The sequence below is a fragment of the Clostridium moutaii genome (assembly GCF_041205085.1).
Taxonomy (GTDB): domain Bacteria; phylum Bacillota; class Clostridia; order Clostridiales; family Clostridiaceae; genus Clostridium_B; species Clostridium_B moutaii.
The window spans coordinates 1-217,618 of sequence record NZ_JBGEWD010000005.1 but is presented as its reverse complement, the minus strand read 5'-3'; the positions used below and the strand labels follow the sequence as shown (position 1 = coordinate 217,618).

The window sequence follows — 217,618 nt, the reverse complement described above, 5'->3', positions numbered from 1 at the left end:
TTTAAAAGTTCAAAAAATGTGTCTACTTTATTGACATAGATCCAAACAGTGTATTTTAAAATAGAAGTTGAATATAAAAAGGCACCAAATTAATTTTGGCTCCTTTTTATAATGAATTGAATTTAAGATGTTTTTGGGATTCTAAATACAATACTTTTATAAATTTCTTAACATTTATGTGAATAGTAGTATTTGAAGGAATGTTATTTTGAAGCTCGAGCATTCTTTTTCTAACTTCAGTAAAATCAAAAAATTCTGCGGCATATTTTTCAAATTTAGGGTTGGAATAATCAGTGAGACCAAGAGAAGCTATGTAATTTAACGACTGCATAACGGTTCTTCTGATTCTTTGTTCAGAAGCTTTAACTTCTTTCCTTATATTCATCAAATCAGTCTTTTTACCCAGCTTTTCCTCTGCAATACGAGTAAATAATTCTTTAAGTGGAGGAAAATTTTTTTCTGTCTGGGCGTCACCTTCATGGGTATGTATATATTTTACAATGGAAAGTAAATCCTTACTGCCGCTTTCACCAATTATACCCAGATCACTTAAGATAAATTCGCTGTATTCTAAAATGTTTCTATTTATTATAGTTTCATTTTTTGAATTATCTACTTTTAAAAAATTTATAGTATCTTGAATATAATTTATGGATTTTTCAAGTTTTATGTGAGAAATAACCCTTTTTATAACCTCAATAACCTCGAGTTTATTTAAGGGTTTGGTAATATAATATTGAACTCCTAGTGAATAGGCCTTAACTATCATTTCTTTATTTTCTACTTGAGAAATCATTATTGATTTACCTTTAAAGGATGAATCCAGTTCACTTATAGTTTGAAGACCGTCTTTAATGGGCATTAAAAGATCAATTACAAGTATATCTACATTTTTAGTGCGTAAAAAATCACTACATATCAAAGAGCCATTTACTGCTTCACCTACTACGTCTCCCAAATTGTTATCTTCAATAATTTCCCACAGCATTGAACGAATAGCTTCATCATCGTCTACAATAAAAAAATTCATATGATCACCCCTTTTTTATTAAGCTTTCAACGGGAATTTCAATAGTGAAAATAGTTCCACTGCAATTAGGTGTATTGCTAAAAAAAATTTTGCCCCTTAAATTTGTGGCTACTTCTTTTACATAAGAAAGTCCTATACCTGTGGAAGGTTCTCCAAATTCATTGTATTTTGTCGTATAGCCTGGTTTGAAAATAAGTTCCCTCTTTTTTTGTGGTATTCCAGTGCCAGTATCCTCTATTTGAAATACAATTAAATTACATTTTTTATTTATGTAAATTTTTATAATACCGATTTTCTCTATGGATTCTACAGAATTTGATACTAAGTTGTTTATAAGTGACATTACAGTATAGCTGTGAAGTTCAGGTATACCTGGGGATATATCTATAAAAAATTTAATTTCTTTTCCAAGGGATATAGAATATTTTCTATTTGTTTCAACTAGTATATTGATAATTTCATTTACATTCATATAGTCTTTAGAGTTCTCAGATAAAATCATTTTAGAGAGACCTGCATATATCCTTTGGTTATCCTTTTTTATTTCATGTACCTGCCCTGCAATATCCAATAATTCTTGTGCTAGTTTTTTAGAGTCAAATTTAGAATAATCATAGTGATTATTTTGAAGTTCTTCATATAAATTATAACAATTTCTTGTGATATTTTCAGCATAGGTCAGTGATTTTTTTAATTGAACAGATTCAGCATATAAGTTTGAAATAAGTAAAAACATATACCTGTTTTTTTCCTCTTTTTGTTTGGCGAAAGTTCTAATCTCGTTTAATTTTATTATATTAAAAAATCCAAGTACAAAAAAGCTTCGTGTAATAGCAATAATGCAAATTAATCCTAGAGTATAAATTGAAATTGAATTTCCAAGTAATAAAAATCTTATTATCAGCTCCGTGGTGGAGGAAATTATATCTATAATAGTAGCTATTATGCCTATTAAAAGGGGTCTGTTATGAAAACTGTTTACTTTTGTAATGTATAATAAGAATGAAAATACTAGATAGTAGAAAAAAGCTGGGAAATTCAATAAAAATTCATTGGAAAACTTAAATCCACTTTGCAATATATAATCAAGTGCAATTCTAAAAGCAACAGTAGAAGTGCCAACAACAATTCCATATAAGATCAGAGGTATTTTTTTTACCCACAGCAGAAAAAATAAAAACATGGCAGAGCTGAAACTGACACGAAAAGTATTGTGAAATGGATAAAATTTTAACTCACTTATTATTGGTATTGAAATTACCATTAGTACTAAAATAAATAGATCATCTTTTAAATTTGAAGTATTTTTCAAGTAAATATTCACCTCTTTAATGCACTTCTTAAAACATAAAATATTATACCATAAAAGCATAATTATGTTTTTGAAAAACATGAAGTATAAAGAAACCATATATTCATTAATTATAAAATTAAAAAAATTTTTGTATATTGAGATATAATAATGTAGTTTTTTATATATCAGCATATAAGATATATTTGAAATGGGAAAATGTTTTCAAAGCTTTTATACATTTTTTATGTACATTGATTTTATTATAATAATCTGGGAGGGAATAAAATGAAAAAAAAGCTTAAAGGTGGACTGGCTACTCAAATTCTCATAGGGCTTGTACTTGGAGTTGTAGTAGGTGCTGTGTTTTACGGTAATCCAACTGTAAGTAAGATTTTGCAGCCCTTTGGAACTATTTTTATACGATTGATCAAGATGATAGTTATACCAATTGTAGTGTCCTGCCTTATAATAGGTGTTGCCGGAGTTGGAGATATGAAGAAAATAGGTATTCTGGCACTGAAGACAATAGTATATTTCGAAATAATGACTACTATTGCCCTTATTGTAGGAGTTATATTTGCAAATGTATTTCATCCAGGTACAGGTGTTGACATGAGTACACTTTCCAAGACTAGTATCAGCAGTTATGTAAACACTGCAAAGGAAGCCAGCAATAAAGGATTTATAGATACTGTAATCAATATAGTTCCAAGCAATATTGCAGAATCCTTAAGTAAGGGAGACATGCTTCCTATTATATTCTTTTCCGTTATGTTTGGACTTGGAATTGCAGCTGTTGGAGAGAAGGGGAAACCTTTATTGAAGTTATTTCAGGGTACAGCAGAAACAATGTTTTGGGTAACAAATACAATTATGAAAACTGCACCTATTGGAGTATTTGCACTTATTGGAGTAACTGTATGCAATTTTGGACTTAAATCTCTTGTTCCCCTGGGGAAATTAATGGTATTGGTTTATGCGGCTATGATTTTATTTATACTGGTATTTATGGGAATAGCAGCAAAGATTGTAGGTAATAGTGTATTTAAAATAATAAGAATATTAAAGGATGAGATTTTACTTGCCTTTAGTACAGCCAGTTCGGAAACAGTACTTCCAAGAATAATGGAAAAGATGGAAAAATACGGATGCCCGAACTCGATTGTATCTTTTGTAGTTCCTACAGGATATACTTTTAATCTGGATGGTTCAACTCTTTATGAATCCATTGCAGCCATATTTATTGCTCAATTATATGGAATACATCTTTCTATTGGAGCTCAAATAAGTTTAATAATAGTGCTTATGATAACTTCCAAAGGCATAGCAGGTGTTCCAGGAGCTTCTTTTGTAGTATTGCTTGCTACATTAGGTGCCGTAGGTCTTCCAATAGAAGGACTTGCTTTCATAGCTGGAATTGATCGTCTTTTAGATATGGCAAGGACGGTAGTAAATGTGGTGGGAAATTCTCTTGCCAGCATATTTGTTTCCAACTGGGAGCATAAATATGATAGAGAAAAAGGTGAAAAGTATTATGAGTACATTAAGAAAAACGGTGACACTATGAATATCAGTAGTAATATAACAGCTTAACAAATATAAAGATGAGAATTTAAGGTTATTAATTCTCATCTTTATATTTTTTTGTTATAAGTAAATATTAAAGTATAAGGAATATAAATCAGGTAAAGAATCATGCTGTGATACAATAGATACTGTAAGTTAAAAAATTAAAGAAAAACAATAAGCTTTTACTATTTGTTCATATAGCTTAAAGGGGAAGATAAAATGTGCTGTATTACTTTTTTAGATAGGAATATAAAAATTCATGTAAAAAAAGGTACAAAACTTGTAGATTGTATAAGAAAAGCGGGTTTTAATATAGAAACTCCTTGTGGTGGTTCGGGGAAATGTGGAAAGTGCAAAGTCAGGGTCTTTGGAGAACTAAGTCCTAAAACTACAGAAGAATGTAATCTGACAGAAGAAGAAAATATCAGGTTGTCCTGTATAGCCAAAGTACAGGGTGATGTAAGCATAGAGATTACTCAAAAAGAAAATGATTTAAAAACTATAAATAGGGGATATTGCAAAAACGTAGAAGTTAAAAGTGGTTTTGAAAAATTAGAATTATTTAAGGATAATTCTACAGGTTCTAATATAAATTACAAGGTGGGAAACTTAAATGTATTAAAAAAAATAGGGTTATTGGAAAAAGACAAATTAAAAAAAGTTCAGGGAGTTCTATTTGAAAAAACTCTCATAGATGTAGATGGGTATATAGAAAATATATTAGGAGTTGCAGTGGATATAGGAACAACTGGAATATCTTCCTATCTTGTAGACTTAAAAAATGGACAAGTGTTAAAAAGGGTTTCAGGTTTAAATCCTCAGACAAAATATGGTGGAGATGTAATTTCAAGGATAACTTATTCTATGGAAAATGAAGATGGAAGTGAAATTTTAAGTAGATGTATAAGAAAAAAAATAGATTGTATGATTGAAGAGCTAATACGGGAAAATTATCAAAGACAGGACATTTACAGAATTTCCATAGCAGCTAATACTACTATGCTTCATTTATTTCTGGGGGTAAAGGCAGACTCTATAGCTGTATTTCCCTATAGATCCATATTTTTAAATGAATTGAATTTAAGAGCAGAAGAACTTGGAATACATATAAATGGACAGGGTATAGTTACAATTCTACCCTCGGCTTCATCTTATATAGGAGCTGATATAATCTCGGGAATTGTAGCTGTAGATTTCCACAAAAGATCCCACCCTTCTTTATTTATAGACATAGGCACTAATGGAGAAATAGTTGCCATATGCAGTGGAAAAATGGTGGCTTGTTCTACTGCAGCGGGCCCAGCGCTTGAAGGAATGAATATTGACTGTGGAATGAGGGCGGAAGAAGGAGCAATAGATAGTTTTAAAATAGATGAAAATTATGAATTAAATTATACTACTATAGGAAGTAAAGGGACAGTTGGAATCTGTGGCAGTGCCTTATTGGACATTGGGGCAGCTTTCCTGGAAAGCAGTATAATAACTAAAACCGGTGGATTCAGTAAAGAGCTTCCAGATAAAATTAGCAATAGATTGGTGGGAAAAAATTTTTATATAACAGATAAGGTATTTATATCACAGAGGGATATAAGACAGATTCAATTAGCTAAGGGAGCTATATGTTCGGGTATGGAAATGCTTTTGAAAGAAATAGATATAGATATCAAAGATATAGAGGAAATAGTTATAGCAGGTGCTTTTGGATATCATATTAATGAAGAAAGTATAAAAAAAATAGGCCTTATTCCAAGAGGGTTTAATGGAAAAATAAATTTTGTGGGAAATTCTTCTGTAGAAGGGGCAAGAATGGCTATTGTAAATAAGGATAAACTCCAGGAAATGAGCAAAATAAGAAAAAGTATAAAGGTGATAGAGCTTTCTGCAAGAGATGATTTTCAAGAGTATTTTATAAAAGCACTGAATTTTTAAAAGAGGTGATTAAATGGAAAACACTCCTGATTTTAAATGCGTAATTGACAATGAGGATGAAATACCTGAGGAAGCGGTAAAAAATACAGGTATTAGCTTTCCGGAAGTACATTACAATGGAGAAGATATGTCCAGACTTGCAAGGGCCATAAGAATATATAACAAGGATACTATATCCATGGTACCATTTTGCATGACTGTAGAAGCAGAAGCTCTTGGAGCAGATATAAATATGGGGGATATGAAAAGAGGCCCAAGAGTTTCAAATTATATATTTAAAAATATAGAAGATTTTAAGAAAATAGAACATATAGACTTAAGTAAAAAGAGAATTAGTCAGGTATTAAAAGCTGTGAATATTTTGAGCAGCAGTGGAGAGCAAACTGCGCTGGCTGTCCAGGGCCCATTCACTATAATGAGTTCATTGATGGATCCAAGAACATTTTATAAAGCAGTTAGAAAAGATACAACTGTGGTAGATGATTTTATGGAAGTGATTATAGATAGTATAGTGACTTTTGTAGAAGCAGGAGTTAAAAATGGAGCAAGAATAATTTCTTTTGGAGATTCGGCAGGAACCTTGGATATATTAGGGCCTAGAATATATAAAAATTACAGCGGAAGATATAGTTATGAAGTTTTGAAAAAAATATATCCGAAATTACAAGATGCCATTGTACATTTTTGTGGAATAACTTCAAATTCTATGGACAGGGGAGGTTTCTTAACTTCTGAACCCATTGAAGTTAAGAGTGGAATTACCTATGGAGAAGCATTAAATGACATAATGAAAAATAGAAAAGATATTAAGATAGTAGGACATAATTGTTTGAGAAAAACTCCAACTAAGATGAAAACACCTATAGTTTGGAAAATAAATTTGTAATAAATTTTAAGGAGAGGATATAAATGGACATTAAAAAAGATTTAATCAAGAAACTGTCGGATTCCATAGTGGATATGGAAGAAGATAAAACAGTAGAGGCAGCTAACAAATGGGTGGAACAGGGATTAAAAGCCTACGATGCAATAGACAGGGGATTATCTGATGGAATGAATAGAGCAGGAGCTTTATACGAACAGGAGGAATATTATATACCTGAACTTTTAATGTGCTCAGATGCCATGTATGCAGGCCTTAATGTATTAAAACCACATCTTGATAAAATTGAATCAGATAATAAGCATAAAGTTATAATAGGCGTTGTAGAGGGAGATACACATGACATAGGAAAGAATTTGGTAAAGATAATGATGGAAACTGAAGGGTTTGAAGTTGTAGATTTGGGCAGAGACGTGCCCCCTAGGGATTTTGTAAATAAAGCAAAAGAAGTTGGAGCAGATATAATAGCATTATCTACTCTTATGACCACTACTATGGATGGTATGGCAGAAGTTGTAAAATTATTAAAAGAAGAGGGAATAAAAGATAAAGTGAAGGTAATGGTAGGCGGTGGACCTATTTCACAAAGTTTTGCAGATAAAATAGGAGCAGATATATATACTACAGATGCATCTAAAGCTGCTAAAACAGCAAAGAAACTAGTTGTGTCAAAATCTTCTGTGTTAGAAAGTGGTGTTACGAATGAAAGATAAAATGAATCCTATGGAAAGAGCAGTAGCTTTGGCAAAGGGAGAAGATGTGGACAGATTGCCCTGCAATCCAAATATAGCAAATGGAGTTGCACGTATATATGGCTGTAAAATATCTGATTTTAATAGAAGCGGAAAAGCCATAGCCGAAGCTCAGATAACTGCCTATAGAAGATTTGGCATGGATGGTGTCAGAGTATTTACTGATTTGTATGTTTGGGCTGAAGCTATGGGAGCAAAATTAGTGCTTCCTGAAGATAATACAGCAGACTTATTAAAACCCGCTTTAGAGGATATTAGGGATGTAGATAAGCTTAAAGTGGCAAATCCATACAAAGATGGCAGGCTGCCTGTTTTTATAGAAGCTATGAAATATTTAGTGGATGCAATTGGAAAAGAAGTGCCTTGTTCTGGAGGAATAGTAGGACCCTTTTCAAATGCTTTCTTTTTAATAGGAGTGGATAAGATGACAAGGCTTTTATTAAAAAACCCTGAAGCAGTTCACAAATTATGTAAAATATCTCTTGAAAATTGTATAGAATATACAAAAGTTATTATAGAAAATGGTCTTACACCAACTATATCGGAACCATTGGCTTCTTGTACTGTAATAAACCCCAAACATTTCAGAGAGTTTTGTGTTCCATACTTAAGGGAACTTGTTAGGTTTATAAAATCTAAAGGATCGGGATGTGTACTTCATATATGCGGAAACACAAAAAATATATGGAATGATGTTGGAGATATGGCAAGTGACGGAGTTACAGGTTTTAGCATGGATAATGTAGTAAGTCTTGCAGAATGCAGCAAGACTATTGGGGACAAGGTAAAAATACTTGGAAATGTAGATCCTTCCGGTATAATGTATGCAGGTACTAAAAATGATATAAGAAATGCAGTCATAAAAGCTGTGGAGGAGGGCTATAATACCCCTAAAGGTTATGTTGTCATGTCTGGATGCAGTCTTCCGGTAGAAACACCATTTGAAAATATACAGACTATGATGGATACTGTCAGGGAAATAGGTTATCCGGCAGATATGGATAGATTGGAAAAAATGAAGATAAAGTAGGTGGTTTACGTGCTGACTCCAAAAGAGAGGCTGAAATTGACTCTAAAAAAGTCTAAAGTTGACAGACCACCTTGTATATGTCCTGGTGGAATGATGAATATGGTAATAAGTGAAATTATGGATTTAACAGGATATAGTTGGCCGAAGGCACATATAAATGAAAAATTTATGGCAGGGCTTGCAGAGGGAATTTATAAATACGGGGGCTTTGAAAATGTTGGAGTGCCATTTTGTATGACTGTAGAGGCAGAAGCTATGGGATCAGAGATTTCTCTTGGCAGCAGGATAAATGAACCCAGGGTTACTAAATATCCAATAGATTCTGTTAACAACTGGATAAAGTTAAAAAATATTAATATTAATAGTGGGAGAGCTAAAGTGGTGTTGGAAGCCATAAAGATTTTAAAAGAAAAAAAATTACCTATACCTATTATGGCCAATTTAACAGGACCAATAAGTACTGCTTCATCTCTAATGGAACCAGAAATATTTTATAAGGATCTTATAAAGAAAAAAGATGAGGCGCATAAATTCATGGAATTTGTTACAGATAATCTTATAGAATTTGGAAAGGCTCAACTCATGGCGGGAGCTGATGTCCTCACTATATCAGATCCCAGTGGCACAGGAGAAATAATGGGGCCTAAAAATTTTAAAGCTTTTGCACTGCCCTATTTAAATAAAATTGTAGACTCCTTAAATAAATATACCGACTATGGTATTATAGTGCATATATGTGGAAGATTAAAGAGTATATATTCCGAATTAAATGAACTTCACAGCAATGCTATAAGTTTTGATTCTATTACCAGTGTAAAGCAAGTATGCAAAAATGTTAAAAATAAAGTCATAATGGGAAATGTAAGTACATTTTCCCTGGAAAGTGCCAAACCAGAAGATATTAGAAAGATGTGTTTTAACTGTATTCAATCAGGAGTGGATATACTATCACCTGCTTGTGGAATAGGTCCTAGAACTCCACTTATAAATATAAAGACTATGGTTAAGGCTGCAAGAGATTTTAAATGAGCTCTAGAGGTATTTTATAGTTCATTTAGGGGGAATTGATTTGAAAGATGAGTTTGTAGTTGGAGTTGACTTGGGTGGTACAAAAATTTGTGCTGCGGTGATAAATTCAAGGGGAAAAATAATATATGATCAAACTCTGCCCACTAAGGTGTGGATGGGAAAAACATTTATATTAAATACTATGATAACACTTATAGAAGAATTAATTCAAAAATGTAGATTGAATAATAAAAAAATAAAAGGAATTGGAGTTGGTTCTCCAGGACCTCTTGATATATCTAAAGGTGAGATAATCTGTGCTCCGAATCTGCCTTTTAAAAATTTCGATATTATAACTCCACTGAAAGATAAATTCAATATTCCTGTTTATCTGGATAATGATGCAAATGCTGCTGCATTGGGAGAGTATATGTTTGGAGCAGGTAGAGGTAGCAGGAACATGATATTTATAACGGTTTCCACAGGAATAGGAGGAGGGGCTGTCTTAAATGGAAACATATACAGGGGAAATACCCAAAATGCACTGGAGGTAGGACACATGACTTTGGAAAAAGATGGTCCACTATGCAATTGCGGCAATAGGGGTTGTGCAGAAGTTTTGGCATCAGGCACTGCTATTGCGAGAGAAGCAAAAAGGGCTGTAAATAGAGGAGAAGTTACATCTCTTTCCCAATATGAAAATGTAACTTCAAGAGAAGTTTTTAAAGAAGCAGAGCTAGGGGACGATACGGCTAAAAGAATATTGGATACAGCCTTAAATTATTTGGGTATATGTGTGGCCAATGTAATGAATTGTTTTGACCCAGACGTGGTAGTAATAGGTGGTGGTGTTTCGAAAGGAGGCAGCATAGTTATTGACAGGATAAGCGGTGTGGTAAAAAAAAGGTGTTTTAAAACAATAAGTGAAAATACTAAAATACTTCAGGCAGAATTAGGCACATATGCAGGGGTTATAGGAGCTGCTGCACTTGTAATTATGGGATTTAAGAAGAACTCCTAAAATTTATATGAATTTTGTTGTATTAAAAGGCATGTTTACAGGTGCAGAATCGCTTAGCATGCCCTTTAACAATTTCAAAAATAGTTGAAATAAATTTTCACTCAGGTGTTTTATTGCAGGTTTGAATTAGTTATTGTATTTGGAATGGAATTTTTAATTTGACCACCAGTTTCCCTTATAATTTCTTTTAGCTTCTGAGAATCAAATGAGTCAGAATTTATTATTACTTTGTAATTTGTATCCTCAATTTCTCTTAAATTTCCAAAACCACCTAGCATGGGGCTGCCTGAATCAAGCACCTTTTGAGATGAATTGCGTATGGATCCTTCGGAGTTTATAATGTTTGAAAAATTTATACCAGATCCTAAACCAGAATTTGAATTATATAAATCTATATAATTGTCATTTAAATCTACAGCCGTATTGTTAAAACCTGCATTTTTAAGTTTTTCCATTGCATTATTTGCATTTTTTATACCGTTGTAATAAATTTCAATTCGCATTTTAAAATCACTCCTCTTAAAAGTAGTATTTTAAGTTTAAATTTATTTTTTCCACTTATATGAAAATTATTCAATATTTTTATTTCGAGTATCCTATTTTTATGTGTTTACATATTTATATATTGAGGTGATTTTATTGAGGGCAGATGCTGTATTTGAAGGTGGAGGAATAAAAGGTATAGGCCTTATAGGAGCGGTATGTTATTTTGAAAAAATGGGATATAAATGGAATAGATTTGCAGGAACTTCTGCAGGAGCAATTATAGCTGCACTTCTAGCCGTGGGGTATAGAGGCGAAGAATTAAAAAACATAATGATGAATTTGGATGAAAAGACATTCTTTAAAAAAAATAATTTTTGGAAAATTTCTATGATTAAAAAAACAATTTCACTTTTCAAAGACAAGGGTATATATTCTTCTCAGGCCATAGAAAAATATGTGGAGGAACTTTTGCTAAAAAAGGGCAAGATAACTTTTGGAGACATAAGTATAGGTAATGAGTCACCCCTTAAAATAATAGCTTCGGATATAACAAAAAAATCCATGATTATACTGCCAGATGATTTAGCTAATTATGGAATAAATCCTATGAAATTCAAGATAGCTGAAGCAGTGAGAATGAGCATCAGTATTCCACTATATTTTAAACCAGTAGAGCTTTATTACGAAAACAAATGCAGCTATATAGTTGATGGAGGATTACTAAGTAATTTTCCAATATGGATATTTGACACAAAGGATATTCCGAACTGGCCTACTATAGGTTTTAAATTGACGGAAAAAGATATAAATCATAATGAATCTAAAAGAAGGGATTTCATTTCATATTTGTTTGATATAATGGGGACTATGCTTGATAAAAATGAAGAAGTTTATGTAAAAGACAAATATGCAGTGAGAACAGTATTTATACCTACCCTGGGTGTTAAGACTACAGAATTTAATATATCTAAAGATATGAGGGCAAAATTATTTGAATCAGGTTATAAAAGCGCCCAGCGATTTTTACATCTTTGGGATTTTAATAATTATATAAGAGAATATATGGTCAAAAAATAAATTGTTGAATTATATTATAATTGTGGTAATATTTATATGTAATGTGGTAATATTTATATGTATATAATACTAAAAGGTTACAGTAATAAGGGGAGATAAGTATGAATTTTTATATTTATAATACTATGAGTAGAAAAAAAGAAAAATTTATTCCTGTGCATAAAGGAAAAGTTGGAATTTATACTTGTGGTCCTACAGTTTATAATTATGCGCATATAGGAAATTTGAGAACTTATATATTTGAAGATTTGTTAAAAAAATCTCTTGAATATGATTCTTATAAAGTAAAGCATGTTATGAATGTAACAGATGTAGGTCATTTACAGTCAGATTCAGATACAGGAGAAGATAAAATGCAAATAGGAGCGGAACGTGAAAATAAAACTGTATGGCAGATTGCCAAATTTTACGAGGATGCTTTTTTTGAAGATTGTAATAAACTTAATATAAAAAGACCTAATGTGATTTGTAAAGCAACTGATCATATTCAAGACATGATAAATTTAATTAAGACATTAGAAGAAAAAGGATATACTTATATAGCTAATGGCAATGTTTACTATTCCATTGATAAGTTTAAAAATTATAATAAGCTTGCACATTTGAGCATGGAAGAGTTGGAAGCAGGAAGCAGAGTGGAAGTAGATGAGAATAAAAAAAATCCACTGGATTTTGTATTGTGGTTTACCAATTCAAAATTTAAAAATCAGATAATGCAGTGGGATTCACCCTGGGGAAGGGGATTTCCAGGATGGCACATAGAGTGCTCTGCTATGTCATTAAAATATTTAGGAGATACAATAGATATACATTGTGGTGGAGTGGATCATATTCCAGTACATCATACCAACGAAATAGCTCAATCAGAGGCAGCTGTGGGTCATACATGTGTAAATTACTGGATGCATGGAGAATTTTTGGTTATAAATGGAGGCAAAATGTCTAAATCAAGTGGAGGCTTCTTGACACTGTCAAAAATTCAAGAGCAGGGATTTTCTCCATTGGACTACAGGTATTTTTGTCTTCAATCAAGGTATAGAAAACAATTGATATTTAGCTACAGCGCCCTTAAACAGGCACAGTCTTCTTATAATAAATTAAAAGATAAAATAGCTTCTATAGTTTCAAGTGTAAAAGAAAATGAAAGGAAAGATGAAGAGTTAATAAATAAATATAAATCAAAGTTTAAAGAACAAATAGGTGATGACTTAAACATACCAAATGCATTTACGGTATTGTTTCAAGTTATAAAAAGTGATGAACTTACAAATAGGGAGAAAGAAATATTAATAGAGAGTTTTGACACTGTTTTTTCATTGGATTTATTAAAAGCTGATAATAATAAATTGGATAATATAGACGAAAATTTAGTAGATAAATTAATAGCTGAGAGAGAAGAAGCAAGAAATAACAAAGATTGGGTTAAAGCTGATGAAATTAGAGATAAGCTTAAAGACATGGGTATAGATATATTGGATTCAAAAAATGGGACTACATGGAAAACAAGAAAATAAATAATCATTTTATATAAGGTTACATTATTTTACTTTTTATTGAGCACAATATATGAGATTAGATTATTTGTAATTTTGCAAAAGGAGATGTTTTCATGGAAAACCCAAGAGAAATTTTAAAAGATTCCAGTGAGGGATTTGTTGAATTCAATAAAAGCAACGGAGAGCAAATGAAGGTCTTTTCTGATTTAATGGGAACTTTATTTAAGGACGGGACTTTAGATGTAAAGACAAAGGAACTTATAAGTGTAGCTATAGGAATATACAATAGATGCAAATATTGTATTGTAGGTCACTCATATAAAGCACTACGGTCAGGAGCTTCCCCTGAGGAAATAATGGAAGCTGCCATGGTGGCTGTAGCCTTTGGCGGAGGGCCTTCTATGGCTTATTCTGTTACACTTCTTAGAAAGTCCCTGGAGGAGTTTAAATCGGATTTTAATAAATAATCTCAAGACATATTAAAAACACTGTTCATGTAATTTATGTTACACTGCTGCAGTGTTTTTAAGGTACCAACTTTTATTCCAAAAATATTTAGAAAAATTAATGGTAAAATGTGATAATAAACTTTTCATATAAGTATAAATAGATATACTAATATAGAGGTCATGATATGAGATGGTTTATTAACATATATAAAGTCAGAAAAAGAACTATTTTACTTTTTCTTGCATCATTTTATATAATCATATTATTCTGTTTTGGAATTATTTATTGGGATGTTGCAAATGATTCCAATGGAGAGTTTTTTATATTTCAAAATGATATAAATATGAACACAAAAATAGAGATATTTAAAAAAAATTTAGATATTAAAGTATACAGTAATGAACTTAAAAATAGTATAAAAAGCTTGATATCTTCTGATGAATATAAAAGACCTGTTGCAAAATTAGAAGCCATAAATGACTCATTTACATCTATAAATGTATTTTCTTTTGAGAAAATTTTAGGAGAAGATTGGGCTAATTATTATTATCTATTGCTTAAAGATAATGGCATTACTCATATTAGCCTGGAAAATTTAGGACAAGATAAAATAAGTGGAAGATTTGACACTTATAAAATAAAAGTGTGCTTTTATAAAATGAATGAAGATGAAAAATTTAAAGATTTTAAAGGTTACACAAAAAATCAGCAGAATAACTTTAAAAAAATATACACCAAATATATATGGGTGGATCAGTATCCCGTATTGCATCGTGAGTTTTTTAAAAAACGGTATTTTTATTATCCCTTGAATTTTTATTTTTCAGAGCTTATGAAAAATTCCATATCTTTTTTAGATGACAGCCCTTTGGTGCTTAAGTCAATAGCAAGTGGGAATTTTAAATATCCCTTATGGAATTTTATGTATTTTAGTGCAGTAACTATGACTACTTTGGGATATGGAGATATTGTACCTAATTCCACCATAGTGCGTGTTTTAGTCATGATAGAAACAATATCTGGTGTAATGATTATAGGCGTTTTTGCTTCATGTTTATTCTGGAACAAGGGGTAGGATAAATTTGATTGTGCTTATACAGGGGGGGATGGTATGGAAAATAAAATTAATATTATAAGAAAAAGTGAATATAAGATGAGTGAATGGTCAGGGGGAACGACTACTGAACTCTTAATATATCCATATGAAACTAAATATATTGATAGAAATTTTAAATGGAGATTGAGTTCGGCAAAAGTGGAAGTTGAAGAATCTGAATTTACTTATTTATCTGGATTTTCAAGAATTATAATGATTTTAGAAGGAAATTTGACACTTAAACACCAGGATCATTATGAAAAAATCTTAACACCTTTTCAGCAAGATAGTTTTATGGGACATTGGCATACTAAAAGTTATGGAAAAGCAACAGATTTTAATTTAATGTTGTCTAAAGACTGTGAGGGTAAACTGGAACCATTGTCTTTAAAAAGGCAGGAGACATATAATATGGTGTTTGATGAATATGAAAGTTTTAAAAACAGTGATAAATTCAAAAAACTCACATATATATTTTATAATTTATCTGGAGATTTAAATATAAAAATAGGTGGCAAGAGTTTTGCACTTAGATCAAAGGAATTAATGGATGTAACTATGGTGACGAATGCAGGTAAACCCAATATTGAGTTTTATAATGGTTCAGAGAAAGAGACAAGGATCATAAAAGCAGTGATACTCTACTAATTTTAAATTCTAAAAGTAAAGAAGGCCTTTCTAGAATTGAGGAAAGACCTTTTCATATGTCTTTTAACTTGGTTTTAGCGTCTAAAAATTTTATATGTTAATATATCGATTTTAAAAATTTTAGACGTTTTAAAGATGTAACTAATTTATAATCGTATTAGCTTGATGAATTGATTTAGATTAGAATTTGAGGAGGAAAATAGAATGTCAAAATTGGTGGAGTGTGTTCCAAATTTTAGTGAAGGCAGAAATGTGAAAATAATTGAAAGTATTGTAGATGAGGTTAGAAAAGTGGAAGGAGTAAAGCTTTTGGATTATTCTTCCGATAAAGATCATAATAGATCCGTAGTAACTTTTATAGGATCTCCAGATAAAGTGGAAGAAGCTGCTTTTAAGCTTATAAAAAAGGCATCTCAACTTATAGATATGAGAAATCATAAAGGAGCACACCCAAGAATGGGCGCTACAGATGTAGTTCCATTTATACCTATTAAAGATGTTACAACTGAAGAATGTGTGGAGATTTCCAAAAAACTAGGTAAAAAAGTGGGAGAAGAATTGGAAATACCTGTTTATTTATATGAGGATGCAGCCAGCTGCGAGGAGAGAAAAAATTTGGCCCATATAAGAAAGGGCCAGTATGAGGGATTTTTTGAAAAAATAAAGCAACCTGAATGGAAGCCGGATTTTGGACCAGGCAATATGAATGTAAAAAGCGGAGCAACGGTTATAGGTGCCAGATTCCCGCTCATAGCATATAATGTAAACTTAGGTACTGATAATGTGGAAATTGCCAATGCCATAGCTCGAAAAATAAGATATATAGGTGGAGGATTGAGATATGTTAAGGCTGTAGGGGTAAAAGTAACCGAAAGAAATATAGTACAAGTATCTATGAATCTGGTAAATTATGAAAAAACCCCTATTTATACCGCTCAGGAAATGGTCAGAATAGAAGCTAAGAGATATGGTGTACCTGTAATAGGCAGTGAAGTTATAGGTTTGGTTCCGATGAAAGTCCTAATAGATTGCGCAGAGTACTATCTTCAAATAGAAAATTTTGATATGGGTCAGGTATTGGAATCCAGGTTAAGTGAATAAATTTTAAACTGTTAACTATGCTCAGGTGGTTCTTAGTTTCAAATGAGTTTTCTTATAAGAAAACTCATTTGAAACTTGGAAGAACGTATATTCAATGCTGAATTTTTTGATTTAATTTTACAAGTATATCAATCTCATAAGTATCCAGTGACTTTTTTAAATATTTAATGCCGCTGTTGCAATAGTGATTTACACTTTCGTGAAGATATTTTTTAAAAACATGATTTAATTTTTCATTTTCTTTCATCTTAGTGCTAATTGCAGCTTTAATGCTGTACACAAGACCTATTTCATGGGGACTTTTTAGCATTTCCGAATGTATATGGGCAGCTTTTAAATAGCTTAAAGCTGCGTTAAATTCCCCTTCATTAATTTTTAGTAAAGACATAAAGGCTTCTGCCACGGAACGTCCCCAGACTAAATCAAAATGGTTGTATATTTTAAGGGAGCTGCTAAAATATTCCTTTGCAAGAGTGTAATTTCCCATATCAAAAGCTGCTTCACCTGCATTTATACTAAATATTGCAATGGTTGAAACAATCTTTTTTTCTTGGCATATTTTAATTGCCTTATCATAATATTCAATGGCTTGGGAAAATTTCATGGAGTATCGTCTTATTTCACCTATATAATTATAAGCAGCTGCTATGTTCAAGGCATACTTATCTGATATTATGTCGTTTCTTTCAAGTATATTTATAGATTTGTTTAAAAGTCCTTCTGCCTCTCTATAATTTCCGCACATGTTGTTATAAAGAGCCTTCAGTCTAAATAATATGGCTTTTTCATCTTCATAGTCTTCAGATATTGCAATAGAAAGTCCAAGGTTTACATATGCAATCATATCTCCTACATTATAGGTCTGAATACAATAATAAATCATCTGTTTATAACCTTCAAGGGCATAATTTATGTTATTTATATCAATTGCCTTATCTATCATATATTTTATTATGGAAGTGCCTTCTTCATATTTTCCTATCCTTATTAAGTACCTTCCTTTCATATGAAGAAATATAATTTCTAAGGTTGTAATTTTCTTGAATTTACCCTGATCTTTAATTTTATTTAAAAGTTTTTCTATTTTACCTAAGCTATTTAAAGCCTTTTCGTCACTAAAATATAAATTGCTGTATTGAGTATTATCATAATAGAGCACGGGAAAAAGTTCATGGTTGAAACTAAGATATACATTTAAGCTTTTCATACTGTATTTAAGTTCTTTCACATAATTGCTGGCATTTGAAAAATGGTATATCAATTTATAATATGTATTTAAATCATCCTTATTTTTGTTAAGGTTTTCTTCAAAAAGATCACCTATTTTATTGTGTAATATTTTCTTCCTGGCCAGAGATTGATTCGAATATATAAACTCCCTTAATTTCTGATGAGTAAATTTTAAATTTATAGTGCCTTCATTTAAAGCTTCTGTAAGTATAAACTTATTCTCCAATTCCTCTAGCATGTCCATTATTTCTAATTCATCTTTATGCATAATTTTCACCAGTATATAAAGAGGTGCTTCATCAAAGAACATAGAACATATATTTAAAATTTTTCTTCCCTCTTCAGAGATATCCAGGTATCTGCTTTTTAATATATCCTGCATTTTAGAGGACATTAGGTTTATATTTCCATTGGACTTTATTATATTCATATATTCAGTTAGGAAAAATAGATTTCCCTCAGTTTCACTGTAGATTTTATTTATCATCTTTTTACCCAAATTGTAATTTGGAAGTGATTCTTTTATGAAACTTTCCGTTTCCTTATAATCAAATCTGTATAGCTCAATTATGTTGAGTTTATTATACATTTTCATGGATGTTATAAATTTATCCAGCTCCTCATTGTGTTCTTTTCTGCAGGTAGCAATTAGAATTATATTTTTGTTTTCACCTAAAAGTATACTGCTTAAAAGGGATAAACTCATGGAATCAATCCATTGAATATCTTCAAATATCAATAAAATTTTTTGATTAAATCCTACCTTTTTAAAAACATCTCCTATGGCATTTATAATCACTTCATATTTTAAATTATTATTATTTTCTATAAGTTTTAAATTGGCGGAATAAGTTTTATCAAATTGAGGAAAAAAACTGCCTATTATACTTTCACAAGCTTGAGGAAGAGGTATTTTTTCTGCTTCAATTATTTCGGATAATTTTGATATTATGTTGTTCCAAGGCTTTAATATATATTCTTTTTCAAATTGATAGCAACAAGTTTCAAAAATGTATACATTGCTCTCAGATATATTTTCCAGAAATTTTTCTTTTAGCTTTGTCTTTCCAATGCCGGCTTCACCTAATATAAGGATGGAATTTGTATATACATTGTTCATGAATTTTAAATAACTGTCCTTTAAAGATTTTAATTCTTTGTATCTTCCAAAGAAAAACTTTTGTGGTTTTAAATTGCTATTTATATGGCTCATCTTATTTAGTATTTCATTGAACAATTCTTTTGTTTCCTTTGAAGGTTCTACATTCAGCTCCTTGTTTAAAATTTCTGAAAGCTTGTGATATACTTCAATGGCCTTATTTAATTTGTTATTATTTATTAAACTGTGCATTAGTTCCCTGTGAGCTCCCTCATCAAATTCATCAATCTTTATTAACATCCGGGAGTAAGTTTCTATTTTAGCATAGTTTTTATTTTTGTTCTCAATAGAGATTTTTTCTTTTAATCTATTTATATATATTTGCTGAAGGTGATCTCTAAATTGTATTAACCAATCTTGAAAATTTTCTGCATTTTTTACATAGAATCCAGTTAAAAAGGCACCCTTATACAAGTCAATCTCATTTTCCGTTTTCAAGAAAGTAATTACATCAGACTGTATATTTATATCCGGATTTATCATAACAGTTGATTTTCTCGGTGATATCAACACTTCCAGATTAAATGTCTTTTTTATTTTATATATGGCGTTTCTCAAATTTTTTTTTGCCGTACTTTCTTCTTCCTCAGGCCACAATAATCCAGCTAATTTTTCTCTTGTACATTCTTTATTTATAAGTAAATAACAAAAAAGGGCCTGTGCTTTATTGTAGGGGAATAAAACCTTTTTGTCATCCATAGCTGCTTCAAAATTCCCAAACATTTTTACATCTATAAAGTTCACCATATCCCTTCTTTCAGATAATATTTTAATTATATTATAACATAGTATCTGAGTGAATTTAAAATAAAAAGGCTTAATATTTTGTCATGATGATATTCTAATATTAAGCGTCTGCAATATAGAAAAGATACGAAATCTTTAAAATTATTTTTCAGCTTGATTTGACATTTTAAAGACGCATAATTAGTAAAATGTATGTAAATGAAATTATTTTTTACTACTATTCAATTAATACAATGTTTAAATAATTGAATAGTAATTGGATATATACAATTTAATTTTACAGGGAGGAAATATTATGATTGATAACATGGATATTAACAAAGCTATGACTGTAAAGCTGGATGAGGAATTTCCTGAAATGCCTGAATTTGTAGAGGGTATAAGAAGGGCACCCGATAGGGGATTTAATTTGACAAAACCCCAGACGGAAATTGCTTTGAAAAATGCTTTAAGGTACATTCCACCTAAATATCATGAAAAGCTAATACCAGAATTTTTAGAAGAACTCACCACCAGGGGAAGAATTTATGGCTATAGATTTCGTCCTGAAGGAAGAATTTATGGAAAACCTATTGAAGAGTACAAGGGCAATTGTATAGAAGGTAAAGCTTTTCAGGTTATGATAGATAATAATCTGGATTTTGAAGTTGGGTTATATCCTTACGAGCTTGTTACCTACGGCGAAACAGGAAGTGTATGTCAAAACTGGATGCAGTACAGACTTATTAAGAAATATTTAGAGGTTATGACCCAGGATCAAACTTTGGTGGTGGAATCCGGGCACCCTCTTGGCCTGTTTAAATCAAAACCTGAGGCACCAAGAGTTATAATAACAAATGCTCTTATGGTAGGCATGTTCGATAATGAAAAGGATTGGGAAGTTGCGGAGGAAATGGGAGTTGCAAACTATGGACAGATGACTGCTGGAGGCTGGATGTATATAGGACCTCAGGGTATAGTACATGGCACTTTTAATACTCTGCTAAATGCAGGAAGACTAAAGCTTGGAATTCCCAATGATGGTGATTTAAGAGGTCATCTGTTTGTGACTTCAGGTCTTGGAGGAATGAGTGGTGCCCAGCCAAAAGCTATAGAAATAGCAAAGGGAGTTGGAATAATAGCGGAAGTGGATAAATCAAGAATAGACACAAGGCTTAAACAGGGGTGGGTTAAGAAATGCTCTTCTGATTTAGATGACATATTTAAGATAGCTCATGAATATTTAAGTAAAAAAGAAACCATATCCATCGCTTATCATGGAAATATAGTTGATTTATTAGAATATATAGTTAAAAATAATATAAAAATTGACTTACTTTCAGATCAAACCTCATGTCATGCAGTATATGAAGGTGGATATTGTCCTCAGGGAATTGATTTTGCAGAAAGGACAAGACTTCTTGCAGAGGATAGAGAAAAATTTAATAGATTAGTGAATAAGAGCTTAAGACGTCATTTTGGATTAATAAAATCTTTAGTGGATAATGGAACCTATTTTTTTGATTACGGCAATTCTTTTATGAAAGCAGTGTATGATGCAGGAGTTAAAGAAATATCTAAAAATGGAATAGATGAAAAGGATGGATTTATATTTCCATCTTATGTTGAGGATATAATGGGCCCTCAGCTGTTTGATTATGGTTATGGACCTTTTAGATGGGTTTGTTTAAGTGGAAAGAGAGAGGATTTAGTTAAAACAGACAGGGCCGCTATGGAGTGCATAAATCCAGATAGAAGATATCAGGACAGGGATAATTATAACTGGATAAAAGATGCGGAAAAAAATGAGATGGTAGTTGGTACTGAGGCCAGAATATTATATCAGGATGCCAAAGGGAGAATAGATATAGCACTTAAATTTAATGAAATGGTTAGAAAAGGTGAAATAGGACCTGTAATGATGGGAAGGGATCATCATGATGTAAGCGGTACGGATTCTCCTTTCAGAGAAACTTCAAATATTAAAGATGGAAGTAACGTAATGGCAGATATGGCCGTTCAATGTTATGCGGGAAATGCAGCAAGGGGAATGAGTCTTATAGCCCTTCACAATGGAGGCGGAGTTGGTGTAGGAAAAGCCATAAATGGAGGGTTCGGTCTTGTACTGGATGGAAGCTTCAGAGTAGATGAAACCATTAAATCAGCACTGAACTGGGATGTTATGAGCGGTGTTTCCAGACGTTCCTGGGCAAGAAACGAGCATGCTATTGAAACTGTAATAGAGTTTAACAAAAATAATGTGGGAACAGACCATGTAACTCTTCCATATTTGGTTGAAGAAGATTTAATTGAAAATTCAGTAGATAAGTATTTCGCTAAAAGCAAATAAATTATTATCACATATCAAATTAATTACTGAAAATTGTAGGAATACTGTTATGATAAAAGGCTGATATAAATTGTGTTGTCTTGTTGTAAAAAGACAATGACAATTTATATCATAAAAAACAATAATTTGAATAAAAGGGTGATTGTATTGAAAATTGAAACGCGAAGTATAGAGTGGGTACCTAAAGAAGAAAGACATGGTAAACCTAGTGATTTATTTTCTATTTGGTTTGGTGGAAACATGCATATTACTACACTTGTTACTGGTGGATTATGCGTAATTGTTGGTTTAAATCTATTTTGGAGCGTTGTTGCTATTTTACTTGGTAATTTAATTGGAGCCATTTTTATGGCACTGCACTCAGCTCAAGGCCCAATACTTGGAATACCTCAGATGATTCAAAGTCGTGCACAATTTGGTGTTATTGGTGCTATTGTTCCATTAATCATAGTAATTTTTATGTACTTGGGATTTTTTTCTACAACTAGTTTACTTGCTGCACAGACAATAAATGGTGCATTTTCAATTCATATAACTGCTGCTATATTAATAATGAATGCTATGGTGTTTATTATCACATTATATGGACATGATTTAATACAAAAAATGCAGAAAATTTTATCATGGATATTTCTAGCAGTATACATATTTGCTACATTTGTAGTATTTAATAGACCAGTACCAGCAGGATCATGGAGTGCAAGTAGTTTTAGTTTACCTATATTTTTACTTGCAGTATCAATTGTTGCTACCTGGCAAATAGCCTATGCACCTTATGTAGCCGATTATTCAAGGTATCTTCCAGAAGATACATCTGAAAAAGCAACTTTTTGGTATACTTATGCCGGATCAGTATTTGCCTCTGTATGGATGATGGTTTTGGGAGTATTGCTAGTAGCTGCAGTACCAAAATTTCTTGATGCGTCAGGGCCAAATTTGGCTAATTTATTTGGCGGATTTGCAATGATTATATACATTATAATTATTTTAGGTCAGATTTCAATAAATTGTTTTAATTTATATGGTGCATTTATGTCAACTACAACTACAGTTGAGCCATTTTTAAAAATGAGAGTTACGCCTAAAGTCCGTGCTATATTTATTGCTTCCATAGTCTGTGTTGCCTCAATAATAGAAATATTAGGGCAGGGAAGTTTTATCTCGTTATTTAAGAGTTTCATTCTATTTATTTGTTACTTCTTAATTCCTTGGACTGCAATTAATCTTATTGATTTTTATCTATTGCGATATGGTAAATACAGCGTAAAAGATATGTTTGATGTAAATGGTAAATATGGTAAGGTAAATTGGATAACTATGGTATCTTATGTAATTGCAGTTTTGGTTGAAATACCATTTGTTAATACAACATTTTACGTTGGACCAATTTGTAAAGCATTAGGTGGTGCTGACATTTCTTGGGTCTTGGGGCTTTTAATTCCGTGTGTACTTTATTATTTCCCAATGAAAAAGAAATTGCAGGAAACTGGTATTTATAAAGACAAAAGTATTAATTCATAAGTTCTTATTAGCATAATTTCAAGATAACATACAATAGTTTTTTATAGGCAGGTTTTTTTGTAGTATATGTACGGAAACCTAATATTTTGCTCAGAGGAGGAGATTGTCTGCCATGTTTTACTTTCCATTAAATCTTTGGAAGATTTAATGGAAAGCAAAATTTAAATTATTAACAAGAAATTTTATTTTGGGAGGTAATTATTATGATAATTAAAAATATAAGCTGCCTTGCCACTTGTGCAGGAAGCTGTCCAAAGATAAAAAACAACTTAAAAGATGCAGGTATAATTAATAATGCTTATATAATTATAAAAAATGATAAAATAGCAGAAGTCGGCAGTGGAGATGAATATAAAAAATATTTAGATAGTAATAGTAATATAGTTGTAATAGATGCTGAAGATAAAACAGTAACTCCTGGACTTGTAGACAGTCATACTCATGTAGTTTATGCAGGTTCAAGGGAAATGGAGTTACCTTTGAAGCTTAAAAACGTAAAATATATTGACATACTTAAAGCGGGGGGAGGGATATTGAGTACTGTAAATAGTGTTAGAAAAACCTCCTTGGGAAAAATTGAAGGTGAAACAAAAAAGAGACTGGATACAATGCTTTTACATGGAACCACTACTGTAGAGAGCAAATCAGGATATGGGTTGGATTTTGACAATGAGATAAAAATGCTTCAGATAAATAAAAATTTAGACAGAAAACATCCAATTAGTATAATTTCTACTTACTTAGGTGCTCATGCAATTCCAGAAGAATTTAAAAATAATAGGAATGGTTATATAGATTTTATGATAAATTCTGTGATTCCCTATGTAAAAGAACATAATTTAGCAGAATTTATCGACTGTTTTTGTGAAAAAGGTGTATACACGGCAGAAGAAGCAAGAAAAATTTTGGAAGCAGGGAAAAAGGTTGGACTTAAAGCTAAAATTCATGCAGATGAAGTTGAATCTGCATCAGCAGCAGAATTAGCTGGTGAAATAAAGGCAGTATCCGCAGAGCATTTGGTATCTGCTTCAGATGAAGGCATAAAATCGCTGGCTCAAAACAAAGTGGCTGCAGTACTTTTACCTACTACTTCCTTTTACTTGATGCTGAATAAGTTTGCAAGTGCAAGAAAAATGATAGAAGAAGGAGTTATAGTTGCACTGGCTACAGATTGTAATCCTGGAACTTCACCTACGGAGTCTCTTCAGACTGCTATGACTTTTGCCTGCTTTGGACTTAAAATGCTGCCTGAAGAAATAATAAATGCTATGACTATAAATGCAGCAGCTGCAATTTCCAGAGAAAAGGAGATAGGTAGTATTGAGGTAGGTAAAAAGGCCGACATAACCATATTTGATGCTAAAAATTTAAATTATCTGATTTATCATTTCGGTGTAAATGAAGTAGATATGGTGATTAAAAATGGAACAATTGTAGTAAAAGATGGAGAATTAATAAATACTGCTATAAAATAATATAGTTGAATTCAGGAGGGAAATATGTTACAAGATTTTAAATTAAAAGATTTTATAGATGAGCTAGGTTCAAAATCGCCGGCACCTGGAGGGGGAAGTATTGCAGCTCTTTCAGCATGTCTGGCCAGCGCATTGGTCAGTATGGTATTTAACTTGACCATAGGAAAGAAAGAGTATCTGGAATATGAAAAGCCGTTGAGGGAAACTATTGATATATCATTACAGGAAGCAGGTTTGTGGGGGAAAAAATTTTTGAGCCTCATGGAAAAAGATACTGAAGCTTTTTTATCATTGATGCAGGCCTATAAGATGCCTAAAAATACAGAGGAAGAGATAAAACTAAGAAAAGAAGCTATAAAGAGAGGCAATAATGAATCACTGGAAATTCCTTTTAAAGTAGCTGAAAGTGCATATAAATTGTATCCTTATATGGTTACAGCCGTAAAATATGGGAATAAAAATGCAATTTCAGATGCTGGAGTTGCAGTTTCTCTGGTGGAGGCTGCAATAGAAGGGGCTTTGCTTAACGTAAAAATAAATATTCAAGGTATTAAGGACAAAGTGTATAAGAAGAAGTTAAAAGATAAGTGTAATCATCTGCTAGAAAAAAGCAGGAATGAAAAACAGAAGATTATGGAAGATATAGAAGGTAAATTAGAATAATAATGAGTTTATAAATAATAAATAGAGCAAAGGGGAAATGGAGAATATGAAAATTATTAATTTAAATGGAAGAGATTTGACTTTAGAGGATATTTGCAATGTGGCATTTAATAATTATGAGGTATGTCTTACAGATGAGGCAAAAGAAAACGTAAATAAATCAAGAATAATAGTAGATGATATAGTTGATAAGGATAAAATAGTATATGGAATTACTACTGGGTTTGGAAAGTTTTCAAATGTGAATATAACAGGTGAGCAATGTAAAACACTTCAAAAAAATTTAATATTATCACATTCTTGTGGCACAGGTGAAAAATTCCCCAAAGAAATAGTACGAGTTATAATGCTGCTCAGAGCCAATGCGCTGTCAAAGGGTTATTCTGGTATAAGATTAAATACTTTGCAAACTCTTATAGATATGCTGAATAAGAAAGTACACCCTTTAATACCTGAAAAGGGATCTTTAGGAGCATCAGGAGATTTAGCACCATTATCCCATATGGTATTGCCTATGCTTGGGGAAGGAGAGGCTGAATTTAATGGTATAATTATGACTGGAAAGGAAGCCATGGAAAAAGCTGGTATACCTATAGTTGAACTTGTAGCAAAAGAAGGGTTGGCACTTATAAATGGAACTCAGGTAATGACTGCAGTAGGATCAATAGCACTATGTGAAGCCATAAAGCTTTTAAAGATCAGCGATATTGCAGCATCATTGACTATGGAAGCTTTAAGAGGTATAAAAGATGCCTTTGATCCAAGAGTTCAAGCTGTGAGACCTCATAGAGGACAGATTAATACAGCTAAAAACATACGTGATTTAACGGAAAATAGCACTTTTGTAACTAGACAGGGTGAATTGAGAACACAGGATGCCTATACATTAAGATGTGTACCGCAAGTTCATGGAGCCAGCAAGGATGCTATAAATTATATTAGGGAAAGGGTAGAAACTGAAATAAATTCTGTTACAGATAATCCTATAGTGTTTGAAAACGGAGATGTTATATCCGGTGGTAATTTTCATGGGCAGCCAATGGCTTTAAGTTTTGATTTTCTAGGAATTGCAGTGGCGGAACTTGCCAATATATCAGAGAGAAGACTTGAAAGACTTATAAATTATCAACTCAATGATTTACCACCTTTCCTGGTTAAAAAGGGTGGACTCAATTCAGGATTTATGATCACTCAATATGCTGCAGCTTCTTTAGTATCGGAAAACAAGATACTTGCCCATCCAGCTTCAGTAGATTCTATACCTTCTTCGGCAAATCAGGAAGATCATGTAAGTATGGGAACTATTGCGGCCAGAAAGAGTTTAAGTATTGTAAAAAACACCAGAAGAGTATTGGCAACAGAACTGATGGCCGCATGTCAAGCTATTGATTTTAGAGAAGGGCTTAAATTAGGTAAAGGCACTCATGAAGCATATAAAACTATAAGGGATAAGATAAGCTTTATTGAAGAAGATAAAATCATGTATAGAGAATTAGATAAATGTGAGGAGCTATTAAAAAGTGGTAAGATATTAATAGATGTGGAGAAAAAATCAAAATTAGAAATATAAAAAATGAGGGGGATTGTATGTGAATTTATTAAGGAAAAAAACTGTGGAGGATTTTAAAGCTTCTGTTAAAAAAAGCGGACTTAAAAAGAAGCTGAATTACTTTGATCTGGCAGCTTTAGGAATTGGATCCGTAGTGGGAACGGGTATTTTTGTATCTACAGGACAGGGAGCACAATTAGCAGGACCTGCTATTACCATTTCATTTGCTATAGCAGCTATTACAAGTGCACTTTGTGCACTTACCTATTCAGAACTTGCCACAATGTTTCCAGTTGCAGGGAGTACTTATTCATATTGCTACGTAGCTTTTGGTGAAATTATTGCATGGATTATCGGTTGGAATTTAATGCTTGAATATCTTGTTTCCGGAGCAGCAGTTGCTTCAGGATGGTCAGGAACTTTTGTTGGAGTTCTAAAAGCATATGGCATTAGTTTACCCTATCAACTTACCAATTCTCCTCTTGCAGGTGGTATAGTGGATTTGCCTTCCGTGTTGATTGTTGCTATTATAACCTGGGTGTTATATATGGGGGTTACTCAAAGCACTAAAGTAAATAATATTATAGTTGCTGTAAAGGTACTGGTAATATTTATATTCATATTTATTGGTGTAACTCATATAAACCCTGTAAATTATCATCCTTTTGCACCTTATGGATTTAAAGGTATAATGTCCGGAGCCGCAATTATATTTTTTGCCTTTATAGGTTTTGATTCAGTGTCTACTGCAGCAGAAGAAACAGCCAATCCTAAAAGGGATGTACCTATTGGTCTGGCGATTTGCCTTGGACTGGTTATAGTCTTATATATAGCTGTTTCAGCTATACTTACAGGAATGGTGCCATTTAAGTCCATTGATATAAATAATGCTTTACCTGGTGCATTGGCTAGAGTAGGTATTAATTGGGGTTCCGCATTAGTTGGAGTTGGAGCCGTTGTGGGTATGATTTCTACTATTCTTGTAATATTATATGGACAAATTAGAATATTTATGGTTATGGCAAGAGATGGATTGCTCCCGGAAGTATTTTCTAAGGTAAATGACAAACATAGAACTCCAGGTAGGTGTACCATAATAACTGGAATTATAACATGTATCATATGCGGATTTTTACCTTTAAATGTAATTATAGATTTATGTAATATCGGTACATTGTCGGCTTTCCTATTTGTATCTGTGGGAGTTATTGTACTTAGAAAAACCATGCCGGATATTGAGAGAAAGTTTAGATGTCCAGGAGTTCCGTTTACACCAATTTTGACAGTAATATTTTGCTTGTATCTTATGATAAGTCTTCCAGGTGTAACTTGGATCAGATTTGCCATATGGACTGGAGCAGGATTATTAGTATACTTTATGTATGGAATGAGGCACAGCATATTAAATGATGAAAAACATAATAGTGTTAAAAATAAAAGTTAGAAAGCAAATTATATTGAATCTCACTTTTTAGTATATGGAAATACAGGCTTTGCTTTAAAATAAAAGCCTGTATTTTTATTATATAAGTCTCTTTTATTTAGTTGATGGACCTGATTTTTTCTGATATAATAACCTGAAATTTGGAATTGGCATGTCTTTATTTCATTACATATACAGGCAAAATCAATATTGTCATAAAAATAGCCCAGGTATTATTCAAAAATCAGCATTTAGAAAGGAGGTTTGGGTATGACTATAGTTAATGCTAAGTTATTTGGAATACAAGAAATTTTAAAAGATCAGGATAAAATATATTTTCCTTATAAAAAGGCAGAAGCTTTGTTTTATTATATGTTGGTAAGAAAACAAGCTTTAAGAGAAATCGTTATAAATCTTTTATGGGGAGATATGGGCGAAGATATAGCAAAAAAAAATTTGAGAAATGCTGTTTATTCAATAAAAAAAATATTTAATGAAAATATCATCATATCTCCCAAACGATCCTTGCTTATGTTAAATCCTGATATTCAGTTTCAATGCGACATTTATAAATTTCTAAGTAAGGAGGATGCGTGTGGTTTAAAAGATGGATTCAGAAACAATATTAATGAACTGGAAATTTTTAAAATATATAGAGGAGATTTTTTAGAGGGATTTTATGTCAAAGATGCAGAGACTTTTGAAAAATGGATGATGCAGGTAAGACAGCAGTTTAGAGATAAATATATTAATAACCTTACTAAATGTGTTGAAAGATTTATGAAAGAAAAACGTATAAATAGTGCTAAAAGTTGCTGCAAAAAGCTGTTTTATGTTGATGATTTTAATGAACAGGCATACAGATTGCTTATGAGCATATATATAAAAGAAGGTGAATATGGAAAAGCTGTATACACATATAATATTTTAAGGCAAAAGTTAAAAGACGAGTTAGGGGTATCTCCTGATGAAGAAACAAAGTTATTATATGAAGAAATTATAGAGAAAAAAATCTATAATGAGGATAACAGTAATTGTGGAAATTTAGAATTTTTTTATGGTAGAGCAGAGGAAATAAATATCTTAATGAATAACTATAAAAATTTTATAGAAAAAAATGCAGCTGAATCCATACTAATAAAAGGAGAAGCGGGAATAGGAAAAACTAAGTTGGTTTGTGAATTCCTAAATAGAATACAATGCAAGGATTTATATTTAATTAGTACTAATTGTTATCAGGCGGAAGAGAATTACATTTTAAAGCCTTGGAATAGTATATTCCAGAGAATATTCAAAATTTTAACAATGGAAAATATAAAATTACCACAATATACATATAAAGTTATTGAAAGCATTTTTCCTGCGATTGATACAGAGAATACTCATCAACATATAGAATCACTGGAGAGGTGGGACATGATAAAATATCAGGCCATAGAGTCTGCAGCTATTGACATTATAAAATATGTATGTGGGAAAAAAAGAATGATATTGTTTATGGATGACATACAATGGATAGATGAGGTGAGTTTATCTCTTATAAAGAATATAATATTAAATTTAAAAAATAATAGATTCATGGTTATTTTTACTTGTAGAAGAGGTTATGATAAAAAAGTTGATAACTTTATTACATTTATGAGATTTAGGAATCTTATAAGGGAAATTGTAGTTAATCCTTTAAATGTTGAAGAAACTATGGATTTTATAAAAAGGTTATTACCTCAGTATAACTTTTCCAAAGAAGAGCTAGGTAATATTTATTTAAATACGGAGGGAAACATGTTTTTCCTGGTTGAATATTTAAATAATTTTAAAGATAAAAAACAACCATTTATAATTTCACCTAAAATGCAGGACATATTAAAAACTAGATTATATAATATTTCATATAATGCTAGAAGATTACTATCTATTATATCTATATTTTTTGATATGGCTAAAATTAAAGATATTCAAGAACTAGTACAAGGTAATCCGTTGGAATTAATGAGCAGCATTGATGAACTCCAAAAGAAAGCATTGATAAAGGAAATTTATTTAGATGACGAAATTGGCATTGCATTTAACCATATCAAAATGAGAGAATATGTTTATTCTCAACTTTCAAATTCTGAAAAATTTTTTTTGCATAAAAAAGTTGCAAATATTATTGAAAACAAACTGAGCAATGATGCTTATGATTTTTCACTATATTCTAAGTTGATCTATCATTATATGGGTTGCGGCAATAAATTAAAGGAGCTAGAATATAGAATTAAAAATTTAAATAGTTATCTAAGCAATAAGCATGAAATTTTTCCTATTTTATATAATAATTATAGTCAAGAGTATCTACTCACTGATAATCAGGTTAAGGATAAATTTAAGGATATATACTTAATTATTAAAGATTTGAGAAATATGAATGTAGACAAAGAAAAATTAAAAGATATTGAAATGGAATTTTTTTATATAGTGGGGCGTGATTATATCAGGAAAGGAGAATATCAGAAAGGATATAGTATTATTTATGAGCTTATAAGTTATGCCATAAATGGTGATAATTATAAATTGACTTTACAATGTTATAAACAATTAATTTATTATTCCATGAATATTTCTAATTTTTCACTTATGAAAAATTACATTGATAAAGCTATTGAAATTTCAATAAAGTATAATTATGAAGATGAAATTCCAGTAATATTGAGGTTAAAAGGTTATGAAAAGATAATGAACGGAAAACTTCATGAAGGTGAAAAGCTTTTAAAAGAAGCTATAGAATTATTTAATAATCTGAAAAACAGTGAAAAATATGTATTGAATATTGCAGCAGCATATGATTTTATAGGTGAAAGCAAGATGATTAAAGAACAATATGATGAAGCTCTCAAATGCTATGAATTGGCTATAAATATGTGTACAGAAAGAGATGTGAATTTAGGTATGCCGATATTCTACACTAATGCAGGTGAAGCTTTATATGAAATGGGAATGTATGAGAAAGCATATAACTATATTAAAAAGGCTTTGAGATTGTATGATGAATTAAATTTTGTATGGGGAAGAGCTAAAGCTAATAATTTGAATGATATGCTTTCTTGTAGAAATAATAATAGATAATGTTTAAAAATAGTTAAGATTATTTTTATTGTAAAGATAATCTTAACTATTTTTAGTTGTAAATCAAAAAAATAAGCTCTATTGACTTTTTTCAGACTATAAATTGGTAATATATAAACATATATTACTTTTCAGGAGTCGAGGTGAAAAAATGAAGGACGAAACAATTATATTAACTGGAAATAATTTAACTATTGAGCATATTGCTAAAATTGCTTGTGAAGGAACAAAAATTAAAATTTCAGAAGAAGCTTGGAAAAGAGTTGAGGACTCAAGAAAATTGGTTTTTGATCTGGCAGATAGTGATATACCTATTTATGGTTTTACTACAGGTGTAGGTTGGAATAAGGACAAAAGAGTTTTTAAAGAGTTTTTTAAGCAATACAATGAAAATTTAATTCACTGCCATACTCTTGGAGTTTTACCGGAGGCAAGTCAAAAGGAAGTCAGAGCAGTAATGCTGGCAAGATTAAATCCATTACTATTGGGAGCGACAGGTATTCAACCTGCAATAGTGAATATGTATCAGAATATGCTTAATTTTGGAGTACACCCGGTACTTCCAGAAAGAGGATCCGTCGGAGAAGGAGATATTACTTGTCTGTCTCATATTGGACTTGCAATGATTGGAGAGGGAGAGGTATATTACAATGGCAATAAAATGCCTGCATCAGAAGCTCTTAAAAAGGTCGGATTAAAGCCTGTAATTCTAGGGCCTAAAGATGGGCTTGCAATTGTCAGCTCAAATGCACTTTCAGCAGGACAAGGAGCACTTGTAGTAAAGGAAGTTAAGGATTTAATAAAAATTGCAGATGCAATTTATGCATTATCGCTAGAAGGACTTAATGGAAATACCTCACCCCTTGATGCTAAAGTTCATGAAATGAGAAGATTTCCGGGACAAATAATAAGTGCAAGAAATATGCGGGCATATCTGGAAGGAAGCTATTTATGGGACAAGGATAGGAAACCGAAGGCATTACAGGATCCATTAAGCTATAGGGGAGCAGCAAATATTCATGGTTCTTTAAGAGATGCATTGGAATATGTTGAAAAATATTTATTGTTACATATAAATACATCTGATGATAATCCATGTGTGATGGTAAAGGAAAGAAGAATTGAGTCATGTTCTAATTTTGAGGTTGCAACCTGGGTTACAGGCTTTGAAATGCTTGGTATCATGTTAAGTCACGTATCCAAGGTATCTTGTTACAGGACCATAAAACTTTCCACACCATATTTCACGAACCTTCCAAGATTTTTATCACCAGCTGATGATGTCATATGTTACGGAACTATACAGAAAGTATTTGTTTCTTTGGATTCGGAAATCAGACATCTTTCAAACAATGCTTCTTCTGATTATTTTTCTATGGCAGGAGATATAGAAGATCATGCATGTAACTCTGTTTACGTGGTACAAAAGACACGAAAGATTGTAGATGATTTAGTATATATTTTAGCCATAGAAGCGATGCATTCCTCCCAAGCAGTAGATCTTAGGAAAAATCCCAATTTAGGGAAGGGAAGCAAGGCAGTATATAAGGCAATTCGTTCTGAAATACCGTTTTATGATAGAGATAGAAATATTTCTGAGGATATACGTAAGGCATACAATATAATTAAATCAGGAAAAATGCTTAAAATGTTAATGGCTTCTATGATGGAGTAAGATTGATGAAGAGCTTTTATCTGCAATTTAATTGAAAATAAGGGGGTTTAATAAATGAATATAACTTTAACTGCTCTGGATAATGTTGTTATTGTAGCATTTATGATATTAGCCGTTTGGATTGGATATCATTTTTCAAAAGCTGCAAAAGATATGGAAACATTTTATCTTGGCAATCACTCACTACCATGGTCTCTTACAGTTGGGACATTGTTTTCCACTTGGTACGGTGGAGTTGGTACGGTAGGAACTATAGAATATGCTTCAGTGTATGGATTATCCTGCTGGCTCATATGGTCAGTAACCAGTCATATGGGAAGAATTCCATTGGCTGTATGGGTGGGACCTAAAATACATGTTAGAACTGCAATTACAGTTCCGGATTTGCTGCACAGCGTTTATGGCAAAGGTGTTGCCCTTTTAGGTGCATTTTTCATGTTTCTCTATTGCATTAGATTAGGTGAAGTAACAGCAGCAGGTTTTATAGGACAATCAGCTTGGGGAATAAAACCTGAATTGGCAGGTTTTTTAGCTGTTATGTTTGTTGTTCTTATTACAGTTTTAGGTGGACTTATGGGTGTTGCAGTCATGGATATGATTCATTTCTGGATTATGCTGGTGGTTATTTGCATGATAATGCCTATAAATTGGCATTCAATTGGTGGGTGGGCAGGCATTACTCATGGTCTTTCAAGTACTCCTAAGCTTATGGATCCATATGGCGGATTTACATTTATGAAAGGATTAATGTTGGTTTTATTGGCATTTGGTGTTTATGCGGATCCTGCATTTTATCAAAGATTTTCGGCTGCAAATTCTCCTAAGGCAGGTAGAAGAGCATTGCTTACCTGCTTAATAATATGGGTCGCATTTGATGTGGTATTAGTTATGACAGGACTTATTGTAAAAATTCTATATCCCAATATTCCACCGGCAGAGGGATATATTCAGCTTGTATTCCACACACTTCCTGTAGGACTTAGAGGACTCTTTATAGTAGCAATATTTGGTGCCATTATTTCGGCCCTTTGTGGATATTACCTTACAGGAGGAGCTACACTTGCCAACGACTTTTATGCAAGAATAAAAGGAAATGTTTCGCAGAAAAAAATCGTATTCTTAACAAGATGTGGTGTTATTGTTGTTGCTGGGTTGGGTTTATTAATAGCATTTAAATTTACAACAGCTCAGGATGCCATGATTTTTACAAGCTCAATTTGGATGTCTGCTGGATTTGTGCCTATAGTAGGAGCATTGTTATACAAGGGCAAAATAACAACATTAGGTGGATATATGGGCATGATTACTGGAATTATTGTTTTTATATTGGTAAAATTATTCCCTCCTGCAGGTATTTCAATGGAACCACTTGTTGCTGCATTACCTTTATCTGCTATTGCATGGTTTATTGGAAATAAGATAGGAAAAGAAAGAATTAGCGGTAAACTTACTGAAAATAATATGGTAGGGAGAGATTGAATAATGGGAGATAAGGATAAATTTATAAAAAAAATCAAAGCTGACAAAATAGAATGGAAAGGAATAGATGGTTTCCTTGTTTCATTATTTTTTATAATATCTATCATTGTTTGGATAGCAATTATAAAAAAAATAGATATTATAATTGGTTATATTATACCAATTTCACTGGCAGTAGTTGTTACTGCAATTTTTATAGCATATTTAAAGGAGATATATAAGTTTTCTAAAAATAATATAAAATAAGATTTTCATGGAGGAAACTGTATGGATATCAATGTGTTTAAAATTAAAGTAAAAAGAGAAGAAGCCATAAAAATAGCAAGAGGCTTGAGAAGCACTTTCATGGGATTATCAAATAGAAAAGTATCTAATGTTAGAATTCATTATGTTGAAGTTAAATTTATTACATGCAATCTAACTTATAAACCTAATTTTATAGAAAAGTATTTATTTAAAGATAATGAAACAAAGAAACAGAAAATTTTAATGATAGCAGATGGAACTACCTGTGAATCGGCAATTGTCAGCGGTAAACCTGATATAGTTCCTATTAAAAATGTTGAAGAGAATTATGTACAATTTTCTTCTTATTCTGATGAACTCATGATAAGTAATTGTAAAAAGGTTGCATCAAGGGTTGCTTTTAGAAATCTTGGTAATTTTGCAAAAGTGGACTTTGAAAAAATTGAAAGTTGCTATCGTCCCTATTGGTTAATATTATATGGTGAAGAGAAAAAAGTTAAAAAAGTTAAATGTATTCCTGTATGTGCTGATGGCTGTGGATCTTATAGAAGTTTTTAATACTGAAATAATTGTATATGGGATGATAGGAGTTGATATAAAATGCTTATGAAATTTACCGTAAATGAAAACAAGTATGGATTAGATGTAGATCCAAGAAAAAGATTAATTGATGTTATAAGAGATGATATCGGGCTTACAGGAACTAAAGAAGGATGTTCTGAAGGGGAGTGTGGAGCTTGTACAGTTATTATGGATAAAAGAGCTGTGAATTCTTGTATGGTTATGGCGGTTCAAGCAAGAAACAAAGAAATTATTACTGTTGAAGGACTGGAAAAGAATGGTGAATTAGGCCAATTGCAAAAATCTTTTATAAATAAAGGGGCAGTTCAGTGTGGGTTTTGTACTTCGGGGATGCTTATGTCCTGTAAAGCTTTATTGATGAAAAATTCCAATCCTACAGAGGAAGAAATCAAAAGAGCCATAGAGGGAAATTTATGTAGATGTACAGGTTATAACAAAATAGTAGAGGCTGTTGTGGAAGCTAGTGTAATGTTAAACGGGGGGGTATAAATATGAGTGACATAATTATGAGAACTCCTCAAAGCATACAGGAATTGAAAAATTATTTAAGTATTGCTGATGAAAGAACTTATATTTTGGCCGGGGGAACTGACTTCATTATAAAAATGAATAAAAATAATATATATGAAGGAACTATTATTGATTTAACAGGAATTAATGAATTAAATTACATAAAAAAAGAGGACAAATTCATAAAAATAGGCTCAAATACTACTTTTACAGATATTTCTGGAAGTAGAATAATAAATGAATATGCTTCCTGCGTAGCGCAAGCTGCTTCTTTGGTTGGATCAGTACAAATAAGAAATTGTGCTACTATAGCTGGAAATGTGGCCAATGCTTCTCAGGCAGCAGATTGTATCCCTGCATTGATGTGCCTTGATGCTAAAGTAAAAATTATGAATGGAAAAGGGGAATTCAGCGAAAAAAATATAGAAAAAGTAGTACTGGGCATAAACAAAAACTGCTTAAAAAATGATGAAGTTATAGTGGAAATATTGATTCCACTTAGAGACCATATGTACAAGTCCGCATTTTATAAGATTGGCAGCAGAAGTTCAGTTACTATATCTAAATTAAATATAGCTGTAAGTGTAAAACTTGAGGAATTCATTGAAAAGGCATCTGTAGTAATAGGTTCTCTTGGGGAAAGGGCTTTTCATTCCACTATATGCGAAGAAATGCTTGTTAATAAAAAAATAAATCAGAAACTTTTTATAGATTTCAAGAAAAAACTTAAGGAACAGGTAGATTTGGCTATACCAAATAGAAGTTCTAAAGCATACAAAAGAGAAGCTATTGTAGGGGTTGCTGATGAAGTTATTAAAAAATTATTTTAAATGAATTTAGGAGGTTATAAATATTGGTGGATAATTACAAATACATCGGTAAGTATATACCAATGCAGGATATAAAGGAAAAAGTTACAGGAAAGCTTAAATACGTAGGAGATATGAAATTACAGGGTATGCTTTATGGGAAGCTGCTTTTAAGCAGTATAGCTCATGGAATTATTAAAGATATAGATATATCACAGGCAGAACTGCTACCAGGTGTTGAAGGTATATTTACTTATAAAAATACACCTAATAATAAATATAATTCTCACAAATGGTATGAGGCTCACCAGGTACCGGAAGATGAAACCATGTTTACAGATAAGGTCAGATTTGTAGGAGATAAAATTGCAGCAGTTGTAGCCAAAGATCTAGAAACAGCCGAAAGAGCTGTAAGCTTAATAAAAGTCAAATATAAGGAGTTAACTCCTGTAATTGATCCTAAAGAAGCTCTAAAAGAAAACTCACCTAAAGTACATGAAGATACTAATTTGATTTTTTCAAAAGAGTTGAAATATGGAGATTGTGATGCTGAGTTCAGAAAAGCAGAATTTATAGCAGAAGATGAAATTATTACTCAAAAAGTTCATCATGCTGCTATCGAACCTCATAGCTGTTTGTCTAATATAGATGAGTTCAATAATATTGTAATATGGTCTCCCTGTCAGGAAGTTTTCCAAGTACAGCTTATTGTCTCAAAGGCTCTTGGCGTACCTAAAAGCAAAATAAGAGTTATAAAGGCACCTATGGGAGGATCATTTGGAGGTAAAACTCATCCTATTTTGGAACCTATAAGTGCATATGCCTCTTTAGTTTTAAGAAGACCAGTTCGATTTTCCATGGATAGAAGTCAAGTTATAGTAGGTACAAGGACAAGACATAATATGATTGGTAATGTTAAAATTTCCTTTAATAAGGAAGGAATTATTTTAGCAAGAGATATTGATTTGTTAGTAGATACTGGAGCTTATTTTACTAATGCTGCAGCTATAGCAATGGCCATGGGTAAAAAAATAAGCAGATTATATAAAATAAGAAATCAGAGATATAATGTAAAAGTAGTGTATACAAACACACCTATAGGAGGACCGTGTAGAGGTTATGGCTCTCCTCAGCTTCATGCAATAACTGAAATTAATGTTGATAATGCTGCGAGAATGTTAAGTATGGATCCAGTGGAATTCAGGCTTAAAAATTTGTTAAAACCCTATGATATGGATTTAGGAGGGGGTACTGACATTGGAAATGGAAGAGTAATTGACTGTGTCAAATATGGCTCAGATGCATTTAACTGGATTAAAAGATGGCCTGAAATAATAAGTGATGGCAGACATATGATGGGAGTTGGAATGGCATGTGTAACTCATGGGAACGGGTATTTTGGAGCTTATCCTGACTTTTCAACTGTTTATGTTAGAATGGATACAGATGGTTATATTCTTTTAAATGAAACTATACATGATTTAGGTTGTGGCACTGTTGTAACTATGAAACAGATTGCAGCAGAAATACTGAGTATTGATATAAATAAAATATATGCCACAGAAGGGGATACTGCAGTTACTCCTTATGATTCTGCCGGGACGCAAGCAAGCAGGGTGACTTATGTGTGTGGCGGTGCGGTTAAAAAAGCTTGTGAGCTGCTGGTAGAAAAAATTATAGCTTACTGTGCTCTAATATTTAAGTGCAATAAAGATAGAATTATAATGAAAAATGAAACTATCTGGTGTAAGAATAATCCTAGGTATAAACTCAGTTATAAAGAGGCAGCAATTATGATTGAAAATAAATATAACAGCGCCTTGGAAGTTACGAATACCTACACTTCACAGGCTAATCCTGGTGTGTATGCAGCAGATTTTGCAGAGGTTGATATTGATATTTTTACTGGAGTAGTAAGAGTTACTGATTTACTTGCAGTGCATGATATTGGAAAAGCTATAAACAGAACTTTAGTAGAAGGACAAATACAAGGTGGTGCACAGATGGGTATAGGATATGCACTTACAGAAGAAATAAAAATTAATACTGAGGGAAATATAAATTCCAATTCTCTTAGTAAATATCATTTAATAAACGCTCCTGATATGCCAAATGTTAAAACCATTCTTATAGAAGAAGGAGATGAATATGGGCCATATGGAGCAAAAAGTGTAGGAGAAATAGCAATTAATGGTATAGCTCCTGCTGTTATAAATGCAATAAATCATACCTTAGGTATCAACATAACTACATTGCCAGCGACTCCAGAACGAATAGTAAAGACTTTAAAAGAAAAAAGCCTCAATTTGGGGTAATAAGAAGCATCTGTGTCACCAGAGGTAAAGTAGAACTAAAAAAGGCGGTACTTCCTTTTTTAGTTCATGAACAATATTAGAATAATATGTCTTAACTGTAAATACTACTTTGATCAGTTTGCATGTTTATTTTTTAACAGCAAAGCAATAATTCACATTATCAAAAGCTGTAATTTGATGGCTTGGATTTGCCTTATTATATTTTTTGAAGTACTGCTCTGTTATTTCATTTGGTGTTAAATTTTCATAAATCGTGAAATTACTTTCAGCCAACAGTTTCTCTAATTCCATAAAAGAATAGCTCGCAAGCATTTTTTCACTTACAGCAGCAGCCATTGCTGCTTGTTTTTTAGCACGTTCTCCTGCTCTATCTGTATAGGTGTTCTCATCATTATAATCAAACACAATACTACTGCCTTTTGGTATAAAACTGGAAATTGTATTGACTGTTTCTGCAAATACCTGTTTAGACAAATAGTAACTTATTCCAAGCAAGCTACAAAAGCTAATCGTACTTTTGTCAAATTCTACACAGGAAAGCAAATTGCTTCGCCAGTTATTTCTTATGAAATCTGCAGATACATAATAGAGATTTGCTGGCTTTTCTACTGCTAATAATTTAATACGTTTTTGCTTGTCTCCACCAGTAGCAGGGTGGTCAATTTCAAAAATTTTAATCTTCGATGCCCAGTCAGGCTGACGATATGCAAATGTGTCATATCCTGCAGCAAAAATCAAATACTGTCTTGTACCATTTTGTACAGCATTTTTGAGTAAACCTTCCGCAAATGCTCCTCTACCCAGTGGAGTTGGAGATAACTGATTATCAACAATCCAACGTAAAGCTTCATCCTGTGTACCCTCAAATGATGGATTAAAAAATTTGATTCCTTTTGACATATTACTTGCAATTTGTTCGTATTCATCTTGAGTTAAAATGTCCTTTGCTAAGTAATCATCAAATACTTTTTCTTCGTTCTGCACTGAATGATATGCTCTTGAAAATGCACTTACGAGTGCTGTCATGCTTTTTTGATTCATAGAATTATCACCTCATAATAATATATACAACACATATAGCAACACTACAATACTTGACTTTTTTGCTATTTTATGTTATTATATCTATATAAATGATGAAAAGTTTACAAAGTCGTTACATTTATTATGACGGCTTTTTTAATAGAATAAGATAATAAAGTATATTCAAAATAAAAAAGATTACCAATAATCCGTGCAATATAATATTTTACTTGCTACGAAGCTCATAGTATTATTTATATAAAAAGATGCCACTCAGAATAAAATCCATTCTTATTAAATTTATACCAAGTCTATTTCTTCTTCAGTTTTTAATTTTAAACTTTTCATAATCTCACGACTAAATTCTAATGTTGCTGTTCCGTTTGCAGTTATGAAAGAATTTGTCCTCTGCGATTTAATTATATGGATAATAATACCATTCTTTACTGTGATTTAAAATAAATTCTTACATATTAACACGTTATATAAACTATCCTAAATTAGATTGTAAATAAACTTCTTTTTTCTGATTTTCTGTAATTCCTATATATCTTAAAGTTTGAGATTTTGAAAAATGATTGAATATATCCATAAGCAAATCCAAACATGGATTTGTCTAAATATTATATTTGAGTTTTTAATTTACATCATAAATATTATGTAAATTAAAAACAATGTAAACCAAAAAAAGTATATAATAATACTAAGGAGTTGATAAATTTGACTGAAAAATTATTCTACAAAAATACTTACCTTAAAGAATGTAAAGCAAGGGTAATAAATATATTAGAAGAGGATGATAAAATAAAAGTTGTCTTAGACAAAACTATATTCTATCCTGAAGGTGGTGGTCAGCCTTCAGATACGGGAACTATTGACGACTTGGAAGTGAACTATGTATATGAAGATAATGGAGTCATATATCACTGTATGAAAGATAAGCCTAAAAATAAATATGTGACATGTAAGATTAATTTTAAAAAAAGATTTGATTATATGCAGCAGCATTCTGGAGAGCATTTATTATCTGGAGCAATATTTACTTTATTTAATGGCAATAATAAGGGATTTCATTTAGGGAAAAATTATGTAACTATAGACATTGATATTGAACATATGGATGAAAACATGATAAAAAGAATAGAAAATGTAGTAAATAAATATATTTATAGAGATCAACCTATAAGAACTTATATGGTTTCAAAAGAACAAAGCAAAAAATTTCCTTTAAGGAAACAAATAGATGTAAATAATATAAGAATAGTTCAGGCGCTTAATATGGATTGCTGTGCTTGTTGTGGAACTCATGTATCTAGAACTGGCGAAATAGGCATATTGAAAATACTAAAGGTAGAAAAATACAAGAAAATGACAAGAATATATTTTAAATGTGGTAATAGAGCATTAATGGATTTTCAACAAAAGCACCAAATAATTACGAATTTAAGTAAGAATTTTTCAGTAGAAATATGTGATATAGAAGAAAGGATAAACTTTGAAAAGGATCAAATTCAAAAACTTTTAACAGAAAATAAAAATATGAAAAAAATTCTGGCTAAAAATGAAGTGAAAAATATTTTAGAAAATAATACTTCAAATATAATTTTAAAAGGATATGATAATAAAAAATTTGAGGAAATCAAACTTATAGCCTCCATTCTTTCAGAAGACAAGTTGAAAAAAAATATATTGATTTTCTATTCAACTTTAGACAAGAGAATATTGTTTATAAATAATTCAAATCAGGAAATTAATTGTGGAAAACTGTTTAAAGACAATATAAAAGATTTTAACGGGAAGGGCGGTGGAAATGCTCAACAGGCTCAGGGAATCTTCCCAAATAATAATGATATTGAAAAATTTTCAAATTTTTTGTATTCCAGTGTAATACAAAAATGATTTGAGCAGAAAATAAATTTTTTATAGAACTTATGGCAAAAAAAGCTGAAGACAAGTATAAATTTACAAATACGGATTATCCTAATAATTGAATATTTAAACAAGGAACGTGGACCTGCAGGAGGATACTTACAGGCCTTAAGTTTTCATCCTCTAAATATACCTTCTTTATAACTTGTGACATGCCTTTTATAAATTTAGATTACATAGAATATATATTGAAGTTGGTAAATAAAGATAATTTTTTGAGAAATTAGGTGAAATATTTGGACTTTGATAATGTACTAAAAATAATGTTATCCATAGCCTTTACAGTACAATTTTTTCTATCATTTATAAAAAGAAGATCCTTTAAAAAAGATTATGGAAAAAATATTTTAAAGCTGGAATGGAGCGGAGAAAAGAGAAAAGCTTTATCTTTGATTTTCATAGGACTTGTAACATATATAATTTACATATTGGTAACAGGTTACTTTTCAACCCTTTCAGTATTGATTGTTGCGTATATACTAATCAGTATCTATGATTTTAGCAAGATAAAAATAATTACTTCAGAGGGAATAGGCGAAAAAAGTTTTTACAGTAATGTATACTACAACTTTATTTACTGGGAAAATATTCTTCAGTGGAAATGGTTAGAGGATAAAAAAAATATATTAATATTTAAATCAAAGGTAAAAAATAAAGTGGAAACAAATGACTGGAAGGTGCTTCCTTCTGAAATAAAGGAAATAGAAAAGTGCTTTTCTAAAAATGCCTTTACTTCAGAGAACCAAGATCCTATTTGATAAATAGTCTTACTTTTGATAACAGCCAGTAAATCCGTATATTATATCTTTAATAACTTCTCCGCCTATTATCATTCCTGCTACCGGAGGTACAAAGGAATTGCTTGCAGGTATCTGGCGTTTGGCAAGGCATTTTCTTGAGCCTCCCACACAAACACATCCTTCCTTACAGGTTACCACTTCTTCAATCTTAGGCTTTTGAGGAACTTCTTCCGAATATAAAACTTTTAATTCTTTTATACCTCTTTTTTTCAATTCATGACGCATTACTTTGGCCAAGGGACATATTTTTGTATCATATATATCGGATATTTTAAATTGAGTTGGATCTAATTTATTTCCAGCACCCATACAACTTATTATATTTACATTATGAGCTTTACACCAAAGCACCAAAGCTATTTTAGAAGATACTGTATCAACCGTATCTACCACATAGTCCGTATTATCCGGTATAATTTCATCTATATTATTTTCTTTCACAAATGTGTGATAAACGTCTACCCTGCAAGTTGGATTTATATCTAAAATCCTGTCTTTTAAAACATCTACCTTATATTTACCTATTGTGCTAAAAGTAGCTTGTATTTGCCTATTTATATTGGTCAAACAAATAGTATCATCGTCCACAAGTATTAAATGTCCTATACCGCTTCTAACCAGTGATTCAAGAGTAAATCCCCCTACACCACCCAATCCGAATATTACTACAGTGCTTTTCCTTAATTTCTGTAGAGCTTCTGTACCAATTAACAGCTCTGTTCTTGAAAACGCATGTTGTTTCATTAAATAATCTCCTCTTAACTATAAAATATTTACCATAACTAATATCATATAAGATTATATAATTTTAAATCTTTTTAAGCAATAAGATTTTATAATACATCAATTAAACATTGTTTAAAAATTGTGTATTAAATATTAATTTTTTACCAATCATTGAATAGTTTAAATCAATAAATTATAATTAGTAGTATATAAGAACATGCATACATAAGAGAGGTTTTTTTATGATAAAAATAGGCTTATGCCAGATGATGGTTTCAAAATCCAGTAAAAAAGATAATTTAAAAAAAGCTCAAGATATGATTTATGAAGCTGCACACAGAGGAGCTGAAATAATAGCTTTACCTGAAATGTTTAATTGCTACTACAATCTCAAATATTTTAGAGAGTATGCAGAGAGTTCATATGATTATGGTGAAACTTTAGATATGTTATCTTCTACAGCAAAAGAACTTGGAATATATTTAATAGGAGGATCTATACCGGAAGTCGATAAAGAGGGCAATTTATATAATACTTCTTTTATTTTCGACGAAGACGGAAAACTAATTGAGAAATATAGAAAAATACATTTATTTGATGTAAACATAAAGGATAAAATAGCTTTTAAGGAATCAGATATTTTAACTCCAGGTAATAAAGTTATGGTAATAGATACAAAATGGGGTAAAATAGGAGTGGCCATTTGTTATGATATAAGATTTCCTGAACTCATGAGAATTATGGCACTCAAAGGTGCAAAGATAATATTTGTTCCTGCAGTTTTTAATATAACAACAGGATCTGATCACTGGGAAACATTATTTAGAAGTAGAGCAATGGATAATCAACTTTATATGGTGGGAATAGCACCAGCAAGAGATACTAATTGTTCCTATGTTGCTTATGGAAACTCTCTGGTAGTAGATCCTTGGGGCAAAATAATAAATATATTAGACGAAAAAGAGGGAATACTAATATCAGAATTAAATTTAGATTATATAGAGAAGATTAGGAATTCTTTGCCTATTTTAAAGAATATAAGAAAAGATGTGTATAAAATTACATTATTGTAGGCCTTATGAAAATAATTTGTCCCATGTACATCATTATACTCCCAGAATAAGCAATACTGCGATCCTGGATAAGTTCTTCTAAGGTTCATATGGAAAAAAGCATCCCTTATTAGCAGATTCCGCCTGAACCTAAGAATCACTTTGTAACAAATATATATTATTTATAGTTTTATGGTATTGTCTGATGAATTCATTTTTTCAACTATGCTGTACATGTTGGTTATTTCTCCTACAATAAGTTTTTCCTTTAGGCCGTAGAAATCCAGGCAAGTTCCACAGCTATAAATATTTACTCCTTTTTCTTCTAATAATTTTAAATTGTCTATGGAGTCTGAACCTTCTACCGTCAATTTAACTCCTCCATTTAAGAATATTAGATTAGTGGGTAGATTGCTGCTTTCAGTTAATGCGTATAAATAGCTTTTGATTAAAACAGCTCCAAGTTCATCGTTTCCAAGTCCAAGTTTGTTATTGGATATGACTATAGTTAGCTCTTTATCATCAGCCGTAATCGTTTTACAGTCATTTACATTTTTTACAATAGTTATATAATAAAGATTATTTTTTTGTTTTGCTTCACTGGCAAATCCATTACTTTTAGCAAACTTTAATAAATTACTTTTAGAAACATCATTGTCTACAATAACAGTAGCAGTTCCCTCTTTTATTGAATCAAAATATTTTTTTGTGTTTATTACTGGTTGCGGACATTTTAAGCCTTTGCAATCTATTATATGTTCCATTGATGTACCACCTTTCAAAATGAATATCGTTATTTTAAAATTAGAATTTACTCAAATAAATTATATCATAGGGTAAATACATAAATTATATTTTTTACAAATAGAAAATCCTTTAACTATAAAAAAAGGTGATAATGTACAGTTTTGTATTAGTCAGAATATTTCAACTTATGCGGTATAATTTAAAATTTGTGGTATTATGATATACGATATTTATATATATTTGTTAGGGGACAATAGAATAAATATATTAAGGAAGGATTTTTGTGATGAAAGAGTTTATTTTTAATTTTACATTTATTTTTCAAATGTCAGTTTTTACAATCACAATATATTATTTAATACTTTCTTTATTTGGACTCTATAAAAGAAGAGATAACGGCGCCCAGAATTGTGCTCCTAAAAACACTTTTGCACTGTTAGTGGCAGCTCATAATGAAGAAATGGTTATTGCACAAATAATAGAGAGTTTAAAGGATATGGATTATCCTAAAAATATGTATGATATTTTTGTAATTGCAGATAACTGTAATGATGGTACTGCAGATATAGCAAAAAAATATAATGTAAATGTATATGAAAGAAAAGTTCCCGATAAAAGAGGGAAAGGATATGCCCTTGAATGGATGTTTAATAAGATATTTAAAATGGATAAAAAATATGATGCCATAGCTATCTTCGATGCTGATAATTTAGTTTCAAAAAACTTTTTAATTGAGATGAACTATAAATTGAGTAAAGGATATAAGGTTGTTCAAGGTTACGTTGATAGTAAAAATCCCAACGATTCATGGATAACTGGTTCTTATTCAATTTCATTTTGGACCACAAACAGGCTCTTCCAATTATCTAGATCAAATCTTGGATTGTCAACACAAATCTGTGGTACCGGCTTCTGTATGAATACAGATATACTTAGAGAATTGGGTTGGGGTGCAACTTGTCTCACAGAAGATTTGGAGTTCACCTGTAAATTAGTGTTAAATGGTCACAAGGTAGGATGGGCTCATAATGCAGTGGTATATGATGAAAAACCTTTAACATTAAAACAATCTTGGAATCAGAGAAAAAGATGGATGAAAGGTTTTACTGACGTTTCCTCCAGATTTTTCTTTAAGCTTATAAAAAAAGCAATAAGAGATAAAAGTCTTACAGCATTTGACTGTGCAGTATACACTATACAGCCTTTTATAACACTGTTGATTGGACTTTCGGCTTTAATAACTATTTTACAAAATAACAATGAACATGGCTTAAATATATTTGTTATAAATTCATTGTTTATGCCGGCTTTATGGAAAATCTTTAGTATATTTCAGTTCTTGATTACACCCTTTATAATGACATTGGAGTGTAAACTTTCTAAAAAGATGTTTTCTATATTTGCACTGTATTCTCTTAATATAATAGTACTTTCATACATTTTTACTTCCCCTACTTTTATGGAAATGTTGATTGGAAATATAGTATACCTGCTTATATTTGTATCGTTTATCTCTTTAAATGGTGGTAAACATTCTCTTAAAATATTTATATGGTATTTACTTTACGGAATATATACTTTGACTTGGATACCAATAACAATACAAGGAATATTGGACAAGAATAACAAAGAATGGGATCACACTAAACATATTAGACAGATAAGCATACAGGAAATGGAATAGGAAACAATCCTCAGTGATATATGATATATCGTTGAGGGTTATTTTTTAGCCTTTTATCCCATAACTGCTGTTGGCTACTTTGGAAATTACTATTTAGATATCTTTAACTGACAAGGATTTGATTTTGATTGCTTCATAATGTAGTATATAGTCAATATTATTATTAGGAAAATCATAAATAATGGTAAATAATCAATTGCAATACAATGTATAAATAATAGGTAAGGTGATAACATGATAGAAAGGTTGCAAAAGTATATGGCTTATTGTGGCATAGCTTCAAGAAGAAAATGTGAGAATATAATATTACAGGGAAGAGTAAAAGTAAATGATGTTACCATAAATAAATTAGGTTCAAAAATCGATGATGAAAAAGATAAAATTACTGTAGATAATGTGATAGTAAAAAAGAAAAGTGAAAAGATATATATATTGTTGAATAAACCTATAGGATATGTTTCCACAGTTAAAGATGATAGGGGAAGAAATACACTACTTGATATTGTAAAAGTAGAGGAAAGAATTTATCCAATAGGTAGACTGGATTATAATACCTCAGGATTGATTATATTGACAAATGACGGAAAGGTATATAATAACATAGCCCACCCTAAAAGAGAGCGAAATAAGATATATATAGCCTCATTAAAAGGCATACCTTCTAATGAGGCCATAGAAAAATTCAAAAATGGATTAAATATAGACGGATATAGAACTGCCGCTGCAAATTTTGAAATACTCAGTATAGACAAAAGTGGAAATAATTCAAAAGTTAAAATAGGAATACATGAAGGTAAAAACAGGCAGATAAGAAAAATGTGTGCTGCAATAGGCTGCCCCGTAATAAATTTAACCAGAATAGCCATAGGAGATATAAAATTGGGTAATTTAAAGGAAGGAAGCTGGAGATATCTGACTGAAAAAGAAATAGATTATATAAGGAGCTGACTCATATAATCTATTGAAATTATTATTAAATAAAAATGAAGGTGAAACTGTATTATGAAAAATAATGAATTAGAATTAATTTCATCAAAAGGATTCAAACGCTATGATGATATGTATAAAATTATAGATTTCTTGAATAAAAATTTAAGTAACTATGGTATAGTTTTGGGAGTATCCGAAAAATCCAATAAAAGTGTAATAAATATTTATAAAGAAAATAGATAAACAATTGAAAGATACCTTGATAATTTAATCAATAGATGATAAAATGAAACAAATATTGCAAGACGAATTCAAGATAGATAGAAAGGAATGAATGAAAATGGAAGATGCCAATAATCTAGATTTGATAAAAACAATTCAAATTAAATTTCCCAGGCTAAGTAAAGGTCAAAAATTAATAGCCGAATATATTTTAAAGCATTACGACAAAGCAGCATTTATGACAGCTGCAAAATTAGGTTTGAATGTAGGTGTAAGCGAATCTACAGTAGTTAGGTTTGCAAATGAACTTGGATTTTCAGGATATCCAAAATTGCAAAAATCCCTCCAGGAACTTATAAAAAATAAGCTCACTACTGTACAGAGAATAGAATTATCAAATGACTTTGTAAGTCAAGAAAGTCCTTTAAAGAGTGTTTTAAAATCCGATATGGAAAATATAAGAGCTACCCTTGAAAAGATAAATCATAAAACTTTTGACGATGTAGTAAATAGTATATTTGAAGCTAAAAAAATATACATATTGGGTCTTAGAAGTTCTACTGCAATTGCAGATTTTCTTGGCTTTTATTTAAATCTAATATTAGATAACGTAAAAGTAGTTGGATATGGAATAAGCGATATTTTTGAGCAGATGATAAATTTAAAAGAAGAGGATCTAGTAATAGGTATAGGATTCCCGAGATATGCAATGAGAACTATTGAGGCATTAGCTTTTGCCAAAAGCAGAAATGCTAAAGTAGTGTCAATTACTGACAGTCTTTTGTCACCTCTTGCAGCTAGATCGGATTATACTTTAATTGCCCAAAGCAACATGGCTTCATTTGTAGATTCATTAGTAGCACCTTTAAGCGTAATTAACGCCTTGATTATTGCGGTGGGATTACAAGAAAAAGAGAAGATATCTTCTACTTTTTCAGATTTAGAGGATATTTGGAAAGAATATCAAGTATATTCTTTTAAAGACCAAAATTAGTTAAAATTTGAAAAATTGAATGATATACAACAATTTTTAAAATTTTTAAAAGAATTTATGTGAATTAAGAAGGAAATTTCAACTTTATATAGAATACCTTTACTATAAGATAAATTATAAATGTCTTAATTCTATAATTTATAAATAAGTGATTAATAATCACATAGGGAGGGTGTTATTACTTATGACTGAAGAAAAAGTGCAAAATTATGTCAATGGAGTAATTGAAAAAGTAAAAGCAAGAAATTCAAATGAGCCTGAATTCCTACAAACGGTGGAAGAAGTTTTGGGAACCATCGGACCAGTATTTGAAAAGCATCCTGAATACATGGAAGAAAATCTTTTGGAAAGATTTTGTGAGCCGGAAAGACAAATAGTTTTTAGAGTTCCTTGGGTAGATGACAATGGTAAAGTGCAGGTCAACAGAGGATTCAGAGTTCAGTTTAATGGATGCATAGGGCCTTATAAAGGAGGACTTAGATTTCATTCATCCGTTTATATAGGAATTATTAAATTCTTAGGATTTGAACAAATACTTAAAAATTCACTAACAGGACTTCCAATAGGAGGAGCTAAAGGTGGTTCGGATTTCGATCCAAGGGGAAAATCCAATGGTGAAGTAAGAAGATTTTGTGAAAGCTTTATGACTGAATTATACAGACATATAGGTCCTGATATAGATGTTCCTGCTGGTGATATAGGTGTAGGAGCAAGAGAAGTAGGATATTTATATGGACAGTACAGAAGATTAAAAGGTGTCTTTGAAAATGGCGTTATTACAGGAAAAGGATTATCTTACGGTGGAAGCTTAATAAGACCAGAAGCAACTGGTTTTGGTGCAACTTATTTCTGTCAAGAACTTCTTAAACATGAAGGAACTGATTTAAAAGGTAAAACTATCGCTATATCAGGATTTGGAAATGTTGCATGGGGAGTATGTAAAAAAGTTGCTCAATTGGGTGGAAAAGTTGTTACTATTTCTGGACCAGATGGATATGTATATGATCCTGATGGAGTAGTTACTGATGAAAAAATAAACTACTTATTGGAAATGCGTGCTTCTGGAAGAGACAAGGTAAAAGATTATGCAGACAAATTTGGCGCTAAATTCTTTGCAAATGAAAAGCCATGGGGAGTTAAAGTTGATATAATAATGCCATGTGCTACTCAAAATGATATACAACTAGAACATGCTAAACAAATAGTTGACAACGGAATTAAATTTGTATGTGAAGTTGCCAACATGCCTTGCACTAATGAAGCCGTACAATATTTCTTAAAAAACAACGTAATAGTTGGACCTTCAAAAGCAGCTAATGCCGGTGGAGTTGCTACTTCTGCACTTGAAATGTCACAAAATAGTGAAAGATTATCATGGTCAGCAGAAGAGGTTGATGAAAAACTTCATGGCATAATGGTTAATATATATAATAATTGTAAAAATGCATCCCAGACTTATGGATTTGGGTACAATTTAGTAGCAGGAGCTAACATTGCTGGATTTGTAAAAGTGGCAGATGCAATGTATGCACAGGGAATTTACTAATATTAATATGAGATTTTAAATGGGCGAATTTAAAATAGATTCGCCTGTTTTTTATATTGGATTAAAATATATTATATAAAACCTTCATTACAATACGATTATGTCGGCCGCTATAGACATTTAAATTTAAAGATTGCAAATTTATATAATATTTATATTGAATAAATTCGTACAGTATATTACTATAATAAGAGTAATATACGTATTCTTATACAAAATAGGGTGTGTGAACTAATGGCAAAAGTAATAATAATTGGTGGTGGCCCATCTGGAATGATGGCAGCAATAGCTGCTGCAAAAAATAATAATGAAATTATTATAATTGAAAGAAATGAAAAATTAGGTAAAAAGATGTTTATATCAGGGAAGGGAAGATGCAATATAACCAGCTGGAAGGGCATAGATGAGTTTTTTGATTATATTCCTGGAAATCCTCATTTTCTATACAGTTCCCTCTATTCATTTACAAATGAAGACACTATGAATTTTTTCCGTGATCTGGGAGTCAAACTAAAAGTTGAAAGAGGAGATAGAGTTTTTCCTGAATCAGATAAATCCTCTGATTTAATTGAAGCTATGAAAAAACAGCTTATTAAAGAAAAGGTGTTAATAAAATTAAACTCTAGGGTAAAAGGATTTATTCTCAATGATAAACTTATAAAATCGGTTCAACTTGAGGATAATTCTATAATAGGAGGAGATTATTTTATACTCTGTACAGGAGGATTGTCTTATCCTCAAACTGGTTCCACAGGAGATGGTTACAAGATGGCCAAAGATTTAGGCCATACTATAACAAATTTAAACCCGGCTCTGGTGCCCATAGGAATAAATGAAAATTGGATAAAAAAGCTTCAGGGACTTTCATTAAAAAATGTAACCTTAAGCATAGTAGATCCTGAAAATAATATTTTATATAAGGAATTCGGCGAAATGTTATTTACTCATTTTGGCATATCCGGCCCTATTGTATTAAGTGCAAGTAGGGTAGTAAAAAACAATACCAATTTAAAAGCAGTTATAAATTTAAAACCTGCCCTGCAATTTGAACAACTGAATAAAAGAGTTCAAAAAGACTTTTTGAAGTATTCAAATAAAGACTTTAAAAATTCTCTGGATGATTTACTTCCTAAAAAATTAACAGATGTAATTGTAGATTTATCTAATATAGCGCCGGATAAAAAATGTAATTCTATAACTAAAGAAGAAAGATTGAATTTAGTAAATTTACTTCAAAATCTTTCAATGAACATAAAGGGACTTCGTCCTATATCAGAGGCCATAATTACTTCTGGCGGAGTCAGCGTAAAAGAAATAGATCCATCTACAATGAAATCCAAAATAATATCTAATTTATATTTTGCAGGAGAGTTAATAGATGTTGATGGCTATACCGGAGGTTTTAATATGCAAATTGCTTTATCTACTGGATTTCTGGCTGGAACTCAAATCAAGTGATTTTGTATTTGAAATGCACTTGGGTGTATTAAATTAATCCTATAAAATAAAGGATTTTATACTTTTTTATAGAATATATAATAAAATATAGTATGTATAAAATTTTACTTATAATTATATGGCTTCAATTAGAAAGGCGGAATACTATTTTGAACATATCTGTAGCAATTGATGGTCCTGCAGCCGCAGGTAAAAGTACCATAGCAAATATTATAGCCCATAGATTTAACCTTGTTTACATAAATACGGGATTGATGTACAGAGCCGTTACCCTTATGTGTATGAGGGAAAATATAAACTATACAGATGTAAAAGGCGTTTGTAAAATTGCAAAATCACTTAACATACATTTTGGAGGAGATAAAATCATAGTAAATGGTGAGAATTTTACAGAACTTATAAAATACCCTAAGGTAAGCAGCAATGTATCTAATTATGCTGCCATTTCTGAGCTGCGAAAATTACTGGTAGATCTACAGCAGAAAATGGCATCAAAATGCAATGTAATCATGGATGGACGTGATATAGGTACTGTGGTTTTAAAAAACGCTCCACTAAAATTTTTTCTTACAGCTAGTGCCAGTGAAAGGGCCAAGAGAAGATGTATGGAGCTTAATGGAAAAAACATATCTGCAGAGTATGATAAGATATTAGATGAGATAATTAAAAGAGATTATATAGATTCACATAGAACAACTTCGCCTTTTATAAAATCAGAAGATGCCATAGAAATAGATTCTTCTAATCTTTCCATTTTAGATGTAGTAGAAGTTATTTCAGGGTACATAAGAAAATACATTAAAGAACACAATTTAGAAAATTCAAGGTGAAATTATGGAAATTATATTAGCAGATAAATCTGGATTTTGTTTTGGAGTAAAAAGGGCTGTTGAAGAAGCTGTAAGTACTCAGAAAAAGTTCAAAAAAAGCATATACACTTTAGGACCCTTAATTCATAATAACAATGTAGTGAAAAAGTTAGAGGGAAAAGGGATATTTTCTATAGAAATGGATGACATAAACAATCTTAAAGAAGGAGATGTGATCATAATACGCTCCCATGGAGTACCTGAATATATATTTACTCTTTTGGGAAGTAAAAAAATAAATATAGTGGATGCTACCTGTCCATATGTTTCAAATATACAAAGAAAAGTACAAAAATATTATAAATTAGGGTATTCTATATTAATAGTAGGTGATAAAGATCATCCTGAAGTACTGGGGATAAATGGTTGGTGTAAAAACACTGCAATTATATCTAAGGATGGACTAAACCTAAAAAAACTTCCATCAAAGCTTTGTATAGTATCACAGACTACGGAAAGACAATCCAACTGGCAAAAGGTACTAAATGTAGTAATTAAACAATGCAAAGAGTTTATTGCTTTTAACACAATATGTAGTGCCACAGAATTTCGTCAAAAGTCCGCAGATAATATTTCAAAAAAAGTTGATATGATGATAGTATTGGGGGGCAAAAACAGCTCTAATACCACTAAATTATATGAAATATGTAAAAATAATTGTAAAAACACTATTCATGTTGAAAATTCAGGAGAAATACCTGATAATATAATTAACTCTAATAAAATAAAAACTATAGGTGTTACAGCAGGAGCTTCAACACCAGATTGGATAATAAAGGAGGCAATTTTAAAAATGAGTGATGACAAAAATTTAGCATTAAATGAACAACTATCTTACATGGATAAAAATGATACTCAAATAATACTAGGAGAAAAAATCAAGGGTACTGTAATATCTGTAAATCCAAATGAGGTCTTTTTAAATATAGGATATAAATCGGATGGTATACTTCCTAAATCTGAAATAACTAAAAATGAAGAGGATGATTTAGAACAACTAATACATTTAGGTGATGAATTAGAAGTCAAGGTACTGCGAAGGCAAAATGAAGATGGATATGTAGTATTATCTAAAATAGAATTGGATAGAGAAAATGCTTATAGAGAATTAAAAGAAAATAATGGGAAGGATACCGTTCTACAAGTCACAGTAAAAGAAGCCGTAAATGGTGGACTTGTGGCAAACTATAAAGGTGCCAGAGTTTTCATACCGGCTTCTCATGTAGAATTATATCACGTAAATGATCTTTCCCAATATGTAGATAAAGAATTAAACGTAAATATAATTGAATTTAAAGAGGAAAAAAGAGGGACCAGAATAGTAGCTTCAAGAAGAGAAATCTTAAGAGCAGAAAGAGAAAAAATGGAGGAAAAAACCTGGAATATACTTCAAAAGGATACTGTAGTAGAAGGAGAAGTTAGAAGATTAACCAACTTTGGTGCCTTTGTTGATGTACAGGGAGTTGATGGGTTGCTTCACGTATCTGAACTGTCTTGGGGAAGAATAGGTAAGCCAAGTGATGTTTTAAAAATAGGAGATAAAATTAAAGTTTATATATTGGACGTAGATAAAGATAAGAGGAAATTATCATTATCTTTAAAAAAGCTTATGGAGGATCCTTGGAATAACGTTGAAATAAAATATCCGGTAGGTAGTGTTGTTCTTGGAAAGGTAGTTAGATTTGCAAGTTTTGGTGCTTTTGTAGAATTGGAACCTGGAGTGGATGCACTCGTTCATATATCTCAAATAAGCCATAAGAGAATAGATAAGCCTGAGGATGTACTAAAAATAGGTGAAGAGGTAAAAGCAAAGATTTTAGAAGTGAATAAGGATAATGAAAAAATAGCTTTAAGTATAAAAGAAGTGGATGAGATCTGATTTTATAAATTTTTACAATATAATTCTGTCTAGTATTTCAAATTTGATCTTGCCATTAACTTACTACCTTAGAAATTGAAATATAACCTTTTATAGAATATTCTTTTTCATTCAATATATGTAGGAAATGAAAGAAATATTTAAAGATTAAAAGATTTCAAAAGTAATTTTTTAATATCACCATATATATTGACTTTTTTGTTATTTTTGATAAAATTTAATTGTTATATTTTATCTAAGGGGGTAAATATGAAAAATGAATGAATTAGGGCGACACATTTTAGCAGAAATCTATGGATGTGATGCTGGAATACTGGACAATAAAGAATTTATAGAAAGAATAATGGTGGATTCTGCATTAAAAGCAGGTGCCGAAGTGAGAGAAGTTGCTTTTCACAAATTCAGCCCACAAGGGGTGAGTGGTGTAGTTATAATATCAGAATCCCATTTAACCATTCATACATGGCCAGAACTTGGTTATGCTGCTGTGGACATATTTACTTGCGGAGATAGAATAAATCCCTGGGATGCTTGTAATTATATGACTGAGAAGTTTGATGCAAAAAATATGACAGCAACAGAAATAAAAAGAGGCATCTTCGAACATGTAGTAGAAGTAAAAGCTTCAAATATATAAGAGATCATCGTCTAAGGTGATCTTTTATTTTATAAGGTGAAAATTAAATGTATAAATGCATAAAGTTAATAAAAAAAAATTTAAAATATTTTAGAGAGCTAAATGGGAAAAGATCTTTATTTAATTCTTTAAATAAAGATTTTTTTCAAACTTATGATGATTGTAACTTTGCTCAGCAAATGATTTTAAGAAGGAAAGTAAAGCTTATTAAAAACAATGTTAAATATATAGGCTACATTTGGACAGATATCTATCATAAAAATATTTGTAATATAAATGCCCTCAATGTAGTATATGGATATAACAATATGGATAATTTACCTTATAAATATTTGATAAATACTATTAAAGAACATTATACTGTAAAATATTTATGTGAAAACAATAATTATAATTTCAATTTATTAAAAAGTATGGGATTTGAAAAAAAAGAGGGTACATTAATTTTGTATAAAGAGTTATCTGAAAGTATACATCTCATCTTAAATAAAGAGCTTGAATTTGAAATACTACGAAAGGGCAAAGATGAAGAAAAAAGATGCGAAATACAGAATAAAATATTTGAAGAAGATGACAGAGTTCCTCTTACCTTAGAAGATATTTTTTTTGATGAGATTCAAGATTATTACTTTGAAAGAGGAGCAGTTTTCTTAAAAAAAAGCAATAAACATATAGGCTATGGCCAATTTATAATAGAAAAGGGGATTCCTGTTATAGTAAATTTCGGAATAATCAAAGAATATAGGGGCAAAGGATATAGTAAATGTCTTTTAACATATCTTCTAAAACTAATATATTCCAACGGATTTAATAAGATAATAATAAAAGTAAAGGATTCCAATTATATAGCTTTAAACTTGTATAAAAGCATTGGATTTGAAGTGGAAAAAGAACAATATCATTTAGAATTAAAACGTTAAAACAATATATAGAAAAAAGTTCCCAATCAGTATGGGAACTTTTTTATGTTAAATTACTCTCTGGTTTTTTTATATTCATCTATTGCTATTTTCAATAGATTTACAGCATTCTTTAAGTCATCACAATTTAAACAATAAGATATTCTTATTTCATCTTGTCCTAATCCAGGGGTGGCATAAAAACCATTGGCAGGAGCAACCATTACTGTTTTGCCATCCTTGCTGAAATCAGTTAATAAGAACTTTGCAAAATTCTCTGCATTCTTAACAGGCAATTTAGCAACTACATAAAAGGCACCCGTAGGTTTCTTGCATACTACGCCAGAAATTTTACCTAGGCCTTCCATCAATATATCTCTTCTCTTTTGATATTCTTTTCTTGTTTCAACAAAGTAACTTTCTGGGGTATCCTTTAATGCAATAGCTCCAACTTGTTCAACAGTAGGTACACAAAGTCTTGATTGACATAATTTCATTACATTATGCATAAACTCTTGATTTTTTGAAGCAACTAATCCAATTCTTGCACCACAGGCACTATAACGTTTTGATATACTATCTACGATTATTACTCTATCTTCAATGTCTTTTAAGCTGAGAGTAGATGTATATTGCAGTCCATCATATACAAATTCTCTATAAACTTCATCAGCTATTAAATATAAGTCATGTTCTTTAGCTATATCTCCAAGCATTCTAAGTTCTTCAGGTGTATACACTGTTCCTGTTGGATTCCCAGGATTTGAAATCATAAGTGCCCTTGTTTTGTCAGTTATTTTACTTTCTATTACTTCCCTGTTTGGTAGATGAAATCCATCTTCCGCTTTCGTCAGATAAGGAACCATTTTAGCTGAAGCTGTTTCCGCAAAGCCATTGTAGTTTGTATAAAATGGTTCAGGCGAAACTATTTCATCCCCAGGATCACATATTGTCATAAAAGTTAACATTATAGCTTCACTGCCGCCGTTGGTTACTACTAATTCCTTTTTAGTGAATTCAGTACCCCATTTTTTATAATACTCTATGAAGCTTTCCTGAAGTTCATCCATTCCCTGTGATTCCGTATATGCCAGAACACTTGTTTTGAAATTTTCAATTGCTTTAAAAAATAAATCCGGAGTTTTCACATCAGGTTGTCCAATATTTAAGTGATACACCTTTATGCCTCTCTTTTTGGCTTCAGCAGCATAAGGTGCCAATTTACGTATAGGTGAAAATTGCATATTTAAAATTCTATTTGATAATTTCATAAGAATTACCCCTCCACTTTTGATTTAAATTATGAAAATGTAAGAATAAAATCTTCTCATTTAATCACATTTTTCATAGGAACATGAATTGACTTTAATTCAAACATACTTTGATATTGAAAGCTATTAAAATATCCTCTGTCTCCAATGCAATTAGCTCTTATTTTACATTTGTTTTCTTCTATCTCTTTAAAATCTTTTATATCATACATACTATCCACTCCTTTTAGAGAAAGTTTAACCTAAAAGGAGAGATTTTATTCTAAAAATCAATAATATTTATACAGAACCTTTCCAAGTCTCTTAATTCCCTCTACAATTTTTTCTTCCGACATACATGAATAATTTAATCTAAAATAATTATCCCGTACACCATTTGGAAAAAAAGAACCTCCTGGAACATATGCTACTTTTTCTTTTAGCGCTTCTTCCAATATTTCTTTAGAACTTAATCCTTCTTTCAATTGAACCCAAGTAAACAGTCCTCCATAAGGATTAGTATGCTTAACTTCTCTTGGAAAATACTCATCCATACCTTCAAGCATAAGAGTTCGACGTTTACCATAAACTTTTTTTATTTCCCTTATATGCTCATTTAAATCGTAAGTTTCCATAAATAAGGCAGCGGCCCTTTGATCCAAACTGCTAGTCTGAAGATCTGCCCCCTGTTTTATTATGACATATTTTTGAAGTATGTCAGGGGCAGCACATATCCATCCAATTCTAAAACCAGGACAAAATGTCTTTGAATATGTGCCAAGATATATTACCCATCCATCTTTATCAAAACTCTTTATAGAAGGATGAGTTGTGCCCTCAAAAATAAGTTCCCCATAGGGATTGTCCTCAATCACAGGAACTCTATATTCTTTAGCCAGCTCAGCCAGTTTTTTTCTCCTGTCATCAGACATAGTTATTCCTGTAGGGTTTTGAAAATCTGGAATGGTATAAATCATCTTGACTCTTTTATCCCTTTTAAGCTCTTCCTCCAGCTTCTCCATTATCATACCATTTTCATCCATTTCTATTTCAGTAAATTTAGGTCTGTAGGCTTTAAATGCATTAATTGCTCCCATATAACTTGGACTTTCACATATTATAGTATCTCCTTCATTTACCAACATTTTTGCAGAAAATTCAATCCCCTGTTGAGAGCCGCTAGTTATAATTATGTCTTCACCAGTTACATGTACTCCTGAAGTAACCATTCTCTGTTTCGCTATTATTTCCCTTAATGGTTTAAATCCTTCTGTAGTACTATATTGCATAGCACAGGTTCCGTCTTTTTCTAAAACATTTTGCATTATTTTTTTCATTTCTTCTACAGGAAACAATTCTGGTGCAGGTAATCCTCCGGCAAAAGATATTATTTCCGGCATTTCAGTTAATTTTAAAAGCTCCCTTATCTCTGAAGCTTTTAGTCCATCTGCTCGTTGTGAAAAATTTATTTTCATGAAAAAAATCCACCCCCCAATAAATACTAAAATACTTTAATCTTTTTATCGCCTCCTTGTAAATAAACTCTCTAGGTATTGTCACTTTATTAATAAACTAATAGTACATATTTAAAAGTCGAAAAAATCAGAAAAATTTTATTGCTGACTTCTTCCTTTATAAATGTATCATCCTATATTATAATAATATAATTTTTAAAGGATCTTTTCAATAAGAATTTTAATATAGCATCGTTTTTATGAATTTTATATAGCACATATGAATATTTAGAGTATAATCTTAATAAGCAAATATATTATATCATTAATAAAATGAAAGGAATTGATGCTTTTTAAATCTAAAGATATATTATAATAGCAGCAGTAATTGCGGCGTGTTTACACAATTAGATATTAACGATATAATTATATAGTAAAATCAATATGAATTGGAGAACGGAAAATGATAACACAGAAATATACTACAGATATGCAAAATTGCAGTAAAAATCAGGAATATAAAACCTTTTTTATTGAAACATGGGGCTGCCAGATGAATGAAGAGGACTCAGAAAAGTTGTCTGGAATGTTAAAAAAAATGGGATATAAAAAAGCAGCAAATAAAATTCATGCAGATTTGATTATATTCAACACCTGTTGTGTAAGAGAAAATGCAGAACTTAAAGTATATGGACATTTAGGTACTTTAAAAGAATTAAAGGCACAAAACCCCCAACTTATAATAGCTGTATGCGGATGCATGATGCAGCAAAAACACATGGCAGAAAATATAATTAAAAAATATCCCTTTGTAGATATAATTTTTGGAACACATAATGCCTATAAATTTCCTGAATATTTAAATACAGTACATCAGAAAAACAGTTCGGTGGTGGAAATTCAAGACAGGGAGACAGGGATTATAGAAGGGGTTCCAATAGATAGGGAGAGCACTATAAAGGCTTTCGTAACCATAATGTATGGCTGCAATAACTTCTGCACCTATTGTATAGTTCCTTATGTAAGGGGAAGAGAGAGAAGTAGAAAACCTAAAGATATTGAAAATGAAATAAAGAATTTGGTTTCAAAAGGGTATAGGGAAATCACACTTTTAGGCCAGAATGTAAACTCATATGGTAAAAACCTGATTCCAAAAATAAGTTTCAGTGAACTTTTAAGGAAAATAAATACGATAAATGGACTTGAAAGAATCAGATTCATGACATCACACCCTAAGGATTTAACTGAAGATGTTATAGATACAATTTCAGAATGTGATAAAGTATGCGAACAGGTACATCTTCCTGTACAATCTGGTTCTACTGACATATTAAAAAAAATGAATAGAAATTATTCCAAAGAACAGTACTTAAATCTTATATATAAGATAAGGGAAAAAATTCCCGAGGCATCTATTACTACAGATATAATGGTTGGATTTCCAGGTGAAACGGAAAAGGACTTTGAAGAAACCTTAGACCTGGCAAAAAAAGTAGAATATGATTCCGCTTTTACTTTCATATATTCTAGAAGAAAAGATACCCCTGCCGATAAGTCCAAAGATCAAATTCCTGAAGGTGTAAAACATGAAAGATTCAACAGACTTGTAGAAGTTATAAATAAATCCTCTGCCAAGAGAAATAAAGCCTACATGGGAAAGATAGAAGAAATATTAGTGGAAGGTATCAGTAAAAATGACAGCACAAAACTTATGGGAAGAACAAGAACGGGCAAACTGGTTAATTTTGAAGGTGATAAAGACTTCATAGGTAAATTGGTTAAAGTTGAAATAACTAAATCAAATTCCTTTTCACTTTCAGGTAAACAGATACAATAAAAGGAGGAACTAAAGTGACATTAACTCCAATGATGAAACAGTATATGGAAGTAAAAGAAAAATATAAAGATTATATACTGTTTTTTAGATTAGGTGATTTTTATGAAATGTTTTTTGATGATGCAAAAACAGCAGCTAGAGAACTTGAATTGGTTCTTACTGGAAGAGATTGCGGGATGGAAGAAAGAGCCCCTATGTGTGGAATCCCATATCATGCTGCCAATTCATACGTGGGCCGGCTAATAAACAAAGGTTATAAAATAGCTATATGTGAACAATTAGAGGATCCTGCTCTTGCAAAAGGTATAGTAAAGAGGGGAATCATTAAACTTGTAACTCCTGGTACTTATACTGATTCCACCTTTTTAGAAGAAAATAAAAACAACTATATAATGTGTTTGTACATAGATAAAAATAATAATTCCGCACTATGCTTTGCAGATGTATCCACAGGGGAATTTAATTGTACAGACACTCCTTTTAATTTACCTATAATTTTAGACGAAATATCTAAGTATAATCCAAAGGAAATTCTCATTCAAAAAAATATTGATCACTCTGCATTAAATGAAATAAAAGAATTTTTCAATGGATCTTTTACCAAGTTGGATGAAGACTATTTTTCGGGGGATACAGAAAAAATATTAAGAGAACAATTTACAGATTTTAATCCAAAAAAATATAAGTTTGAGACCATAAAATGCTGTGGTTCCCTTTTAAAATATATACATGAAACACAAAAAGCCAATTTTTCTCACATAAATAAATTTCAATATTATAATGTAGTTGATTATTTGACCATAGATGGCAATTCCAGAAGAAATCTGGAAATAACGGAAGGCTTGAGAGAAAATAAGAAAAGGGGATCTCTTCTCTGGGTCATAGATAAAACCAATACTGCCATGGGAGGAAGACAACTTAGAAGATGGTTGGAACAACCACTTATGGATAGGAATAAAATAATCGAGAGATTGGATTCCGTAGAAGAACTCTCCAGTAACATATCCTATCATGAAGATCTAAAGGAAGCACTAAAAAACATATACGACATTGAGAGACTTGTGGGAAAAATATCTTCTAAAAGTGTAAATGCCAAGGATTTAAATTTTCTGAAAAATTCAATAGAAAAAATACCTGATGTAAAATCCATATTGTCACATTTTAAAACCAATTTATTAAAAAACATGTATGAAAATTTAGATGAACTAAAAGATATATACTCACTGATAGATGGTTCTATATTAGAAAATCCTTCTATTTCACTAAAAGAGGGCAATTTGATAAAAGAAGGATACAATAAAAAGATAGATGAATTAAAGGGAATAAAGATCCATGGGAAGGATTGGATAGCCGCTCTTGAACATAGGGAAAGAGACATTACCAAAATAAAATCACTAAAAATAGGTTATAACAAAGTATTTGGATATTATATTGAAATAACTAAAAGCAATCTGAATTTGGTCCCGGAAGGCAGATATATAAGAAAGCAAACTCTTTCCAATGCAGAGAGATACATAACTCCAGAGTTAAAGGAAATGGAAGATAAGATTTTAGGAGCAGAAGATAAATTGATATCCTTAGAATATAATACTTTTATAGAAATAAGGGATACCATAGAAAAAGAAGTTCATAGAATGCAATCTTCCGCTGAAATAATTTCCCAAGTTGATTGCTTGAGCTCTCTGGCAAAAGTAGCTGTAGAAAATAATTATTGTAAACCTGAAATGACTCTTTCAAATAAAATATCCATAAAAGAGGGACGGCATCCTGTAGTTGAAAAAATGATTCCGTCAGGAGATTTTATATCCAATAATGCAAATATGGATACCTCTGAAAATCAGCTTCTTTTAATAACAGGACCCAATATGGCAGGTAAATCCACTTATATGCGGCAGGTGGCTTTAATTGTAATTATGGCTCAAATTGGAAGCTTCGTACCAGCTAAAAGCGCTTCTATATCTATTTGTGACAAGATATTTACCAGAATAGGGGCATCAGATGATCTAGCTTCAGGTAAAAGTACCTTTATGGTAGAAATGTGGGAGGTTTCAAATATATTAAAAAATGCCACCAACAAAAGCTTGATTTTATTGGATGAAGTTGGAAGAGGAACCAGTACTTACGATGGACTCAGTATAGCCTGGGCTGTAATAGAATATATATGTAAAAATAATAAATTAAAAAGCAAAACATTATTTGCGACCCATTACCATGAACTGACCAAGTTAGAAGGCAGGATACAAGGGGTGAAAAACTACTCTGTATCCGTTAAAGAATCGGAAAACAATATAGTTTTTTTGAGAAAAATCATAAGAGGGGGAGCTGATCAATCCTACGGCATTGAAGTTGCAAAACTTGCCGGACTTCCTGAAGAAGTTTTGAAAAGAGCCAGAGAAATATTGTGCAGCCTGGAAAATGAAAAATCCAATAATTCTCTACATAATAAAAAGACATCCTTTAAAAATTCTAATGATGAGGAAGATAATAAAACCTTGAAAAAAGAAGAAAATATTAAATTAGATAGGCAATTGGGATTTTCGGACATAAAAAAAGAAACCCTGGTTAAGGAAATTAAAAATATAGACATATTAAATATGACGCCTATGGATGGTTTTAACAAACTTTATGATATAATAAAAAGAGCAAAGTCTATATAAAAACAAAAGGATTGATATATAATGAAAAGAATAAATCTACTGGATATAAATACTTCAAACAAAATTGCTGCTGGTGAAGTAATAGAAGGTCCTTCATCTGTAGTGAAAGAATTACTTGAAAACAGTATAGACTCAGGAGCTAAAAATATAACTATAGAAATTGAAGAGGGTGGAGAAAAATCTATAAAAGTAATAGATGATGGCTCTGGAATACATCCTATGGATATGGAAAAAGCTTTTATGCCCCATGCTACAAGCAAAATAAACAATGTAGAAGATCTTGGAAAAATAAACACCATGGGGTTTAGGGGTGAAGCTCTGGCAAGCATAGCTGCCGTATCCAATATAACCCTTAAAAGCAGGACTGATCAGTTTGATTCCGGTATGGAGATAATAATAAATGGAGGAATTTTAAAAAGTGTTCAACATAGTGGATGCAATCTTGGAACTACAGTTTTAGTAGAGAACTTATTTTTCAACGTACCTGCAAGACAAAAATTTTTAAAATCTTCCAGTAGTGAGTCTGCAGGAATCTCAGATATAGTAAGCAGACTCTCTCTGGCTAATGCCCATATTTCTTTTAAATTTTTTAAAAACGGCAAGAAATCTATCACTACTTATGGTACTGGTAATGTAATGGATGTTATACGATGTATATACGGTAAAAACATCTATGAAAATATAACACCCATAGAAAAACACAGTGATATAATTTCAATTTATGGATATATAGGCAATTCTGAAATAAGCCGGGGCAGCAGGAATCATCAAAGCTTATTTGTAAATAAGAGATATATTAAAAATAAACCTATAACCACAGCTGTGGAAAAAGCTTTTAAGTCCTTCCTGACCATAAATAAATTTCCTTTTTTTATATTGTTCCTTGATATATTTCCTGAATTTATAGATGTAAATGTTCATCCTGCCAAATGGGAGATAAAATTCAGTGACCCGAGGATGATATTTAAATTTGTATTTGATACTGTTCATGAAGCTCTTAGAAATAATTTAAAGGATTCCTTTACCATTGATACAAAAGAGGATGATTTAAATTCTAATGCCACTGAAGTAAAACAAATTCAAATTCCAGTTGATTTAAAATCCTTAAACAGTGAAAATTATTTAAATCAAAATGATAAAAATGAAAGTCAATATAATTCTCTCCATGAAAATATCAATGACTTTCAGCAATATAAACCAAATTTATATAAAAATGATGATCATTATATACAAAAAAATTCACCGGATAAAATAAATAGAGAAATTCAAAATGAGGAACATACAGCTGCTAAATTTCCACCTCTCAAAATAATTGGCCAATTTTACAATACTTATATAATAGCAGAGGATGGAAATAATCTATATATGGTAGATCAACATGCAGCTCATGAAAAAATTCTCTTTGAAAAATATAAAAAAAGCATTCAAAACGGAAAAATATTGTCTCAAGTATTAGTGACTCCAGTAGTTATAGAACTTACACCTATTGATTATAATTATTATATGGAAAATGACGATATATTTAAAAGAACCGGATTCAATATAGAATTATTTGGAGATACGGCTGTAAGTATAAGGGAAGTACCTATGATACTTGGAAAACCAGATATTAAAAACTTATTTATGGATATACTTGATAATTTGAAAAATATGGGTTCTGGAGATACTTGTGAAGTAAAATATCTTTCCATAGCAACTCTCGCTTGTAAAGCCGCCATTAAAGCAAGGGATCATTTATCACAAATGGAGATGGATCATTTACTTGAGGAATTAAGGTTTATAGAAGATCCTTTTACCTGCCCTCATGGAAGACCTGTTATAATAAAATTCACTTTAAATGATCTGGAGAAGAAATTCAAGCGAATACAGTGAGGAGAAAAATATGCAAAACTTATTTATACTGGCAGGACCTACTGCAGTGGGAAAAACTGATATATCCATTGAAATTGCTAAGAAATTAGACGGCGAGATAATATCTGCAGACTCTATGCAAATATACAAATATATGAATATAGGTTCTGCGAAAATTACAAAAGAGGAAATGCAGGGGGTACCACATCATTTAATAGATATTATCGAACCCAATAGAAGTTTTAACGCATCAAAATACAAAAAACTGGCTGTGAAATCCATAGATGAAATATATAAAAGAAATAGGTTTCCAATGGTAGTGGGTGGCACAGGGCTTTATATTAATTCACTTATTTTCAACTATAATTTTACAGATGCACAGGTAGATAAGGGCTATAGGGAGTATCTTCAAAAACTGGCCAGGGAACAGGGGAAAGAATATGTACATTCTCTTTTAAAGGAAGTGGATATGTCATCTTATGAGAAACTTTATCCCAATGATTTAAAGAGAGTTATCAGAGCTTTAGAAGTTTATAAACTTACGGGGAAAACCATAAGTGAGTTTAATCACCAAAATCACTTATATCAAATACCTTATAGAATATATTATTTTGTATTAACTATGGATCGTGCTAAATTATACCAGAGAATAAACAATAGAGTGGATATAATGCTGGAAAAGGGGCTTATAGATGAAGTTGACAAATTGAAATCAATGGGTTATACCAGTGATATGCAATCCATGAAGGGTATAGGGTACAAGGAAATACTGAGTTATTTAGAAAATAAGATATCCCTGGACGAAGCCATATATTTAGTGAAAAAAGGAAGTAGAAATTATGCTAAAAGGCAATTGACCTGGTTTAGAAAAGATAAAAGGGTCATATGGGTAAATGAGGACAATTTCAATTGTTATGGGGAAATAGCTCATCATATAATAAATGTACTTAAAACCATACAATAGTTTTAAATTTAATATATTAATATGTTTTTATTAAAGCCAGATTTAATATCATTGAATTCTTTTTTTCTGCTATATACTGAAGGATTTTTGTGATATTTATAGAATTATATAATAAAATTACGGAGGGTGAGAACTATGAGTAAACCAGCTAATAATTTACAGGATATTTTTTTAAACGGTGCAAGAAAAAACAAAATTTCAGTTACCATATATCTGACCAATGGATTTCAAATTAGAGGAACAGTAAAGGGATTTGATAATTTTACAGTTATATTAGATTGTGCTGGCAAGCAGATGATGGTATATAAACATGCAATTTCCACTATTACACCCATAAAATCAATCTTATTTAATACACCAATTGAAACAGATGATAAAGAATAACTAAAAAACATCAAGTCATATGGTTATTATAAACTATAGATGAGGAATAGGTAATGCCTATTCCCTTTCTATGCGTTATTTTAACATCTTTAAGGAGGTAAAAATATTGCTGGAAATAACTAAAGAAAAACTTAAAAACAGATATAAAATAGGTAAAGAAATAATAAACTTATACGAAAAGGCCCTGGATGATGTGAAAGATCAATTTGAATATTACGATGAGATAAGAGAATATAACCAGATAAAAGTTTTAGATGCCCTTCAGCAGGAAAAAATAAGCGAATCTCATTTTACCAATTCTTCCGGCTATGGATATGGTGATATAGGAAGAGATTCTCTGGATAGGGTATATGCCAGAATATTCAATTCAGAAAGTGCACTTGTAAGGCCTCATTTTGTAAATGGTACCCATGCCCTTTGTTGTGCAATTTTTGGCAACTTACGTCCTGGAGATACAATGCTTTCTGTATGTGGTACTCCTTATGATACCCTACATAGTTTAATAGGAATAGATACGGATAAAAAACTAGGTTCTCTCAAAGAATATGGTATAAATTATGAGCAGGTAAATTTAACTGAAGATAATAAAATAGACTTTAAGAGCATAGGGGAGCACCTGAAAAAAAACAATAAGATAAAGTTGGTTCATATACAGAGATCCACTGGTTACGGCTGGAGAAAATCTCTTCTCATATCTGAAATCAAAAGTATAATTGATTTTATAAAACAGATAAACCCAAATGTAATATGTTTTGTAGACAATTGCTACGGGGAATTTATAGATACATTGGAGCCCACAGATGTAGGTGCCGATTTAGCAGCAGGTTCTCTTATAAAGAATATAGGCGGCGGCATAGCGCCTACCGGAGGGTATATAGTAGGTAAAAAAGATTACGTCACCCAAGCTTCCTATAGACTTACTGTTCCTGGAATAGGAGGGGAATGTGGCTCCACTTTCGGAGTCATGAGGCTTTTATATGAAGGACTATTTTTAGCCCCGCATATTTCTGTAGAGGCAGTAAAAGGTGCTATTTTTTGTGCGAGAATTATGGAACTGGCAGGATTTGAAGTTCTTCCTAAATACAATGATAAAAGAAGTGATATAATACAGGCAATTAAATTCAATGATAAATCAAAATTAATAAATTTCTGCAGTTCCATCCAAAAGGGATCACCAATAGATTCATTTGCTCAGTGTGAACCCTGGGATATGCCTGGATATTCAGATCAAGTTATAATGGCTGCGGGGGCTTTTGTACAGGGATCTTCCATAGAGTTATCCGCAGATGCCCCTATAAGAGAACCTTATATCGGATATCTTCAAGGCGGGCTCACTTTTGATCATGCCAAAGTGGGCATACTCATAGCTTTATCCAGTATACTGTAGAAAATACAAGTTCAAAAACAGAGATTTACTTTAAAATAAAGCAGATCTCTGTTTTTAACTATTATATACTAAACTTAATATCTTCTATATACGCCCACTAACTTGCCTATAATCTTACAGTCATCCACTATAATAGGCGGCATATTCTTGTTTTCCGGCTGTAACCTTATATTGCTTTCTTGTTTGAAAAATCTTTTTAAAGTAGCCTCGTTTCCAATTAAAGCTGCAACTATATCTCCATTTTCAGCAAAATTAGTCTGCTCCAGTATAGAAAAGTCTCCATTCAATATACCTGCATCTATCATGCTTTCTCCCTTTACTCTCAATATAAATAGTTTTTTATCATTTTTAATAAAATCCACGGGAATAGGGAAAAAGTCTTCCACATTTTCCGTTGCTAAAATAGGCATGCCTGCGGCTATATCACCTATGATGGGGATATCAATCATCTCTTTTTGTGGAATTGATTTTTCTATAATTTCTATAGTTCTGGATTTAATGCCATCTCTTTTTATAAGCCCACGTTTTTCCAATCTCTCCAGATGATTGTGAACAGTAGAAGTAGACCTTAACCCCACAGCCGCACATATTTCTCTAACAGATGGCGGGTAACCCTTTTCTTTAATTTGAGACTTTATAAATTCATATATCTGAAGTTGTCTATTATTACTGTAATCTCTCATAAAAAAACACTCCTATAACTTATTTATGTGAATTATATCACAAAAGTTGACAAATATCAAACTTATGTTCTATACTATTTATTATATAATTAAGAAGGAGAATATTATGTATGAAAGATAATTATTGTATATTTGATAAAAACAAAGTGTGTGATGACTGTGGTGAGTGTAAATTATGTGACTTGAATTCAAGTAAAAAATGCAACAATTGTGGTAAATGCCTTGAGATGGAAGGTTATGACATGAGAGCTATAAAAATTGATGATATCATAGATGATGAAAATGAATCCAGAAGATATGAAAAGGAAGAAAGCAACTATGATTCATTTGATTCTCATTATCAACTTAATGAAGAAGATTTAAATGAAAACAGTGAAAAAGAAGAAGATAACCTTGTTGGATTTATAAATGATATAGATGGGTTGAAGGAAGTTTTAGAGAATGAAGATACTTTTAAAGAAGTTGCATATGAAGAATATCCAGGTCTTATAAGGATTCAGAAAAAAACTAAAAATAAATAACATATGAAATCAAAGGCTGGAAAAAAAATCTCAGCCTTTGATTTTTTGGTTGAAATGCTATTATTCCTCTTCTTCACTTAAAGGATTTGATTTTACTGCTTCTCTAAGTTTTTCATCATCCACATGGGTATAGATTTGAGTAGTGGATACATTTTCATGGCCCAGTATTTTTTGAAGACTTCTAATGTCTACATTTCCATATTTATACATAAGAGTAGCTGCAGTATGCCTGAGCTTATGAGGTGTATATTTTTCACTGTCCAGGCCAGCATTTTTCAAATATTTTTTCAGCATCAATTCCACAGTTCTTTTATTTATTCTGATGTAATTTCTGCTTATGAAAAGGGCATCCTTATCCTTTATCTTATTATAATGGCTGTTCCTTTCAGTCAGGTAATTGCTCAGAGCCTTCATGCAGGCTCTGTTTAAATAGATGGTTCGCTCTTTATTGCCTTTTCCAACTACAGTTAAAGTATCATCTTTAATATTTGATATATTTATACTACACAATTCAGAAAGTCTCATACCACAGTTTAAAAAAAAAGTTATAATGCAGTAATCTCTTTCCTTGAATTTTCCATCCACAGCTTTTAACAAAGCCTTGCTTTCCACCAGGCTCAAATAAATAGGATTTCTTTTGCTTATTTTAGGCGATTCCAATTCCATGGCCGGATTTTCATTTATTACTTTAGCTTTATTATTAAGGTATTTAAAAAAGGACTTTAACGAAGCTACTTTTCTGGCTCTGGTATAACTTCCGTTGTTTCTATAATTTTCAGCAAAGGATATAAAAGCAAATAGATCGCTTAAATTTATTTGCTTTATAAAATCTTCATCTATATCACTTATGTTTATTTTTTTGAATTCATAGTTTTCTTTAATTATTCCTTTATAAAGTTTTAAAAATCTAAAAAACATAGTCAAATCCACCTTGTAACCACTTAAAGTATTTTTTGATTTTCCTCTAATGGTTCCAAGATAATTTAAAAAATCATTCAGACACTTGGGCAGTGCCGGGTTATAGATATGTTTCAAATTATACTGCATAGAATGCTCCCCTTTCTAAAAATAGGTCCAACTTCGCTAAATGATTATTTAGCGAAGTTAAGTATTCTATATAAATACCACAAAATCCTTCTTTTATTATAAAAATTAATAAATTTTTATAATAAATTCTATAGTAAGCTTCTTAACCAAACAATTTTTTATCATTTTATGTTATGAAAATTTATTTTTCATACATTTTGTATTAATTTGTAAAATAATATATTGCAAATTTTTCTTTTCTTTCAGTTGATACTATTATCAACTGCAATATACTAATTTTCAAATTGAAAAATGAATTTTTGATTTTCCTTTAATTCATTTTCTCTTTAAATGAAGTTATACCCATATTGTGGAAATAAAGTGGATATTTATAAAATCAAAATATTTCCACAATGTGGTGATAACTTTGTGAGTTCATTTTTCTCCTCTCCTCCCCTTTTTTCTTCTAAAAAAAGTATAAGCTTATATTATGTAAAATCAAGTCTTATTTATGGATATCAGGCATGAATTTATTTGTAGAATATGAAAATAAAAAATCGTTTAAGGTATAAAAAGTAGGTTTCGATTTTTTTAAAATTATTTTTTTTAACAGAATCGAAATATAAGATGATGTTTACATTTCAATTTTTAATTTACATAATATATATTACATAAATTAAAAAAATAAATTATAAAACTGTATAAATTTTTGAAATTGAGATAAAATATACAAGTGTACGTAGTTTACATTTTCTACTAATTTAAAAAGACTGGAGGTATTGCTGCCTTATAACATTTTTACTATGTATAAGCAGCTATTTATATATGAAAATAGGTATTCCTAAAGGATTGTTGTATTGTAAATACCATCCCTTTGTAGAAACTTTCTTTGAAGAATTAGGTGCAGAGATAATAACCTCACCTGATACCAATAAATACATACTGGATATGGGTGTAAAACATTGTGTAGACGAAGCCTGCCTTCCTATAAAAGTATTTCACGGACATATAACTGCCATAAAAGATAAATGTGACGTAATACTTATTCCTAGGGTAATGCAGCTTGAAAAAAGAGAGTTCATTTGTCCTAAATTTTGTGGCCTTCCTGAAATGGTATTGAATGATATTCCAAACATGCCTCCCGCATTGACTTATCCCATATATGCCTTTTCTAAAAAGAAATTCAGAAGCTGGGTATTAAATGCAGGTTTAATATGTACTAAGAACATTTTTAAAATCAGGAGAGCTTATAAAAAAGCTTTAGGAGCACAATATAATTACAAAGCACCTTCGAATAATTCAAATTTTCCACTAAAGGTAGCTTTAGCGGGTCACCCGTACAACTTAAACGATAGTTTTACCAATATGAATATAGTAAAAAAACTAAATAGCCTTGGAATTGGCATACTCACTGAAGAAAACATAGATGAAAATATAATAGATGCGGAAGCTGCAGAACTGTTTAAAAAACCATTTTGGACTTTTGCTAAAAATTCTTACGGTTTTTCAACTTACCTATCCGAAAATAAGAAGGTAGATGGAATAATTTATATATCCTCCTTTGCCTGTGGTATAGACTCTGTAGTAATAGAACTTATAAAAAATAAATTAAACAATTTTCCCCTTCTAATATTAAAAATAGATGAACAAACCGGGGAAGCAGGTTTCAATACTAGAATTGAAGCTTTTCACGATATGTTGGAAAGGAAGTGTCTCAACTCATGAAAATAACTTTTCCACATCTTGGAAATACTTTTCTTGCTGCAAAAGCCATATTTGATGGGCTTGGAATTGACTATGTAATTCCACCTTTAAGCAATAAAGATGCATTGGAAATAGGCTCTCAATACTCTCCTGAAGAAATGTGTCTCCCATTTAAAATAATGATAGGCAATTATATTCAAAGCATAAAAAATGGTGCAGATACAATATTAATAGTTGGAAGCTGCGGTCCCTGCAGGTTTGGTGAATATTGTGAACTTCAAATGAATCTACTAAAAAAATTGGGGTATGACTTAAATTTTATAGTACTGGATTATCCAAAAGATATAGGTTTAAAAGAGCTTGTTAGAAGAATAAACATCATTGCTTCAGAGAGTAAAAAAAGCACTGTGGGAAAATTAAAAATGGCCAGCTTTGGCCTTAAAATAATAAACCTAATGGATGATATTGAAAAAAAGGCAAAAATTCTCTCTGGTTATGAATTGCAAAAAGGTCAATGTAAAGGTATCTTAAATGAATGCAGGAAAAGAGCTTTTGAGACCACTTCACCGGAAGAAATGATATGTGCATTAAAAAATTATATGAAAAAATTAGATAAGGTTCCTATTTTCAAAAACAAAAAACCTCTAAAGATTGCCATAATAGGTGAAATATATACTATAATAGAGCCCTTTTCAAATCTATTTATAGAAGAAAAGCTTATGAATTACGGCGTATCTACAGTTAGGTATATTACTCCTAGCTGGTGGGTTAAAGATATGGCTCTGTCACCACTTAAATTAAATTCTATCAATATAAGGAGAGCTTCCAAAAAATATCTGCCTTTTTATGTAGGAGGTCATGCCAGAGAATGTATAGGAGAAGCTGTTCTGGCAAGTGAAAAGGGATTTGATGGTGCAATTCAGATTTTTCCCGTAGGATGCATGCCGGAAATCGTATCAAAATCCATACTTCCCACTATAGCAAAAGACAAAAATTTTCCTATACTTACCCTGATAGTAGATGAAATGACCGGTGAAGCAGGATATGTAACCAGAATAGAAGCTTTCTTAGATTTACTTGAAAGGAGAAAAAACAATGTATTATATGGGAGTTGATGTAGGCTCTGTTAGTACGGATATTGTAATAGTAGATGAAAAAATAAATGTCCTTGAATCCTTATATTTAAGGACAAAAGGAAGACCTATAAATGCAATTCAAGAGGGATTTAAATTTTTAAAAAACAAATATGAGGATAAACACATATCAGCAGTGGGAACTACAGGAAGTGGTAGACAAATTGCGGCCTCAATTATAGGTGCCGATGTAGTTAAAAATGAAATAACTTCCCATGCCGTTGCTGCTTTACATTTGGATCCAGATGTAAGAACCATACTAGAAATAGGTGGTCAGGATTCTAAAATAATACTGTTGCAAAACGGTATTGTATTAGATTTTGCAATGAATACAGTATGTGCAGCAGGCACTGGTTCTTTTCTTGATAGGCAGGCATCAAGGCTTGATATTCCCATAAACGAATTTGGAAATTACGCCTTAAAATCCACCTGCCCTGCCAGAATAGCTGGGAGATGTGCTGTATTTGCTGAATCGGATATGATACACAAGCAGCAGTTGGGCTGCAGCAATCCAGATATAATAAAAGGATTGTGCAATGCTCTAGTTAGAAATTATTTAAACAATGTGGCTAAAGGAAAAGATATACAATCAGAGATATTTTTTCAAGGTGGAGTTGCTGCCAATATAGGAATAAAAAATGCTTTTGAGGAAGCATTGGGCAAAGAAATAGTAGTACCTAAAAATTTTAAAGTAATGGGAGCTATTGGTGCAGCTATTCTGGCAAAAGAAAGTCTGGAAAAAAGCAATACTTTTACCAGGTTCAAGGGATTTGATCTGATAAATACAAATTTTATATCCAAGAGTTTTGAATGTACAGGATGCCCTAATAGATGTGAAGTTATAAAAATACTTGGCAGTAAAAAAATTATAGGTTTTTTTGGTGGAAGATGTGAAAAGTGGAATAAAACTATTTCTGCATAGGAAATAGTTTTATTTAATTACACGCATATGGATCTAACTGGCAATTTGACAGAAAGTAAAATTTTAATATATAATATATATAAGTGTTACATATAGTTCTTACATTATTAATAAAATTCATTTAATCTTATATTATGGTATTAATACCATAATATCCATAAATCTCATGTTCTTATTATTTATTTTCAGATATCTTTGCTGTATAACTTCCCTTTTATATAGCATATAATTATGAATGTTATTTCATTTCTTGTAATATTTATAAATAACTATGGATATTAAACGATATAAAGTAATTCTTAGGTTCAGGTAGAGTTGCTTATAAGAAATGCTTTTCGTATCTGAATGTTAGAAGAACTTATCCATGGGCGTATCATTGCTCATCATTCTCCACTTTGAAAAAATTGTGGTATTAGCAGTGGTTAGCCATCGGATAAAATTCACATAAAGGATGTGGTTCAATGTCAAAAAAACGCCATAAAATATTTAAAACAGCCAGTAAGATAGCATTTATGTTCATAGGAGCTACCCTGGCATCCATAGCTTTGGAATTATTTCTAATCCCCAACAATGTAATAGATGGAGGTATTACCGGTATATCAATTATATCCAGTTATCTTACAAAATTACCTCTTGGTCTATTTATCTTTGTATTAAATATACCCTTTCTATTAGTGGGATATAAACACATTGGAAAAACTTTCACACTTTCCACTTTATTTTCTGTAACTTCTCTGTCAATCATGGTATCTCTTCTTAAACCAATTAATGGTGTCACAAATGACACTCTCTTAGCTTCAGTTTTTGGTGGAATAATACTCGGAATCGGAGTTGGATTAATGATAAGAAGTGGAGGATCATCAGACGGTACTGAAATCATAGCTATAATTTTGGACAAGAGAACCGGGTTTTCTATAGGTGAAATAGTAATGTTTTTTAATATATTTATATTAAGCAGTGCCGGCCTTGTATTTAGCTGGGACAGGGCCATGTATTCACTTATAACTTATTTTATAGCTTTTAAAGTAATTGACATAACTGTAGAAGGACTGGATGAATCAAAATCCGTATTGATAATTTCAGATCAATACACTGATATAACCGACGCAATTTTAGCAAGATTGGGAAGAGGAGTTACACTTTTGGATGGTAAAGGAGGTTATACCAATACCCCAACTAATGTAATATATGTAATAGTATCACGTCTAGAAATAGCCAAATTGAAATCTATAGTTTATGATTTCGATAGTACCGCACTTATAACCATTGGGAATGTTGAAGTTTCGGGAAAGAGTTATAAGAAAAAATCAATACATTAACAATTGCAATTATCAGCAGATATGGAAAGCATATGTTTTTCGTATCTGCTGATTGCATATTAAAAAGCTTTAGTTCCATATATCTTCAGTCAAAGAATCAATTTTTCCTTTCCTTTTTTCAGTCTCCTCTATATTTATAGATATTTTATCCTTGCATATATCAAGTACACATCCCTGTTTTGCATCCTTAGGTAAATTTATTCTCTTTATATCCATCATGGTCTTATCCTCTTTTTCGCAAACAGCATACGGTCCTTCAAATCTGTCTATTATAACCCTCATTTAAATCCCCACCTCATAAAATTTAGCTGTATTTTTTATTATACTATAGATTACTAAAATATATTTCTTTTATCAATTAATATATAAATTTTATTTTTACCTTTTATTAGTGGATTCAAAAAACCTATGGCTTTTATATTAATTAAAAATTCTAATATGAACCCAATTGATATCCAAAATATACAATTTACGATTATATAGGCAGTAAAATAAACTATATAATTCAAAGTAAAACTGAGATTTTTTACTATATAGGAATTAGGCGCTATTGCAAATATAGAATAAAAAATTCCAAGAGGAATCCACAGACTTAAAATTCCCAGAATAATTTCACTTAATTTTATAATAAATGATTTTTTCGAAAAATTCCCATTAAAAAACTTCTCATATAAATTCCATTTTATACTTTGCGATATTATTAGAAGAATTGAAAAAGCTACAGCCATATATACAATATAAAATATGAATTCCTTTAACAGATAAAACTGCTTAAGTGTAAAAATTTTTACCACTAAAAATATAAATATAAATATAAATGCAAGCATGAGATTTTTAATATCCAATATAAATTTTATTTTTCCCTTAATTTTCATTCTATTCCACTCTTCGCAATAATAATTCATAACTTCTCCTTTCTAAAAAAATTTATATATTATACCATTATTATAATTATCCCCCTTTATTACATTATGGCCAAACTCCATCCAAATCCAAGAATGACTTGATATTAATATTATATTTATCAGTAGGCTTTTTTGATAATTTATTTTTACTATTATATGTAAAAAGCAGATTCTATCCATCTTTTGTAAATATACTCTATTTTTATTATACAATATTTTTATTGATTTTGATTAAATAAAGTAAATAAAAAATCACTATTAAAAATTTATCTTAAATAGTGATTTTTTATTTGCCTATTATATATTCATTCCAACTTCTATGGCCTTTATATTTAAATCGACAAACCGTTCCTTTACATTTTCCCTTACGGCCTTCGCCCAATTCACTTCTGGAAGTTGTAGATTCTTTAATAACCCCCCCAACATGATCATATTTTGTGATTTTATATTTCCAAGTCTTTTAGCTTCTTCTGCTGCATTAATCACCGTAACATTTTTTATATGAGATTTTATATTTTCAATAACATTTTTAGGATATTTTTCCTTTTCTGAAAGCACAGTAGCTGAAGGTATCTTATAATCATTTACGATTAATTTTCCATCCGATTTTAAATAATCAATCCACCTTAGTGATTCTATTTTTTCAAAGGCAACAATTGCATCTGCACTACTTTTCCCAATAATAGGTGAATATACCTTATCCCCATATCTAACCTGTGTAGTAACGCTTCCACCTCTTTGAGCCATACCATGCACTTCTGACATTTTTACATCATAACCTGCTGATATAAGACCTGAAATCAGTATTTTAGATGCCAGTATAATTCCCTGGCCGCCAACTCCTACAAATAAAATATTTTTTACTCTATTCATTTATCTGTCACCTGCCCTTTCTATTGCGTGAAAAGGACATATTTGGGCGCATAGGGAACACCCAACGCAAATATCCTCATCTATGTGTGAAAAATTTGAAACGGATATAGCCGGACATCCTGATTTTATACACATCTTGCACTTTTTACACTTTTCCTCATTTACCTTATACACAGTTTTGTTAAAATTAAATTGCTTCTTATCTTCTTTGCTCAATTTTTTGAGTACACAAGGCCATTTGGTTATAATTACTGAAGGTTCGTCAATTTCCAATGCCTTATTTAAAGCAGATTCTGTTTCACTTAAATCAAGGGGATTAACCGTCCACATGTTTTTTATTCCCAGAGCACTGCATAGGCAGGCTATATCTATGGCATTAGTTTTTTCCCCAGTTAAAGTATATCCTGTACCTGGATTTTGCTGGTGACCCGTCATTGCAGTTATCCTGTTGTCTAGTATTATAGTAACTGAATTTCCCTTATTATAAACTATATCAATTAAACCTGTAATGCCTGAATGGAAGAAGGTGGAATCACCCATTACCCCCACCACCTTTTTATCTACTCCGTTGATTTTAAAAGCTTTTTCAGCTCCATGAGAAGTACTTATGGATGAGCCCATGCAAATACATGTATCCATTGCATTTAAAGGTTCGGCACAACCTAAAGTATAACAGCCTATATCCCCTGTGATCATTATATCTTTTTTCCTGGATAAAGTATAAAATAATCCTCTATGAGGACATCCTGCACATAAAGTAGGAGGTCTTGATATAACTTCCCTTTTTAAACTTTCCATAGAACTAGCTGCTTCCCCTTCACTTTTATTGTTTATCCCCAAAATCGAGGAGGCAATAATATCCGGATTTAATTCACCTACATTCGGTATCCTTTCTTTTCCTATACACTTAATTCCTTTTGCTTTAATCTGATCTTCCATATAAGGTTCTAATTCCTCAATTACATAAAGGGTTTTCACCTCTTGTGCAAATTTCTTTATTTTTTCAAAAGGAAGTGGATTGGTAAAACCAAGCTTTAAATAAGATGCATTACTGCCAAATACCTCTTTTGAATATTCATAACTTATCCCTGAAGTTATAATTCCTATATCTCTATTTCCCCATTCAATTTTATTTAGAGCAGTGGTATTACTAAATTCCTCTAGTTTTTTCAATCTATTTTCCACTATTACATGAAGCTTTTTTGCATTTGCAGGTATGGTTATAAATTTAGATATATTTTTTAAATACGGTTTTATCTCCACATCTTTTCTCAAGCCCATCTCCACTAAAGACTTCGAATGGCATATTCTAGTGGAAACTCTAAATACCACCCCCGTATCAAATTTTTCAGATATTTTAAAGGCTTCTTTTATAAAGTCTTTGCATTCCTGACTGTCACTTGGTTCTATCATAGCCATTTTAGAAAACTTACCATAATATCTATTATCCTGCTCATTTTGTGAAGAATGCATACCTGGATCATCTGCCGACACTAAAACAAACCCTCCACTAACTCCAGTATATCCAAATGTCATAAGAGGATCCGCCGCCACATTTAATCCAACATGTTTCATTGCTGTAAGGGATCTTGCTCCTGCAATTGATGCCCCTATGGCCACTTCCGTTGCCACTTTTTCATTTGGTGCCCATTCCGAATATATATTTTTGTAATTTGAAATATTTTCAAGTATTTCTGTAGAAGGTGTTCCCGGATAAGCTGATGCTACAGTTCCACCTGCTTCATAAAACCCCCTTGCAATAGCTTCATTGCCTGTCATAAGTCTCTTCATCTATATACTCCTTCCAAAATAATACTTCAATATATACAAATTTAAAATCATAATTTCATTTCATACTATAATTTTAAGAGCATATATTGTGCCAAGTATTTTACATAGAAGGAAGCCTTATTTTCTAGAGATCTGCATATATAAAAGGGTTAAATGGTATACTTTATTTACCCATTTAACCCTTTTATATATGTAATTTACTATCCAGTGATTCTTAGCTGTGGATGTTAGCAATGGTAGCCTTCGGATAAAACATTGTCTTTCAAATAGTTTAATACCTTCTCACCAAATTTCGTAATTACGCTTCCCCCTCTTCCCCTATTCATTTTTATCATTAAATTTTTTTCCAGCTCTATGAGCATAACTCTTATTTCCTGTTCACTTAAAAAAATATTTTTCTGCCTGGCTATTTTGTACAAACTCCGCCTTCCCATTCTCTCTTCATTTTTAAAGCCTTTATTTAACTCTTCCAATAAAAATATATATTTTTCCATATCCTTATGGGCTTCACTTAAAAACTTTTTAAAAATGATTTTTTCACTGTTATCCAGTGTATTTTTATGAGACTTTTCACTATAAAAAGGTAAGTCTTTTAAATCTATTTTTCTAATGCCTAAACTTGCAAAATACTCTATATAGTTTTTAAGTTCTCTTATATTTCCCTTCCAATTATAATCAGTTAAAGCATCTTCAGCTGATTTTGTCAGTATAAAATCAACATTTAACTGATCTTTTATGTCATTGAGTAAAGGTATTATATCTTCCCTTCTGTACCTTAATGGTGGTAAATTCAATGGGAGCACACTTAATCTATAATATAGATCTTCCCTGAACTTTCCTTCATCTATCATATCTTTCAAATTCCTGTTAGTTACAGATATGATCCTAATATCTACTTTGATTAAGCCACTTCCTCCTATTCGCATAACCTCTCTTTCCTGAAGCACTCTTAAAAGCTTTGTCTGAAGATTTAAGGGCATTTCACCTATTTCATCTAAAAATAAAGTACCCTTATGTGCAAGTTCAAATAATCCCGGTTTTCCTCCTTTCCTAGCTCCTGTAAAAGCACCCTCTTCATATCCAAACAATTCACTTTCCAACAAACTTTCAGTAATAGCAGCACAATTTACAGCTACAAAAGGGTACTCCCTTCTTTTTGAACTGTTGTGTATTGCCTGCGCAAATAATTCCTTACCAGTACCGCTTTCTCCAGTTATCAATATTGAAGAATCTGAGTTTGCCATTCTCCTTGCAATTTCCTTATACTTTTTTATAATTTCACTTTCTCCAAATATATCTTCAAACTTATATTTTGCCCTGTATCCTTGTCCAATTATTTGAGCTCTAAATCTATACTGCTTTTTTTCTATATCATTAAATTTTTTAATGATAATAACCACACCATAAAGTATGCCTGAATTAACTAATGGATGCGCAGACAATACAACATCATATCCTTTTATTTTTATAAGTCTTTCCTTAATTGGTCTTATATTTTTCAAAACCATTTCAAACGAAATATCTGGCATTAAATCAATTATATTTTTTCCCATTGCATTGTCCTTATTTACACCAATTATTTCTTCTGCCCCCTCGTTATAAGTGTAGATCCTACCTTTGGGGTCAATTCCTATTATGCCATCATTGAGAACTTGCAGCAGTATTTTAAGTTCGCTTTCAAAACGATTTGTCTGTCCTATTATATGAGAAAGTCCAAAATTCTTACTGACAATTTCCTTATATCCCATTCTAATATTTTGATTTTGTAAAATATAAAGTAAATTTAACTTTTCTCCTATATCAATTATAGTACTTATATCCAGAAGGCTATGTCCTATGTTTATAATTTTTTCAGCTCCTTCAGTATTGCAGGTAGATTTCCCCAATAAAATAAGAGTTTTTCCCCGTATATTCTTATCAATACCAGGATATATAGGAGCGATTTCTATATGCTTTATTCCAAGTTCATATAATAAACATACCATTTCTATAGCCATTTCCATACTTTCATCTAAAAGCCCTAAGTGCGTTCCCTTGGGAATATTCATTATTTTGCAAAATCCAGCTTTTGAAATAGTTCTGTTTGCAAATACTATTTTACTTTCCAGATTCAAATATGGTTTCACTTTTTTTAAAGTATGATAGGACTGTACCAGTATAAGATCTGCATTTATTCTCTTTCTTATTTCTGATTCATCTATGTAAAATTTTTCTATTGATAAATTATTTGAAAACAAGGCAGTGATTTGTTTTCCATAGGTATCCACTGCATCTTTTCCATAACCTATTATTGCAATTTTTTTATTCATATTTTTCATCCTTTAAATTAATTGTTTTTTACAGTATATCATATTTATTTTAGTTCATTTCAGATTTAAAGACTATAATTATCCATACTCACATATTGACAATTATAGTCTTCGTATTAAACTAGATATAAATATTAATTTGTTCGCAATAACTATTACAATTTAGTATATTGAGGTTCTTGTTGCTGAATATATTTTTGTCTTCCATTAAGTACTTGTAAAGCTTCATCCAGATTTTTTGCTATATTCTGAAAATCATTTTTTGCATTTTGATCCTGAGTTTCCAGGGCAAATGTTTTCATAGTTGCAGCTGCACTTTGGATCCCAGCTATTGCCTGCTGCATTTGAGTTCCAACTGTCATATTTTATCACCTCCTTTAAGTGGTTATCCTTTAGGTTTAAATAATAAAGCCCCAATAAATCCAAAAATTATAGCAGCGGATATACCTGCGCTAGTAACTTCAAAAATTCCAGTTAGAACTCCTATTACTCCGAACTCCTTGGCTTCCATAATAGCGCCTTTTACAAGTGAATTCCCAAAGCTGCTTATAGGCACAGAAGCACCTGCTCCAGCAAACTTTATAAGTGGTTCATATAGTCCAAATCCACCTAGTATGGCTCCAACTACTACAAGGGTAGTTGTAGTATGAGCTGGAGTAAGTTTAAAGACGTCCATCATAATTTGCCCTATTACACATATTATTCCTCCTACTACAAATGCCCAAAAAAACTTTTCCATATAAATAAATGCACCTCTTTTCTATGCTTCTATAGACACTGCATGAGCAACACAAGGTATGCTTTCCTTTTGCTGATAAGACATAGGTGACATAAGTGCTCCTGTGGCTACTATCAATATTTTATTTATTTTTTTTCGGCTCATCTCTTTTAAAAAGTGTCCATAAGTTACTGTAGCAGAACAAGCACATCCACTGGCACCTGAAAATACAGGCTGATCCTTTTTATATATTAAAATACCACAATCCGTAAATACTCCCTGCGGAAATTCAAATCCATCCTTTTTTAACATTTCTTTAGCTATTTCGTGCCCTATTTTTCCTAAATCACCAGTAGCTATAATATCATAATAGGAAGGATCTCTATTTAAGTCCCTAAAATGTGCCTCTATTGTATCAACTGCGGCAGGTGCCATGGCCGCTCCCATATTAAAAGGATCAGAAATTCCCATATCTATTACTCTACCCATAGTAGCTGAAGTAACTTTAGGTTTATCATACCCTTTTCCAACTACTGCAGCTCCAGCTCCTGTTACTGTCCATTGTGCCGTAGGAGGTTTTTGCCCTCCATACTCCGTAGGATACCTGAATTGTTTTTCTGCAGCCGCATTATGGCTTGAAGTTCCGCAGAGAACATATTCAGCTCCATTGCTATCTACAATAAAGGACGATATTGCCAATCCCTCCATAGAACTTGAACAGGCTCCGAATATGCCTAAATAAGGTATTTTAAGAGTTCTGGCAGAAAAACTGCTGCTGGTTATCTGATTCATAAGATCTCCACTGACAAAAAAATTTATATCTTCTTTTTTAACCTTTGAATTTTTTATAGCCAGATTGCAAGCTTCTTCCAGTAATTTTTTTTCAGCCTTTTCAAAGCTATCCTGACCAAGCCATATATCTTCATGAAGTAAATCAAATTCTCTGGCCAGAGCACCCTTTGCTTCAAAAGGCCCTCCTACAGCGGAACAACCAAGTATAATAGGCTTGGATTCAAATATCCACGATTGATGTCCTTGAATCATTTAAATCCCACCTAACCATTGAATAATTATTTTTATAATAGCCACTACAAATGCAGAAAAAACTCCAAAAGTTATTACGGATCCTGCCAACTTAAACATATTTCCTCCTACTCCTAAAACAAATCCTTCACTTTTATGCTCTATGGCACAAGATGCAATGGAATTTGCAAAACCAGTAACAGGTATGGCAGTACCTGCCCCTGCCCACTGGGCAATGTGATCAAATACACCAAACCCTGTAAGAAGTACGGATACTATTATCAAAATGGCAGAAGTAGGATTTCCAGCAGTTGCTTCTGTAAAGTTAAAATACTTTATAAACATAACTTGCAAACCTTGACCTATTGTACATATAATTCCGCCTACTAAAAATGCCTTTAAACAATTTGTAAAAACCTTTCTTTTGGTTTCATTTTCTTTTGCAAGGCTTTGATACTGCTGTTGTGCAGGCGTTAGCTTTTTTTTCTTTTTATCAGACATTTTATCACCTTCTATCCCAACAAATAGGGTTTTAATTTTTCCAGTATGTTTTTTAATATAAGAGAATCTTTTTTATAGATATCCTGTGCATTTTTATCCTGTGTATCCAAAGTAAATGACATTAAATCTGCTTCTGCCTTTTCCAGGTTGGCATATAGCATCTCTCTTACATTTGATTGTGGGACTTCAATCATATCATCAAACAAATCTACATAGAGTTCGCCCTTTGAATTCACCTGACCTATAAATACATTATCCAAAGATACTCCCTGTAATTCCAACTGCTCATTTAACCATCCTTGATTTAATCCCAAATTGCTCAAGGATTCATTTATTACATTTCCATCTAGTATTACAGTCTGAGGCGCTCCATCTGGTGAAGTCTGTATTCCTAAATCTTTTGGAGTAACTGGTTTTTTATCGGATTTTAATATTACATTTATATCTCCTGTAGATTCCATTATTGCAAATTCTACATCTCCCAGATTAAACACATTTTTGGAACGAAGCTCTCTCAGCAGATCTTCACCGCTATACCTTATTTTACTTAAATTTTCCTCCATGACTTTTCCCTTTTTTACAACTACTATTTCTTTTCCATTTATTAAGTCATACATAAATTTGCTCCTCATGCATATATAATCCAAAGCTATCGGGAATAGTACCCATACAGCTAAAGCAAGTATGCCAAATACCCAGTTAGGTATAATATTTACGGAAATCAATGCAATCAAAACAGCTATTACAATGTAATTTATAAAATTAAAAGGAGTTATTTTAGCCCATCGTTTTTTACCCAGTATTTTTATGCAAATCAGGGACAAAAAAAACAATGCTGTGGATTTTAATAAAACTGCAATCCAGATCTTCATATATTATTCCTCCAAATCAATTACCTTTATACTGTGGTTCTTCATATTCTAAAAATTTCATTCTCTTATTTAAATCCCGAGTTATACCTCCTACAGCTTCAAAAGCCTCTCTATACACAGCTCTGGCCTTTTTATCTTGTTCCTGCAGAGAATATAATCTCAAGGTGCTTTCTGCGCCTTTAAGAGTAATCAATGTTTGTTTTACTTTGGATCCGACAGTCAATTTCTAAAACCTCCTCCTCATACTCTGTATTTTTATTTACAAAGTTAACTAACTATTTTAATCTAGTTTTACCTTGTTTGTATAAATTATTACATGTAATTTTATGAATTTTTAACCACAAAAATAGCCCCAGCTTACTTTTAATAAGCTGGAGCCTTTTAACTATCTACATACTTTCTATAACTTCATATATTATATTTAATCCTTTTTCCAATTCCTCTTTGGAAACTACAAGAGGTGGAAGAAGCCTTACTACATTGTTTTTACCGGCAGTTAATACAAGGAGACCTTTTTCAAAAATCTTTTTTTGCACCTCAGAAGCTTCTCCTTTAATTTCTATGCCTACCATCAATCCTATTCCACGAACCTCTTTTATATTTTTAAAAGATTTATTTTTAAAAAACTCCTTAATAAATTTTCCCTTATCAGCTACTCCTTTTAAAAAACTTTCATCAGCAATTTCATTTAACACTTCAATAGCTCCCGCTGCACAAACTGGATTTCCACCAAAAGTGGAACCATGATCCCCATATTTAAAAGTATTTTTAAGCTTCTCATTACAAAGTACAGCACCCATGGGCAGGCCTCCACCAAGAGCTTTGGCTACAGATATAATATCAGGATGTACATTGTAATTATTAAATCCATATAATTTTCCTGTTCTTCCTAGACCACATTGAATCTCATCACATATAACTAAGATATCTTTTTTTTCACTTATTTCAAATACCTTATGAACAAATTCACTACTTAAAGGATTTACTCCCCCTTCTCCTTGAACTGCTTCTATCATAATAGCACAAACACTTGGATCCACAGCTTCTTCCAGAGCTTCTACAGTAATATCAGTATGTTTAAATCCTTCCGGGAAAGGATAAAAATATTTATGAAGTTCCTCTTCTCCGGTAGCTTCCAATGCAGCCATTGTTCTTCCATGAAAACTTCTGTTTAAAGTAATTATAGTATTTCTTCCCTTGCCATATTTTTCAAAACTATACTTCCTAGCAAGTTTTATAGCCCCCTCATTGGCCTCTGTCCCCGAATTACAAAAGAATACTTTACTCATATTTGAAATTTCTGTAAGCTTTTTAGCTAATTCTAATATAGGAACATTTAAAACTATATTTGATGTATGGGCTAATTTTTCCAGTTGATCTTCAACAGCTTTAATCCATTTCTCATTTCCACGGCCTAATGCCATAACTCCAATACCTGAAGTGAAGTCCAGATATTCTTTATTTGAAACATCATATAACTTACATCCTTTTCCATGCGTAAACACTACGGGAAGATGATTATAAGTGTTCATTAAATATTCCTTTGCATAATATAAATAATCCATATAAATTTCCATTGTACAAAACTTATACAGCCTTGTAAATGGTCTTGCCCCCTTTTTATTATAAATTTTTAATACAATAAATTATTTTAACTTCCATTTTAAGAGATCATGGTTCCTATGCCGCTTTTTGAAAACAATTCTACAAGAAGACAATGAGGAACTCTTCCATCAATAATATGAGCACTTTTAACCCCACATTTGATAGCTTCAACACAACAGTTTACTTTAGGTATCATTCCTCCTTTTATAATATTGCTTTCGTATACCTTGGGAATATCCTTCAATTTTAATTCTGAAATCAATGTGGAGGGATCTTCTGAATCTTTCATAACCCCAGGTACATCTGTAAGAAGTATTAAATTCTGCGCTTTTAAAGCTGCTGCAATTCTAAAAGTACAAGTGTCTGCATTTATATTATATAATTCACCGCTATCTCCTCTAGCTACGCTGCTTATTACTGGAATATAGCCATTATCTATAGAATTATTAATAATCTCGGTATTTACATTTACTATTTCCCCAACCCTTCCTAAATCCATTTTAGAAGAAACTTTTTTGGCTTCAATCATAGCTCCATCTATTCCACATAATCCTATGGATTTTCCACCGTAACTTTCAATTAAATTGACCAAATCCTTATTGACCTTTCCGCAAAGCACCATTTGAACTATATCCATGGTTTCGTCGTCTGTATATCTCAATCCATCTATAAAAATACTTTTTTTATTTAGCTTTTTTAAATGGGAGGAAATAAAAGGCCCTCCTCCATGAACAACTACTATATTTATTCCAACGCATTTCATAAGTACCAGATCATTTATAACGCACCTTTTGAGTTCTTCATCTTTCATTACGCTGCCGCCATACTTGACAACTATAGTTTTACCTCTGTATTTCTGAATATAGGGCAGTGATTCTGCTAAAACTTTTGCCACCTCATTATAATCCATTATGTGCCCCCTTTTTTAATATAATCACTACAATTTAATTTCTTACGACATATAACTTCCATTGATTTTTATATAATCATAAGTTAAATCACATCCCCAGCAGCAAACACTACAACTGCCTGAATTGAAATTTAAAATTATACTCACTTCATCTTCCGATAATATATCCGTCGCTTTATCATTTGAAAAACTCACAGGCTCTCCATCTTTAAATACCAGTACATTCCCTTTCGAACTTTCCATGGATACCTGCAGCTTATTTATATCAAAATCCACTCCGGAGTATCCAACTGCATCCAGTATTCTTCCCCAATTTGCATTGCACCCAAAGAAGGCAGTTTTAACCAAACTGGAACATATTACTGACTTCCCAAGTATTTCAGCTTCCTTTTCATCAGGTACATTTAAAACTCTACACTCTATAAGCTTTGTAGCACCTTCTCCATCTTTTGCAATCATTTTGGCAATCTTTATATTTAATTTTTTAAGTGCCTCTAAAAATACCTTGTAATCATCATTTTCTTCTTCTATTACAGGATTTCCAGCTAATCCATTTGCAAGTATGAGCACCATATCGTTAGTTGAAGTATCCCCATCTACTGAAACTCTGTTATAACTTATCCTTACACTTTCTTTCAAAGCTTTTTCTAAAAGCTCAGAACTTATATTTATATCCGTTGTTATAAAGGAAAGCATAGTTCCCATATTAGGGTGTATCATTCCAGAGCCCTTAGCCATAATGCCAATAGTTGCTGTTTTACCGCTAATCTCTAATTTTAAAGCCATTGTTTTTTGGACAGTATCTGTAGTCATTATAGCTTTTGAAGCATCGTTATATCCCTGTTTATCCAATCTTTTAACAAGTTCAGGTACTGCATTTTTTATAGCTCCAATGTTTAATTTAAACCCTATAATTCCTGTAGATGCAACAAGTACATTGTCACTTTCAATCCCAAGTTCTTTTGCTGCATATTCACACATCTGCTCTGCATTTTTTATTCCTTCCTCACCTGTACAGGTATTTGCATTGCCACTATTTGCTATAATTGCCTGAGCACTTTTATTTTTCAAATGCTTCTTAGTAACTAAAAGTGGTGCTCCTTTAACTTTGTTTTTCGTATAAACTCCTGCTGAATTGCAAAGCTTAGTAGATTTTATAAGTGCTAAATCTTTTAAATTTTCACCTTTAAGGCCACAGCTAATTCCTGAGGATACAAATCCCTCTGGAGAAGTAACTCCACCATCAATAATTTGAAATTTCATTTTAACAGCCTCCTTGAAATTTAATTAAAAAATTGCAGGAACATCGGTAAGACCTTCTGTCTCATCAAATCCTAAAAGGATATTCATATTTTGAATCCCCTGTCCTGCCGAACCTTTCATCATATTATCCAAACAAGATATAACTATCAATTTATTATTTTCTTCATCAAAGTGTAGAGATATATGACAGTAATTTGAAAGCCTAACATTATTTATTTTTGATATTTCTCCAAGAGGAAGTACTTTCACAAAATTCTCTTTTTTATAGAATTCACAATATTTTTCATGCACTTTTTCTATATCCATTGGTTTCTTTGGAGTTGTATAAATTGTAGATAAAATTCCCCTGTTTATTGGAATCAAATGGGGGACAAATGTCAGTTTCACATTTTCTTTAGATATATTACTTAAATTTTCTTCTATCTCCGGTGTATGCCTGTGATTTGCCACTTTATAAGGAGCAAAGCTTTCATTGCAATTTACGAAATGGCTGCTTTCAGTAAGATTTTTTCCCGATCCAGTCACCCCTGATTTGCAATCTGCAATTATTCCATTCTCTTCTATTAATCCTCCAGAAATAAGCGGTAAAAGAGCAAGTTCAACAGAAGTAGCATAACATCCCGGGTTACCTATAATCTGCGATTTTCTTATATACTCTCTATTTAATTCCGGAAGCCCATATACAGCTTGTTCATGTAAACTATGTGCAAGAAAACTTTTACCATACCATTTTTTATATAAAGCTTCATTTTTAAATCTAAAATCTGCCCCCATATCTATACATACCTTGTCTTTATGGATCGCCTTTTCAACAATAGATTCACTTAATCCACTGGGCAATGCCAAAAACATTAAATCACTTTTTTCCATAACCTCCTGTTGACTTTCACATACAAGTTCATTGAGTCCATAAAACCCTGGATATATACTGGAAATAGATTTTCCTTTATATTGAGCAGAAGATATTCCGGATATTTTTACTTTATTATGATTTGACAAAAGCCTTACAAGTTCTGCCCCAACATAACCTGTTCCTCCGATAATTCCTACTTGTATCAAATTCATTCTCCCCTTCTTTTTAATTAAATTTATTTATGGGATTTATAAGCTATCAGTTTTTTATATATTATTTTAAATATGTAGTTATTATATGACTTTATGAATAAATATGCAATATTTTTTATAAAAATTAATTTATTTTTTTTAATTTTTCTATGATACATAAGATTTTATATTATATTAAGTTATTATTGCAGTATTTCTTTTATTATAAATATACAATAACTTAAATAAAACATTTTATTAAAATTTGAATGTTTTCTGTAAAAAATAAAAGCCTTCGTAAAATATTACGAAAGCTTTTATTTTTCAATTATTCACAAACCTTACCTGGATTTAATATATTTTTAGGATCAAAGGCAAGTTTTATATTTCTCATGAGCTGAATATAATCCTCTCCATACTGACGAGATATATACTTTTTCTTGGCATACCCAATTCCATGTTCACCTGAAACAGCTCCTTTTAAATCTTCGGATTTCTTATACATGCAATCAAATACATCACTTAACTTTTTATTCCATTCCCCATTTGAAAGATCATCTTTTAAAATATATACATGTATATTTCCATCCCCTGCATGCCCAAAACTTCTTATTCTTATATTAAATTGTTTCTGAAGCTCATCTGTATATTTTACAAATTCAGCTACCTTGTTTCTTGGGACAACCACATCACATTCATCCATATCGGTAGTTGTGGCTTTAACTGCTTCCAAAAATGCCCCTCTCGCAGACCAGACTGATTCCTTTCTCTCATCTGTATCTGAAATATATACATCAATAGCTCCCTCTTTTAAACATATATTTGCCACTTTTTCATAATCAGCCTCTATTTGCTCCCTACTGTTTCCATCAAAAGTAAGCAGTAAATATGCATCTGATGATTTATCCGGGAATTTCTTACCTAAAAACTCTTCTGCTGCAAGTATAACTTCTCTCTGCATAAATTCTATAGCAGTTGGTATAGCTTTGGACTTTATTATTTTTGGAACCGTGGTTATGGCCCTATTCAAATTAGGAAAAGGTACAAGTAAACTTATTGATTTTTTAGGAAGCGGGAGGAGCTTTAGTATTACTTTTGTAATTATTCCAAGAGTTCCTTCAGATCCGCATATTAAATCCTTTATACTGTAACCAGAACTGTTTTTAACTACTTTACCTCCTACTTGTATAATATTCCCATTTGGAAGTACTACTTCAAGTCCTCTTACATAATCCCTTGTAACACCATATTTAACGGCCCTCATTCCACCTGCATTGGTATTTATGTTTCCTCCAATAGTAGCTGACTTTTCCCCCGGATCTGGTGGATAAAACAAATCATGACTTTCTACAAACTTGGCTATCTCCATAAGAAGAACTCCTGGTTCTAGTGTTAAGGTAAGATTCTCCTCATCTAATTCAAGTATATTGTTCATCTTAGTTAAGTTTATCATTATTCCACCTTCTATTGGAACTGATGAACCAACCAATCCTGTTCCTGAACCCCTTGCCACCACTGGGATGTTGTTTTTGTAGGCATAAACCATTATTTTTGAAACTTCTTCTGCACTTAAAACTTCTACCATAACATCAGGATATCTGCTTACTCCACCTAATTCATCATGACTGTAATCCTCATTTATATTTTCACCAGTAAAAACTCTATCTTGCCCAAGTAAATCTACAAAAAACTTTATATCATTGTTATCTAATTTTTTATATCTTTCAATACACATTTCCATATTTTTTCCTCCAAACTAAACTTAAAGATTTGAAATACACTGGATAATTTTTAAACCAATTCATATAATCCCTTTAATCCCTTTTCTGATTTAATATTCTCTATAAGTTTCGGTATAATTTCATATATGTCTCCTACAATACCGTAGTGAGCTACATCAAATATAGTTGCCTTTGGATCCTTATTTATTGCAATAATCAGATCAGAATTATTCATACCAGCTACAAATTGAACTGAACCGGATATGCCGCAAGTTATTATAAGTTTTGGTTTAACTGTTCTTCCGCTTAATCCAATTTGCCTCTTTGCATCTATCCATCCTGCTTCTATAAGTGGCCTGGTAGTAGCTACCTGACCTCCAAGTAAGTCGGCAAGTTCTTTTATCATTGCTAAATCCTTTTCAGATTTAACACCTCTGCCCGCTGCAACTATAACATCTGCCTCTGATATTTCTTCTTCAATTTCTTTTTTAGTTACCCTCAGCACTTTTATCCCAGATTTAAACTTTGTTTTGTCCAAATGTTGTATATTTATTTTTCCTGAAGTATTTTCCGATCTTTCAGGAGCATCCATGACTTTATATCTTACTGTAGCAAGCTGTGGTCTATGGTTTGGATTTAGTATCTGAGCCATTATATTACCACCAAATGCAGGCCTTATTTGTACAAGATCCGTATTTTCTTTCATATCAAGAACCGTGCAATCAGCAGTAAGGCCAGTCCTAAATCTAGCTGCAACTCTAGGAGCAAGGGATCTACCCACTGTAGTTGCACCTACAAGAAGAGTTGATGGCTTGACTTTATTTATGAAATCTTCCAACGCTGCTGTATAAGGTTCTATTCTAAAATCTTTAAGATCCTCATAATCATATACAAAAACCTCATCTACACCATAATGCAATAATTCTTCTGCCTTGTCCTTTATATTATATCCTACAAATACCGCATATACTGGATGATTTATTTTTGCTGCCAATTCCCTGGCTTTACCTATAAGTTCATAAGTCACAGGATGTATATTTCCTCCTACATGATCTACATATACGGATATTCCTCTCCAAAGACTTTTATCTATTTCTTCGACCTTATCCTCTATAAATTGCACTACTCCCTCAGGGCCTTTTTTTACACACAATTTACACATTTTGCAGGCAGCATTTATTTCTAAACCTCCATTTTTGTTTTCCATAGCACCAAAAGGACATATACCAACCAATTCCTCTATAACGGAAGGCGTAAGCTTATCTTTATTTATTACCAATTTACCCATTTTTCAATTCCTCCTAATAATTTATATAAACTTACATTCTCTAAGTTTTTTAGTTAATTTATTTGTCAATTCTTCTGCAGTTCCATTCCACATTTCTTTATCAGTATTTACCTCCGGTGGGAATATTCTCTCTACTTGTGTAGGCGAACCATTAAGCCCATACATGTTTTCATTTTTATCCTCAAAATCCTTATAACCCAACACCTTAACTTCCCTGTCTTTTGTCTCGATCTTTTTCTTAAAAGATGGAAGTCTGGGTTGAAATATGTCTTTTTCCACTGTTAAAAGGCATGGAAATTTTACCTCTGATATTTCCACAGTATTAGGCATATCCATTTTAACAATCAAGGAATCACTTTTTATTTCTTCAATACTTAAAACATTAGCTATATGTGGTATTCCTAAATTCTCTGCCATCTCAGGTCCTACCTGCGCTGTATCGCCGTCTGTAGTCTGTTTTCCACAAAGTATTAAATCTATATGTCCCATCCTTTTTATTCCCTGGGATATAGTATAAGAAGTTGCCAATACATCTGCTCCTGCAAATTTTCTGTCGGATAGCAGCACACCTTCATCTGCCCCCATCATATAAGCTTCTTTTATTACATCAGAGGCCTGAGGCGGTCCCATACTTATTACTTTTACTATTCCACCATGCTTTTCTTTAATTCTAAGTGCAGTTTCCAATGCATATAAATCATAAGGATTCATTTTGGAATCTATACCTTCTCTTTTTAATACTCCCGTTACAGGATCGACTTCAACTTTTGATGTCCCTGGAACTTGTTTTATACATACTAATATATCCATTTAAACTACCTCCAAAATTTATATAAACTTAAAAATAATTTTATTGTCTAATTTACAATTACAGCAACTCCATCCGGTATAACAGTAACTTTTGCATTTCTCCCCACAATGTCATATGCTTTATTCAGAGCTTCTTTAATAGTATAGGCATGTTGCATGTGGATACTTTTTATAATCTCAGGTTGACACATATCAGTAACCATAATTACAGTACATTTATGAAGTATTCTGGCAAGTATCTGAGATTCCCATTGATCAGGTACAGTTTTTCCTCTTGGAACCTTAGAAACTTTTTCCAAAAATTCTTCTGGGGATTTCACATGAGCTAAATTATTGTAAAATCCTTCACCGCCGTGACCATCATTACAGGCAGACACCATTATTATTACTCCACCTTCTCTGCAGGTTGCTTCTGCTGCGGTCATTCCCTTAACTGCTTGATATATATTTTGATCCAATGGATAACCGCCATTGGTGGAAATGGCAATATCTGCTTCTACCTTATTCACTTTAGATAACTTCATGACAAATCTACAGCCCTCTTCATGAGCCAATTTACTATTACCCGCAAAAGCATTTATTATTTTTTTATTTCCATCTATAACTACATTTACTATAAAAGCTAACTTTGCCTTTTCTGCGGCATAGAGCATATCCTTATGAATTGGATTATCTTTTAATTTACCTGTTCTAGCATATGGGCTTGATATAAATTCCGAACAATGATTGGCCATAATGGTTTTCCTTGAAGCTATTCCAGGAAGTATACTTTTTCTTCCACCTGAAAATCCCGCAAAAAAATGAGATTCTATAAAACCCTCTGCAATTAAAAGTTCTGTTTCTACTGCTATCTTATTAATTATAAGTTCCCCTCCTGATGGAAGTGTACCTACCTTGATCAAACTGGCATCATTCCCCGAGTCATGAACTATTATATTTTCATTTTTGACTATTTCTTCACCAAATTTATCTATGAGTTCTTCCCTAGTAGTAGCCCTATGAAATCCTGTTGCAATTAAAATCTTTATATCAATATTGGGATTTATCTTCCTTATTCTTTTTAAAAGTATGGGCATTATAATTTTACTTGGAACTGGTCTTGTATGATCGCTGCTTATTATAACCATATTGTTCTTATTTTTAACCAGCTCCTCCAGCTTCGGAGATCCTATGGGATTGTCAAGTGCACTTTCAACTATTTCAGATTCCGTAAGTTCTGTTTTATAACTTTCTGCTTTTGACTCAAGTACTGCCGCAAGGTTTTTATCATCTATTTCAACTTCAACAGTTCTTTTATTATAAGGTAATTTTATTACTGGCATAGGCAAACCTTCCCTTCTTCAATTTAATTAAACCCAAATATAGGTCCTGCAAAATAAGCAATTAGCCCTAATATAATTACATATACTACACAAAATTTCAAAGTGGCATTTAATATTTTCCCCTCTTGTCCCACAAGCCCTGTAGCTGCTGTAGCAACTGCTATACTTTGAGGTGATATCATCTTTCCTGCCGTAGCTCCTCCTGTATTTGCAGCCGCAAGCCAGAACTCATTTAAATGAAGTGATCTTGCAACTTCCACCTGAAGACCTCCAAACAATACATTAGCTGATGTGTCACTTCCAGTTACAAATGTACCCAGAGCACCTATTATGGGAGCAATAAGAGGATAAAATCTTCCTGTAGCACTTACTAAGACTACTGATATTGATTTTATCATCCCGCTGTAACCCATTACTTTTGCAAGTGCCACTATGGCAATTATGGTGATAGCTGATTTATACATTTGTTTAAAGGTATTGCCTAGAACTTTTAATATCTCCATAAATTTGGCACCCTGAATAAGTCCTCCTATAAAAGTTGCTATTATAATCAGTGTTCCTGGAGTTGACACCCAATTAAATACATAAGGTGATGCTCCTTTTCCAGAATAAATAAGTATTGATGTTTTTATTGAAGAAAGTGCCTTATTTATTGGCGGGAACAACGCACTGCTCAATATTACAAATATAAAAACCAATATGAATGGCAGCCATGCTAATACCCCCTGTTTAAGGGAAACCTTTTCAGCATCTTTTGCGGCAGTATCTTTATAGAATATTTTAGCTACAGCTATTGTAACCACCATACATACTACGGAACCAAGTATTGCAGGAAGCTCTGCCCCTAAATATTTTGCTGCTAACAATTGAGGAACTGCAAAAGAAATACCAGATGCAAGAGATATTCCCCAAAAACCTTTTATGGCCTTTACACTCTTACCTGTAAGCATTACAAGTATAATAGGTACAATAATAATTAAAATAGTCAGTTGAAGACCTACTGCATAGCTAAGTTGTGTTACATCAATATTGGAAACCTTTGCAAGGGTTGTCACGGGAATCCCTATGGCTCCAAAAGCAGTAGGAGTGGTATTGGCAATTAAACATATGATAGCTGCAAAAACAGGGTTAAATCCAAGCCCTGCAAGTATGCTGGCCGGTATTGCAACTGCAGTTCCAAACCCCGCTATGGCTTCCATAAATCCTCCAAAAGCCCAAGCTAAAATGAGCACCAGTATCCTGTTGTCTGTTGTTATACCCGTCATCATTTTTTTAATTGCATCCATACTTTTAGTGTAAACGGTAAGATTGTAAGTAAATACAGCTGCTATTATTACAATCATAATAGGCCATACGGCAAGGGCAAATCCCTCCAGTGTTGCAGTTGCAGCATTTAAAATTGGCATTTTCCATACCAACATTCCTAATAATATAGTAATAATCAGTGTAAAAGGACAAGTTTTATGACCTGGTATTTTCAAAACACCTAATGAAACCATCAGCCATACTATTGGTATTAGCGCAATGAAAAAAAGTAAATAAACATTCATTCTAATCCTCCCCCCAAGTTCTATCTATACGTTATGGTACTATGTGTTATGGTACTATGGTACTACCAGTTGTGAGATAATCATATCACAACTGTTTCAATATTTCCATAATTGTTATTTTCTTAACATCAATTTATTTTATAGAATTAATTAATTTATATTACGGCTATAACGTTTACAGCATAATCATATAAATAAAAAAATTTATTTATATGAAAATTAAATATAAATATCCTATATTAGTTAATAAATTAACCAATATAAAAAATCTATTTACTTTAACCGCAGACAGCATAAAATTTTATTTAATATGCAGAATTTATTAATACAGCATATTAAATGAAATTTTAGCATCTATTAAAATAATTGTAGCTCTTTAAAAATTTTTTTATATATGACTTTTTATATATGCATTGGTAAAATCAAGGTGTTTTTTCATTTCATCTGAAGCTCTTTTCACATCATGATTTCTGAGTGCCTCGTATATTCCCATATGCTGCTTCGCAAGCACTTCTACATTTTCCTTGTTTACCAATATTTTGCTTCTAGCATCTTTTAAAAAGGCATCCATTAAGGAAGACATGGCATTTAAAATATTTATTATTAAAAAATTTCCCGCAGCCTGTGCAATTTCATAATGAAATTGTTTATCAAATTTTACATTATCCTGCTCATTTCTAGAAGTCTTGAAGGCGTCTGATAATTTTTTTAAACTCTTTAACTGATCTTCATTTATTTTTCCTGCAGCCATAGAAGCAGTTTCTATTTCTATAAGTCTTCTAACGTCCATTATTTCTTCAGGATTCCCTCCTTGAAGCATAAACATTACAGAAAGAGGTTCAAACAAACTTTCTTCAAAACTCTGCCTTATAAAATTGCCCTCACCTTGTCTACTTTCTATTAAACCCATAACTTGCAGTGCCCTTAATGCTTCCCTTATAGAAGTTCTGCTTACCTGCAGATGTTCTACCAATTCCCTTTCCGAGGGAAGCTTATCCCCTTTTTTCAGGGTGCCGTCTACAATCATATTCTCAATTTGTTCTATTACCTGCTCATATACCTTTGTACTCTTTATAGGAGTAAAAATCAAGTTATTCACCTCCTCATAAACATAGCTAATATATATATTACAATATTCGATATCTTTTTTAAAGTATTTTATATAGAATTTACAAAAACATCGTTCCATTTTGTATATATATCAAAAAGACTAACTACATCCTGCTCATTATATAACAATATTTTTTCTTTTTTCATGTTTGGCATTCTATTTATATATTCACTATCCTTCACTATCTTACAAAAGGTTTTAGCCAGATTTGAACCACTTATAACACCATTTTCACGGGTGATCCCAAATTCCTTTTCCAGTGCCTTCAATCCTATGGATTTATGGATTTCATTCTCATATTGTTTCTGTAAATCTATACTTATAAAATAATCCTGTATATTAAATTCCATATTATATTTTTTAAAAAGATAATTTATCACTGTAAAATCATTATTTCCTGAAAAAGTAACTATATATTTTTTACCCTTTTCAATCATGGTCTTAAAATACCTTTTTGATAATTTAAGTATGGATTTTACATCTTTTTTATTTTCTATCATATATTGAGTTACTTTCAAGCTCTCATTTTTATAATCATAAAAACAGCATCCAAATACACCTATACATATGGGTTTTTTATATATATAATGTTCCAGATCAAAAAATACAGCATCTTTAAAAATACATTTATTATCACCCACCTTTAATGAATTCTCTATCACTGGTTTTTTTACGTCAATATCATTAATTCTTTCTATCACTTTACCACTCTTTTCTAACTATTCTAAATTACACAATTTAAACTTTATACAGTTGTATATATTTTGTATATTAATCCTCCAATTTATCCGCTGGATGGCATTGCTAACGCTCACAGCTTCGTAAAACAGCGAGATAAGCAATGCTACATCCCTGGATAAGGAAAGGCATTTCTTATTGACAAATTCCACAGCACCTAAAGACACTTGATATTTTCTGCTTTTAATTTATATATCATATCTTTTCTTTCAACTACTATATTTATTTTCTTACTCAATACTGCATCATCTAATATTTCTTTTAAAAGCTCCCTGGTAGGGTTTACACATACAGGATTCTTAACCATCTTCATCATTGAAAAATCACCTGAAGTATCTCCATAAGCATAACTTTTATCCAAATCTATATCATACTTTTTAACAAGCATATCTATGGAATTTTTTTTGCTTTCACTATCCCACATTGGAACAACTTCTCCTGTATACACATCGTCGCTGTTTCTAATATATACAGCACCAACGTAATCATCAAATTCATGTTTAATTGCCATTTCCTTCACCAATTCTACAGGGCTTCCTGATACAGTCAATATCTTGTCTCCCCTTTCTTTATGCCATTTTATCCTGTCTCTAGTATAAGAATATACTCTATCTCCTTTTTGTGCCACTACATTTTTAGCTATAAATTCAACCTGAGACTTATGAAGACCTTTTATGGCTTCAATATATATATCTGCCATTTTTAAAAGATAGTTGTCATAATTTCCTTTTCTCTTATCCCACCTATCATATTCTGGTTTAACTTCTTTATACCACCTTTCAGCGGGTATTATCTCATATTTAACCAATTTTTTAAAAACTTCTGTTATAAGACCTTCTCTATATAAAGTACCGTCAATATCAAAAAAAGCTACAGTATTCATATCTGTTATTTCTCCTTTATATTTATATAAAAATTCTATTTTACAATATTATTTTAGCACATATCTATATTTTAGTTTTACAAGTCCCTAGAGAAATTTTAAAAAACCCTCTTAATATTATAGTAAAAATACAAAATATATGATAATTTATTTTTATATACCAGTTCATTGACAGTACATATTAAATATGATATTATGAATTCAGGAAATGATAATGATTTTCATTACTTATAAATTAATTGTTGAGGTGATTTATTATGAGCATTTGTGATTTAAGACCTGGCGAAAAGGGATTTATAAAAAGTTTAAGTGGAGATAAGAAATTAGTTAAAAGACTTCTAGCTCTTGGCTGCATAGAAGGTACTGAAATACTTGTAAAGACTTCTGCCCCCTTAGGAGATCCAATCGTTATAAATTTAAGAGGTTTTAATCTGGCTATACGTAAAAGAGATGCAAAAAATATATCAATAGCTGATTTAATTTAAGTGTTTATTGATTATAATGTAAGTATTGATAGTATACTATGGATGACAGGAGGATTATTATGATTGTAGCAGCTTTACTGGGAAATCCAAATGTAGGTAAAACTTCTTTATTCAATCACTTAACTGGTTCAAATCAATATGTAGGCAATTGGCCTGGAGTAACTGTAGAAAAAAAAGAGGGTTATATAGACAATTCTATAAAAATAGTAGATTTGCCAGGTATATACGCTATGGATACTTATTCCAATGAGGAAAAGGTATCAAAGGAATTTTTATTAAATGGTGACCCAGATGTTATAATAAATATTGTAGATTCTTCCAATTTAAATAGGAATCTATATTTGACTACTCAATTAAAACAATTTAATAAGCCTATTGTATTAGTGTTAAATATGCTGGATGTAGCTGAATCAAAAGGCTTTAAAGTAGACTTTTCGATATTATCTAAAGAACTTGGAGTACTTGTAGTCCCAATTATAGCAACTAAGGGAGCGGGAATAGACAAACTTCTTGAAATTTTAAAGAATGGTGATTTTAAGCAATCTGCTGATGACAGTGAAAAATTTAAATTTGAGAATGAAAAAGAAGCTTATTCTTATATAACCGATGTTCTGAAAAAATGTTTGACAAGGACAAAAAAAGATATCACCTCTATTACTGAAAAAATAGACAAGATAGTTTTAAATAGGTTTTGGGCTTACCCAATATTTTTATTAGCACTTATATTAATTTTTAAATTTACCTTCAGTTGGGTAGGCCAACCTATAGCAGATACTCTTAGTGATTTTGTAGATGGTTCTTTAACCCCTTATTTAAAAGGACTACTTTCATCAACCAGTCCTTGGTTTAGTTCCTTTTTAGTTGATGGTATCCTTGCTGGAGTAGGATCTGTAATTGTATTTTTCCCAGTTATATTTTGTCTGTTTCTCGGTGTATCATTTTTAGAAGATAGTGGATACATGGCAAGAGGAGCTTTTATAATGGATAAGCTTATGAGGAAAATGGGTCTGTCTGGAAAAGCATTTATTCCCCTTATAGTAGGTTTTGGATGTTCAGTTCCGGCAATTATGTCTTCCAAAACTTTAGAAAGTGAAAAGGACAGAAAATTAACAGCTTTATTGGTACCTTTAATGTCATGTAATGCCAGACTCCCAATATATGCCCTGTTTGCATCTGCTTTTTTCGTGAATCATAAAACCACTGTGGTTTTTTCCCTATATATTCTCGGAATTGCAACAGCCTTTTTAATTGGAATTCTTTTTAAAAACACTATATTTAAGAAAGATGAAGAACCTTTCATAATAGAACTTCCAGAATATAATATTCCCCAAGCACGAAGTTTGCTTTTCCATACCTGGGAAAAAGCTAAGGGGTTTTTAAGAAAAGCTGGTACAATAATATTTTCCATGTCCGTTCTAATTTGGTTTTTATCTAATTTCAATTTATCCGGCATGGTGGATATGGATAAAAGTATTTTATCTTCCATTGGAAACTTTATAAGTCCTATATTTGCACCTATGGGATTTGGCAACTGGCAGAGTTCAGTATCACTTATAACCGGCATTATGGCTAAGGAAATCGTGTTAAGTACTATGGGAATTGTATATGGCGGAAACTTATCTACCATATTGCCTACTCGTTTTACACCTATTTCTGCTTATGCTTTTTTAGTTTTTGTACTTCTTTATACTCCATGTATATCATCAATAGCGACTATGAAAAAAGAATACGGAAATAAAATGGCTGCTTTTTCTGTAACATATCAAATTCTACTTGCATGGATAGGTTCTTTCCTGGTATTCAGAATAGCTACTTTGATATTTGGCTGATGGAGGTGCTTTTATAATGTTTTTGGAAATTGTAATAACAGCTGTAGTAGTGCTAGCTGCAGGTTATATATTATATAGAAATCTTAAAGATAAATCTAAGGGTAAATGTGATTGCTGTTCCACTACCAACTGCCCTTATCATGATACTAAGAAAAAAAAGTCCTAATTACATATTAGGACTTTTTTATTAGGTAATCCATTATATCTTCAATGGATACAATTCCTTCTACTATATTTTTATCATCAATTATGGGAATAGCTATTATATTTTTTTCTCTCAATCTCTTTGCTACAGTAAAAATATTCTCATCACTATAGGCAGTAACTACGTCCTTTGACATAACCCAATCTACTGGACAAGTGTCATAATGCCCCTCTTCCATCAAAAATCTATATATATCCGCCTTCACTATCATTCCAACTAATTTTCCATCTTCATCCACTACCGGTGCACCATTTATATTATGATTGTCCATAACATTTAAAGCTTTACACAGGCTATCCTCTTTCTTTAATTTTATAATATGAGAACGCATTATTTCTTTTACTGCCATATACCCACCTCCCCTTCTATTATACAACATCTTCATGGATTTCAAAAGTTTTAGATTAAATTAAAATACTATTAATAACTGCTGTTTATTATATTTACTAATTCATCTGAATTATTCTCACCTTTCAATAGGTATTCTATAGTATGAGAGGCCGCCTTTTTAGATATTCTATTCAGCTGTATATCTAAATTTATCTTATTTTTTCTCAAAAGAACCCTTAAATATTTTAGCTGTTTCTCAGTAATACAATCTTTTCTTACAAGAATATTGCTGTCCTTTATTTTAATAGCAAGTTCATGAATTTTAGGCAAATTTAACACATCTTCATAATTATGAAGCATTATGGTGTCTTTTATATGTTTATCTTTAGATAATAAAAATTCCTCATAAAGATCAACACTGATACCCCCATCTATTTTATCTCTCCTGTTTATGCCTATATATTTCTCTACGGTCTTCAAATTACACCTTTCCATACCAAGCTGTTTGTAATATGGCCTTATAATCCTGTATAAATCCACATGATACCTGGGGGAAGTAAAACATATATTGTTTTGAACCATTCTTTCCTTTATAAATGGCTCATCAAAAGCCATGCCGTTATAAGAACACCATATATTATCCTTTTGAATATCTACGGAAAATTTATATAATATCTCCTTTTCATCCTTTAAATCATCTGCAAAATACTGTTTTACTTTAAATTTGTTTTTTCCTAAAAACTTCCCCAAGGATATGAGTATTATACTATGACTCTCTCTGTCAAACCCTGTAGTCTCTATATCAAAATATGATATATTCTCCATATTACATTTTAAAAATTCACTCTCTCCTATGGTTGTAACCTGTTCATATTCTTTAATTTCCATAATATCCGTTACCTAATGTAACTTCTCCTCTCTTAATTCTATAATACACCTTGAAACATCAATCAATACTACATTTTTTCAACTACATCAATTCCCAGCAGATTTAATCCATTTTTCAATACCTGACAGGTTGCCTTTACAAGCTGAAGTCTGGCAATTTTTATAGTTTCGTCTCCTGCATTTATAATACTGTGGGCATTATAGAATTTATTAAAAGCTTTTGCTACGTCTATTACATATCTGGTTACCATAAATGGTTCTAATTTATCTATGGCATTTAATATAGAACTTTTAAAATTATTGAGGACTTTTGCAAGTTCAAATTCTTCTTTGCTATTTAATTTACTGTAATCCACATCACCATTTATATTTTCTGACTTCCTCAATATGCTCTTTCCCCTAGCATAGCTATATTGAACATAGGGACCAGTTTCTCCTTCAAAACTCAACATTTCATTCCAGTCAAATACTATGTCCCTCTCCCTGTTGTTTTTTAAGTAAGTAAATATTACAGCTCCTATTCCAACCTTTCGAGCAACTTGAAGCTTATTTTCCAACTTAGGGTTTTTTTCATCTATTATTTCAAGAGTTCTTTGTACCGACTTATTTAAAAGATCCTCTAAAAATATTACATCGCCTTTTCTTGTAGAAAGCTTTTTATCCGCAAATCTGACTAATCCAAAGCCCACATGTACACATGAATCCGCCCAGTCCTCTCCCATTAATTTAAGGGTAGTAAACACCTGTTTAAAATGAAGTGATTGATCCATTCCCACCACATATATGCACTTGGAAAAATCATAAGTTTTTTTTCTGTATATAGCTGCCGTTAAATCTCTAGTGGCATATATAGTTGCACCATCTGATTTTTTTACAATGCAAGGGGGTATATTATATTTATCAAGCATAACAACTTTTGCTCCATTGCTCTCTACAAGAAGTCCTTTTTTATCTATTTCTTCAATAACCGCATCCATTTTATCCGTATAAAAACTTTCTCCTGCATAGGAATCAAAATCCACTCCCAATAACGCATATATCTTTTTAAATTCTCTAAGGCTCAACTCCTTAAATTTCTTCCAAAGTTCAACTTCCTCTTTGCACCCATCTTCTAACCTCTTAAAGTGCATTCTGCCCTCCTCATTAAGAGCAGGATCTTTTTCCGCTTCTTCATGAAATTTTACATATATTCTCAAGAGCTCTTTTATAGGATCTTTATGGAGTTTTTCTTCATCGCACCATCTTTTATATGCAGCTATAAGCTTTCCAAATTGAGTTCCCCAATCTCCCAGGTGGTTTATTCTAGTACAATTATAGCCCTCAAAACTCATCATTTTATAGAGGGAATTTCCGATGGCAGTACTAAACAGATGACCTACATGAAATGGTTTTGCAATATTAGGAGAAGAATATTCCACAACTATATTTTTTCCTTTTCCTATAGATGAACTTCCATATTTGTCTCCCTGCTCCAGCACCTTCGTCAATACATCTCTTGTAAATGTATTTTTATCCACAAAAAAATTTAAGTAAGCTCCCTGATTTTCAATTTTTTCAAAATAATTTTTTTCTATTTTATCCTTTAATTCCTGTGCAATTATATTAGGTGATTTTTTTAGATTTTTTGCCAATTGAAAACATGGAAATGCATAGTCCCCCATTTCAGGCTTTGGAGGTATCTCTATTAAACCTTCTATAAAATCCAGTTGTAAATTTACATTTATATTTTCTTGAATTTTTTCTGCTACTAGTTTCTTATAATCCATATGATTGTTAAATAAACACGGGTCTACTTAACACTTTTCAGCTCCTCTCCTATTTATCATTATTTTTCATTTCCCATTCATATTCACTATGTATTGTACTTACCTCTCATATCCATCGGGGTGATTCTTATGCCAATTCCATGCAGTTTCAATAATCATCTCAAGAGAATTATATTTTGGATTCCAACCAAGTTCTTCCCCTGCTTTTTTAGAAGAAGCCACCAGTACAGCAGGATCCCCTGCTCTTCTTGGAGCAATCTCAGCATCTATTTTTTCACCAGTTACTTGCCTCGAAACTTCAATCACTTTCTTTACAGAAAAGCCTCTGCCATTTCCCAAATTGTAAGTTTTACTTTTTCTGTCACTCATAATTTTATTTAATGCCAAAAGATGAGCATCAGCTAAATCCGTAACGTGTACATAATCTCTTACACAGGTTCCGTCTTCAGTATTATAGTCGTCCCCAAATATAAATATTCTATCTCTTTTTTTCAAAGCTACTTCAAGTATTATTGGAATCAGATGAGATTCTGGTCTGTGATCTTCTCCAATAACTCCGCTTACATGTGCTCCTGCAGCATTAAAATATCTAAGTGCTGCATATTTTATTCCATAAGCCCTATCGCTCCACTTTAATATCTTCTCCACTGTAAGTTTTGATTCACCATAAGGATTGGTAGGGCAGGTCTGTGCATTTTCTAAAATAGGTACACTTTTGGGTTCCCCATAGGTAGCTGCTGTTGATGAAAAAACTATATTTTTTACACCATACTTTTTCATGGCTTTTATCAGATTTAAAGTGCCTCCTACGTTGTTTTCAAAATATTTAATGGGTTCATTTACACTTTCTCCCACCAGAGAATAAGCTGCAAAATCTATTACTGCTTCAATTTCATTTTCTGAAAAAACTTTATTTAGTGCACCTTCCTCTCTTAAATCTCCTTCATATACCTTACCGCCTAAAATAGCATTTTTATGTCCTTTTTCAAAATTATCCAATATTATAACTTTTTTTCCTTCCTCCAGCAACCTTGCAACCATATGACTGCCTATATATCCAGCTCCACCGCAAACCAAAATCGACATTATAAAAATCCTCCTAAAATGTATAATAATATATATTTTATATCTAAAATCATTTCATTTCAATTGCCCTTCCAGGCAAGACTCCCCTTTTGATCTTACCATTTTCAAATACTATCTGTCCATTTACAATTACATAATAAACTCCTTCAGGATATGCATCTGGTCTACCTCTTCCTAAAAACTCCGATTTATCACAAATAGTATTCAGGTCAAATATAACTAAGTCTCCATCACATCCTACAGCCATTCTGCCTTTATTTCTAAGTCCAAGTATATGAGCTGGTGTCAAAGTGCACTTTTCAATAGCCTTGATAGGTGAAATATACTTTTTCTCTCTTACCATCTTTCTGAAAAGCCGTGGAAAAGTACCTGTATTTTGTGGATGTCCTTCTCCCATATTGCCTGTAGGACTAGATCCTGAATCCGAGGACAATACTATATAATCTTTTAAAAGGGCTTCGTAAATTTCTTCCTCCACTCCAGTATTACAAATTATTATTGTATTTTCCTTTTTTCTTCTCATACTTTCATATAATTTTTTTGTAAGGCACCTTCCTCTAAGCTTTCCAGAAGCAATATATAAATCACTGAACTTCCACCCAAATTCTCTAATATGCTCTTTGTCAAAAACACTAGTGCTCATACCTGTGGCAAAAGAAGTATACATACCGCTGTCTGCCCATATATTAACTCCCCTTTTTCTTGCCTCATCGAGAATGTCAAGTGCTTCAGTCATAACCCCTGTTCCATACTGATATACCAGATGGGACACCTGTACTAACGCTCCAGTGAGTTCAGAAATTCTAACAGCTTCCCTAAGTGACTCTAGATCATTAGGGGCCTTAAGTCTAGTGTGAATAGAAATTAATTTTTTATACTTCGAAGCTATTTTACTTAAAGCTATAACTTCTTCAAAAGAAGATCCTGGAGCATATTCAAGTCCAAAGGATAATCCTACTGCACCATTATAAAATTCTTTTTCCAAAATGGCCTTCATCTTTTCTATCTCATTTTCTGTTGCTCCAATATAAGAGTTAGTAATTCCCACTCTGTGCCTCAAACTAAATGAATGTCCTATAAATTGAAGCTGATTTATCAAAAATCCATTTCCATTTTGTACTCTGAAAAATTCATCTAAGTTCAATGGCCCACCACCGCAATTGCCTCCTACTGTGGTAGTGACCCCTTGAACCAAGGATAATTCTCCACAACTCATATTCCCATCAATATGGGCATGAATATCTATAAACCCAGGACTTACTATATAACCTTTAGCATCTATTTCTCTTTTTCCCTTTATATTCTCGCTGGTAATTGCAGCTATCTTGCCATTTAGCAGTGCTATATTGCCTCTCAATATAACCTCCTGCTCCGGATCCGCAATTTGAGCATTTTTTATAACTACATCATAGATATTCATAAAATTAACCCCCCTTCAAAATACTTTTTTCTGTGAATACATTTGATTTCTAAAAGTATTTCCTAAGTATTACTTCTGTTTAAATTCAGACCATATTAAGTCATAAGTTTTTGTAGCACTTCCTACATCTTTAAACCTTTCAGCTCTCTTTAACTCTGCATCCGGTATAAATACCGCCTTATTATTCAAGTATTCTTTAGACATGTATTTTTTAGCAGCCTTATTTGTATTTACATACTCATTAGCTGTAGTAGCCTCATTACTTATCTTACCGTCCAACATAAAATTTATAAACTTTTCTGCATTTTCTTTATGAGGTGCCTTTACTGGTATAATAAAATTATCTTCCTCGGCATTCATTCCTTCTTCAGGATATACTATTTTGAATTTTGGATTTGACTTAACTGCTGCGGATGCCTGCGAACCATACATGAATCCAACCGTAGCATCACCGTTTATAAGACTGTTATGTGGTGTATCTGCATCAAACACTTTTACATTCGGCTTTAGTTTATCTAGTTCCTGTTTAGCCTGATCCAATTTTTTAGGATCTGTTTCATTCATGGAATAGCCTAATTTCTTAAGTGTCATACCTATTACTATTCTAGGATCATCTACAAGCACTATTGAATTTTTAAGTGCAGGATTCCAAAGATCCTTATACCCTTTTATAGGGAAATTCACCTTTTCAGAATTATATACAATCATCTGGCTGCCCAGGGTATATGGTATAGAATATTTGTTGTCTTTATCATAGGGCTGAGCTAAAAATTGAGGATCCACATTCTTATAATTAGGTATTTTTGATTTATCTATAGGCTGCATTAAAATATCTTTTTGTTTCCCCATAACTTCAATAATATAATCACTGCATATTACTACGTCATACTGAGATCCCTTGGAAGCCTGAAGTTTTGCAAGCATCTCCTCATTGGTAGAAAAGTTACTGTAATTTACTTTTATTCCAGTTTGTTTTTGAAACTCATTTACTACAGAATCAGGTACATAATTGGCCCAGGTAAATAAATTTACCACCTTTTCACTGCTATCAGATGTTTGCTTTTGATTTCCACAGGCAGATAAGGTAAACATCAAACATGTAGTCATCACTCCCAGACTTAATAACTTCAATAATTTCTTTTTCATTATATATTCCTCCCTAATTTTATACTATATAAATATATGAACCACCTATACTTTTTTAGCCCCTATTATTTTAATGGATTGTGCAAAAATTAAGATGCCAAAAGTAATCAAGAGCATTAAAGTACAAAGTGCGTTGATTTCCGGAGATAAGCCAAATTTAAGCATGGAAAATATTTTTATAGGTAAAGTTGTACTTTCCGGTCCTGATACAAAAAAGTTTATAATTACATCATCAAAAGACAGGACAAAAGCAATCATTGCTCCCGAAAGTATACCAGGCAATATCAGTGGAAATATAATGCTCGTGAATACTTTAAACCTATTGGCTCCCAGATCCATAGCCGCATCTTCAATATTGGAATCAAATCCTGCAAGTCTTGACTTTACTACAATAAATACAAAAGGTATGCTAAAAGTAGCATGGGATAAAACCAATGTACCTATACCAAGTGAAAACCCCATCTGTGAAAAATACATAAGTAGGGCAATACCCATAATTATTTCAGGAATAACAATAGTTATATTTAAAAGTCCTTCTACCACACTCTTGCCTTTAAAATTGTACTTGTATAACCCAACAGCTCCTATTGTTCCTATTATGGAAGAAACCACAGTACTTGCAACCGCTATAACTAAGCTGTTTTTAAATGCTACAATAACATTTAAATCCTCAAATAATTTTTTATACCAGTCTATGGTAAATCCTGTCCACCCAGTTCCCGTTACTGCCTGATTGAAAGAATAGGCTACAACTACAAATATAGGTAAGTATAAGAATATAAATATTATTCCAATATATATGTTGGAAATTCCTTTAAAAAATTTAGTTTTCATCAGAAAACCTCCAAATCAATTTTCTTGCCCACTAATTTCACGCTGATACCCACAATAATCAAAACGGCAATTATCATAATTATAGATACAGCTGCTCCAAAAGGCCAATCCCTTGATACTAGAAATTGATTTCTAATGAGGTTTCCCATAAGCATTACTTTGCTTCCACCCATGAGATCACATATATAAAATAATCCAAGAGAAGGTATAAAAACCAGAATACATCCCGCAATCACCCCTGGCATGGTTAGAGGCAAGGTCACAGTTAAAAAAGCTCTAAACGGATTTGCCCCCAAATCCTCAGCCGCATCAATATAAATTTTTTGTATCTTTTCTATAGAAGTGTAAAGTGGAAGTACCATAAATGGGAAAAGAGTATATATCATTCCTACAAGTACTGCTCCATAAGTGTAAAGCATCTCCAGCGGTTCACTTATAAGTCCTATTTTAATAAGTACATTATTTATAAGTCCTCCTGTACTCATAAGTATCATCCATGCATAGGTTCTTATAAGAGAATTTGTCCAAAAAGGAATAATTATTAACATTATCGCCAGTATACGAAATCTCTTTGGTATTTTCACCACCAGATACGCAAAAGGATATCCTAGAACCAATGTGCACAGTGTAGTTATAAACGCAATGGATATAGAATCAAAAAATACTTTAAAATAAAGAGGAGATATAATTCTTTTATAATTTTCCACAGAAAATGTAAAATCTATACCCCCATTTACTCCCCTTTGAAGAAAACTTATGAATACAATATACAAAATGGGAACTGCCATAAAAAATATCATCCAGATAGAAATGGGAAGTATAAAAAAATTCTTTTCAAAATTTGGAATCCATCTTTTAATTATATTTCTTCCATGCGTGGATTTACTTTCAGTTCTCAACTCACCATCACCTTTTCCCCTGCCTCCAATTTATTGTCTTCTCTTTTTGGGTTTATTATTACGGCATCCTGCGGATCCCAGTATATCCAAACAGGTTCATCTATCTTTGGCACCTCCAAATTTTTATTATAATTAATTGAAGTTACCTTTCTTCCATCCTCCAAAACAAAAGTGGTTCTTATATTAGATCCTAAATACATATTTTCTTTAACTACTGCTTTAAGACTAAAATGCTCAACACTTCTTAGAGAATACTTGATATTTTCCGGTCTAACCAGTATACAGACTTCATCCTCCACTTCCAATGATTTATTGTTTGCAACTATTTTTGAATTTTTTGTTTTCAATAAAGCCTTATCTCCAAAAATATTTTCTACTGTTGAATCAAACAAATTGGATTCACCTATGAAGCTTGCCACAAACTTGGTTTTGGGCCTTTCATATATATCTCTAGCATCACCTAACTGTTCTATAACTCCAGCATTCATTATAACTATTCGATCAGATATATTAAGAGCCTCTTCTTGATCATGGGTTACATATATAAAAGTTATACCTAATTTTTGCTGAAGAAATTTTAATTCCATTTGCATTTTTTTTCTGAGTTTAAAATCCAATGCCCCTAAAGGTTCATCCAGAAGCAATATTTTAGGGTTATTTATAAGTGCTCTTGCAATTGCCACCCTTTGTTTTTGACCACCACTTAACTGGCTTGGCATTCTCTTTTCATAATTATTAAGTTGTACAAGCTCTAGCATTTTAGTTACACGTTTTTTTATTTCTGTCCTCTTAAATTTCTTGATCTTAAGTCCATAGGCTATATTGTTATACACATTCATATGGGGAAAAAGGGCGTAATTCTGGAAAACAGTATTGATGTTTAATTCATAGGGTTCTTTATTTTCTATGTGTTGTCCATCTAATAGGATGTTTCCACTAGTAGGTTTTTCAAATCCTGCAATCATTCTAAGTGTAGTAGTCTTCCCACAACCGCTAGGCCCTAGAATAGTTAAAAATTCACCTCTTTTAATATCTATGGAAATATTTTTTATTACCTTTTGATTATTAAATATTTTTATCAGATTAACAAGTTTAAGTATAGTATCCAATGTTTTTCACCTCCAGATTATAACAATTGCTAAAATTTTTTTCATTATTATAATTATAGTTAATGAATATATAATTTGTGTAAAATATATATTTTACTATTTGTTTAAACCAAAAAGCCCCCACCTCTATTACAGAGGCAGAAGCTCACTTCTGCAGTCCCTACTCACCCTGTTATTATATAAAAATTTTCTTTATATTATATTAAACAATATAAAATTCCAAAACTTTCTTTAAAATATGATATTTTCAATATTAATTCCTAGTGCTTTGCTCAAATTTAAATTACAGGGTTATAATATCACATTAATACATTTAAGTCAATTATTTTGTGTAAGGTCCAATTTTAATACTTACATAAAATTTGCTATCACCATTATTTTTACCTTTCATACATTAATATTGAACCCAATTTTAATCTAAACTAATATTTTTAGTCTGGGGAAATAATTTCATATTTTTATAATCCCTTTTAAGGAGGAATCAAAATGGAAAAGCTTTGTCATGTAAACGTGGGTAAAACAGTAGTGGTGAAACAGCTTTTTTCCAAAAATCTGCTTAGAGAAAGAATGATGGCACTTGGTATTACAAAAGGAACTTTAATTGAAGTGATATTAAAAGGACCTAGTGATAATCTAACTGTATATAAAATTAGAGATACCTTAATTGCCCTTAGAAAGGAAGAAGCTTCCCTAATAGCTATACAGCAAATAAAATTTAATCAATATTATAAAGGAGAATAGTATGGGCCTAACTTTTGAATCCACGAGAAACAAATCCCTTAAAGATACATTTAATATAGAAACTAAAGAAAAAACTTTTGTAATAGCACTGGCAGGAAACCCCAACACTGGTAAAAGCACTATTTTTAATTCTCTTACAGGTCTTCATCAACATACAGGCAATTGGCCCGGTAAAACTGTAGTAAATGCCCGTGGAAATTATAAATATAAAGATAGAGATTTTTTAATTGTTGATTTACCCGGCACCTATTCTATATTTGCATCCTCTACCGAGGAAACAGTAGCAAGGGATTTTATATGTTTTGGGAATCCTGATGCCATAGCCGTAATTACAGATGCCACCTGTTTAGAGAGGAACTTAAATTTGGTATTCCAGGTAATGGAGATCACCACCAATATAATACTATGCATAAACCTGGTAGATGAAGCAAAGAAAAAAAATATAATCATAGATGGTAAATCCATAGAAAAAAGGCTTGGGATTCCAGTAATCATGTCTGCTGCCAGAAACAACATAGGTATAGAAGAATTAAAAGAAGCTATATATAACACCGCGTCAAATAAAATCAAATTAAATTACAATCCTATAATATATAATGAAAACATAGAAAATACCATAAATAAAATAGAACACGTGGTAAAAGAAACCTTTCCAGATATAAACTCCAGGTGGCTTTCCATAAGACTTATGGATGGAAACGAAAGTATGATTAATTCCATGAGCAAGTATCTTGACAAAAGTGCTCTGTATTCTTTAAAAAAATTTGCAGATGAATTGTGCAAAGATATGGATAAAGAAAATATGCGGGATTATATAACAGAACAAAATTATAAATTAGCAGAATCCATAAAATCAAATTATATTAAAATAAGCGGTAAAAGCATCCATAAGAGCATTAACCCTGATGCTATAATAACTTCAAAAAAATATGGAATACCTCTTATGCTCCTGATGCTATGTGCTATTCTATGGATAACAATAAAAGGGGCAAATCTACCTTCTGATATTCTATCTAAACTATTATTTGGATTTGAAGATATATTGACTAAATGGTTTACTCAGATTAATGCCCCAAATTGGCTGTATGGCATATTGGTTTTAGGAATTTACAGAACTTCAGCCTGGGTTATATCCGTAATGCTTCCTCCTATGGCTATTTTCTTTCCACTGTTTACCTTACTTGAAGATGTTGGATATCTGCCTAGAGTTGCATTTAACCTGGATCATCTTTTTAAAAAAGCCTGCGCTCACGGCAAACAATGTCTCACCATGTGTATGGGACTTGGATGTAATGCTGCTGGAGTAATAGGCTGCAGGATAATAGACTCTCCAAGGGAAAAACTCATAGCCACTATTACAAACAACTTTGTTCCATGTAATGGAAGGTTTCCTACACTGATAGTAATATCCTCCTTATTTTTCGTTTCAACCTTCGGATTTTCCAAAATAATTCCTGCTGTAGTCATTACACTGCTTATACTGTTTGGTATAGCTGTAACCTTAGCCATATCCTATCTGCTTTCAAAAACCATATTAAAAGGTGTTTCATCTACGTTCACTTTAGAACTTCCCCCTTACAGAAAGCCTCAAATAGGAAGGGTAATTTATACTTCTATAATAGACAGAACTATATTTGTACTATGGAGAGCAGTAATTGTGGCAGCACCAGCGGGAGCAGTAATATGGATACTTTCAAATATATATGTTGGAAATACCAGTATAATAAATCATGTTGTTATGTTTCTAAATCCCTTAGGCAAGTTTATAGGTCTGGACGGGTGTATATTAATGGCCTTTATACTTGGTCTTCCTGCAAATGAAATAGTACTCCCAATCTTACTTATGTTATATTTATCTACAAATACAATGGTGAACGTTGACAGCATCCTATCTTTAAAGCAAATTTTTTTAAGTCATGGTTGGACATATCTTACAGCTTTAAACACCATGTTGTTTAGTTTGCTCCATTGGCCTTGTGCCACTACTCTCCTTACCATAAAAAAAGAAACGGGAAGTGTAAAATGGATGATGTTCTCGGCACTAATTCCATTGTTAACTGCTTTTATAATATGCTTGTGCACTACCTTAATTTACAATGGTCTCCATATGCTGATACGATGAAATACTTGATTTAAAATAAAAACTGCCAGAGAGCACCAAGTTTTCTCTCTGGCAATTCAATTTTCACCATATTATTTTAAGGATTTCATATCATTTTCAATGCTGTCAAAATCCACCTTTTCCAATTTTACCACAGCGGTGTGATATTTCTTCTTATACCATAACCACAATCCTCCAAATAATGGAAGACCTATATAAGATGAAATTACTCCGCTCCAATCTATTTTACTGGATTCAAAATAAGTAATACCCTGTCCTAAAATAACTATAATACAAAGTGCCAATGCTATTATAGGTCCCAATGGAAATAGTTTAGCCTTATATTTCAACTTGCTAAAATCACGTTTTTGAGCAGTATAAGCCTTTCTAAAACGGTAGTGACAAAGTGCTATTCCGAGCCAAGCTACGAATCCTGCCAGTCCTGAAGCTGCTACCAGCCACACATAAACTGTAGTTTCTGCATAAAGCCCTGTAAGAAAACAAGCAGATGCCACTATCGTAGTAAGTATCAGTGAATTTATAGGAACTCCCCTTGAATTAACCTTGCCCAGCCAGGCAGGAGCCTTTTTATCCTTAGCCATAGAATATAACATCCTACTGGAAGCATACATTCCAGAATTTCCTGCAGACAATACTGAAGTCAATATAATGGCATTCATAAGAGAAGCCGCTCCTGCAACACCAGCTCTTTCAAATACCAGGGTAAAGGGACTTGTATTAACACCTGCATTCATATATGGAATTAAAGCTCCTACTACAAATATTGTACCTATATAAAACAATAATATTCTCCAAAATATAGTGTTAATTGCCTTTGGTATAGTTTTCTCCGGATTTTCACTTTCCCCTGCTGCTATACCTACAAGTTCCGTACCTTGAAAGGAAAAGCCTGCAATTAAAAATACCAGAAATATAGATTTAAATCCACCTACAAAGGGGGCTTCTCCAACTGTAAAATTTCTCAATCCAACTGGTTTTCCATTAAATATACCCAAAATAGTTGCTATACCAACTATTAAAAACACAATAACTGTTAAAACCTTAATACCTGCAAACCAAAATTCCGATTCTCCATAAGCTTTTGCAGATAATAAATTAAGCCCAACTATTAAAGCCAAAAAACATATGCTCCATATAATAGCAGGTACACCTGGAAACCAGTATTTCATTATAAGAGCTCCTGCCACCATCTCAGCTGCCACAGTTATGGCCCAATTGTACCAATAGTTCCATCCCAATGCGAAACCTAAAGCCGGATCCACGAATTTAGTGGCATAGGTACCGAAAGAACCTGAATCCGGCATATACGTAGCCATTTCTCCTAAGCTGGTCATTAAAAAATATACCATAACTCCTATGCAGCCATAAGCTACCAATGCACCTCCTGGTCCTGCCTGTTTGATAGTGGCTCCCAATGCCAAAAATATACCTGTTCCAATAGCTCCTCCCATGGCAATCATATTTAAATGCCTTGCTTTAAGCCCTCTTTTAAGCTTATACGTGTTTTCATTACTTTGCTTTGCTACATTTTGCATTTTTCTTCCTCCTTATGGGTTTTTAAGTTCCCATAAGTGAACTAACTAAGATGAGCATAAAAATTACCTTGAGAGTACACTCAAGGTAATAAATATAAAAAAATATTAATCCTACAATGAATGATAGCTCTCCACAAACTAAAATATTGTGACAGCTTTGTACATATTCTGTACAAATCCAGTTATTCAGCATTAAAACATTAGCTGAATACTTCGGCAAAATTTCCTTTCAAGTTGCTTCAACGTGCTTAACTCCACAACTTTACTCTTAAATTTCGCACCTCTACCTCAGTTATTCACTTATGATAAATATTATGAACTAAAATTTAAAATTAGTCAATATATTTTTATTTTTTTAACTTTACAATAAGCTATATCTTCATGTTCCTCAATCATTTTGTTAAAATTACATTGAATATATACTGGAATTAATATATTATATTATATAGAACAAAGTATTAAATTATATTATTTATCAGGAGGTAATTTTTATGGCATCTTTAAAAGGTACAAAAACCGCTGAAAACTTAATGAAAGCTTTTGCAGGAGAATCTCAGGCAAGAAATAGATACACTTATTATTCATCTACTGCAAAAAAAGAAGGTTATGTTCAAATTTCAAACATATTTTTAGAAACTGCTGAAAATGAAAGAGAACATGCCAAGAGATTTTTTAAATTTTTAAATGAAGATTTACAGGGCCAAGCTGTAGAGATAAACGCTTCTTATCCAGTTGCTTTAGGAGACACTAAAACTATTCTCAAGGCAGCAGCAAATGGAGAAAATGAAGAATGGTCTCAGCTCTATCCTTCGTTTGCCGGCACAGCAGATAAAGAGGGATTCCATGCTATAGCAACTGTTTTTAGAAAAATAGCTGAAGTTGAAAAACATCATGAAGAAAGATATCTAGCTTTACTCAAAAATGTAGAAGATGGTACTGTATTTAAAAAGGACAAGGTATATAAATGGAAATGCAATAATTGCGGATATATCTATGAAGGAACATCTGCACCTACAACTTGTCCTGCTTGCGCACATCCTCAATCATATTTTGAGTTATTCGTAGAACAATTTTAATATTTCAGAATGCAATGGAAGGGGTATCACTACTGCAGTGATACCCCTACATCTATGCCTGCCATTTTCATTAAATAAAGTGCATTTCTAGTACTTGAAACTCCAGATCTCAGTTTATAATCAAATCTAATTTTCCCATCTTCATAAAATTCTTTAAAATGATAATTTTTTATTCTGCCGCCGCTTTCATTTTCCATTTCAGCTAATTCTAAATCATGGGTGGATACCATTCCACAGGTTTTTGCAGCTTCTAAATTTTTTATTAAAATTTTAGCCCCCAAGTGTCTGTCAATGGAATTAGTACCTTTAAATATCTCGTCCAAAAGAAAAAATACCTGTTCTCCTCTGTTGCAAGCTTCTACAATCTGCTTTATTCTAAGTATTTCACCATAAAAAGAAGAAACATTTTCTTCCATATTATCACTTATCCTCATACAGGTATAAATACTCATTATGGAACAGCTGAATTTTTTTGCACAAACCGGGGCACCTGCATATGCCAGCACTAAATTTATACCTGCAGTCCTCAAAAGGGTGCTCTTTCCCGACATATTTGATCCTGTAATGAGCACTATACTGGAAGGTTTTTTTAAAGTCAAATCATTGCATACCGCTCTTTCCCCAAGAAGAGGATGTGCCATGGAATTTGCCTTAAACACAAGAGGAATATCTAAGATTTCAGGAATAACCCAATTGGGATGATCAAAAGCTATAATGGCAAGACTATTTAACATTTCAAATTTTCCCACCACTTCAATCCAGTCATAAATCAATTTCCCATTTTTTCCCTTCCACTTTTCAAAAGCAAACATACATTGATAATCCCACAATAAAAATATATTCAATACAATATATAGCATATTTTGACGTTGAGATATGTTATCTGCAATTTTATTCAGATCATATATATTTTTCTCAGCATTAACGGAAGTTTTTTCTCCTTTAAAAAGTATTTCTTTTAAAGAATTTAAATAAGTACATTTAAATTTTTCTCTGCATATCATATGTATAATCTTCTCATATGCTGTTATACTATGTTTAATTCCTGACACTTTGCTCAAAGTGCTAAACCTATCTTTGGCTCCTGGTATCAGTAAACTCATCTGTATTATAATTGCCATATAACCTATATAACCTTCAAATAAGTGAAATACAAAACTCATAATTAAGAGGAATATAGTTACAATAGGTAATATTTTAAATAAAACTATTATATATTTATTTTTATAAAAGGAATTTTTTGATTTCAGTATATCTTTTAATTCTAAAATACTTTTTCCCTCATTTTTTATGAAAGAAGCTTCTGCTTGAAAGTGCTGTCTCCATTTCAGCTTATGTTGTAATTCCAAAATTGCATTCTGACGATTTCTTATATCTTTTTCACTTCCTATATCACCTAAAAGCACATTTTTTAAATTTTTCTTTCCAACATATGTACTGCAGCAATTTATCCACTGAAATAAAGAACCCTTTCCAAACAGATCCAGATCTAAAGAATAATTGTGATTTTTATCTTTAAACTCCTCTCCATCTTTACTGAATTTTTTCCAGTTTCCTTCAGCTCTGCTTAGGGAATCACTATTTATCTCCCTCAGTTTTTCTGTAAAATTCATACTTTTTTTAAACTTTTCATGAGCTCTTACAACAAATAGAAACAGTATAGATGAAGCTAAAAAGATACTAAAGCTCATATAATAATATTTTTTCATATAAAAAAATATTGCAAGACCCATGCCCAATAAAAATATTATAAATCTCAACCTGCTTATAATCAAAACATTATTTTTTTGATTTTCTATAAGTTTATGATAATGATCTCTTCTCCTAGAATAAATTTTTTGTATATAATTCAAACTTTTACCTCTCTTCTTTTTTCATAAATTGGCTTAGCTTTAAACTTTCAAAATAATCTTTTATTTTTAAATCCATACCTATTATATGCCCTGTTATCCAGTTATATACAAAATCCAAAAGCTTTAATACCGCCTCCTGTTTATTTTCATCAATTTCTTCTAAATCCAGATTCTGAATTTTTTCTACAAATTTATCATGTACCTTTTTTTGTTCCCTATATCCTGGATAATCATACATCTCCATTATTTTCTCTTCATCCTCAAAATGATAAACTGTATATTCTTTTAAATCATCAACTAAATTTAATATTTCTCCAAAATAATCTGCACGATTTTCGTTTATAGCTAAATCATATATGGATCTTCCTATTTCAAACAACCTTTTATGTTCATCATCTATTCTCTTAATTCCACAACTGTACTCATCTTTCCAATCAAACATCTTATAAAATTGCCTCCTAAAAATCACTATTACAATAGTTTGTCCAAAAACAAACTGCAAAAATTTTTAAAAATAGTATATATTACATATTAATTATAACAAACTTTAAAACGGATTATCAATGAAAATTTAATAGCTGCTGGTGAATTCCCAGCAGCCTTCATAAACTATTTACTCACTACGATTAATTTATTCTTCAAAATTGAGATCCCTTTACATAACTCTTCCTGGAATTACAGCATCTAATATTCCAATAACTACTGCTGCTAAAATAGCTCCTATTAAAGATACCCTCATATTGGGAACCAAGAATTGAGTTATATAAAGTATTATAGCTGCGATTATAAATCCCTTTATTCCCTTTCCAAAGGGAGATGCATCCACACCCATAAATTTTTCTACCAAATAATCTATTAGGCTTATTACAACTGCTGCTGCTAAATAAGACCACAATCCCATTATTCTGAAACCAGGTGTCAAAAAAGATGTTATTGCAAGCACAATTAATGTTAAAATAAATCTCAGTATATAACTACCTATATTAGATCTTTCTGGTTCTCTCTTTGTATCGTCACCCATAGAAGTCACTCCTTTTCAATAAAATATTATTTATGCAAATATAGTTTTACCTAATCTCTAAAAAATATTTAAAAATAATAAAACTTTTAATTGAATAGTTATAAAATAAAAAACAAAGATACCTAATGCATCAAGGATTTTTATTTTTTTACAGTTAGAATTCTTTAAAGGATTGTTTTTCAGCTCCACATATTGGACATTTCTCTGGAACTTCCCCTTTTACAGTATAACCACAGACAGGACATACATATATTTTTTCCTCTCCCATATCCTTATTTTGTTTTGCCAGTGCCTGAGCTTCTCTGAAAAGCTGGGCATGTTGTTTTTCTGCATTTAGTGCAAAATTGAAAGATCTTTCTGCATCCTTTTCCTGCTGAAATTTTGCATTTTCAAGATAAACGGGATACATCTGTTTAATTTCGTGATCCTCCCCATTTATAGCTCCTTGTAAATTTTCAACTATATCAGTTAAGCCAAACACTCCACCTGCTGTAACTGAACTATCGCCCATCTGCTGTTTGAGTACTTCAAAATGATTTTTTGCATGAACCCACTCTGCATTGGAAACAGCTTTAAATAATCTGCCTATATTGGGGAATCCATTTTTTTCCGCCGTCTGTCCCCATATGAGATATCTCATATGAGCCATGCTCTCGCCGCCATAAGCTGAACGGAGAAAATCAGCAGTCATAGCATTTTTTACGGACATATTTATCACCTCATAAATATATTATTGATATTTGTTCATTCATTAAATAATTCTGCACTAAAAGCCAGATGATATTCATCTGGCTTTAATTTATTTTCATTTTATATATTCTATTTTAAACCCTGTTCATAGGACTCAATCATTTTTTTAACCATGTTTCCACCTACTGAGCCTGCTTCTCTTGATGTAAGATCTCCATTGTATCCTTCTTTTAGATTCACTCCTACTTCTCTGGCTGACTCCATTTTAAACCTATTTAAAGCTTCCTTAGCTTGGGGAACTAGAACTTTATTTCCTCTGTTACTTGCCATGATTAATTTCCTCCTCGTTTTATATATTATTGTTTTTGTATTACATTTATAAGTTTGCTCCATATAAAAATTATTACTCTATAAAATTACATGAAAATAAGATAGCTATTGACATAACTAGAAACTTTTATATAAAATTTTATTTTTAATATTGTATCAGTATATTAAAAATATTTATCTCCTATACATGTATGTTTTCAATTTTTCATTGTAAATTACAAATTGCTTGGGGTATAATAGGATATAATTAGAATAAGTATAAGCAGGTGATGTTATTGTATAAAAAAGGAGATTTCCATTTGCACACTACTGCATCCGATGGGAGATTATCCCCTGGTGAAGTAGTTGAAATGGCCGGCAGAAAGGGCATGGACATAATAGCCATAACAGATCATGATACCGTATCAGGCATGGATGAAGCTTTAGATATGGGTAAAAAAATAAAACTTAAAATTATCCCCGGAATAGAACTATCCACTTTATATGAGGGAAAAAACATTCATGTATTAGGTTATTTTAAAGAATCCTCTAATATATCCCCCAAATTTAAAAATTTTTTAACTGAAATGAGTGTATACAGAAAAGAAAGGGCAAAAAAAATAGTGGATAATCTATATAAATTTTTTAATATAAAATTAGATTATGAAAAGATACTTGAAAATGCTCAAAATGTTATTACACGACCTCATATAGCTCAAGCTATAATAGATTCAGGATATAATTACAGCTTTAAATATATATTTACAAATTTTATAGGTGACTCCTGTGCTGCTTTTGTTCCCACTAAAAAGCTAACTACCCAGGAAGGTATAAAACTCCTTAAATCTTTAGATTCCATGGTGGTTTTAGCACATCCTGTTCTCATAAAAGGTGTAAATGTAGAAACTTTACTCCGGCTTCCTTTTGACGGCATAGAAGCAATTTACTCTATGAATGGGGCCCATGATACAGACAGATTTATAAAATACGCCAGAAAGTATAATAAAATAATAACTGCAGGTTCTGATTTCCATGGTTTGCCCAGGAAAGGCAGAGATGATTCATCTCATTCTCACAGCATAGGTGAGGTTTATTTAGATGAAGATGGGATAAAAATATTTTTAAATAAACTTCAAAATTTATAAATAACAGTATAAGAACTCATACAATTCATGAAATGCATAGTTAGCACAAATTTATTTATGGTGGCAATATTGTATAATATCATTATTATACTTTTGTGCTATTTTATTTACTGCAGCAAATTCATCAAATTTTTTATCACAGATACTTGAGACCTTCATTATTCCCATAACACTGTTAGTTAAGAAGATTTCCTGTGAATTTTTAATAAAATCCTTAGTAAACTTTCCTTCTATAACTTTATAATTGCTAATTATATATTTTCTAATTGTTCCATTTAAAATACCGCAATTTAAAGAAGGTGTATATATTTTATTATCTTTTACAAAAAACACATTAGACATACTTCCCTCTGCTATAAAATCTTCTGTATTTAAAAATAATGCTTCGTCATAGCCCTCACTTACACACTGATCATGTTCCAGTATATTTTCGACATAATTTAAAGATTTTAAATATGTGATTTTAGAATAAGGATTTCTTTTAATTGAAGCTATTTTTAATTTAAAACCTCTCTTATACTGCTCCGGACTATATTTATTGACTCTACAGGTAAAAATAGTATTTTGTTCAGTAACCACTAATTTTAAAATTTTATCATTACAGTTTAATTTTTTCACTGCATCTAAAATTTCTTTTTCTGTTATAGATTTACCTATATTTAAAACTTTCAACCCTTCATTTATCCTATCTAAATGCTCTTTTAAAAACAATGGATTTTTCTTTACCAGCATAGTTTCAAAAAGTCCCCTGCCAAAGTAAAAACCACTGTCAGCAAATATTCTCCCATCTTCTGTTAAATTACCATTTAAAATTATCATAAACCTCATCACTCCATTTTAAATCAAAATGCTATAGCTAAAATTTATAACACATTCATTAAAGCCAATGCTTTGTCTAAAGTCTCATCATACTCCGATGCCTTATCTGATTCCCAGGTTATCCCACCACCTACACCAAAGTAAGCCATACCATTTTTTATCAATATAGTCCTTATTACTATATTTAAATCTATATTGCCATCAAAACCCAAGTATCCTATAGAACCAGTATATAGTCCTCTTCTAGTAGGTTCTAATTCTTCAATTATTTCCATAGATCTAACTTTAGGAGCACCTGTTATAGAGCCTCCTGGGAAACATGCTTTTAGACAATCTATTGAAGTGCTCTCCTGTTTTAGTTTTCCTATTACTGTTGAAACTAAATGAAATACTGTACTGTATTCCTCTATTGCAAATAGCTCTGTAACTTTTACCGAATTAGGTCTGCACACTTTACTCAAGTCATTCCTCTCCAAATCTACAATCATAAGGAGTTCTGAATGATCCTTCCCGCTGTCAATGAGTTCTTGTCTATTTTTTAGATCTTCTTTTTCACTTTTACCTCTAGGTCTTGTCCCTTTTATAGGTCGTGTTTGTACTATGCTATTTTCTATCTTTAAAAATCTTTCCGGAGATGATGATACTATGCTAAAGTCCTCTATGTTCATAAATGCAGCAAATGGTGCAGGATTTATATGTCTCAAATCTCTATAGATTTCATAAGGTGTTTTCGTAACTTTACAGTTAAATCTCTGAGTTAGGTTTGTTATGTATATATCCCCCTCCCGTATATAATTTCTTACTTTTTCTACGGTTTTCTTGTATTCGTTTTTCTCAAAATTGGAGATAAATTTTGTGCAATTGCCTTTGATTCTTTTATATTTTACTTGAGTTCCCATTAGTATCTTTTCTTTTAACTCTTTTATGCTATTTTCTGGTTTTTCTAGTATACCAAGGGCTGTAATAAAAGTATTCCTTTTTAAATTATCAAAAATTATGGCATTATCATAAAAATAAAAATAGCAACCAGGTATTTTTACATCTTCTAAAGCCAGTACTGGTAATTTTTCTATCATTCTCGCAAGATCATAAGAAAAATACCCCATAGCTCCGGCTATGTATGGAAATTCCGTATTATTTTCTATCTTATACATATTCATGAGCTTTTTAAGTTCTTCAAATGGATCTTTTTCTTCTATTTTTTTATCATTTACAAAGCAAATGCCATTTTCATATTTAAATGTGGTAAAAGGGTTAATTCCTATAAAAGAATATCTTCCCAAATTTTCAGCATTCATACCACTGTCGAGAAGAGATATAGTTTTATCCTGTTTAAATAGAGAATATATATCAAAAGCATCCAAATTTGTATTCACTTCTTCTATGAAAGTTCGCATCAATAATGCACCTCTTTAAACTAAAGAAGAGAATTTCTTCTTTAGCTGTATTTTTGCCTCTTCTAAGAAATTTTTCAACATCTCATGTCCACATTCTGTAAGCTCTGCTTCCGGATGAAATTGGACTCCTTCTACCAAAAACTTTTTATGTCTTATTCCCATTATGACACCATCACTGGTTTCACAGGATATTTTTAAGCATTCAGGCAAGGTATCCTTATCTACAATTAGGGAATGATACCTTGTTACCTTTACAGGATTTTTTATGTCCTTAAATATTCCCATACCATTGTGATAGACTTGAGAAACTTTTCCATGAACAGGTTCTCTACCCTTTATTATCTTTCCTCCAAAAGCATAAGCTATGCTTTGATGTCCAAGACATATTCCTAAAATGGGAATGTGTCCACTAAATTTTTTTATTACATCAATACATATCCCTGCGTCTTTTGGAGATTTAGGACCAGGAGATATTATAATTCCATCTGGATTCATATTTTCTATATCATCTAAAGTCAGTTTATTATTTCTACAGGTTTTTACATCTTCATTTAATTCTTCTAAATATCGAACTAAATTATAAACAAAAGAATCATAATTGTCGATCATCAAAAACATAATTTCACCTCAACAAATATAAATATCATGTAGATTTATATTACATCATCATTATATAATACAAATCTATTATCAATCATATGGCATAAAAAGAACATACATAGATTTTGATTTACATAATCTCTATGTAGGTTCTCGAAAAAGCTAAAGTTCAATATAGATTTTTATCTATATTTCCTTCAAAAATGCCCTGTACCCCTTTATGGCTTCATATATGTCTGCCTTGCTTGCTACCTCCCAAGGGGCATGCATATTGTGAAGTGCTACTCCGCAATCTATAACCTGCATATTGTATTCTGCCAATATATATGCTATTGTTCCCCCACCTCCTTGATCTACTTTCCCAAGCTCTGCAGTTTGCCAGCACACATCATTTTTTTCCATTATACTTCTTATCTCGGCTATATATTCAGGATTTGCATCATTACAGCCTGATTTTCCCCTAGCTCCAGTATATTTATTAAATACTATTCCTTTTCCCAGATAGGCTGAATTGCTTTTTTCCATAACAGAAGGATAATTCGGATCGAAAGCAGCACTTACATCTGAGGACAGCATTTTTGAATTGGTTAAAGCCCTTCTCACCTTTAAATCATTGTACTTCCCACATAGAGCTACAACTTCTGCCACTGTATTTTCAAAAAACCTTGACTGCATTCCTGTAGCTCCTACACTGCCTATTTCCTCTTTATCCACCAAAAGAGTTACACAGGTTTTCTCAGGTTTTTCTATTTTCATCATTGCCTCAAAGGAAGTGTATGCACATATCCTGTCATCATGTCCGTAAGCCATAACCATACTTCTGTCCAGTCCGAAATCCCTAGCAGCCCCTGCAGGAACTACCTCCAGTTCTGCAGATACAAAATCCTCTTCTTCCATATTATATTTTTCATTCAATAATTTCAATATATTTTGTTTAACTCTATTTTTAGCATCCTTATCTTTGATTGGAATACTTCCAACTAGTAGATTTAAATCCTCGCCTTCTACTACCTTGCTTCCTTTTTTATCCATCTGTTCTGAAGCAAGATGTATCAATAAGTCAGATACTCCAAATACAGGATCATCAGCCTTTTCCCCCACTACTATGTTCACCTTGGTACCATCTTTCTTTACTACTACTCCGTGAATGGCAAGAGGAAGAGTAACCCATTGGTATTTTTTTATTCCACCATAATAATGAGTGTCAAATAAGGCCAAATCAGTATCTTCATAAAGTGGGTTCTGCTTTAAATCAAGTCTTGGAGAATCTACATGGGCTCCAAGTATTCTCATGCCATCTTCCATGTTTTCATTTCCAATTACAAAAAGTGCTAAAGTTTTTCCTTTGTTATTGGCATAAACTTTATCCCCTGGATTTAATGAAGCCTTTTTATCTATTACACTCTGTATATTTTTATATCCATTTTTTTCAGCTCGGGATATAAATTCTGCTATACATTCTCTTTCAGTTTTACATTTGGACATGAAATCTTTATATTCATCTGACAATTTAAAAAGCAGTTCAAAATCTTTTTTTGAATATTTATCCCAGGCATATTTATATTTTTTGATTAAATCCTTTGACATCTTCATCTCTCCTGTCTATATTTTGTTTATGAAAAATAACTTTTAGTATTCATTTATTACCAATTATATTTTATCATAAAATTTAAAAATGTACTCACCATTTATATTTTTTATTAGAATATTTTTAGAATGACTTATACAGTCCTTTTTAAAGCCACTTCTTTCTCTTAAATATACATATAAGAATTATAGCTATGAAAGTCATTATTATAACTACATAATGGCACCCATTTTCTACTTCCATAAATGGCATTCCCTTTAAGTTAGTGCCATAAATACTGCTTATGAGATTCAAAGGTAAAAATATAGTAGCTATTACTGTAAAAATCTTCATGAGCTCATTGGTTTTATTTGCTATTTCTGATTCAAAAGCTTCTCTCACCAAAGCCAAGTCCTGAACTAAGCTTTCAAGGGAAATCATAAGTTTTTCTATTTTTCTGTCTAAACCTATAAAATATTTTATACTTTCCTTTTCAATAACAAGATTATCATTTATAGTAAGGCTGTCTCCTATATAAATTAAAGGGCTTAAATACTTTCTTATCTTATAGACCTGTCTTCTTAAAGTTATTAAGTTATCTATTTGATCCTGTCTTGGGCTTTTTAAAATATTTATTTCAATTTTATCAGCTTCTACTTCCAATTCGGATATTATATCGTAATTTTTTATAACTATTCTATCCAAAATGCAGTAGAGGAGTATGCATACTCTTGGATTATCCTTTAGTACAAAACAATTTTTCCATCCATTTATATCTTTTATAAGATTTTCCAATATATCAATTTTGTCTTTGTATACGGTTATTATGTAATTTCTGCTTAAAAAAACATTTAATTCTCTGGATACTACTATTTTCTCCATATAATTCAGTACATTAAATATTATAAAAATATATCCATTAAAAAAATTTATTTTTGATGTCTGTGAAAAGCTTTTACATTCATCTATAGTTTCCCTATCTACAGATATAAAATCATTTAACTTTTCAACTTCATCTATATACAGAAGTATCCAATAATGACCGTTTACAAAATCAATTGTTCCATTAATCTCTTGAAAATTATTATCTATATCCAATACTTTCATAAAAACACCACCAATAAAAACCAACTTTAATTCACTTATAAATGATCTCAATTTATATTAGTGTGTTAATTTAATCAAAAATAATTCATTACCTTTTATAAGGCAGCTTTATGTGGAGTGGAAGTGATTTAAAATTCACCTTAAATAAAAAAAGAGCAAAAGCCCTTAAAAATATTTTATTAAAATTCAGTCGAAAATAATGCCATCCATGAGTATGTCATGCTTTTCTCTTGGAACCATGTCTAGAATCTGAAAGCTATAGGCAAGAGCAATTTTTTTTGAATCTTTTCTTACTTTTTTTAAAAATCTATCATAATATCCTCCTCCATACCCAACTCTTCCTCCATTTTTGTCAAAGGCAATACCGGGAATATAGCACAAATCTATTGAGGACTCCTCCACTTTTAAATCTATATTTTCAGGCTCCAGTATCCCATAAGCTCCACTTTTCAATTCACTAAAGTTAGATATCCTCACTGCTGCCATTCCCTGCTCCCTGGATATTGTCTTTGGAACAGAAACATCTTTACCATCCTCTAAAGCCCTCCTTATAATTTTATGAGTATCCACTTCAGTTTCAAAACTTACAAATATAAACAAGCTTTTAGCACTGTTGTATTCTTTACTGTACAAAACTTTTTCAAATATTATATTGTCCAATTCTTCTCTTTTACTTTTAGTCAGGTTATTTCTTTCTTCCCTAATCACTTTTCTAATATAGGACTTATCTATTTGCATGATCTTTTATTTTCCACCTCCTGTATTCTCTTGCTGATTACATCTACCGGGGTTATATCTGACATAAGGCTATATCTATAATTTGCCGCCGCAGCCTCCACTATAACAGCTAAATTTCTTCCAGGTCTTATAGGAACTTTTAGCTTTCTCACTGGAACATTTAAAATATGCATATATTCTTTATCTATCCCAAGTCTATCATAATTTTCATCTTTTTTCCACTGCTCCAGATATATTACAAGATTAATATTTTTAGTTCTAAGTACAGAGCTCAATCCATAGAGCGCAGGAATATCAATTATACCCATTCCCCTAACTTCTATCATTCCCGATGTAATATAAGGTGAAGTACCATGAAGCACTCCATCTATCTGCTTTATATCCACTGCATCATCAGCTACTAACCTGTGCCCTCTTTTTATAAGTTCCAGTGCAGTTTCACTTTTACCTATACCACTTTCCCCCGTTATAAGTATACCAATACCGTATACATCCACCAAAACCCCATGGAGCCTGGTTTCAGGTGCTAATTTATCATCCAGGTAATTCATGAGCTTATTTATAAATCTTGTTGATATACTATCAGTTCTCAGTATCCACCTCTTGTTTGAAAGAGCACTTTCCAAAAATTCCTTATGTGGTACCAAATTTCTAGTAACTATAGTGCAGGGATTATAAAATTCAAAATACTTTTCCAGTCTTTTTTTTCTAAGTTCCGGCTGCATTGCATCTAGAAAACTCCATTCAGCCTTACCTACTATTTGGACTCTTTTATTAGCATAATAATTATAAAATCCGCTAAATTGAAGTCCTGGTCTATTTATATCACTTTCAGTTATTTCAGTTATTTTATTTCCTCTATTTATAACTTCTAAATTTAAATCCTTTATAATATTTTCTACCGTAACTGACATTTTCTCACCCCTCAGTTGAATTTATCCTATCTTTATTTTCCATAAATTATTTTGTGTTGTCAACCTCTTCATCAGATAAATTGTCTTGAAGCTTGTCAAAGGATATCTTATTTTTTATAAAATAAGATGCTAAAACAAGAGCTCCCAGAAGAACCAAGGCAAAAATAAAATCTAAAGAACCTGCATTTTGTGACTTATCCCCTAAATTTATGAATATAAATACCCCTGGTATTATTCCTATTGTAGTAGCCAACAAAAAATCCTTGAATTTTATTTTAGAAAGACCTGCCCCATAACTTATTATATCGAAAGGTACTAAGGGTATCAATCTCAATGTAAACACTATTAAAAAACCTTTTTTTTCCACTCCATCTTCAAACCACTTTCCCCTACCTCTAACTAGTTTGTCCACTATATCCTTTCCCAAGAACCTGGCTATATAAAAAGATAAAGCAGCTCCTAAAACAGCCCCTATAATAGTATATATCATACCATAAAGCACACCAAAAGCCATCCCACTAGCCAGTGCAAGTATAGCATTGGGAAAAAGTGTAAGAGGTACAAGAGCAAACATTATTATATAAATTATAGGCCCAAGCATTCCAAAAGAACCAATATAGTTTTTTATACCAACTGCATTATATTTCTGACATAAACCACATTTAAAACATATCCATACAACAGATACAATTAAAACAACAACTAATGTTTTTAATAGAATAGTTTTTTTTTATTCAAATTTATGCCCTCCTCTTATAACTTTATATCTATTCACCCAATTCCTACAAAGGCTAATATTATCAGGTATCTTACAGCTAGAATCCCACCTTCCCCCAAATATCAAATCCAAAAGGTGCAGGGATTTTTTACCCCCTATTGACATAGACTCCCTGCAGCTAGCACAATACGTGAGTATATAATCAGTACTGCTGCAACCTGCAGTAGCTCTCATAATCTGCCTGGATATATCCGGGTTTGTGGTGGAAATCATTCCTCCAGTACCACAGCAGTGTGTATGCTTTCCATAGTACTGCCCTTCTCTCACTCTATATCCAAGTTCCTCCATTATATGCCTTACATTATTTTGGATATCATCTCTATATCTAGTAGCGCAGGAATCCTGGATTGAAAAAACTATATCACTGTCTTTTCCTATACCCTTCATGCCCCGTGGCAGACCAATGTTTGCCAGTACATTCCAAAGTGAAATTACATTTTGAGCTAATCCACTTTCCCTGAGAAGTAAAAAGCAGGATTGGCATGCTGTTATTATCTCTATGGCACCTGAAGAATCTACTATTTCCTTAAACTTCTTAATTTTTTTTTGAAAAATTTCCTCTTCTCCAATGCTTTTAGAAGGGCTTCCACAACATTCTACAAGCAGCGCTGTTTCAGGAAAATCTTTTTTCAAATACTCAAAGGTTTTAAATACAAGAGCTGGGTTATAGGCACAAAGACTACATCCCGGCATGAAAAGCCTTTTAGTCTTTTTTCTCCCCGTCTTATTTCCTAAAATGCCACTAAATAACCTTGAAAAACTTAATTTTTGGTGCATATGCACAGATCTATGTCCTTTCATGGGAGATATTTTCTTATTGTTTTTCACCACATATTTTCTAATATTCATAAATGCATTACTTAAATCCAAATTTTTTGGACAAACTGATTTGCAGGTTTTACACATACTGCAGGAATAAGGTATACTCACATCTATATTCCTTTTTCGTACTGCATCCTTAAATAAAGATTTAGGGCTTACACAAAAGTGTTGAAGCATCTCACATTCTTTTACACACAGGCCACATTCTATACAACTGCCGCTTATATCCTTTAATTCATTTAAAACCTCTTCATCTAACTCAATAAATTTATCTACCATAGATTCACCTTTAAACTTTCTAGGAAATCCAAATTTAAGTATTCCTCTATTTTTTTTAGGGTATCTTCATTTTTTATATCTTTCTTTGGATTTCTATATTGAAGCCATGCATATGCACACCAGGAAAGAGCCCTCAAGTACAAATAAGGTGCATACATATGTACTCTTTCCCTTATATCCTTTTTACCCTTTTTCAACGTATTTTCATATATAGTAAAAAATCTATTTATCTCTTCTTCATGAAACACATAAGAGGACTTCCATAGTGTGGTAGTTCTTGCTAAAAATTGTGTCAGATCCTGGCAGGGATCACTTATCACCGGTTTTTCCCAATCTATAAGATAATAATTTTTTTCTCCTATAATAAAATTATTTGAATTCACTTCTGTATTATTAATTACATGCCATTTATCCTCTATAAAATATTTTTCCCCGTAAATATTACTTTCTGCCTGTTGTAAGAATTTATAGAAAAAATGTTTTTGTTCTTTTTTAACTAGGGGAGATACCATAAAATCCTTAAGCCATTTTTTAGATTCCAATACTCTGCTGGAAAAGATTTTATTCTCCACTATAAAATTTTTCTCGTCTTTTTCATTTAAATCTAGAGAATGAATTTTACAGAAAATATCTGCAGCCTTTTCCAGATCTGTTTTATAGTTTAAAGGTTTTCCCTTCAAAAATTCCATAATTAAAATTCCATAATTCAAAAACTTCCTTCTATCATCTACATAATATACTTTAGGTGTTACCTGGCTTATATGAAGTCTTCTGAGTACATTGAATTCGTATAAAATCTGATGTTCAAGTTCTAACTGACTTCCCGTGTTTACTCTAAATACATATTTTTTATCATCATATTCCAATACATAGTTTATATTATATTCACCCTGGGCAAGAAACCTAATGGAATAATTCTCATCTATACCTAGAGCTCTTAATTCTTTGTTTTCACTTATATAATCTTTTATTTTATATATCAATTCATCTTTTAACATATGAACTCCCTTAAAATATAAAATTATCTATTTGTATTAGTTTTTGTTTCATTGAACTTGTAAAATAAGATTTCGTTTACAAATTTATAGGTGTTTTTAGGAAATATATCCCAGCGTATATTTTTATCCTTTATTTTAAACATAAACTTTGTTAGATCCTTTTTAGTATCTATATCACAACATTTATAAGTAAATCCTACAGTTTTGTTATTTCTATTTGCTATATCTATGGTGCCTTCAATTACCGATTTTTTACCCCATCTTATGTTATTTGAGAATATCTCCGGATGTTTTTCTTTCATGCCTATTAAATAATATCCTCCATCTTCTGTTGGTCCCAAACACACATCTTTATCTTCCAATACACAAAAGGCCTTTTCTATATTGGATGGCTGTATTTCTGGTATGTCAGTTCCTATTAAAATTACTTTTTCATATCCCTTGCACAAAATTTTATTTATGGCATTGTCCATTTTATTACCTAAGTCATTTCCGCTTTGAGGAAATATATTCATATATCTAGGAATTATATCCTTCATATAAGACAAATTTTCTTTTGGAGTATATGTAAGGTATATATCTATTCCAGGACTCAGCATACTGCATACCCTGAAAAGATCCAGTAAAAATTGAGTATGAAGTTTGGCACATTCCTCTCCTGTTAAAATTTCCATTAATCTGGTTTTAGTTTTACCTGGAATAGGTACCCTTGTCATCAGTATAAGTGCATTCATCAACGGGCCTCCCTGTACATTTTATTTAATTTTTCTGGCGAAACACCTAAAAAATACAGTATTCTAAGTTTATGCATTAATATATGAGTTCTAATTGGGCCACTGTTTTTAAATCTTCTTGCAGAAGTTCCTATACCATATCTGAGCAATTTCATTTTTCCCATTTTCCTCAATCTCAATGACAGCTCTAAATCCTCCATAATATCTATGTCTGCATATCCTCCCAATTTTTCAAATATGTCTTTTCTAATAAACAGTCCTTGATCTCCAAAATATATTCCAAATTTTTCTGCTCTGATATTTGAAGTTTTGGATATGTATCTCATAAATAATGTATTGAAATCATAAAAATAAAGAGAAAATCCTCCTCCTATATTTTTATCTTCAATAGCCTTTTCTATATAATTAATTGAATTAGGATCCACTATGGAATCTGCATGTAAAAACCACAGTACGTTACCCTCAGCATATTTTGCACCCTTGTTCATCTGTTTTGACCTTCCTCTTTCACTAAACAGCACTTTTGTATATTTACTACCTGCTATGGAGGCAGTATTGTCCGTACTCTTCCCATCTACCAGAATTATTTCCTTTTCCCCTTTTATGCTTTCCAAAATTGTCAAGAAATTTTTTAATTTTTTCTCTTCATTTAATACTGGAATTATTATTGAAACCATTTAAATCACCAATCAAATTTTATATTTTAATTATAACTTTTTTGCATGTAAAACTTTAATGAATATAGTTATTTAAAATACTTATATTGTTCTATATTATTATTTCTTATTAATACATTTTATTTATACGTTTTATTTATAACTGAAACATATAAAAAACTTTTAGACATTATTTTGTTTTAACAATTTTTACCATGATACTTTATATCAATATATACAGACACATTTTTCTTTTTTCCACATTTTCTCCACAGAATAATCCACACCTTATCTACAGAAATTATGTTTATTTTTGTAATATACTGTATTTTAATGGCTAATAAAAGATATGTTTATTTTATTATTATCTGGTAAAATATAAGAGGAGTAAAGTTACCTTATGGGGGAATAGCGATGAAGAATGATTTAACAAATTTAGATATTCAAATAAATAATCTAAAAGAAACTTTATATTTATTAATAAAAGGCGGTAGTCTTACAGATGAAACGGTGGTTAGATGCAGCGAGAAACTGGACAAGCTAATTTTAGAATATCAAAAAGAGAATCATTTTGGTTAATTATTGATTTTTAATAATTGTATTCAATATACATCACCTTTTAGCCATAATAAAAAACAAGGGGTCTAAGCCCCCAATTTAAATCAAAGTTAGAAATTTATCTACAAGTTCATCCGCTTTTTCCAATTTTTCTCATCTGGTACAAATTTAAATCTATTAGTAATCATAGGCACTACTTTAGATGTTGTTTTTTAATAGTCATTACTATTAAAAAACAATTTATATAATTTACCAGCTTATTTATAGGAGTTAGTAATAATTTTGGACATTTTCCCTGAATAAAATATATATTCCATATGAAGGGCCCTAGTGAGAACTACATATAATATTTTCTTATCCAATTCACTTTCAGTATAATTTTCTTCATCACAATTATAAATTACACTGCAGTCAAATTCCAATCCTTTCGTCATATAGGATGGAATTATTATTTTGTCCTCTCTCAATGCATTATCATTTTCTCTGACTAAATTCCAATTGTACTCACTATACTTCTTTAAATAATCCCTGATTTTTCTGCACTGTCCATAGGTTTTTCCTATAATAGCTATGGTATTTTTATTAATATTATGAACTTCTTTCACTATATCATCTAATTTTTCACCGAAATCTCTGTTATTTGTAAATTCAACTATTTTAGGTAAATCTCCGTGTCTTAACACAGGTACCGCAGGTTTTAAATCATTTTCTTGAAGTTCAAGCACCTTATTTGCAAATTTTATTATCTCCACTGTAGAACGGTAGCTTTGAGTTAGCTGAAAGTACTTTATATTACTTCCAAATATATCTTTTATAATATCATTCCAATTGGATATTCCTCTATAATCATATATACCCTGTGCCAGATCCCCTACTACAGTCATGGAGTCACCTGTACTCATTTCTTTTAAAACCGCCATCTCAAAGCTGCTATAATCCTGTGCTTCATCTACAACCAGATGTTTATATTTGAATTTCTTAGGTACTCCTTCTATTTTAAATTTCAAATAGCAGAGTGCAGCCAACTCATCACTATCTACTATCTTGTTTTCCTTATTTGTTTTAATTTCTTTTATAAGATTACTCCAGAGATTTTTGGAAACTCTTCCCTTTATAATTTTTTCAAACACTTCCTGACTGGTTAAGAACTCTTCATAGAGTCTAGAGGTATCCACTTCAGTCCATCTGTTAAAATAATCTTCAAAAATTTTTTTTGCCCCAGTTACCACACTTTTTCTTTTTTTATCTCTTTCATCATATATATATGTAAGTTTTTCCCTCCTGTCTGTACCATCCTCCATAGTCTTTTTTAACCTGGCAATTTGATAATCATAGAGAAAATCTATTTTATCTACTATTTTATTTATCTTATCATCTATCTTCAATTTAAAATATCTTTTTATCTCATATTTTCTCTGATTCACAGGCAGATACTTCATGTCCTTTAAATATAATCTGTATATTTCTTCACTATTGAATAAAATATAATTTTCTACTTTTATATCATCTATATTTAAATCTTTCTCTTCAATATATTTTACATAATCATCAATTAGTTCCTTATATAAAATACTACCCCTTATACGGCTATTGTCACTGACTATTTTTTTATAGTGATATTCTCCATTTTCAAGTATATCAGCCAATTTTCTGTCCTTGGTGTATATCTTGCCTTTAAGATGTAACATTTCACTGCACATCTCCTCAAAAGTTACCTGTTTTACATTATTTATTCCCAGATCCGGAAGTACATCTGATATATAACTTAAAAAAAGTTTATTGGGAGCTATAACCATAACATCTTTCCCCTTCAATTTATCTTTATATCTATAAAGCAAATAAGCCAATCTATGAAGAGCTACTGTAGTTTTACCAGAGCCGGCAGATCCCTGAAATATAAGGGTAGTGTTTTTATCTGTTCTTATTATGTTATTTTGTTCTTTTTGAATAGTGGCAACTACATTTTTAAGCCTGTTATTTACACTTTGATTTAAATTTATTTTTAAAAATTCATCTACCAATGAATTACCTTCTTCATTAGTTGACTTCAGCATTATTTCATTTATTCCTTCGTCAAAGGCATCTTTTAAAATTTCATTTTCAATTAAAAATTTTCTCTTTAAACTAAGCTCTCCACTTATTATTCCAATAGGTGATTTATAAAATGTTTTCCCTTCTACACCGCTGTAATATAAATCAGCTAAGGGAGCCCTCCAATCAATTACCTTTTCATCTCCATGTTGTATATCACCCAATCCAAATTTACCTATATAAAAGGTTTCTTTCTGACCTTTATATTCCCTGAAATCGATTCTCCCAAAATAGGGTTTTTCTTGACTTTCTTCATATTTTTCCAAATTTCTATGAGTTATATTGTATAACCTTTCTTTTGTATCCAATTCTTCATTATATCTTCCTTTAGCTTGCTTTCTAAGATTTTCTATACTTGTTTTTAATTTGATATCATCTGACTCTATATTTTTAACTTCTGTTTTTATCCAATTTAAAATGTCTTTCAAATGTTCTTTTTCAATTTTCATTTCACTGCAATCTATAGCCATATTATCTCCTTCCTCAAATATCAAGTGATTATTAGGTTCAGTTGGACTTTTTCCCACCTAATGCCTAGAAATTATTATCCAGAGACGTAACCACTCTTTACTTCCATTTTAAAAAAGCCGGGAGTATTAGAGCGGGTAGTCATGGGATAAATTTTATATTTAACAGTATAATATGTCAAGGGTGCAAAAAAGCAGTATGAATCCATACTGCTTTTTTACTTTATTTTATTATACCTTGATGCTTTTATTACTTAACCTTAAATTCTCTTCAAACTCAAGCTTCTAGCAAGTGCTCCCAAAATAGCTATGGAAATAGCTCCATCTACCATATGGTGAATTAGCGTACCTGTCCCCACTACTATAAGTACCTTGTACATGGTAAAACCGAAAGGTATTACCGCTATAGCTTCAAGTACAGCATGGATAGGTGCTGTAAGCACTATGACCTTTTTAAAGGATATTCCTCTTTTAAGCATAAGTGCACCAGCTAACCCTACAAATATATGGCTGGAAGCTCTTGCTGCTATTACAAGGGGTGAAGTTACTAAAAAACCTATTACAGAACCTATACCCACCATTACTGCTGCAAAAGGTCCTAAAAACATTGATATGAACATTGGTACATGAGCAGCTAAAGTAGCACTAAAAGGTCCAATTTGTATTTTTAAAATTCCAAAAGCCGTTGGGATTATAATTGCCAGAGCTGTCAAGAGCCCTGAATAAGTAAGTTTTTTTATATTATTCATTTTTCTCCTCCAAACTAGTGTATATACTCCTATATATACACTAGTTTATATCAGTTGGAGTTAAATGTAAAGCTATTTATTCTGGAAATCCTTCTCAATTTTATGGTTGGAGGATTTTATCTTTATTCTATTTAAAAAGGCAGTGTTCTTAAACATCCTTTTAAAAACAAAATATCCCAGGATCATCACTGCAAGTTCCCCCACTGCCTGTGTGAAAAATGTATAAAAAAAAGGTACTTTATAGAGTACATGCAGTTCTTCCGCTATAAATGCGCTTCCAAGCACAGGCCATATAATAGATAGGGCCATGCTTTTTGTCTTCCACATGGCATATGTGGACAAAAGAGTTTGAAAACTTCCCACAAATACATCCACTATACTAAAGCTGTAAAAATTTGATATGGCACATCCTACGGTGAGAGATATGATGTAAAATGGATCTATAAAAGCTAAAAAGTTTAACATCTCACTCAATCTGAATCCTATTGGTCCCCAATAAGAAAGTTGACCCAGTGCAATAGTTGCAACTATATATATTGCAGCCACTACAGATATTTTTACCAGTTTATTGGTTTTACTCATCCATCTTACCTCCCACTCCATCCAAATCCGCGTTACACCTGTCATCTATATCATCCAGTATCTCAACCCTGTCATAATAGGTTGTCTGAAGTTTTTCGAATAAATAACTGTTATAAAACTCGTCTATAAGGGCATTATCTCTTTTTACCTTTTTGGTGTTTTCACAAAATATATTTACTGTGACTCTTTCAAAATAATTTAAGGCAAGTTCCAAATCTCTTTCCAGTCCTTCAATACTTTGTCCACTTATGCCAAAAAGTAAATTCACCCAATCAAAATTTTTAAAATCCCAGGCCTCTCTACAGCCCATACCCTTGTTCAATATATTTTCTCTGTAGTCAATTTGGAAGCTCTCGGCTCCAACTATAAATTTTAGTTTTGTAGGTGCAAATTGTTCCCTGAAAATTTTTATATCATCCTCATATTTCACATGACTCTCCATAATAAGCTGCTTAATATTTTTTTCCCCGCACAATTTTATAAGTTCAAATACTGTGACGGCATCCAGCTCGCTGGCGCTTCCAGAATTCATTATTTGAAGCACCCCGTATTTTCCTGTAACTTTTTCAAGCACTTCATGATTTAATTTATGATTTCTAAAAGCGCTATAGTCCTGATCAAGATGATAGTCACAGAATATGCAGTTTCCCCAAAAACACCCGCTTCCCCTTAAGAGCACTACTTCTCTTGGCAGTCTTTTTCTAATCTGTCCGTATCTTTTTAATTCTGGTAAATGTCTCATTGCTTCCTCCTGAAATTTTAAATATGTAAATAAGAAATGGAACTATCCCGAATATGTATAAAAATATAAAAAGGCAGAGATAAATTCTCCACCCTTAATCACAAAAATAAGCTATTTTTCATTAGCCAATCCCTAGTTTTGTTTATAGACAGGATGGTTCCGAACTGTCTTATGAAATTTTACTTCTATTATTATATACTGTAAAATCTTTAAAATCAATAGGTTTGAAGGAAATATGTATTTTCTATTTTTCATAAAATGCTAAGAAATGCTATCAAATATTGCATTTTACGTTTGCAAATATATTTGCAGATAACATTCTGGATTTATTAAAATATGCAATAAAAAGTAATATTAATTGCAAAACATAACTCCAGCTTAATTTTAGCTGGAGTTTTTATAATTATTTCCAATATTTATGTACATATTTCTTTATTTTAATGTATCAAATGAATACCCTTGTGAGCTAAAATACTCTATGATCTGAGGAAGTGCTTGTACAGTAGTGACTTTGGCAGGTGCATCATGCATTAACACAACTAGATGATCATGATTAGAATACCGTTTAACCTCCCTAATTAAGTTTGCCACAGGAACTCCATTATGTTCGGCATCACCAGTTAAGTCATTCCAATCAACATATTGATATCCACTTTTCTTTGCTTCTTCTCTAAATGGTTCCAATTTCTTACCAAAAGAACCTCCTGGAAATCTTATAAGTTTTAAATTATATTTACTCCCTAAAATGGATTTCAATATTTCTTGACATTTTTCTACATCACCTATGAATACCTTTGGGTCTGAGTATATATAACTCATATTATGAGAATAAGTATGGTTTCCAACTACATTCCCCTCTGCGACTTCTTCCTTTACAAGTTCTTTGTTCCGTTCTGCATTCTTGCCAATTAAAAAAAATGTAGCTTTTACATTATACTCTTTCAATATCTTCAATATCTTAGAAGTATTGTTTGCAGAAGGTCCATCATCAAAAGTTAAATACACTACCTTTCTTCCATCTGATTTATAAGGATTAAATTCACTTAATATCTCTTTATCAGTTTTCACATTACTCTCCCTTTTATTCATATAGTTCTGAGATATCGCAGGTCTGTTATCAGAAACTATAATTTTTGATTTTTCATGAAATATCCCTGCACCAGAAATAAAGCCAATAGAAAATAAAAATAAAATTGACACTGTGATTACTACCATATTATTCTTATTTTTAACAGATCTTCTTCTACGTTTTACCATATATTATATCATCCCCTATGTACATTCATATATATTATATACTATGAATGTACATAATACACTGTTCAACTAATCATTTTATCCAAATCAATTTTATTTACTTTAGGCATAAAAAATAAAAGCTAGAGCAGTTTTTTACTCTAGCTTTATAAGATCATTATAAATCAATAATGTCTTATGATAATTCATAAAAGTAATTTTATGCGAAGTACAGATTATTCATAATCTGAGAGTTACATAATGGATTATAATTTTAATGAACATAAATTTGAATCCCTTAAAACAACATCGTGATGTTTTCTTGTAAATTCTCGTCATATATTTTCCATATACTGCTATATTTACAGGTAAGAAACAACACCCTCTATACTTTTTACTTCTTTATCAAGCAATTGTAGCAGAAACTTTATTGACTTCTTTGATTGTTTTCCTAAAATATAATAAATAATTCTATCTGGCAGGCCATCTTTTATTTCACAGATTTCAATATCAACTGCTTTAGCAATTCTTATTGCTACTGATATAGGTACTACTGCCCAGTTGTCCTGACTATCTAAAAAATATTCCATCATAGACATCTGATCAAGTATTACTCTTGGTTTTGCAAAGGCATTAAACCAGTAATCATGCCACACATCAAATTGAGGACTCCAAGGTATCTTAATTTCGTGAGCCACATCCAGTTTGGAGGGATGTATTTTAGTTGGAATTTGCACATTCTTTCCCGCAACAAAAACCATGTGTTCACGGAATGCAGGAATCGTCTCAACATTTTTAGAATACATAGCGTCTGAAATAAAAGCTATATCGGTTAGCTCACTCTCAATAAAGCTGTATGCTTCATAAGAATGATGATTTTGAATGGATAGACTTAAACCTTGGTTACCATTTAAAAATTTCTGAAATACGCTGGGGAAAATATAAGTAAGCAGGCTTCCTATGGCAGATATGTTTAGATTCAGATTACTATCTAGTTTTGAGATTTTATTTGTCTCACCCCATAGAATTTTCCATTTATATGCAATGGCAACGAAAGCTTTTCCCCTCTCAGTAAGTTTTATTGATCGGATTCCCCTACCACGTTCCATAAGGCTGTATCCAAGTTCCTTTTCAAGTGCTGCAATTCGTCTACTTAGTGCAGGTTGTGTCACATATAACTGTTCAGCTGCAGCAGTAATACTGCCAGTCTTTACAACCATAAGGAAAGCATCTATCTCTAAAGCCGTCATATCTTCATCTCCCGTAAATATGCATTATAATTTATATTTTAGATGGATTAAAAGCATTTTACAAGTATTTTTACTTGAGATAAAATAGCACTATATTAAAAATATAATTTAACAAAGGAAGATTTTTATGAAAATATACCTAAGTGAAAATATTGCAAAATCTGCCTATAACAGATTAGCTGCAAGAGCAGAAATTGTTACGAACTTTGATCATCCTGAAGAATTGGATGCAATAATGGTAAGACGTGTCCATGTTACAAAAGAAATCATTGAAAAGGCAGTAGAGCTAAAGGTGATTTCCATGCATGGTATTGGTCGTGATACCATCGATGTTGAAGCTGCAAAAAAACATGGAATCCCGGTGCCAAACGTGCCAAATCAAAGTATGGAATCCGTTGCGGAACTAGCTATTACACAGATAATGATTTTAAGCCGTAACATAAAAAAGGCAAATATAGGAATATGCCAAAATCGTTATAATTCTCATGCTCCAATAGAGCTCATTGGAAATGACGTGTACGGAAAAACATTAGGAATGGTTGGTATTGGAAGAATATCTTTGCGCATCGCTGAGATAATGAGTAAAGCATTCCATATAAATTTAACCGGCTACGATCCATTTGTATCAAAAGAGAAAGCATTTGATCTTGGCATTAAAAAAATTGATACCATCCAAGAATTATTTGCAAATGCGGATTACGTAAACATCAGTGTTCCACTTACCGATTCTACTAAAAATTTAATTAGTAAAAGTGCTTTTGATGCAGCAAACCCGAACCTTATCCTAGTTAATACATCAAGAGGTGGAATCGTTGATGAGCAAGCTTTATACGATGCTTTAATTAAGGGTAAAATCAAGGCTGCAGCTTCAGATGTGTTCTTATCCGAACCGCCAAAAAAAGACAACCCCCTCGTATCACTTGAAAGCTTCGTTGCTACACCGCATATCGGTGGTAATACTAAAGAGTGCCTGGAACGAGTTGGCAATGCTGCTGTAGATAATCTTTTTTCTGTAATTGATGCAACAAATTGAAATTAGATCCTCTTATCATAGGAGTATCAACCTTATTAACCGGAATGCCAGCGGGAACTACAACTGCAATACTTGCTGACAAATATAGATGTGATGCTTCTTTTGCTTCAGCAGTTATATTTATATCAACCATATTTTCCATCGTTACTGTACCAATTTTATGTTCATTATTTTAACAATTAGACTACTTTAAAAGATTGATATACAGTATCATAAAATTAAATACATTTATATTTTTTATAATAAATTATTATAGAAAGAGGTATATTATATGTCAAATAAAAAAGATTATTATAGCAAGCTTGCAAATACAATCATTAAGAATCTTTCAAATAAAGGGATGGAAGGTTTTTGGGCCAATACTAAGGAAGAAGCTTTAGAAAAAGCTATGTCATTTTTATCTTATGAAGATAAAATATCTTGGGGAGATTCTCAAACCTTAAAAGAAATTGGTTTTTTTGATGCAGTAAAGTCAGGCCAATATTCCTATACTGATGTAGAAGATTTATTTGATGAAGAATTATTAGAAAAACGTGATGAAACCTACAGCAAAATAGTAACAAGCGATTACTATTTTTTAAGTGCCAATGCCATTACAATAAATGGTGAACTTGTAAATATTGACGGTAGTGGCAATCGTTTGGCTGCAATGATGTATGGTCCAAAGCATGTTGTTGTGGTTGTAGGAATGAACAAAGTATGCTCGGATGTAGAAAGTGCCTATAAGAGAATTAAACTAATAGCATGTCCGCAAAATACCATTAGGTTTAATTACAAAACTCCATGCTCTATTACTGGAAAGTGCGGTGATTGTGTAGGAATTAATTCTATATGCACCTATACAGTTATTACACGTATTGGAAGATTTCCAGGAAGAATTAAAGTAATTCTTGTTGGAGAAGAATTAGGATATTAGAACAGTATAAATTGGTATATAACATACTGTTAAGTTAATTATATATGGAGGGATAATTTATGAAAATATTAGCTATTAATGGGAGTCCTAGAAAAAATAAAAATACAGCTACTCTTCTTAATAAAGCACTTGAAGGAGCAAAATTACATGGTGCTGAGACAAAACTTATTCATCTCTATGACTACAATTACAAAGGTTGTGTAAGTTGTTTTGGTTGTAAGGTGAAGAATGGTAAAAGCTATGGCAGATGTAGTTTTAGTGATGATTTAACGCCTGTTCTTGAAAAAGCTAAAAAAGCTGATGCAATTATTCTTGGTTCACCAATTTATCTTCAAGGAGTTACAGGAGTTATGAAATCATTTTTAGAAAGACTTATATTCCCATATTTAAAATATGATAAAAACCACTCTAGTATCTTTGGCAAGAAAATACCAACTGGCTTTATTTATACTATGAATGTAACTAATGAACAGATGAAAAAATTTAGATATAAGGAAAATCTTAGATTTATGGAAGAAGATATGAAAAGAATTTTTGGTACATTTGAATCATTGGCTGTTAATGACACATATCAATTTGATGATTATTCAAAGTATATCGCAACAGCTTTTGATGAAAAGAAAAAAGCAAGAGTTAGAAGAGAACAATTTCCTATAGATTGTCAAAAAGCTTTTGATATGGGAGTAAGATTTGCTACAAATGACTAATAATCTGTGAAAAAAGTTATTTTAGTAAACAATATCTTTACTTTTAGGGCGTCCTCTGACAGAGAGACTGCTGAAAAAATAGATAAATTAATTAATAATAATAAAATAACAAAGATATCACGAAAACAAAAAATGCAAGTCAACAAATAAAACTTGCATAATACATATTTTTTTAAATCCTTTTATAAAATCTATACGACAACTCTCTTGACAAACACCGGATCCACCCTATGCCGAACCAATTACCGGAACGGCTTTTATGTATTCGGATCTCGGAATTTTAGGGGCTAATCTATATATTTTCTCTTAAAATGACATAGTTTTGCTTGCTACATTTCTTGAATGGTCACTCTTCTACAACTCAGCTGTCACTGCAAGTGTTGCAATCTTCTCTTTTAATTCACTGTATTATATCTATATTATTAACCAAATCCGGAATATCTTTTCTGTAAATTCTCCCTGAAAAAGCTTCATGGGGAAGTGATATAAATTTAGTGCCTGGCTGGATAATCCTGCGATAGATAGGGTCTGCAATCACAGTTGCGGCATTTTTCAAATATAGCATCAGATTATCTTCATCTTCTGCCAAAACATCCCCTGATAATAACAAATCAGGTTCCGTTTCCAAAGGGCATAAAACCTTGACTTTCATATTCTTTGTAAGTGTAAGTGCTGCAGCTAATGATTCGGAATAAATACTTTCCCCAATAATAACTGTGTCACCACCGCAGGCAGTTGGTTTATCATATGCAATTTGTGATTTTCCTGTATTAATTGCCTTATCTAGTGCTTTCATTACTACAGATGCAAACTGATCTCCCATTGGAACACCCACAACATATGGTGTTCCAAACTTCTTCTGTAATTCTTTTGCTGCCAGAAGTCCTGTGTAAGAAACCACCAGATTTACTTCCGCAGCTCCGGCTTGTTTCATTTTCTCCAATGTACTTCCCATTGCCCATACAGATAAAACCTGGAAGCCGGCTTCAGTTAATCGCCTTCTAATGCTATTTACACTGCCGTTTACAGAATAATCTAAAGGAGTAGCTCCAATAACATTCACACTTTTTGTTCTTTTAGATATACCAGTTGAGGTAAATCGCTTTACTATCTCAACAAAAGCTTGTCCAGCTCCACATAGATAAGAATGCATTCCATTTGTTTCAATACCAAATGCGGGAATTCCAGTTTGATTCTCAATCACTTCTGCAATGGCATGAAAATCTGTACCTATCATCATTGGAATTGGTGTACCTGCAATAGCTATAAATTTAGGATGCAAATCATTAGCTGCGCTGACAATATCATGTATTAATTTTTCATCATCACCCATGATGGCTTCCATTTCAGAAAGCCCTGTAATATACACCATGCTGTCCATATCATACCAGCGGGGTTCATCGTGGGTATTATATGTTGAATTGCACCCTGATGCATCATGCATAATAGTCATCCCGCCTAATTCATATAATGCAGAACAGACGCCTGACACATCTGCAGTGTATGTTGAAATAAATGCTGAAGTCTGTTTCATAAGCAGCAATCACACCCCAATCCTTTCATTTGTATAAGCTGGCGTACATTTTTAGGATATATAAAAGCTTCCTTCATAAGTCCAGCCAATCTGACAATTCCGTCAAAACCATACATTCCGCCGCCTTCTACTATATTTACAAAATATCTGCTTCCTGTAAAATAAGCAGCCTTCTGTCCTATTGCAAGACTCTTCTCACCACATTTTCTGTCTAATATACGCATCTTTGCATGTACTGTAGCATACACTTTCATTTCAGGTTTGTTTTTTACAAGCCAGTCAAAATCTGCTTTGTCCCATTCTGTAAATGAATCTACATACAGCCTACCCACATTAAATCCATTTTCCACAAGTAATCGTGCCAATCCAGCCGGTCTTGGAACAGCTGTATAATCTATGGAAATTTTTGCATGGCCAATCACTTCTTTTGCTTCTTTCAAAGCATTCAAGGCTGCTGATTTTTCCTCCACGTATTCTTTTTCCCGTAATCCCAAATATTCATTCAATGTGTTCAAGTTTTCCGTTATCTCATCAAATCCATAACATAAAGGTAGATGCAGGTGCTTCTGTCCCAGTCTTTCCTGCAAATATTCTCCACCTGGTATGGCAGCAGGCAGACAGGATATGTTAGCACAACTTTCAGCCATTTTAAGGTATTCGTCATAGGTTTTGCAGAGAGTAATATCCTTCAGTTCATATCCATTTTCACGGATAATCCGTATAAGTTCACTGCTTTCATCCGTAGGAATATTGTTGCCGATAATATCGATGCTTTTTCTGTTAATCTCCAATGGTTGAATGATACTGTACAACTGACGCCTCATTGTCTGATCCGGCGTCAGCCCGCTTTTTCTCATAATTGGATTCATATAACAGTCTGCAAAAGCCACCTCCGGATATCTTTTTCTCAATTGGCTGTAAACCAGCTCCAAATCACATCCCATAAAATGATGTATACAGGCGGTATATACCAGAACTGCGGTGGGTTTCTGCGGAAGTTTTTCAAGTATATCCGATACACCTTCAATAATAAGTTCTTCCATGTCACCTTCCAACACATTGTTCTCCTGTACAGCTATAGTTGAAAGTCTGTCAGATGCTCCCATTTCTTCCGCTGTAAGAACAACACCTCTTAAACAGTTTGCTGCACATACATATATCTGATGTGATTCTGGAATAAGCATTCCAATATGAACTATATTCCATGTTCCCCTAGCGGGTGAACCATATTCCAGTCCCGATACAAAGGGTGCAGGAAATGCAGCATCTTTTATTGCAGTGCAGGCTCCTGTTTCATCAACATGCCCGGATACATTTATCAGCATGATATCTCCTTCCCGCATATCCTCATGACAATCTCTGCCAGCTTTCTATACTGTTTTGCCATATCACTGTCAGGAAATGCTTCTATTACCGTTTTGTTCAAAGTTTCCGCTTCCTGAACCACGTCACTCCTGTCCAGGGTGCCAACTATTTCTGAATGAATGTCCTCCGCCAATTCCCACACTTTTTCATATTCATTTTTCACATTTCTTCTGTTGAGAATAAGACCTCCAAGGCCTGCATAACCTCTGTCCTTAAAGTTATCTACAGCCATTGCAATATTGGCTGCTGCATGAATAGCCATGTTCTCCCCTGAGGTTATGATAAATACTTTGTCTGCGTATCCCTTACGCATTGGCATGGAAAACCCTCCGCATACTACATCACCCAATACGTCATATATCACTACATCTGGTTTATATACCTCATAGGCGCCTTTTTCTTTCAATTTTTCCAGGGCTGCTATGATTCCCCTGCCCGCACAGCCCAAGCCCGGATTAGGACCACCTGCCTCCACACATATTACCCCATTGTATCCAATGGTCACCATATCTTCCAGGGTAAAATTATTCTTATTATTCTTATTCGCCCTTACAAGTTCAAGTACCGTATTCACGTCTGTTTTTCCATGAAGTGAAACTGTAGAATCAGCTTTAGGGTCGCATCCAATCTGCATGACCCTTATTCCTTTATCAGCCAATGCAGCTGATATGTTAGAAACTGTTGTAGATTTTCCAATACCACCTTTTCCATATACTGCAATTTTTATCATAATATATTTCCCCCATATTCTAATTTACTAGCGTTCACCTGTTCTTGTTTTACTATGTTAACATATTCTTGGAAGCAATTCTCCTCCCGGTGGCGGTAATAATGTTTCAGCACCGATTTCTGTTTTTACAATAACACGCCCTGGCATATCTTCAATTACCTCACCAATAATAGTCGCATCTGCAGAATATTTACCTTTATGTAATATATCAACAAGCTTTGGGGCAACCTCTTTCGGAGCAAAAACCACAAGCCTGCCTTCACATGCAAGATATAATGGTTCCAGCCCCAGCATGCCGCATACACCTTTTACAGCATCTGATATCGGTATGCTCTTTGAATCCAGTCTAATTCCAACCTTGCTCTGTTCAGCAATTTCATATAATACCGTACCTACACCTCCCCGTGTGGCATCTCTGATTACATGAATATCTTTTGAGGTATCAAGCATAGCTTTTACTGTTCCCCATAATGGTGCACAGTCACTGGTCACATCTGCTTCAATTCCAAACTCATTTCGTGCCAGCAAAACAGTACATCCATGTCGTCCTATATCTCCGGTTACGATAATTGCATCACCAGGTTTTGCATTAAAGCCAGAGGTATTGACACCATCTGTAATCTGGCCGATACCTGTTGTTGTTATAAATACACCATCAACCTGGCCTTTTCCAGCCACCTTCGTATCTCCGGCTACTATTTTAACCCCTGCTTCCTCTGCAGTCTTTTCCATGGCTGATGCAATTTTCTCTAACTTGTCCATTGGAAAACCTTCCTCAATGACAAAGGCACAGGATAAATACAGAGGCCTGGCTCCCATACATGACAAATCATTTACCGTACCGCATATACTTAATTTACCAATATTCCCCCCTGGAAATTCTGATGGGGAAACAATAAATCCATCTGTTGTAAAGGCTAGTTTTCCCACCTTAATATTCAATACTGCAGCATCATCTGCTGTCAGGTCAGGATTGGAAAAATGAGCTTTAAAAACCTGAGCTATTAATTCTGACGTTTGTCTTCCTCCAGCTCCATGAGCTAGTGTAACTGTTTTATCCATTTATATTTCCTCCATACTGATAATATGCTGAACATGCACCTTCATTGGATACCATACAGGCTCCAACAGGATGCAATGGTGTACATCCCCTGCCGAACACTTTACAATCCGGCGGCTTGCATTTTCCCTGAAGAACATCCCCACAGCGGCATGCAGGATTGCTTCTCCCCTTTACTTCTGGTAAACGGAATTTAACCCTGGCATCAAAGTCTTTATAAGTTTCTTTCAATTTAAGACCTGAATTTGGAATAATCCCAAGACCTCTCCACTCAGAATCACAGTCTTCCATGATTTCAGATACAACAACCTGAGCCGCTTTACTGCCTTCATGTGTTACAACTCTGGGATAACAGTTTTTAAAAAAACTTCTCCCCTGCTGTAATTTTGTGATCACTACGGCAAGTGCTGTCATGATTTCATTAACAGTAAAACCTGTTATTACTCCGCTAACGCCTTCTTCAACCAGACTTTCACACAACTCTGTACCTATAATGGCATGTACATGACCTGGATATAAAAATGCATCTGCGCTGTCTTTCAAAATTCTGTATGCTCTTGGCATAGTTTTATTTGCCGTAAGTAATGCAAAATTCGTCAATCCTGCATCTTTTGCCTTTTTCACCGACAGACAGCTGGCAGGTGTGGTTGTTTCAAATCCTACTGACAAGAATACTACCTGCTCCTCAAGGTGCTCTTTAGCATACTCATAAGCATCAATAGGTGAATATACTATTTGAACTTTGGCACCTTTTGACCTGGCTTCTCCAAGGCTCATTTCTGAACCGGGCACTCTTACTAGATCTCCAAAGGTACATATGGTGGCATTATGATCAAGAGCCAGCATAACGGCTTCATCAATAAAGCCGACGGGAGTAACGCAAACCGGGCATCCCGGTCCTGATATCAGTTCAATATTCTCCGGCAGGATATGCCTTATTCCAAGCCTGAATATTTCATGAGTATGAGTTCCACAGACTTCCATAATACGAATTTGGGGTCCGTTGTAAGATTGGATAATCTCCTTCGCGGTTTTCTTTATGCTATCAGCCATTATAATTCCTCCATGATTTTATCTGTTTCACTCTTGTCATCGTTTGTAATTTTAGAAATGGCAATTCCTGCATGAACCATAACATAATCCCCTGGTTCCAATTCATCGATTAATTCTGCAGATACCTCTCTTCTTGCTCCTGAAGCATCAATGAGAGCCATCCCTTCTTTAATATTTACAACTTTTGCCGGCAAACCTACACACATAGCTATTCTCCTTTCATCTCTTCAATTTATTGATATGTTTCATTGCTGCTACTGCCTGCCCCAGCGCGATTCCACCATCATTTGGCGGCAATAAACTATGGGTTAAAACTCTGAATCCCAGTTTTTTTAAACGGTCCAGGCTCATTTTTAATAATAACCGGTTTTGATATACTCCCCCGCTTAATGCTATGGTTTTGATTCCAGTATTTTCTGAAGCATGTGCACATCCTGCTGCAATCATGTCTGACAATTTCTGATGAAAAAAATAAGCAAGCATCTGTGAATCTTTTCCAGCTAAAATTTCCTCCAGGATTTTCTTTACTAAAACATCCGTTGCCAGAATTAACTGTCCGCCTGAATTTTCATAAACAAGATCTGCAGCTTCAATACTATCCACATTATAAATACTACCACAGCTATTATGGGCCGCACATTTTTCTTCATAAGCTTCTGCTGCAAATTCAAGAGTAGTAGAAGCCTCACCTTCAAAAGATGATTGTTTTCTAATATTTAACATAGCACTTACAGCATCGAACAAACGCCCTGCACTTGTAGATACTATGCTGTTTATTTTGTTGTGGGCCATCATAAACTGAACATTACAATTCTTCTCATCACATAATTCAAGCTGTTTTACAATTTCAGCTGCCTTTGCCTTGTCTTTGTATATACCATAGATCATGGATACTGCAATTCGCCATCCCTCTTTAGCGGACAAGTCACCACCAATCTGGAGAAAGGGTTTTATACTGCCCAGTCTGTTAAATTCATCATAAGTAACTTTTAATAACTCCCCGCCCCAAATGGTTCCGTCTGTTCCATATCCTGTTCCATCAAAGGAAACACCTATAACCGGCTCAGAATAATCATTTTCAGCCATACAGGACAGTATATGTGCATAATGATGTTGAACCTGTAGAACAGGGATTCCAATTTTCTGTGCCACGTAAGTAGTATTATACTTTGGATGCATGTCACATGCCACAATGGTTGGCGTGATCTCAAGCAAAGTTTCCAGTCTTGCAATTGACTCCTTCAAAGCTTTTACTGTTCTTAAATCTTCCATATCACCAATATATGGGGACTGATAAAACAAATCATTTTTACCTACACAAAAAGAATTTTTCAATTCACCGCCAACTGCCAGTACTTCCCCTTTAAATCCCTTTGAAATGATAAATGGCAGCGGTGCATATCCCCTGGAACGCCTTATCATATAAGGTTTTCCTTCAAAAAAATCCATAACCGAATCATCTGCACGAATACGAATCATTCGGTCATGTGATAAAATAACATCACACATCTTTGATAATTCTGCTATTGCATCATTGTCATCCCTGCATATTGGTGCACCTGATGTATTGCCGCTTGTCATAACCAGGCAATCCGGCATTGCTATATCATCCTTATATGTGAATATCAACAGTTGAACAGGAGCATATGGAAGCATTACTCCCACCTTGGGATTATCAGGTGCCACAGCATCACATAACATTCCATTCAGCTTTTTTTTCAGAAGTATGATTGGTTTCTGATGTCCATCCAATACTTCTTTTTGAACTCTTGTAACTTCACATTCACGTTCTGCAGTTTCCATGTCCCGCATCATAACTGCTAAGGGCTTCGCCGGCCTCCTCTTTAATGTTCTAAGTCGCTGCACCGTTTCTTGGTTTGTGGCGTCACAGCAAAGATGGAAACCTCCAATTCCCTTTATAGCTGCAATCCCCCCATCATGGATTACTTGTCTTGTATAAGTAATTGCAGCGCTGCCCCGTTCATTTCTTCCAATGAGATAAACCTCCGGACCGCATTCATTGCAGCATACCGGCTGTGCATCATATCTTCGAGTTTCCGGGTGAGTGTATTCATATTCACACTCTGGACACATGGGAAATTGACCCATGCTGGTACGTACACGGTCATACGGCATGGAATCTAAAATAGTAAGCCTTGGTCCACAGCATGTACAGTTTATAAAGGGATGAAGATATCGTCTGTCCTTCTTATCAAAAAGTTCTCTTGTACATTCCGGGCAGATAGCAATGTCTGGAGATACAAAAATCTCACCTTGTACATGTTCACTTTCAATAATTTCAAAGTTCTGAAATTCTTCTGACTCTTCCACTTCATGCACATCAATTTTTAATATTGATGAACGTTTTGGAGGGTTATGCTCCAAATGGTAGAGAAAACCTTCTAATTCACTGTCACTGCCCTGGGCCCATATTTCTACATAAGGTCCCTTGTTGCACACGCTTCCCAATATATGATTTTTATCTGCATGCCGACTTACTGTAGGTCTGAAACCAACTCCCTGGACCACACCATAGATTCTAATCAATAGAGTTTTATACTTTTTCATCTCATATCACATCTTTCCTGAAACTGCAAAATGTGGTGTGTCTACATACCTTCCCCTGAAGTTAGGTATTGCACGTTTCAATATACTATCTCCTACAATTACATCGTAGTTTCCCTGCTGGATGAGTTCCACAAACTGGTCCTCTTCTGTAAGAGAAATATCCCCAGCTTGGCTAAATTCCTCCTTTAGCATAAACCAGGAAGCAACTGTTACATCTGAATTCACATTTCTATTTATTTCATCTCTGATAGAATTTGCAATGACCTGCTGATGTACTACTAAAACCTTTTTACCTGAAAAATTTTTAAACTCTTCTTTCATTTCATCCTTTAATATATCTCCAACCAGTGGATAAGCAGCCTCATAAGGTGTGCCGAATCTTTTTTTTAAATACTGTGCAGCCTTTAACCCGGCAGGAGATACTACCACATTCTTTGCAACACTTCCGGCAGCTTCTACCTTTGACAAATCTACTCCCATACCATAGCAGTAAACATTTTTAAAAGCCTCAGCTTTTAGTGCAGCTTCTATTTTATCTGCTGCCTTTAAGTCGCTCATGTCAAGTGGAATTACTCCAATTACACCAACACTCTCTTTCTCTACTTTCACTCCATCCTTTGCAAACCTCTTAAATATTTTAAGATAAGCTTTTTCAGCTCCCACATCATATAAATCCATACCAGTAGTTTCTATGGCAAGAACAGGTATCCCAAGTTTCTTTTCTGCCATTTTCCTTATTGCATTGTAATCAGTAGCAATAACTGTCGGTACCGGAGTTCCTATAACTGCTGCAAATTTCGCTTCCACTTTTTCAGCTACATCCGCAAGTTTTGCCACAAGCTTGTCATCACGTCCCAGTATAGCATCCATATCACGAAGGCCGGCACTGAAAATAGTACTTTTTTCTATGGCCCATCTGGGCTCATCAAATCCACATACATTACCAGTACATCCTCCTGCATCGCAAATAACTATAATTCCTCCCAATTTATAAAGAACAGCTGCCGCACCAGACTGGTCCGGTGCAAAAGGTGATATATATTTTCTTAACCCTTTCATCTATGCCTCCTTATCAGAACAATCCAGTGAATGTTTCAGTTCTTCAAACAATTTTTTTACACCAGCATACCCAAATGGCTGAATATCCTGCTTCCATGGTACATTTACACAATCAGGATGGTAGTACTGGGCATCCTTGCCAATGGTTATATCAATGTTTTCCCTACTGCAGTCATAATAAAGCATGGTAGGTTCCAGACTGGAATAAATCTTGGTGTCAGGACTCAGTTTTGCAATTTTTCTGATATAAACAAAGTCTTCCACAGCAAGATTGCCGTATATTTCAGCTACCTTGAATCCATATCTGATAAGCGCCAGAGACAACTCAAAAGGATTGGCATTCATGGCCTCACCTACTGCAAATGTTATATGAGGATAAACAGCTTTCAATTCATCTATGGCCTTTTCCGCTTCCCCATAATACTTTTGATCATCAAAGCTCGTACCAAGGGCTCTGGTGAAAATCCGGTATTGATTCTGTATCTTATCTATCTGATACAGCCTTGTAAGCTCTGCTGCCGGAATACCCAGCCGTTTCATAATATCCTGTGCTGCAAATCTTGCTTCTGGATTTAATACAATATTAAAATTTGCCTCCGCCATGTGCATATATTCATCAAAGTCTCTGCAGCGGGAGATTTCATTTATTTTCTTCATGCCAATCTGATGCAGCAAATCATATAGTTCGCAATCATCTGTAAGTGGAGCAAAATATCCAAGTATATTAACTGTATCCAGTTTTTTTTCCATTGGCTCAAGCAGGGAATAAATAGACTGCCTTACATGTACCATAGGAGGCTTACGGCCTTCTCTCGTCAACGCATACATATAACAGGGAAGAACAGGAATATGCACCTTGTCCATGGCCTTTCTGCAAACACGCTCCATATCTGTTCCCAAAAGTGCATCAACGCATGTAATACAGATCATAACCACTGATGGCATACTTGGCATGCACTGGCAGATTTCTTCCACTGCCTGTGGAATATTCTTTAAATGACCTCCAGTAACAATATCAGTTTCATTCATTATCAAATAGAAAATTCTATCACTATATTCACCCGGTTCACTTAATGTTGTTGTATTCCTGCCGCAACATCCCGGAGCTACTAAAAGCATAATTGACCCCGGTATTGCCAATGCTGCGCGCTTAACTCCAAACCCCTGGGCACCAGGTGAATTAAAAGAAAGCGTTGCCGGTGAACTGTAGATCAAATGAGTATTGGAAATAAGTTCTGCAGGAATATTATCTTTACCTGCTGCAGCTAAATTTTCTGCTGTAATATAATATGACTCTTTTTTCATTTCATCTCCTCACCTTTAATCAATAATTTGGCTAAATTAAAAAAACACTGACTTATTGGAAGGTTAGGATCTCCTTCAATAACTGTTTTGCCCATTTCCTCAAAACGATTGATATCCTGATTTCTCGGAATGTCACCTACAATTGGAAGACCAGCCCCATCTGCAAAGTCTTTTACCTTTTTCTCTTCATTTTCAACATTTCTATGATTGAATACGATACCAAGCACCTTTGCATAACTTCTATCTTCAAAATTTTTGACTGCGTTATTTATATTATTGGCTGCATAAAGAGCCATTTTTTCACCCGAAGTAACAATGAGTACTTTTTCAGCATATCCTTCACGAATAGGCGCTGCAAATCCACCACAAACCACATCACCTAAAACATCATAAAGTACAATATCAGGTCTGTATGTTTCAAAAAGATTTAATTCCTCTAATAGATTAAATGTAGTAATAATGCCTCTGCCCGCACAACCCAAACCAGGTGTAGGGCCTCCGGTCTCTATACAAAGAACATTTCCAAAACCTACTTTTGAAATATCTTCAATTTTTTCCGGTTCCATATCAAATTCCCTCATATAGTTCATCACAGGTATTAATGGTTCTCCTCCAAGCAGGTTGATGCTGGAATCTGCTTTAGGATCACATCCTATCTGAATAACTTTTTTCCCCAACATGGCAAAGGCTGCTGACAAATTACTAGTAATTGTAGATTTTCCAATGCCGCCTTTCCCATATATGGCTATTTTCAGCATTTTTTAACCTCCTACGAAATTCATTTATAATTGTGGCATATTATATATGCAGTACTTTTTTTCTTATGTAAAAAAGTTCCTCCCAAGTTTGGGAAGAACTTAAATGCGGTCATAATATATAAATAATGCACTAATGCAAAATATTACTTTTTTACTGCCCGCTCTTTATCTCAGGACACCTTCGCTTCAGAGTGACAAGAATATTAATTTTTAATTAATATATCAAATAAAAGTTTTCTAAAATTTTTATATATTCAGTTTATCACTCAAAACTGGTACTGTCAAGAACTTATGCCAAATTATAATCGGAATCTATAATTTTTCTTACAATAATCTCAAATTACCACTAATCAACAGGTTAAAATCTTAAAATATTTTTGTGTTCTAAACTTCTGCATTTATATTCAAAAAATTGATCCTTTCATAAAATAAATGTATAATTTATGTATCGATAATTTACAGGGAGGTAATAATTTGGCAGTAAGAGAAATATTACAATTTGGAAATAAACTTCTAAAAAGAGTTAGCAGACAAGTTAGGAAAATAGATGATGATACTTTAAAAGTTATTGAAGATCTTAAAGATACTCTCAGCAATAGTCCCGGCGGTGTGGGCCTTTCTGCCCCCCAGATAGGAATACTTAAAAAGATAATAATCGTAGACTTAAAAGAGGAAGATTCCAAACCTATGATTTTAATAAATCCTAAAATAGTTAAGAAGATCGGCAGACAGGAAAGTGTGGAAGGATGCTTAAGTTACCCTGGCTATGAGGGCATCGTAATAAGACCCAAAAAAACTATAGTAACAGGGCAGGATATAGAGGGTAATGAAGTGACTTACAAGTTGGATGGCTTGATATCCAACGTATTTTGCCATGAAATAGATCATTTGGATGGTATTTTATATACGGACAGGGCAAAGAAAGTATATAAAGTGAATGTTTCCGATTAATACAATTAAATATATAAAATAGGGCTGTCCCATTTTAGAAATTACTTTTTATCTTAGGACAGCTCCCAGCTATATTTCAATTCAGTGGAGAAAAACTTTCCTTATGGGCAAACTCCACCATACCCGAAAATCACTTGATGAAAGTATTAGAGATACTTTACAGATATCCCCTTTGAGCCAAACAAACTTCCGATGAGAGGCAATTTCACCTTTTCATATATGAGCACTTTTTCTTCCATTTCAAGTCCTTTTTCCACATATACATTTATACCATTATAATTATAACTATTAAATACTTTTTTACTTCCTTTAAAATCTTTTGAAAATTCTATAGTTATCTCCCTTACCTCCATAGAACAACATCCTCCAGATGCGGAAATAGTTTTAACTACAAAATCCCCACCTTTTTCTCTTGCATAGTTAAGAGCTCTATCATCAATGGTCAGATTCACAATATCAACTCCCCTCAATGTAAATTAAATACTTTAGAATAAGTACAGTTCCTTTTCTCCATCAAATATTACATATCCCTCTTTTTTTTCTATTAAAGAGTCTTTTAAAAGCTTTTTTATATTTATAGAGAATTTTTCCATGTGATAATTTTTTGATACCTTTATATCTTTATTTTGTATTTTTTGTTTTATAAGTTTTTCTCCATATTTATCTCTATACCTTAACAAAAAATCCGGAAGCCATTTCTTCTTATTGAACTTAAGATAATCATACTTTATTATCTCATTTAACTCAATATTTTTTTCATTTAAATACTGTTCCTCAAATTCAATAAATACCTTATAGTACTCCGCTGACGATATATTCCTATTCAAATATCCCATTTCATAAAAAAACATGCCCATTTCATAATAAAAATCAAAAGCAGTTTTAAATTTAGAGATAAAATAATTCAATATATGTATGAATTTCCCTGAATTATAGTATTTATCCAGAACTTTTTCCAATCTCTTTAATATGACAATTTCATCATAACTCATATGGTTTGTTTTCAGGATCTCATAGGGAGCATAAGGTGAATATACCATGCCCCAGTTTTTTACTTCTTCTCTCATGGATGAGCCCTTTAAAAGCTTTAAGAATCCAAGTTGAATTTCTTCTGGTTTTATAGAATACACATTATTAAAGGATTCTTTAAAGGACTTAAAATCTTCTCCCGGAAGTCCCGCTATTAAATCCAGGTGCTGTTTTACATTGTGATACCTTTGGACCTTTCTGACTTTTTCCTCTATTTCCTGAAATTTAACATGCCTATCTATATTCTTTAAAACCCTGTCATTTGTGGTTTGAACCCCAACTTCAAGCTGAATTCTTCCTGCAGGAGATTTCTGAAGCAATTCTATTTCATCCTCTGTAAGAACATCTGCTGAAATTTCAAAATGAAAGGTAGTATCCGTATCCACATCTATTATGAATTTCCAAAGTTCCATGGTAAATTTATGATTGCAATTAAAAGTTCTATCTACAAATTTTATAAGTCTTATATTCTGTGACATTAAAAATTGAAGTTCTTCTTTCACCCTTTTTATATTTAAAAACCTGACACCTTTAATAGTGGAAGATAGACAATACTTGCAGGAAAACGGGCACCCACGGCTGGATTCATAATATATAATTTTATTTTTAAAACTTTCTTCTGTTTTATATGGGAATATTATTTTATTCATGTCCATTAACTCTCTATTTTCATTTAAAATCACTTCATGATTCCATTTAAAACAAAGTCCCTTTATATCCTTAAGCTTCAAGAAACTGCTTTCATTATTTTTTTCTCTTGATTTTCTAAAATACTCTATTTGAAACTTTACGAATTCATAATAACTTTCTTCCCCCTCACCTACTATTACATATTCTCCAGCGGCATCCTTTAAAAAACTATAACTGTCGTAGGATACTTCTGGTCCCCCATATAAAATTTGAATTTTTGGGTTTATCAGCTTAATTAGTACAGCTAATGACTTAATATATTCTATATTCCATATATAACAGGAAAATGACACTATATCGGGTTTTTCCGCTATAATCTCCTCCAACACTCTTTCTTTCATATCATTTATTGTAAACTCTCTTATAGTACAATTATATTCAAGTTCTTCAGTATACGCCCTTAAATACCTCACTGCCAAATTGCTGTGAATAAATTTTGAATTTAATGCGGTCAGTAATATTTTCATATAAATTTTTTCTTTTCCTCCAAATCAATCTGGTCTTTTAATACAAAGTCAAATTAAAATTTAAAATTTTATTTCAAGCTACATAATATCCTTTTTCTGAGCCTTTATATAATAAATTCCATCTGAATTTCTAAAATCCAAAACTTTAAAATACTCCTCTAACAGTTTTAAGGTATTTTCCTTAGAACTGTTTTTTAAAATATTAAAATCCCTTATTCTTATTTTTTTAAGTTTTCCTCCAGGTACTGCTATTTTTACATCTGCACAGAAAATCTTATTATATCCTTTGTCTATATCCCATATATGTAAAAAGCCACTTTTATTCAAATATTTATATATATCCAATATAAAATTTTTCTTTTTAAAATTAAAGCAGAGTTTGTCAAAGGAAAACAGCAATATACAATTGTCATAATAGTTCTCCTTTATATTTTTTCCCTCATCCTTTCCATTTACATATTCCACATTTATATTATCATTAAATTGTTTATATATATTATACACTATGCCCTGATTATCCAAACCCACATCCAGTAAATTTCCCTTAAATATTTCATTTTCCATATTTATAAATATATTTCTATTCAATTCAATCACTGTCCTTTACAAACATATAGTTAAATTACATAATATGTTATATATGTTCTGTAAAAGAAAAAAAAATCCTCCAATCTATGGAAGAATTTTAAAGTTTTTTATTTCCTTGAAATATTTGATCATGAATCCTGCCGTAGTTCTCTCAGCTTCTTTTATAATAGTCATGGCTATTTTCCAATATCTTTCTTCCCTGGATTCTATATTTCTATTCTTTATATAAGTGCTATTTGCCATTATGGCGTTATTTTTTATAAAATCATCTACTTCATCATATACTATAGGCCCATCTTCCGTTGTAAAAGAATAATCTGTCATAAGCCTTCCTATTATCCAGAGTTCAAATTTTCTATGACTGTTTAAAAGCTTATTATTTACATGATGTGGAACTGTAACATCTTGAACAAGATGACAGGATGCCCCAAAATAAAATAACGCCCTTTGAATTTCTTCATTTTTTAAAAGCTGTAATGACTGGCTATAATATTTTTTACACTCCGTCAGTGCATCTGAGAACCCATATAATCCCTTGCCCTTGGTTATATGATAAAAATGGTTTGAACTCTTAAAATCTTGATCTGCCCAGGTAACTCCTCTATTTAAAGTTCTCACATATTCTTTAAAAAAATTATATTCTTTCATATATCCATTAATTTTTAATATTTCTATAGCCTGTATAATTATAAATTTATGCACAGTACAATTGGTCTTCATAATCTTTTTCTTAAGTGGATTTACTGCAAAGAATATGCCCCTTACAGCATTGCCATAAGTTTTTTCAATTCCACGTTTCATCCAAAAATAATCTCCTCTTCAAATATAATAATACAACATTAAGAATTTTGGCTTTTTAAAATTAATATGATTCCCAGTATTGCCGCTAAAAGCGAATATAGATAAATGTTTTTGTCCATTGACGGATTTACATTAATTTTACCTCTTTTTATACTATATAAATAACCATCCCTTCCGTCAAGTGTCAATAATGATTTATTATACACCTTCATACTGGAAATTTTAGAATTACCCTTAAATTTAATCTCTGCCAAAGGCGAGCCTGCTCCACGAAAACTATAGATCATATTATCTGACTTATCATAAAAAAATATGCAGTCTCTTGATTTTAAATCTCCATTTACATCTACAGCCAGAGCTCCCATAGTACCTACAGTTTTATGCTGGTACAGTGGAGCGGGAGGATTTGTGCTTGGATGATTGTCAAGTATAAATTGCAGTGGAGAACCTTTGACACTTTTAAACTTTGGAGAAGTAACCGGGTCACCGCCGCTGTAATCTGGCCATCCATACCACATTCCCTTTTTTATTTCATATATATAGTCCGTATCTCCTATAACAGGCCTGCTTCCTCTATTTTCCATACCTCCTACATCACATATAAGCCCACTCTTGCTGGTAAAATCCATTCCTTCTATATTTCTTATTCCCCAGGCAAAAGTTTCACTGCTGCCATTTTTTAAATTATATATTATTATAGATGCATTTCCCGGAAAGTGCTGGGGTACTATCTGTCCCTTCAAGCTCTTGGTGTTATAGCTTTGAAATGCGCCCCTCTTATACTTTCCAAAATTAATTCCTCTCAGCGTTATATCTTCTGGTGTTATATCATGAGCATAAAAATTATTCTTAATCCATTTATTATCCTCTCCTACTACAGCTGAATTAGTTGCAGCCCCTATGGAAATGTATATATAGTCTTCATTTACTCTTAACAGACTGTCTTTATAATCCCCATAATTTGGTATGTCCTTTATAAGAACTATATTCCTGCCTTGATTTATATTATAACAGTATATTTTATCCCCTGAAGAATAATATAAATTATTTTTGAAATAGTCTATGCTGTAAATGTCTAAATTGGAATCTTTGAGTATATCATAACTTTTGCCGTTACTTTCTATAATCTGTATTCTATTCTTATAGGCTATGTAATAATTATCTTTTTCATCTTTTGTAAAATCCACTGAATCCTTTAACCCACTATATTTTAAACCACAGCTCAAAGCATTATCTTTTAGCTCAATCTGAATTTTAGGATGTGTTTTATTAAAATAAAGCTGAATCATAAAAGCTGCTGCAGATATAATTACAAGCATTGATAAAATTTTTAATAATTTTTTCATATATAATACTCTCCTTAAATATAGATCTTAAAATATATATATTATAAAAAATCTCTGCATATGAATATTTATGGGCAGAGATTATCATAATTTTATATAATAAAATTATCTGGAGTATATGATTTTTAAATATATCATTAATTATTAATGCAGCATTTTTTTAAACCATTTAAAAGTACACTATTAAATTTTTCAATATCGATTATATCATAGGGCATATTTACCTCATTCCCTAAATTGGTTTTATACGTTTCTCTCATATATCCCCGTTTTAAATCTTCCAAAGTAGGCTTTAAGAACATTTTTCTATTTAAAAATAATTCAGGATTTGTTATATAAAGTGCTGCCGCCGCATCCCAATTACAAAAGCCTTTAATTTTAAATCTACTATAATTTAAATCAAACCAATCCTTTATATTAGCATATATAAAATCAAATATTTCATTAGAATTCTGCTTTTTTAGAATATCCATTTCTCTTTGCCCAAATATAGCTTTAGCTGTAACATGTGCATTTAATATAGTCATATTTACTTCGGAACTCAACAGGATAAAAGAAGCTTCTGCATCTTTAGATAAATTCAATTCACTTATTTCCCTGCCATTTATTATAATAGGCCTTAAAATACCTCCCATTATAACTATTTCTTTTACATTTTTAAAAAAATTTTTATCTTCCATGTATGCTCCATATAAATTTGTCATAGATCCTGTGGCAAGTATGGTTATATCTCCAGGACTTTTTCTAGCCATTTCCATCATAAAACTTGATGACTGGCTTTTTCTGGATACATGGGGATCTTCCCCCTTTAATATTGGAACCTTAGATATATTAAGTCTTGCTAGCATTTTATTTGTATTTTCATATACTTCTTCCACCTCAGCATTCCCACTGGTAGTACATATTCCTAAAAGATTTACGTCTTCTCTCCCCAGTAAATACAGCATAGTCAACCCATCGTCCACATCCTTGCCATATATGCCCATGGTATTGTCACAATCGTATATTATATTATGCATATAATGTCACCCCTTCATATGTATTATACATAAATAATTCTAAGCTTTAATAATTTTATTAAAGCTTAGAATTATTAAAATCACTTGATTTTTAATTTACAGAATTAAGCGATCTGTTTTGAGCAGCCAGTGCAGCTTCCTTAAAAGCTTCTCCTATGGTAGGGTGGGCGTGTACAGTAGTGATTATTTCATCCACAGTAGCTTCAAGTCTTAAAGCCAGTGCACCTTCTGTTATAAGATCCGTGGCTCCAGGTGCCATGATGTGCACCCCAAGGATTTCCTCCGTTTTTTTATCCGAAATAATCTTGATTATTCCATCTGCTTCCTTGGATATCATTGCCTTTCCATTGGCTCCCATTAGGAAAATCCCTGTTTCATATTCAATTCCATTTTCCACTGCCTGTTCTTCCGTAAGTCCTACGGAAGCTATTTCAGGCTTTGTATATACGCAGAACGGTACAGTCTTATAATCCATTTTAACATCTTTTCCCGATATATTTTCTGCTGCAACAACACCCTGTTCGGATGCAACGTGGGCAAGCATATTTTTTCCCGTACAATCTCCTGCTGCATATATATTGCTTATATTTGTTTTCATATGATCATCTACACATACATTATCTTTTTCCATTCTTACTCCAATTTTATCCAGGCCAAGTCCTTCTGTATTAGCCTTCCTTCCTATGGTCACCAGTACTTTTTCAGCTTCCACACTAAAACTCTCATTTCCTTTGTCGAAGTCGACCTTAAGCCCATTCCCCGCCTTTTCTATTTTAGTAACTTTGCATCCGGTATTTACTACAGCACCTTGTTTTGACAATTTATCGCCAATTAAATTTGAAATTTCTCTATCTATAGGCGCTAAAATAAACGGAAGTCTTTCCAGAATCGTCACTTTCTTTCCAAGCTGACTAAATAGACTTGCAAATTCTACGCCTATTACCCCAGCACCTATAATTACAATTGTCTCCGGAAGGGATTTTAAATTCAGTGCACCGGTGCTGTCAATTACACCTTCCAGTCCTATTCCAGGTATAAACGGTACAAATGGCAGAGAGCCCGTGGAAATTATGGCATTGTCAAAAGCAACTTTTTCAGTTCCGCCATCTTCTTTTGTAACTAAGATGGATTTTTCGGTTTCCATCTTGGCAAATCCCTTTATTATATTTACTTTATTATATGCCAACAACCCCTTAACACCTGCAACAAGTCGTTTAGTTATCCTTTTCTTTCTCTTTTGAATATTATTCCAATTTATACTGACTTCACCTACATCAATTCCCAGATTCCTGCTGTCTTTAATTTCACAATACACATCTGCCGAGTGCAGCAGAGTCTTTGTAGGTATACATCCTACATTCAGGCAAGTTCCACCAAGCTCTGCATTTTCAACAAGGGTTACCTTATTGCCCAGCTGTGCAGCACGGATGGCAGCTATATAACCACCGGGCCCGCCACCAATAACCACCACATCTTTTATCCCTGCCTTTTCTGCTGCGTTCTGAACTTCTGGCTCTTCTGATTTTTCAGCCGATGTTCCCTCTTCATCTGCTCCAGCCTCTTTTAACAGATTTGAGATATCTTCATTTTCTGCTGCTATTATAGCAACAGGTGCCAGGCATTTTACCGTTTCCCCCTCTTCTACAAGTATTCTTCTTACAATTCCATTGTCTTTTGCCTCTACTTCATTTGTAAGCTTATCTGTCTCAACCTCAAAGAGAATTTCTCCCTTTTCAATTTTATCTCCTTCTCTTTTATGCCACTTTGCCAGCATACCTTCAGTCATTGTAAGACCAAGTTTCGGCATTATCTCCAAACAACTCATTTGAGACCCTCCCAAGTCAAGATTCTATACATTTTTAAAATTAACATCTACTTATTTCAGAGTATAAGCAGTCCCGGTTTTTCCACATACTGTTTAACTCTCTGTAAAAATCTAGCTGCATAAGCTCCGTCTATGGCTCTGTGATCTGCTGTAAGTGATAAACTCATAAGTGGTTTTATCACTATTTCGCCATTTTCCACTACTGGTGTTTCAACAATTTTATTCACTCCAAGAATAGCTACTTCCGGCTGATTTATAATAGGAGAAAAAGTATCTATGCCGAACATGCCAAGATTTGTTATAGTAAATGTACCTCCCGTCAAATCATCAGGTCCCAGCTGATTTTCCCTTGCTTTTTTTGCAAGCTCTTTAAATTCAGTGGTAATCTGCTTAAGTCCCTTTATATCACAGTCCTTTATTACAGGAACTAGAAGTCCATCCTCCAGGGCAACTGCCACTCCCATGTTCACATAATTCTTTAAAATAAACGTATCACCTTCTACAGAGCAGTTGGCAAGTGGAAATTCCTTAAGCACCTGTGAAACTATCTTTATAAGCAAATCCGTATAGGTTACTTTGAAAATATCCTTAAAACTGTTTTTCAGTCTCTTTAATTCCGAAGTGTCCATACTCATGTTATAAGTAACTGTAGGTGACACACTGACACTTTGACTCATTCTCTTTGCAATAACTTTTCTCATGCCCGACATCTTCACTTCTTTTTCACCGCGATTCACTTCTTTTACTGTCTGCTGCGGCAATACTTTCTCTTCAGCTTTTTCTTCAGATACTGCTGCTGTCATTTTAGCCACCTCTGAAGCTTCCAGCACATCTTTTTTCATTATCCTGCCATCTTTTTTTATACCGACAAGATCCACATTCAGTTCTTTGGCAAGCTTGGCAGCAGCAGGAGATACTTTAATTCTATTGTTTTCAATATATCCTTCCACATCTTTCTTAACTATCCTGCCCATGGGGCCCGTTCCTGTTATGAGTTCATAATTTGCACCGCTCTGTCGGGCAAGTTTTCTGGCCACAGGTGATATTTTTATTCTACCTCCAACTTTCACTGGTTCAGCAGTTTTAGCTGGGGTCTGTACTTTAGGCTGCTTTTCCTCCTCTTCCTTTTCACTTTCACCGTTTTGGGAACCTGCTTGTTTTAACAGTTCTGAAATATCTTCATTCTCATCTGCTATTACAGCTACCGGTACCAGGCATTTAACGGTTTCACCTTCTTCAACAAGTACTTTTCTAAGCACTCCTCCTTCTTTTGCCTCTATTTCATTTGTAAGTTTATCTGTTTCAACCTCAAAGAGAATTTCTCCCTTTTCAATTTTTTCTCCTTCACTTTTATGCCAATTCACCAGGGTCCCCTCTGTCATGGTCAGTCCAAGTTTCGGCATCACTTCAATACAACTCATTAAAAACCCCCCTAAAATCTAGATTGAATATAATTGAGATGGTGTAATTCAGAGAAATATTCCCTGAATTACACGTTTACATATTAAAATGTTTTTTTGACAGCGGCTACTATCTTATCTGAATCAGGCAGTATATAACTTTCAAGCTTTGGTGAAAACGGTATCGGCACATTGTAGTTTCCAATTCTGACTACAGGAGCATCGAGATAATCAAACAGTTCTTCACTTATTACGGCGGAAATCTCTCCACCAAAACCTCCTCTTTTAGCTTCTTCCGTTACAACTACTGCCCTGTTGGTTTTTCTTATTGAATTGAATATTGTATTTTTGTCGAAAGGGAAAAGGGTTCTTGGATCTATTACTTCTGCATCAATACCTTCTCCTGAAAGTTTTTTAGCAGCTGAAAGGGCTTCATCAACCATTCTGCCTGTTGCCACTATGGTAACATCCTTTCCTTCTTTTTTTACATCTGCAACTCCAAATGGTATTGGTGCTGAATTTTCATCTACATCACCCTTCTTAGGATAAAGACCTTTATGCTCGATGAATACCACAGGATTATCATCCTCTATTGATGTAAGCATTAATCCATAGGCATCTGCTGCTGTAGTAGGATAAACCACCTTAAGTCCTGGAACATGTGTAACCCAGGCCTCTAAACACTGTGAATGCTGAGCTGCTCCCTGAAATCCAGCTCCACATGGAACTCTGACTACCATAGGTAAATTTATTTTACCTCCAAACATATATCTCAATTTTGCGGCCTGATTAACCAGCATATCCATTCCCACTGTCATGAAGTCCATAAACATAAGCTCTGCAATAGGCCTCAATCCTGTAGCAGCGGATCCAATAGCACATCCTAAAATGGCACCTTCTGAAATAGGAGTATCTCTCACCCTCATTTCACCAAATTCATCATACATTCCCTGGCTTACTCCGAAACACCCTCCAAAGGGTCCTACATCTTCACCAAACAACAATACATCTTTGTCCTGTCGCATTTTAGTACACATGGCATCCTTTATTGCTTCAGAAAAAGTTATCTTTGACATATCTATTCAACCCCCTCTTTTATATCGCTATAAACATCTTCAAATACCGAATCCAATTCCGGTTCCGGACTGTTCATGGCAAAATCCACTGCATTTTTAATCTGTTCATCAACAGATTTTTTCATTTCATTTATTTTATCTTCAGTTAAAATCTTGTTTTCCATGAGATATTTTTCAAAACGCGGAATAGGATCTTTTTTAAGCCAGGCTTCCTGTTCTTCTTTTGGTTTATATGGAGCAGAATCCCCCTCGAAATGTCCTCTCTGTCTATAGGTCTTACATTCTATTAGAGTTGGTCCTTCTCCGTTTCTGGCTCTTTGTACAGCCTCTTTGGAAGCATTGTAAACTGCTACTGCATCGTTTCCATCTACTGTAACTCCCGGCATATTGTATGCCTTTCCCCTTACAGATATATCTTTGATGTTCTGGTGCCTTCTCTGGGAAGTTGATATTCCATATCCGTTATTTTCGCAAACATAGACAATCGGCAGTTTCCAAACGCTTGCCATATTCAGTGATTCGTGGAATGTGCTCTGATTGGTAGAATCATCTCCGAAGAAACATACACAGACCTGATCTGTTCCCCTGTACTGTGCACTCATACCTGCACCTACTGCTATATCATGTCCTGCGCCTACTATACCATTTGCACCAAGTATGCCTTTGGTTGCATCTGCAATATGCATGGATCCGCCTTTCCCTTTGCAGTATCCTGTAGCCTTTCCAAAAAGCTCGGCAGTCATATATTTAAGTTCTCCACCTTTGGCTATTATATGTCCATGGCCTCTGTGAGTACTGGTTATATAATCGGCATCCGTTAAATTTTCACAAACTGCAGAAGATATAGCTTCTTCGCCTATATAAAGATGTACAAAACCTGGAATTTTTCCTTCTGCAAAATTATCCTTTGCCATATTCTCGAATGCCCTTATTTTTAACATTTTGTCATAGATATCTATAAAAGTAGTATTTTCTATTTTTTCTTTTAATTTCTCCAAAATAATCCCTCCCAATAGTATTAAATAAAGATATGGTTACTTGTGCTCATAAACGATTACATCAATATCCACCTCTCTTATTAAATATAAAATAATTTAATTTCTATTTACAAATTTATTAAGCAAAATTCATGCCAAGTGCAAAAGGATTCATATACTCTATTTATCATGCAAAATCCTTGGGTAAAAAGATAATTTTAAAGAAGTTTTTTCAGAATGGGAAATATTTCTTTCCCATTATTAGATAAATCTGAATTTTTAATATATTTATATAATTCATAAAATAAAATTCTCTATTTAAGTTACTGTGTACATAGACAACTTAAATAGAGATATGACATGAAAGAATATTATTCAATTCTATTCCAAATTATATTTTTTAATTTTCCTGTACAGAGTTGATTTTCCCATTTTAATTAATTTGCTTGCATTTACTACATTTCCATTACATTGTTCCAAGGCTTTAATTATAAGTTCTCTCTCAACCTGATCTACAGTCTTTATCTTGTTTTTTGAATCATTTTCTAAAGATATTGTACAATCCTCAATATCTTCAACACTCTCTCTTATATATTCAGGTATCAGAGAATCTGTTATAACCTCATCCTTGGATAAATAATATGCCCTTTGAACTACATTCTCCAATTCTCTAACATTTCCAGGCCAGTTGTAATTTATGACAATATCTATAAAGCTTTTGTCTATATGCTCAATCTTCATCTGATTTTTCTTACTCAATCTATTTAGGAAAAACTCTACGAACATCTCTATATCTTCTTTCCTCTCTCTTAAGGGAATCAGCCTTATGTTAAATACATTTAATCTAAAATATAAATCACTTCTAAAATTTCTGGCATTGACTTCTTTTATAAGATCTCTATTTGTAGCTGTAACTATTCTTACATCTAAATTTCTCTCGTATTTTCCACCAATTCTGCTAATGGTGTGATTATCCAAAACTCTCAAAAGTTTTGATTGAATTTCAAGAGGCAATTCTCCAATTTCATCTAAAAATATAGTACCTCCGTTTGCAAGTTCGAATTTACCAGGATGACCTTCTTTGGACGCTCCTGTAAAAGCTCCCTTTTCATAACCAAATAGCTCACTCTCTACAAGATCTTTAGGAAGTGCTGCACAATTTATGGCTACAAAAGGTCCACTGCATCTTTTACTTCCATTGTGAATGGAGTGGGCAAATAATTCCTTTCCAGTGCCACTCTCTCCTGTTATTAAAACAGCACATTCATTTTGTGCTATTCTCTTAGCATCTTCAATTATATCCATCATTCTAAGATTATTGGTAAGTATATTGTCAAAATCATATCTCGAAGAAAACCCTGCTATTTTGTTTACCACTACATGCATGATATCTGCTTTTTGTACAACGATTACAAATCCGATATAATTTCCACTCATTGAAACAGGAGTTATACTTATATTACAATCTATCCTCTTGTTTTTTATATATAAACTTATTTCTCTATATGCAATTTTTCCACTATCATTTAGCTCATACATATCTTTAACTATATCTTTCAACAAAACCTTCATATCCAATTTATATATTTCATTTTTACAAGTTCCAAGTATATTGCATATTTTTTCATTAAAATATTTGACCTTAAACTCATTATCTAAAACCAGCATACCCTCTTTTATTGAATTAAATGCAACTTCTGTCCATTTTCTATGTTCATTTATGGCAAATTGTTCCTGTATAGTATTAGAGGCTTCGGCCACTATACCCAAAGTATGGGAATGAAAAGTTCCAAGGCTTCCCGACAAATCAATACAACCTATTATTTTCCCCCTGCTGTTGTGTATTGGCGCAGCAGAACATGTCCATTTGTGTTGTTCTTTGCAATAATGCTCTGCACCCAGCGTCCAAACTGGTTTATCTAAATAAATACAAGTTCCAATAGCATTGGTTCCAACATCTTCTTCTCTCCATCTACGCCCTTCTAAAAAATCTAAATTTTTATTTGCGACCATTATTCTTTCATTTCCTAAAATTTTTAATATAACTGCATTCTCGTCTGTCAGTATAATTGAGTAGTCTGTATCTTTCAAGATTTCATATAAATTTAACATTACAGGTAAACAAATTCGTATAAATTCTTTTTTTTCTTCAAGTATGGCATCAAACTCACTTTTAGAAAGAATATTAGCCTTATTGCTATTTTCCCCAACACCATAACTTTTACATCGTATCCATGAATTCAAAATATCCGATCTGATATCTTTAGGTATTTCATTATATTCTATAAATCTATGTCGCCTCTCTTTGATTCTATTTATATAACCCATAATCCCTTCCCCCTAAATTTTATATGAAATATAACAATACTTTCATATATATTATACAATATTAACTTGTTGAATAATTAATATTATATAATTTATGGTTTAAAATTTATTATGTTATAGTTTATATATTGGTTAAATGAACATAATAAAAAAACCCTGCTCTCATATAATGACAGAAGCTTGGCAAACTAGAGTCAAAAACAGAGCAGGGTATCCTAAATATATAATTTAACATTTATCACCAATTGATACATCACCTATTTTATTGACATCTGATTCTAAAAATATATCAATTGTTTAAATTTTCTAAGATCTTCATGCCTTCAAAAGCTTTATAGGAGCTTCTTACATAAGGTCCTGAAGCCACAAACTTAAATCCCTTTTCTAATGCTATTTTTTTATAATCTGCAAATTTTTCTGGAGTGATATATTCAAAAACAGGCAGATGCTTTTTAGATGGTCTGAGATATTGTCCTATTGTCAATATGTCGCAATTGACTTTCAGTAAATCATCCATTACTTTCATAACCTGCTGTTTGGTTTCTCCAAGTCCTAGCATTATACCGCACTTGGTATACACAGCTTTGTCAAAAACCTTTACCTGCCTTAACAGTTCAATAGATCTATCATAAACCGCCATGGGTCTAACTTTTTTATATAAAGCTTCTACTGTTTCAATATTGTGATTGAGTATATCCGGTTTTGCATCAATTATATTTTTTAAGGCATTCCAATTACCCTTTAAATCTGGTATTAAAAGCTCAACAGTTGATTTTGGATTTTCCTTTCTCATCTCTTTTATAATTTTCACAAAATGTGCAGCTCCTCCATCTTTTAGATCATCTCTTGTAACAGATGTTATAACCATATGTTTAAGTCCTAATTTTTTACTTGCAATAGCCACATTCCTCGGTTCTTCTGGATCCAGCTTATTTGGACATCCTTTGTTCACAGCACAAAATCTGCAATTTCTTGTACAAGTATTTCCCATTACCATAAAAGTAGCCGTTTTATGCTTAAAGCACTTCCCTATATTTGGGCAGTTGGCGCTTTCACAAACCGTATGAAGTGAAAGATCCTTTAACATATCCTCCATTTCATTTAATACCACTGCATCAGGTGCTTTCATTTTCAACCAATCTGGTCTTGAATTCAATAAAATCAATCCCCCTTTTGCCATCCATTCCTTAGATAATAAAGAATATACTATATTCATCCATTAAAAAATTTCATCTCCGCTTTTGTTTCCAAGTCCTGGATGTATGTCAAATCTCACTGCACCTACAGGTACCTTACTCTTTACAGCCTGCTTGATTTTAGCAGTACCCTCCACTCCAAAACCAGCACATAATTCTATTGCAGAAATTCCCTCTTTTAACAAATTTACAGCTGCCTTACATGCCTCATTGTAGTTTGGGACTCCTACACTTATAAGTTCTATTTCATCTGTTTTTATAACAGATTTATGAATCTCAGGATTGGCTCCCGGTGCCAAAAAAATAAATGCAGCTTTCATAATAACTACCTCCTATACTCTTTAGTATATTAATACAAGCATAAACTGAGCCAATACTTAAATTATTGAAATCACTTCATTTAAAGCAGATTAACATTCAATTATGGGAAAAATTATTTCAAAATGGGAATTGCCTTTAATACTTTTCACTCTTTCATATATGATATGCTTAATTTGCCTTTTCTGTAAGTCCTATATGTATTTTCTCCACATTTGCCAGTACATTAAATATCTTTTTAATTTGATAATTATCTATTTTCTTTCCGTATCTTTCATAGTATTCTACCGCATGTTCTTCTCTTTTACAGGCTATATCAAGTAATTCCCGGTCATTTTTGTATCTGGAATAATTCAAGCTTTTAAGCTTAGGTTTCACAATAAATTTTCCTATTTTACTGTGTATTTTTGCATGAACATATTCTACTTTAGAAAGGGATTTGAACATATTTTTTATTTGGACATTTTTAGCAAGCTCAGAAGCCCTATCATAAAAATCCCCATTGAATATTTCCAGTTTAAATGCATGATCTATTATTTTAAGGTTTTCAAAATTCAAGTCATATTTTTCTTCTTTTATTTTTTGATTTTCTAGAGTCATATACTCTCTAGGTGCCCCACAAAAAGGACAGAAAATTATGTTACCTAGGGTATTTTCCTTTGGAAATGCCTCTTTATTAAAAGAATAATTTTTATCATCTATAATTGCACCACAGATATTGCAAATCAGTTTACCCATTAAATACAACCCCTTCAATCATTAATTAAAATTTCATATTAAACAGCTGATAACAGTCAAATATAGTATATCACAGAATCCATGGGCAGTGAAAACCTTAAAAATAAGAAGAATATACTTTAAAGGCCTGTCATAATTATTAATATTGATGATTTAATGTTAATAATATAATTTCTAGGTCAGGAGTTTTTATGAAAAGAGAAAGATTTTTAAAAAGTACCCTTATTTTAATTTGTTCAAACTTGATAACTTCCATATTTGCATTTATATTTTCCATAATATTGTCCAGAAAATTAGGAGCTGAAGGCATGGGACTATATGGACTTATAATGCCAGTATATGATCTGTTCATATGTCTTATTTCAGGCGGCATGGTAACCGCTATATCCAAAGTGGCTGCAGTATACTTCGGTAAAGATGATTTTAACAATTTAAATCGGTCTATAGATATATCTCTGACTTTTAATTCTCTACTTGCTACTTTTGTAGTTTGTATGATATTTATCAACGCTCCCTATATCAGTACTAAAATAATATATGACACCAGAGCCACACATGCACTTCAAGTTATGTGTCCTGCTATTTTCTTTATAGCATTATCATCCATACTAAAAGGTTATTTTTATGGAATATCTGAAATGAAAATACCTGCTTTTATAGATATATCAGAAAAATTTCTGCGAATTGTCATAATAACCCTGCTGATAAGTTCCCTTTCACTGAAGGATGTAAATGGAACTGTAACTGCAGCTTACATAACTTTGACTTTAGGGGAGTTTATAAGTTTTTCCATACTTTATATAATGTATAAAATTAAAAAGGGTAAATTCGGATTTAATCTTTCAAACACAGAGGATAAATTACAGCTTTTATTCAACGTTCTTGTTATATCATTTCCCCTTTGCTTAAACGGTTTTTTATCCACATCACTTTCTGCCCTTTCCACACTGATAGTTCCAAGAAGGCTTGTGGCTTCAGGCATAGAATACAATATGGCACTGAGCATGATAGGTAAATTCAATGGTATGGCTGTAAATATAATATTTTTACCCGTTACAATTATAACTTCCATGTCCATAGTTCTTATACCTGATCTGTCAGAAAAAATGAATAAAAAAGATTATTGGGCTATACAAAAAAGAATATCACAAATTATAAAAATATCCTTGTTTTTAGGGATTTTAACTATGGTAGTCTGCATTGGCTTGTCCGATTATTTGGGAGAATTATTTTATAAGAGATATGATTTGGACCCTTACATAAAATTTGCTGCATTATCTGCCCCAATTATATTTGTATCCATATCAACTTTTGGCATTTTAAATGGCATAGGAAAACAAAAAATAATACTTAGAAATTCTCTAATTTCCTCAGTTATGGATGTAGTATTGATATATATACTCACAGGAATACCCCAAATAAATATATATGGATGCGGTATAAGTTTAATGGTAACCTCCTTAACTACTTTAGTTCTAAACATGCATGAACTTGTAAAGGACAACTTCTATGGCAGTCCATAGAAATTGTCCTATTTTACCTTGCTCAATATAAATGCGGGAATCAGCCTGATTGCCCTATGAGGCAGTGATTGTAAGTCCCTGCTGCTTATGCCTCCAATTAAAACCAGCACATACATATATGTAATAATTCCAACTATAACAGATGCCAAAGTTGAAATTGCATTGGGAAGATATGCAATTTTAATGAATCCCAATATAAAATGCATGACAAAATAATTCACACACACTATAACTCCCATTGCCATTGAAGCCACCAAGGGCTTAACTGCATGTTTTAACATGCTAATTCTCACATTTAGGGAACTTTTAATGATTCTGTGGTTTAGTATTATGGGAATCATAAATCCCACAGCGCTGCCTACTATGGCACCTAATATGTTGATTTTAGGTATGGAAATCAACATATAATTTATACATATCTTTACCACTATACCTATTACAGAATACAATGTGGCGGTAAAAAGCTTTCCTATACTCTGTAAAATAGTGGTCTGGATTTGCATAAGGGACATGAATACAAGGACAATTGAACCCCAGGTCATAATATAAGCTCCATTTCCAAACTTCAACAGTTGAAATATTGGACTGCTTAAAACAGAAAGTCCCAGTGCACATGGAATTGCAATTAAGAAACAGAGCCTGAAAGAATAGCTTATACTGTCTTTTACCTTTTTCCCGTTTTTAATGGCAACCGCTGCAGATATGGCAGGAAGTATGGCCATGGAAAGGGAAGATATTATGGTTATAGGTACATTTAAGAGCTGTTGATATTTTGTCAAATACCCATATAATATGGTTGCCCTTACATCACTCAATCCACCTGCCATGAGTCTGCTTTTGGTGTTCCAGACATCCACTAGGCTTCCAGCATAAGTCATTCCCACACATATGGTTATGGGTACTCCATATTTTATAATCTTTTTTATCAATTTTTTAGTATCAATTCTCTCTTTGTTTTGCAATGCCATGTTCTTGGAAAACTTAAGCTTTTTATTTCTTTCATAGCAGAACATAAGAAAGCTGGCAGAGGCTAATGCTCCAAGAGAAGTTCCAATAGGTCCTCCCACACATCCCACTTCCACTCCATATTTCATCAGATAGGAAGCAAATACAAGAGCAAATATGGTGTTTACTATTTGTTCTAAAATTTGAGATACAGCTGTAGGTGTCATATTTCCCCTGCCTTGAAAATATCCCCTGTAAGCTGAAGCTACCGAAGTAAAAAGTATGGCTGGCGACAGACTTAAAAGAGACAGATAGATCTTGTTATAACCCATTACTCTGGCTAATGGAGCTGCAAAAATCATCAGCAATATTGCCATTATTATTCCTATTACCATGAGCATAAATCTGGCTATTTTAAATCCCCTGACTGCATCCCTGTAATTTCCAACTGCATTCAGTTCAGATATAAGTTTGGATATGGCCACTGGTATTCCTGAATTAGTAAGTACATAAATAAAAGCATATATATTATAGGATGCCCCATAAAGTCCATATCCTTCTTCTCCAATTATCATCATCAAAAGCGGGATATATATTATAGATAATACTTTTACCAACATTCCCGCTGCTGAAAGTATGGCAAAACCCTTAGTGGTTGACTGTTCTTTCATGACTCAAAACTCCCTATTCCAAAGCACTTATATTTTTAAATGCCAGTATAACTTGTAAGTATTTTCGTTAAAATTTATCAAATACATCATTTTTAATCTTTTTAAATACAGGCGGCAGACCTTCTGATATGGTCTTGTTTTCCATATATTTTAAATGATCAGGACAATCTCTAAAATTCAGCTTGTAGGCATATAAATACTGATATTTCAAGCCATATTTATTGTAAAAAAAACTATTTAATTTAGCTATGCCATATTTTGCATCCCCAATTATAGGATTTCCCAAGTGTGCTAAATGTGCTCTTAACTGATGACTTCTGCCTGTAATGAGTTCCAATTCTACAAGAGAATATGTGCCACAGGTTTGAATTACTTTTACCTTCATAGATATTTTTTTAGTATATTTTTTGGGCATATCATATACAACTGACATATTATTTTTTATATCTTTTAATATGTATCCCTCATATAGCCCTTCTTTTATTTTTCCCTTTATCATAGCTTCATAATATTTTTTTATGTTTCTGCTTTTTATCATTTCGTTTAACAATTTTAGCGAATCATAATTTTTACCATATATAACTATTCCCGACGTATTCCTGTCCAGCCTGTTACAAGGTGCGGGGGTAAACGTTATTTCAACTTGAGGATTGTATTCTCCTTTATCATATAAATATGAGAGCACATAATCAGTTAAAGTTGAACCATTGGAACTTTTATCTGAATGTACCAGAACTCCAGGCCATTTTTCAACTAAAAGTATATTTTTATCTTCATAAGTTATTTTTAAAAAATTACTCTCCACTTCCTTAAATTTTGGTTTTTTTTGTGAGGAAGTTATATATTTAGTCTCTATCTTATCGCCCTCAAGCAAAAAATACTTTTCCACAGCCTTTTTACCATTTACTTTAATATCGCCTTTTCTTATAGCTTTGTATATACCACTTAAAGGTACATCTTCCAGCCATTTTCTTAAAAATTTATCCAATCTCTGACCGGCTTCATTATTTCCAATTTCAACTTTCATTATGATCTCTCCATTACTTTTAATGTATTTAAGTTTTAAATTTGTACCCTTAATACTAAAATATTCTACATTTATCTTCATATATATTCATAATATTATTTTCATTGACAAATTTAATACGGACAACATCTAATTATATACTACTATTATTGATTAGATCAACATATAAATTATTATAATTCATTTCTATATAGCTGTATGTTTCCCAAGAAAAATTGTTTGTCACTAAACTCCCCTTTAGACGTATTCCCCAATGCCTCCTCAAATTGATATACACTTGCATCTATTTCATCTAAATAGTGTAATATCTGAGCCTCCAGAGTCATGGGCTTTTTAGGTGATCCATTTTCCTCCAGACCATGATGCGAAACTATCATATGTTTTAGAAGCAGTTCTATTTCCAAAGGAGTTCCCAATTTATCTGCGGCATCGTGAACCATTATTACACCTTCTACAATATGACCTAATAATTTGCCCTCTTTAGAATAATCTTCTACTATACCTAATTCACTGGAATTAAGTTCTTTAACTTTCCCAATATCATGTAGTATAACACCTGAAAACAATAATTCCTTATTTATATATTGGTTGTATACACAAGCCATACTCTGTGCATTTTTAAGCATCCTGTACATATGATACAACAATCCTCCTCTAACTGCATGATGCACTTTTTTAGCTGCAGGATAATATATAAGCTTCATTCTATTGTCCATGAGAAGTTTTTTAACTATATTTTTCAAATCATTATTACTAAATTTTTCAACTTCCTGCAAAAAACTATTAAACATATCCTCTGAATTTAAGGGTGCATCCTTGATAAAAGCATTTATATTCACATTGTCCTTATCTGTTACAGGACGGCAATTGGTGATGTTTAACTGTAAATTATCTTTATAACTTCTAACTGCAGCTCTTATTTTAATTACTTTTCCAGGTTCTACCCCTTCACCCAGTTTTTTCACGGATGTGGACCACATGATTCCATGTATATCATTTTCACCATCACTTAATAAAAACTTAACATATGAATCATTATTTCTAGTCATATCCTCTTCCATTTCTTTTACAAGTAAAAAAATATCTAAAGAAGCATTGACTGTCAGATCTTTTATTTTCATTTTTATATTTTCCTCCCCTACAACTAAGAATCACTTGATAAAATTATTTTTTCATAACTCTAACAAATATATTACCATAATTTAAAAAGATAACAAATAAAGTACTTATATCCGGAGTCATATAAAAAACCATCAAGCCTTTAAACATCTTGACTTGATGGCCCTAGAGGCATTTAAATCTATAAACATGGATTATCAGAAATACTCCTATTGCTCAATAATTAAGTTATTTCAAAAAATTATAAGCTGCATTGCACTGTATTGCCACTCCAATAGGCAAACAGCCTTCGTCTATATCAAATAGATTTCCATGAGCTGGATGCACTATATTTTTTGCCTCATTTCTACACCCCAAATAATAAAATGCAGAAGGTTTTTCCATTGAAAAATAAGCAAAACTCTCCACACCCATACTTGGGTTTTGAAGTATTTTTACATGTTCATTGCCTATTACCTGCTGTGCTGCCTCTAAAACATCCTGAGCTATATTATCTTCATTATAAAGACAAGGATAACTTTCCTCTATATCTATTTCACATTGTCCCCTCATGGAACTTACAATGCCCTTTGTCACTTCCACAAGCCTCTTTTTTACATATGCTCTGTGTTCAGTTTTCATAGTTCTTATAATTCCGGATATTACAACTTCATCTGGAATTATATTTTGGGCGGTTCCACCATGAATAGAACCTACTGTAATCACAGCTGGATCCGTAGGAGGAAGCTCTCTGCTTATAATCTCCTGAAGTGCCAGTATCACATGGCTTGTTATAACTACAGGATCAATTCCCATATTAGGTCTTGCTCCATGGGCTCCTATTCCCTTTATCTTTATTGTAAATGGATTAGAAGCTGCATTAACTACCCCAAATTTTAAGCCTATATTCCCAACTTCTATGTTTTCCTCTACATGAAGCCCTATAATTCTATCTACATCAGGATTCTTAAGCACACCTTCTTTTATCATCACCTTTGCCCCTCCTGTAGTTTCTTCCGCCGGCTCAAAAAATAATTTTACATTTCCCCTGAGCTCATCTTTTATGCCATTTAAAATTTTAGCCACCCCAAGTAAAATGGTAGTATGTGCATCATGACCACAGGCATGCATCTTTCCTTTTACTTGTGAAGAATAACTGGAATTTTTTTTATCCTGCAATGGCAGGGCATCCATATCTGCCCTTATTCCTATGGTCCTGTTTCCCTTTCCCCTTATTATTCCGCATACTCCTGTACCTGCAGTTTCTTTATATTCTATACCCAATGATTTCAGAAACTCTTTTACTTTACCGGAAGTTCTCTTCTCCTCATACCCAAGCTCAGGGTGCATGTGAAAATCTCTCCTTATATCAATCAGTTCCTTTTTCATGGATTCTGCAGCTTTTAAAAAATCCTTGCTCATATATTTCCCTCCAATCAATTAATAGGAAAACTTATTCCCATCCTACCTCTATTATGTCTCCTTCTGATAAGGTGTCATAATAACTTGCATCGTTGCCATTTAAGTGCAAATACAGTTTTCCTTTTACTTTAGTTAAATCAAACTCTATGTGATTGAATATATCTACAAATATATAATCTTTTTTTCCCTTAAGTACTACATTTTTCCCATTTGCGACTATGGTTATTTCATCAGCACCGGGCTTCTTAATATTGTTTTCTATTTTTTCAGGTTCAATGTTTTTATCTTCCTCATCTAAAGCTGCTTCTTTTAAACTTAAACCTTCTTTTACTATTTCCTCATCTTTTTTTGGTTCCACAGAATTTTTGGACACTCTATAAATCCTATCTCCTTCATTTATTACATAATTTTCACCTAACTTTTTTCCATTTAAATAGTATATAAATTCCTCATTTTTATCTGAAAAATATTTTTTATAATCTTCAAGAGTTTTAGGAAATATTATGCTCACATTATCTCCCTCATTTATATAATTGTCAATGTTCATTCTATTTTCATTTATATATGCCAACGGCTCCAAATTTTCTATTATATCATTCATAAAAAAACTTATGGAATATACTTTTTGTACATAATCTATAACTTTAGGAGAAGCCATTTTTCCATCAACTGCATATTTTATTTCTATATTATCTCCCTCTTTGACTTTATCATCCATACTCTTTTTTAAACTATTTATAGTTACTTCCGCATTGGAAGCCAGGGTTCCAAAAGCCACTCTTTTTATTCCATTTACAATAAATCTTATGTTTTTACCATTTTTACCTATAAGACTATTGGGGCTTATACCGGCTTGCAGCATCACATCCATAACCGTATGGATGTGGGAATTAAATAAGCTTATCACATTTCCATTTAACATTACATCTATAAACCCATGTCCTAATCTTCTTATGGAAACTAAAGCTATTCCCAAAACCGTTACCCCGGCACTTCCAAGAGAATTATCCTTACAAATACACTCCTGAACTGATTGTCTATCCTTTATTGCAATTCTATTAAGAGGTATATTTAATCCTTCAGCTAAAAACTCCTTCAACCTGGGAGTATGTGCTCCTCCACCCACTAAAAAAACTGCATTGGTGGATTTTCCACCATTCAGTTCTATTATCCTGCTGCCAATTTCATCTGCTATTTTTTTTACAGCAGGACTTATGAGCTTTAGTATTTCTTCAGAAGAAATTTTGTTTTCCACCCCTAAAACGTCTGTATAAGTTATATCTTTAACTTCACTGCACTGCTTTTTTATTTCCTCGCCTTTATTAAAATCCACCATGTATTTTTGTGATATTATTTCAGTAACTTCATCTCCAGCCTGAGATACCATGCCATATGCACTTATAGTATCTTTATCGCTTATAGCTATATCTGAAGTTCCCGCTCCAATATCAACTAAAGCCAGATTCAAAAGTCTCAAGTTCTGAGGAATAGCTGCTTCCATAGCTGCTATAGGCTCCAAAGTCAGATTTACTACCTGAAGCCCCACTTTCTCCATAACAGAATATAAGCTGTCCACTACAGAGCGAGGGAGAAACGTAGCTATAATTTCTGCTGATATTTTCTCTCCCCTATGGTACATTAAATTGCTTATAAGATAATTATTTAGATAATAACCTTTTACACTGTATCCAACACAATACAGCCTTCCTTTTGTATCTTGACTTACTTTTTTTTCTGCAGATTTTACTGCTGTTAGCTCTAAACTTCTTATAGTATCTCTGTTTATTTCCCTATCATAATCAATTTCCATTTCCTCTTTCACTGTTACAGTTCTCAAGAATCTTCCTGCAGCTGCTATAGATACATTTTCTATTTTCATATTCAAGTCTTTTTCTATTTGCTTTTTTATCATGTTTACTGAATTTGCTACAAGCCCCACATCATGTATCTGACCATCCATCATCGCTCTCTCTTTATGTTCCATACAATGCTCTGATATTACATTAAATTTTTTATCTTGTACTATTCCTGCAGTACCTATTACCGATCTTGTACCTATATCTAATGCAAATATTACATCCTGTGGGTTTAATCCATTTAAATCCATAATATTTACCTCTTTTTCTATAGTTTAAGGTGTGTTATTGGTAAGAATATACTCCTACATCTAAAAATATTATAAATAAATATAGAATATTTGTAAAATAAATCTGTTTTAAATAAATTTTCTAGAAAGACAATTAATTATTGTAATTTCAATAATTATATCATATTTTTACTAAAATATGATAAGACAGCTTTTTATAAAATTAATGTATACAGACACCTTTCTTAATATAAAACAAGATCTGCCCTTTATAAGCAGATCTTGTCTTCAACCATATTTTGATATTTGAAATTTATAACAGGTAAATGAAGTATCATTAATAATCAAGATAATTTTCAGTAAAATTTCCTTTATCCCATAAATGATCTTTTGCTATTTGCTCTTCATTTACATCAAAATAATCATATATAACTTGACCTTCCCTATCTGGAATCGGATCGTCCCAGGTAGTATCTATATATCCAATTTTGCCGTCAAGCATAACCATATTCCATACATGAGTTCCTCCATTGGCAGTTCCCCATACAGCTATGGACTCTATGCCAGACATCCTTGCCATCAAATTAAATGCTGCCGCATATCCCTGACATACACCTGTACCATTAACCAGAATTCCATATGCCGTATAATCCTCAACTGGTTCCGTATTTTTTATATAGCCATCATAATCATATTTTGCATTAACTGCAATGTAATCATGTATTGCTTTTGCTTTTTCTGTTTGTGTCATATCTGGCTTAATTATATTAGAAAGAACCGCCGCTGCTTTTTCATTGGTCTTATTTTTTATATCTGTCAATTCATCTTTTGAAAATCTATAGTTAAAACGGATGCTTCCATTATTTGAAACATTATAGCTTTCAACATAGTCCATATCCGGGTTTTGTTCCAATACAATCTTTACAATATCTTCCGGCATAGTGGAAGAATGAATATTATCATATATAAGTTGATCTTGACAATTTGAAAGTGAGGCTTTAATAGCTTCATACCAATCTTTTTTATCACTTAAAATAGGCTTATCCACTTTCCCTGATAAATTAGATGTGGCACCATGATTTATAACTGAATTACTGCTATTTTCTATACCAACAATATTTTTTAAATGATTTTCCACCTGCTGGGAAATAGACATATATCCGCCGTAAATCAAAATTTTAGTTATTTTATTTTCATTTATATTATAATTGAACTCATTATCAATCAAAGCCATGCCAAGATTATTTCTAGCTGCTACTACAGAACCTGAAAGGCTGTCCGCAAAAGCCCTATCACTTGCCACTGCCAGGCCAGTTGTATCTTTTCCAAGTGAATTCAACACATTAGTGGTAAAATCTTCCGGCATATTTCCATCTATTCTTTCAACAGTAATACCCATGTCTTTAAGCTGGTTGTCTATACTAGGTGAAACGACATCATTACCTCCCATTATAGTTACCTTATTTATATTAAGCTTATTTATCATATCTTTGGTAGTGGGATTTAATGAATTTCCATCTGTAAATAATATGACAGCATTTTCTTTCCCTACATAAGGTGATGCAGCCATAGCATATTGAAATTTATATCCAGTAGTTAAAAATGCCCCTGTAATTGATTTATATTTCTCAGCTTCCTCTCCAATTTTAGCTGCCGTTTCATATCGACTTTGTCCACTTAATCTAACAACATTATACCCTTGATTTTTTAAATTAATTTCAACAGCACTACTTATTACTCCAGTTCCGCCAAGCAAATAAATATTTTTTACATTAAGTCTTTTTATTTCATTTGATATCACTTCCGGTATATAGTCTGTGTTTGTCAAGAGTATAGGAGAATTGATTTCATAAGCAAGTGCTGTTCCCGCCAATGCATCTGCAAACTTGTCATCTCCCTGCCCACTGGAAAGTACTACATTTTCAGAAGTCAACCAATTGTTTTTTGAAATATTTGCCGAGGTCTCATATCTATCTTGTCCACTTAAACGAGTTACCTCAGATGCACTGGCTTTTATAATTGGTATCAGTAATATAAACATTGCTGCTAAAAAAATAATTGGTATTCTCCTTGTAAATTTCATACTCATTCCTCCTCCTGGCGCCTGTTAGAGTATATATAAAATATTTTCACGCTTTTTAGTTTTTAACATTAATTTCTGCATTTAATTTTATGGAAATTTAAAAGAGCTGTAGTACCAATGTTTTAGTACTATAGCTCAGATAATAAGTTATAAAATCATAAACATCAGCAACCCGGCTATCATGGCTAAAACAGCTTTAGACCCGCAGCTTTGCGTCCTCTACTTTCATAGAGTTTGCTATTTATAATGAAATTTTTAATTTAATTCATATTGACATTATATTATAATCTTTTTTTATAAGCAAGTAAAAAAATACCAAATATATTTACCTCAAATAATTTTAAAAACCGTCAGCATATTTCATACTGACGGTTAAAAATTATTCTATTAAGTTACTCAAAATATTATATTTTACTCAGTGCCCTGTCAAATTCAGAGATTAAATCATCTACATTTTCCAGCCCTGTAGAAATACGTACAAGGCTCTTAGATATATTTGCTTTGTGCAGTTCTTCATCACTTAGTGCCCTATGAGAAGTCTTTACAGGATAGGAAACAGATGTGGCCACTCCTGCTAAACTAGGTACAAATTTTATAGTGTCAAGTGCCCTTATGAGTTCAAAAGCTCCACTTTCTCCATTAACTACATCAATGCTTAGCATTCCTCCATATAAGCCATTGATAAAGTTTTTGCTGGCTATTTCCCTTGAAGGTGAAGATTTTAATCCTGGATAATAAACTTTTTTCACCTTACTGTGATTCTCCAAAAAATCTGCCAGCTTTATAGCATTATTGGAATGCTGTATCATCCTAATCTCCAAAGTTCTAAGGCTTCTTATAACAAGCCATGCATCAAAAGGGCTCATCATAGGACCATAAAGCGCCCCTATATTTCTTATATTCTGGGTAAGTTCTTTATTTGAAACTACAATTCCACCAGTTACATCACTGTGACCGCACAAATACTTGGTGGCACTGTATACAACTATATCAGCCCCAAATTTTATTGGCTGGCATACTATAGGAGTGGCAAAAGTATTGTCCACAATTAATTTTGCATTGTGAGAGTGAGCAATATTAGATATTGCTCTTAAATCAGCCACCTTCATCAGTGGATTTGATATAGTCTCCACATACACCAGCTTTGTATTGGGCTTAAAATGTTTCTCTATGGGCTCATTTATGGTATCCACAAAAGTAACATCTATATTGAATTTACTCAATTCATTCTTAAGGAATTGATAAGTTCCACCATATAATACATTGTCTGCTATTATATGATCTCCTGACTTTACCAGAGATAAAATTGACATGGAAACAGCTGCCATTCCAGAGGAAAAAACCTGGGCATCTTCTCCTTCGTCAATACTGCACATTATTTCCTTTAATGCATCATGAACCGGGTTCCCATTTCTAGAATACACATACCCCTTGGCTTTTCCCTCATAAACTTCATCTAATGTTTCTACATCATCAAAAGCAAATACAGAAGTCATAGAAATAGGTAAAGTCTTGGATTTAGAAATGGATTCCGAATTTTGTTCTCCAAGGTGAATGAGCTTTGTAGCAAAACTTTTATTCATAATAACCTCCTCCAAATACTGCTAATATTATTTTTATCTATTACAATTTATATAACATCTATTTTATCTAAATCCTCTCCACAAGTAAATGCCTTAATGAAACAATATTTTCCCACGGCATAACATTTTCTAAATTTGCAATTTTTTAACCAGAATTAGAAAACTGGAATTTCTGCTCCTTTGTATGTGTCTTTTATAAGTTTCTTTATCTCATCAGTTTGATACGCTTTGACTACCTTTTTGTAAGTGGCATTGTTTTTGTCTTTGTCTCTAGCCACAATTACATTTATATATGGTTTTGCATTTTTATTGGATACATCTTCCAGATAAATTGAATCCTTAACTGGGTTGAGTTTGGCATCTATAGCCACTCCACTATTTATTATTGCTGCATCCACATCTGGAAGTGATCTTGGAATCTGGGTGGCAACAAGTTCTACAAATTGAATATTCTTTGGATTTTCAGTTACATCCTGAAGTTTTGGCAGAAGACCCACCCCTTCTTTTAATTTTATTAAGCCAGCACTTTGAAGCAGGTTCAATCCTCTGCCTTCATTTGTTGGATCATTTGGAATAGCTATTTTTGCACCTTCTGCAACATCCTTAATGGATTTTATTTTATTTGAATACACTCCAAGTGGTGCAAGTACAGTTTCACCTATAGCACTGATCTTCAGTTTGTGTTCTGTCTTAAATTTATTCAGATAAGCATAATGCTGAAATGAATTCAAATCAATTTCTCCGTCGGAAAGTGCCAAGTTAGGACGTACATAATCTGAAAAACTTACAATCTGCAAATCAATATTTTCTTTTGCCAGATTTTGTTTAACTTTGTCCCAAATCTTGTGATCATCACCAGTTATGCCTATCTTCACCACCTGTTTCTTATTGCTGGTAGTTTGTCCAGTACTATTGCTGGAACCGCAACCTGCCAAGACTCCAAAAGATAATATAACTGTTAAAAATAAACCTATAATTTTTTTCATTTTCAAGACCTCCCTAGTCTATAAATTAATGTGTTGTCAATTTTGATAAAACATCTCCTACAAGTTGAATAAGATTTACAATAACTAAAAGTACAATTATTGTGGCTACCATAACATCTGTCTGAAAATATTGATATCCATAGCGTATGGCAAAATCTCCTAGACCGCCTCCCCCTACGGTACCTGCCATGGCAGATAATCCAATAAGGCTTATAATTGTTATTGTAAGAGCATGTATAATACCTGGCAGTCCTTCAAGGAGCATTACTCTAAAAATTATTCCAAAAGGACTTGAACCCATTGATTGTGCAGCCTCAATCACCCCCTTATCTATCTCAAGCAGTGCTGATTCAATTTGCCTGGCAATAAAAGGAGTGCACCCGAATATAAGCGGCACCAGAGCTCCTTTTGTACCTATGGTAGTACCTACTAAAAGTCTTGTAAGAGGAATTATAGCTGCCAGGAGAATAATAAATGGTATGGATCTGAAAATATTTATTATTTTGCCAAGTATACTGTTAATAATTTTATTCTCCAGTATACCTCCCTCTTTTGTAACAACCAGGGTGACTCCCATGACTGTTCCAACTACTGTTGATATGATTCCTGAAATGGCTACCATATAAAAAGTTTCAAATATTGCTTTTATCATCTCAGGATATAAGGTCACCAAATTTGGTGCTATCTTTCCTAAAAATTCAATCATTATTTATCACCTTCACAAAATTTTTTTAATCTGCATATTTTAAGTCTAATTATTTCCAACCTTTAATTTAGCATCATCTTTTTTAATATCCACATATTCCACATGTATATTGTTTTCCTCTAAGTACCTTATTGAACTATTTATTCCTTCATCCGTACCGCTTAATTTTACTATTAAGTTTCCTATAGGTACATTTTGGATGATCTCTATATTTCCAAACAGTATACTGGCATCTATTTTAAACTTCCTGGAAATCTTTGAAATAAAAGCTTGGCCTGTTTTTTGCCCTGTAAAAGATATTTTAACAATACTTTCTCCTTCCGTTATTTGTTTTAGTTCACCTACAGAGTTTCCCTCTTTGAGGAAATCGTAGATTTTTTCATAGTGAAATAATGAGGATATAAATTTCTTTGTTATATTGACTTTTGGATTTGTAAATATATCTATAATATTTCCTTCCTCCACTATTTTACCGGAATCTATTACTGCAACCCTTTGACATATCTCTTTCACAACTTCCATTTGATGGGTTATAACTACTATTGTCAATTTTAATTTTTCATTGATGTTTTTTAAAAGTTTTAAAATTGCCTGAGTTGTTTGTGGATCCAAAGCGGATGTTGCTTCATCGCATAAAAGCACTTCAGGGTCATTTGCCAGTGACCTGGCAATTCCAACTCTTTGTTTTTGTCCACCGCTTAACTGTGAAGGGTATACATTTATTTTGTCACTTAATTCCACCAGTTTTAAAAGATCCAGCACCTTTTTTTCTATGTCTTTTTTACTCAAACCCTTTCCCTTTAAAGGATAGGCCACATTTTCAAATACCGTTCTGTTTTTCATAAGATTAAAATTTTGAAATATCATTCCAATTTTTTCCCTACTTTTTCTCAGTTCTTTTGAAGATAAACGAGTTAAATTCTTTCCATTTACAATTACTTCTCCGGAAGTTGGCTGTTCCAATAAATTTATACAACGAATCAAGGTACTTTTCCCGGCACCACTATATCCTATAATTCCAAAAATTTCACCAGCTTTAATATGAAGATTAATATTTTTTAAAGCTTCAACTGTATTAGTTTTACTTGTATAAATCTTGTTGATATTTTTTAGCCATATCATCCTTTTTCCTCCTTTAAAATTTCAACTAATTTTTTCAAAATCATATATTGCAATTTTGCAGTAATTTCATATATAAAATAAAAAACCTCTTCATACAAAGAAGAGGATGCAAGGCATAAAAAAAACCCGCGGAAGGGTTTTTATGCCTTTCCTCATCTTTCAGAACAACGTTCTGCTGGATTTAGCACCATCACATATATGTGGTTGCTGAAACTTCAAAGGGCCAGTCCCTCAGTTTCTCTTGATAAGGATATATTTAATTTTTACGAATTTATTTTATAAGTTAGATTATACAACTTATTTTTATTATGTCAATACGCAATATTAATTTTTTTATTATTGACAAAAATAACTAGAAGTTCTATTATGTTTAATAGTCAATACAATATGTAAAATTCTTATCCAGAGAGGTGGAGGGAATGGCCCTTTGAAACCTCGGCAGCAGATCCTATTTAGGATACTGTGCCAATTCCAACAAGTTTATTCTTGAAAGATAAGAAGGGAAATCTACAAATAAGTATATATCTCTTCTTTATTTCAAAGAAGATTTTTTTATTTAAAGAGGAGGTTCATATTATGAGTACAAACATTATTAAAAATTTTCAGCATGAAATAATCAATGAAATTGAAAGCAAGAAGGACACTTATATAAATATAAGTCACCTAATACACAATCATCCTGAAATAGGAAACCAGGAGTTTTTTTCTTCCAAATTGCTTATAGACGCCTTGGAAAAGGAAGGTTTTTCCATAGAAAAAGCTGTGGCAGGACACTCGACTTCCTTTATAGCCAGGAAAAAGTCAAATAAAAATTCTGGTGCCGTTATAGGATATTTAGCCGAATATGATGCTCTTCCTAATTTAGGCCATGCTTGCGGTCACAATATCATAGGTACAGCAAGTACAGCAGCAGCTATTTCCCTGTCAAAGCTCATAGATGAAATTGGTGGAGAAATTTTAGTATTTGGAACTCCTGCCGAAGAGGGCGGGGAAAACGGCAGTGCAAAGGCAAGCTTTGTAAAGCATAATTTATTTGATGGTGTAGATGCATGCATGATGATCCATCCTGGAAATAATAATTATAAAACAGTTAAGTCTTTGGCCAACGATCCCATTCAATTTGAGTTTATAGGGAAAGCAGCTCACGCAGCAGCTTGTCCCGAAAAAGGTATAAATGCGCTGGATGGAGTGATTCAATTATTCAATGGAATAAACGCCTTAAGACAGCATGTCACAAGTGATGTGAGAATACATGGCATTATAACTGATGGAGGATATGCGCCAAATATTGTTCCCGATTATGCTAAGGCCAAATTCTTTATACGCGCTGCTGAAAGAAGTACTTGTGATGAGGTCACAAAAAAGATTATAAATATTGCCAAAGGTGCAGCTTTAATCACCGGTTCTAAAGTCAACATAAGCTTTTTTCAAAATGAAATAGATAATTTCCTACTAAATAGTAAATTTGATGAAGTATTTGCAGACAATCTTAAATTACTTGGAATTAATTTGGATAATAAAATACCTGAAGGCCTTGGTTCCACGGATGCAGGTAATGTAAGCCATGTTGTTCCGACTATTCACCCCCATATAAAAATCGGTGATGACAAACTAGTAGGACATACTCCTGAATTTCGTGAGGCGGCAATATCAAAACAAGGTGATGAAGCTCTGTTAATTGGAATTAAAGCACTGGCTCTCACAGGGCTCACTCTGCTGACAGATAAAAACAAGCTTACTGCAATTAAGGAAGAATTCAATAGGCAACATTCTTAATAAAGTCCATGGATCAGAAATTACTATAGGATATAATTCTGTAGTAATTTCTGTCTTTCAATTATACTACTTAAACCCTATAAATATAGTTTATTGTTTTTAGTTAGTCACTTTAAAGATAATAATTTTTTCTGTCATGCCGTCATAATTTTAGTAGTAACTAAATTTTTTGCTTCATTCGGAATAGTAAATTCTGAATCAGCTGGAGTATCTCAAAATGACATAATTTACTGCTTTTCTGTTTCAAAAACTTCTGCATAAAACTCTACTGCTTCGCGACATTTCCCATTAAAATTAATAAATACATCAAAAAAGATGTTCAGATTGAACATCTTTTTTTACTAAATCTAAGTTTAACGAGATTAAGCCTTAAACTTATTCAATCTAATAGAATTAATGGAAAAAATAATGGTTAAAAATCTATCCGAGATGAGGGGCATTTTTAAATGATTGTATCGTTACATTTGAACTTTGTAATGTACATGATATAATCATTTAAAAAAATTAATAAATGAGGAGTTGTATTTATGTCAAAATATGAATTAAATAAAAACTTGGCGCAGATGCTTAAAGGCGGAGTAATTATGGATGTAGTAAATGTTGAACAGGCTATAATTGCTGAAAAAGCAGGAGCCTGTGCAGTTATGGCACTTGAAAGAGTACCTGCAGATATAAGAAAAGAGGGTGGAGTTTCAAGAATGTCTGATCCGAAGATGATAAAAGAGATAAAAGCAGCAGTATCTATTCCGGTTATGGCAAAGGTCAGAATAGGACATTTTGTTGAAGCTGAAATACTAGAGACTATTGGAATTGATTTTATAGATGAAAGCGAAGTTCTAACTCCTGCTGATAATAAATATCACGTAGACAAAACAAGCTTTAATGTTCCTTTTGTATGTGGTGCAAGAAACTTAGGTGAAGCTTTAAGAAGAATCGGTGAAGGAGCAGCTATGATAAGAACTAAAGGAGAAGCTGGTACTGGAGATGTAGTTCAAGCTGTTACTCATATGAGATGCATAATGGATGATATAAGAAGAGTTAAAAATTCACCAAAAGATGAGTTAATGACTATAGCTAAGGAATTTGGAGCTCCTTTTAATCTAATAGAGTTTGTTTGGGAAAACGGAAAGCTTCCAGTAGTTAACTTTGCTGCAGGAGGAGTAGCTACACCTGCTGATGCAGCACTTATGATGAAGCTAGGAGCTGAAGGAGTGTTTGTTGGTTCTGGGATATTTAAGTCAGGAGATCCAGAAAAGAGAGCTAAAGCAATAGTTATGGCAACAACATACTATAATGATCCTAAAATTATTGCTGAAGTATCAGAAAATCTTGGAGAACCAATGGTTGGTATAAACTGCAGTGAATTAACTAACAGATTTGAAGAAAGAGGCTGGTAAAATGAGAATAGGTGTACTTGCACTTCAAGGTGGAGTAATAGAGCATATTAATCATTTAAAAGACCTTGATTGTGAAACGATTGAAGTAAGAAAACCTGAAGAACTGGAGAATTTGGATGGAATTATTCTTCCAGGCGGGGAAAGTACAACTATTGGTAAATTACTAAAGAAAACAGGTCTTCTTGATAAACTCAAAGAAAAAATAATAAATGGTTTTCCTGTATGGGGAACCTGTGCCGGAATGATACTTCTTGCAAAAAATATTGAAAATGATGTGGTAAGGCATATGCAGGTAATGGATATAACTGTTAAAAGAAATGCTTACGGAAGTCAAATCAATAGCTTTTTAATACAAAAAAAAATAAATGAAGTTTGCACCGAAAAAATACCATTGGTATTTATCAGGGCTCCTTATATAACTAAAGTGAATGATGATGTACATGTATTATGTAAAGTTAATGAAAACATTGTGGCCGTAAGACAGTTTAATATGTTAGCAACCTCCTTCCACCCTGAGTTAACTGATAACCTTCAATTTCATAAATACTTTATTAATATGTGCAATAATAATTACAAATAGGATCGGAGTTTTCATGTTGTTGACATAAGAATTTTTGATTGAGGTTCATTGCTTCTAGAGTATATCTATGGATATTATTACCATTTGTGCATTTAAAAAGACTGTAATCAAATTTGAATTTACACAAATTTAATTACAGTCCCAAAATTCTTTACACTTTCATTATTAAATTAGACAGTATTCTCCATATTCTTCTTTAAATTTATCAATATCAATCATCTAATCATCATCTCTTAGAATGTTTATGTTCTTCCCATTCATTATTTTATTCATATTTCTAACTGCACACATTTTTCCACACATAGTACAGGTTTTTTCATCCTCAGGTTTTGAACTTTCTCTATATTTTTTTGCTTTTTCAGGATCTATAGCAATATCAAACATTTTATTCCAGTCAAGATTTCTCCTTGCTTTACTCATTTCATTATCCCATTTCCTTGCATTTTTAATTCCCTTTGCAATATCAGCTGCATGAGCAGCTATTTTAGTGGCAATTATTCCTTCTTTTACATCATCTAAATCAGGTAGTCTTAAATGTTCTGCTGGTGTTACATAGCACAAAAAATCTGCTCCACTAGATGCTGCAATAGCTCCTCCTATAGCGCTTGTAATATGATCATAACCTGGTGCTACATCCGTAACTATAGGTCCAAGTACATAAAATGGAGCATCATAGCATAGTTTCTTTTCAAGCATCATATTAGTTTGTATTTCATTTAGTGCCATATGCCCTGGACCTTCTATCATAACCTGTACATTTCTATCCCATGCTTTTTTTGCAAGTTCTCCCAAAGTCATTAACTCTTTAATTTGACTTGCATCTGTAGAATCGCAAATTGAACCTGAACGACATGCATCTCCTAAGCTTATAGTTACATCATACTTTTCACATATATCTAGTACTTTATCAAAATGCTGATAGAATGGATTTTCTTTATTATTTAACTGCATCCACGCAAAAAGCAGAGTTCCACCTCTTGATACCAAGTTAGTCAGTCTTGGATTTCTCTTGAAGATGTTTGCTGTTTCCCTATTTATACCTGCATGGATAGTCATAAAGTCTACACCATCTTTCGCATGAGTTTCTACAACATTTAACAAATCTTCTGCAGTCAAATCCTTTAATTCTTTGTCATAAAATCCAACAGCATCATACATAGGAACTGTTCCAATCATACCAAAATATATATCAACTATTTTCTTTCTAAATTCTTGAGTTTTACCAAAACAGCTTAAATCCATTATTGCTTCAGCCTTCATATCAATAGCAAGTTTTACCTTTTTAATTTCTTCTTCTATATTATTACAGTCTTTAGAAATTCCAAGATTTACATTTATTTTGGTTTTTAATCCTTTACCTACACCTTCAGCGTTCAAATTCTTATGGTTCTTATTAGCTGGTATAACCACCTTTCCCCTTGCAACTAATTTCATCAATTTTTCTATATCCATATTTTCTTTTTCAGCTACTGTTTTCATTTCTTTTGTTACTATACCTTTTCTAGCTGCATCCATCTGTGTTGTATAATTCATCTTATACCTCTCCTTATCCTTATAAATTAAAATTTTAAATAATAAAAGCATGCATACAATATATCTATTGCATACATGCTCAATAAAATTAGCTTCACAAACTTCTACACAAAAAATGTAAAGAAGTTATTTAATAATTGCTTCCTTCGCTAGTATTAACTGGATCAGGTTCAAAGGGATCGAATTTTTTTCATCTCAGCATTTAAGCACCCCTGCAATAGATATAATATTTAATTTTATAAATACTTTATTATTTTATATAAATTATGAAATAATATTCTATATTTGTCAAGTTTATATTAACTTAGAAGAATTATACATACTAAACTTGAGCATTAGATTGAGAAATTTTAGCTTGATTCAAAAGTTAAGAATTTCATTACCAAATAAAAGCAGTATGAATATCTTGTTAATCTATAACAAAATCACTTATAAGAGGCACAGAAGCAGTGTAATCCTTTAGTTTATATGCTATAATTATTAAAAAATAGGAGGTATTATTATGAAACAATTAGAAAAAGATTGTAAAGTTGCTCTTATACAGGCAGCACCTGTTCTGTTTAATAAGGATGCAACCATTGATAAAGTTGTTCAGGAAATTCTTGAAGCCGGAAAGCAAGGTGCCAATCTGATTGTCTTTCCGGAATCTTTTGTTCCTTGCTATCCATATGGAATAACCTTTGGCTTTACCGTAGGCAGTCGTACCGAGGAGGGTAGAAAAGACTGGAAAGTTTATTACGACAATTCTGTCATTGTACCAAGTGCTGATACAGACCGCATCGCCAAAGCAGCCGGTCAGGTACATGCCTATGTCAGTCTTGGTATCACAGAAAGAGATATCAATAATTGTACCCTTTATTGTACTAATCTGTTTTTCTCACCGGAAGGAAAGCTTGTCGGCAAGCATCGTAAATTAAAACCAACCGGTGCAGAGCGCTTCATCTGGGGTGACGGTAATGAAGGTGCCTTTCCTATCATTGATACTCCCTGGGGAAATATGGGTAGTTTGATCTGTTGGGAAAACTATATGCCTTTGGCACGTGTAGCTCTTTATATGAAAGGAGTTACACTTTATCTTGCACCTAACACAAACAACAATGAAGAATGGCAAACCACAATACGTCACATAGCAATAGAAGGACACTGTTATGTAATTAATGTCAATCAATATGTGACAAAAGATATGTATCCTGATATCTTCCATTGTCCGGATGAAATAGCAAAATTACCAGACGGTGTTCTTACTGGCGGTAGCTGCATTGTCGATCCATTTGGACATTACGTCACAGAACCTGTATGGGATAAGGAAGAAATTATTTATGTAGACATCGATATGGAGCAGGTTCCACTTAGCCGTATGGAATTTGATGGAACAGGCCATTATTCACGCCCAGATGTTCTAGAACTTGTTATTCATGAAAACTAAATCTAAAGCACATGCTAAAATAAAAATTATTAAAGACATAAGTATACCTACTATCAGGGAATGAACTTTGTAGATTCTCATGGCCAAAGTGAAGTTGTTTATGCTTTCTGCACAAGCATAAATAATCCTTTTAAAATATAAGAGTCTACTTTAAATTTTATGATTAATTATAGTAGGCTCTTGTGTTTACATTATATAGTATATACTTTTCAATATATGACACAGCTGCTGATATTATTCCTACCAGGAATATACAGTACCATCACCTCTCCAATCTGTTCCACCAACCAAAACTCCATTTTCATTTTTCCATATTATCTGCCCTCTTCCAAATACACCGGTATCAATATCATAATTTACATTATGCCCCCTTGTATATAGATCTGCTGCCAGATAAGAAGGAAACTGCTGTTCAAGGCTTATATCCTTTCCATAAGTCCAGAGCCACCTGGGTGCATCCAATGCCGCCTGAGGATTTAGTCCAAAATCAATAGAATTCATCAATACCTGAACATGCCCCTGAGGCTGCATAAATGCTCCCATAACTCCAAAGGGACCCACTGGATTATTATCTTTCATTAAAAATCCGGGAATTATGGTATGATAAGGCCTCTTTTCAGGCTCCAGGGCATTTATATGTTCAGGATTAAATGAAAAATTATTTCCCCTATTGTGTAGGGCGATACCTGTTCCTGGCACAACTAATCCTGAACCAAACCCCATGTAATTGCTCTGTATATAAGATACCATGTTTCCCTCACCATCTGCAGTAGCAAGATAAACGGTACCTCCCTTCATACTTTTATCCACTTCGGGCATAAAAGCAGTTTCTCCTATTTTCTTTCGCCTTTCTTCTGCATAAGATTCCGATAATAAATCCTTTATATTGATTTTCATCTTTTCCGCATCGGTAACATATTTTAAAGAATCTTCAAAAGCCAATTTTACTGCTTCCATCTGCCTATGATACCTGTCTTCAGAGTCTCTTTCTCTAAATTCAAATCCTTTTAATATGTTCAATGCCATTAAAACAGTTATACCCTGACCATTAGGAGGTATTTCATATACGTCGTATCCCCTGTAATTAATGCTTATGGGCTTTACCCACTGAGGCCGGTATTTTTCCAAATCTTCTTTTCTTATGTACCCACCGGTGTCCCTTGAAAACTTGTCTATCTTTTCAGCCAGTTCTCCCCTGTAAAAGGCTTCTCCCACAGTTTCAGCTATGATCTTTAATGTTCTTGCATGATCCTTTAAAGTTACTATTTCTCCTATTTTAGGTGCTCTTCCCTTAGGTGCAAAAGTTTGAAACCAATATTTAAATTCATTGTCCTTTAAATTTTGTTTAAACTCCCTATATGATTTTTCCCAAAGACATCCTACAGTAGGTGTGACGGGATACCCACCTTCTGCATATCTTACAGCAGGTTCTAAAAGCTTTTCAAAGGAAAGTTTTCCAAAGTTTTTCCAAAGTTCTGACCAGGCAGCAGGAATCCCCGGAACATTTACAGGAGCCCAGCCGAACCTCGGCATTTCCTTATATCCTCTATTTTTTAAAATATCTATGGATATACCTTTTGGAGATGGTCCGCTGGAATTTAATCCGTAAAGTTTTCCATTATGGTACACTATTGCAAAAGCATCTCCTCCAATTCCATTGGAAGTTGGCTCGCATACCGTTAAAGCAGCTGCTGTAGCAATGGCAGCATCTACTGCATTTCCTCCATTTTTTAAAATCTCGAATCCGGCTTCTGCTGCAAAAGACTGAGATGTGGCTACCATTCCATTTTTCCCATAAGAGGCCTGTCTTGTTGTTTTATATGGATTATATAAGGCATTAAATATCATAATATCTCCTCCAAAACATTTCTATATTTAATTTGTAACTTTAGCTTTATAACTGCATACAATATATAAAAAATAAAATTTAATATCTCTATTATAAAGTATTATTCCGTTTGTAAAACCTTGGATTATTATTCAGGGTTCTTTTATAATGATTTTATTTGGTAGGCTTTTTGGTTTATATTTATTTTTAATTTACATAATATTTATAATGTAAATTAAAAATATTATTAAAAATATAAAGCTTTAAAATACAAGTCCAAAGGTTAACCTTGTCTTATCAATTGAATTTTCTCCACATCAAGCAACCCTTTATCTGTAAGACGAATTTTTGGAATAACGGGAAGTGCCATGAAAGACAGTGTGATAAAAGGATCAATTCCCTGATTTACTCCCATTTCTCTGGCAATGCCAATCATTGTTTTTGTCTTTTTCTGCACTGCACTGCTTGATAAATTGCTAATCAACCCTCCAATAGGAAGAGGAAGGCTTTCAATTACTTTTCCATCGGAGGCAATGACATATCCTCCCTGCAATTTCCTTAAATAATTCACCGCGATCATAATATCTTCATCATTATCACCCGCAGCTATAATATTATGGGAATCATGAGATACTGTAGTTGCGATTGCTCCATTTTTTATTCCAAATCCCTTTAATGGGGCCACAGCTACATGATCAGTTTTTCCATGCCGCTCCACCACACAGAGTTTGGTGTATTCCCCATTTGGTATAAAAACATCTCCTTTGCCTGGAATTTCTTCAAAAAGATGTTCCGTTGTCAATTGTTCTTTTACAATTTCCATTACATGATTTTTCTTTTCCCTTTTTAATACTAATTTTTCTTTAGTTATAGGTTTAAAAATAACTGTATTCAACATCTCTGGTTCTTTAACTTCATATTGAAATAAAGATAGATAATCGTCATCCACAACATATCCAGATTTTAGAACAAAGTCTATTTTAACCTGTTTTAGATTTTTTAAAACTACAATATCTGCCGTATAGCCCGCAGCAACAGCTCCATAATTCTTAAGCCCGTAAAACCTGGCAGGATAATAAGTAGCCATTTTGACTGCTTTAACAGGAGACACTCCCAGTTGAATAGCTTTTTTTACATTATAACTAATGTGTCCTTCCCTTTCAATATCATCCAAATGTTTATCATCAGTGCAGAACATACATTGTTCAAAAGAAAGTTTTGCATGGAGAATTCCCTTTACAATAGCCTCTAAGTTTTTAGCCCCACTGCCTTCTCTAATCAGGATGTGGAACCCAGCTCTCATTTTTTCCAATGCCTCATTAAAAGTAATACATTCATGATCATTATCAATACCTGCCAGACGATAAGATTGTACTTCTTTTCCTGCTATTCCAGGTGCGTGTCCATCTATAATCTTGTCTTCAAATAAAACAATCTTATCCATTATTTCTCTTTTATTCTCTATTACATCATGAAAACACATAACTTCCCCAAGTCCAAGAACTCTTGGATCATCTTTATACTTTTCCATATTTTCTGCAAGAAATTTGCCCGCTCCATTGGTATCAAATTTTGTAGCCGGTACAGATGATGGTATCATTATATATATATTCAACGGTACATGCCCTGTTGCATCCAGCAAAAAATCCAATGCTTTTTCACCTTTTACATTAACCAATTCATGAGGGTCCGCAATCAATGTAGTAGTCCCCCATTTAAGAATCACCTTTGACAGCTCCTGGGGCATAACCATGGTGGATTCCATATGCATGTGGGCATCAATAAACCCGGGGACAATATATTTACCTGTGCAATCAATCTCTCTTTTTCCCTCATACTTGCCAATGCCCACAATGGTATCTTCTACAATGGCCACATCATCTTGGGTAATTTCCTCAGTAAATACGTTGACTATATTTCCCCCCTTTAATACTATGTCTGCTTTTTCATTTCCAATTGCTGCCCTTTGTTTTCTTGTTCTATCTTTCATTAATTCTCTCCTTTCCGCCTTAGAAAAAGGTATAAAAAAAACCAGCTACCGAAAAAATAATTATATTATACCTATTTCTAAATATACTTATAATCAACTATTTACGGTAGTTGGTAGAAACGCTCAACCTCATTATGAGCTTATACAAGTGATCTATTAACTTTTACCTAATTATACTATATTAAAATTTTTTGTCAATTTGAAATAATCGGTTTATTGTAATCAATTGCCCGTTAATTCTCAACCCTGAATTTAAAATTTATTTATGATTTATAAATTTTTTTAGAATCTATGGAATAAGATTCATAATTATTATTCACATATACAATTGATACATCTGCAATTATAATACAACCCTGGGAACTGTAATTTCCTGAAGAATAAATTTGAAAGGTATACTTTTTTGTGTAATTATCAATAACGGAAATTGAAACATCCTTTACAAGTCTGGCTTTATATACTTCCATATTATCATCATAAAGACCCGAATTATTATAATAATTGGTTATTGTTTTCCCTGCGTATATGCTGAGATTGTCATTGTCAATATTTTCATGAATATCCTCATTTATAATGTTTATAAAATCATACATACCTGTTTCTGCACTATAATAGGCCTTTGTCTTATAATATGTTCCCAATGCCTGTCTATTGCTTTTAATACTGGTATCTATCATGTATGCAGCCAGTGTAAAGACCACCATCATAACAATGATAACAATTAAAAGGGCAGAACCTTTCTTTTTCATAAATCCTCCATTTCATCCACAGTATCCATTAATACTTCAACTTTTCTGTACATTAACAGCTGTAGACATTTTAATGTTCAATTTTCCCTCCGAAGCTGAAACCGTTACATTCACCAATCCATTTTCATAAGAAAAATCAACCTTATCAATATTATAACATTTATCCTCATTGTCATCCTTCAGCATCTTCTCTTTTATGTTGTACTGCACATCAGACAAAGGCAGAGCAAGTTCTGGTTGATTTTTAATCAATTCCACAGTATCTCCATCATTTAAAAAATTGCCTTTACTTACACTGACTTGAATTTGACCATTTTCATCTTTGGGACCCAGACTTATAATAGTCTTTCCATCTGAAGCTCTTAAAATTTTGGTATCATTAATAGAATCACGGCTTCTTATTTGATCTGCAATCATATTAAGTGCTTTATTTGCATCATATTGTATATCTATATTATCTTTAAACTCAAATGATTGTCTTATCTGAAGAAAAAAAGTCTGATAAAGGTATGCAGAAAATATAGTAAAGACAGCCAAAGTCATCATAAGTTCAACTAATGTAAATCCTTTTTTTTTCATAATATCCTCGCTCTATTTTTTAAAAAAGTGTGATCTTAACACTACTTCCCCCTCTTCTTCATCAACATTCTGCCGTACTTTTACTGTAATTTCAAAAAGATTGGGAGAATCCACATTAACCAGCTCTGATCTTATATTAATATAATAACCATCTATATTTTTATAACTGTCACCTTTGTACTCGCCACTGTCTGGATTATTTTTGGTTTTCTCAAGTATTTTTTGAGCTTCCATCATCATGTTTTGCCTTAGAATCTGTCCATTTATATTTTTATTTGCAGTGATATTGAGTCTTATGACAAAAACAGACATTATTAAAAATATGGTAATTGCAATCATTACCTCTATATAGGTGAATCCTGATCTGTTTTTCATTTCAATCCCCTGAATTCTGTATCTTTTTATAGGCATAATTGTTACCCATATAATCTATACCGTAAACTTCATAGCCACTTCCATCCTGCAGTACATCCACTATAACCGCACCTTTAAAATTCTTTATATTCTCCAGATTCTCCGGTTTAAGTTCTACAATTACAGAAATACCAGTACTAAAATTATAGGTGTCTGTCCTTATGCCAATCCAATCCGGCAAATACGCATTTTTTAAGCTCAATTCCTGAAGCTTGTTTTTCGCTTCCGACTGCAGTGCGACTCTTCTGTTGTAATCTCCATCATTTGAGGGCTGTAACTTCTTTACAATTTTATCAAGTTCAACCGAAACAGCATTTACGTTATCCTCTAGACTCTGTGTCATAGAGGATGTAATTTCCGTAGATAGATTAACAGGTGTTTTTGAAATTGTATTGCCATTTTTATCAACTCCGTACACCACGTATCCAACAGGATTGTTTGTCACATAGACCACTACATTTCCAGGATACCCTGCATATTTGCTGTCCATGCTGGAATAATCTCCTGGATTTGCATTGCATATTATAGAATAATCATAGCTTATACCCGGATCGCCATTTGTATGGTAGCCATCATCATCAATTGCATCCTTGTTCAAATGATATGGATTTACAATATGTTTTGAAGAATCCCCTGGAGTGAATTCTTCTTTCAGATCATTGTACAGCGGCCCCTGTATTACATTATACATTTGTCCATTGGGTACCCCGGTTATTATTTTCCTTATTGCATCAACTTTTATATATTTGATGACCCTGTTTACATTGTCCTGAATAGTCGAACCATCTGAATTGTCTGATCCATCCGTCAAAGAAGGTGCAGCTGGAAATTTAACAATATAAGACCTAACTATAGCTCCAAAATTGTCTATTCCGTATAATGCATATCCACCCCTGCTGTTTTGGCTGCTGCCATAAAGAACAACCACCACCGTTCCTCTTATATTCACGCCATCAGGGAAATCTCCACTTTTTATGACTTCATTATTTTCAGGCAAATTTCCACTGGAATAATACAGCAAAACAGATGAGCTGGAAGATATGTTCTTATTGCTTGCATCACCCCTAGCATCAATGGACTTACTGCCGTTAAAAGGATTTATAAGTGAATTGCTTCCGGAAAAATCAGAAGACATGTCCACTTGAATACTTTTCAATAGGGTATCTAAAGACTTATTTTGAATCCTGTTTCCATCTTTTCCCGATCTGTTTTCCATATAAGTCCTGATCAAAAGTACATTGGTGTTTACACTGTTATTTTTTGACTCCATTCTGACAGCCCCTACTTTAGGCACTAAAATAACAGAAAGCAGTGCTATAATTGATATTATTATCATAATTTCTATTAATGTAAACCCCTTTTTTCTAAGCACCTTATATCCTCCCAATAATTATTTAAACATATCAGAAATACTGTTGAATCCCTGTTTCCTGCTGTCATAAAAGACATAATTATCCGGTGTTTCCACCTTGCTGCTACCATCTCCCTGTATGTACTGATAAAAAATAATCTCCGAGAAAAGTTCATCCTCAGGTTTTGTACTGCCATCACCACCTAAAGCAGATGTATCCGTATTTGAACTTTCTTCTTGATTTTCATTTTCTCCTTTTGAAGTGATGCTGATACTTTTTACATTCAGCTTTCTTCTAGTAGTACTACTTAAATTTTTTATAAAGTTTTCCACACCTGCCTTGCTGCCTGATATTTGTAGATCTATTATAAGTGTATGAAAATTTCCATTGCTCTTATTGTCATTATTCTCTTTTAAAAGTTGAAAAGAAATTTTTTGCCCATTTACTCCAGATAATTTACATTTATTATAAAAATCATATATAAGCTGAGGTGTATCTATTTGTGAAGGCACCATACTGTCAAAGACGCTGGTTTCCTGTTTGAGTTTTTTCAATTCTTCTCTTTTGCCTTCGATGGATTTTTTTACAGTTTTTAGATTTTTTAATTTATCTTCACGTGAAATATATGTACTTTTAGCCTTATCTATTTCTTTTAACTTGTTACTTGTAAAGTAATTATAAATAATATAATTAAATCCTATGAACAATATTGCTATTAAAATCATCAAATCCCTTTTATTTTTCTCCATATGCACCAATACCTTTATATGATTGTAGTAACTTCAGATTAAGTTTTACTTCTTTTACATTGTCATTGAGCTCAACTTCCGGCAATTCCACAGGCTCAAATATATTCATGGCATTTAAAGCCGCAACAAGCCTGGCTGCATCCACCGTTCTTTTATTCACATCAAATTGAGCATCTATATTTTGCCTATCCATTTTGATACTTGTTATACTTATGCCCTCAGGCAGACCCTCTCTTAAAGTTTCCAGCAAATCCATATAATCAAATTCATCCTCTTTGATTTTTTGAATGTATTTTACTTTAGCTTCATACGACTTTTTTTCAATGTCAAGCTTATCTGCATCCTCTTTTGCGCTGCTCAAAACAGCTATTTGTGAATCCAAATCAGAGGTATCATATTTTGAAAGGCTGAATTTGGTATATATGAGCACAGCAGTTATCATAATTATGGTGATCAGACAAAATATTTCTATTTCATTTATGATAAATCTATTACCAGTCCATTTTTTATCTTCATTTTTACTGTGCAGCTTATTAATAAAGTTTATGCTTTTATTGTATATATTTTTCACAGGTACAAAATATCCAACTATATCACTATATATATTTCCATCTACCCTGCTGTTTCCAATTAATTTAGACACTTTAGGATTTAACCCCACAACAGGCTTTATGGAAGTTTGAGATTCAATGAGTCCATTCAGCACATCATTGTCATAAAATTCACCCAGCATATATATTTTTTCAACATTTTTTCCAAAATGCCTTGTAGAATAAAAGTTCAAAAAATAATCAAGATTCTCCATAACCTCAGTAAAATTTCTTTCATCTTTTCTATAATCTTCACTGGAAATGTTGGAATAAATAAATATCTTTTCCTCATCCAATATGGTTAAGGTGGATTTATTTCCATTTACATCTACAACAGCTGCACTTGAATCAAATTCATCTAAAAATAAATTTGATATATACTCCGGATATATCCCAATTGAATCAGCTTTTAATCCACAGCATTTTATAAACTCCAATACCTGTTTTATTTTTACCATAGGTGCCACTACAAGCATAACCCACATCTTGTGTTTTTTATCCAAGGATATAATTTCATAATCAAAACAATATTCATTAATATTTACAGCAAAATATTCTTCTATATTGTTGTCTATAAAACTTTTTAATTCTTTTTTGCCCATGACAGGAGTTTCTATAATTCTAGTTATAATACTATCCCAGTTCAATATTATGGAGATCTTTTTATTTTTGAGTTTGAATTCTTCTCTTATATCTTTGATTTTATTCAAATTATATTCATCTGCATAGGGCTGTCCTCCAGAAATTGCTTCACCCTTTTTCATTATCCGGCATACTTTTTTTATATTTACACCTTTTATTGTTTTTGAAACAACAGCTGCACATGCATAATTCTCTTTAAAACTAAATATGATTTTAGAAGACATGGATTCACCTCCTGATTTTCTATTTTACTCCCTGGGACATCTGCATTACAGGAAGTGCCATGCCCAATATGATTACTCCAACTATCAGCCCTATAACCAGTATTAAAGCAGGTTCCACAAGAGCTGAAAGTCTCCTGATTTCCGTTTCCACCTTTTCATCATATATATCCGCCAGTTTAAACATAATTGCATCCAGCTTTCCCGTTTCCTCCCCGACTTTCATCATTTCAGTTACAAGTGGATGAAATATATTTTGATTTTGAATGGAATCTGCAAATTTAGCACCATTTACAAGTTGTCTTTTCACATTTTCTATTTTTTGTGCTGCAAATTCGTTGTTTAGTACAAGCTTTATATTGTTCATTATGGTTATAATAGGTATTGCAGATTTCAAAAATAACCCCATACTTCTTGTAAATCTTGAAGTCATCACATCAAGTTTGAAATCACCTAAGATGGGGACTTTTAGAATAGTTTTCCCTATAAAATATGAAACTCCAGGTATAGTGTTTATGTATTTTAAAATAATTATAAAAACCACTACAAATGCAATTATGGATACAAAATTATCATTAAAAAAATTCATTATCCCCAGTACAAAAATCGTTATAAATGGCAGATTGGCGTTTGCAAATAAATCTTTTAATTCCGGAAACACCATGAAATTAAAGAAAAGCAACATTCCAAGTGCCACAATTAAAACTAAAAGTGGATATATGGAGGCACTTTTAATTTTATTTTTTATATTTGCTTCCTTTTTATAAAAATCTTCCATGTTATATAATACAGTGTCCACATTACCGCTTATTTCGCCGGTGGCAACCATATCCGTCAACAAAGCCGGAAATTCCTCACAGCTTTTCATGGCTGAAGATAAATTATTTCCCTTTTTTATACTTTCCTCCAATTTAAAAATCATGTTTCTCATGCTTTTATTTTTTGTATGCTGTCCTATTATTTCAAATCCTGTTAAAAGACTTACACCTGAACTTAAGATCATTGCAATCTGGCCACAAAAATCAGCCAGCCTTTCATCCTTTAACTTTTTTTGGAAAAATCTAAATTTAGATAGGGTGAATTTTTCTCTAACATATATTATTTTCAAGTCCTTGTTTTTTAAATTTTGAAATACAGTATCCATATTCTCTTCTTCAATCTGCCCACTTATTATATTCAGTTTATCGTTCCAGACTTTATATATAAATTTTTTCATAAATCATTCCTCAAATATTTTCCCCGTAAGTAGCCCTTAACATTTCCTCAACAGTAGTTATTCCATTTAAAACCTTCCTTATACATGCACTTCTCAGTCTGTTCATGCCCTTTAATACTGCCAGCCTCTCAACTTCATTCTCAATATAATTCACATCTATGATATTTTTAATTTCCCTGTCTATTTCAAGTATTTCAAAGATGCCTGTCCTACCCTTATATCCTGTATTGTTGCACAACCTGCATCCCTTTCCGCGTTTTAATTTCACAGGAATTTCAAGTCCAAGAAGTCTCATTTCTCTTTCATCACTTATATATTCTTCACCACAATTAGGACATATTTTTCTAACCAATCTTTGAGCTATTACTCCAGCTAATGTGGATGATATAAGAAAGGGTTTTATTCCCATATCCAGAAGTCTGCTTATGGTTCCAACTGCGTTATTCGTATGGATAGTTGACAATACCATATGACCTGTAAGTGCAGACCTTATGGATATTTCTGCTGTTTCACCGTCCCTTATTTCCCCTACAAGAATTATATCCGGATCCTGCCTAAGTATGCTCCTCAATCCATTTGCAAATCCAAATCCAATTTTATTATTTACCTGCATTTGGTTTACCCCTTCCAGATTGTATTCTACAGGATCTTCTATGGTTATTATGTTTTTTGACACATTATTTAATATGTTCAGCATGGAATAAAGTGTCGTGGTCTTCCCGCTTCCAGTAGGACCTGACACTAATATTATACCATATGGTTTGGAAATTATTGTCTTTAATTTTATCAATTCATTATTTCCCAGTCCAATTTTTTCAAGATTAATTGAAAAATTATTTTTATCAAGAAGCCTCATGACAATTTTTTCCCCTAAAATAGTAGGTGCTGTAGAAACTCTTATATCCACTGTGTGCTGTTTGGTGTCAAAATTAATTCTTCCATCCTGTGGGATTCTATTTTCTGCTATATTCAGGCCCGCCAATATCTTTATCCTGCTTATTACAGGAGAAATCATATCCACATCCGTTCTCATAATTTCCCTGAGCATTCCGTCAACTCTAAATCTGACACGCATTTCCTTTCCATAGGGCTCTATATGAATATCCGAGGCATCGTATAAAATTGCATTTTCAATTATGGTGTTCAAAAACTCTATAATTGGTGCAGATGAATCATCCCTTATTATATCCTCTTGTGTTATCTTTGTATTTGAAAAAATTTTTTTATAATTTCTCGCTGCTTCCTCTGCTTTACTTTTTCCATAATATTTTTCAATACTGCCCATTATAACTTCCTTAAGGGCTATAGCTGTCTTCACATTATATCCTGTTGATGCTTTTATATCCTCTATGGCAAAATAATTCAAAGGGTCACTCATAGCTACAAGAAGAAAGCCATTTACAATATCCACTGGAATGACTTCATACTTTCTTGCAGTGCTCACAGGCAATATATCTATAATTTCCTGCTTTATATTCATATTTTTCAAATCCAGCATCGGTATTCCAAGTTGTTTTTTTACGGCCCTCAATATCTGGTCATTTGTAGTAAATCCCTGATTTACAAGTATTTCACCTAATTTTTCACCTGTTTGCTTTTGAAACACAAGAGACTTTTGCATAATTTTCTCTGTTATTACACCTTCATCTACAAGTATCTGTCCGAGACGTTTTTTTATTTTTGACATAAAATCTACCCCTTTATGCATCCAACATATGACAAAGAACATGGAAGATATCCATGTCCTTAGATTAACTTATTTCACCTTGAATAATTGAGTAGGCGCACTTCCCTTGTCAACTCCATAGACAGCATATCCATCACTGTAAACCTGAATTATAACTTCTCCATCAACACCAGTATCGCTTGTTGAAGCTTCATTAAGTGCTGAACTACTTTTATCCACTATTTTGACAGATGCCTTATCTTTGCCAAAAGGATTTATCAGCTGCTCTTCTGTTGAACTTCCTGAAGGACTATATACTCCGTCATTTGAAGAAGAAGCTAGTCCAAAATTGTTTCCTATCTGTGTTCCAAGAGCACCAGTGTCTAAATACTCACTTGCTCCGCCATTGTCGGAAACCTTGGTTTCAAGATAACCCCTCACAGTATTTACATTTGTAGTTACACCTGCATTCTTGGATTGTCCTTTAAATATTTGTGATTTTGGGATCAAAACCACTGCAAGTATTGCAATAATAGCAAGTACTATCATGAGTTCAATTAATGTGAACCCGCTTTTCTTTTTCAAGTTCAATTGTTTTTTCATAACATCCCATCCTTTAATAAATCAAAATAAAGTTATAAATTTTTACAGATAAAGATTCAATATAGTTCCACCTAAAAATACAGTTATAATTGAAGCCAGTGAAATAAAAGGTCCAAATGGTATGTAATCCTTCCTTGATTTTTTGCCTGACAGAATAAGAATCATTCCCACAGCTGCACCTAAAACAAAGGATAAAAACATCATCACCAGAGTCAATTTAAATCCCAGGAACAATCCGCAAAAAACACAGATTTCCATGTCTCCCCATCCCATTCCACCTTTTGTTATAAATATGATAATTGTAAAAAAAATCCCGCTTAATATTCCTCCAAATATGAAGTTCCTTATTTCAAAACCCATATTCCAATACACTGCCATAAATATCAGTGCAAAAACAACACCAGCTGCTGTTGTCTTAAAATAAACATCTGTGGTATCAAAGTCTATCATTCCCACAACAATTAAAATGCTCATAAATGTGATATATTTTATAAAATCAATACCTATTCCAATTTTAATATAGAGCATTAAATATAAAAGAGCTGTTATAAATTCTATAAGTGGATATCTTATAGATATTTTTTCACCACAGTATCTGCATTTTCCCTTTAAAACAAAATAGCTTATTATAGGTATCAGATCATACCACTTTATTTTATTCCCACAGTTTGTACAGTGTGAAGGAGGATATGCTGTGGACTCTCCCCTAGGTATCCTATATATGCACACATTTAAAAAACTCCCTATGACAGCTCCAAAAATAAAGATAATAACAGCATAATAAATATCCATATACACTCTCCATTTTTAGGTAAAACAAAACCCTATACTTATGAATATAAGTACAGGGTCGGTTGCATCACTAACTCTATACACACCTGATGCCCAAATAAAGTGTGCATTTCATTGTTTTCCCTATAGTAATATTAGATTATTTTAATAATAACATAAATTTTACTAATATATAAGTATTTGTTTTAAGATTTACAATCATTTTTGTAAAATTAAATATCCCCAATATAAACACAAGTTTTTTGTGGAAATAGCACCTTACCGTTATTGCTATATTTATTAAATATATGAGTTAATCCTTCCACAAAACTTGTATAGTTTCCATCCTCCTTTAGTGGTGCATAAGAAGATGAGAGATTTCTTCCTATGTATTCATCAAATGTCATAGTCAGATCATTGCAAAACACTTTATAATTACAACTTCCCTGTTTGAAAAAGTCGTTATACTCATTTGGGTCTAAGCTGCTGCCTTGAGAAAAGCCTTTAAAATCTGGGCATAGATATTTAAAAAGTATATAATTTTCTTTTATGAATTCACTTTCAACGTTACGACTGTTCCACACAAGCACTACCTTACCCATTGTCCTTAAAATACGTTGAAATTCAGATTTTGTTTTTTCCCTGTTAAACCAATGAAATGCTTGTGCAACAGTAATAACATCCACACTCTTATCTGGCAGCATGGTATTTTCCGCGCTGCCATCAATGATAATTACATTTTTTACTTCGTCACAATATTTTTTGCAAGCTTTTCGCATTTCACTATTGGGTTCAACTGCATATACCTTTTTCATGTTATGAGCAAGCTCTTTCGTCAATATTCCAGTACCTGCACCTATATCAGCAACTATTGCATTTTTACATATATTTATGCTTTCCTCTAATAATTCTATAAATTCCTTTGGATATGAGGGACGGTATTTAGCATACATTCCTGATTTTCGAGAAAATTTTTCTGAATTATCCATTGAATTTTACCCTTCTTTCTAATTTAACTTAGGTTATCATTATATCTTATCCTTATCTATCCGTATAGGTACTGATTTTTTAATTCATACTTTTATTATTGGTTTAACTACGCCAGATTCGCTGGATGGACAAAGATATTGACATTAAAGTTTTCCTAGAAGAAGTTAACATTCGGGCAGATAAAAACCTGTTGAACCAATTGTGGATCAATTTAATCCATAATAGTATGATGTACTTAAATTTTACAATAAAAAAAGGCATCCAAATTAGATGACTAATTTTATTAACATTTGCTTATATTCTGCCATAACTATCTGTATTCCAAAAACATTTTAATATATTCAGGAGAAAAAGGCAGTAAATTGCCAAGTATACTATTAACTATTTCATCAACATTTTCATCTGTAATTTTTATTCCTTTCATATCATCTTCATCATTTATAATCATATTTTCCTCTTTAAACTTCTGTCTCTCCTCTTCATTGTCCATGCTTTCCAGTTGTTTCATAAATTTATTATATTGAGTTTCATAAATTGCCCTATAGCTTTCATGTTCTAACGCATCTGAATTATTTATACATTTATTTGACAAATAAACATTATCTTGAGCAAACATAAGATTTCCATATACATAGGCTCTCATACAAGGCTTCCCATCACCTGTAGGTAAATTCAACTTTTTGTTTTCCTTTTGGTGTATATTGAATTTATAATCAGATTGTTTTCTTTGTAAATAACATTTAGAATCCAGTTGTGATAATTTCTTAATTACATATTCAGATGTATCTGTTTTAAATTTTTTTATGGTATTCTTAACTGTGATACCCATATCATATCTCCTCGTTTATATATATTTTAATATTAAATTGCAAATAATCATCCATTTGCTAAGTTAATTCACTTACTATTATATCACTATAATCCTATAAATATAATCTGGAGCAATATCTTTAATATCCTCCCTCTCTCCCTCATCAACTTCTTTATGCCTATTTTATATCGACTTTCTATAATTGAATTATCTCCTTATATTTGATATTATCATCTTACATGCTGTACCTCCATATCAACAGAGGAGGATGATTATATTGAAATAAATTCAATCAGCAGCCCATGTGTAATTATTCATCATTAGGTATCAAATAGAATTTTTAGGAGGTTTCAATATGAATGCTAAACTTAATATTATTATATCCATGCTCATATTTGGAAGTATTGGTGTATTTGTAAAAAATATAAATTTACCATCTGCTGAACTCGCTTTTTTCAGAGCTTCTATTGGAAGTTTATTTTTAATTTGTGTCTGCTTTATTAAAAGTGAAAAAATATCTTTTAGGTCAATAAAAGCAAATCTTTTATTGCTTATAATGTCTGGCATGGCCTTGGGCTTAAACTGGATTTTCTTATTTCAGGCATATAAATACACTACCATACCCAATGCAACTCTCAGTTATTATTTTGCTCCCATATTTGTAATACTATTATCACCTCTATTTCTTAAAGAAAAGCTTACAATAGCCAAAATTAGCTGCGTTATTATAGCAATGGCAGGATTATTCTTAATTCTAAATACAGGTGCCAATACCACAGGATCATATAATCATTTAAAAGGAATAATATATGGACTTCTGGGAGCAGTATTATATGCCAGTGTAATTTTAATGAATAAGTTCATTAAAAATTTATCAGGTTTCGAAACTACATTAATCCAACTTATAATGGCGGCTATGGTGCTTTTATTAAGCATAATTTATAAAAACAATCTCAATACAGCAGCCATAAGTCACAAAGCTTGGTTTTTTATATTTATAGTAGGCATTATCCATACAGGTATTGCCTATTTACTGTATTTTACTTCAGTAAAAGAACTAAGTGGACAGTCCATAGCAATTTTAAGCTATATTGATCCTATTTCAGCTGTATTTATTTCCTCAATATTCCTGGGAGAAACCATGACACTAATTCAAATAGCTGGAGGTATTCTTATTTTAGGGTCAACATTTTTAAGTGAGAAAATAGGAGTTTAACCTGTTTAACCGAAAATGATCTATTCAGTATCTTAACTTTAAGTTCTCCATTCTGATTTTAATGTAAGAGAATAAATGTGATTATTTGATATAATAGTGAGAAATTCCTCGGAATTTGATATCAAAGAGATGCAAAAAGGCTTTGACAACATACTTATGACTTTAGAAAGTGTTGAAAAAGCCTATAAATTGATTTGCCATAAAATTGTTGCATGTTTTTATAAATTATCGCATGGATTTTCTTCCATATTCTTTACCTTATTTAAAATCACTTTAAAAGTGTGACTTTGCCTGATAGAGTCAAATATGTCATCCTCCAAAATCTTACCCATATTTTCATACATATTCAAGGTAAAAGCTGGTTTCCTAGCTGAAAGTTCATTGAAACACCAGATGGATGAAAAATCCTTTGGACTGTTTATATCATTGACTTCAATATACTTCACCCATTTTGATACGGCTGCGGTTGAAACACCAATGAAATTCCAAGTTGATCCTGGGTAATGCCTTTTTCCTTTCTCAGTTTAAATATGACTTTACCTATCTGTAATTTATCCATGTTTTATCATTTTCATAATTTATTATAGCTCCCTATAAAACCAGTATATATCATTATCTGACATATACCAATGGATTCATAGTTGAATATTACGGACTAAATTTAACTGCTGGTTAAAAAACTAACAAACTTACAACAAAATATAGTAGAATAAATTATAATTTAGTGAATAACACAACATAATCACCATTATGATAAATTTTAGTGATTGATATAATCAATTATTGCATCTACATTCTCCTCTCTTGTAAAATCTACAGGTTTATCATACATGGAAATCATGCCTTTTTCATCATCTGTTAATTCCTTTTTGCTTTTTATCTTCCATTTTAGCAATGTCATAAGAATTTTATCAAAAATCTTTAATTTACTATAATCAAAACCGCCTCTTAAATAAAAGAAACGTATATACTTTTGTTGCTCTAAAGTAAAATTTTTATTTCTTACTTCACTTATTACCTCTTCTCTTGATGGAGATGCTCCGGTTGCAAATACAACGATCTTTTTATCTTTAAGTTTATCTAAATTCTGGGTTATCAGTTTTACTCCATTAATACTAACAGCATATAAACTTCCACCGTAGATCACAGTATCATAATTTTCCAGAATATTAATATTAGCTTTTGTAAATTCAAAAATGTCAGCTGATAACTTTTCCGCAATCCATTTAGCATACTTCTTTGCAAAGCCTGTTTTAGACTTGTATATTACCACAGTCTTCATTCTTCACACCTCCCGAAATATAAATATATAAATAACATTTGCAAAAAATTATATTCTAATACTTCCTTTCATATATGGTACAGCTTTTCCGCTTACCTTAACTCTCTTGTCAGCTATTTCACAGTACAACGTGCCGCCTCTTTCTGATAATTGTTTAGCTATCATTACACTTTTATTCAACCTTTTCGACCAGAATGGTATTAAATTGCTGTGCGCTGACCCGGTTACAGGATCCTCATTTACTCCCAGCTTTGGATAAAAACATCTTGATACAAAATCTACATCAATACCCCTGGCCGTAACAATAACTCCTAAACCTTTGTCCAACTTCTTCATTTTAGAAAAATTCGGAGCCAATTTTTGTACTTGTTCTTCTGTTTTAAGTACAACAAACAAATCCCTCGATAAATACAATTCAACTGGTTCTACACCAATAATTTCTGAAATCACACCTTTTGACAGTTCTATCCTTTCCGGTTCTCTCAGAGGAAGATCCATCTCATATAAATCACCTCTGCGCTTAACCTTAAGTATTCCACTGGCAGTATTAAATAATATTTCTTCAATTCCAACATCAATGTAATTAGAAATAACATAAGCCGTTCCCAGGGTAGCATGTCCACATAAATCTATTTCTGCCTTTGGAGTAAACCATCTTAGATCATAGCTATTTCCATTCTTAACTACAAAAGCTGTTTCCGACAGGTTGTTTTCCCCTGCAATTTTTTGCATTATATCATCATTTATCCATTCATCTAATACGCATACACCAGCGGGATTTCCTCTAAATATTTCATCAGCAAAAGCATCAACAACATAATATTCCATTTAAAATCATCTCCTTAATATATAATTTTTCTTTATCTTAAAAATTATTATTTAAATTATAACATAATAAGATACCTCTTCCTTACCTATTCATAAAATTGGATAAATACTATCTGAATTAGGGCCAATTTTTTCTCCATCCCACGGCGTTTTTTCTCGGACTTTTACCGATGAGTACGCACTCATGCTGGACGCACACTGAAAAAGAAGTTGAGAATTGTCATTTCTCAACTTCTTAAGGGTATCATTTCACAGCCACATATATATCAACTTCAGAATTTTCACTGCCATCATATCTTTTGTCATAAAGTTCAAAATCTCCTGTATAAATTCTTTGAATATCAGCGTTCCATATATATTTCCAAGTCTCGCCAATACTCTCGGGCATTTTGCCTTTTGCAGTTATCACACAATATTTTGAAGGCGGTATTACTTTTAATACCATACCTTCGGGTACTGCAGCTGCATCTGAAACTTCATATCCAACTATAAAGGAATAAGTCCCAAACTCCTTGTTTTCATAGTCTGTATACAATCCCAGAATTTCACCACTATTGATTTTATTCTGTATTGAATCTCCAAGTTTTTGTTCCAGAAATTCTTTCCATAGTTTTTCAATTTCAATCCTGCAATTCTTATCTTCATTACTGGTTCTTATCTCTTTTCCAACCAGTATAATCTCATCTTTTTCCACTATCTTAAAATTCACCAATGCTTTTCCATCTCTTTAAATTGGGAAGACAGTTTTCCATAAGTGATCTTGCTTCATCTTCCTCCATCCCTTTTTCTTTCATAAAGGGAATACAAGTTTCAATCATCTCTTCCATGGTTAAGTCCGGCTGCTTGAAAGCCCCATTTTCATAACAATATATGCAGTATTCATCACTTTTCATTCCATTTGATTCTGTTCCGTAAAACTCCTCACTTAAAGGCATCCCACAACTCTGGCAATACTTCTGTTCCATAATATATTCTCCTCTCATATGTTTATAAACCTATTATACAGTAGGCTTTTGACATCATTATGTCATGTTTGAATTTATTTATACATATTACTTACTTTTTTGCACTTTTCCTTTATGATTTCCCTTATACGCCCTGGTTTAAGCACTTCCACATACTCACCATAACTCAATATCATGGAATAAACCCAGTTGTCCTCTATAACTTCTGTATTTACTATGACATTCCCATCTTCAAGAAATGTCATTTCATCTTCATCAAAATAATCCTGTATTCTATACTTTACTTTCTCTGAAAATTTAAGTGAAAGCTTTGTGGAAACCTTTTTAGAATCATCAGCTTTTATGTACTCTCCATAGGAAATGCGAAATTTATAAATTTTTTCATCTAAAGCCTTCAACCCATCTATTCTGGACAACTTAAATATTCTATAATCTTTCCTCAATGTGCAAAACGAAAAAATATACCAGGAAAATCCTTTAAACACAAGTGTAACAGGTTCCACTTTTCTGAAAATATATTCCCCTTTTGTATTTCTATAATTAAAACTTATATATCTATTGTACTGCAATGCATCATATATAATCTTGTATTTTATGTTTTCATTTTCAGATCTTTTAAATCCCCAGGGCAGTGTGTCTATAAATATTCGTTTGAAGTATAAGTCAACTGTATCCTTTTTATTACAGGGTATAATGCTTTTCACTTTTTCCATGGCTATTTCCACATTTTTGTCATTTAAAACTCCATTTATATTTTTCAAAGCTTCCACTATGGAAATCATATCCTCCAGTGTGAGGAACTGATGACTTATCTTATAGTTGTCTAAAATATAAAATCCACCATTGTTTCCCTGCTTTGAAGCTATTGGAATCCCTGCCATATTGATTGCTTCAACATCCCTGTAAATTGTTCTTACCGAGACCTCAAATTTTTCAGCAAGTTCCACTGCAGATATTTTCTTCCTATTTAAAAGTATTACCACAATTGCCAGTAATCTGTTTATTTTCATAAGCTTTTAACCTCATTTCCAGTAAATCGATTTTTTGTTTTAATGTTTAAAAAACAGCCTCTATCTGAAATATACCATTGTAAAAATTTATATACAACAGGCCATGCAAATCTTCTGACATGTCAGCTATGGTTTCCAGCACAATGTAATATAATTTATGGAAATAAATCCTTAAATATAAATAATAAAAAAATACACCTGAGTAAAACTATAAAAAGGAGGTGTTTTTATGTCAAAAACAATACCAGATAAAATAAAAGATAGGAAGCAAAAAAAATCTAAAAACAATCAACCTATAAACAGCAGTGATTTTGAATCAAAAACACATTGGAAAGTTTACAGCAGTGAAAAAGGTTATCAAATTTGCGGAAGAGATACCCATGTTGAAGAGTGATTTTCGTTTTTAATCATAAGAAAAAAATGAATATTTTATGTATATCGGGAGATATTTTTGTATCTCCCTTTATTTTACTCAGGCAGTAATTATCAGCACAATTAACAGTGTTTTTATTAGGTGCAAAACTGCCGCTGCCTTTATCTCTTAAATAATTTCCCTTATGAGAATGCAATCTATTTTTAAACTTTTTCTTTTCTATATCACTCACTGGATAAAAGCTTTAATAATTCTCTGTAATTTTCATGGATTTTTCCTTTCTTAGAAGCTTCTACATTAATTACATCGTAATAAATATGCAAATCATATCAAAATATCATCTAAATCAAAAAAAGAAAAATAGGCATCTCCACATAAAGCTGGAAATCTCCCATATATTTTAACTTTTTATCTATTTAACCTTCAACTTTAAATTTATCATTACAGAGCCAACTTCACATCCATTGATCAATAAAAAAATATAATGTTTCCCTGGATAATGCTTCCTAGTAGTTAAATCTCCCCATTTATGCACCCTGTTTCCCATGATTTTTTCTCCCCCTGATACTGTTTTATCTGATAAAAAGAATTTTTTACGGGATGTATTCCCTCTGGCCTTCACAAAATCAATGGCGTATTCTATACGTATATGTACGGGTCCTCCCCCTCTAACATAAAATGAATAGCTGAGACTGCAGCTATCTCCAATTTCCAATTCAGAAGGTTCTGCACATAGAGAAGCATCCTTAACAATAAATCCATCCGCCAGTTTTTCATATCCAAATAATTTCATAACCTGTGGATTGGACTTTTGAATAAGCGTCCTGCTTCCATATCTCAATATCCAGTCCGTATTCCTATTTACTCCCTTCCAGCTTTTTATTATGTCTATAACCACTGAAGGATTATCCTTAGAAATATCATTTAAATTATTGGCAACACTTTTACGCACATAAAGTGAAGGATCACACTTTAAATTTTCAAGTACGGAAATTACAGGATCAGGATCATGTTTGAACATGGTAAGCGATTGTCCCCAGGGGAGACGTGGTCTGCAGCCTTCGCTTGAAAGTCTTCTCACATGTTCATTGCCATTTTTTGACCATTTTATCATCTGCTTTATCATGCGCCCTTCATCAATTATAAAAAAAGGTCTCACCGCAAATTCAGAAGAAGATTTAACAGTAAAATACTCCAATGCCCTCATAGAAATCTCCCAATCTTCCTGTTTTTGTCCATACACTTCCACAAAATCAGGGAAAAACAAATATGGAAATCCTGTACATGATTCACAAATGGAAAGTAGTATTTCAAGTGCTTTTCCATATGTTTCAGGGAGATACGTACCAAGAGTCTGAGAGATTTTTCGTACTCGCTGCTTCAATTTCAATTCATCCCATGTATTATCCATTACAGAATTCAAAAAATTATTTTTGTCAAAGATCTTATAGGTATTTTTCACCTTGTCTGCAAAATCATTTAAAAACTTTCTGCTGTATGTGTCTTTCAAAGCCTGTGGCATAAGAACCCTCCTGTATAAAAAAATATTACTTTGTATTAATTATAACCTTAAAAACCTGACAACGTCATGTCAGGTTTTTGATTCATCACTTTTATAAAAGCTGCCAATTATCCCATGTCCAAGTATTATGCCAAATATCAAATAGGTAAATACACTGTTGGTGCTTAAAATAAGCACAAAATTCTGTACAATAAAATAAGGCAATAAATTTTCAAAATACAATATCAGGTATATAGAAAATGCTGTCATAGGCAAGCATATTATAATTACTTTACCCCAATTTATTTTCCAGATACCAGGCTTTTTAATTTCTTCAGCAAACCTTTCCAATCCCAAGATCACACCTATCATTGCCGCCAGGATGACAGAAATAATAATATACAAATTATTGTATTTAAAATTTGCGTTCCTATAGGATATGATAACATTCTCCATGCTCACAATAACGTATACAATGAGTAAAATACCAATTAAATATGATAAATAGGCCTTATATCTTTTCAAACAAATTCCTCCCTCTTACAGGATTAAATTTCCATCAGTCTCATTTTATCATTTAGTATAAATTTTAACAATATATTTAACAATATATTTAACAATGAAAAAGTTTAATCTTTTTTGGATATAAACTGGTCAATCCCTAAAATTGATCATTTATAAATACCAGTATTTTCAGGAGTTCTTCAAATTTATCAATACCTATTTTTTCCTTAATTTGAAACTGTGCTTTTTTCCACAATAAAGTGGCCTCATTCAATTTTTCTTTTCCTTTTTTATTAATGGAAATATATCTTTTCCTGGAATCGTCCTCACCAATTCTGACATTGATATATCCATTTTTCCTCAATATCTCAACATTTCGAGTTACTGTAGTTTGATCCATTAAAAGTATATCTGCCAATTCACCAATTGAAATATTATCATGAGACATTATAACAGCCAGAAGTGAAAACTGGGTGGATCTCAATCCAATTGGATGAAAAATTTTATCATAAAATTGTGTAATGAGTCTTGATGTCATTTTTAGATTTTTACATATACAATTTTCAAAATTGTATATGTCAATTAAATTCAAATTAGACATGGCTATATACCTCCAAAGACATATGTATATACATATATTAAATCATACTATATCGCATTGTCAAGAAATTTTTAGATATGTCGTTCACTACATACCAATTAAGCATTTCGCGAATCTTATCATTCTTATTTTCACATGCTGAAACAATACAGGGCTTGGATTTTTCCTGATAATTGTTTCCCATAAAATTTAATGCATTTACTTTCCATTTCCAGAGCTCATTTTCTGCCATATAAAAAACTTGGTTTGTACTTTTTCTTTATAAAAGTTATCTTTCATGTTATTCTGGCTTGGAAAAGCCTGAGCAATATTAAGAATTTTTAGAATTAAAATTTTCAAAAGGTTAAATGAAATTGTAAATTCTTGTATAGTTAAGAACCTT

General features: G+C 32.3%; 200 protein-coding genes, 2 pseudogenes and 7 riboswitches. Of the genes and pseudogenes, 72 read left to right on the top strand and 130 right to left on the bottom strand.

The features are described 5' to 3' along the window. Positions 1-106: 106 nt before the first annotated feature. Together AB8U03_RS07520 and AB8U03_RS07515 are read right to left on the bottom strand one after the other, a co-directional pair. Positions 107-1,030 carry a response regulator gene (locus tag AB8U03_RS07520; RefSeq protein ID WP_369703931.1) on the bottom strand — a complete coding sequence of 308 codons (924 nt, stop codon included), beginning with the start codon at positions 1,028-1,030 and terminating at the stop codon, positions 107-109. 4 nt (positions 1,031-1,034) lie between these two features. Further along, a complete protein-coding gene (locus tag AB8U03_RS07515) occupies positions 1,035-2,342 on the bottom strand; it encodes a sensor histidine kinase (RefSeq protein ID WP_369703930.1) in 1,308 nt (435 codons plus the stop codon). A gap of 267 nt (positions 2,343-2,609) precedes the next feature. On the opposite strand from AB8U03_RS07515, the gene AB8U03_RS07510 reads away from it, so the two are divergent. The 7 genes from AB8U03_RS07510 (at position 2,610) to AB8U03_RS07480 (ending at position 10,516) form a co-directional block, all read left to right on the top strand. Then, positions 2,610-3,917: a cation:dicarboxylate symporter family transporter gene (locus AB8U03_RS07510; protein WP_369703929.1), complete on the top strand. Its 1,308-nt coding sequence runs from the start codon at positions 2,610-2,612 to the stop codon at positions 3,915-3,917. Between the two features lie 195 nt (positions 3,918-4,112). Next, positions 4,113-5,822: an ASKHA domain-containing protein gene (locus AB8U03_RS07505; protein WP_369703928.1), complete on the top strand. Its 1,710-nt coding sequence runs from the start codon at positions 4,113-4,115 to the stop codon at positions 5,820-5,822. 13 nt (positions 5,823-5,835) lie between these two features. Further along, positions 5,836-6,708 carry a uroporphyrinogen decarboxylase family protein gene (locus AB8U03_RS07500; protein WP_369703927.1) on the top strand — a complete coding sequence of 291 codons (873 nt, stop codon included), beginning with the start codon at positions 5,836-5,838 and terminating at the stop codon, positions 6,706-6,708. A 23-nt stretch (positions 6,709-6,731) separates the two neighbouring features. Beyond that, complete coding sequence (locus AB8U03_RS07495; protein WP_369703926.1) at positions 6,732-7,418, top strand: corrinoid protein; 687 nt, start codon at positions 6,732-6,734, stop codon at positions 7,416-7,418. Next, positions 7,408-8,487: a uroporphyrinogen decarboxylase family protein gene (locus AB8U03_RS07490; RefSeq protein ID WP_369703925.1), complete on the top strand. Its 1,080-nt coding sequence runs from the start codon at positions 7,408-7,410 to the stop codon at positions 8,485-8,487. Before AB8U03_RS07495 ends, AB8U03_RS07490 begins: the two co-directional genes overlap by 11 nt. A 9-nt stretch (positions 8,488-8,496) precedes the next feature. After that, a complete protein-coding gene (locus tag AB8U03_RS07485) occupies positions 8,497-9,516 on the top strand; it encodes a methylcobamide:CoM methyltransferase MtbA (RefSeq protein WP_369703924.1) in 1,020 nt (339 codons plus the stop codon). Between the two features lie 40 nt (positions 9,517-9,556). Beyond that, complete coding sequence (locus AB8U03_RS07480; RefSeq protein WP_369703923.1) at positions 9,557-10,516, top strand: ROK family protein; 960 nt, start codon at positions 9,557-9,559, stop codon at positions 10,514-10,516. A gap of 110 nt (positions 10,517-10,626) precedes the next feature. Here AB8U03_RS07480 and AB8U03_RS07475 read toward each other — a convergent pair whose 3' ends face one another. Further along, entirely contained in the window at positions 10,627-11,019 is a 393-nt protein-coding gene (locus AB8U03_RS07475) for a hypothetical protein (protein WP_369703922.1), read from the bottom strand. Between the two features lie 136 nt (positions 11,020-11,155). Between AB8U03_RS07475 and AB8U03_RS07470 the strand changes: the two genes are divergently transcribed. The 6 genes from AB8U03_RS07470 (at position 11,156) to ftcD (ending at position 16,870) form a co-directional block, all read left to right on the top strand. Beyond that, the gene (locus tag AB8U03_RS07470) at positions 11,156-12,079 is read left to right on the top strand and encodes a patatin-like phospholipase family protein (protein ID WP_369703921.1); all 924 of its coding nucleotides are present in this window, start codon (positions 11,156-11,158) and stop codon (positions 12,077-12,079) included. A gap of 101 nt (positions 12,080-12,180) precedes the next feature. Next, positions 12,181-13,593, top strand: a complete 1,413-nt coding sequence (cysS, locus tag AB8U03_RS07465; RefSeq protein ID WP_369703920.1) for a cysteine--tRNA ligase — start codon at positions 12,181-12,183, stop codon at positions 13,591-13,593. Between the two features lie 95 nt (positions 13,594-13,688). Next, positions 13,689-14,042, top strand: a complete 354-nt coding sequence (locus AB8U03_RS07460) for a carboxymuconolactone decarboxylase family protein (RefSeq protein ID WP_369703919.1) — start codon at positions 13,689-13,691, stop codon at positions 14,040-14,042. Between the two features lie 167 nt (positions 14,043-14,209). After that, positions 14,210-15,100, top strand: coding sequence for a potassium channel family protein (locus AB8U03_RS07455; protein ID WP_369703918.1), 891 nt, complete (start codon positions 14,210-14,212; stop codon positions 15,098-15,100). 36 nt (positions 15,101-15,136) lie between these two features. Further along, positions 15,137-15,769 carry a HutD family protein gene (locus tag AB8U03_RS07450; RefSeq protein WP_369703917.1) on the top strand — a complete coding sequence of 211 codons (633 nt, stop codon included), beginning with the start codon at positions 15,137-15,139 and terminating at the stop codon, positions 15,767-15,769. A 204-nt stretch (positions 15,770-15,973) separates the two neighbouring features. Next, entirely contained in the window at positions 15,974-16,870 is an 897-nt protein-coding gene (gene ftcD, locus AB8U03_RS07445; protein WP_369703916.1) for a glutamate formimidoyltransferase, read from the top strand. Positions 16,871-16,961: 91 nt separating this feature from the next. On the opposite strand, the gene AB8U03_RS07440 is transcribed toward ftcD, so the two are convergent. Beyond that, the gene (locus AB8U03_RS07440; RefSeq protein ID WP_369703915.1) at positions 16,962-20,003 is read right to left on the bottom strand and encodes an AAA family ATPase; all 3,042 of its coding nucleotides are present in this window, start codon (positions 20,001-20,003) and stop codon (positions 16,962-16,964) included. Positions 20,004-20,301: 298 nt separating this feature from the next. Between AB8U03_RS07440 and AB8U03_RS07435 the strand changes: the two genes are divergently transcribed. The 14 genes from AB8U03_RS07435 to AB8U03_RS07370 all read left to right on the top strand — a co-directional run bounded on the left by AB8U03_RS07435 (position 20,302) and on the right by AB8U03_RS07370 (position 39,687). Continuing rightward, complete coding sequence (locus AB8U03_RS07435; protein WP_369703914.1) at positions 20,302-22,335, top strand: urocanate hydratase; 2,034 nt, start codon at positions 20,302-20,304, stop codon at positions 22,333-22,335. Between the two features lie 147 nt (positions 22,336-22,482). Continuing rightward, a complete protein-coding gene (locus AB8U03_RS07430; RefSeq protein WP_369703913.1) occupies positions 22,483-23,856 on the top strand; it encodes a purine-cytosine permease family protein in 1,374 nt (457 codons plus the stop codon). A gap of 203 nt (positions 23,857-24,059) precedes the next feature. Continuing rightward, positions 24,060-25,331, top strand: coding sequence for an imidazolonepropionase (gene hutI, locus AB8U03_RS07425; RefSeq protein WP_369703912.1), 1,272 nt, complete (start codon positions 24,060-24,062; stop codon positions 25,329-25,331). A gap of 24 nt (positions 25,332-25,355) precedes the next feature. Beyond that, positions 25,356-25,994, top strand: a complete 639-nt coding sequence (locus AB8U03_RS07420) for a cyclodeaminase/cyclohydrolase family protein (RefSeq protein WP_369703911.1) — start codon at positions 25,356-25,358, stop codon at positions 25,992-25,994. A gap of 46 nt (positions 25,995-26,040) precedes the next feature. Further along, complete coding sequence (hutH, locus tag AB8U03_RS07415; RefSeq protein WP_369703910.1) at positions 26,041-27,564, top strand: histidine ammonia-lyase; 1,524 nt, start codon at positions 26,041-26,043, stop codon at positions 27,562-27,564. Between the two features lie 19 nt (positions 27,565-27,583). Beyond that, positions 27,584-28,987, top strand: a complete 1,404-nt coding sequence (locus AB8U03_RS07410; RefSeq protein ID WP_369703909.1) for an APC family permease — start codon at positions 27,584-27,586, stop codon at positions 28,985-28,987. A gap of 249 nt (positions 28,988-29,236) precedes the next feature. Next, complete coding sequence (locus AB8U03_RS07405) at positions 29,237-32,071, top strand: AAA family ATPase (RefSeq protein ID WP_369703908.1); 2,835 nt, start codon at positions 29,237-29,239, stop codon at positions 32,069-32,071. Between the two features lie 151 nt (positions 32,072-32,222). Then, positions 32,223-33,746: an HAL/PAL/TAL family ammonia-lyase gene (locus AB8U03_RS07400; RefSeq protein ID WP_369703907.1), complete on the top strand. Its 1,524-nt coding sequence runs from the start codon at positions 32,223-32,225 to the stop codon at positions 33,744-33,746. A 54-nt stretch (positions 33,747-33,800) separates the two neighbouring features. Further along, on the top strand, positions 33,801-35,225 hold the full coding sequence (locus AB8U03_RS07395; RefSeq protein ID WP_369703906.1) for a sodium:solute symporter family protein: 1,425 nt from the start codon (positions 33,801-33,803) through the stop codon (positions 35,223-35,225). Between the two features lie 3 nt (positions 35,226-35,228). Next, entirely contained in the window at positions 35,229-35,471 is a 243-nt protein-coding gene (locus AB8U03_RS07390; RefSeq protein ID WP_369703905.1) for a hypothetical protein, read from the top strand. A gap of 21 nt (positions 35,472-35,492) precedes the next feature. Next, on the top strand, positions 35,493-36,029 hold the full coding sequence (locus tag AB8U03_RS07385; protein WP_369703904.1) for a hypothetical protein: 537 nt from the start codon (positions 35,493-35,495) through the stop codon (positions 36,027-36,029). Between the two features lie 48 nt (positions 36,030-36,077). Then, positions 36,078-36,542 (top strand): (2Fe-2S)-binding protein, encoded by a 465-nt coding sequence (locus AB8U03_RS07380; protein WP_369703903.1) that lies wholly within the window; start codon positions 36,078-36,080, stop codon positions 36,540-36,542. A gap of 2 nt (positions 36,543-36,544) precedes the next feature. Then, a complete protein-coding gene (locus tag AB8U03_RS07375) occupies positions 36,545-37,393 on the top strand; it encodes an FAD binding domain-containing protein (RefSeq protein ID WP_369703902.1) in 849 nt (282 codons plus the stop codon). A gap of 26 nt (positions 37,394-37,419) precedes the next feature. Then, positions 37,420-39,687 (top strand): xanthine dehydrogenase family protein molybdopterin-binding subunit, encoded by a 2,268-nt coding sequence (locus tag AB8U03_RS07370; protein WP_369703938.1) that lies wholly within the window; start codon positions 37,420-37,422, stop codon positions 39,685-39,687. 126 nt (positions 39,688-39,813) lie between these two features. Here the strand turns inward: AB8U03_RS07370 and AB8U03_RS07365 are convergent, their stop codons facing one another. Continuing rightward, the gene (locus AB8U03_RS07365; RefSeq protein WP_369703901.1) at positions 39,814-40,728 is read right to left on the bottom strand and encodes a class I SAM-dependent methyltransferase; all 915 of its coding nucleotides are present in this window, start codon (positions 40,726-40,728) and stop codon (positions 39,814-39,816) included. A 681-nt stretch (positions 40,729-41,409) separates the two neighbouring features. Between AB8U03_RS07365 and AB8U03_RS07355 the strand changes: the two are divergent. From AB8U03_RS07355 to AB8U03_RS07345, 3 genes and pseudogenes are all read left to right on the top strand, one after another. Beyond that, a pseudogene (locus AB8U03_RS07355) lies at positions 41,410-41,649 on the top strand (alanine--tRNA ligase-related protein); the annotation flags it as partial. Further along, on the top strand, positions 41,641-42,609 hold the full coding sequence (locus AB8U03_RS07350) for an alanyl-tRNA editing protein (RefSeq protein WP_369703937.1): 969 nt from the start codon (positions 41,641-41,643) through the stop codon (positions 42,607-42,609). The pseudogene AB8U03_RS07355 and the gene AB8U03_RS07350, both read left to right, overlap by 9 nt. Positions 42,610-42,866: 257 nt before the next feature. Then, positions 42,867-43,397 carry a hypothetical protein gene (locus AB8U03_RS07345; RefSeq protein ID WP_369703900.1) on the top strand — a complete coding sequence of 177 codons (531 nt, stop codon included), beginning with the start codon at positions 42,867-42,869 and terminating at the stop codon, positions 43,395-43,397. Positions 43,398-43,406: 9 nt separating this feature from the next. Here the strand turns inward: AB8U03_RS07345 and AB8U03_RS07340 are convergent, their stop codons facing one another. Then, the gene (locus AB8U03_RS07340; RefSeq protein WP_369703899.1) at positions 43,407-44,183 is read right to left on the bottom strand and encodes a tRNA threonylcarbamoyladenosine dehydratase; all 777 of its coding nucleotides are present in this window, start codon (positions 44,181-44,183) and stop codon (positions 43,407-43,409) included. A 224-nt stretch (positions 44,184-44,407) separates the two neighbouring features. Between AB8U03_RS07340 and AB8U03_RS07335 the strand changes: the two genes are divergently transcribed. Next, positions 44,408-45,238: a carbon-nitrogen hydrolase family protein gene (locus AB8U03_RS07335; protein WP_369703898.1), complete on the top strand. Its 831-nt coding sequence runs from the start codon at positions 44,408-44,410 to the stop codon at positions 45,236-45,238. A 161-nt stretch (positions 45,239-45,399) separates the two neighbouring features. On the opposite strand, the gene yedF is transcribed toward AB8U03_RS07335, so the two are convergent. Next, entirely contained in the window at positions 45,400-45,981 is a 582-nt protein-coding gene (gene yedF, locus AB8U03_RS07330) for a sulfurtransferase-like selenium metabolism protein YedF (protein WP_369703897.1), read from the bottom strand. A gap of 269 nt (positions 45,982-46,250) precedes the next feature. Here yedF and AB8U03_RS07325 point away from each other — a divergent pair, with 269 nt between their 5' ends. From AB8U03_RS07325 to AB8U03_RS07280, 10 genes are all read left to right on the top strand, one after another. Next, complete coding sequence (locus AB8U03_RS07325) at positions 46,251-47,648, top strand: glycosyltransferase family 2 protein (RefSeq protein ID WP_369703896.1); 1,398 nt, start codon at positions 46,251-46,253, stop codon at positions 47,646-47,648. A 234-nt stretch (positions 47,649-47,882) separates the two neighbouring features. Then, the gene (locus AB8U03_RS07320) at positions 47,883-48,596 is read left to right on the top strand and encodes a pseudouridine synthase (RefSeq protein ID WP_369703895.1); all 714 of its coding nucleotides are present in this window, start codon (positions 47,883-47,885) and stop codon (positions 48,594-48,596) included. 54 nt (positions 48,597-48,650) lie between these two features. Further along, positions 48,651-48,821 carry a DUF4264 family protein gene (locus AB8U03_RS07315; RefSeq protein WP_369703894.1) on the top strand — a complete coding sequence of 57 codons (171 nt, stop codon included), beginning with the start codon at positions 48,651-48,653 and terminating at the stop codon, positions 48,819-48,821. Between the two features lie 97 nt (positions 48,822-48,918). After that, the gene (locus tag AB8U03_RS07310) at positions 48,919-49,794 is read left to right on the top strand and encodes a MurR/RpiR family transcriptional regulator (RefSeq protein ID WP_369703893.1); all 876 of its coding nucleotides are present in this window, start codon (positions 48,919-48,921) and stop codon (positions 49,792-49,794) included. A gap of 184 nt (positions 49,795-49,978) precedes the next feature. Then, entirely contained in the window at positions 49,979-51,340 is a 1,362-nt protein-coding gene (gene gdhA, locus AB8U03_RS07305) for an NADP-specific glutamate dehydrogenase (RefSeq protein ID WP_369703892.1), read from the top strand. Positions 51,341-51,574: 234 nt separating this feature from the next. Then, positions 51,575-52,798 (top strand): BaiN/RdsA family NAD(P)/FAD-dependent oxidoreductase, encoded by a 1,224-nt coding sequence (locus AB8U03_RS07300; protein WP_369703891.1) that lies wholly within the window; start codon positions 51,575-51,577, stop codon positions 52,796-52,798. A gap of 149 nt (positions 52,799-52,947) precedes the next feature. Continuing rightward, entirely contained in the window at positions 52,948-53,628 is a 681-nt protein-coding gene (gene cmk, locus AB8U03_RS07295; RefSeq protein ID WP_369703890.1) for a (d)CMP kinase, read from the top strand. A 4-nt stretch (positions 53,629-53,632) separates the two neighbouring features. Continuing rightward, positions 53,633-55,546 carry a bifunctional 4-hydroxy-3-methylbut-2-enyl diphosphate reductase/30S ribosomal protein S1 gene (locus AB8U03_RS07290; protein WP_369703889.1) on the top strand — a complete coding sequence of 638 codons (1,914 nt, stop codon included), beginning with the start codon at positions 53,633-53,635 and terminating at the stop codon, positions 55,544-55,546. A 256-nt stretch (positions 55,547-55,802) separates the two neighbouring features. Continuing rightward, on the top strand, positions 55,803-56,183 hold the full coding sequence (gene speD / locus AB8U03_RS07285; RefSeq protein ID WP_369703888.1) for an adenosylmethionine decarboxylase: 381 nt from the start codon (positions 55,803-55,805) through the stop codon (positions 56,181-56,183). A 47-nt stretch (positions 56,184-56,230) separates the two neighbouring features. Continuing rightward, entirely contained in the window at positions 56,231-57,103 is an 873-nt protein-coding gene (locus AB8U03_RS07280; RefSeq protein ID WP_369703887.1) for a GNAT family N-acetyltransferase, read from the top strand. Between the two features lie 53 nt (positions 57,104-57,156). On the opposite strand, the gene AB8U03_RS07275 is transcribed toward AB8U03_RS07280, so the two are convergent. From AB8U03_RS07275 to AB8U03_RS07265, 3 genes are read right to left on the bottom strand one after another with little or no spacing between them, the layout of a single operon-like run. Next, positions 57,157-58,353 (bottom strand): pyridoxal phosphate-dependent aminotransferase, encoded by a 1,197-nt coding sequence (locus tag AB8U03_RS07275; RefSeq protein ID WP_369703886.1) that lies wholly within the window; start codon positions 58,351-58,353, stop codon positions 57,157-57,159. Between the two features lie 56 nt (positions 58,354-58,409). Further along, the gene (locus AB8U03_RS07270; protein ID WP_369703885.1) at positions 58,410-58,565 is read right to left on the bottom strand and encodes a hypothetical protein; all 156 of its coding nucleotides are present in this window, start codon (positions 58,563-58,565) and stop codon (positions 58,410-58,412) included. Positions 58,566-58,622: 57 nt separating this feature from the next. Continuing rightward, positions 58,623-59,807 (bottom strand): aminotransferase-like domain-containing protein, encoded by a 1,185-nt coding sequence (locus AB8U03_RS07265; RefSeq protein ID WP_369703884.1) that lies wholly within the window; start codon positions 59,805-59,807, stop codon positions 58,623-58,625. Positions 59,808-60,276: 469 nt separating this feature from the next. On the opposite strand from AB8U03_RS07265, the gene miaB reads away from it, so the two are divergent. The 6 genes from miaB to AB8U03_RS07235 all read left to right on the top strand — a co-directional run bounded on the left by miaB (position 60,277) and on the right by AB8U03_RS07235 (position 68,866). Beyond that, a complete protein-coding gene (miaB, locus tag AB8U03_RS07260; RefSeq protein ID WP_369703936.1) occupies positions 60,277-61,623 on the top strand; it encodes a tRNA (N6-isopentenyl adenosine(37)-C2)-methylthiotransferase MiaB in 1,347 nt (448 codons plus the stop codon). Between the two features lie 14 nt (positions 61,624-61,637). Continuing rightward, the gene (gene mutS / locus AB8U03_RS07255; RefSeq protein ID WP_369703883.1) at positions 61,638-64,280 is read left to right on the top strand and encodes a DNA mismatch repair protein MutS; all 2,643 of its coding nucleotides are present in this window, start codon (positions 61,638-61,640) and stop codon (positions 64,278-64,280) included. Between the two features lie 21 nt (positions 64,281-64,301). Continuing rightward, positions 64,302-66,152: a DNA mismatch repair endonuclease MutL gene (mutL, locus tag AB8U03_RS07250; RefSeq protein ID WP_369703882.1), complete on the top strand. Its 1,851-nt coding sequence runs from the start codon at positions 64,302-64,304 to the stop codon at positions 66,150-66,152. 10 nt (positions 66,153-66,162) lie between these two features. Then, a complete protein-coding gene (gene miaA, locus AB8U03_RS07245) occupies positions 66,163-67,095 on the top strand; it encodes a tRNA (adenosine(37)-N6)-dimethylallyltransferase MiaA (protein WP_369703881.1) in 933 nt (310 codons plus the stop codon). Positions 67,096-67,230: 135 nt separating this feature from the next. After that, entirely contained in the window at positions 67,231-67,479 is a 249-nt protein-coding gene (gene hfq, locus AB8U03_RS07240; RefSeq protein WP_369703880.1) for an RNA chaperone Hfq, read from the top strand. A 106-nt stretch (positions 67,480-67,585) separates the two neighbouring features. Next, the gene (locus AB8U03_RS07235; RefSeq protein WP_369703879.1) at positions 67,586-68,866 is read left to right on the top strand and encodes a methionine gamma-lyase family protein; all 1,281 of its coding nucleotides are present in this window, start codon (positions 67,586-67,588) and stop codon (positions 68,864-68,866) included. Positions 68,867-68,940: 74 nt separating this feature from the next. Here the strand turns inward: AB8U03_RS07235 and lexA are convergent, their stop codons facing one another. After that, entirely contained in the window at positions 68,941-69,549 is a 609-nt protein-coding gene (lexA, locus tag AB8U03_RS07230; RefSeq protein WP_369703878.1) for a transcriptional repressor LexA, read from the bottom strand. Between the two features lie 110 nt (positions 69,550-69,659). On the opposite strand from lexA, the gene AB8U03_RS07225 reads away from it, so the two are divergent. Continuing rightward, the gene (locus tag AB8U03_RS07225; protein ID WP_369703877.1) at positions 69,660-70,070 is read left to right on the top strand and encodes a hypothetical protein; all 411 of its coding nucleotides are present in this window, start codon (positions 69,660-69,662) and stop codon (positions 70,068-70,070) included. 60 nt (positions 70,071-70,130) lie between these two features. Here the strand turns inward: AB8U03_RS07225 and AB8U03_RS07220 are convergent, their stop codons facing one another. Further along, on the bottom strand, positions 70,131-71,117 hold the full coding sequence (locus AB8U03_RS07220; RefSeq protein WP_369703876.1) for a tyrosine recombinase XerC: 987 nt from the start codon (positions 71,115-71,117) through the stop codon (positions 70,131-70,133). An 804-nt stretch (positions 71,118-71,921) separates the two neighbouring features. On the opposite strand from AB8U03_RS07220, the gene AB8U03_RS07215 reads away from it, so the two are divergent. The 4 genes from AB8U03_RS07215 to AB8U03_RS07200 all read left to right on the top strand — a co-directional run bounded on the left by AB8U03_RS07215 (position 71,922) and on the right by AB8U03_RS07200 (position 76,174). Beyond that, positions 71,922-72,821: an acyl-CoA dehydratase activase-related protein gene (locus AB8U03_RS07215; RefSeq protein WP_369703875.1), complete on the top strand. Its 900-nt coding sequence runs from the start codon at positions 71,922-71,924 to the stop codon at positions 72,819-72,821. Next, entirely contained in the window at positions 72,818-73,915 is a 1,098-nt protein-coding gene (locus AB8U03_RS07210) for a 2-hydroxyglutaryl-CoA dehydratase (protein ID WP_369703874.1), read from the top strand. Before AB8U03_RS07215 ends, AB8U03_RS07210 begins: the two co-directional genes overlap by 4 nt. Further along, entirely contained in the window at positions 73,896-74,855 is a 960-nt protein-coding gene (locus AB8U03_RS07205) for an acyl-CoA dehydratase activase (RefSeq protein ID WP_369703873.1), read from the top strand. The genes AB8U03_RS07210 and AB8U03_RS07205 overlap by 20 nt, the downstream gene beginning before the upstream one ends. 461 nt (positions 74,856-75,316) lie before the next feature. Then, on the top strand, positions 75,317-76,174 hold the full coding sequence (locus AB8U03_RS07200) for a YitT family protein (protein ID WP_369703872.1): 858 nt from the start codon (positions 75,317-75,319) through the stop codon (positions 76,172-76,174). Positions 76,175-76,243: 69 nt separating this feature from the next. On the opposite strand, the gene AB8U03_RS07195 is transcribed toward AB8U03_RS07200, so the two are convergent. The 23 genes from AB8U03_RS07195 to AB8U03_RS07085 form a co-directional block, all read right to left on the bottom strand. Further along, a complete protein-coding gene (locus AB8U03_RS07195; protein WP_369703871.1) occupies positions 76,244-76,456 on the bottom strand; it encodes a DUF3006 domain-containing protein in 213 nt (70 codons plus the stop codon). 53 nt (positions 76,457-76,509) lie between these two features. Next, positions 76,510-77,079 carry a hypothetical protein gene (locus tag AB8U03_RS07190; protein WP_369703870.1) on the bottom strand — a complete coding sequence of 190 codons (570 nt, stop codon included), beginning with the start codon at positions 77,077-77,079 and terminating at the stop codon, positions 76,510-76,512. Between the two features lie 297 nt (positions 77,080-77,376). Continuing rightward, a complete protein-coding gene (locus AB8U03_RS07185) occupies positions 77,377-77,952 on the bottom strand; it encodes an indolepyruvate oxidoreductase subunit beta (protein WP_369703869.1) in 576 nt (191 codons plus the stop codon). Further along, entirely contained in the window at positions 77,953-79,743 is a 1,791-nt protein-coding gene (iorA, locus tag AB8U03_RS07180) for an indolepyruvate ferredoxin oxidoreductase subunit alpha (RefSeq protein ID WP_369703868.1), read from the bottom strand. It lies immediately after the preceding gene. 227 nt (positions 79,744-79,970) lie between these two features. Next, positions 79,971-82,052 carry a sigma 54-interacting transcriptional regulator gene (locus tag AB8U03_RS07175; protein WP_369703867.1) on the bottom strand — a complete coding sequence of 694 codons (2,082 nt, stop codon included), beginning with the start codon at positions 82,050-82,052 and terminating at the stop codon, positions 79,971-79,973. Positions 82,053-82,207: 155 nt separating this feature from the next. Then, positions 82,208-82,414, bottom strand: a complete 207-nt coding sequence (locus AB8U03_RS07170) for a DUF1657 domain-containing protein (protein WP_369703866.1) — start codon at positions 82,412-82,414, stop codon at positions 82,208-82,210. A gap of 23 nt (positions 82,415-82,437) precedes the next feature. Next, positions 82,438-82,791 carry a stage V sporulation protein AE gene (gene spoVAE, locus AB8U03_RS07165; protein WP_369703865.1) on the bottom strand — a complete coding sequence of 118 codons (354 nt, stop codon included), beginning with the start codon at positions 82,789-82,791 and terminating at the stop codon, positions 82,438-82,440. Between the two features lie 21 nt (positions 82,792-82,812). Further along, complete coding sequence (gene spoVAD / locus AB8U03_RS07160) at positions 82,813-83,814, bottom strand: stage V sporulation protein AD (protein WP_369703864.1); 1,002 nt, start codon at positions 83,812-83,814, stop codon at positions 82,813-82,815. Beyond that, a complete protein-coding gene (spoVAC, locus tag AB8U03_RS07155) occupies positions 83,815-84,294 on the bottom strand; it encodes a stage V sporulation protein AC (RefSeq protein WP_369703863.1) in 480 nt (159 codons plus the stop codon). Between the two features lie 11 nt (positions 84,295-84,305). Further along, a complete protein-coding gene (locus AB8U03_RS07150; protein WP_369703862.1) occupies positions 84,306-85,166 on the bottom strand; it encodes a DUF421 domain-containing protein in 861 nt (286 codons plus the stop codon). 16 nt (positions 85,167-85,182) lie between these two features. Beyond that, complete coding sequence (locus tag AB8U03_RS07145) at positions 85,183-85,389, bottom strand: DUF1657 domain-containing protein (RefSeq protein WP_369703861.1); 207 nt, start codon at positions 85,387-85,389, stop codon at positions 85,183-85,185. Positions 85,390-85,555: 166 nt separating this feature from the next. Beyond that, positions 85,556-86,731, bottom strand: coding sequence for an aspartate aminotransferase family protein (locus AB8U03_RS07140; RefSeq protein WP_369703860.1), 1,176 nt, complete (start codon positions 86,729-86,731; stop codon positions 85,556-85,558). 98 nt (positions 86,732-86,829) lie between these two features. Continuing rightward, positions 86,830-87,681, bottom strand: coding sequence for an acetylglutamate kinase (argB, locus tag AB8U03_RS07135; protein WP_369703859.1), 852 nt, complete (start codon positions 87,679-87,681; stop codon positions 86,830-86,832). Positions 87,682-87,723: 42 nt separating this feature from the next. Further along, complete coding sequence (gene argJ, locus AB8U03_RS07130) at positions 87,724-88,944, bottom strand: bifunctional glutamate N-acetyltransferase/amino-acid acetyltransferase ArgJ (RefSeq protein ID WP_369703858.1); 1,221 nt, start codon at positions 88,942-88,944, stop codon at positions 87,724-87,726. A 24-nt stretch (positions 88,945-88,968) separates the two neighbouring features. Further along, entirely contained in the window at positions 88,969-90,003 is a 1,035-nt protein-coding gene (argC, locus tag AB8U03_RS07125; RefSeq protein ID WP_369703935.1) for an N-acetyl-gamma-glutamyl-phosphate reductase, read from the bottom strand. A 313-nt stretch (positions 90,004-90,316) separates the two neighbouring features. Next, entirely contained in the window at positions 90,317-91,729 is a 1,413-nt protein-coding gene (locus AB8U03_RS07120; RefSeq protein WP_369703857.1) for an FAD-binding oxidoreductase, read from the bottom strand. Between the two features lie 50 nt (positions 91,730-91,779). After that, on the bottom strand, positions 91,780-92,997 hold the full coding sequence (locus AB8U03_RS07115; RefSeq protein WP_369703856.1) for an electron transfer flavoprotein subunit alpha/FixB family protein: 1,218 nt from the start codon (positions 92,995-92,997) through the stop codon (positions 91,780-91,782). A gap of 21 nt (positions 92,998-93,018) precedes the next feature. Next, positions 93,019-93,807 (bottom strand): electron transfer flavoprotein subunit beta/FixA family protein, encoded by a 789-nt coding sequence (locus AB8U03_RS07110; RefSeq protein WP_369703855.1) that lies wholly within the window; start codon positions 93,805-93,807, stop codon positions 93,019-93,021. A gap of 47 nt (positions 93,808-93,854) precedes the next feature. Continuing rightward, complete coding sequence (gene larA / locus AB8U03_RS07105) at positions 93,855-95,129, bottom strand: nickel-dependent lactate racemase (RefSeq protein ID WP_369703854.1); 1,275 nt, start codon at positions 95,127-95,129, stop codon at positions 93,855-93,857. Positions 95,130-95,152: 23 nt separating this feature from the next. Continuing rightward, positions 95,153-96,679: an L-lactate permease gene (locus tag AB8U03_RS07100; protein ID WP_369703853.1), complete on the bottom strand. Its 1,527-nt coding sequence runs from the start codon at positions 96,677-96,679 to the stop codon at positions 95,153-95,155. 388 nt (positions 96,680-97,067) lie between these two features. Further along, positions 97,068-97,766 carry a FadR/GntR family transcriptional regulator gene (locus AB8U03_RS07095; RefSeq protein ID WP_369703934.1) on the bottom strand — a complete coding sequence of 233 codons (699 nt, stop codon included), beginning with the start codon at positions 97,764-97,766 and terminating at the stop codon, positions 97,068-97,070. A 71-nt stretch (positions 97,767-97,837) separates the two neighbouring features. Continuing rightward, a complete protein-coding gene (locus tag AB8U03_RS07090; RefSeq protein ID WP_369703852.1) occupies positions 97,838-98,491 on the bottom strand; it encodes a ribonuclease H-like domain-containing protein in 654 nt (217 codons plus the stop codon). Positions 98,492-98,685: 194 nt separating this feature from the next. Beyond that, the gene (locus AB8U03_RS07085) at positions 98,686-99,411 is read right to left on the bottom strand and encodes an HAD-IB family hydrolase (protein ID WP_369703851.1); all 726 of its coding nucleotides are present in this window, start codon (positions 99,409-99,411) and stop codon (positions 98,686-98,688) included. A gap of 257 nt (positions 99,412-99,668) precedes the next feature. Here AB8U03_RS07085 and AB8U03_RS07080 point away from each other — a divergent pair, with 257 nt between their 5' ends. The 3 genes from AB8U03_RS07080 to AB8U03_RS07070 are packed head-to-tail and all read left to right on the top strand — an operon-like array spanning position 99,669 to position 101,891. Then, the gene (locus tag AB8U03_RS07080; RefSeq protein WP_369703850.1) at positions 99,669-99,896 is read left to right on the top strand and encodes a FeoA family protein; all 228 of its coding nucleotides are present in this window, start codon (positions 99,669-99,671) and stop codon (positions 99,894-99,896) included. Between the two features lie 59 nt (positions 99,897-99,955). Continuing rightward, positions 99,956-101,725, top strand: coding sequence for a ferrous iron transport protein B (gene feoB / locus AB8U03_RS07075; RefSeq protein WP_369703849.1), 1,770 nt, complete (start codon positions 99,956-99,958; stop codon positions 101,723-101,725). 16 nt (positions 101,726-101,741) lie between these two features. Beyond that, a complete protein-coding gene (locus tag AB8U03_RS07070) occupies positions 101,742-101,891 on the top strand; it encodes a FeoB-associated Cys-rich membrane protein (protein ID WP_369703848.1) in 150 nt (49 codons plus the stop codon). Between the two features lie 7 nt (positions 101,892-101,898). Here AB8U03_RS07070 and AB8U03_RS07065 read toward each other — a convergent pair whose 3' ends face one another. From AB8U03_RS07065 to AB8U03_RS07025, 9 genes are all read right to left on the bottom strand, one after another. Continuing rightward, complete coding sequence (locus AB8U03_RS07065) at positions 101,899-102,279, bottom strand: CBS domain-containing protein (protein ID WP_369703847.1); 381 nt, start codon at positions 102,277-102,279, stop codon at positions 101,899-101,901. 71 nt (positions 102,280-102,350) lie between these two features. After that, on the bottom strand, positions 102,351-103,148 hold the full coding sequence (locus AB8U03_RS07060; protein ID WP_369703846.1) for a ribonuclease H-like domain-containing protein: 798 nt from the start codon (positions 103,146-103,148) through the stop codon (positions 102,351-102,353). 68 nt (positions 103,149-103,216) lie between these two features. Continuing rightward, a complete protein-coding gene (gene argS / locus AB8U03_RS07055) occupies positions 103,217-104,914 on the bottom strand; it encodes an arginine--tRNA ligase (RefSeq protein WP_369703845.1) in 1,698 nt (565 codons plus the stop codon). A 99-nt stretch (positions 104,915-105,013) separates the two neighbouring features. Beyond that, positions 105,014-106,000, bottom strand: coding sequence for a UDP-glucose 4-epimerase GalE (gene galE, locus AB8U03_RS07050; protein ID WP_369703844.1), 987 nt, complete (start codon positions 105,998-106,000; stop codon positions 105,014-105,016). 49 nt (positions 106,001-106,049) lie between these two features. Further along, on the bottom strand, positions 106,050-107,420 hold the full coding sequence (locus AB8U03_RS07045; RefSeq protein WP_369703843.1) for an N-acyl-D-amino-acid deacylase family protein: 1,371 nt from the start codon (positions 107,418-107,420) through the stop codon (positions 106,050-106,052). A 69-nt stretch (positions 107,421-107,489) separates the two neighbouring features. Next, positions 107,490-108,566 carry a polyamine ABC transporter substrate-binding protein gene (locus tag AB8U03_RS07040; RefSeq protein ID WP_369703842.1) on the bottom strand — a complete coding sequence of 359 codons (1,077 nt, stop codon included), beginning with the start codon at positions 108,564-108,566 and terminating at the stop codon, positions 107,490-107,492. A gap of 45 nt (positions 108,567-108,611) precedes the next feature. Further along, on the bottom strand, positions 108,612-109,400 hold the full coding sequence (locus AB8U03_RS07035) for an ABC transporter permease (protein WP_369703841.1): 789 nt from the start codon (positions 109,398-109,400) through the stop codon (positions 108,612-108,614). Further along, positions 109,400-110,299 carry an ABC transporter permease gene (locus tag AB8U03_RS07030; protein WP_369703840.1) on the bottom strand — a complete coding sequence of 300 codons (900 nt, stop codon included), beginning with the start codon at positions 110,297-110,299 and terminating at the stop codon, positions 109,400-109,402. The genes AB8U03_RS07035 and AB8U03_RS07030 overlap by 1 nt, the downstream gene beginning before the upstream one ends. Then, the gene (locus AB8U03_RS07025; protein WP_369703839.1) at positions 110,296-111,408 is read right to left on the bottom strand and encodes an ABC transporter ATP-binding protein; all 1,113 of its coding nucleotides are present in this window, start codon (positions 111,406-111,408) and stop codon (positions 110,296-110,298) included. Before AB8U03_RS07025 ends, AB8U03_RS07030 begins: the two co-directional genes overlap by 4 nt. Positions 111,409-111,894: 486 nt before the next feature. On the opposite strand from AB8U03_RS07025, the gene AB8U03_RS07020 reads away from it, so the two are divergent. Both AB8U03_RS07020 and feoB (AB8U03_RS07015) read left to right on the top strand, forming a co-directional pair. Then, the gene (locus tag AB8U03_RS07020; RefSeq protein WP_369703838.1) at positions 111,895-112,149 is read left to right on the top strand and encodes a FeoA family protein; all 255 of its coding nucleotides are present in this window, start codon (positions 111,895-111,897) and stop codon (positions 112,147-112,149) included. 1 nt (position 112,150) lies between these two features. After that, positions 112,151-114,271, top strand: a complete 2,121-nt coding sequence (gene feoB / locus AB8U03_RS07015; protein WP_369703837.1) for a ferrous iron transport protein B — start codon at positions 112,151-112,153, stop codon at positions 114,269-114,271. Between the two features lie 71 nt (positions 114,272-114,342). Here feoB (AB8U03_RS07015) and AB8U03_RS07010 read toward each other — a convergent pair whose 3' ends face one another. Further along, positions 114,343-115,806 carry an amino acid permease gene (locus AB8U03_RS07010; RefSeq protein WP_369703836.1) on the bottom strand — a complete coding sequence of 488 codons (1,464 nt, stop codon included), beginning with the start codon at positions 115,804-115,806 and terminating at the stop codon, positions 114,343-114,345. 116 nt (positions 115,807-115,922) lie between these two features. After that, positions 115,923-116,100: riboswitch (Lysine riboswitch) on the bottom strand. A 197-nt stretch (positions 116,101-116,297) separates the two neighbouring features. On the opposite strand from AB8U03_RS07010, the gene rbr reads away from it, so the two are divergent. After that, a complete protein-coding gene (gene rbr / locus AB8U03_RS07005) occupies positions 116,298-116,882 on the top strand; it encodes a rubrerythrin (protein ID WP_369703835.1) in 585 nt (194 codons plus the stop codon). 29 nt (positions 116,883-116,911) lie between these two features. On the opposite strand, the gene AB8U03_RS07000 is transcribed toward rbr, so the two are convergent. The 5 genes from AB8U03_RS07000 to AB8U03_RS06980 form a co-directional block, all read right to left on the bottom strand. Then, positions 116,912-118,735: a MutS-related protein gene (locus AB8U03_RS07000; protein ID WP_369703834.1), complete on the bottom strand. Its 1,824-nt coding sequence runs from the start codon at positions 118,733-118,735 to the stop codon at positions 116,912-116,914. A 4-nt stretch (positions 118,736-118,739) separates the two neighbouring features. Next, positions 118,740-119,177, bottom strand: a complete 438-nt coding sequence (locus AB8U03_RS06995) for a bacteriohemerythrin (protein WP_369703833.1) — start codon at positions 119,175-119,177, stop codon at positions 118,740-118,742. Between the two features lie 213 nt (positions 119,178-119,390). Further along, positions 119,391-119,756: a phage holin family protein gene (locus AB8U03_RS06990; RefSeq protein WP_369703832.1), complete on the bottom strand. Its 366-nt coding sequence runs from the start codon at positions 119,754-119,756 to the stop codon at positions 119,391-119,393. 154 nt (positions 119,757-119,910) lie between these two features. After that, positions 119,911-120,465, bottom strand: coding sequence for a rubrerythrin family protein (locus AB8U03_RS06985; RefSeq protein WP_369703831.1), 555 nt, complete (start codon positions 120,463-120,465; stop codon positions 119,911-119,913). Positions 120,466-120,575: 110 nt separating this feature from the next. Then, entirely contained in the window at positions 120,576-120,776 is a 201-nt protein-coding gene (locus AB8U03_RS06980; protein WP_369703830.1) for an alpha/beta-type small acid-soluble spore protein, read from the bottom strand. Positions 120,777-121,051: 275 nt separating this feature from the next. Between AB8U03_RS06980 and AB8U03_RS06975 the strand changes: the two genes are divergently transcribed. After that, positions 121,052-121,900 (top strand): PHP domain-containing protein, encoded by an 849-nt coding sequence (locus AB8U03_RS06975; protein ID WP_369703829.1) that lies wholly within the window; start codon positions 121,052-121,054, stop codon positions 121,898-121,900. 51 nt (positions 121,901-121,951) lie between these two features. Here AB8U03_RS06975 and AB8U03_RS06970 read toward each other — a convergent pair whose 3' ends face one another. The 12 genes from AB8U03_RS06970 to AB8U03_RS06915 form a co-directional block, all read right to left on the bottom strand. Next, positions 121,952-122,719 carry an aminotransferase class IV gene (locus tag AB8U03_RS06970; RefSeq protein WP_369703828.1) on the bottom strand — a complete coding sequence of 256 codons (768 nt, stop codon included), beginning with the start codon at positions 122,717-122,719 and terminating at the stop codon, positions 121,952-121,954. Positions 122,720-122,763: 44 nt separating this feature from the next. Then, a complete protein-coding gene (pabB, locus tag AB8U03_RS06965; RefSeq protein WP_369703827.1) occupies positions 122,764-124,116 on the bottom strand; it encodes an aminodeoxychorismate synthase component I in 1,353 nt (450 codons plus the stop codon). Between the two features lie 15 nt (positions 124,117-124,131). After that, positions 124,132-124,734 carry an anthranilate synthase component II gene (locus AB8U03_RS06960; RefSeq protein WP_369703826.1) on the bottom strand — a complete coding sequence of 201 codons (603 nt, stop codon included), beginning with the start codon at positions 124,732-124,734 and terminating at the stop codon, positions 124,132-124,134. Between the two features lie 168 nt (positions 124,735-124,902). Next, positions 124,903-126,303 (bottom strand): aminopeptidase, encoded by a 1,401-nt coding sequence (locus AB8U03_RS06955; protein WP_369703825.1) that lies wholly within the window; start codon positions 126,301-126,303, stop codon positions 124,903-124,905. 148 nt (positions 126,304-126,451) lie between these two features. After that, positions 126,452-127,390 (bottom strand): magnesium transporter CorA family protein, encoded by a 939-nt coding sequence (locus AB8U03_RS06950; protein WP_369703824.1) that lies wholly within the window; start codon positions 127,388-127,390, stop codon positions 126,452-126,454. Positions 127,391-127,576: 186 nt separating this feature from the next. Next, a complete protein-coding gene (locus AB8U03_RS06945) occupies positions 127,577-128,128 on the bottom strand; it encodes a 5-formyltetrahydrofolate cyclo-ligase (RefSeq protein WP_369703823.1) in 552 nt (183 codons plus the stop codon). Continuing rightward, positions 128,119-129,042 (bottom strand): HPr(Ser) kinase/phosphatase, encoded by a 924-nt coding sequence (hprK, locus tag AB8U03_RS06940; protein WP_369703822.1) that lies wholly within the window; start codon positions 129,040-129,042, stop codon positions 128,119-128,121. Before hprK ends, AB8U03_RS06945 begins: the two co-directional genes overlap by 10 nt. Positions 129,043-129,088: 46 nt before the next feature. Then, complete coding sequence (locus AB8U03_RS06935; protein WP_369703821.1) at positions 129,089-129,643, bottom strand: TVP38/TMEM64 family protein; 555 nt, start codon at positions 129,641-129,643, stop codon at positions 129,089-129,091. A 129-nt stretch (positions 129,644-129,772) separates the two neighbouring features. After that, complete coding sequence (locus tag AB8U03_RS06930) at positions 129,773-130,921, bottom strand: heterodisulfide reductase-related iron-sulfur binding cluster (protein WP_369703820.1); 1,149 nt, start codon at positions 130,919-130,921, stop codon at positions 129,773-129,775. Next, positions 130,915-131,919, bottom strand: coding sequence for a phosphotransferase (locus tag AB8U03_RS06925; RefSeq protein WP_369703819.1), 1,005 nt, complete (start codon positions 131,917-131,919; stop codon positions 130,915-130,917). The genes AB8U03_RS06930 and AB8U03_RS06925 overlap by 7 nt, the downstream gene beginning before the upstream one ends. Positions 131,920-131,942: 23 nt before the next feature. Further along, positions 131,943-132,653: a TIGR04282 family arsenosugar biosynthesis glycosyltransferase gene (locus AB8U03_RS06920; protein ID WP_369703818.1), complete on the bottom strand. Its 711-nt coding sequence runs from the start codon at positions 132,651-132,653 to the stop codon at positions 131,943-131,945. After that, a complete protein-coding gene (locus tag AB8U03_RS06915) occupies positions 132,653-133,330 on the bottom strand; it encodes a TIGR04283 family arsenosugar biosynthesis glycosyltransferase (RefSeq protein ID WP_369703817.1) in 678 nt (225 codons plus the stop codon). The genes AB8U03_RS06920 and AB8U03_RS06915 overlap by 1 nt, the downstream gene beginning before the upstream one ends. A gap of 393 nt (positions 133,331-133,723) precedes the next feature. Between AB8U03_RS06915 and AB8U03_RS06910 the strand changes: the two genes are divergently transcribed. Beyond that, positions 133,724-133,888 carry a Spo0E family sporulation regulatory protein-aspartic acid phosphatase gene (locus tag AB8U03_RS06910; protein ID WP_369703816.1) on the top strand — a complete coding sequence of 55 codons (165 nt, stop codon included), beginning with the start codon at positions 133,724-133,726 and terminating at the stop codon, positions 133,886-133,888. A gap of 236 nt (positions 133,889-134,124) precedes the next feature. Here AB8U03_RS06910 and helD read toward each other — a convergent pair whose 3' ends face one another. The 6 genes from helD to AB8U03_RS06880 form a co-directional block, all read right to left on the bottom strand. Continuing rightward, positions 134,125-136,428, bottom strand: coding sequence for an RNA polymerase recycling motor HelD (gene helD / locus AB8U03_RS06905; protein ID WP_369703815.1), 2,304 nt, complete (start codon positions 136,426-136,428; stop codon positions 134,125-134,127). Positions 136,429-136,685: 257 nt separating this feature from the next. After that, positions 136,686-137,174 (bottom strand): ECF transporter S component, encoded by a 489-nt coding sequence (locus AB8U03_RS06900; RefSeq protein WP_369703814.1) that lies wholly within the window; start codon positions 137,172-137,174, stop codon positions 136,686-136,688. Between the two features lie 72 nt (positions 137,175-137,246). Continuing rightward, positions 137,247-137,756 carry a QueT transporter family protein gene (locus AB8U03_RS06895; RefSeq protein WP_369703813.1) on the bottom strand — a complete coding sequence of 170 codons (510 nt, stop codon included), beginning with the start codon at positions 137,754-137,756 and terminating at the stop codon, positions 137,247-137,249. Further along, positions 137,749-138,498, bottom strand: coding sequence for a hypothetical protein (locus AB8U03_RS06890; RefSeq protein WP_369703812.1), 750 nt, complete (start codon positions 138,496-138,498; stop codon positions 137,749-137,751). Before AB8U03_RS06890 ends, AB8U03_RS06895 begins: the two co-directional genes overlap by 8 nt. A 432-nt stretch (positions 138,499-138,930) precedes the next feature. Beyond that, positions 138,931-139,755, bottom strand: a complete 825-nt coding sequence (locus AB8U03_RS06885) for a polysaccharide deacetylase family protein (protein WP_369703811.1) — start codon at positions 139,753-139,755, stop codon at positions 138,931-138,933. A gap of 341 nt (positions 139,756-140,096) precedes the next feature. Next, entirely contained in the window at positions 140,097-140,984 is an 888-nt protein-coding gene (locus tag AB8U03_RS06880) for a LysR family transcriptional regulator (protein ID WP_369703810.1), read from the bottom strand. 127 nt (positions 140,985-141,111) lie between these two features. On the opposite strand from AB8U03_RS06880, the gene AB8U03_RS06875 reads away from it, so the two are divergent. The 4 genes from AB8U03_RS06875 (at position 141,112) to AB8U03_RS06860 (ending at position 143,640) form a co-directional block, all read left to right on the top strand. Beyond that, positions 141,112-142,017, top strand: a complete 906-nt coding sequence (locus AB8U03_RS06875; protein ID WP_369703809.1) for an NAD(P)-dependent oxidoreductase — start codon at positions 141,112-141,114, stop codon at positions 142,015-142,017. After that, positions 142,014-142,193 carry a hypothetical protein gene (locus tag AB8U03_RS06870; protein ID WP_369703808.1) on the top strand — a complete coding sequence of 60 codons (180 nt, stop codon included), beginning with the start codon at positions 142,014-142,016 and terminating at the stop codon, positions 142,191-142,193. The genes AB8U03_RS06875 and AB8U03_RS06870 overlap by 4 nt, the downstream gene beginning before the upstream one ends. A 95-nt stretch (positions 142,194-142,288) precedes the next feature. Next, positions 142,289-142,933: a lactate utilization protein gene (locus tag AB8U03_RS06865; protein ID WP_369703807.1), complete on the top strand. Its 645-nt coding sequence runs from the start codon at positions 142,289-142,291 to the stop codon at positions 142,931-142,933. A 59-nt stretch (positions 142,934-142,992) separates the two neighbouring features. Further along, positions 142,993-143,640, top strand: coding sequence for a flavodoxin family protein (locus tag AB8U03_RS06860; RefSeq protein WP_369703806.1), 648 nt, complete (start codon positions 142,993-142,995; stop codon positions 143,638-143,640). A gap of 400 nt (positions 143,641-144,040) precedes the next feature. On the opposite strand, the gene AB8U03_RS06855 is transcribed toward AB8U03_RS06860, so the two are convergent. From AB8U03_RS06855 to AB8U03_RS06810, 10 genes are read right to left on the bottom strand one after another with little or no spacing between them, the layout of a single operon-like run. Next, positions 144,041-145,174: a nitrogenase component 1 gene (locus AB8U03_RS06855; protein ID WP_369703805.1), complete on the bottom strand. Its 1,134-nt coding sequence runs from the start codon at positions 145,172-145,174 to the stop codon at positions 144,041-144,043. Beyond that, positions 145,171-146,499, bottom strand: a complete 1,329-nt coding sequence (locus tag AB8U03_RS06850; protein ID WP_369703804.1) for a nitrogenase component 1 — start codon at positions 146,497-146,499, stop codon at positions 145,171-145,173. The genes AB8U03_RS06855 and AB8U03_RS06850 overlap by 4 nt, the downstream gene beginning before the upstream one ends. After that, positions 146,493-147,269: a nitrogenase iron protein NifH gene (locus AB8U03_RS06845; RefSeq protein ID WP_369703803.1), complete on the bottom strand. Its 777-nt coding sequence runs from the start codon at positions 147,267-147,269 to the stop codon at positions 146,493-146,495. The genes AB8U03_RS06850 and AB8U03_RS06845 overlap by 7 nt, the downstream gene beginning before the upstream one ends. A gap of 57 nt (positions 147,270-147,326) precedes the next feature. Then, complete coding sequence (gene hypE / locus AB8U03_RS06840) at positions 147,327-148,331, bottom strand: hydrogenase expression/formation protein HypE (RefSeq protein ID WP_369703802.1); 1,005 nt, start codon at positions 148,329-148,331, stop codon at positions 147,327-147,329. Next, positions 148,324-149,382: a hydrogenase formation protein HypD gene (gene hypD / locus AB8U03_RS06835; protein WP_369703801.1), complete on the bottom strand. Its 1,059-nt coding sequence runs from the start codon at positions 149,380-149,382 to the stop codon at positions 148,324-148,326. The genes hypE and hypD overlap by 8 nt, the downstream gene beginning before the upstream one ends. Then, positions 149,382-149,588, bottom strand: coding sequence for a HypC/HybG/HupF family hydrogenase formation chaperone (locus AB8U03_RS06830; protein ID WP_369703800.1), 207 nt, complete (start codon positions 149,586-149,588; stop codon positions 149,382-149,384). Before AB8U03_RS06830 ends, hypD begins: the two co-directional genes overlap by 1 nt. A gap of 13 nt (positions 149,589-149,601) precedes the next feature. Beyond that, positions 149,602-151,950 (bottom strand): carbamoyltransferase HypF, encoded by a 2,349-nt coding sequence (hypF, locus tag AB8U03_RS06825; protein WP_369703799.1) that lies wholly within the window; start codon positions 151,948-151,950, stop codon positions 149,602-149,604. 6 nt (positions 151,951-151,956) lie between these two features. After that, entirely contained in the window at positions 151,957-153,009 is a 1,053-nt protein-coding gene (locus AB8U03_RS06820) for a nitrogenase component 1 (protein ID WP_369703798.1), read from the bottom strand. Next, the gene (locus AB8U03_RS06815) at positions 153,010-154,314 is read right to left on the bottom strand and encodes a nitrogenase component 1 (protein WP_369703797.1); all 1,305 of its coding nucleotides are present in this window, start codon (positions 154,312-154,314) and stop codon (positions 153,010-153,012) included. It abuts the gene before it with no gap. Next, a complete protein-coding gene (locus tag AB8U03_RS06810; RefSeq protein WP_369703796.1) occupies positions 154,311-155,072 on the bottom strand; it encodes a nucleotide-binding protein in 762 nt (253 codons plus the stop codon). Before AB8U03_RS06810 ends, AB8U03_RS06815 begins: the two co-directional genes overlap by 4 nt. Positions 155,073-155,504: 432 nt before the next feature. Here AB8U03_RS06810 and def point away from each other — a divergent pair, with 432 nt between their 5' ends. Continuing rightward, the gene (def, locus tag AB8U03_RS06805) at positions 155,505-156,023 is read left to right on the top strand and encodes a peptide deformylase (RefSeq protein ID WP_369703795.1); all 519 of its coding nucleotides are present in this window, start codon (positions 155,505-155,507) and stop codon (positions 156,021-156,023) included. A gap of 146 nt (positions 156,024-156,169) precedes the next feature. Here the strand turns inward: def and AB8U03_RS06800 are convergent, their stop codons facing one another. The 14 genes from AB8U03_RS06800 to AB8U03_RS06735 all read right to left on the bottom strand — a co-directional run bounded on the left by AB8U03_RS06800 (position 156,170) and on the right by AB8U03_RS06735 (position 171,821). Next, on the bottom strand, positions 156,170-156,475 hold the full coding sequence (locus tag AB8U03_RS06800) for a hypothetical protein (RefSeq protein ID WP_369703794.1): 306 nt from the start codon (positions 156,473-156,475) through the stop codon (positions 156,170-156,172). A gap of 33 nt (positions 156,476-156,508) precedes the next feature. Continuing rightward, positions 156,509-158,209 (bottom strand): B12-binding domain-containing radical SAM protein, encoded by a 1,701-nt coding sequence (locus AB8U03_RS06795; protein ID WP_369703793.1) that lies wholly within the window; start codon positions 158,207-158,209, stop codon positions 156,509-156,511. Between the two features lie 78 nt (positions 158,210-158,287). Continuing rightward, entirely contained in the window at positions 158,288-158,773 is a 486-nt protein-coding gene (locus tag AB8U03_RS06790) for a class I SAM-dependent methyltransferase (protein ID WP_369703792.1), read from the bottom strand. A 108-nt stretch (positions 158,774-158,881) separates the two neighbouring features. Continuing rightward, complete coding sequence (locus tag AB8U03_RS06785) at positions 158,882-159,598, bottom strand: zinc dependent phospholipase C family protein (RefSeq protein WP_369703791.1); 717 nt, start codon at positions 159,596-159,598, stop codon at positions 158,882-158,884. A gap of 38 nt (positions 159,599-159,636) precedes the next feature. Next, complete coding sequence (locus AB8U03_RS06780; protein WP_369703790.1) at positions 159,637-160,944, bottom strand: hypothetical protein; 1,308 nt, start codon at positions 160,942-160,944, stop codon at positions 159,637-159,639. Between the two features lie 137 nt (positions 160,945-161,081). Then, a complete protein-coding gene (locus AB8U03_RS06775) occupies positions 161,082-161,963 on the bottom strand; it encodes a nucleoside hydrolase (RefSeq protein WP_369703789.1) in 882 nt (293 codons plus the stop codon). Between the two features lie 91 nt (positions 161,964-162,054). Further along, on the bottom strand, positions 162,055-163,788 hold the full coding sequence (gene lpdA / locus AB8U03_RS06770) for a dihydrolipoyl dehydrogenase (RefSeq protein ID WP_369703788.1): 1,734 nt from the start codon (positions 163,786-163,788) through the stop codon (positions 162,055-162,057). A 56-nt stretch (positions 163,789-163,844) separates the two neighbouring features. Further along, on the bottom strand, positions 163,845-165,209 hold the full coding sequence (locus AB8U03_RS06765) for a 2-oxo acid dehydrogenase subunit E2 (protein WP_369703787.1): 1,365 nt from the start codon (positions 165,207-165,209) through the stop codon (positions 163,845-163,847). An 83-nt stretch (positions 165,210-165,292) separates the two neighbouring features. Continuing rightward, positions 165,293-166,264 (bottom strand): alpha-ketoacid dehydrogenase subunit beta, encoded by a 972-nt coding sequence (locus AB8U03_RS06760; RefSeq protein WP_369703786.1) that lies wholly within the window; start codon positions 166,262-166,264, stop codon positions 165,293-165,295. A 2-nt stretch (positions 166,265-166,266) separates the two neighbouring features. Next, positions 166,267-167,205, bottom strand: coding sequence for a thiamine pyrophosphate-dependent dehydrogenase E1 component subunit alpha (locus tag AB8U03_RS06755; RefSeq protein WP_369703933.1), 939 nt, complete (start codon positions 167,203-167,205; stop codon positions 166,267-166,269). 417 nt (positions 167,206-167,622) lie between these two features. Beyond that, a complete protein-coding gene (locus AB8U03_RS06750; RefSeq protein ID WP_369703785.1) occupies positions 167,623-169,569 on the bottom strand; it encodes a sigma-54-dependent Fis family transcriptional regulator in 1,947 nt (648 codons plus the stop codon). Positions 169,570-169,858: 289 nt separating this feature from the next. Then, entirely contained in the window at positions 169,859-170,725 is an 867-nt protein-coding gene (lipA, locus tag AB8U03_RS06745) for a lipoyl synthase (RefSeq protein WP_369703932.1), read from the bottom strand. 63 nt (positions 170,726-170,788) lie between these two features. Further along, the gene (locus AB8U03_RS06740) at positions 170,789-171,085 is read right to left on the bottom strand and encodes a DUF6506 family protein (RefSeq protein ID WP_369703784.1); all 297 of its coding nucleotides are present in this window, start codon (positions 171,083-171,085) and stop codon (positions 170,789-170,791) included. Positions 171,086-171,254: 169 nt separating this feature from the next. After that, positions 171,255-171,821: a ferritin family protein gene (locus tag AB8U03_RS06735; RefSeq protein ID WP_369703783.1), complete on the bottom strand. Its 567-nt coding sequence runs from the start codon at positions 171,819-171,821 to the stop codon at positions 171,255-171,257. Positions 171,822-172,012: 191 nt separating this feature from the next. Between AB8U03_RS06735 and spoVB the strand changes: the two genes are divergently transcribed. Beyond that, on the top strand, positions 172,013-173,344 hold the full coding sequence (gene spoVB / locus AB8U03_RS06730) for a stage V sporulation protein B (RefSeq protein ID WP_369703782.1): 1,332 nt from the start codon (positions 172,013-172,015) through the stop codon (positions 173,342-173,344). Positions 173,345-173,352: 8 nt separating this feature from the next. On the opposite strand, the gene AB8U03_RS06725 is transcribed toward spoVB, so the two are convergent. The 10 genes from AB8U03_RS06725 to AB8U03_RS06680 form a co-directional block, all read right to left on the bottom strand. After that, a complete protein-coding gene (locus tag AB8U03_RS06725; RefSeq protein ID WP_369703781.1) occupies positions 173,353-174,960 on the bottom strand; it encodes a putative polysaccharide biosynthesis protein in 1,608 nt (535 codons plus the stop codon). Between the two features lie 67 nt (positions 174,961-175,027). Continuing rightward, a complete protein-coding gene (locus tag AB8U03_RS06720; RefSeq protein WP_369703780.1) occupies positions 175,028-175,987 on the bottom strand; it encodes an RluA family pseudouridine synthase in 960 nt (319 codons plus the stop codon). 173 nt (positions 175,988-176,160) lie between these two features. After that, the gene (locus AB8U03_RS06715) at positions 176,161-177,108 is read right to left on the bottom strand and encodes a 3'-5' exoribonuclease YhaM family protein (RefSeq protein WP_369703779.1); all 948 of its coding nucleotides are present in this window, start codon (positions 177,106-177,108) and stop codon (positions 176,161-176,163) included. Between the two features lie 226 nt (positions 177,109-177,334). Beyond that, positions 177,335-178,507 carry a M20 metallopeptidase family protein gene (locus AB8U03_RS06710; protein WP_369703778.1) on the bottom strand — a complete coding sequence of 391 codons (1,173 nt, stop codon included), beginning with the start codon at positions 178,505-178,507 and terminating at the stop codon, positions 177,335-177,337. Between the two features lie 31 nt (positions 178,508-178,538). After that, a complete protein-coding gene (locus tag AB8U03_RS06705; protein WP_369703777.1) occupies positions 178,539-180,614 on the bottom strand; it encodes a cell division protein FtsA in 2,076 nt (691 codons plus the stop codon). Positions 180,615-180,930: 316 nt separating this feature from the next. Further along, a complete protein-coding gene (locus AB8U03_RS06700) occupies positions 180,931-182,676 on the bottom strand; it encodes a cell wall-binding repeat-containing protein (RefSeq protein ID WP_369703776.1) in 1,746 nt (581 codons plus the stop codon). 163 nt (positions 182,677-182,839) lie between these two features. Further along, a riboswitch (cyclic di-GMP riboswitch) is annotated at positions 182,840-182,925 on the bottom strand. Between the two features lie 155 nt (positions 182,926-183,080). Then, positions 183,081-184,259 carry a trans-sulfuration enzyme family protein gene (locus AB8U03_RS06695; RefSeq protein WP_369703775.1) on the bottom strand — a complete coding sequence of 393 codons (1,179 nt, stop codon included), beginning with the start codon at positions 184,257-184,259 and terminating at the stop codon, positions 183,081-183,083. A gap of 155 nt (positions 184,260-184,414) precedes the next feature. Then, positions 184,415-185,245: a MetQ/NlpA family ABC transporter substrate-binding protein gene (locus tag AB8U03_RS06690; RefSeq protein WP_369703774.1), complete on the bottom strand. Its 831-nt coding sequence runs from the start codon at positions 185,243-185,245 to the stop codon at positions 184,415-184,417. Between the two features lie 25 nt (positions 185,246-185,270). Beyond that, positions 185,271-185,951: a methionine ABC transporter permease gene (locus AB8U03_RS06685; protein ID WP_369703773.1), complete on the bottom strand. Its 681-nt coding sequence runs from the start codon at positions 185,949-185,951 to the stop codon at positions 185,271-185,273. Between the two features lie 45 nt (positions 185,952-185,996). Next, entirely contained in the window at positions 185,997-187,073 is a 1,077-nt protein-coding gene (locus AB8U03_RS06680; protein WP_369703772.1) for a methionine ABC transporter ATP-binding protein, read from the bottom strand. 149 nt (positions 187,074-187,222) lie between these two features. Then, positions 187,223-187,324: riboswitch (SAM riboswitch) on the bottom strand. Positions 187,325-187,468: 144 nt separating this feature from the next. Further along, positions 187,469-187,573, top strand: a riboswitch (SAM riboswitch). 76 nt (positions 187,574-187,649) lie between these two features. Between AB8U03_RS06680 and AB8U03_RS06675 the strand changes: the two genes are divergently transcribed. The 3 genes from AB8U03_RS06675 to pdxT all read left to right on the top strand — a co-directional run bounded on the left by AB8U03_RS06675 (position 187,650) and on the right by pdxT (position 190,826). Next, on the top strand, positions 187,650-188,849 hold the full coding sequence (locus AB8U03_RS06675) for a M20 family metallopeptidase (protein WP_369703771.1): 1,200 nt from the start codon (positions 187,650-187,652) through the stop codon (positions 188,847-188,849). 527 nt (positions 188,850-189,376) lie between these two features. After that, the gene (gene pdxS / locus AB8U03_RS06670) at positions 189,377-190,246 is read left to right on the top strand and encodes a pyridoxal 5'-phosphate synthase lyase subunit PdxS (protein ID WP_369703770.1); all 870 of its coding nucleotides are present in this window, start codon (positions 189,377-189,379) and stop codon (positions 190,244-190,246) included. A 1-nt stretch (position 190,247) separates the two neighbouring features. Continuing rightward, the gene (pdxT, locus tag AB8U03_RS06665) at positions 190,248-190,826 is read left to right on the top strand and encodes a pyridoxal 5'-phosphate synthase glutaminase subunit PdxT (protein ID WP_369703769.1); all 579 of its coding nucleotides are present in this window, start codon (positions 190,248-190,250) and stop codon (positions 190,824-190,826) included. A 219-nt stretch (positions 190,827-191,045) separates the two neighbouring features. Here pdxT and thiC read toward each other — a convergent pair whose 3' ends face one another. Beyond that, positions 191,046-192,359: a phosphomethylpyrimidine synthase ThiC gene (thiC, locus tag AB8U03_RS06660; RefSeq protein ID WP_369703768.1), complete on the bottom strand. Its 1,314-nt coding sequence runs from the start codon at positions 192,357-192,359 to the stop codon at positions 191,046-191,048. Between the two features lie 124 nt (positions 192,360-192,483). Then, positions 192,484-192,583, bottom strand: a riboswitch (TPP riboswitch). Between the two features lie 278 nt (positions 192,584-192,861). Here thiC and AB8U03_RS06655 point away from each other — a divergent pair. Further along, positions 192,862-193,785: a carbon-nitrogen hydrolase family protein gene (locus AB8U03_RS06655; protein WP_369703767.1), complete on the top strand. Its 924-nt coding sequence runs from the start codon at positions 192,862-192,864 to the stop codon at positions 193,783-193,785. Positions 193,786-194,025: 240 nt separating this feature from the next. Here AB8U03_RS06655 and ggt read toward each other — a convergent pair whose 3' ends face one another. From ggt to AB8U03_RS06585, 14 genes are all read right to left on the bottom strand, one after another. After that, a complete protein-coding gene (gene ggt, locus AB8U03_RS06650) occupies positions 194,026-195,633 on the bottom strand; it encodes a gamma-glutamyltransferase (protein WP_369703766.1) in 1,608 nt (535 codons plus the stop codon). A 263-nt stretch (positions 195,634-195,896) separates the two neighbouring features. Then, the gene (gene ade / locus AB8U03_RS06645; RefSeq protein ID WP_369703765.1) at positions 195,897-197,603 is read right to left on the bottom strand and encodes an adenine deaminase; all 1,707 of its coding nucleotides are present in this window, start codon (positions 197,601-197,603) and stop codon (positions 195,897-195,899) included. Positions 197,604-197,673: 70 nt separating this feature from the next. After that, positions 197,674-197,771, bottom strand: a riboswitch (purine riboswitch). Between the two features lie 95 nt (positions 197,772-197,866). Next, positions 197,867-198,352 carry a pilus assembly PilX N-terminal domain-containing protein gene (locus tag AB8U03_RS06640; protein ID WP_369703764.1) on the bottom strand — a complete coding sequence of 162 codons (486 nt, stop codon included), beginning with the start codon at positions 198,350-198,352 and terminating at the stop codon, positions 197,867-197,869. Between the two features lie 36 nt (positions 198,353-198,388). Then, a complete protein-coding gene (locus AB8U03_RS06635; protein ID WP_369703763.1) occupies positions 198,389-198,931 on the bottom strand; it encodes a PilW family protein in 543 nt (180 codons plus the stop codon). 12 nt (positions 198,932-198,943) lie between these two features. After that, complete coding sequence (locus AB8U03_RS06630; protein WP_369703762.1) at positions 198,944-199,306, bottom strand: type IV pilus modification PilV family protein; 363 nt, start codon at positions 199,304-199,306, stop codon at positions 198,944-198,946. A gap of 1 nt (position 199,307) precedes the next feature. Then, on the bottom strand, positions 199,308-200,717 hold the full coding sequence (locus tag AB8U03_RS06625; RefSeq protein ID WP_369703761.1) for a prepilin-type N-terminal cleavage/methylation domain-containing protein: 1,410 nt from the start codon (positions 200,715-200,717) through the stop codon (positions 199,308-199,310). Between the two features lie 18 nt (positions 200,718-200,735). Next, the gene (locus tag AB8U03_RS06620) at positions 200,736-201,446 is read right to left on the bottom strand and encodes a type 4a pilus biogenesis protein PilO (protein ID WP_369703760.1); all 711 of its coding nucleotides are present in this window, start codon (positions 201,444-201,446) and stop codon (positions 200,736-200,738) included. Beyond that, the gene (locus tag AB8U03_RS06615) at positions 201,433-202,902 is read right to left on the bottom strand and encodes a hypothetical protein (protein ID WP_369703759.1); all 1,470 of its coding nucleotides are present in this window, start codon (positions 202,900-202,902) and stop codon (positions 201,433-201,435) included. The genes AB8U03_RS06620 and AB8U03_RS06615 overlap by 14 nt, the downstream gene beginning before the upstream one ends. A 19-nt stretch (positions 202,903-202,921) precedes the next feature. Next, entirely contained in the window at positions 202,922-204,115 is a 1,194-nt protein-coding gene (locus AB8U03_RS06610) for a type II secretion system F family protein (protein WP_369703758.1), read from the bottom strand. Between the two features lie 10 nt (positions 204,116-204,125). Next, positions 204,126-205,802, bottom strand: coding sequence for a GspE/PulE family protein (locus AB8U03_RS06605; protein ID WP_369703757.1), 1,677 nt, complete (start codon positions 205,800-205,802; stop codon positions 204,126-204,128). Between the two features lie 69 nt (positions 205,803-205,871). Further along, positions 205,872-206,384, bottom strand: coding sequence for a type II secretion system protein (locus AB8U03_RS06600; RefSeq protein ID WP_369703756.1), 513 nt, complete (start codon positions 206,382-206,384; stop codon positions 205,872-205,874). A gap of 42 nt (positions 206,385-206,426) precedes the next feature. Further along, positions 206,427-207,176, bottom strand: coding sequence for a prepilin peptidase (locus AB8U03_RS06595; protein ID WP_369703755.1), 750 nt, complete (start codon positions 207,174-207,176; stop codon positions 206,427-206,429). Positions 207,177-207,223: 47 nt separating this feature from the next. Next, a riboswitch (cyclic di-GMP riboswitch) is annotated at positions 207,224-207,308 on the bottom strand. Between the two features lie 80 nt (positions 207,309-207,388). Continuing rightward, complete coding sequence (locus tag AB8U03_RS06590) at positions 207,389-208,144, bottom strand: class I SAM-dependent methyltransferase (RefSeq protein WP_369703754.1); 756 nt, start codon at positions 208,142-208,144, stop codon at positions 207,389-207,391. A gap of 311 nt (positions 208,145-208,455) precedes the next feature. After that, positions 208,456-208,974, bottom strand: coding sequence for a hypothetical protein (locus AB8U03_RS06585; protein WP_369703753.1), 519 nt, complete (start codon positions 208,972-208,974; stop codon positions 208,456-208,458). Positions 208,975-209,311: 337 nt separating this feature from the next. Here AB8U03_RS06585 and AB8U03_RS06580 point away from each other — a divergent pair, with 337 nt between their 5' ends. Then, positions 209,312-210,172: a DMT family transporter gene (locus tag AB8U03_RS06580; RefSeq protein WP_369703752.1), complete on the top strand. Its 861-nt coding sequence runs from the start codon at positions 209,312-209,314 to the stop codon at positions 210,170-210,172. Between the two features lie 218 nt (positions 210,173-210,390). Here AB8U03_RS06580 and AB8U03_RS06575 read toward each other — a convergent pair whose 3' ends face one another. The 7 genes and pseudogenes from AB8U03_RS06575 to AB8U03_RS06545 all read right to left on the bottom strand — a co-directional run bounded on the left by AB8U03_RS06575 (position 210,391) and on the right by AB8U03_RS06545 (position 214,257). After that, on the bottom strand, positions 210,391-210,618 hold the full coding sequence (locus AB8U03_RS06575) for a hypothetical protein (protein WP_369703939.1): 228 nt from the start codon (positions 210,616-210,618) through the stop codon (positions 210,391-210,393). Then, positions 210,592-210,731 (bottom strand): annotated as a pseudogene (locus tag AB8U03_RS06570) (helix-turn-helix domain-containing protein); the annotation flags it as partial. The gene AB8U03_RS06575 and the pseudogene AB8U03_RS06570, both read right to left, overlap by 27 nt. Positions 210,732-210,932: 201 nt before the next feature. After that, complete coding sequence (locus tag AB8U03_RS06565; RefSeq protein WP_369703751.1) at positions 210,933-211,454, bottom strand: flavodoxin domain-containing protein; 522 nt, start codon at positions 211,452-211,454, stop codon at positions 210,933-210,935. 48 nt (positions 211,455-211,502) lie between these two features. Further along, complete coding sequence (locus AB8U03_RS06560; protein WP_369703750.1) at positions 211,503-212,282, bottom strand: PhzF family phenazine biosynthesis protein; 780 nt, start codon at positions 212,280-212,282, stop codon at positions 211,503-211,505. 244 nt (positions 212,283-212,526) lie between these two features. Next, a complete protein-coding gene (locus AB8U03_RS06555) occupies positions 212,527-212,991 on the bottom strand; it encodes a GyrI-like domain-containing protein (protein WP_369703749.1) in 465 nt (154 codons plus the stop codon). Further along, positions 212,981-213,247, bottom strand: a complete 267-nt coding sequence (locus AB8U03_RS06550; protein WP_369703748.1) for a zinc ribbon domain-containing protein — start codon at positions 213,245-213,247, stop codon at positions 212,981-212,983. The genes AB8U03_RS06555 and AB8U03_RS06550 overlap by 11 nt, the downstream gene beginning before the upstream one ends. A gap of 74 nt (positions 213,248-213,321) precedes the next feature. Beyond that, the gene (locus AB8U03_RS06545; protein ID WP_369703747.1) at positions 213,322-214,257 is read right to left on the bottom strand and encodes a helix-turn-helix transcriptional regulator; all 936 of its coding nucleotides are present in this window, start codon (positions 214,255-214,257) and stop codon (positions 213,322-213,324) included. A gap of 229 nt (positions 214,258-214,486) precedes the next feature. Between AB8U03_RS06545 and AB8U03_RS06540 the strand changes: the two genes are divergently transcribed. After that, complete coding sequence (locus tag AB8U03_RS06540) at positions 214,487-214,651, top strand: hypothetical protein (RefSeq protein WP_369703746.1); 165 nt, start codon at positions 214,487-214,489, stop codon at positions 214,649-214,651. 13 nt (positions 214,652-214,664) lie between these two features. Here AB8U03_RS06540 and AB8U03_RS06535 read toward each other — a convergent pair whose 3' ends face one another. From AB8U03_RS06535 to AB8U03_RS06510, 6 genes are all read right to left on the bottom strand, one after another. Then, complete coding sequence (locus AB8U03_RS06535; protein WP_369703745.1) at positions 214,665-214,862, bottom strand: hypothetical protein; 198 nt, start codon at positions 214,860-214,862, stop codon at positions 214,665-214,667. Between the two features lie 180 nt (positions 214,863-215,042). Next, entirely contained in the window at positions 215,043-216,152 is a 1,110-nt protein-coding gene (locus AB8U03_RS06530) for a DNA alkylation repair protein (RefSeq protein ID WP_369703744.1), read from the bottom strand. 69 nt (positions 216,153-216,221) lie between these two features. Next, positions 216,222-216,656, bottom strand: coding sequence for a hypothetical protein (locus AB8U03_RS06525; protein WP_369703743.1), 435 nt, complete (start codon positions 216,654-216,656; stop codon positions 216,222-216,224). A 136-nt stretch (positions 216,657-216,792) separates the two neighbouring features. Beyond that, complete coding sequence (locus AB8U03_RS06520) at positions 216,793-217,236, bottom strand: MarR family winged helix-turn-helix transcriptional regulator (RefSeq protein WP_369703742.1); 444 nt, start codon at positions 217,234-217,236, stop codon at positions 216,793-216,795. Positions 217,237-217,273: 37 nt separating this feature from the next. Continuing rightward, entirely contained in the window at positions 217,274-217,420 is a 147-nt protein-coding gene (locus tag AB8U03_RS06515; RefSeq protein ID WP_369703741.1) for a hypothetical protein, read from the bottom strand. Between the two features lie 14 nt (positions 217,421-217,434). Further along, the coding region (locus tag AB8U03_RS06510) for a hypothetical protein (protein ID WP_369703740.1) at positions 217,435-217,618 on the bottom strand (184 nt) is incomplete at its 5' end.

Coding starts and splice junctions, on each gene's coding strand:
- AB8U03_RS07400 (WP_369703907.1), top strand. CDS start 32,223: ATGAAGGACGAAACAATTATATTAACTGGAAATAATTTAACTATTGAG.
- feoB (WP_369703849.1), top strand. CDS start 99,956: ATGATTGTAGCAGCTTTACTGGGAAATCCAAATGTAGGTAAAACTTCT.
- AB8U03_RS06740 (WP_369703784.1), bottom strand. CDS start 171,085: ATGAAAGCTGCATTTATTTTTTTGGCACCGGGAGCCAATCCTGAGATT.
- AB8U03_RS06815 (WP_369703797.1), bottom strand. CDS start 154,314: ATGAAAAAAGAGTCATATTATATTACAGCAGAAAATTTAGCTGCAGCA.
- AB8U03_RS06675 (WP_369703771.1), top strand. CDS start 187,650: ATGAGTACAAACATTATTAAAAATTTTCAGCATGAAATAATCAATGAA.
- AB8U03_RS07315 (WP_369703894.1), top strand. CDS start 48,651: ATGAAAAATAATGAATTAGAATTAATTTCATCAAAAGGATTCAAACGC.
- AB8U03_RS07265 (WP_369703884.1), bottom strand. CDS start 59,807: ATGAAAATAAATTTTTCACAACGAGCAGATGGACTAAAAGCTTCAGAG.
- AB8U03_RS06895 (WP_369703813.1), bottom strand. CDS start 137,756: ATGAGTAAAACCAATAAACTGGTAAAAATATCTGTAGTGGCTGCAATA.
- def (WP_369703795.1), top strand. CDS start 155,505: ATGTATAATTTATGTATCGATAATTTACAGGGAGGTAATAATTTGGCA.
- hutH (WP_369703910.1), top strand. CDS start 26,041: ATGAAAATTATTAATTTAAATGGAAGAGATTTGACTTTAGAGGATATT.
- AB8U03_RS06990 (WP_369703832.1), bottom strand. CDS start 119,756: ATGGGTGACGATACAAAGAGAGAACCAGAAAGATCTAATATAGGTAGT.
- AB8U03_RS07280 (WP_369703887.1), top strand. CDS start 56,231: ATGTATAAATGCATAAAGTTAATAAAAAAAAATTTAAAATATTTTAGA.
- AB8U03_RS07365 (WP_369703901.1), bottom strand. CDS start 40,728: ATGAATCAAAAAAGCATGACAGCACTCGTAAGTGCATTTTCAAGAGCA.
- AB8U03_RS06595 (WP_369703755.1), bottom strand. CDS start 207,176: ATGGATATTTATTATGCTGTTATTATCTTTATTTTTGGAGCTGTCATA.
- AB8U03_RS06520 (WP_369703742.1), bottom strand. CDS start 217,236: ATGTCTAATTTGAATTTAATTGACATATACAATTTTGAAAATTGTATA.
- rbr (WP_369703835.1), top strand. CDS start 116,298: ATGGCATCTTTAAAAGGTACAAAAACCGCTGAAAACTTAATGAAAGCT.
- argB (WP_369703859.1), bottom strand. CDS start 87,681: ATGGATTATAATGAGGTGGCAAAAGTTTTAGCAGAATCACTGCCCTAT.
- AB8U03_RS06705 (WP_369703777.1), bottom strand. CDS start 180,614: ATGGATTTAAATGGATTAAACCCACAGGATGTAATATTTGCATTAGAT.
- AB8U03_RS07320 (WP_369703895.1), top strand. CDS start 47,883: ATGATAGAAAGGTTGCAAAAGTATATGGCTTATTGTGGCATAGCTTCA.
- AB8U03_RS06550 (WP_369703748.1), bottom strand. CDS start 213,247: ATGGAACAGAAGTATTGCCAGAGTTGTGGGATGCCTTTAAGTGAGGAG.
- ggt (WP_369703766.1), bottom strand. CDS start 195,633: ATGATATTTAATGCCTTATATAATCCATATAAAACAACAAGACAGGCC.
- lpdA (WP_369703788.1), bottom strand. CDS start 163,788: ATGAGTTGTTTGGAGATAATGCCGAAACTTGGTCTTACAATGACTGAA.
- AB8U03_RS07190 (WP_369703870.1), bottom strand. CDS start 77,079: ATGAATTATTATTGCGAAGAGTGGAATAGAATGAAAATTAAGGGAAAA.
- AB8U03_RS06910 (WP_369703816.1), top strand. CDS start 133,724: ATGAAGAATGATTTAACAAATTTAGATATTCAAATAAATAATCTAAAA.
- hypF (WP_369703799.1), bottom strand. CDS start 151,950: ATGAAAAAGTATAAAACTCTATTGATTAGAATCTATGGTGTGGTCCAG.
- AB8U03_RS06760 (WP_369703786.1), bottom strand. CDS start 166,264: ATGTCAAAGATAACTTTTTCTGAAGCAATAAAGGATGCCATGTGTACT.
- AB8U03_RS07045 (WP_369703843.1), bottom strand. CDS start 107,420: ATGAATATCTATGATGTAGTTATAAAAAATGCTCAAATTGCGGATCCG.
- AB8U03_RS07450 (WP_369703917.1), top strand. CDS start 15,137: ATGGAAAATAAAATTAATATTATAAGAAAAAGTGAATATAAGATGAGT.
- AB8U03_RS06875 (WP_369703809.1), top strand. CDS start 141,112: ATGAAAATATACCTAAGTGAAAATATTGCAAAATCTGCCTATAACAGA.
- AB8U03_RS07490 (WP_369703925.1), top strand. CDS start 7,408: ATGAAAGATAAAATGAATCCTATGGAAAGAGCAGTAGCTTTGGCAAAG.
- AB8U03_RS07120 (WP_369703857.1), bottom strand. CDS start 91,729: ATGGAAATGTGTATTGAAAGATATAAAAAATTAGATAACAATGATATA.
- AB8U03_RS06995 (WP_369703833.1), bottom strand. CDS start 119,177: ATGTTTGATTGGAAAGATGAGTACAGTTGTGGAATTAAGAGAATAGAT.
- AB8U03_RS06790 (WP_369703792.1), bottom strand. CDS start 158,773: ATGGAAAATGAAATATTTAAGGGAAATTTACTGGATGTGGGTTTGGAT.
- AB8U03_RS07200 (WP_369703872.1), top strand. CDS start 75,317: ATGTCAAAAAAACGCCATAAAATATTTAAAACAGCCAGTAAGATAGCA.
- AB8U03_RS06680 (WP_369703772.1), bottom strand. CDS start 187,073: ATGATATGGCTAAAAAATATCAACAAGATTTATACAAGTAAAACTAAT.
- AB8U03_RS07215 (WP_369703875.1), top strand. CDS start 71,922: ATGAAAATAGGTATTCCTAAAGGATTGTTGTATTGTAAATACCATCCC.
- AB8U03_RS07170 (WP_369703866.1), bottom strand. CDS start 82,414: ATGACAGTTGGAACTCAAATGCAGCAGGCAATAGCTGGGATCCAAAGT.
- AB8U03_RS07040 (WP_369703842.1), bottom strand. CDS start 108,566: ATGAAAAAGAAATTATTGAAGTTATTAAGTCTGGGAGTGATGACTACA.
- pabB (WP_369703827.1), bottom strand. CDS start 124,116: ATGCGAACTTTCATAGAAGAAGTGAATACAAATTTGGATGCTTTTGAT.
- AB8U03_RS07495 (WP_369703926.1), top strand. CDS start 6,732: ATGGACATTAAAAAAGATTTAATCAAGAAACTGTCGGATTCCATAGTG.
- AB8U03_RS06915 (WP_369703817.1), bottom strand. CDS start 133,330: ATGGTTTCAATAATAATTCCAGTATTAAATGAAGAGAAAAAATTAAAA.
- gdhA (WP_369703892.1), top strand. CDS start 49,979: ATGACTGAAGAAAAAGTGCAAAATTATGTCAATGGAGTAATTGAAAAA.
- AB8U03_RS06925 (WP_369703819.1), bottom strand. CDS start 131,919: ATGTTAAAAGATGAATTGATATATAAAATAAAAGATTATATAAGTGAA.
- spoVAD (WP_369703864.1), bottom strand. CDS start 83,814: ATGATTCAAGGACATCAATCGTGGATATTTGAATCCAAGCCTATTATA.
- AB8U03_RS07020 (WP_369703838.1), top strand. CDS start 111,895: ATGGAAAAGCTTTGTCATGTAAACGTGGGTAAAACAGTAGTGGTGAAA.
- AB8U03_RS07380 (WP_369703903.1), top strand. CDS start 36,078: ATGAAATTTACCGTAAATGAAAACAAGTATGGATTAGATGTAGATCCA.
- thiC (WP_369703768.1), bottom strand. CDS start 192,359: ATGAATTATACAACACAGATGGATGCAGCTAGAAAAGGTATAGTAACA.
- AB8U03_RS07500 (WP_369703927.1), top strand. CDS start 5,836: ATGGAAAACACTCCTGATTTTAAATGCGTAATTGACAATGAGGATGAA.
- AB8U03_RS07150 (WP_369703862.1), bottom strand. CDS start 85,166: ATGAAGATCTGGATTGCAGTTTTATTAAAATCCACAGCATTGTTTTTT.
- AB8U03_RS06635 (WP_369703763.1), bottom strand. CDS start 198,931: ATGAAAAAAAAAGGATTTACATTAGTTGAACTTATGATGACTTTGGCT.
- AB8U03_RS07335 (WP_369703898.1), top strand. CDS start 44,408: ATGATAAAAATAGGCTTATGCCAGATGATGGTTTCAAAATCCAGTAAA.
- AB8U03_RS06920 (WP_369703818.1), bottom strand. CDS start 132,653: ATGAATGCACTTATACTGATGACAAGGGTACCTATTCCAGGTAAAACT.
- AB8U03_RS06540 (WP_369703746.1), top strand. CDS start 214,487: ATGTCAAAAACAATACCAGATAAAATAAAAGATAGGAAGCAAAAAAAA.
- AB8U03_RS07035 (WP_369703841.1), bottom strand. CDS start 109,400: ATGAAAACTAAATTTTTTAAAGGAATTTCCAACATATATATTGGAATA.
- AB8U03_RS06530 (WP_369703744.1), bottom strand. CDS start 216,152: ATGCCACAGGCTTTGAAAGACACATACAGCAGAAAGTTTTTAAATGAT.
- AB8U03_RS07100 (WP_369703853.1), bottom strand. CDS start 96,679: ATGAATGTTTATTTACTTTTTTTCATTGCGCTAATACCAATAGTATGG.
- AB8U03_RS06605 (WP_369703757.1), bottom strand. CDS start 205,802: ATGTCAAAAATAAAAAAACGTCTCGGACAGATACTTGTAGATGAAGGT.
- yedF (WP_369703897.1), bottom strand. CDS start 45,981: ATGGAACATATAATAGATTGCAAAGGCTTAAAATGTCCGCAACCAGTA.
- AB8U03_RS06615 (WP_369703759.1), bottom strand. CDS start 202,902: ATGTCTTCTAAAATCATATTTAGTTTTAAAGAGAATTATGCATGTGCA.
- AB8U03_RS07325 (WP_369703896.1), top strand. CDS start 46,251: ATGAAAGAGTTTATTTTTAATTTTACATTTATTTTTCAAATGTCAGTT.
- AB8U03_RS06820 (WP_369703798.1), bottom strand. CDS start 153,009: ATGAAAGGGTTAAGAAAATATATATCACCTTTTGCACCGGACCAGTCT.
- AB8U03_RS06735 (WP_369703783.1), bottom strand. CDS start 171,821: ATGGGTAAACTGATTTGCAATATCTGTGGTGCAATTATAGATGATAAA.
- AB8U03_RS07270 (WP_369703885.1), bottom strand. CDS start 58,565: ATGTATGATATAAAAGATTTTAAAGAGATAGAAGAAAACAAATGTAAA.
- AB8U03_RS07520 (WP_369703931.1), bottom strand. CDS start 1,030: ATGAATTTTTTTATTGTAGACGATGATGAAGCTATTCGTTCAATGCTG.
- AB8U03_RS06585 (WP_369703753.1), bottom strand. CDS start 208,974: ATGGGTATCACAGTTAAGAATACCATAAAAAAATTTAAAACAGATACA.
- AB8U03_RS06830 (WP_369703800.1), bottom strand. CDS start 149,588: ATGTGTGTAGGTTTGCCGGCAAAAGTTGTAAATATTAAAGAAGGGATG.
- AB8U03_RS06955 (WP_369703825.1), bottom strand. CDS start 126,303: ATGTCAAAGGATTTAATCAAAAAATATAAATATGCCTGGGATAAATAT.
- miaB (WP_369703936.1), top strand. CDS start 60,277: ATGCAAAATTGCAGTAAAAATCAGGAATATAAAACCTTTTTTATTGAA.
- AB8U03_RS07140 (WP_369703860.1), bottom strand. CDS start 86,731: ATGGATTATTTATATTATGCAAAGGAATATTTAATGAACACTTATAAT.
- AB8U03_RS07060 (WP_369703846.1), bottom strand. CDS start 103,148: ATGGAAATTAAAGAATATGAACAGGTTACAACCATAGGAGAGAGTGAA.
- AB8U03_RS06695 (WP_369703775.1), bottom strand. CDS start 184,259: ATGAATAAAAGTTTTGCTACAAAGCTCATTCACCTTGGAGAACAAAAT.
- AB8U03_RS07455 (WP_369703918.1), top strand. CDS start 14,210: ATGAGATGGTTTATTAACATATATAAAGTCAGAAAAAGAACTATTTTA.
- AB8U03_RS06785 (WP_369703791.1), bottom strand. CDS start 159,598: ATGAAACGTGGAATTGAAAAAACTTATGGCAATGCTGTAAGGGGCATA.
- AB8U03_RS06750 (WP_369703785.1), bottom strand. CDS start 169,569: ATGGGTTATATAAATAGAATCAAAGAGAGGCGACATAGATTTATAGAA.
- AB8U03_RS06755 (WP_369703933.1), bottom strand. CDS start 167,205: ATGTTAAAAATAAGGGCATTCGAGAATATGGCAAAGGATAATTTTGCA.
- AB8U03_RS06700 (WP_369703776.1), bottom strand. CDS start 182,676: ATGAAATTTACAAGGAGAATACCAATTATTTTTTTAGCAGCAATGTTT.
- AB8U03_RS06590 (WP_369703754.1), bottom strand. CDS start 208,144: ATGGATAATTCAGAAAAATTTTCTCGAAAATCAGGAATGTATGCTAAA.
- AB8U03_RS06515 (WP_369703741.1), bottom strand. CDS start 217,420: ATGGGAAACAATTATCAGGAAAAATCCAAGCCCTGTATTGTTTCAGCA.
- AB8U03_RS06845 (WP_369703803.1), bottom strand. CDS start 147,269: ATGATAAAAATTGCAGTATATGGAAAAGGTGGTATTGGAAAATCTACA.
- AB8U03_RS07460 (WP_369703919.1), top strand. CDS start 13,689: ATGGAAAACCCAAGAGAAATTTTAAAAGATTCCAGTGAGGGATTTGTT.
- AB8U03_RS07510 (WP_369703929.1), top strand. CDS start 2,610: ATGAAAAAAAAGCTTAAAGGTGGACTGGCTACTCAAATTCTCATAGGG.
- AB8U03_RS07505 (WP_369703928.1), top strand. CDS start 4,113: ATGTGCTGTATTACTTTTTTAGATAGGAATATAAAAATTCATGTAAAA.
- AB8U03_RS07080 (WP_369703850.1), top strand. CDS start 99,669: ATGAGCATTTGTGATTTAAGACCTGGCGAAAAGGGATTTATAAAAAGT.
- AB8U03_RS07405 (WP_369703908.1), top strand. CDS start 29,237: ATGACTATAGTTAATGCTAAGTTATTTGGAATACAAGAAATTTTAAAA.
- spoVAC (WP_369703863.1), bottom strand. CDS start 84,294: ATGTCTGATAAAAAGAAAAAAAAGCTAACGCCTGCACAACAGCAGTAT.
- hypD (WP_369703801.1), bottom strand. CDS start 149,382: ATGGCTGATAGCATAAAGAAAACCGCGAAGGAGATTATCCAATCTTAC.
- AB8U03_RS06780 (WP_369703790.1), bottom strand. CDS start 160,944: ATGAAAAAATTATTAAAAATTTTATCAATGCTTGTAATTATATCTGCA.
- AB8U03_RS06970 (WP_369703828.1), bottom strand. CDS start 122,719: ATGATAATTTTAAATGGTAATTTAACAGAAGATGGGAGAATATTTGCT.
- AB8U03_RS07065 (WP_369703847.1), bottom strand. CDS start 102,279: ATGGCAGTAAAAGAAATAATGCGTTCTCATATTATAAAATTAAAGAAA.
- pdxT (WP_369703769.1), top strand. CDS start 190,248: ATGAGAATAGGTGTACTTGCACTTCAAGGTGGAGTAATAGAGCATATT.
- AB8U03_RS06655 (WP_369703767.1), top strand. CDS start 192,862: ATGAAACAATTAGAAAAAGATTGTAAAGTTGCTCTTATACAGGCAGCA.
- AB8U03_RS07375 (WP_369703902.1), top strand. CDS start 36,545: ATGAGTGACATAATTATGAGAACTCCTCAAAGCATACAGGAATTGAAA.
- AB8U03_RS07175 (WP_369703867.1), bottom strand. CDS start 82,052: ATGAATAAAAAAATTGCAATAATAGGTTATGGAAAAGATGCAGTGGAT.
- AB8U03_RS07275 (WP_369703886.1), bottom strand. CDS start 58,353: ATGAAATTATCAAATAGAATTTTAAATATGCAATTTTCACCTATACGT.
- pdxS (WP_369703770.1), top strand. CDS start 189,377: ATGTCAAAATATGAATTAAATAAAAACTTGGCGCAGATGCTTAAAGGC.
- AB8U03_RS07070 (WP_369703848.1), top strand. CDS start 101,742: ATGTTTTTGGAAATTGTAATAACAGCTGTAGTAGTGCTAGCTGCAGGT.
- argJ (WP_369703858.1), bottom strand. CDS start 88,944: ATGAAATTTCAAATTATTGATGGTGGAGTTACTTCTCCAGAGGGATTT.
- iorA (WP_369703868.1), bottom strand. CDS start 79,743: ATGAAGAGACTTATGACAGGCAATGAAGCTATTGCAAGGGGGTTTTAT.
- AB8U03_RS06580 (WP_369703752.1), top strand. CDS start 209,312: ATGAATGCTAAACTTAATATTATTATATCCATGCTCATATTTGGAAGT.
- AB8U03_RS06850 (WP_369703804.1), bottom strand. CDS start 146,499: ATGCTGATAAATGTATCCGGGCATGTTGATGAAACAGGAGCCTGCACT.
- AB8U03_RS07290 (WP_369703889.1), top strand. CDS start 53,633: ATGGAAATTATATTAGCAGATAAATCTGGATTTTGTTTTGGAGTAAAA.
- AB8U03_RS07210 (WP_369703874.1), top strand. CDS start 72,818: ATGAAAATAACTTTTCCACATCTTGGAAATACTTTTCTTGCTGCAAAA.
- hfq (WP_369703880.1), top strand. CDS start 67,231: ATGAGTAAACCAGCTAATAATTTACAGGATATTTTTTTAAACGGTGCA.
- AB8U03_RS06610 (WP_369703758.1), bottom strand. CDS start 204,115: ATGAAAAAATTTATATATAAAGTCTGGAACGATAAACTGAATATAATA.
- lexA (WP_369703878.1), bottom strand. CDS start 69,549: ATGAGAGATTACAGTAATAATAGACAACTTCAGATATATGAATTTATA.
- AB8U03_RS06935 (WP_369703821.1), bottom strand. CDS start 129,643: ATGCTTGGGCCTATAATTTATATAATAATGTTTGCTCTTGTACCTCTT.
- AB8U03_RS07310 (WP_369703893.1), top strand. CDS start 48,919: ATGGAAGATGCCAATAATCTAGATTTGATAAAAACAATTCAAATTAAA.
- hutI (WP_369703912.1), top strand. CDS start 24,060: ATGATAATTAAAAATATAAGCTGCCTTGCCACTTGTGCAGGAAGCTGT.
- AB8U03_RS07385 (WP_369703904.1), top strand. CDS start 35,493: ATGGATATCAATGTGTTTAAAATTAAAGTAAAAAGAGAAGAAGCCATA.
- cysS (WP_369703920.1), top strand. CDS start 12,181: ATGAATTTTTATATTTATAATACTATGAGTAGAAAAAAAGAAAAATTT.
- galE (WP_369703844.1), bottom strand. CDS start 106,000: ATGTCGATTTTGGTTTGCGGTGGAGCTGGATATATAGGCAGTCATATG.
- larA (WP_369703854.1), bottom strand. CDS start 95,129: ATGCCAGTAATAAAATTACCTTATAATAAAAGAACTGTTGAAGTTGAA.
- AB8U03_RS07420 (WP_369703911.1), top strand. CDS start 25,356: ATGTTACAAGATTTTAAATTAAAAGATTTTATAGATGAGCTAGGTTCA.
- AB8U03_RS06810 (WP_369703796.1), bottom strand. CDS start 155,072: ATGCTGAAAATAGCCATATATGGGAAAGGCGGCATTGGAAAATCTACA.
- AB8U03_RS06950 (WP_369703824.1), bottom strand. CDS start 127,390: ATGAAAGTATTGGATATAGATAATAATTTTCAAGAGATTAATGGAACA.
- AB8U03_RS07340 (WP_369703899.1), bottom strand. CDS start 44,183: ATGAAACAACATGCGTTTTCAAGAACAGAGCTGTTAATTGGTACAGAA.
- AB8U03_RS06565 (WP_369703751.1), bottom strand. CDS start 211,454: ATGAAGACTGTGGTAATATACAAGTCTAAAACAGGCTTTGCAAAGAAG.
- AB8U03_RS07390 (WP_369703905.1), top strand. CDS start 35,229: ATGGGAGATAAGGATAAATTTATAAAAAAAATCAAAGCTGACAAAATA.
- speD (WP_369703888.1), top strand. CDS start 55,803: ATGAATGAATTAGGGCGACACATTTTAGCAGAAATCTATGGATGTGAT.
- AB8U03_RS07350 (WP_369703937.1), top strand. CDS start 41,641: ATGAAAGATAAGCCTAAAAATAAATATGTGACATGTAAGATTAATTTT.
- helD (WP_369703815.1), bottom strand. CDS start 136,428: ATGGCTATAGATTGCAGTGAAATGAAAATTGAAAAAGAACATTTGAAA.
- AB8U03_RS06560 (WP_369703750.1), bottom strand. CDS start 212,282: ATGGAATATTATGTTGTTGATGCTTTTGCTGATGAAATATTTAGAGGA.
- miaA (WP_369703881.1), top strand. CDS start 66,163: ATGCAAAACTTATTTATACTGGCAGGACCTACTGCAGTGGGAAAAACT.
- AB8U03_RS07195 (WP_369703871.1), bottom strand. CDS start 76,456: ATGAGGGTTATAATAGACAGATTTGAAGGACCGTATGCTGTTTGCGAA.
- AB8U03_RS07395 (WP_369703906.1), top strand. CDS start 33,801: ATGAATATAACTTTAACTGCTCTGGATAATGTTGTTATTGTAGCATTT.
- AB8U03_RS07435 (WP_369703914.1), top strand. CDS start 20,302: ATGATTGATAACATGGATATTAACAAAGCTATGACTGTAAAGCTGGAT.
- AB8U03_RS06890 (WP_369703812.1), bottom strand. CDS start 138,498: ATGAGACATTTACCAGAATTAAAAAGATACGGACAGATTAGAAAAAGA.
- AB8U03_RS06640 (WP_369703764.1), bottom strand. CDS start 198,352: ATGAAAAAGAAAGGTTCTGCCCTTTTAATTGTTATCATTGTTATGATG.
- AB8U03_RS06600 (WP_369703756.1), bottom strand. CDS start 206,384: ATGAAAAAACAATTGAACTTGAAAAAGAAAAGCGGGTTCACATTAATT.
- spoVB (WP_369703782.1), top strand. CDS start 172,013: ATGAAAAGAGAAAGATTTTTAAAAAGTACCCTTATTTTAATTTGTTCA.
- AB8U03_RS06765 (WP_369703787.1), bottom strand. CDS start 165,209: ATGAGTTGTATTGAAGTGATGCCGAAACTTGGACTGACCATGACAGAG.
- ade (WP_369703765.1), bottom strand. CDS start 197,603: ATGAAAGATAGAACAAGAAAACAAAGGGCAGCAATTGGAAATGAAAAA.
- AB8U03_RS06945 (WP_369703823.1), bottom strand. CDS start 128,128: ATGCAAATAGATAAGTCCTATATTAGAAAAGTGATTAGGGAAGAAAGA.
- AB8U03_RS07225 (WP_369703877.1), top strand. CDS start 69,660: ATGAAAGATAATTATTGTATATTTGATAAAAACAAAGTGTGTGATGAC.
- AB8U03_RS06865 (WP_369703807.1), top strand. CDS start 142,289: ATGTCAAATAAAAAAGATTATTATAGCAAGCTTGCAAATACAATCATT.
- AB8U03_RS06715 (WP_369703779.1), bottom strand. CDS start 177,108: ATGAAAATAAAAGATCTGACAGTCAATGCTTCTTTAGATATTTTTTTA.
- AB8U03_RS06880 (WP_369703810.1), bottom strand. CDS start 140,984: ATGACGGCTTTAGAGATAGATGCTTTCCTTATGGTTGTAAAGACTGGC.
- mutL (WP_369703882.1), top strand. CDS start 64,302: ATGAAAAGAATAAATCTACTGGATATAAATACTTCAAACAAAATTGCT.
- AB8U03_RS07085 (WP_369703851.1), bottom strand. CDS start 99,411: ATGAATACTGTAGCTTTTTTTGATATTGACGGTACTTTATATAGAGAA.
- AB8U03_RS06725 (WP_369703781.1), bottom strand. CDS start 174,960: ATGAAAGAACAGTCAACCACTAAGGGTTTTGCCATACTTTCAGCAGCG.
- argS (WP_369703845.1), bottom strand. CDS start 104,914: ATGGATTATAAGAAACTAGTAGCAGAAAAAATTCAAGAAAATATAAAT.
- AB8U03_RS06860 (WP_369703806.1), top strand. CDS start 142,993: ATGAAAATATTAGCTATTAATGGGAGTCCTAGAAAAAATAAAAATACA.
- AB8U03_RS07115 (WP_369703856.1), bottom strand. CDS start 92,997: ATGGGTAAATTGGTAATAAATAAAGATAAGCTTACGCCTTCCGTTATA.
- AB8U03_RS06795 (WP_369703793.1), bottom strand. CDS start 158,209: ATGAAAATATTACTGACCGCATTAAATTCAAAATTTATTCACAGCAAT.
- AB8U03_RS07185 (WP_369703869.1), bottom strand. CDS start 77,952: ATGAATAGAGTAAAAAATATTTTATTTGTAGGAGTTGGCGGCCAGGGA.
- AB8U03_RS07220 (WP_369703876.1), bottom strand. CDS start 71,117: ATGCAGTATAATTTGAAACATATCTATAACCCGGCACTGCCCAAGTGT.
- AB8U03_RS06690 (WP_369703774.1), bottom strand. CDS start 185,245: ATGAAAAAAATTATAGGTTTATTTTTAACAGTTATATTATCTTTTGGA.
- AB8U03_RS06685 (WP_369703773.1), bottom strand. CDS start 185,951: ATGATTGAATTTTTAGGAAAGATAGCACCAAATTTGGTGACCTTATAT.
- AB8U03_RS06885 (WP_369703811.1), bottom strand. CDS start 139,755: ATGGTAAAACGTAGAAGAAGATCTGTTAAAAATAAGAATAATATGGTA.
- AB8U03_RS07300 (WP_369703891.1), top strand. CDS start 51,575: ATGGCAAAAGTAATAATAATTGGTGGTGGCCCATCTGGAATGATGGCA.
- AB8U03_RS06630 (WP_369703762.1), bottom strand. CDS start 199,306: ATGAAAAACAGATCAGGATTCACCTATATAGAGGTAATGATTGCAATT.
- AB8U03_RS06985 (WP_369703831.1), bottom strand. CDS start 120,465: ATGTCCGTAAAAAATGCTATGACTGCTGATTTTCTCCGTTCAGCTTAT.
- AB8U03_RS06930 (WP_369703820.1), bottom strand. CDS start 130,921: ATGGTAGATAAATTTATTGAGTTAGATGAAGAGGTTTTAAATGAATTA.
- AB8U03_RS06900 (WP_369703814.1), bottom strand. CDS start 137,174: ATGAATAATATAAAAAAACTTACTTATTCAGGGCTCTTGACAGCTCTG.
- AB8U03_RS06855 (WP_369703805.1), bottom strand. CDS start 145,174: ATGAAACAGACTTCAGCATTTATTTCAACATACACTGCAGATGTGTCA.
- AB8U03_RS06545 (WP_369703747.1), bottom strand. CDS start 214,257: ATGAAAATAAACAGATTACTGGCAATTGTGGTAATACTTTTAAATAGG.
- AB8U03_RS06980 (WP_369703830.1), bottom strand. CDS start 120,776: ATGGCAAGTAACAGAGGAAATAAAGTTCTAGTTCCCCAAGCTAAGGAA.
- AB8U03_RS07475 (WP_369703922.1), bottom strand. CDS start 11,019: ATGCGAATTGAAATTTATTACAACGGTATAAAAAATGCAAATAATGCA.
- AB8U03_RS06720 (WP_369703780.1), bottom strand. CDS start 175,987: ATGAAAGTTGAAATTGGAAATAATGAAGCCGGTCAGAGATTGGATAAA.
- hypE (WP_369703802.1), bottom strand. CDS start 148,331: ATGGATAAAACAGTTACACTAGCTCATGGAGCTGGAGGAAGACAAACG.
- AB8U03_RS06960 (WP_369703826.1), bottom strand. CDS start 124,734: ATGTTTTTGATGATCGACAATTATGATTCTTTTGTTTATAATTTAGTT.
- AB8U03_RS06710 (WP_369703778.1), bottom strand. CDS start 178,507: ATGAGCAAGGATTTTTTAAAAGCTGCAGAATCCATGAAAAAGGAACTG.
- feoB (WP_369703837.1), top strand. CDS start 112,151: ATGGGCCTAACTTTTGAATCCACGAGAAACAAATCCCTTAAAGATACA.
- AB8U03_RS06775 (WP_369703789.1), bottom strand. CDS start 161,963: ATGCATAATATAATATACGATTGTGACAATACCATGGGCATATATGGC.
- hprK (WP_369703822.1), bottom strand. CDS start 129,042: ATGTCAGTTACGGTAGAAAATATTATAAAGGATTTAAATTTAGAAGTT.
- AB8U03_RS07110 (WP_369703855.1), bottom strand. CDS start 93,807: ATGGATATATTAGTATGTATAAAACAAGTTCCAGGGACATCAAAAGTT.
- ftcD (WP_369703916.1), top strand. CDS start 15,974: ATGTCAAAATTGGTGGAGTGTGTTCCAAATTTTAGTGAAGGCAGAAAT.
- AB8U03_RS07010 (WP_369703836.1), bottom strand. CDS start 115,806: ATGCAAAATGTAGCAAAGCAAAGTAATGAAAACACGTATAAGCTTAAA.
- AB8U03_RS07205 (WP_369703873.1), top strand. CDS start 73,896: ATGTATTATATGGGAGTTGATGTAGGCTCTGTTAGTACGGATATTGTA.
- spoVAE (WP_369703865.1), bottom strand. CDS start 82,791: ATGGAAAAGTTTTTTTGGGCATTTGTAGTAGGAGGAATAATATGTGTA.
- AB8U03_RS06620 (WP_369703760.1), bottom strand. CDS start 201,446: ATGGAGAAAAATAAAAGGGATTTGATGATTTTAATAGCAATATTGTTC.